Genomic DNA, 230,686 nt, shown 5'->3' with positions numbered 1-230,686 from the left:
AGCATCGCCGACCCGCGTCACCTGTTGATCAAGGTCATCGATGGCCTCAAAGCCGAGGGTTACCACCCGGTGATGGCCTGCGAGCTGGAGTTCTATCTGCTGGACAGCAAACGCGATCACAACGGTCGCCCGCAACCGGCGCTGGACGCTGACGGCGGTCGTCCACGGCACACTCAGGTCTATGGACTGCGCGAGCTGGAACAGATCGAACCGTTCCTCGCCGACCTCTATGCCGCCTGCAAACTGCACGACATTCCGGCACGCACGGCCATTTCCGAATACGCCCCGGGCCAGGTGGAAATCACCCTGGAACACGGCGATGCCTTGCTGGCGATGGACCAGGCCGTGCGTTACAAACGGCTGGTGAAAGCGGTCGCCCACAAGCACGGCATGCAGGCGACGTTCATGGCCAAACCGTTCGACGACCTGGCCGGTACCGGCATGCACATGCACGTCAGCATTGCCGATGCCGAAGGTCGCAACCTGTTCGCCTCCGAGCACCCGGCCGGCACCCCTCTGCTGCGTACCGCCATCGGCGGCATGCTCGCCTCGCTGCTCGATTCGTTGTTGTTGTTTTGCCCCAACGCCAACTCCTACCGGCGTTTCCAGGCCAACAGCTATGCGCCCCTGGCTCCAACCTGGGGCGTCGATAACCGCACGGTGAGCCTGCGCGTGCCGGGTGGCCCGGCCAACAGCCGGCACATCGAACACCGCATCTGCGGCGCCGACGCCAACCCGTATCTGGCGGCGGCGGCAATTCTGGCCGGCATCCATCGCGGCATCCGCGAAAACCTCGATCCGGGCGAGCCGGTGCAAGGCAACGGTTATGCGCAAGCCACGCAATTGCTGCCCACTGACTGGCTGACATCCCTGACGGCACTGGAGAACTCGGCCTGGGCGCGGGATGCACTGGGTCAGGAATTTCTTGGGGTTTATCTGGCGGTCAAGCGTGCCGAGTATCGGCAGTTCATGGGCGAAGTGGGTGAGCAGGACTGGCGCTGGTATCTGACTGAGGCGTGAGCTGACTAATCGGTCCACTCAACCCTGTGGGAGCGTGGCTTGCCCGCGATTGCGCTGTGTCATTCGGCATTTACATCGACTGATGCGACCTCATCGCGGGCAAGCCCGCTCCCACAGGGGTTTGCGCCAACTTCTCCAGCTCTTTTTTCCGGGACATGAACATGACTGAACGCTGCAATTCCTACTACACCGCCACCCTCAACCAGGACACCGATTACCCGACCCTGCAAGGCCAACACCGGGTTGACGTGGTGATCATCGGCGGCGGCTTCACCGGCGTCGCCACGGCGGTCGAACTGGCTGAAAAAGGCCTCAAAGTCGCGATCGTCGAAAGCCACAAGATCGGCTGGGGCGCCACGGGGCGAAACGGCGGCCAGGTCACCGGCAGCCTTTCGGGCGACGAAGCCATGCGCAAGCAGATGCGCCGCACCCTCGGCGAAGAGGTCGACGATTTCATCTGGCACCTGCGCTGGCGCGGGCACCAGATCATCCGGCAGCGGGTGGAAAAATACGGCATCGCCTGCGACCTCAAGCACGGTCATCTGCACGCGGCTTACAAGCCAGGTCACATGGAGGGTTTGCGCAAGGATTACGACGAAGCCGTGCGCCGTGGCATGGGCGACGAGGTCAGCCTGCTCGACCGCAGCCAGGTGCGCGACCTGCTGCAAAGCGACCTCTACCACGGAGCAATCAAGAACACCCGCAACATGCACCTGCACCCGCTGAACCTGTGCATCGGCGAAGCCCGCGCGGCCGAGAGCCTGGGCGCGCTGATCTTCGAAAACAGCGAAGTGCTGGAGATCATTCACGGCGATGGCCCGCACAAGAGCCCTGGCGTGCGCACCGCCCACGGTCGCATCGACGCCAACCAGGTGCTGCTGGCCGGCGACGTCTACCACAAACTGGAACCCGGCAAGCTCAAGGGCAAGATCTTCCCGGCCATGGGCGGCATCGTCACCACCGCGCCGCTGGGCGACCTGGCCAAACAGATCAACCCCGAAGACCTGGCCGTCTACGACTGCCGCTTCGTCCTCGACTACTACCGCCTGACGGCCGACGGTCGCCTGCTGTTCGGTGGCGGCGCCAATTACAGCGGCAAGGATTCACGGGACATCGCCGCCGAGTTGCGCCCTTGCATCGAGCAAACGTTCCCGGCGCTCAAGGGCGTGACCATCGATTATCAGTGGAGCTGCGCGATGGGCATCGTGATCAACCGCATCCCGCAGCTGGGCAAGCTTTCGGACAACGTCTGGTACTGCCAGGGCTACTCCGGACATGGCATCGCCACCACCCACATCATGGGCGAAATCATGGGCCGCGCGATCACCGGACAACTGGAGCACTTCGACACCTTCGCCGCCTGCCAGCACATCCGCGTCCCCATGGGCGACCTGCTCGGCAATCCGATGCTCGCCGCCGGCATGTGGTACTACCAAATGCTTGAACGCCTGCGCTGAGGCATCCACGGGATAAGCCCGAATCACCTGTGGGAGCAAGCGTGCCCCCACAGGGTTTTGTGTGCCTCTAGAATGACGAGGAAGTTAATTTGCCGTGGCGGTCTTGAACTTGGTCCAGGTTCGCATGCGCGCCCGCATGTCCGCCTGGGGAATGTCCTTGCCCGGAATCAGCCGCTCGTAGGTGGCCTCGTCGAGGTAAATGTCCGGGTTGTTGCGCATGCTTGCATCAACGCCCGGACGCGCCTTGGCATTCGAGGTGGGGTAGCCGGTGAAATTACTGATGGCTGCCATGTTCTGGGGACGCATGACGAAGTTGATGAACGCATAGGCGTACTCCGGGTGCCTGGCGTCGACAGGAATCGCCATTGTGTCCATCCACACCGTGGTGCCTTCGCGGGGAATGCGGTACTGGAACGAGGTTTTCTTGCCCGCGGCGTCCGAGGTCCGTTGCGCCTGGGTCATGTCACCGCTGTAACCGAGTGACAGGCACAGGTTGCCGTTGACCAGATCCGTCACCGGCTGCGACTGGAACTTGCGAATGTATGGCCGCAACTTGAGCAGCAGGTCACTCGCCGCGGCCAGGTCCTCCGGCCTGGCACTGCGCGGTTCCCGACCGAGATAGTTGAGCACCACGGCCAGCACTTCGTCCGGGGAATCAATCATCGAGATTCCGCAATCGGCGAATTTACTCGCCAGTTCCGGCTTGAACAGCATGTCCAGGCTGTTGACCGGAGCATTGGGCAAGCGCTGCCTTATCTGCTCGTCATTGTAGGTCAGGCCGATGGTGCCCCAGGTATAAGGGACCGTGGCCTGGCTCGAATGCTCGTAATGCCCATGCAGCTTCTGCAAACCGGGTTCGATATCGGCCAGGGCGGTGAGCTTTGAGCGATCCAGCGGCAGCAGGCTGCCGGCGCGCATCAGGCGCTCGGCCACGGTGTCACCGGGAAAGATCAGGTCGTACCCGCTGCCACCGGCGAGCATCTTGGCTTCCAGCGTCTCGCTGCCATCCATGACGTCGTAGATCACCTTGATCCCGGTTTCAGCGGTGAATCGACTCAGGGTGTCCTCGGCAAAATAATCGGCCCAGTTGTACAGCCGCAGGGTTTTCTCCTCGGCGTGCAGCGAGGGCAAGGCACCGCTCAGTGCCAGGCCGAGGGCACCGCTCAACAGCGTGTTGGATAAGCGCATGTCATACCCCTTGAGTGTTCCAGCGTGCGTTGATGTGACGACCGTCCTGACTCAACAGTGCCCCGTACATGTCCGGGCGACGGTCACGGTAGATGCCCCAACTCAAGCGCTCTTCGCGCATGGCGGCCAGGTCCAGGCTGTGCACCAGCACGGCGGTGCTGTCGCGGTCGGCCTCGGCGAGCAATTTGCCCTTGTGGTTACAGATAAAGGACGAGCCGTAGAAACTCATCTGCAAGTCAGGGTCGGTGGTCGCGGCTTCACGGCCGACGCGGTTAGCCGCCACCACCGGAAGGATGTTGGCGGCTGCATGGCCACGCATGGTCATTTGCCAGTGGTCCCGTGAGTCCAGGGACGTGCAGCCGGGCTCCGAACCGATGGCCGTGGGAAACAGCAACACCTCGGCGCCCATCAACGCCAGGCAGCGCGCGGTCTCGGGGAACCATTGATCTCAGCAGATGCCCACGCCGATGCGTCCGTATGCTGTGTCCCAGACACGAAAGCCGGTATCGCCGGGGCTGAAATATTCCTTCTCCTGATAACCGATGGCATTGGGGATATGGGTCTTGCGGTACACGCTGAGCAAGCGCCCATCGGCATCGGCCACACTCAGCGAATTGAAACAGGCGTTACCGGCCCTTTCAAACCAGCTCAGGGGCAGCACCACGCCCAACTCCCTGGCCAGCGCGGCAAAGCGCTGGAGTACATGACTGTCACGAAACTCTTCGGCCAGCGCGAGGTGTCGGTGGCTTTGCTCGATGCAAAAGTACGGGGTGGCAAACAGCTCCTGCAGCAAGATGAGCCGGGCACCCTGTGCCGCAGCGTCGCGCACCAGTTGCTCTGCCTGATCGAGGTTTTTTTGCAAGTCCCAGGTGCAAGGCATCTGGGTCGTGGCAATGGTCAACACAGTCATGAGATCAACCCTCCACCGGCCAGGCAGGCTGTTGCTGGGTAATGCAATGCACACCCCCACCGCCATGGGCCAGATGATTGATCCGCACCGGTACCACTTCGCGCCCCGGAAAGGCCTTGGCCAGGACTTCAGCAGCCACGTTATCGGCATCGATGCCGTAAGCCGGCATGATGATCGCGTCGTTGGCGATGTAGAAATTGGTGTAGGAGGCACAGAACACTTCTGCCTCGCTGTCCACGGCATCAGTGGCTTCATACAGTTCGATCAGTTCGAACCGACGGCCCTGGGCATCAGTCGCCAGTTCCAGCGCACGCCGGTTTTCGCGGACCACTTCGGCGTACACCGATTGCTTGTCATGGGTGGCATCCACCAGCAACACACCGGGGCGCGCGAATGCGCACACTCCATCGACATGGCCGTCAGTCATGTCGCCGGTCACATGGTCCGGGTCACCCGGCAGCCAGATCGTCTTCTTCACGCCCAGCAGCCGGGCGAAGATTTCCTCCATTTCAGCCTTGCCCATGCCCGGATTGCGATTGCGGTTGAGCAGCACTGATTCGGTGGTGATCAGCGTGCCCTCGCCGTCCACGTGAATGGCGCCGCCTTCGTTGCTCAAAGGTGTGCCGAAGCACTCCACGCCCAGATGATTGAGTGCGCGTCGCGCCAGGCTTTCATCCAGATCATGGGCCGACTTGCCGCCCCAGGCGTTGAAGCGCCAGCTCACCCCGGCCAGACCCAACTGCGGGTGACAGACAAAGCTCGGGCCGGAGTCGCGGCACCAACTGTCGTTTACCGCCAGCTCGATCAATTCGATGTTGGGCCCGCACAGGGCTTTGGCACGGGTCAGCGCCGACGGATCGACCACCATCTTCACCGGTTCGAAACGGGCAATGGCGTTGGCCACGCCAGCGAAGTCTTCCTGTACCTGGGCCAGGGTGACGCCCCAACCCGACTCCCAGAGTGCCTTGTTGTGCGGCCACACCATCCACGTCGCGGCGTGCCTGGCCCACTCTGCCGGCATCATCCAACCGGTGCTTCGAAGTTCATTGTGCTGCATGATAAAAAGCCCTTTAGTTAAGCCATTGTGTTCAACAAAAACCGTCCTGGCGGTCCTGTCTTCCATGCTACGGCTGCAAAAACGGGCTAACAAACGATGGATTTTGCCGACAACTGATTAGGAAAACTTATCGATATGCTCAAGCACTGGCCACCCCTCAGCACCCTTCGCGGCTTTGAAGCGGCTGCCCGACTGGGCAGCTTTCACAAGGCCGCAGAGGAGTTGCACCTCACCCAGTCAGCCATCAGCCAGCAGATACGCAGCCTGGAGGCCTACCTTGAACAACCTCTGTTCTTTCGCAGCGGGCGCAGCGTCAGCCTGACCGACGCCGGCCACGATCTGCTCAGCACCACCCAGGCACTGCTGCAACAATTGGCCGTTGGCATTCGACGCCTGGGGCAATACCAGAAACCCAATCAACTGGTGCTCAACACCACCCCGGCGTTCGCCCGCCACTGGCTGCTGCCGCGCCTGGGGGATTTTCGCCGCCAGCATCCGGACGTTGACCTGTGGATTTTCAGCACCGATGAAGTTCCGGATATGGCCAGCCAGACCATCGACATTGCCGTGCGCGATGACATCAGTTCCCAGGCCGAGTGCAGCTTCAAAGTGCTGCACGCCGACCGCCTCTACCCGGCCTGCCACCCGAACCTGTTGGCGCTGCCCGGTGACCAGCGCACCACCTTGCACGGCGAGCGGGAAATGGATTGGAGTCATTGGGCGGTGGAGTCGGGGATTGATGTCGGTCAGCAAGACCAGGGGCTGAACTTCTCCGATCCCGGACTGCTGCTCGATGCCGCATGCGCGGGCCTGGGCATTGCCCTGGTCAGCGAATTGCTCAGCCAGCAGGCCCGGGCCAATGGCTTGTTGCAACCGCTGGTCGAGCAAACCATCCGCGGTCCGAACTGGGCCCTGCTGACCCATCGCGACAGTGAGAACAATGCCCGCAGCTTTTGCGAGTGGCTGGCGAACAACCTGTAAGCCCCGAGCCAGACTGATCGCTGCGGGGCGTCGGCAACGTTCCGCACACACGGCGCATTTTCTCGAAAATTTAGATAGCAGCCTAATTACAAGCTCAACTATGATGAGCTAACTCCTCCCTGAAGATTTCACCATGACCGACATCCTGACCCTTGGTTTCGCCCTGCACGACAGCGCCCGTTTAATGCGCAAGCGTTTTGAACAACGTGCGCGGCACGTCGGGCTCACGCGCTCGCAATGGCAGGTGCTGGCCATGTTGTCGATCAACGAGGGGATTCATCAAAAAGGCCTTGCGGACTTGCTGGAGCTGGAGTCGATCACCCTGGTGCGCCTGCTGGACAAAATGGCCGAGCGCGGGTTGATCGAGCGGCGCCGCCACCCGACCGATCGCCGCCTGTCCCTGCTGTTTCTGACCGAACAAGCCCATCCGCTGCTGGAACTGATGCGCAGCATGGGGCAGCAGACACGCGAGGAAGCCACGGCCGGGTTCTCGGAGGAAGAGAGCCAACTGCTGCTGCAGATGATGAAGCGGGTCAGGGCAAACCTGATCGAGGCCTGCAGCCGCCCCATCGACGAGGAGGAGGTGCGCCCTCATGACTGATCAACGCCTGAAGTCGCCGCCGGAGTCACCGCTGCGGCCCACCGCCCCACGAATGGAAAGCCCCTCGTCAATCGAGGCGCCCAAACCGGACCTCGGCCAGGCTCAGGGCCGGCAGAACGACGTTTCCCCTGATCGCCCGAAACGCCAGCGTACGCGAACCGCGCTGTTCGCATTGCTGCCCCTCATGCTGCTGTTGGGTGGCTACCTGTATGTCACCGGCGGGCAGATCATCTCGACCGACAACGCCTATATCCAGGCCGATCATGTGGGCGTCTCCACCGATGTCTCGGGCCTGGTGGCCTCGGTGGACGTCAAGGACAACCAGCGGGTCGTCCAGGGCCAGGTGTTGTTCACCCTCAAGCCCGAGCCCTTTGAAATTGCCTTGGCCAGCGCCAGGGCGCAACTGGGCAACGTGCGCAATCAGGTCCTCAATCTCAAGGCCAGCTACAACCAGGCGCTGGCCGAAATCGACCAGGCTCAAATCGACCTTCCGTACTACCAGGCCAGCTTCCAGCGCCAGGAGACCCTGCTCAAGGTTTCCGCGGTGTCCAAGACCAACTACGACGACGCCAAGCACGCCCTGGACAGCACCCGACAGAAAATCACTGTCGCCAAGGCCACGGCGCAGATGGTACTGGCGCAATTGGGTGGGCGCATCGATACCCCGGTCGAACAGCAACCCACCTACATGCAGGCCCAGGCCGCCGTCGACGAAGCCCAGCGCAACCTGACCAACTCGGTGGTCAGGGCGCCATTCGACGGCATCGTGACCAACGTTGACTCGCTGCAAGTCGGCGCCTACCTGCAACCGCCGCAATCGGGCATCAGCCTGGTGTCGGCCGACCATCTGTGGGTCGCCGCATCACCCAAGGAAACCGAACTGACCCATGTGAAACCCGGCCAGCCCGTCGATATCAGCGTCGACAGTTACCCCGGCGTGCAATGGCACGGCACCGTCGAAAGCATCAGCCCCGCCTCGGGCTCCAGCTTTTCGCTGCTGCCGGCGCAGAACACCACGGGCAACTGGGTCAAAGTCGTGCAACGGATTCCCGTGCGCATCAGCATCGACGATGCCGGACAAAAACCCTCCCTGCGCACCGGCATGAGCGTGGAGGCCCGGATCAATACCGGCAAGGCGCGCGGGCTGCCGGAAATGTTCTCGGGGTCGCTTGCCAGTCAGGCCCCGGGCCATGAATGAGTCGGCCGCGACGCAACCGGTAGCCCATCGCGGGATGATCACCGCCTGCGTGGTGCTGGCGGTGATCATGCAAGCGCTGGACACGACCATCGCCAACGTCGCCCTGCCCTACATGCAAGGCAGCATCTCGGCCAGTTCGGACCAGATCAACTGGGTACTGACCTCCTACATCGTCGCTGCCGCGATCATGACCCCGCCTTCTGCCTTTCTGGCCCGGCGCTTCGGGCGCAAACGCGTGCTGCTGTGGGCGATCATCGGCTTCGTCGTCTCCTCGATTCTTTGCGGCCTGGCGCAATCACTGGAAGAAATCATCCTGTTCCGCTTGCTCCAGGGCCTTGCGGGCGCCGCGCTGGTGCCGCTGTCCCAGGGCATTCTGCTGGACATCTACAGCCTCAAGGAACGCGGTTCAGCCATGGCCCTGTTTGGCGTGTCGGTCATGGTCGGCCCCGTGCTGGGCCCGATGCTGGGCGGCTGGCTGACGGATAACTTCAGCTGGCGATGGGTGTTCTTCATCAACTTGCCCATTGGGTTGCTGGCGCTGGCCGGCATCGTCTACTACGTGAGCGAAACACCCACCGACACTGAAACGCGCCTGGACTGGCTCGGCTTCGGGTCGCTGAGCGTGGCGATCATGGCCTTGCAACTGTTCCTCGATCGAGGTGAACAGATGGGCTGGTTCTCTTCCATTGAAATCCTGATCGAAGCCGTGGTGGCCGCCGCCGCGAGCTACGTGTTCCTGGTCCACACCTTCACGGCCGACAATCCCTTCATCAGCCCGAAGCTGTTCAAGGACCGCAATTTTTCGATCAGCGTGATCTTCATCTTTATCGTCGGCATCACCTACCTGGCTTCGCTGGCGTTGATGACCCCTTACCTGCAAAACCTGATGGGCTACCCGGTGCTGACCGCCGGCATGGTGATGGGCCCTCGCGGCCTGGGCACGATGCTGACCATGTTCCTCGCCGGTCGCTTGCTGGGCAAAGTCGATACGCGTCTGTTGCTGTTGACCGGTCTGGGCTTGTCGGCACTGTCCATGTGGCTGATGACCGGCTGGACGCCCAATGTGTCGATACAAACCATCATCGTGGTCGGCTTCATTCAAGGCACCAGCCTGGGCATGCTCTTTGTGCCGCTGACCACCGTTGCCTTCGCGACACTGCCCGTCAACCTGCGGGCCGAAGGGACCGGGCTGTATAGCCTGTCGCGAAATGTCGGCTCCAGCGTCGGGATTTCCATCGTCACCGTACTGCTGGCGCAGAACATCCAGGTCAACCATGCCGAAATCGGCGCCTACGTCACCCCGTTCAACCGGGCTTTCGATGCCTGGGCGATCAAGAGCTACCTGGACCCGATGGTCGCCTCCGGTCGCGCCACGCTGGACGCCATGATCACGGTGCAAGCCAGCTGGGTGGCCTACCTGGATGACTTCAAGCTGTTGATGCTGTTGTCGCTGGCGGTCATGCCGCTGCTGTTGATCATCAAGCCGGCGAAGAACCCGCCGAGTGCCGACCCGGTCGCGGCGATGGAGTAGTGGCGGGGGCCGACGGCGGCCCTCGAAACCCTGTCGAGCGCTACCGGCATCACGGCGAACGCGCCCTTAAGCTCAATAAATGACCAACACATTACAAGCCCTGCATTTCGCTGTGTCTGGGTGTTTATCCACAGGAATACCCACGACTTTTGTGGATAGCTTTGACCGCCCTTCCGCCCCATTTCCTGCATAGGCGTATCCTCGGCGACAGAGTAAACTTCGCTCCAGGCCTATCGGAGCAATTCATTTTTTAATCAGGAATTACTGTGTCCAAACCTGTTGAGGATAATGCATCCCTCGAGTCCTTTTCGCTCGAAAGCCCCTCCCCCCTGTATGCCCGGGTCAAGCAAATCATCATGCAGAAGATTCGCTCCGGCGCATGGTTGCCCAACTCCAAGCTACCCTCGGAAAGCGAATTGCTGAATTTGCTGGGGGTCAGTCGCATGACCATCAACCGGGCCCTGCGTGAACTGACGATCGAGGGATCGCTGGTGCGCATGCAGGGTGTCGGCACTTTTGTCGCCGAGCCCAAGGGCCACGCCGCGCTGTTCGAGATCCACAATATCGCCGAAGAAATTGCCGCCCGAGGGCATGAGCATCGCTGCGAAGTGATCGTGCTTGAAGAAATGCCGGAACGCGCGCGGGCTTCGATGCCGTTCCCGCTCGAAGGTGTCAGCCGGATATTTCACTCGGTGGTGGTGCATCACGAGAATGGCGTACCGGTGCAAATCGAAGAGCGCTTCGTCAATGCCGAAGTGGCCCCCGCCTATTTGCAGCAGGACTTCAGCAAGGTCACGCCGTACGCCTATCTGATCCAGTTGGCACCACTGACCGAAGGCGAGCATGTCGTCGAGTCGATCCACGCCAAAGCCGCCGAGTGCAAACTGCTGCAGATCAAACGCTATGAGCCTTGCCTGTTGATCCGCCGTCGTACATGGGCGGCAAAAGGTCAGGTCGGTTGTGCTCGCCTGGTCTATCCGGGTTCGCGTTATCGCCTGGAAGGCAAATTCGGCAACTGAATCACCGTTCGAGCGGCCCCCGCCGGTCGCTCGACGCCCCCGCCTGCACAAACTTCCCCTGAAGCTGTTACCACTGCCGCACCGATCGGCAAAAGGGTGACACCTCCCCTCAAAACGCGCACAAAAGTGTTACAAAACGCGCACACCCTTCACGTAACAATCGCAATGTTGCAACAGAATTTGCAGCCATCTCTCTGCGATCGATATTTTTATCATTTATTTAACTATTTGATTTAAAACATTTTTATTGATTTTTTGGTTTTTACCCATTCCAAAAAACCAGATTTTGGCCCCTCACTTGCATTCACTTGTACATACAGGTTGGTATAAGCGTATATGTACATGCGGTAACGCTAGCGCCAGCCCGCTGACCATTGAATGAGGAGATGACCATGACTGCCAAAACCACTCGCCTGCGTGACGTCGTAATCCGCGCTGCCCGCGGTAACCAGCTGACCGCCAGAAGCTGGCTGACCGAAGCGCCGCTGCGCATGCTGATGAACAACCTCGACCCGGAAGTGGCCGAGAACCCGAAAGAACTGGTGGTTTACGGTGGCATCGGTCGTGCGGCGCGTAACTGGGAGTGCTACGACAAGATCGTCGAAAGCCTGACCAACCTGAACGACGACGAGACCCTGCTGGTGCAATCCGGCAAGCCGGTCGGCGTGTTCAAGACCCACACCAACGCCCCGCGCGTACTGATCGCCAACTCCAACCTGGTGCCGCACTGGGCGAACTGGGAACACTTCAACGAACTGGACGCCAAAGGCCTGGCCATGTACGGCCAGATGACCGCCGGCAGCTGGATCTACATCGGCAGCCAGGGCATCGTCCAGGGCACCTACGAAACCTTCGTCGAAGCCGGTCGCCAGCACTACAACGACAACCTCAAAGGCAAGTGGGTCCTGACCGCCGGCCTCGGTGGCATGGGCGGCGCCCAGCCTCTGGCCGCCACCCTGGCCGGTGCCTGCTCGCTGAACATCGAATGCCAGCAGGTGAGCATCGATTTCCGCCTGAAAAGCCGCTACGTCGACGAGCAAGCCAAAGACCTCGACGACGCACTGGCCCGTATCGCCAAGTACACCGCCGAAGGCAAGGCGATCTCCGTCGCGCTGCTGGGCAACGCGGCTGAAATCCTCCCGGAACTGGTCCGTCGCGGTGTGCGCCCGGACATGGTCACCGACCAGACCAGCGCCCACGATCCACTGAACGGTTACCTGCCAGCCGGCTGGACCTGGGAGCAATACCGCGCCCGCGCCAAGACCGAACCTGCCGCCGTGATCAAAGCCGCCAAGCAGTCGATGGCCGTGCACGTCAAAGCCATGCTCGACTTCCAGAAGCAAGGCATCCCGACCTTCGACTACGGCAACAACATCCGTCAGATGGCCCAGGAAGAAGGCGTGGAAAACGCGTTCGATTTCCCGGGCTTCGTGCCGGCCTACATCCGTCCGCTGTTCTGCCGTGGCATCGGCCCGTTCCGTTGGGCGGCCCTGTCGGGCGACCCGCAAGACATCTACAAGACCGACGCCAAGGTCAAGGAACTGATCCCGGACGACGCGCACCTGCACAACTGGCTGGACATGGCGCGCGAGCGCATCAGCTTCCAGGGTCTGCCGGCCCGTATCTGCTGGGTCGGCCTGGGCCTGCGCGCCAAGTTGGGCCTGGCGTTCAACGAAATGGTGCGCAGCGGTGAATTGTCCGCGCCAATCGTCATCGGTCGCGACCACCTGGACTCCGGTTCGGTGGCCAGCCCGAACCGCGAAACCGAATCGATGCAGGACGGCTCCGACGCCGTGTCCGACTGGCCACTGCTCAACGCCCTGCTCAACACCGCAAGCGGCGCGACCTGGGTGTCCCTGCACCACGGCGGCGGCGTCGGCATGGGCTTCTCCCAGCACTCGGGCATGGTGATTGTCTGCGACGGTACCGACGAAGCGGCCGAGCGTATCGCCCGCGTGCTGCACAACGACCCGGCCACCGGTGTCATGCGTCACGCCGATGCCGGTTACCAGATCGCCATCGACTGCGCCAAGGAACAGGGCCTGAACCTGCCGATGATCACCGGTCAATAACGCAAAACCGCTTTATGTGGGAGCGAGCCTGCTCGCGATGGCGTGTCAGTCGACACAGCGGTGAATGACACACCATCGCGAGCGGGCTCGCTCCTACAAAAAAACAGCCGTCCTTCATCGAGGAACCTGCCATGAGCAGCATCCCGTTTACCCAACAACTTCAGGGCGTGCGCGTGCTCGACCTGAGCCGCGTGCTGGCCGGTCCGCATTGCACCGCCATGCTCGCGGACCTGGGCGCCGACGTCATCAAATTCGAAGTCCCGGGGCACGGTGACGACAGTCGCCACCTGGGCCCGTTCAAGGATGGCGAGAGCGTCTATTTCGGCCTGATCAATCGCGGCAAACGCAGCGTCGAGATGGACTTCAAGTCCACCGCGGATCGCGCCCGGCTGTACGAGCTGGTACGCGACGCCGACGTTGTCGTGGAAAATTTTCGTCCCGGCGTGACCCAGCGCCTGGGCATCGATTTCGACACCCTCAAGCAATACAACCCCCAACTGATCTACGCGAGCATTTCCGGCTTTGGCCAGCACGGCCCGCTGTCGGGCAATCCAGCCTATGACATCGTCGCCCAGGCGATGTCGGGGCTGATGAGCGTCACCGGTTTCGCCGAGACCGGCCCCACCCGTAGCGGTGAAGCCATCGGCGATCTGTGCGCCGGGGTGTATGCCGCGTGGGCCATCAGCAGCGCGCTGTTCGCCCGGGAGCGGCATGCACCCGGCGCGCAATACATCGACGTCGCCATGTTCGATGTGCTGTTCAGCCTGCAAATGACCGGCCTGTCCAACCTCTTCGCCCATGGCGTGGCACCTGGCCTGGTCGGCAACCGCCATCCGGTCTCGACGCCCTTCGATACCTACCGCGCCGCCGATGGCCAGGTGGTGATTGCCGTGGCCAGCAACAAGCTGTTCCAGCGCCTGTGCGACTGCCTGGGTAAACCCGGGCTGGGCACCGACCCACGCTTTGCCGATGACCCGCAACGCACCCTCAACGAGCCGCTGCTACGCGCCGAAATCGAAGCCTGGACCCGCCAGCTGAGCGTCGATCAGGTCTGCGACATCCTGCTCGACGCAGGCGTGCCGTCCTCGCCGGTATGGAACCTCGCCCAGGCGGCCGCCAGCGAACAGGCGCAAGTGCGTCAACTGCTGGTGCACCCACAGGGCTCTGCACAGCCGCTGGTGCCGCAACCGGTTTTCTTCAACGGTCACAAACCCCATGCCGTCACCCACGCGCCCCATCTGGGCGCCGACAACCAGGCATTTGGACTGAACAAACAGGAGCTTTCCCATGAACTTTGAATTGGATCAGGTCGAACTGGCCGTCATCGAAACCGCCGAAAAAGTGGCTCGCGAGGTGATCCAGCCACTCGCCCAACATTACGACGAAAGCGAAACCTTCTGCGCCGAGAGCCTCAAGGCACTGGCCGAGCTGGGTGGCATGGGCATCAACCTGCCAGAGGAGTACGGAGGCCTGGGCATTGGCAGTTTGGCCATGAGCCGCGTGGTGGAAGCCGTCGCGGGTGCCTGTGCCTCCACGGCATCGGCATTGACCGCGCACTTCCTGGCGACCGACTCGATTCTGCTCGGCGGCACCGAAGCACAGAAACAGCAGTGGCTGCCCCGGGCCGCCAGCGGCGAATTACTCGGCGCCTTTGCCCTGACAGAGCCGGCGGCCGGTTCCAACCCGGCCGACATGCGTTGCCGTGCCCAACGCGAAGACGGCGGCTGGCGGGTGCGCGGCAGCAAGCACTACATCACCAACGCCCGCGAGGCCGATTTTATCGTGCTCTATGCCAAGACCGATGCCGAGGCCGGCCACAAGGGCATTAGCGCCTTCATGATTGCCAAGGGCACCGAAGGGATCAGTTTCTCCAGCCCGGAAAAAACCATGGGGCTGCGCGGCAGCACGATCTATGAACTGGCCCTGGACTGCTGGCTACCCGATTCGGCGCTGCTGGGCGTCGAAGGTGCCGGCTTCAACACCGCCATGGCCGTGCTGGACCGGGGTCGCGTGGAAGTCGCCGCGATGTCGTTGGGTATTGCCAATGCGGCCCTGCAAGCGAGCCTGAACTGGGTCCGCGAACGGCAGATCGGGCCCAAACCGCTGGCGGCCTATCAAGGCACCCAATGGCGCCTGGCCGACATGTACGCGCAGCTGGAAAGTGCGCGCATGCTCACCTGGAAAGCGGCCGCCCGGCGCGACAGCGGTGAACGCTTCAGCCTCGATTCGGCGACCGCCAAACTGGTCGCCGCCGAGTGTGCCGGTTTCGTCACCGACGCCGCGCTGCAGCTGCATGGCGGCTATGGCTACATTCGTGATCTGCCGCTGGAGCGCTATGTGCGTGACGCGCGGATCCTGCGCATTTTCGAAGGCACATCCGAAGTGCAGAAAATCATCATTTCGCGAAGTCTGCTCGACGCCCAACGCTAACCGAGCGAAACAACCGGGCCTGTCCTGCAGGCCCTCCTCCTGAGTATTTCAACCACGAGAAGGCTGTCGTATCGAACGACACCCGAGAGGAACCGCCATGTCCGCCTCCAAAGAAAGTGCGCAGCGCAAGACGTATATAGAACGGCGATCCATCGATTACATACCCGAGTCGGAGCGCCACGGCCGACTGCTCAGTCAATTCACCCTCTGGTTCGGCGCCAACCTGCAAGTGACCGCGATTGTCACCGGGGCCCTGGCTGTCGTGCTCGGCGGCGATGTGTTCTGGTCCCTGGTCGGCCTGTTGCTCGGGCAATTGCTGGGCGGCGCGATCATGGCACTGCATGCCGCCCAGGGCCCGCAACTGGGCCTACCCCAGATGATCTCCAGTCGCGTGCAATTTGGCGTCTATGGCGCTGTCATACCGATCGTTCTGGTGTGCCTGATGTACGTGGGCTTTTCCGCCAGTGGCTCGGTGCTGGCGGGTCAGGCGATCAGCCAGTTGATCAATGTCAGCGACGCCTCCGGCATCCTGATTTTCGCCGCGATGATCGTCGTACTGACGGTGCTGGGCTACCGCACCATCCACTTGATCGGCCGCTTGTCGAGCCTGATCGGCGTGGTGTCGTTCTTCTATCTGTTCTACCGCCTGCTGTCGGTGCATGACATCGGCGAGCTGCTCGGCAATCGGCATTTTTCCCTCAGCAGCTTTCTGCTGGCGATCTCACTCTCGGCTTCCTGGCAGATCGCCTTCGGTCCCTATGTCGCCGACTACTCGCGCTACCTGCCGAGAACCACCTCAGCCTGGAAAACCTTCCTTGCCGTGGGCTTGGGCTCTGTCATCGGCACGCAGATTTCCATGGTCTTCGGCGTGTTCGTAGCCGCCCTGGCGGGCGACCAGTTTGCCGGTCACGAGGTGGCCTACATCGTTGGCATGGGCGCCAGCGGCGTTGTCGCTTCACTGCTGTTTTTCAGCATCGTGTTTGGCAAGGTGACCATTACCACCCTCAATGCCTACGGCAGCTTCATGTCGCTGGCCACCATCATCAGCGGCTTTCGCGGCAACCGGGACATCTCCAGGACCGTACGCCTGATCTACATCCTGGTCATGGTCGGGTTTGCCACGGCCCTGGCATTGCTGGGCAGGCATTCCTTCCTGCACGATTTCTCGGCTTTCATTCTGTTCCTGCTGGCGTTTTTCACCCCCTGGAGCGCCATCAACCTGGTGGACTACTACCTGGTCACCAAGGAACGCTACGACATCCCCGCCCTCAGCGACCCGGATGGCCGCTATGGACGCTGGAACGTCACGGGCATCGCGGTGTATGCCCTCGGCGTGGTGATCCAGTTGCCGTTCATCGCCACCAGCTTTTACACCGGGCCTCTGGTTGAACCCTTGGGCGGTACCGATATTTCATGGCTGATCGGACTGACCGTGCCGGCGCTGATTTACTACCTGGCGGCACGTCACTCGTTGCATCGGGTTCCCGCGCAACTGATTCTTCCGCAAGACGCCAGCCCGGTTTGATCCACCGTCACCGCAGGGCGGCCCGAGCGGGCCGCCACTGCCCCCTTTCACCACACAGCGCCCGGGTTTCCCATGCTCGCCATTGCCTCCTCGCCTCCCGCCACCCGTGCCCGCGACCGACTGCTGGACGCCGCCATCGAACTGTTTGCCCGCCACGGTTTTCAGGCCATCGGCCTGCGCGACCTGGCGAGCTACCTGGGGCTGCACGCCGGGTCGCTGTACCACCACATCGAAAACAAACAATGCTTGCTGTTCGAACTCATTGAGACGGCACTGTCGGATTTGTTGCTCGACACCAAGCGCCGGATGAGAGGCGCGAAGACTCCACGGGAACGCCTGCGCCGTTTCGTCCAGGCCTTCGTCGCGTTCAATCGGCGAGAGAAGCAGCGGCTGGTGCTGGTCACCCGTGAGTTCGTCAATCTCGACGAAGAACACCAGCGCCAGGCCAACCAGTTGAAAGACGCTTACCGCGCCCTGTTGCGCACGATCATCGCCGACGAATACAAGGACCGCGGCCATCACGAGCAAGAGGCCGGCCTGATCACCCACGCGGTGATGGGCCTGCTGTACGGCCAGTCACTGTGGATCGAGGTCGACGTCAGTGAGCAGCAATTGGCAGACCTGTTCACACACTGCGTCACGGGCATGATCGCCGGTGGCACTGCCGGTTTAACCCCGCCTGCCCGGCCGCCGAAGCGAACGCACCGGGCAGATCGAGGGCCGTCTGGCCTCACAGATACCAGCGATATTCCCGGGCGCTGATTTCCTGCATGAACGCCAGATGATCCTGACGTTTGTTCTCGCAATACACATCCACGAATTCCGCCCCCAGGCCTTCGCGCAGTTGCGGTTGATGCTGCATCGCGCGCACGGCTTCGAGCATTTCCAGCGGGAAGTCGATGCCGCTGTTGCGGTCTTCGTTGAGTGGCGGAATCGGCTCCTTGCCGGCTTGCAGGCCATGTTCGAGCCCTACCAGAATCGCCGCCAACACCAGATAAGGGTTGGCATCGGCACCGGCCAGGCGATATTCGATGCGCAGGTTTTTCGCGTCCGACTCGGGAATGCGCAGGCACGCATCGCGATCTTCAAAGCCCCAGCTCGCATGGGTGGCCACGTTTGTCGTGCCGCCCAGACGGCGATAGGCGTTCTGGTTCGGCGCGAAGATCGGCATGCTGTGCGGCAGCAATTCCAGGCAACCGGCCACGGCATGGCGCAGGGGTTGCTGCTGGTTGGCGGCCAGCAGGTTTTTACCCTCGTCATCGTACAGGCTGACATGCACATGCATGCCACTGCCCGGGTGCTGCAAGTAAGGCTTGGCCATGAAGCTGGCGCGGTAGCCGTGCTTGAGCGCGACGCCACGGGTGCTGCGGCAGAACAGAGCAGCCCAGTCGGCCGCACGCAGACCGTCGTCGAGATGGCCGAAATTGATCTCGAACTGACCCGGTCCCAGTTCCGCCGTTATCACTGTGGCATCGATGCCCTGGGCTCGCGTCGCCTCGACCATTTCATCCAGCACCGGCGCAAAGCGCGACAGGCGCTCGATGTGCATGTTCGGTTGATCGTCGGCATCGTCAGTCAAGTCATCGCGGGGGAACTGCGGCAAGCCGTCACGCAGTTTTTTATCGAACAGGTAAAACTCCAGTTCGAACGCCACCACCGGATGAATGCCTTTGCGCGCCAGCCGGTCCAGCACTTGTGCCAGCACCTCGCGCGGCTCGAAGACGATCGGCTTTTCGGTGCCGTCGGAAGTAATCAGCATCTGCCCCAGCGGCTGCGCTTCCCAGGTCACGGGTTTAAGCGTGCCAGGCACCAGCCGCCGCAACGCGTCCGGGTCACCGTCGTTGAAGCAGTAGTCACCGATCTTGAACAACCCGCCCTGCACGCCCAGCAACACGCAGTTTTGCGGCAGCTTGAGGACGCTGCCGGCCGCGACTTTTTCCAGCATCTCTACGGGATAACGCTTGCCGTAAAAGTGCCCCGGAATGTCCAGGGAAATCAGGTCGACATACCGCACCTCGGGGTAGCGTTGGCGAAAGGCACGCACTTCGGCGAGCAAATCAGAGCAGGCAGCATCCATCGTGGTTGTTCCTTGGTTATTGTCAGGTGTAGACCCAGAGCACGCGCGCGGGCTGCTCGGTCAGGTTGCCGTAACGGCAACGGGTGTGACTGTCGAATTGAAAACTGTCGCCGGCGCGCAAGGTGACCGGCTCGTCGTCGCCCAGCCATAACGTCAACTCGCCTTCGAGCACGTAGCCGCCCTGCTCCGAGCTGTCGGTCAGGTGCCGGTCGCCACTACTGGCGCCGGCTTCCAGATGACTTTCGAGCATCGAGAACGACGAGCGCATCTTCGGCGAGACCAGGATGTCGGTAATCCCGTTGGCGTAATACAAGGTGCGGCGCTCGTCAGGCCGGGTTACCCAGGGCAGGACCTTGGGTTTGGGCAAACTGTAGAAATAGGTGGTCGGCACGCCCAGGGTTTCACTGATCGCCGTCAGATCGGCCACCGTTGGCCGGGATAAGCCACGCTCGACCTGGGACAAAAAACCCACCGAACGACCGATCCGGTCCGCCAGTTCCTTCAAGGTGAACTTCTTGTGCTTGCGCAAATCGTGAATAAGGATCGCCAACGCGGCGATTTCTTCTTGCTTGTTCATGACCGGGATTCCGCTGAATGACTCATCAAATGCTGTCGCGCAGTCGATACCAGGCTTTGCCGATCGCTTCCAGCGGCGCGGCCAGGTACTTGCCGCCGGGGAAACTGCCATTACTCAAGCCTTGATACAACGCCAACTCATCCGTCTGGCCGAGAATTGCATCCGACACCGCGCGCGCCGCCGCCAGGGTCGGCAGCACGCCGTGGCCCGAGTAACCCTGTAGCCAGTAGCGATTGCCCTGACGGCCGACATCCGGTGTGCGGTTCAGGGTGAGGTCGATGTGGCCGCCCCAGGCGAAGTCCACCTTGACCCCTTTGAGCTGAGGAAACACGCGCTCCAGGAACGGCCGGGTGGCCGCGGCGATGTCCTTCGGCATGCCGCCCAGATAGGTGCAGCCGCCGCCAAACAGCAAGCGGTTGTCCGGGGTGCGCCGGAAGTAATCAAGGACGAACTGGTTATCGGTGACGCAGGCATTGGTCGGCAGCAGCGCCGTGGCCTGCTCGGGCGTCAGGGGGGCGGTGGCGACCTGATAAGTCCCGACCGGCAACACACAACTGGCCAGTTTCGGGTCGAGGCGATCCAGATAAGCGTTGCACGCCAGGACCAGCACATCGGCCCGGACCGAACCACGCTCGGTCTGGACCCGGAACCCAGCGCCCTCTTCCCGATAACTCAACGCCTTGCTCTGTTCATGGATGCGCCCACCCGCGCGCTCGATGGCGGCGGCCAGGCCCAGCGCCAGTTTCAGCGGGTTGAGGTGAGCGCCTTCGGGATCAAAGAGACCGGCCTGATAGCGATCGCTGGCCACCCAATCGGGCAACTGCTCGCGGGGGATGAACTGCAGGCCGTCGTGGCCCCACTTGTGACTGGCTTCGTGTTGCCATTCGGTCAACAGGCTGACCCGGCGCGGCATGACCGAAGTCCATAGATGGCCGGATCGATAATCGCAGTCGAAGCCGTGACGCCCCGGCAGTTCACGCAACTCCGTGGCGGCCCAACGCATGCCGTCCCACAGCCGGCGGGCACGTTCATAACCCAGCGCGGCCTCCAGCGGCGGCATGTCACATGACCAGCCGAGAATCGCCTGCCCGCCGTTGCGCCCCGAAGCCGCCCAGGCCACCCGACTGGCTTCCAGCAGCGTCACCCGTTTGCCGGCCAAAGCCAGACGCAGCGCGGTGTGCAGACCACTGAAGCCAGCGCCGATGATCACCACATCGGTGTCATGGTCGCCCCTCAGCGCCGGCCGGGAGGTCAGGCGATCGGCACAACTGTGGGCGTAAAAACTGGCGACATGCTGGGTGGACTGCTGAAACATACGGGCCTCATGAAATTTATTTCTTATAATTTCATGAAAAAATACACCGTTAATTTCACGAAGGCAACGCGGATTTTAGCGTTCGCCATCCAGACAAGGCCGCACTCGCGATGGAGCCCTACAGAAATCGTGAAATATTCGCCATCGCGCGCGTCACGTAGTCGTCCTTCTCGCCCACCGGGGCGACGTAATGAATCGCGCTGCGTGCAGCCTCGACGCCCTCCAGACGGGCAATGAACCAGGCGGCCAGGTATTGCGACGACAGGCAGCCGCCAGCGGTGGCAACATTCCCCTTGGCCACGAACGGCTGATTGAGCACTGCCACACCCGCCTCCTCGACCCACGGTCTGGTGGTCAGGTCGGTGCAGGCCGGAACATCGTTCAGCAGCCCCAGCCTGGCCATGACAAGCGTGCCCGAGCACTGAGCACCGAGCAGCTGCCGGGTCGGGTCGAGTGCAAGCCGGGACATCAACGCGGCGTCAGCGACAACGTCCCGGGTCTTTCTCCCGCTGCCCACCAATACCGCGTCCGCATCGCAGGCGTCCTCCAGCGTCGCCTGCGCCTCGATCAACAGGCCATTCATCGACCGCACTTGCTGCGTGGGACTGGCAATGGATACCCGCCAACCCGGCCGCTGCACCCGGTTGAGGATACCGAGCGCGATCAGCGAGTCGAGTTCGTTGAAACCGTCGAAAGTCAGGATGGCGATGTGCATGGGAAGCCTCGGGCAGGTGGAGACGTTGTGTGACACCATCCTAAAACCCGGCTACCAAGGCATTCAAAAAATTGTCATGGATACATTTCGCCTGACCCGCCGATGTCCTAATGCGGCGCAAACACGACACCTACCTGCCCGGCATATTTCAACCAGGCGGCTTTGAGCCGCTGCACCGTTTCCGGCTGGCTGGTGGCCAGGTCAGTGGTTTCGCCCCGGTCCTGCGCCACATCGAACAATTGCCACTGCAGCGGCTGCGCGTTGTCACCAAAGCCGGCCTGGGGGCGCATGCCCAGCAGCTTGAGGTTGCCCTCGCGATAATAGGCATTGCCGAACAGCTCCCCGGCCAGGCTGTCGTTACGGTGCGGGCTGCCATTTCCAGCGAGCATCGGCAGCATGGATTGACCGGTGATAGGGTGTTTACTCGTGTTGGATGGCGCCTCGCTCGGCACGGGTATACCCGCCAGGTCGAGGAAGGTTGGCGCCAGGTCATCGACCCTCGCGACACCGCGCTCCAGTCCCTGGCGACGCTGTGCCTTGGGCATCTGAATGATCGCCGGCACGCTGATGCCGCCTTCTGCGGTAGTGCCTTTGAACAAGTGGAACGGTGCCGCGCTGACCTCGGCCCAGCGCAAGCCATAGTCGATCTGTGAACCCTTGCGACCGAGGTTGGCATAACTATTGTCGGTGCTCGCCCCAGGCGGATAGAACCGGGCGTGGTTCTCCCCTGCCGCGCCGTTGTCCGACATGAACACGATCAGGGTGTTGTCGTACTGGCCGCTCTTGCGCAGGTAATCCAGCAACCGGCCGATGTTATGGTCGAGGTTATCGACCATGGCGGCGTAGATCTCCATCTTCCGCGCCTCGACACGTTGTTGTTCCGGGCTCAACTGCTGCCAGCCCGGCAGTTTTGGATTGACCGGGAGCGGGTTGGCCGGCCGGGCGTCGCTGGCCATGAGGCCATGGCTTTTCATCCGTTCGATGCGCGCCAGGCGCACGCTGTCATAGCCCTGATCGAATCGCCCTTTGTACTTATCCAGGTATTCCGCGGGGGCTTGCAGGGGCCAGTGCGGAGCGGTGTAGGCGGCATAGGCAAAAAACGGCTTGCCGTCCTTCTTGCTGTTTTGCAGGTAGCTGATCAGCTTGTCGGTATAAAAATCCGTGGAGTAGAAATCGTCCGGTAACTCCACGGCCTTGCCGTTCTCACGGTAATGCACTTGCTCGAGTATTGTCGGCTCGACACTCGAAGGCTTGAAGTGTGCGGCGCCGCCTTCGAGCAGCGTGAACGACTGCTCGAATCCACGCTGATCCGGTCCTTGATCAGGTTCCAGCCCCAAGTGCCATTTACCCACCATGAGCGTGTTGTAACCGCCCTCTTTCAACAACTGGGCAATCGAGTAGGAACGTCGATTCAGGTAGCCCTCATAACCAGGTTTGTCCCTCTGAAAGGGCTGCAAGGCTTCGGCCATGGTGCCAAGCCCGGCGAGGTGATTGTCGGTGCCGGACATCAGCATCGATCGCGTGATCGAACAGGTGGGTGCAGCGTACATGCTGGTGAACTGCATGCCTTCACGGGCCAGTCCATCCAGAGTTGGCGTGCTGATTTCACCGCCATAACTGCCCAGGTCTGAATAGCCCAGATCGTCGGCGACAATCAGAAGAATATTGGGCTGCGCCGGATCGGCACTCGCCGCCATGGCCAGGCTACTGCTCAGTGCCAGCGCCCCCATCAGCAAGGTTAAAGGCATACGCAAACGAGGCATGTTTTCTCTCTTATTGTGTTCATCGAGGAGCGTTGATTTCGTTACTTGCCCAGCGCAGCGCTTACGCTTCGAATATCGCCACCGCGCGAACAAAACCTGCCGACGCATGCTTGATTTTGTAAGGGAAGCAGGACACCAGGAATCCGCTCGCCGGCAACACGTCGAGGTTGGCGAGTTTTTCCATTTGCCCATAACCGATATCGCGCCCGGCCTTGTGCCCTTCCCAAATGATCGAGGCATCACCGTCAGCGGCAAAACGTTCGCGGGTGTATTTGAACGGCGCGTCCCAGCTCCAGGCATCGGTGCCCACGACCCGCACACCGCGTTCCAACAGATACAGGGTGGCTTGCCGGCCAATACCGACGCCGGCATCCAGATAGCCCGGCTGACCAAACAGGGCGCCGGCACGGGTGTTGATCAGCACGATCTCCAGCGGCTGCAAGACATGATCAATGCGCGCCAGTTCGGCTTCGATCTCATCGGCCGTCACCACATGCCCGTCCGGCAAATGCCGAAAGTCCAGCTTCACCCCCGGTTGCAGGCACCAATCCAGCGGCAACTCGTCAATGCCAAACGCAGGCTGCCCGCCATCGGTAGTCGAGGCGTAATGCCAGGGCGCGTCCATGTGCGTCCCGCTGTGGGTGGTGATCTGCAATCGCTCGGCCGCCCACGACTCCTTGCCCGGCATCTGTTCCAGTTGCAAGCCGGGGAACATGGCAGCCATTTCCGGCCATCCCTGCTGGTGGTCCATGTAATCGATCTTCGGCAACAGCGGTGGTGGGTCCGTGTAGGGGTTGTTGTCCAGGGTGACCGAAAGATCCACCAGGCGACGTTTAGTCTGGGTTGGTTGCGACATACAGGCTGTCTCCAGTGAGCGACAAGTGTCGTGGGGTGGCGGGATTCAGAGCGTTGCGGATCAGCGCTGCGGCATTGCCGTCATGGCTGAAGCCGGCAGCGCGCGCCAGCGGGGTTTTCAGGGGTGGCAGACGCCCGAAGAGCGCTTCCAGGTGGGCGTCCGGGGCATAGCTGACAAGGCTGCGGCGCTCCTGCCCATAACTCGCCGCCAATGCATCGACCACCTGGGCAATGGACAGATGCAGCACCGGCAACTGCCAGACACGCTGCGATCCAGGCTCGACGCCATTGAGTTCGGCGGCATGAATCAGGTTGTTCACACAGCAGCGTGCCGACATCCACCAGGCCGTTGCCTGCTCCGAAACCGGGCAACGATAAGCCTCGCCCTCGGCAAATGAACGCAACAAGTCGCTCATGAAGGCCGAGCGCAAGCCATTGGGTTCACGTGGGCGCGCAACGATGCCCGGCAGACGCAACACGCGGCCGTCCACTTCCGCGCGCCGGCCGAGGTCGATCACCGCACGCTCGACCATGGCTTTGTGCGTGCCATAGGACAGTTCCGGGCGCAGCTCGGCGTGTTCGGTCATTTTCGTCGGCAAATCGCCGCCGTACACCGCCACGCTGCTGGCGTACACCAGCACCGGCGGCAGCGTTTTGTTGCGCAGCTGGTTGAGTAACTCCAGGCTGGCCAGCAGATTGACCTGGTAACCCAGTTCGTAGTGCTCCTCCGCCGCGCCACCGGCAATGCTCACCAGGTGGAACACGACATCGATGCCATCGGCCAGAACGCGGCGGATCAAGGCCGCATCGGTAATGCTGCCGCAATGTCGGCGTAAACGCGGATCCTGGGGCACGCCTTGCAGTTCGGTATCGAGCAATAACAACGAGTCGATGACCTGACCACGCAGGCGGCCCCGCGCCAGCAGGCAGCGCACCAATTCGCGCCCGACAAAACCGTTGGCACCGGTAATCAACACACGCATAGGCCGCTCCTTAGCACCCGGCCTTGACGACACGTTGATTGATTGCACCAAACAACGACTGCCCGTCGTTACCCAGCACCTCCATGTGCACACGGTCACCAAAACGCATGTAGCCGGTTTTGGCGACGCCATGCTCGATCATCTCGATAGCGCGACGCTCGGCAATGCAGGCCGATCCGGCCTCGCGTTCGGCGTTCGAGACCGTACCCGAGCCAATCAGCGTGCCGGCGCGCAACCGGCGGGTCAGCGCGGCATGGGCAATCAACTGGCCAAAACCGAAGGTCATCTGCCCGCCATGGGGATGACCGAACCACTCGCCGTTCCAATGCACCTGCAAGGGCAAATGCACGCGACCGTCGCGCCAGGCATCGCCCAGTTCGTCCGGTGTAATGGCCAGCGGGGCGAAGCTGGATGAGGGCTTGGCTTGCAGAAAGCCAAATCCGGTGGTCATTTCCCGTGGGGCCAGGGCCCGCAGACTCACATCGTTGACTTGCAGAATCAGCTTGATGTGTTGAAGCGCCTGCCCGGCTGTACAGCCCATGGGCACGTCATCGACCAACACCCCATACTCACCTTCGAAGTCGATGCCCTGGCTTTCGCTGGGCAGCGGGATATCGTCGTTTGCACCGATGAAATCATCACCCGCGCCCTGGTACATCAGCGGTGTGTGCTCGGCACCTTCGATGGGGTCAAGGTTGAAAGCCTTTTGCATCAGCGCACCATGGCTGAGGAATGCCGAGCCATCGCACCACTGATAGGCACGCGGCAACGGCGCCATCGCCTGGGCCGGGTCAAAGGTAAACGCCTCTTGTGCCTCCTGCGCATTCAGCCGGGCAGCCAGTGCCTGCAAGCGCGGCTCGGCGCTGTCCCAGTTTTCAATGGCCTGTTGCAAGGTCAGCGCGACCGGGCTGGCGTCCAGCGCCCACTTCAGGTCCCGCGAGACGATCACCAGCCGGCCATCACGGCTGCCGTTTTTCAGAGTGGCGAGTTTCATGCCTTGGCTCCCCGATCAGTGCCCAGCTCAGGGGCGAAGCGCCCGTCAAGAAGAATGAAGACCATGCGCGCCATGGCCTCGGTGCGATTGCTCCAGGCATGGTTGGTGCCGCGTTGCACCACCACGTCACCGCGTTTGAGGTGCACTTCCTCCTCATCCAGCACCAGCCACACTTCGCCCTCGGTGACGATCCCGTAGTCGAGGGTTTCGGTGCGGTGCATCAGTTTGTGCCGGGCGTTGGCCTGGCCCGTACCGGCGTGGGATTCACCGATTTCAGCAAACACTGCCGCGGCACTTTCATCGCTGACCTGGTTCTGCACGCTGTCCGGTGGAATGTCCACCACACGAATCACGCTGCCCTGCGGTCCGGGGCTCAGTTGCAAGGGTTTGCTGCCGGGATCACTGGCGTTATCCAGCACAGCCGGGCTGGTGCTGCTGTTCCACAGCTCATGAAAGACCGTGCCGGGCACGGCCAACAGAGGGAACACATTCGGCGTCGGCCCGTTGCTGGCGACGATCGCCTGGCCTTGTGCGTTGTGGCCGGTGACCACGCGTTTGAATTCAGGAAGCGCTTGCATGAAAAATCCTCGTTCAGTTTCCATTGCCGGTGGGGGTGCCACCGACCACAACGTTGGCATCGACCAACCGTCCACCGAGCCTGGGCACCGCCAGACAAAACACCGCCACCAGCAATTGCAGCCCGCCGACGATTGCCAACGCATGCGGCAGCGCCATGGCAACGCCCTGGGTGATGCCCAGCACGACCAGCGGGCTGATGAATTCACCGGCGAAGATGGCGGCGGTGAAGCAACCCGAAGCCCTTCCGCGCTGGTGGAAATTGACTTGCGCCATGATCCAGGTGATCAACGTGGGCAGCATCAAGCCGATGCCCAGGCCATTGATCAGCACGGCAACCACCACTTGCACATGGCTCAAGGCGTCGGACATCAACAAGCCGCCAACCCCCGCCAGCGCATAGGCAATCAACAGCACGTGTGGCCTACGCAGGCCGCTGAACAAACGGAAGCCCAGCGCACCGACAAGCACGCCCAGCTGATTGGCGCCCATGGTCATACCGATTTGCTGCGGAGCATCCACGCGCAACAAGTTGAGGAGATAACCGGCCTGCACCGGCACGATGAACAGACTCAAACCCGCCAGCAGCGCCAATGCGTACAGGGGTGTGAGCGCGCGCCAAGGAAATGCTCCGGGCGCCAAGGGCGGCACCGGTTGCGCAGCCGCCGCGCGGGCCTGGGGTTCCCAAAGCTGCCAGGCCATCAGTGGCAGGAAGATCAGACCCACTGCATACAACGCAAAAGGCGTGCGCCAGTCGTTCTGGCCGAGAAAGCCACCTACCGCGATAAACACCGCAGCGGACAGCGACGTCGCGACCATCTGCAAGGCGAACAACCGTTCACGCCTGCGACCGCTGTAATAGTCGCCCATCAGCGTGGTGCAGCAGGTCATGATGCCCGCCTCGGCCAGGCCGATCCCGGCCCGGCTAAGGACGATGGCCTGAAGCGAATCAAGCCACAGCGGCAGCACCCCGCAGAGGACGTACAGACACATGCTCGCCAGCAACAGCGGCTTGCGACCGAGGCGATCAGCGATCATCCCGGCAAAAGGCGCCAACAGCGCGATCACCAACGCCGGCAAGGTCAGCACAACCGGAACCAGCACGGCGCTGCCGGCGACATCGCTGAAATGCGCCTGCATGCGCGGCAACACCGGCGCCAGCAATACCGCGCCCAATACCGGCAGGCAACTTCCCAGCAGCAGCAACAGCGATTGCGCCATCCCCGCTTGCCGTCCGGCTAATTGGGCAGTGCCTTCAACAACGGGCTCAACGGACATGGCAACTCTCCTTGATGCACAGGTGAGGAACGTCAGCCGCCACCGGACTGGCAAGCTCTGACACATTGATCACATTCACGGGTGCCACGGCACCGGCCGCCGAGCGGCGGGCCGGCAGCAGGAAGTACGCCAGTGCCGGCAGCAACACCAGGGCACCGACCATGTTCCAGACAAACATGAAGGCCAGCAGCACGCCCATGTCGGCCTGAAATTTGATCGGTGAAAAAATCCAGGTGGCCACGCCAATGGCCAGGGTGATGCCCGTCAGCATCACCACCTTGCCGGTCGATACCAGCGCCCGGTAATAGGCTTCAGACAGGCTCGCACCCTGGCGCAGATGACCGAGCAGAATGCTCATCACGTACAGCGCGTAGTCGACACCGATGCCCACGCCCAGGGCGATGACCGGCAGCGTGGCGACCTTCACGCCAATGTTCAGCCAGACCATCAGCGCTTCGCAGAGAATCGACGTGACCATCAGCGGAATCACCGCACACAGCGTGGCGCGCCAGGAGCGAAAGGTGATCAGGCACAGCAGGATCACCGCGCCATACACCCAGAACAGCATCTCGCGGTTGGCTTGCTTGACCACGATGTTGGTGGCGGCCTCGATACCGGCATTGCCCGCCGCCAGCAGGAACTGGACTTCATCGGTGTTGTTGGCCGCGGCAAACTGCTCAACGTGCTCGACCAGACGTGTCAGGGTCTCGGCCTTGTGGTCGGTGAGATAGGCGTACAGCGTCAGCAGGCTGCAATCTTCGTTGTACAAGCCACGGGGCGCGCTGGCGGTGATCATGTTGAGCATCGCCTGGTTGTTCTGCAGCTCGTACCACTTGGCGTTGCCTTCGCTGAGGCCGACCAGCATGCGCCGGTTCAGCAGCGCCAGGGAGTTGGTCGAATCCACGCCCGGCAAGGCGCGCAGTTGCCAGTCCAGAGCATCCACCTTGGCCAGGATGTCGTACCGCGCGCAGCTGCTGGCCGGGGTTTTGACCATCACTGCAAACAGATCGCTGCTGGCACCGTAATGACGGGTGAGGAACGCATCATCCAGGTTGTAGCGCGAGTCTGCGCGCAACTCCGGCGCACCGGCGTCGAGATCGCCGATTTTCAGTTGCAGGCTGACCGCAAAGCCGACGGCCGCCAGGGCCAGGCTGATGGCGATACACACGCTGGCCCAACGACGCCGGGTAAACAGATCGAGGAACCGCCAGAAGGCATGACGACGCTGGCCGGCCTGTTCGGTTTGTTCGCTTTTGAGGCTCAGTTGCGCTGCACGGGGCGTTACGCCGATGTAGGAAAGCAGCACGGGAAGCAGGATCAGATTGGTGAAGATCAGCACCGCCACGCCAATACTGGCGATCACCGCGAGGTCTTGTATGACCTGGATCTTGATCAGCATCAGCACCGCGAACCCCACGGCATCACACAGCAGCGCCGTCAGCCCGGCCAGGAACAAGCGTCGGAACGTGAAGCGCGCCGCCACCACCCGATGCATGCCACGGCCAATGTCCTGCATGATGCCGTTCATTTTTTGCGCGCCGTGGCTCATGCCGATGGCGAACACCAAAAACGGCACCAGCACCGAGTACGGGTCCAGTTGATAGTTGAGCAATGGCAGTAAACCGAGCTGCCAGACCACCGCCACCAGGGAACAGAACACCACCAGCAAGGTGCTGCGCAGGCAGCGGGTGTACCAAAAGAGCACCGCCGTGGTAATCACGATCGCCACGGCAAAGAACAACAGAATCTGTTTCAAACCAGCGATCAGGTCGCCGACTTTTTTCGCAAAACCGGTGATGTGAATGTCGATCCTGTCGTTTTGATAGGTATTGCGAAGCGCCTCCAGTTGATCCGAGAGGGTCGAATAGTTCAGCGGTTGGCCATCGGCCGTGTTGGCCAGCAGCGGCACGTAAATGATGCTTGAGGTCTGGTCATACGCCACCAGTTGCCCCAGCTCGTTGGAGCGCTGCACATTTCGCCGCAACGCTTCAAGGTTGGCCGGGGTGCCGCTGTAGTCATCGGGAATCACCGGGCCGCCATCCAGGCCATCTTCAGTCACCGCCACCCAGCGCGTCGCCGGCGTCCATAAGGACTTCATGTACGCACGGTCTACGCCGGGCAACAGGTACAGCTTATCGCTCATGGCTTGCAGGGTTTTCAGGTACTCGGCGTCGTAGATATCGCCATGCCGGTTGGCCACCACAATGCGCAAGGCATTGCCCAGGCCGCTCAGCTGTTGCTGGTGCTCAAGGTAATTGGCGATGTAGGGCTGTTGGGTCGGAATCATCTTCTCGAAGCTGGCGTTCAGCTCGATACGCGTCGCTTGATAACCCAACACCAGGGTGGTCAGAACACAGACCAGCAGCACCCACAGGCGATGATTGAACAGCGTGCGCTCCACCACCGAGCCCGAACGTGGATCAAAATTCGCCAGGCTGGCCGTGGCGTTGTCGAATGGCGTCATAACCTCACTCCGAAGCAATAGCGGTGGGCGGCGAAACCCGCGCCAAACCGGTGAAACCCGCCAGCACCAGACTGCCGTCCGCGGCCTCGACCACGCTGGCGACCGGTATGCCGAGTGGTTGGCCGTAAGGCTTCAGAAACGCACCCGACTGGCCACTGGTGCGAAACAACGCGCCGCTCTGATTGACCAGCAGCAGTTGGCCGTCGTCGGTGCGAATGGCATCGCTGAAGGAAACGGGCAGTGCAACCGGTGCGGGCTGGAAGCTTTCGCCCAAGTCGTTGGAGACAAACGCGTTGCCCTTCAGACCCGCCGCCAGCAATGTCCCGTCGTCGCGGATCTGCAGGGCAAAGAAGCTGCCGGCATAGGGGCTCTGGAGCGCCATGAACGACTGGCCGGCATCGTCGGAACGGGCCAGATAACCCTGCTCGCCCGCGACAAACCAGTGCTCGCCCTGCCGCGCAATGGCATACAGATGAGCCCCCATCGGATTGTCGATTCGGCCCATCAACGACTGCCAGGTGCGGCCACCATCGTCCGTGTGGAATGCCAGGCCGTAGGCACCGACAATCAGGCCGTGCAGCTCATCGACGAACTTGAGTGCGAGGAAGGGTTTGTCCTGGCCTTCGCTGACGAACCGCTCAGCCGTCTGCACGCGTGCGGCGGCTGCGTCGGGATCGCTCGCGGTGGACAGTTGCTGCCTGGCGGCTTGCAACTCAAGTTGCGCCGCACGGTTTCCGTCCAGTTGCAAGCGCCAGTGTTCACCCCCATCGCGGGAGACGAGCACGACACCGGCATGACCGACCGCCCAGCCCGTATCGGCATCGATAAACTGCACCGCCGTCAGACTCACCGACACCGGCACCTCGGCCTGACGCCAGCTTTTGCCATTGTCATCGGAAAGCAGCACGATGCCCCGCTCCCCCACCGCCACCAATCGCGTCCCCGCACGAGCCAGGTCCAGCAGCACTGCATGCTGTGCCTGCGGCGCCCGCATCGCCGGGGTGTTCAGCGCGTCCGTCACCGCCGCGCCATGGGCGAGGCTCAACGGCATCGCCAACGGCAGGGCCACCAGCCACATCAGCCGACCCACTACCTGACAGATTCTGTTCATTACCGACCTCGAAACCTGTGAGCCGGATCACGATCCTTGAACCGTGATCCGGTCTGACTCAACGAACCCCGGCACCCGCCATCGCCGCCGGCGAAAACTCGGAGGCCTTGTAGCGATCCACCATGCCGTACTGTTCGGGCAGGCCCGTGTAGACGTTCTGGATGAACCAGGCGCCGGAGGTCAGGTCGTAAAAGCCCGAAGACAATTGCGCCTGTGCGGGCAGGTCCGGCAGGACCGCCGGCAACGACCACAGGGTCTTGGCCAACTGGCCGTTGGCGTCCCAGCGGTCGCCCAGCATGGCCTGCCAGGTGTCCTCGTCCAGGTAGTAACGGCCCTTCGGCAACTGGTGACGTTTGCCCGGTGCCAGGTCCGCCTCGACCACCCACACCCGGTGCAATTCCCAGCGCACGTAATCCGGATTCATGTGATGCGCGAGGAACAGGTCTTCAGGCTTGGCGGCGGTTTGCACCTTGTTGGTGTTGTAGGGGATATACATCTCCTGCTTGCCCACCAGTTTCCAGTTGAAGCGGTCCATGCGTCCCTGGAACACGCTCAACTCGTCGAACGACATGACCCCGGCAGTCGCCGGTGTCGGCGTATCGCAGCAGGCGTTGGGCAGCTTGCGCACGCGGCGCTGGCCGGTCAGGTAAACGTGCGCCTGGGACAGGTCGCCATTGATGTTGGTGCGCCCCATGATTTGCTCTCCGGCCCGCAGCGGTGGCCCGATATTGAGCAGACGGAACAGCCAGTAGTCGCCTGCAAACGACTCCGGCGAACCGTCCTGGTAGTAATACGGCATCTCCTGGATGGCCTGGCCGTCAGTGGTCAACACCTGCTTGCCATCGGCGGTCATCAAGTAGTGACGAAAATGCATCGACACCGAGGTGCCGCGCCAGTTAAGCAGGTGGTTCCACATGGCTTCGGCCCCGTTGTGCGGGACCGGAAACGGGATACCGCCATACGCGCCCTGGGGCACCGGACCGGCGCTGCTGTCGACCAGTTTGGCGCGGGTGGCGTTTTTCAGCGTGTTGTCATACACCCACTGCGGCGCCGCGGCGCTACGACGGGTTGGGTAGACATCGATGCGATAGGTCTCCGGGAAACGCTTGAACATTTCCAGGGTGCCGGCGCTGAGCTTGCCGGCGTATTGCGCAAGATTTTTCGAGGTAATGCTGAACAGCGGCTTGTCCGCGGCAAACGGATCGGAACGTTTTCCGCCTTCCTTGTACGAAGGGTCGACCTTGGTGTAACCACCGTCCCAGGCAGGAATGGTGCCGTCGGCATTGCCGGCGCGTTCGGCTCCTAGAGGCGTGAGGTTTTTGGACAGTTTGCTCGCTTCCTCAGCCGTGGCAGCCATCGTCAGTTGGCTGCAAATGGCCAGGCCGCCGAGCAGTGCAAGGCAAAGGGCTTTGAGCTTGAAGGCTCCGGTTTTCTTGTTATGGATCATGCGCAAGTCCTCTTAAAACGTGGTCTTGACGGAGAAAGCCAGGTAATCCCGGTCTTTCAGCGATTGCTCGTAATTGAACTGGCTGGCCGCGTCGAGGTTGGTGTTCTCGGGGCCGTAGTAGTGCGTGTACGTCAGGCCCGCGGTAATGCGGTCCAGGTAGGTGGCGGTAATGCCGATGTTCATATCGCCGCCGTTGTCTGGCCCGAAAGAGCTGACAACCGCCGATTTACCCATCGGGAAATAGCTCAGGCCAACCGGAATGCTGATATCGATGCCGGGGAAGAACTGGCGGTAGGTCGGCGTGTAAACCATCTTCATGCCGAGGCCGTCGCGGGTGGCATTGGGGTCGAGGGCGTCGTGGTTTTTGGTCACGCTGAGCAGACGGTTCCAGGCGACCTCACCGACAAAGGCGGACTCCTGGGCAAGGAAGTTCGGCCCGAACGAAGCCAGCACATTGAGGTTGACGTGAGCCGTACGGCCGACGGCGTACAGCGGATGGCTGTCGTTGTCAGCCTCCACACCCGGCAGGACGGTGACACCGTTGGACACCAGCGGCATGTTCCAGCGCATCGACGCTTCACCGGCAAAGCTGTATTCATCGACAGTCGTCGAGAAACTGGTACCCAAGGCGCGGATGTCTTCCGGGTAGACCCAGTAGTAGTCGCCGATTTGTCCGGTGCTGAAGTTCGGCGTACCGGTGGACGGTTTCAGGTACAGCTTGGGGGTTTTGTCGTGGTACTGGATCGCATACAGGCCGTATTCAACGGTCTCTGCGTTGTACTTCAACTGCAAGCCGCCCTGCCCGGTGTTGCGCGCGTCTTCGTCCTTGCCGTGGAAGAACGCCGCCGGGCTGTCGGGATTGCCCCCCAGGAAGGTGGGAAAGGGTGCGCCCACGATCAGGCGTTCATTGCCTTCACCAATGGTGTCACTGTTGGAGAAATAACTGCCGGCACCCGGCAGGCGTGTCTCTTCCCATTCGAACTGGTAGAACGCGCCGAGCGACACGTCATCGGTCAGTTGGAAGGTGCCCGAGAGTTGATTGACCGGCCGGGTGATCTCCTTGAACTGGGTGTTGGGCACCGACTGCGCCTTGACCACGTCGACCGGCGCCATGCCTCCGGCAATGCCGTTGTTGCCGAAGAACAGGCTTTCGCCCCAGATCAAGCCGTGGCGGCCGGCACGCACGGACGTCGCGCGGTCGGCCACTTCGCCGTTCCAGTACACAAAGGCATCGAGCAATTCACCGTTACCGCCATGCAGCTGGCGGGTGTCATCGGTGAATTGGTCGTAGGCCACGGAGCGTGCGTTGGCGCGTGTTGGATCGTTGTTATCGTTGTCTTGCTGGTATTCGGTGTCGTACCAGGCCGCACCACTGAGGCGCGCGCCGACGTTTTTGAACGACATATCCAGCTCGGAAAGGATGTCCATGCGGTTGGAGATCAGGCCTTTTTTGAAGGCGCGATCACCGTCGTCCTGATTGAGTGCCACCTGCCCCTGGGTCAGTTTGCTGCTGGGATTCTCGGTTCGCCAAGCGGCGCTGTACTTCACCGTGTTATCCCAACGCAGGCTGAAATCCGGATTGCCGGTATCCACCTGAAAGGCATGGGCCGCCTGGCTGAACAGAACCAGGGCCGCGGCCAAACTGAAACCAAAGGGTGCAGACGTGCTGACCGGGCGGCGCGCAAGCGTCGCAGTCGTGGAGCTGACCATCGCGTTAACCTCTTGTTTTTATAGTGGTAACTGCTGTGGAGGTGCTGCAGATTCGAATCAGATGGGCTCCGCCGTGCGAGCGAGCATCTGCTTGACCAGGCCAATGCGGTCGAACTCGCGGTCGTGCTGCATTTCCTTGTCGCCAGCGAGGATCGAGCTTTCGCTGATGTACTTGCAGCGCTCGAAACGGCGCGCCATGAAGCGCTGGAGCTGTTGTTCAACACCGCCGTCGCCCGTCAGTTCTTCACTGAGCACGATGGCGTCTTCGATCGCCATGCCGGCGCCCTGGCCCAGGTGCGGCGTGGTGGCGTGGGCGGCGTCACCGATCAACAGCACGCGCCCGCGATACCAGGGCTCGTCGACGAACACCACTTCCATCGGCTTGTACACCACCTGGCTGCTGTCGCTGATCTGGTCGCGCAGTTCACCGATCAGGCCGGTAAAACCCTGCAAGCGCTGACGCATTTGCTCGGCCAGCGTCGCGGGGTCCATCCAGGGGTTGGACGGTTCATGGGACGTCAGGAACAGGTACATCAGGTCACCCGCCAGCGGCACCAGGCCGGCATTGCCCTCGGCGCTCTGATAGTTGGCCAGGTGATCGATTTGCGGCGCACGAGGGAAGTTGTAGCGCCATACCGCTTGGCCAGTGAAGCGCGGTGTGTAGCTGTCGCCGAACAGCAGATGGCGGACCCTGGAGAACAGACCGTCTGCGCCGACCACCAGGTCGTAGTCACCGCGACTGCCATCGGTAAACAGCACATCCACACTGTCGCCCTGGTCCGCCAGGGACTCCACACTGAGCCCCAGGCGAACCCTGGCGCCCAGCTCAAGGGCGGTTTCACTGAGGACCTTGTGCAAGGCCAGACGCGAGATGCCCACGTTCGCCGGATACTCGGGCCCGGCCAGTCGCTGCCCCGGGATGCGCGCCAGTTGCTGGCCGGCCGGGCCATAAATGGCGACGTCTTCAAAGGCGTACGCGGCATCGAGATAACCGTCGAGCACGCCCAGCCTGGCCATTTCGCGAACCACGTTGCTTTGCTGGATGATGCCGACGCCGTAAACGGTCCACTCTGACTTGAGTTCGATCAGATCGACCTCAATGCCCTTGCGCCGCAGCGCGATGGCCGCACACAAGCCACCGATACCACCGCCCACAATCAGAACTTTGTTCACTGCACTCATGGTTCTCTCACTTTTTATTCTTGTGATTCGATGCAGCGCCGGGCACTGCGTCGTTGGGTTCAGCTTCCGGTCAAAGCAGGGATTTGACTAATCGCGATCAGGGATGCGATGTATCGTCAAACGCGATACCTCGACGTGGGGCGGCGCGACCTCCTTGCCGCGCATTTGCAGCACCAGCCAGCCCTCTTCCACACGCCACGGCAACGCCTCCAGCTTCTGGCCCAGACAAGGGCCGTAGACACATTCGCCGGTGCCAGGCAGAAACTGCGCACCGTGCGCATAACAGACAATCAACTGGCCGTCGGCGGACAGAAAACGGTCTTTGCGGTACTCCAGGCGGACGTCCAGATGCGGGCAACTATTGCGATAAATCCGCAGCTGTCCTTCATGCACCAGGGCAAAAACACTGTCCCTGCCGCGTTGCAATGGATCGAATCCGCGCGCCTGCCCTTCCACCAGTTCGTCCACCCGGCACAGCGGGAAATCGCTGTGGTTCATGACAGAAACCTCGATAGGAGCGAGCTTGCTCCTACAAGTGTTTGGGTGGTGGGCCGCCGGGTGCCCATTTTTCTTTCGAATTGAACAGGAACAGTTGCGAGTTATCCGCCGACAGCGGTGCGCGACGCGCCTCCCAGGCGTCATCGTGCTTGTCCATGTCGGCGTCGTATTCGATGTGGCAACCCAGTGGACTGTTGAAGTACCAGAACCAGTTGGAACCAAAGAGATGGCGGCCCGGGCCCCAGAAACTGGTCCAGCCTTTTTGCTCGAATCGCGTGCCGGCCAACAGCACCTCGGTGCCGCTGCCCATGTGGAAGGTGAAGTGCTCGCACCCCTTCATGTGCGGCGGGGTCTGGATCATGAACAGGCAATGGTGATCATCTGAGCCCGCGGGGCGCATGAACGGCCCGGCGCCGATGAATGTGTCCGTGGTCCTGAAACCCAGGCGTTCGGCGTAGAACGCCTCGGCCCTGGCGGCATCCGGCACGAAATAAACCACGTGGGACAAGGTACGCGGCACAGCACTCATGTCGAGGGTAATGCCCGGCTGATTCAGCGGGCGCTGCGGTGCGTTGCCAGCGGCATTGGTCAAATCGTCCGGGGCGCTGTAGGCCTTGCGCACAGTGACTTGAAAGGCGATTGCAAAGCCCATGTCGTCAACACTGTGCAGCACGCCGTTGTCGTCACGGATGACCTGGCGATCCCGCGCCAGTTCGTCTTCGATCGCATCCAGATCCGCTGGGCTGGCAACGCCGTAGATGGTTTCGCGAATCGACGGGGCCGGGCCGATAGCAACTGGCAGGGTCGGATCGTCCGCCCGGCGAATGATCACGGCAGTGCCGTCCAACGCTTCAAAACGCCCGCCATTGTCGTCGACGGCAACGGGCCCAAGGCCATAGTCACGCAGACAGGCCGTACAGGCTTGGATGTCATCGACGCCAAAGATCAGGGCATCAAGGCCAATGATGTTCATGGCTACCACTCCATTGAAATTAGAATCCGGAGACCGCTGCCGCCGACTCGACCATGTCGATCGACGATGCAGGGAACCCGGTGGTGGTGTCGGCAAGAAGTCCGACTGCGGCGAAGATTGACCTGCGCTTTGGCAACTGACTAATCGAGTGTCGGGATGCGACCTATCGGCAAACGCGATACCTGATTGCAGGGGATGAGGCTGCATGGACGGGTTGACGCGGCGATGTATTCATCCGAATGTATCGCGAAAATAAATACAAAGACGGACCTGCCCGATGCGTTTCAACCACCTGGATTTGAACCTCTTGGTCGCCCTCGATGTGTTGCTCGAGGAGCAGAACATCACCCGCGCCGCCGAACGCCTGCACATGACGCAGTCCGCCACCAGCGGAGTTCTGGGGCGCCTGCGGACCTATTTCGAAGATGAATTGCTGGTGCAGGTCGGGCGCAAAATGCAGCCGACCCCCTTTGCCCTGGAACTGGTCCACCCGGTGCGCGAAGTGCTGCTGACGATCAAGTCCTCGATTACCGCCAAACCGGTGTTCGCCCCCACCACCAGCAAGCGGCACTTCCGCCTCGTGACCTCGGATTACCTGATCAGCGTCCTGTTTGCCCAAGTGATTCAGAAGATTCACCAAGAAGCACCGAACATCACCTTCGAGATGCTCGGCCCTGGCGACAATTCCGGTGAGTTGCTGATTCGCGGAGAGGTCGATCTGATGATCGTGCCTGAGCGCTACATCATCGAAGGCCACCCTTCCAAATTGCTCTTTGAAGAAGAACACGTCTGCGTGGTGTGGCAAGGCAATACCCTGGTCGGCGACAGCCTGACCCTCGAGCAGTACATGGACATGGGCCACGTTTCCGTCGGGTTCGGTCGCAGCCGGCACATGAGCATCGAAGAATGGTTCATGAACCAGTACGGCTTCAACCGCCGACTCGAGGTCATCACCAACGACTTCAATACGCTGCCGCAGCTGGTCGTCGGCACCCAACGCATCGCCACCATGCACCAGCGTCTGGCGCGCCTGTACGCGGAGTACCTGCCACTGCGCATCCTGCCGCCGCCGGTCAGGATTCCGGTGATGCGCGAGTTCATGCTCTGGCACCGCAGCGTGGACGGCGACCCGATGCACCGCTGGCTGCGCGAGCGCATCAGTGAGTTCATCCAGCATCTGGAACAGGATCATATCGCCGCTCGCGATACCTCCCATCCCGAGTCACGATTGGCCAAATAGCTGGTTCGTCCTTAACGTGCCTTGCACACTTCATGGCAAACACAAGGACAACAATAATCATGTTCCGCTATTTCCCAACCAACTATGTGTGGAATCTCTCGGTCGACCTGGCCATCGAAATGGGCGCCCGCATTGGCGAAATCGAAGAGATGTGCGCGCCACTGCAAGAAGCCGCCAAACAACCTGATGCTGCCGGGACCCAGGCGTTCCGCGAAACCTGGTCGAAGATGGCCGACAAACTCTGCGGTCTGGCCGAAGAAGACGAAAGCAATGGCCGGCTGTTGTCCGCCGGTGAAAAGTACAACCGCGCCGCGACCTACTACCTTACGTGTGAACGCCTGCAAGCCCATGGCGCAGCAGGCCGTACCGAGTTGTACCAACGCTTTTTGCAGACCTTCAAACGCGGCATCGAACTGTCCCGGGAAAACTGCGAGCGGGTTGAAATCCCCTACGAGGGCAAACACATTTCCGGCCTGCTGGTACGTGCCGAAGGCGTAAACGGCCCGGCACCGCTGCTGGTGCAGGTCAATGGCCTGGACTCCACCAAAGAGATGAAATACCGCGTCGGCCTGCCTGCCTGGCTGGCCAGGCGTGGCGTGTCATCCCTGATCATCGATCAGCCCGGCACGGGCGAAGCGCTGCGCCTGCACAACCTGATTGCCCGTTACGACAGTGAGCACTGGGCCAGCCGTGTGGTCGACTGGCTGGAGACCCGTAGCGATGTGGATGCCAAACGCATTGGCCTGGAAGGGGTCTCACTGGGCGGTTACTACTGCCCGCGCGCAGTGGCCTTTGAGCCGCGTTTCGCATGCGGCGTGGTGTGGGGCGCCAACCACGACTGGCGCGATGTGCAAAAGCGTCGCCTGGAAAAAGAAGGCAGCTTCCCCGTTCCACACTATTGGTCGCACGTGTGCTGGGTATGGGGGGCAAAGGATGTCGAGGAATTCATGACCATCGCCGAAAACGTTCATCTGGACGGCGTGCTCGATCGCATCAAGGTGCCATTCCTGGTGACCCACGGTGAAAAGGATTCGCAGATCCCACTGAAATGGGCGCAGCGCACCTACGAACAATTGGTCAACAGCCCGAAACGCGCGCTGAAGATCTTCACCGAGCGCGAAGGCGGCGTGCAGCATTCCAGCTTCGATAACAGCATCAACGCCGGGCAGTACATCGCCGACTGGGTTGCCGAAATCCTGGGTGGCCACACCGCCTGACTTGCCGGCGAAAGCGTCGGCACATTCAACATCACTGGCGCCTGACATGCCGCCATCGCGAGCAGGCTCGCTCCCACAAGGGATTGGCGGTGTATGCATAGGCCGGGTTCGCCACACATCTGTGGGAGCTGGCTTGCCAGCGATCCGTGCACAAGGCTGCAAAACGCCGGATAGCCTTGGGGGCTTTCCGGCGTTTTGCATTGACGGGAAATCGAGGTCAGTTGGGGGCTCGGGTGCCGTGGAATGAACTGATCTGCCAGCCCTTGTCACCGAGCGTCCAGACCTGCGTGGCAAACCCGTCACCGCGCATCGACTGGTCGCCGCCGCGCTTGCGTAAGGTGTTGCATTGCGTACCGGTCATGACCGCCAGATGCTCGCCGTAGAAACGGATCAGCAACTCGCCCCGCTCAATGTCCAGATACTGCACGGCGCTTTTTGCATACTCCAGGTAATCCGCCTTGCCTTGCACCAATCCCGTGGTGTGCACATACACCAGGTCATCGGCGAACAACTCGGCGACGCGCGGGAAATCTTCCTCAACCAATGCCCGGCGGCGTTCCTGCTCAAGTGCCAGGAGTTGGTTTCTTACAGTTGCGGTGCTCATGGGAATGACTCTCTGTGGTTGACGAGCGCGCACCATAGATCGACGATCCGCCCCATAAAAAATCGCCGATCACGATGCCAGCCATCGTCACTCGCAATACCCGCTCATTGCGCTCTGCCACTGGCGCAACACCCCCGCTCCTGCTGGCGCTCCGCACCTATTGATCCCATCAATACCCGGGCATCGATGCAATCTGTTGGTGGTGGCTTTGGCAGCGCCCTAGCCTCGCTTCGCATAACAACAGCCAAAGCGAAAACACCATGACCGCCCTGCACCTGAAATGCCAGACACTGTTCGACGGCACTGGCCTGGAAACACGCCAGCAGCAAACACTGGTCGTAGAAAACGGCCTGCTCAGTTACGTCGGTCCGACGGCGACCGCGCCCCAGCCGCAGCCCGGTGATACCCAGGTGGACGCGGGCGACAACTTTGTCATGCCGGGGCTGGTGGATGTGCACACCCACCTGGCGTTCGGTAACGCACAAAGTGAAGAAGACATCGATCTGTGGACCAGCGACGAATTCCGCGCGTTGCGCGGCATGTTCTTCGCGCAACACGTGCTGGCGGCAGGCGTCACCAGCATGGTCTGCCCCGGCGACAGCGGTCAGCTCAGTATCGCGGTGCGCAATGCCATTACCGCCGGTTTGTTCGAAGGGCCGCGCATTGCTGCCAGCAGCCGGGTGATCACCAATCGACAGAGTCTCAACGACTGGTTCCCGAGCCGGGTCGGCGCTCCTGAGTACTTCACCGCGCAACTGGTCACCAGCCGCAGCGATGCGCTGGCGGAAATCCGCAAGCAGGCCAAGGACGGCGTTGACCTGATCAAGATCGCCATGGACGGCACCCACCGCCGCCCGAACGGCGACATCATCGCCGCCTTCACCGCCGATGAAACCCGCGAGATGGTCGAAGAAGCCCATCGCCTGGGCTGCAAAGTGGCCACCCACGCCTATGGTCGCGAAGCCGTGATGTACGCGGCCCGCGCCGGGGTTGATCTGGTGTTCCATGCCTTCTATATGGACGATGCGTGCATTGAGGCCTTGCTCGACGCCGGCAGCATCCTCGCGCCGACCATGACCTTCCCGCAAAACACCGTGGACTTCTGCCAGCCTCACGATCCGGCCATCAGCACCGGATACGCCGGCTACTGCGCACGCACCCTGGAAGTCGGCTCGGCAGTGCTCAAGCGTGCCAAGGCCGCCGGTGTGCCGTTCGCTTGTGGCAGTGACAGCGGTTTCGCCGTGACGCCCTACGGCGAGTGGCACGCCCGTGAACTGGAACTGCTGGTCACTCGCCTCGGCTTCACTCCGGCAGAAGCGCTGTATGCCGCTACCGCCGTCGGCGCGCGCTGCATGCCACGGGGGGAGACCCTCGGCAGCCTCGAAGCGGGCAAGCCGGCAGACTTCCTCTTGCTCGACGGATCGCCCTTGCACGACATCCGCATTCTGCAGGACCGTTCGCGCCTCAAGGCCGTGTACAAGGCCGGCCAGCCGGTGCGCATGGACCGTAGCCCCTACAACCCCAAGCAAGTGTCCGATTTCAATTCGCTGAAATGGACCGACCTTTACACCCGCGACCGCGTTGCCCAGCTGGGCAAGTGGGCCCTGTGAGGACCGACACCATGCAACGACTCGATTTGCTCACCGCCACCCGGATCGCCAGCCACGCCATCGGCCATGCCCGAGAAACCGGGTTCAAACCCCTGGCTGTCGCCGTCCTGGACGCCGCCGGTCATCCGCTGGCGGTCTTGCGCGACGAACACGCCAGCTTCCTTCGCCCACAAATCGCCACCGGCAAGGCACGCGGATGCCTGGGCATGGGTTTTGGCGGGCGGGAGTTGGCGCGACGCGCGCAGGTGATGCCAGCGTTTTTCGACGCCATAAACAGCCTGACCGGCGGTGAAGTCATTCCCGTAGCCGGCGGTGTCCTGATTCGCAATGCCGAGGGCTGGATCCTCGGCGCGATCGGCATCAGCGGCGACACGTCGGACAATGACGAACGGTGCGCCTTGCGGGCAATCGACCAGGCCGGGCTGGTGGCGGATCACGGGGATCAGCCGGCAGGCTGATCCACTTGGTCATGATCAAGCCGCGCGGCCTGCTCCAGCAAGAGGCCGCGAAACCACAGCATGGCCGGATCGCGTTCTTGATAGGGGTGCCATTGCAGCACTTGCACGGCGTCGGGAAAAGCCAGCGGTGCGGGGTGGATACGCAGCCCATAGTGCTCGGCAAAACGCCGGGCCTGGCGGCGAAACACGGTAGCGATCCGCGCGGTGCCGACGATAAATTCCGGCATCAACACGAAGCTTTCCAGGGCCACCGCCACTCGTCGTTGAATACCCAGCTCGTGCAGGTGCACCGCGTCCATCGCCAGATTCTGGCCATCGGCAAACTCACGCACCACATGCTCCGCCTCGCAATAGCTGGCCAGGCTCAGGCCGTCGGCGAACCGCGCCTGACGCGCGCAGACGATGCAGCAAAGCTGGTCACTCATTAACGGTACATGGGGGTAAGCCGGGTTCAACCGGCGCTGCGGCACGATCACACAATCACTGCGCCGGTAATCGAGTGCTTCGCTGACCACATCGCCGTCACGCGGCACCGGCAGGTCCCGCAGCGTCAGGCGCACGCCAGGGGCGATGCGTGCCAGCTCAAGACTGACCGCCGGCAGCAGCACCCCCGCCACGTAATCGGAGGCCACTAATGTGAAGTGCCGCGCACAACGGGCCGGATCAAAGTTGACCGGCGCATCGACAATCTCCCGGGTCAATGCCAGCGCTTCGCGCACTTTGGGCAGCAGCTCCAACCCTAATGCAGTGGGTTCCAGACGCCGCCCGACCTGAACCAGCAACGGATCATTGAAATGCTCACGCAAACGTCCTAGCGCCGAGCTCGTTGCCGACTGGCCCAGGCACAAACGTTCCGCGGCCCGGCTGACGCTGCACTCGCTGAGCAAGGCATCCAGGGCAACCAGCAGGTTAAGGTCGAGACGTCGATACCGCATGCGGTTCCCGTTACAGGTTGAATTTGAGGGGCAAGTTGCAACCTTAACGAGTCGGGCATGGGTGCACCAATCGCGTCAGTCGTTGCCAGATATCGCCAATCGAGATACCCGCTGGCGCCATAGCGCGGTGCAGCATCGGCGCTCTCTGAAAAATCCCCCCAAACGCTTACAATCGCCCCCTTCACCGCAAATCAGCAGGCAACAAGGTTATGGCGCTCGACCCACCTACGATGTTGACACTCTCGATCGCCCTCGCCGCGGCCGCCGCCCTGTATCTGGCGGTCGAGTGGCGCAGCATCCGTGAATCTTCGCTGCTGTTCTGGAGCGCGGGCTTCGCCACGATCAGCGTGGGATCGACGCTCGCCTTGCTGCGCATGAGTGGCCTTTTGTTGATTGGCATCTGGTTTGCCAACGGCCTGCTGGTCATGGCCCACTGGCTGTTCCTGCTGGGCGTCGCGCGCTTCACCCGGATACGTCTGTCCCGCGCCTGGTGGCTGATCGTCGTCGCCTGGTTTGCGCTGCTGGCACTGCCGGACGACCCCTCGTGGTCGAAGATCATGCTGGTGGCCAATTCGTTGCTGGTGGCGCTGCCGACGCTTCGCGCCAGTTTGCTCCTGCGCCCCCATGGCAAGTCACTGAGCGTGGGCGCAGTGCAGCTGCGCTATGTGCTGCTGGTCCACGGTTTGTTCTATCTGGCCAAGGCCATCTCGGTGGTTATTCCGGGCACGCTGATCGATCTTGCGTCTCTGCGTGGCGAGATCATTCAGATTTCACTGGTCGAAGGCGCCATGGCGATCATGCTGATCGCCCTCTCGATGACCGGGACCGAGCGCCATCGACGCGAGGAGCAGATTGCACGGCTGGCCGCCCATGATCCCTTGACCGCCCTGTACAACCGTCGCGCCCTCGAAGTGCGCGCACCGCGCCTGTTGGCAGAAGTCTCGAGCACTCGCCCGGGCGCCCTGCTGCTGATCGATATCGACAACTTCAAGCTGGTCAACGACCTCTACGGTCATACCGCGGGCGACCGCCTGCTCGTCGCCTTGAGCGAGATGATTCGTGCGGTATTGCCGCAGGGGGCACTGGCGGCCCGGCTGGGTGGAGACGAGTTCGTCATCCTGCTGAACAACGCGTCGAATGAGCGCATCGTGGAGTTGGGCAATACCCTGCGCGACCGCTTTCACAGCACGGCCTCACAAACCTTCGCCACGCCCGAAGCGGTGACCCTGAGCATTGGCGCCGACCTGTTCGACCATCCGCCCTCCAGCCTGGCGGCCTTGATCGAACAAGGCGATGCGGCGCTCTACGAGTCCAAGCGCGGCGGACGCGACAGCATCCGCCTGGTGGATCGAACCCTGCCGGTCACGAGCCCGGCAGCAGGCCCTTGACGGCCGGGCTCAGGCCACTTGCATCAGCTTCGCATAAGCCTGCAGGTGGTGATCATCGTCACCGAACTGGCGAGCAACCATCAGCAGATGCTTGGCATGGTGCGACAACATGTACTCCCAGGTCAGGCCGATCCCGCCATGCAACTGGATGCCCTGGTCCGCGACAAAACGACTGGCGCGGCTGACGATGAACTTGGCCGCCGCGAGGAGGCGGCTGCGCTCGTGACTGTCCTCCTGATCCGCCACGCAGGCGGCCAGTAGCGTCATGGACGTGGCCTGATCCAGCTCCATGCGCATGTCGACCATCCGGTGTTGCAACACCTGGAACTTGCCGATCGGCTGGCCAAATTGCTGACGGGTTTTCAGGTAGTCGAGGGTCAAGGCGCACGCAGCCTCCATACTGCCCACGGCTTCTGCGCATTGCGCCGCGATGCAACGACCCTGCTGGTAACGAAGCGCCGGCAGGGCCTGCCCCACTGAACCCAAAACCGCGTCGCACTTGACGAACACCTCATCGAGGTACAGCTCACAGGCCTTGCGTCCGTCCATGGTAGCGAACGTACGGCGGCGCACGCCGTTGTGCTGTGGATCGACCAGAAACAGGCTGATGCCCTGCTCGTCACGGGTGCCGTGGCCAGTACGCGCCGAGACCAGGATCAAACCGGCGCTCTGGCCGCCAATGACGACCGACTTGCGACCGCTGAGCTTCCAGCCTCCCGTCACCGCCACGGCAGTGGTCTGCACGTCATGCAACTGGTAATGACTCTGGGGTTCATCCACGGCGACAGCCATCTGTAAGCTGGCGCTGCCCAGTTGCGCGAGCAGCCTTTCTTTCTGCGCCTCAGTGCCCAATTGGCTGATCAGGCCACCGGCGAAAATCACCGAATGCAGATAGGGTTCCAGGCACAGGCCACGGCCCAGTTCGGTCATGACCAGCATGTTTTCCACGCCACTGCCGCCAAAGCCGCCATACGCCTCGGCGAAGGGCACGGCACAAAGGCCCAGGTCTCCCAGTTGCTGCATGAACGCGCGGCTGAAACCGGGCTCGCTCTGGCTGAATGCTTCGCGCTGTTCGAAACCGTAGGTGTCACGCACCAGCCTGGCGGCGGTGTCTTGCAGCATCAGCTGCTCTTCTGTCAGTTGGAAATCCATGGTGGCCCCTTACAGTTCGAGAATCATTTTCGCGATGATGTTCTTCTGGATCTCGTTGGCCCCACCGTAGATCGAGGCCTTGCGCGCATCCAGATACTGATAGGTGGCCGCGCTGCTGTAGTCGGTGTACAGCAACGCCTCGCTGCCGTAACCCAGCTCATCCTCGATGAACGGCAAGGCATAGGGCCCTACTGCTTTGCTGATCAACCAGGTGATCGCCTGACGAATCTCGGTGCCCTTGATCTTCAGGAACGAACTCTCCGCGCCCGGTACGCCGCCATCGCGAACCGCCGACAGGGTCCGCAGGCTGCTCATTTCAGCGGCCATCAACTGCATTTCGACTTCGGCGACCTGTGCCCGAAACAGTGGGTCGTCGATCAATGGCCGACCATCGCGCCGTTCTTCGCTGGACATGCGTTTGAGACGGCTGAGCAGCGCCTTGTTGTGCGCAATACCGCCAATGCTGGTGCGTTCATGGGTCAGCAAATACTTGGCGCAGGTCCAGCCCTGATTTTCCTCGCCGACCAGGTTGGCCACCGGCACCCGCACGTTATCGAAGAACACTTCGTTGACTTCATGCTCGCCGTCGAGGGTGATGATCGGCCGCACGGTGATGCCCGGGGTCTTCATATCCAGCAGCAAAAAGGAAATACCGCGCTGCTGCCGGGCATCCGGGTCGGTGCGTACCAGACAGAACATCCAGTCGGCATAGTGCGCATACGTGGTCCAGGTCTTCTGCCCGTTGACCACATAGTGATCGCCCTCGCGCACCGCGCGGGTTTTCAACGACGACAGATCGGAGCCCGCGCCCGGCTCGGAGTAACCCTGGCACCACCAGTCATCACAGGTAAGGATGCGCGGCAGAAACCTTGCTTTCTGCTCGGCCGTGCCGAATTTGATGATGACCGGAGCGACCATCTTCAGCCCAAACGACACCACTTTCGGCGCGCCGGCGGCAAAGCATTCCTCGTCGAAAATATGCTTTTGCACATCGTTCCAACCGGTACCACCGAACTCGACAGGCCAGCCTGGGGCCAGCCAGCCTTGCCGGTTGAGTGTGCGCATCCATTGCACTTGATGCTCTTTACTCAAGCGTTTGCCCTGGGAAATGCGCTCGGCGAATTCGCTTGGCAAGTTGTCGCGCAGCCAGCCACGAACATCCTCGCGAAAGGCGCGCTCGTCCGCTGTGAAATCAATGTCCATCAATGAACTCCAAAAACGCAAGGGTGAGCAGGTACTCGAATACTGCTGAAACCCTGTAGGAGCGAGCTTGCTCTCGAAAAACCCGAGAACGCTGCGCAGTGTCAGGCTGCCAGCGTTTTCGTTGACAACCATCGCGAGCGAGCTCGCTCCTACAAGGGCCGTTAAGGGGCTTACTCGTCGAAGATGATCACCGAGCGCGCCAGCTCGCCACGACGCAGCTCATCGAACGCATCGTTGATCTGCTCCAGCTTGATGCGCTGGGAAATCATTTCGTCGAGCTTGAGCTTGCCGGCCATGTAGAAGTCCACCAGGCGCGGCATGTCTACCGGGAAGCGGTTGGAGCCCATCAGCGAGCCCTGGATACGGCGTTCGTGCAGCAGTTGCAGCGGGTCCAGCTCGATTTTCAGGCCGGGCTTGAGCATGCCGATCACGGTGGCGGTGCCGCCGCGCGCCAGCATGGCGAACGCTTGCTCGGCGGTTTGCTTGAGGCCGATGCATTCGAAAGCGTGGTGCACACCGCCACGGGTCAGTTCCATCACTTGTTTGGCGGCATCGCCATCCTTGCCATTGATCAGGTCGGTGGCACCGAACTGCCTGGCCAATTCCAGTTTCGAATCGAGCATGTCGATGGCGATGATCCGCCCTGCCCCGCCCAGCGCCGCGCCGTTGATGGCCGCCAGGCCGATACCGCCGCAACCAATGACCGCCACGGTTTCGCCCGGGCGCACTTTGGCAGTGTTGAATACCGCACCGGTACCGGTCGTCACAGCGCAACCGAGCAGCGCCGCCCGGTCCAGCGGCATGTCGCGACGGATCGCAACGCAGGCGTTTTCGTGCACCAGCATCTGCTCGGCAAAGCCGGACAGGTTGACGAACTGAGGGATCGGCTTTTGCACGTAGGTCAGGCGCGATTCCTCGTCCTTGCCACGCTTGGTTTCCGGCGACACGCAGCGCGCCAGATGGCCGGTCACACAGTGATCGCAGTGGCCGCAGAACACCGTCAGGCAGGTGACCACATGATCGCCCGGCTTGACCGAGCGCACTTCGGAACCGACCTGTTCGACCACGCCGGCCGCTTCATGGCCCAGTACCAGCGGCCCCGGGTACGGGAACGAACCGTCGATGACATGCAGGTCAGAATGGCAGACACCGACCGCTTTGGTGCGGATCAGCACTTCACGGGGGCCGGGTTTGCTGATGCCCACTTCTTCAATGACCAGCGGGGCTCCAACCTGGTGGAATACGGCAGCTTTCATGGCAGTTCTCTCAAGAATGAATGGGGGTTCAGGCCGGATTGGGCAAGTTGCGCAGCACGGCTTTGGCGTGGCTGAAGGTGCGGAAGCCATCGATGCCGTGATAGGCACCCATGCCGCTCTGGCCGACGCCGCCGAACGGCAGGCCTTCGGTACTGGCATGGCTCAATACGCCGTTAAGGGTCACGCCGCCGGAACAGGTACGGGTCAGCACCAAAGCTTCTTCGGCGGCATCGTTGCCGAAGTAGTACAGGGCCAACGGGCGCGGCCGCGCGTTGATCAGGGCGATCACCTCGGCGATGGTGTCGTAGGGTTTGATTGGCAGCAGCGGGCCGAAAATCTCGTCCTGCATCACTTGCAGATCGTTGCCAGGGTCGCGCAGCAGGGTCGGCACAATCTTGTTGAGCTTGCCGTCGCTGAAATCCTCCGCGGCCGCGTTCAGTTCGATCAGCTCGACACCGGCCTCGCGCGCTTCGCTCAGGTAACCCAGCAAGCGTTCGTAGTGACGGCTGTTGATGATCGAGGTGTAGTCGGGATTGTCCTTGAGCGTCGGCAGGAAGCCGGCGACCACCGCCTTGGCGATGGCGATGAAGGTATCGACCGACTCCCGCGGCACGAACACGTAGTCCGGCGCGACGCACAGCTGACCGGCGTTGAGCAGCTTGCCGACGACCGTCTTGGCCACCGCATCCTTGAAGTCCGCGGAGCGGGAAATGATGGTCGGCGACTTGCCGCCCAGCTCCAGGGTCACCGGCACCAGGTTTTCCGCCGCCGCGCGCAACACGTGCTTGCCGATGCTGGTGGCGCCGGTAAATAGAAGGTGATCGAACGGCTGGCCGCAAAACGCCTGGCCGACGTCTGCACCGCCCAGCACCACCGCTACTTCATCTTCGGCATAGACCGAGCGGATCAGCCGCGCGATCAGGGCCGAGGTATGCGGGGTGAATTCCGAGGGTTTGATCATCACCCGGTTGCCGGCGGCCAGGGCACCGGCAAGGCCGCTGAACACCATGTAGCCAGGGACGTTCCAGGCGGTCACGATACCGACCACACCGAGCGGCTGGTATTGAACCCAGGCTTCACCGGCCCTGGCCTGACGTTTTTCCGGGCGCATCCACTCGGCCAGTTCGGCCTTGGTCTGCTTGAGGGTGGCCAGCGGCGACAGCACCTCACTGCCCTTCGAGAATCCAGGGCTGCGATGGCCGAAGTCCGCCGTCAGGGCGTCGATGATTTCCTGTTCGTGGTTGACCAGCAAGCTGATCGCCCGATCGAGCAGCTCACCGCGTTGCCCGGCCGTCCAGGGCTCATTGGCCAGGAAGGCCGCCCGCTGTTTTTCCAGAACCGTGCGGATGTCCGTGCTCGTCCAACTCTCGATGGCGCTCATCTATACCTCTCTTGTTGTTGTCTGGACGCCACCGCGATTGCGCAGCACTGCGTCAGGGCTGCCTGCATGGTTGATCATCGGTCGCGCCGCGCCGCCACCCGGATCAGGTGGGTGGCGTTTTCAGCCGATCGGTTCAGGCCAGGATGCCCATCGCCTTGGCACTGTTGATGGCCTGGGTTCGACGGCAGGCGCCGAGCTTGACGTTGATGTTCTTGGCGTGGGTCTTGACGGTATTGACCGAAATGAACAGGCGATGGCCGACTTCGCGCACCGACATGCCTTCGGCCAGCAACTTGAGTACCGACACTTCGCGGGGTGTCAGGCCGTCCTGGTAATCCGGCACGCCACTGACATGCGCCACCGGGGATTTGTCGCTGTCGGCCTCGCATTCCCGGGACAGGTTGCGGGCTTTTTGCAGGGCGATCGGACGCTGGTAACACGCACGGTCGATCTTGCCCCAGTGCATGCGCCGCTCGGCCTCGTGCAGCAACAGATGCGCCTTTTCGACCTCATCGTTGCGCGAAGCGATCTCGGACAACAGCAGGTAGGCGTTGAGCACGAACGGCGCACAACAGTCGCGTACGTGCAAAAGCCCGTCCTGCACTACTTGCCGGGCTTCTTCGATTTGACCTTGCTGTAACAGCAGCTCGCCTTGCAGGAACATCAGGCGACCGAGCAGTGGATAAGGCTGAGTCCTGCTACCCGTCAGTTGCAAAAGCTCGGTTCGCAACAGCGATTGGGCCAATCCCGACTGCCCTTGAAGCAGCATCAAGCGCACTCGATCAGTGTTCACCAGTACCTCGGCCTCCCGACTGCCCTGGCGCCGCGCCAGCTCCAGGGAATGCTCCAGCAGCACTTGGGCTTCGTTCAGCTCGCCGGTGTTCATGGCGATACGCGCCAGGGTGCAGTGGCACAGCAGCACCGACAGCCAGTCTTGTGCGGTCAGGTAACGCAGGGCGGCATGGCAATGCAGACGCGCCTGTTCGGCATGGCCGCGCAACGCCTGCAAGGTCCCATACAATGCCTGCCAGTTCGCCAGCAAACGCTGACTGCGGTGAGGGTCGGGCAGCGGCAGGAAGTGCCCGAGGCGTTGCAGACACTCCTCGGCTTCATCCAGGCGCCCACTGAACAGCAACGCCTTGGCGCACAAATAGATCAACCGCGAACTGCTCCGGAGCAATTGCGGTTCGATGCGTTCGCGCCAGTCCAGGAAGCGGTCCAGATGCCGCTCGCTCAGAATCCAGCTCAGCCACAACCGCTCCATGTAGTTCGCGGCCACCTCAGGCTGATCGGCACTGAGCGCCTGCTCGACCGCATCATCGACTTGCCCCAGCACACTGAGCAACTGGCAGGCGCGCAAGCGCAGCCGATTCAACGGCGCGCCGCTCAAGCGGTCTTGCAGCGACTGCGCCACCGCCGGCAACACGCGAAACCAGCCGGGCTGATGATCGATCGGAACCAGAAACGCCTGGGCGTCGAGCAGGCTCTTGAACACCCGGGCGCCCTGCTGTTCTTCCCAGAGTTGCTCGCAAAGGTCGGCGCTGGCCTTGGACAAATGGGCCAGGCCGAAGAGGACCTCACACTGTTCTTCGCTCAGGCGCGACAACAGTTCACGTTCGAGGTAGGGGCCGAGTAATGCCGTGGGCAGCAAACGAACCCCGGCGCACCAGCCGGCCGTTTGATGCCACAACTTTTCCCGCGAGGCAGTGTCCGCAGCAGGCGCCAGCAGATTGACCAGCGACTCGAATTCATCAGGGCGCAGGGCCAGTTGCCGGGCATCCAGCTCGAGCAATTCGCCTCTGAGCATCAGCTGCGGCAGGTTCCATTCGGGGCGCTGGCGGCAGGTGACCAGCACTTGCAATTGCGGGTTGTCGAGGGACAGGAGCTGGTCGAACCAGTGGTTCAGGTCGCCCGGCATCTCAGGGGGCAAATCATCGAAGACCAGGCGAAGCGGGCCGGCAGTTACAGATTCATTGCCAGGAAAGGCCTCATCGCGGGCAAGCCCGCTCCCGCAAGGGAATGCGGCCGACCGGGGGAGCGGCGATGGGCCAGTCACCCAATCCCTTGTGTCTATCAATGTCAGAAAGGCATCGGGTGCTGTATCAGGTGCCAGGCCTAGGGCATCAGCCAGCATCAAGCACAAGGATTCCAGCGTCTGCGCTTGGCCGCCAAGACTCACCCAGACCACCCGCCCGGGCGCGGCCAAGTCCCGCAAATACTCGCGCAATAACGCTGTTTTTCCGTAACCGACAGGGGCGCAAAGCAGTTGCAAGCGGCGCTGCTCGCGCTTGAGTACGTCGCACAGATGCGGCCGTGGCACAAACATGGCGGACCTCGCTGATGGTGTGTGGATGCCATCATTGGGCGAGACCGCCGCCAGCGCGCCACCCGCATCAGGTGGTAGCCGACGGAACGCACAACGCCCTGCGAACAGGGCGTTGGGTCAAGCGGGGACAAAGGCTCAGCGGATGCCGGCGTTACGCAGCGCCGATGGCGTGAAGTCGGTCATCTTCGCCGTCATGCCATAGGTGGTTGCATGCTTGGCCTCGTTGGTCATTGCCAGCACGTTGTAGCGACCGGCGATCAAGTCGTAGATGCCGAGCATGGCGAAGTTGGAGGCGCCGCGCTCGTAGTCGTTGAGCGCATAGCCCTCCGCCACACGCCACAGCTGACCACGGCCGTCGTAGTGATCGACCTCGGCCAGTTGCCAGGTGTCTTCGTCGAAGTACATGTCACGCTTGGCATACACGTGACGCTGGCCCGGCTTCAAGGTCGCCTCGACGTGCCACACGCGGTGCAGCTCATAACGGGTCAGGTCCTGGTTGATGTGCCCCGGCTTGATGATGTCGTCGTACTTGAGCTTCGGCGACTGCAACCGATAGTTGTTGTACGGGATCAACAGCTCCTTTTTGCCGACCAGTTTCCAGTCATAGCGATCCGGCGCGCCGTTCATCATGTCGGTGTTGTCGGCGGTCCGCATGCCGTCGGAACCGTTGCCCGGGCCATCGTAGGCCACTTGCGGTGCGCGGCGCACGCGGCGTTGACCGGCGTTATAGACCCACGCCAGGCGCGGTTCCTTGACCTGGTCGATGGTCTCGTGGATCAGGATCACACTGCCGGCCATGCGCGAAGGCGCGGTGATTTCCTGTTTGTAGTAGTACAGAACGTTGTCGCCCTGCCCGGCTTCGACGCCTTCCATCAGCTGCGGGAACGCCAGCTTGTCGTCGTACTCGACGATGGAATACGAGCCGTTGGTCTGCGGTGCCGCCTGCGCCGCCTGGCGCTCCATGTTGCCGCCGCGATAACGGTTGGTGTGGTTCCAGTAAACCTCGACGCCGTTCTTCGGAATCGGGAAAGGGTAGTAGCGGGTTTGCGCGAAGTTCAGCAGGCCATTGCCGTCAGGGGTCAGTTCAGTGGTCACCGCACTTTTCTTGGCGATGTCATAGATGTTCTGTGGCGAAGCTGCCGTGCGATGGGTCTTGTACACCGGGATCTTGTAGCTGTCCGGGTAGCGCTTGAACATCGCCAGTTGACCCGGTGTCAGCTTGTCCTTGTACTGCTCGGCATTGGCCGCGGTGATCACGACCTCTGGCTTCTCGCCGGCAAACGGATCGCCCAGAAAGCCATTGTCGAGCGGTGCCGCACCCGGCTTCAGACCACCGGTCCAGGCCGGGATGCTGCCGTTGGCATTGCCCTCTTTCTGAGCGCCCAGGGGCGTCAGCGTGGTGCCCAACTGAGCGGCCTCCTGGGGCGTGACGGCAGCCATGACGCCGCTGGCCAGCAGCGAGAGACTCAGTGCGCCAGCGCGCAGGATAAAACGTGCGTTCATGTTCAGGATCCTCTGGCAACGTTGCATCAGAAATTCACGCCGAAGCTGAGCGCGACGTAGTCGCGGTCGACGTTGGTGTTGAAATCGCCACCGAAGTAATTGGTGTAACTCAGGCTGGCGGTGTAGGTGTTCTGGTAATCGGCGTCGACACCCAGGCTGACGGCTTTTGAGCCTTCATCGAAGTTCGGGCCATATCCCTCGACGTCATGGGACCAGGCGATGTTGGGCGACAGGTTGATGCCGGCGAACACGTTCGGGTAATCCAGCTTGCCGCGCAGGCGATAGCCCCAGCTGTTGCTGGTGTAGAAACCATCGTCGTTGCATTCCTGCGCCGGGTTGCTCGCCGTCGGCGTGCCCGCAGCGGTACCACGACAGGTGGCTGCACCGGCAACGCCCGGCAGTTCACCGGAGCCGAACGCAGGGCTGCGACCGAAGCGCAGGTCCGTGCCATCCGCCTTGCCCAGGCCACTGATGTGGTTGTAACCGACCTCGCCCACCAGGGTCAGACGACTGGCGCCGAGCACCTGATCGAAGAACTGGGTGGCGGTCACTTGCGCCTGGGTCACCGGCATACGCTTGTAGCCGTTGACCTCGGCGCCCAGGTTGCGTCCGGCGAAGCCGGTGGTGATCAGCGGCGAGGTCGCGCCGAAGGTCGCGGCGGACAATAGGTCAGCCGTGTTCAGCTGCAGCGGCATGTTCGGTCGGTAGCTGACTTCGCCACCCAGTGCCACGCCCTCGACGTTGGTCTGGAAGCTCAGCCCGTACAGATGAATGTCTTCCGGATAATCGATGAAGTAACGGGCACTGCGCGCCGAGGCCACGCCACCGGCCGGGTTGCTCATCTGCGTGATGCTCAGGTAAGGGTTGCGGCTGTGGTAGTTCATCGCGTAGGCGCCGAACTCGGTGTCGTTGGCCTCCGGCACATACCAGCGCAGCGCCAGGCCATACTGACCGCTGTTGCGCGCATCGTTGTCGTTCAGGCGCGGGATGAAGGCGTCATCGGTACCGGCTGCGATGGCGGCCAGACCGCCCGTGTTTTTCGCGGCACCCGGCGGCAGGTCCTGACCGGCGATGACCAGACGGTCATCACAACCTTGGGCTATGCCGTCGCTGCCGAAGAACGTGCCGCAGTTATCGACGACTGATTTATCCCACTGCAGCTGATAAAAACCTTCTGCCGTGATGTTGTCCGCCAGCCCCTGGGACACGTAGAGCAAGTTGACCGGAATCAGGCCTTCCTTCACTTCCGCGCCAGGACGACGCAAGGCGGCGACGTCGACCGGGTTGATGCTGTTGATCGAGTTGCCAATAAACGTACTCTCGCCCCAGCTCACCACTTGCTTGCCCAGGCGCACGTTGCCGACCTGATCGCCGATGGTGTAGTTGTGGTACACGAAGCTGTCGAGGAACATCGCCCCGGACGATCTCGCCGCGCGATCACGACCGCTGTCATTGATGTCGTAGAACGGACGGCTCTCGTCCATCAACTCGAAGTCATACCAATACTTGCCGCGCACGAAGGCACCGCTGTCGCCGTACTTCAGCTCCAGGTCATGCACACCCTTGAAGATCTTCGAGAAGGTTTCACCTTTCTTGAAGTTCAATCGGTTGTCATCGGTGGTGCGCGAAGCGGACTCGCCCCCGGTTACGCCCTGGGAGTTGAAGTTGGAAATGAACTGTTTGTCCGGGTTTGCCGCGGACCAACTGGCACCGATCGACAGCGACGAGTCAAACTTCCCTTCAATTTCCCCGATATTGAAATCGACTGCGTGAGCCTGGTTGCTCGCACAAGTCGCAATGATTACAGCTACGGCCAGCAGACTTGGCTGGAAGACTCCGCGCATTGTTGTTTTTGTCATGCGGTTTCCCCGGTTAAGGATGACGTGGTGAGAGCCCATGCTAGCGAGGCTCCCGGGATGCCCTCACACCCGAATGGGTGATTTGGAGGGCGTGTTTTTTTTCGGTTTTTGTTGCGGTGTAACAGCCCGATCAGAGAGGCGCTCAACGGGCGTTACGCGTGGTGACACTTACCCTGTGAAAGTCGCGGGTCGCTTCTCGATGAACGCCGCCACGGCTTCGCGGTGATCCGCGGTCTGGTGCGACAGCACCTGAAAAGTCGCGGACATTTCCAGCAGCGTGTCGAGTCGCGTGTGCAAGGCTTCGCGCAACAGGCGCTTGGCCAGACGCACGGCATGGGGCGGGTTGGCCGCAATCGCCGCGGCGATTTCCCGGGCACTGTCCAGCAGCTGTTCGGCCGGTACGACGCGGGACACCAGGTTCCATTGCTCGGCCTGGCGGGCGTCGATCATTTGTCCGGTCAGGGTCAATTCGGTAGCCCGCGACAAACCGATGATGCGCGGTAACAACCACGCCCCACCGTCGCCGGGAATGATCCCCAGCTTGACGAAGCTTTCGGCAAACTTCGCCTGCTCGGAGGCCACGCGGATATCGCACATGCAGGCCAGGTCGAGACCGGCACCGATGGCCGCGCCATTGACGGCCGCGATGACCGGCACCTCCAGATTGAACAGCGCCAGCGGCAAACGCTGAATGCCGGTGCGGTACTCCTGACGTAACGCCATGCCCGACATCTGCGCGTAGCGGTCCATGTCGCGCACGTTGCCACCGGAGCAGAACGCGCTGCCGGCACCGGTGATGATGACGGCGCGAACACTGCTGTCGCGCTCGATCCGTTCGATGGCTTCAAGGAACTCGGGCACGGCGCTGTTGCCGGTCAGCGGGTTGCGCCGCTCGGGGTCGTTCATCGTCAGCGTGACGACATGCCCCTCTTGTTCGTACTTCAAAAAGTTGCTCATGGAAGGCGTCCTCAAGCGGGTTGTGACGGGATGACATTGCGCACGAATTCACTGGCGCCAACCTGTGGCTGCGCCAACAGCGCCTGACCAACGAGACCGTTCCAGTGCGTTTCCGAACCTTCGCTGACGCGCCACTCCTGCAGGCGTCGGGTGAACAGTTGCAGATCCAGCTCCTCCGTCACGCCGATGGCACCGAACAATGCGTGCGCAGTGGCGGTGACTTGCGGCACCGCCATGCTGGTGCGCGCCTTGGCGATGGCTGTCGCAAGCGCGTCGGGAACCGTAGCGTTGGAGGCGAAGGCCAGCTCGGCAGCGATGCGCGAAGCCGCCACCTGCTCAGCCATCACGCTGAGCTGATGCTGCACCGCCTGAAACTTGCCGATGGCCTTGCCGAACTGAACCCGGTCATTGCAGTACTCGAGGGTCATGTCGAGCGCCTTTTCCATCGCCCCGGCAATGGCCGCGGCATGAATGGCGGCGCTGAACAGACGAACCTCAGAACCATTGCTGCCCAGGGAAATCCCCTCGGCATCCTGCGGCCAATACAGCGTGGCGCACTGGCTGCCGTGGACACCGCTGCGCACGCGCTGCGCCTGACTGCAATCGAGCAACAGCAGCTCACCGCCCAGATTCACCAACGCGAAGTCGGCCAGGGCGCCATAGGCCATGCGCGGAGCGCACAAACGGCCATCGGCTTCCCGGTAAGCCGTGCCGGCCAGGCTCAGCATGCCGGTCGGTGGCGCATGCGGGCAGTCACGCATCAACGCCCGGGCGGCAATGCTCTGGGCGACCGGAAGCGGCAGGGCATGGCGTCCAAAGGCGAGGAAAATCGGGAACACCGCTGCCAGCGACAGCCCCGCTCCGTCGGCCACTTCCGGCGTCAGCAGCTCCAGAAAACCGCCGTCCTCCAGCTCACGCCACAACGCGCTGGCGCAGTCACCGTTTTCAACCGCGCGGACCTGTGCCGGAGTGCACAAGTCGGTCAGTATTTTCTCTATGGCTTCAGTGAACATGACGATCTTTTCCTATTCGATATCAACGCAGGCCCAGGCCACGGGCGATCATGCCGCGCAGGATTTCCCGGGTGCCGCCGCGCAACGAGAAGGTCGGTGCAACCTGATTCAGGTAGGCGACGGTGCGGTACAACTCCTCGTCGACCGGAGCATCCGGATCAGCACTGATCGATGCGGCGATCGCCGCCGGAATCGCCTGTTCGAATTCGGTGCCGATGTCCTTGACCAACGCGGCCTCCACCACCGGGCTTTCGCCCTTCGCGAGCAACGCCGTCAACGCCAGCGACAGGTTGCGCAGGCTGGTCAGTTGCGTGATGAAACTGCCGAGCAATGCCGTTTCGGCGGCGCTGGCACCGTTGCGACGCAGGGTGTCAGCCCAGAGGTCCAGCAACACCACACTGGAGTAGAAACGCTCCGGCCCGCTGCGCTCGAAAGCAAGTTCGGCGTTGACTTGTTTCCAGCCGCTGCCCTCTTCGCCCACCAAGGCGTCTTCGCCGAGCAGCACATCGTCGAATGCCACTTCGGAGAAATGCGCATCACCGGCGAGGTCGACAATCGGGCGAATGCTGATTCCCGGTTGCTTGAGATCGATGATGAATTGCGACAGTCCGCTCTGGCGGTCTTCGGGCGCACCGCTGGTGCGCACCAGGGCGATCATGTAGTCGGCGTGATGCGCGTTGGTGGTCCAGATCTTGCGCCCGCTCAGGCGCCACCCGCCTTCGCACCGCGTGGCGCGACTGCGCACGCTGGCCAGGTCCGAACCCGAGTTGGGTTCGCTCATGCCAATGCAGAAGAACGCCTGACCGGCGCAGATGCGCGGCAGGTAGAAATCTTTCTGTGCATCACTGCCAAATTTCAGGATCAGCGGCCCGCTCTGGCGATCCGCGATCCAGTGCGCAGCGACCGGGGCACCGGCCGAGAGCAATTCCTCGACCAGTACAAAGCGGCTGAACGCATCCAGCCCGGCGCCGCCATAGGCTTGCGGCAAGGTCAGGCCGACCCAGCCACGCCGGGCCAGTTCGCGGCTGAATGCGGCGTCGAATCCGGTCCAGCTGCGCGCCCGCACATCGGCCGAAACCCGTGGCAGATGCGCAGCCAGAAAATGTTTGACCTCAGCGCGAAAGGCTTCCGCGTGTTCCGGCAGCGCGGTCAAACGGAAGGCGTCGAGCAGGCTGCTCACTGGCCACCTCCGACTTTGCCGTAGAGCGTCACCACACACGCGCCGCCCAGTCCCAGGTTGTGCGCCATCGCCAGGCGTGCGCCCTCGACCTGGCGCTGATCGGCGTTGCCGCGCAGTTGCTGGGTCAGCTCGTAGCATTGCGCCAGGCCGGTAGCACCCAGCGGATGCCCCTTCGACAGCAGGCCACCGGACGGGTTGATGACAATTTGTCCGCCGTAGGTGTTGTCCCCGTCCAGAACGAATTTTTCCGCGCCGCCCTCGGGGCACAAGCCCAGCGACTCGTAGCAGATCACTTCGTTCTGGGCGAAACAGTCGTGCAGTTCGCAGACGTCGATGTCTTGCGGGCCGACGCCGGCCTTCTCGTAGACCTGGCCGACGGCGGCCTGGGTCATGTGCGTGCCGACCCAATCAAGCATCGACGGCTTTTCGAAGTTGAAGGACTCGGGAGTGTCGGTGGTCATTGCCTGAGCAACGATTTCCACGTCACGGCGCAGGCCATGCTTCCTGGCAAAACGCTCGGAAACCAGGATCGCCGCGGCACCGCCACAGGTGGGCGGGCAGGCCATCAGGCGGGTCATGACGCCCGGCAGAATCACCGGGTCGTTCATCACGTCTTCGACGCTGAGCACCTTGCGGAACAATGCGAGCGGGTTGTTGGCAGCATGACGGCTGGCCTTGGCGCGCACGGCGGCGAAGGTTTCCATTTTCATGCCGTACTTCTGGATGTACTCGCGCCCGGCACCACCAAAGGTACGGATGGCCTGAGCCATGCCATCCATATCGGCGGTGAGACCGCGCAGGATCGGCAGGAAACGCTCGCGGGTCGGCGGACGGTCATCCCAATGGGATTTCAGCGCGCCGGCCTGCATTTGCTCGAAACCCACCGCCAGGACGCAATCGACCGAACCGGATTCGATGGCCTTGCGCGCCAGGTACAGCGCGGTGGAACCGGTGGAGCAGTTGTTGTTGACGTTGACCACCGGAATCCCGGTCATGCCCACTTCGTACAACACGGTCTGGCCGCAGGTTGAATCGCCATAGACATAACCGGCGTACGCCTCTTGCACCAGCTTGTAATCGATACCCGCATCGGCCAGGGCGCGACGCACCGCTTCGGCACCCATCTGCACGTAGGTCGGGCTCTCGCTCGGCTTGCGGAACGGGATCATGCCGACACCGGCTACCAGTACTTTTTTGCTCATGCTGTCACCTGAAAAAATGAGGGGGAAAGGATCACAACTGGCGCGCGATCAGTTCGCGCAGCACTTCGCTGGTGCCACCGAAGACACGCGTCACACGCATGTCGACGAAGGCGCGGGCGATCGGGTACTCCATCATGTAGCCGTAGCCGCCATGCAGCTGGACCATGTCGTCAATGCACTTCCACAGGGTTTCGGTGGCGAAGAGCTTGGCGATGGCCGACTCCTGCACCGTGAGGCGACGACGCATGTGCTCGCCGATGTAGTGGTCGATGGTCAGGCGCACGGCCGTGGCCTGGGCCTTGATGTCGGCCAGCTTGAATTTGGTGTTCTGGAAGTCCCAGACGGTCTGGTTGAACGCCTTGCGGTCCTTCACGTACTCGACGGTCTGCTCCAGCAAACGCTCGAGTTTGGCCGCGCTGTACAGCGCGATCACCAGGCGCTCTTGCGGCAGCTCTTCCATCAGGTGCATGAAGCCTTTGTTTTCTTCACCGAGCAGGTTGCCCACCGGCACGCGCACGTTGTCAAAGAACAGCTCGGCGGTGTCGGCGGCGTGCTGGCCGACCTTTTCCAGCTTGCGCCCGCGACGGAAACCTTCACGGTCGCACTCGACCACGATCAGGCTGCAGCCCTTGGCGCCGGCACTCGGGTCGGTCTTGCAGACGACCACCACCATGTCGCAGGTCAGGCCGTTGCTGATGAAGGTCTTGCTGCCGTTGATCACCCACTCGTCACCGTCACGCACAGCGGTGGTGCGGATCGCCTTGAGGTCCGAACCGGTGCCAGGCTCGGTCATCGCCACGGCCAGTACGGTTTCGCCGGTGCAGATTTTCGGCAGCCATTTTTGTTTTTGCTCTTCGGTGCCCAGACGCACGATGTACGGCGCAACGATGTCGGAGTGCACACCCAGGCTCCAGCCCGAGACCCCGGCGCGGTACAACTCTTCGATCAGTACCGCCGAGTGCCCGAAGTCACCGCCACCACCGCCGTACTCGGTCGGCACGGTGAGGCACAGCAGGTTATGGCGACCGGCCTTGAGCCAGGTCTCCCGGTCGACCTGGCCAGCGGCGTCCCACTGCGCCTGCTTGGGCAGGCATTCACGCTCGAAGAAACGGCGCGCGGTTTCACGCAGCATTTCGTGGTCTTCACGGTAGACAGTACGGTTGATGTGCATCGGGATCTCCAGTGGGTTGCCAGGCAAGGCTTGCGCCTGGTTCGTGAGTCCACTGTATTGACGCGGGTGGGTGGTGAAGCCACCCGGATCGGGTAGCGAATGCCTGGAGGAAAACGATCTGAAGCACTGGCGCAAAAACGGTGGGCGCGAGCCTGCTCGCGAAAAGGTCGTCACATTCAACATTCATGTTGACTGGCATACCGTCTTCGCGAGCAGGCTCGCTCCCACAGGGGGATGTGGTGTGGTTATGAACGCAATTCGCGCTTGAGGACTTTACCGGCGGCCGAAAGCGGCAACTCGTCGCGGAACTCCACGCTCTTCGGGCATTTGTAGCCGGCGATGAACTCCCGGCAATACAGGCGCAATTGCTCGGCATCGACCTGGGCGCCGGGCTTGCGCACCACCACCGCGTGCACCGCCTCGCCCCATTGCTCATGGGGCACGCCAATCACCGCCGCCAGCGCCACGGCCGGGTGGCGGGCGAGGACGTTTTCGACTTCCGCCGAGTAAACATTCTCGCCACCGCTGACGATCATGTCCTTGAGGCGGTCGACGATGAACAGGTACCCCTGCTCGTCCATGTACGCGGCATCACCGGTGTACAACCAGCCATCGCGCAATGCCCGGGCGGTTTCTTCAGGCTTGTTCCAATAGCCCTGCATGATGTTCGGCCCGCGCACGATGATCTCGCCGACCGTGCCACGTGGAACTTCCCGGCCTTGCGGGTCGACGATCTTCACATTGACCCCCAACCCGCCCCGCCCGACCGAACGCGACAAACCGCTCCGGCGCGCTTGCGCCGTGTGATTGCACGGCAGATTGCTCGACACCACCGGGCAGGCTTCAGTCAGCCCGTAGGAATGAGAAAGCTCGAGGTCCGGAAGCCGGGCCAACACCTGCTCCACCATTTCGCCCGCGCTGGGTGACGCACCATAGGTCAGGCGTTTGAGGCTACTGAGGTCATGGCGATCAAATTCCGGATGGGCCAGCAACGCGAGGATCATGGTCGGCACCAGCAGCGTCTCGGTGATCCGTTCCCGCTCGATCACCCGCAACACCTCAGCCGCGTCGAAACCCGACAGCAGCACATGGCTTTCACCGGCCATGAACTGGATCAACGCGCGGGCCATGCCGGCGACGTGGAACAGCGGTGCGACGTGCAATAACCGGCCATCGCGTATCGGCGGCATGTCAACCATGCGCGGCATGCACGCCGACCACAGGTTCAGATGAGACTGCATAACGCCCTTGGGAAAACCGGTGGTGCCGCCGGTGTACATGATGCAGGCAAGGTCTTCCCCGCCGCGTCCTGCATCCTCGACCGGCGTTGCCTGGGCCAGCAACTGCTCATAACCGAGCATGTCCGGCGGCACTTCACCGTCCCCGGCGTAGATAAACCGTGGCGCCTGGCGGGCGGTCTTGCGGATACCTTCGGCCATCGCCGCGAAGTGCTCATCGACAATCAGGAAGCCGGTGGCGCAATCGTCCAGCGAATAGACAATCTCCGGCACGCTCCAGCGAATGTTGACCGGGTTGAGCACCCCGCCGCCCCACCAGACCCCCATGATGTACTCAAGGTAACGGTCGCAATTGAGCGCCAGCATGCCAACCCGGTCTCCCGCCGCCATCCCCAGGTTCTGCAAGGCGCCCGCCAGGCGAGCGACACGTTCACCAAACTGGCGATAGGTCTGGCGGCGATCGCCAAAGATCGTCGCCAAGTGCTCCGGATTTTGCTGCAAGGTGCGTTGCAGACACTGGGTCATGTACATGGTGTCTTGCCTTTCCAGGTGGTGAAGACACCGTTGGCCCGCAACACCAGGCGCTCGCCGACCTTCAACAGGCAGCTGGCGTTGATGAAGGTGCCGCCGGTCTTGAGCACTTCCACATGCGCCTCCAGCCACTCGCCTTCACGCACCGGACCGATGTAGTCGACGTTCAGGTTGACCGTCAGCGCAACCGATGGCGGCTGCAGATGGCGCCGTAAAACGATGCCGAAGGCGCTGTCCGCGACCGTGGCGAGGAAACCGCCATGGGCGATGTGCACATAGTTGAGGTGGTGCGACTGCAGACGCACGGCCACGATCGGCCGTTCATCATGAAGGAAGAAGTCACCGCAATTGCGCAGGAAACCCGAGAGGCTTTCCAGCGCTGTGAATCCCTCGGGAATCGTTGCCGCTTCCTTGTCCAGCGCCATCAGCTGACACTCCGGTCCTTGCCGGCCCAGTAAGGTTCGCGCAGGTCGCGCTTGAGCACCTTGCCGGCACCGGACAGCGGCAACGCGCTGCGGAACTCGACCGACTTCGGTGTCTTGTAGCCGGCGATCTGCCGACGGCAATGTTCGATGATGTCCGCGCCGGCTGCTTCGAGATCAGGTTTGAGCACAATCACCGCGTGTACCGCTTCGCCCCACTGTGCGCACGGAATGCCGATCACTGCGCAGGCGGCGACGGCCGGGTGGCTGGAAATCGCGCTTTCGACTTCACCCGAATAAACGTTTTCGCCACCACTGACGATCATGTCCTTGAAGCGATCGACGATGTAGATGTAACCCTCGTCGTCCATGTAGGCGCCATCGCCCGTGTGCATCCAGCCGCCGCGCAGGGCCTGGGCGGTTTCTTCGGGTTTGTTCCAGTAGCCGAGCATGATGTTCGGCCCACGCACCACCACTTCGCCGACCGTTCCGCGCGGGACTTCGTTGTCATGTTCGTCGACGATGCGCACCGTCACGCCCAGCCCTGGACGCCCGGCCGAGCGCAGCCGGCCATTGGCAATGCCTTCGGGACCATGGTTCTGCGGGCCGTTGGCGGAAATCGGCGGCGCGGCTTCGGTCATGCCGTAGCCTTGGGTGAACTCGACGTTCGGCAGGGCTTTCAAGGCAAGTTGCAGCAAGGGCACGGCAATCGGCGAGGCGCCGTAGGTCAGGCTGCGCAGGCTGCTGAGGTCATAGTTGGCGAACTCCGGATGCATGATCAACGCCTGGATCATGGTCGGCACGATCAGGATGTCGGTGATGCGCTCGCGTTCGATGGTTTGCATCACGTTCAGCGGGTCGAAGGCCGGGACGAAGATGCTCGGCGAGCCCAGCAACGAGATCAGGATCACCCGCGACAGCGCGGCCAGGTGGAACATCGGAGCAATGTGCAAGGTCAGCGCGTCGGCCGGCACCGGAACATCGGCGGCACGGGCCACGGCGGCGCTCCACAGGTTCATGTGCGACTGCATCACGCCTTTTGGCAAGCCGGTGGTGCCACCGGTGTACATGATGCTGGCCAGGTCGTCACCGCCACGAAAGGCATCATCGACCGGCTCGGCGTCGCGAATCAGTTGCTCGTAAGACAACATGCCTTCGGGCGTCGGCCCTTCGCCGATGTGGATCAACAGCGGCCGCACTTTGGCGGTGCCGGCAATGCTGTCGGCCATCGACAGGAAGGTGTCGTCGATCATCAGGATGCGCGTGTCGCAATCGTCCAGCGAATAGACGATTTCCGCCACGCTCCAGCGAATATTGACCGGGTTGACCACACCACCGCCCCACCAGGTGGCCAGGTAGTACTCGAGAAAACGATCGGAATTCAGGCCGAGCAGGCCCACGCGGTCACCGGTCTGCATGCCCAGTTGCTGCAAGGCACCGGCCAGGCGGGCTACGCGGTCGGCCAGTTGTGCATAGGTGTGGCGCCGGTCGCGGAAAACCGTCGCCAGGGCATGAGGGCGCTGCTGCAAAACACGGTGCAGTCCTTGGGTGAGATACATGATGGTTTCCTGTGAATTATTGTTGTCAGGTAAGAACGCATACAGTCACTGGGCGGTGCGTCACGCACCGATGTATTTGGGCGTCCTTTGCTCGGCCAGCGCCACGCGCCCTTCGGCGTGATCCTGGCTGTCGCGCAGCAACCCCCAGTGCAAGTGGGCTTGAATCACAAAGTCGCGGGGCGTCAGGTGTGCCGTCTGCACCGCCAACTGCTTGATCGACTGCACCGCCAGGGGGCCATTGGCGGCTATGCGTTCGGCCAGGTTCAGGGCGGCGGCCATCAACCGTTCTTGTGGCAGCAGGTCGATGACCAGTCCGATGCGCAAGGCTTCCTGAGCGTTGATCGGCTCACCGGTCAGCGCCATTTTCATGGCGTGGGCGGCGGGCACCGCGCGCAGCAGGTATTGCACGCCACCGGCCGCCGGAATGGTCGCATCGCGCACTTCGGGCAAGCCGAACGCGGCGCTTTCGGCCGCAATGCGCAGGTCGCATTGCAGGGCCAGTTCAAAACCACCGGCCAGACAAGCGCCATTGATGGCGGCGATGACCGGCTTCCAGATCTCCAGATCGCTGAGGTCGAACAGACGCGCATAGCCGCCCTCCTCAGCCTCGGTCTCGCGGCTTTTCAGTGCGCCAGCGACAAAACCGGACAGTCCGCGCGAAGGATCGCGCGGGCTCGCGCCGCAACAGAATGCCCGCTCACCGGCACCGGTCAGCACGATGACCCGCACCTGCTCGTCATCCTGGCAAGCCACCAGCGTCTTGCGCAGGTGCATCAAGTCGCTGATGGACAGCGCATTGTTCGACAGTTGCGCATCGAGCGTAATGACTGCCACGTGATCGATGATCTTGAACTGTATGGCCATGGACTAACCTCTATGGTTTTTATGGGAGGGAGGTCAGGCCTTGAAGCCCAGGCCCAGCGAATGCAACCGCTCGATGGCGACGCTGTCGAAACCCCAGTCGCGCAACGCCTCTTGACCGTGCTCGCCGCGTTGCGGTGCCGTTCGTGGCTGCGCCGAAGGCGTGCCGAGAAAACGCGGTGCCGGGACGGGCTGGACCACGCCATCGACTTTGATAAAACTGCCGCGGGCCACGCTGTGGGGATGTTCGGCCGCTTCAGCGAGGCCCAGCACCGGCACCACGCAGGCGTCGCTGCTGGCAAACGCGTCGGCCCACTCTGCCCGGGTGCGACTGAGAAAGGCCGCGGTAAAAGCCTCACGCAAGCGCGGCCAGCCAGCCCGGTCGTGTTGACGCGGCAGGTCGGCGCCTGCCAACCCGAGAATGTCCAGCATTTGCGCGTAGAAACGCGACTCGATCGGACCGATCGACATGTACTGCCCGTCGCGGGTTTCATAGGTGTCGTACCACGGCGCACCGCCATCGAGCAGGTTGCTGCCGCGCTGTTCGGTCCAGTGACCGCCGGCCAACAGGCCCCAGACCACCGAACCCAACTGCGCCGCGCCTTCGGTCATGGCCGCATCGACCACTTGTCCGGCCCCGCCACGCTGCACGTTCACCAGCGCCGCCAGCACGCCCATCGCCATCAACATGCCTCCACCGCCGTAATCGCCCACCAGGTTCAGTGGCGGGACCGGTCGCCCACCGGCCGGGCCAATGGTCGACAGCACGCCGGACAAGGCGATGTAGTTCAGGTCATGGCCGGCACGGTCAGCCATCGGCCCGGTCTGGCCCCAACCGGTCATGCGTGCATAAACCAGCCGTGGATTGCGCGCCAGCGCCACTTCCGGGCCAAGGCCCAGACGCTCCATGGTGCCAGGGCGAAAGCCTTCGATCAGCACATCGGCTCGTTCGATCAATTCCAGCGCGGCGGCGACGCTTTGCGGACATTTCAGGTCCAGAGTGACCGAACGCCGATTGCGCCCTGTAATGTCGGCGCGCTTGCCTTCAAACTTCGGACCCAGGTCGCTCGCAGCCACCGGACGGTCGATCCGCACCACGTCGGCCCCCATGTCCGCCAGCAGCATCGTGCCAAAAGGCGCCGGGCCGATTGCCTCAAATTCCACCACTCGAATGCCGCTCAGTACACCCATTGCCGCCGCTCCATTGTTCTGACGGAGCGCCTTGCAGCACCCCTATTTTGTGGCGTCCAGTTAATCAATCCCTTATTCGCCGACCACCACCCGCATCGGGTGGCGAATGCCAAACACAGGGCCATGACTGGCTGGCGGTGCGTTACACTCCTCTGGATTCAGTGCCTTCCCAAAACAAAAAAGATTCGGACAGCCCCATGGATAAACCCCGCAAGTCCACAGCCTCGGACACGCCTTCCAGCCCGGTCTTGAATCCGACCCAGTCGCCGATCGTCAGTACCAAACTGATCCCGCCACGCAGTGCCGGGCGCCTGATTTCCCGCGAACTGCTCCAGGAACAAATGCTCAAGGCGCGTCGTCAGCGCTGCATCGTGCTCAAGGGGCCCGCGGGATGCGGCAAGACTTCGACGCTGATTGCCTGGCGCCAGGCGCTGTTGCCGTTGGGCTTCGACGTGGCCTGGCTGACGCTGTCTGCCGATGACAACGAACTGACCCGCTTCCTGGACTACTTGCTGGCCAGCCTCGGCCAGGTCGACCCGGATCTGGTACACGAAGCCACCCAGCTGGAAGGTCGTGGTATCGACAGCGAGGCGGTAGAACGCACCGTCATCACCCTGGTGCGCAGTATTGCCAGCCGTGGCCGCGAACTGGTGCTGGTCCTCGATGACCTGCACCACCTGACCGACGTCGGGATTCATCAGGCCCTGCAATGGCTGATCGACTACGCACCGGCCAATCTGCATCTGGCACTGGTCTCACGCAGTGCCGTGCCTTTGTCCCTGGCGCGGCTGCGCAGCCAGGAACTGGTGCTGGAACTGAACCTGCGCGATTTGCGCTTCACACCCGGCGAGTCCGAACGCTTTCTCAAGGCTCAACTGGGCGACATCAGCGCCCGCGATGCCAAGCTGATGCATGAACTGACCGATGGCTGGGTGGCCGGACTGCAATTGCTGGCCGTCAGCCGCAAGAAAAATCGACCGCTCGTTGCCGCAACCGACCAGACACAGGTGCGGGACGATCAGGCGTTCGCGAAGTTTTTCGAAATCGAAGTGCTGTCCCATCTGTCGCCGACGGACCTGGACTTGATGCTGCTCATGGCCGTCTGCAACCGCTTCTGCGCCTCGCTATGCGCCGCCCTCAGCGGCAACCCGGACGCGGTCCGCGACGCCAATGCCCTGCTGGCACGCCTGGAACGGGACAACCTGTTCCTGATCCCGGTGGACAGCGCCCAGCGCGAAACCTGGTACCGCCTGCATCCTCTGCTGCGCGAGACATTGCTCAAATACTTCGATTCGCGCAGCAAGGCCGAACAACAGGCAGTGCACGCGCGGGCCTGGGCCTGGTTCCGGGACCACCAGCATCTGGATGAAGCGGTGCACCATGCCGTGATGGCGGGCGACCCGGATGCCGCTGCCGACCTGGTGCAGCAAAACGCCGAGACGCTGTATGCCCACGGCGACTTGCGCATGTTGATCGAGTTGGTCCGGCTGCTGCCGGTCGAGCAAGTGCAGGCGCGGGTCAAGCTGCGCATCCTCAAGGCCAGGATGCAGCTCTATGCCCGGGATTTCGCGGCTTGCGCCAACAGCCTCGATCAACTGTTCCAGGACGTCCCTGAAAGCGACGTCCATGATCGCTTCATGATTGCGATACTGCGTGCCTCTCTGGCGCTGCAGCGTGACGACACCGACGCGGCGATGACGGTGCTGCCGCAATTGCTCAATCCGCCGCCGGACAGCAACAGTGTGGCCATCGGTTCATGCGCCAACATCCTTTCGTGGCTCTACATGCACCGGGGCGAATACGAAAAGGCGCGCCAGATACAACTCGACCGCCCCCTGCTGCTGATCAATGGCGAACCCCTTGTGGGGACCACCGCCGGCAGTCTGCAGGGGCGCTGCATGATTGGCTTGAGCCACGCCCTCGAAGGCCAGATGAAGCAGGCCGAACGGGTCTATCGGGATGTGATGCATGAAGCCGCCCAGTGCGGCAAGGCCGGTGCCGACGCCACTTACCTCTCCGCCGCGCTGCTGGGCGAGGTGCTGTACGAAACCAATGACGTCGATGCGGCATTCAAACTGCTTTCGGGCTGGATCGATATCCTGGAACGCATCTCGATTCCGGATTCGGTGCTGCGCGTGATGCAGGTGCTGTGGAATGTGCAATGGCTGGCGGGCAATCATCAGGAAGCCCTGGCCTATGTCGAGCGGCTCGACGAGTACGCGATCAAACTCGGTCTGGAGCGCCTGCAAGCCTACTGCCTGACCTGGCAGGTGCGCTGGCTGATGATTCTCGGTGAGCATGGGCAGGCCCAGGCCAAACTGGCGCGCCTGGAAGCCATCGACGCGCGCCACCCGGATGCCGGGCAAAGCGCCCTCAAGGAAATCCATATCCTGGCCGAGAACGCGCGGGCACGCTGGCAGATTCAACAAGGCGACCTGGACGGCGCCTTGAAGCGGATCGAACAACTGATCGAAACCTGTGAACGGCACCGCCGCCAGCTCGGTTCAGTACGGCTGCTGGTGCTCAGTGGTGTGATCGAGTCCCAGCGCGGCAATCCCGATGCCGCACGGGATCACGTCATGGAGGCGCTGCGGCGCGGGCAACGCTTCGGCTTGTTGCGCAGCCTGCTCGACGCCCACCCGGACGCACTGAAACTGATCTCTGCCATCGCGAACGAGGAAACCCTGGACCCGGTGCTGGCGTTCTACGTCGAGCGCCTGCAAGCAGCCGATGTGACGGTGCCCGCCGCGCCAACCGGCAAACCCTCCCCGGCCTCGGCAGGCAAGCCCCTCGCCGCCGGCATGGAGCCGTTGAGTGAGCGGGAAATCGAAGTCGTGCGCCTGCTGGCCCAGGCCCTGCCCAACAAAAAAATCGCCCGCGCCCTGGGGCTGTCCCCGGAAACCGTGAAATGGCACCTGAGCCACATCTACAGCAAGCTTGGCGTCAACAGCCGCGATGAGGCGGTGGCACGGGTGCGTGACCTGGAGTCGCAGGGTAATCCCGCCCCGCAATAACAGACCTGCAAGACTCTGTGGGAGCGAGCCTGCTCGCGAAGAGGACGGCACCTATAACATCAAAGTTGACTGACACACCGCCATCGCGAGCAGGCTCGCTCCCACAGTTGATTGATTTTTGTCTCGCCACCCGCCTCGGGTGGCGTTCACACCAGCCCCCACCCCTATCGTAACCCTCAGTTCAAAGGCGCACGTCGCGCCTTGCATCAGCGCCTGGCCCAAGCAAGCCGGCCCGTGATCATTGAGGAGTCTTGCGTGCATATCGCCCGAACCGTTTTCCGCGACGACCATGAGATGTTCCGCACCACCGCGCGCCGTTTTTTCGAGCGCGAATGCGTACCGCGTCAGGCTGCCTGGGACAAAGCCGGCCAAGTCGACCGCGAGACCTGGCTCAAGGCCGGCCGCGAAGGCTTGCTCGGCATCACCCTGCCCACCGAATACGGTGGTGGTGGCGGCGACTTCGGTCACAGCGCGGTGTTCAACGAGGAGTTCGCCCGGGCCGGCGTGAGTGGCGCCTACTTCGGCATGCACTCCGACGTCATCGCCCCGTACATCAATCGCTGCGGCAGCGAAGAACAGAAACAGAAGTGGCTGCCGGGCATCTGCTCCGGCGAGACCATCCTGGCCATCGCCATGACCGAACCCGGCACCGGCAGCGACCTCAAGGCCGTGCGCACCACCGCCGTGCGCGATGGCGACGAATACGTGATCAACGGCAGCAAGACCTTCATCAGCAACGGCCTGACCGCCGACCTGGTCATCGTCGTGTGCAAGACCGACCCGGCCGCCGGCGCCAAAGGCATCAGCCTGATCGCCGTGGAAGCTACCCGTGCCGGCTTCAAGCGCGGGCGCAAGCTGGAGAAAGTCGGCCAGGCCGCCGCCGACACCGCCGAGCTGTTCTTCGACAACGTGCGCGTACCGGTCGGCAACCGCCTCGGCGAGGAAGGTCTGGGCTTTGCCTACCTGATGGGCGAACTGCCCCAGGAGCGCTTCTCGATCGCGGTGTCCGCCGCCGCGAAACTGGAGCGCCTGCTCGAGCAGACCCTGGAATACGTGAAGGACCGCAAAGCCTTCAACCAGACCGTCTGGGACTTCCAGAACAGCAAATTCAAGCTCGCCGACATCAAGGCCCAGGCCACGGCCATGCGGGTGATGGTCGACTACTACCTGGGCGAGCACATGCGCCGCCGCCTGACCCTGGAAGAAGCGGCGATCGCCAAGCTCTACACCACCGAAACCCTGTGGAAATGCATCGACGACATGGTCCAGCTGCACGGTGGCTACGGCTACATGATGGAGTACCCGATCGCCCGCGCGTTCGTCGACTCGCGCGTCAATCGCATCTACGGCGGCACCAGTGAAGTCATGCGCGAAATGATCGCGCGCAAGCTCTGACCCTCAAAAACAAAAAAGGAAACACACGATGAGCAATAAGGTATTCGTTGCTGGCGTCGGCATGATCCAGTTCAAGAAACCGGGGACCAACGAGCCCTACGACGTCATGGGCGAACAAGCGATCCGCCAGGCCCTGGCCGATTCGGGTGTGGATTTCAATGACATCCAGCAGGCCTACGCCGGTTACGTCTACGGCGATTCGACCTGCGGCCAGAAAGCCCTGTACCGCGTGGGCATGACCGGCATCCCGCTGATCAACGTCAACAACAACTGCGCCACCGGTTCCAGCGCCCTGTTCCTCGCTCGCCAGGCCGTACAAAGCGGCGCGGTGGACTGCGCCCTGGCGTTTGGCTTCGAGCACATGAACCCGGGTGCCTTGAAATCCGCCTGGACCGATCGCGCACCGGCCACCGAACGCGCCCTGGTGCTGGCCAACGAACTGATCGGCATGCCTGACCTGCCCAACGCCATCCGCCAGTTCGGCGGTGCCGGCTACGCGCACATGCAGAAATACGGCACCCCACTGGAAACCTTCGCCAGGATCCGCGCCAAGGCCAGCCGTCACGCGGCCAATAACCCGCTGGCGGTGTTCCGCAACGTGGTCAGCACCGAAGAAGTCATGGCCGCCCCGATGTTGTGGGAAGGCGTGATGACGCGTCTGATGGCCTGCCCGCCGACCTGTGGCGCTGCCGCGGCCATCGTGGTGTCCGAGGCGTTCGCGAAGAAGCACGGTCTGCGCACCGACGTGCTGATGGCCGGCCAGGCGCTGACCACCGACCTGCCAAGTACCTATGACGCCAGGGACATGATCCGCGTGGTCGGTTTCGACATGACGCGCATGGCCGCTGACATTGCCTACAACCAGGCCGGTATCGGCCCGAAAGATGTCGACGTCATCGAGCTGCACGACTGCTTCGCCCAGAACGAACTGCTGACCTACGAAGGCCTGGGCCTGTGTGCCGAGGGCGAAGGCGCGCGACTGGTCAACGACGGCGACAACACCTATGGCGGCCAATGGGTCACCAACCCGTCCGGCGGCCTGCTCTCCAAGGGCCACCCGCTGGGCGCCACCGGCCTGGCCCAGTGCTATGAGCTGACCCACCAATTGCGCGGCACCGCCGAACAACGCCAGGTGCAGGACGCACGCATTGCCGTGCAGCACAACCTCGGCCTGGGCGGCGCCTGCGTGGTGACCGTGTACCAGAAAAACTGACGCGCCCGCTCAGCAAAGGAGCCATTCAGATGATCGACAAGAAACACATCGGCAGACAACTGCCCACGTTCCTCGTGACCGCCGAAGCCGGGCAACTGCGCTTTTTCGCCAAGGCCACCGGGGAAACCAACCCGATTTACTTTGACGAACAAGCCGCGCGCGATGCCGGGCATCCCAACCTGCCGCTGCCGCCGACCTTCCTGTTCTCGCTGGAATTCCAGATTCCTTCGAACGCCTGGCGCGACGAACTGGGCATCGTCACCGCGCGCATTTTGCACGGCGAAGAATCCTTCCGTTATCACCGCATGGCCTATGCCGGCGACACGTTGCGCTTCGATGTGCGCATCGCCGACATCTACGACAAGAAAGGTGGCGCCCTGGAATTCGTGGTGCGCGAAACCCGAGTCACCAATCAGCACGGTGAGCATGTTGCGGACCTGCGCAGCGTGCTTGTGCAGCGCAACAGCTGAAGCGGAGAACACAGATGAACGCGATAAGCCTGGAAAAAATCAACATCGGCGACACCCTGCCGCCATTGGCCCTGCCGCCGATCAACCGCACCACCCTGGCCTTGTTCGCCGGTGCGTCGGGGGATCACAACGCCATCCACATCGACACCGATTACGCCCGCCGGGCCGGCATGCCCGATGTGTTTGCCCACGGCATGCTGTCGATGGCGTACCTCGGTCGCCTGCTGACGCAGTGGGTCGATCAGCGCCAATTGCGCGAGTTCGGCGTGCGTTTTCTCGGCATCACCCACCTGGGCCACCAGATCACCTGCACCGGTGCCGTCGTCGACCGCTTTGAAGTCGACGGCGAGCAACGCATCAAGGTTGAAGTGCGCACCACCAATCAATACGGCGAGACCAAGATCGTTGGTGACGCCGTGATCGCTCTGTAAACAACACTGATCACTGAGGAGCAACACCCCATGGCAAAACTCGAAGGCAAAGTCGCACTGGTCACTGGTTCCGGTCGCGGCATCGGTCAGCAGATCGCCCTGAAACTGGCGAGCGAAGGCGCGCGCATCGTGATCAACGACCTGGACGCCGATCCGGCCCACGAGACCGCTGAAATGATCCGCAAGCTGGGTGGCGAAGCCGCTGTCTGCCACGGCAACGTCAGCGCCCCTGACTTCGGTGACCGCTACATCAAGACCGCGATGGACAACTTCGGCAGCATTGACGTCATCGTCAACAACGCCGGCTACACCTGGGACGACGTGATCCAGAAGATGAGCGACGAGCAGTGGTACGCGATTCTCGACTGCCACATGACCGCGCCTTTCCGCATCCTGCGTGCGGCCTACCCGATCATCAAGGCCCAGGCCCAGGCCGATGCGGCGGCAGAGCGCGAAGTGTTCCGCAAAGTGGTGAACATTTCTTCGGTGTCGGCCCTGAACGGCAACGCCGGGCAAATGAACTATTCGTCGGCCAAGGCCGGCGTGATCGGCATGACCCGTGCGCTGGCGCGTGAATGGGGTCGTTTCAAGGTCAACGTCAACGCCGTGGCTTTCGGTTTCATCGAAACCCGCATGACCAAGGCCGACGCCCACGCAGGCGCCACGGTGAACATCGAAGGCCGTGACATTCGTGTCGGCATCAGCCCGGAAGCGGCCAAGTCGTTCGCCCAGCGCAACCCGCTGGGTCGTCCGGGCACCGTGCAGGAAGCGGCGGACGCGGTGTACCTGTTCTGCTCGCCGGAGTCGAACTACATCACCGCCCAGACCATCGCTGTCGCCGGCAATCTGCAATAAGTCTCTGTGGCGAGGGCGCTTGCTCCCTCGCCACAATCGCTGTGTTCAAGTTTTGATGACCGCAGGATCACACCATGAACATGACTGAAAACAACATCCGCCTGGCCGCCATCAAACTGATCTCGCGTAACGGCTACGGCTCGATGAGCCTGCGTCAGCTCGCCACTGAAGCAGGCATCAACGCCTCGACGCTGTATCTGTACTACAAAGGCAAAAACGAACTGCTGGTGGAACTGATCCTCGAGTACTTCCAGGGATTGTCCCGGGAGTGGACGCGTCGCCGGCCGAAAAAGGCTGTCACCGCCGATGTAAAACTGCTCGCCTTTATCGCCTGCCACGTGCGCTATCACCTCGAACACCAGGACGAGGCGATGCTCGGCAACCTGGAATTCAGAAGCCTCGCCGAAGAGGATCTGGAGCAGGTCCGCCAGGCCCGGCGCCTGTACCTCAAAGCGTTGCAGGAAGTTCTGGAGCAAGGGGTCAAGGAAGGTTCGCTCAGTTGCGCCGAACCGAAACTGATGGCCCGTACCCTGTTCAACATGCTCACCCACGCCTGCGTCTGGTACCAGGACAATGGTCGCTGGGGGATCGATGACGTTATTCGGCATTACTCGGAACTGGTGCTGAAGATGCTCGGTGCCACGCCCATCACTTCACCGCGGGTCGCTGTGCCGCGAGCCGTACTGACCCGGCGCGCCGTGCCAATGGAGGTACGCCCGTGAGCAATTTCATGCAACCGTTTTCCATGGCCGGCAAGACCGTTCTGGTGGCCGATGCCACCACCCGGCTGGGCGCGCATTTCGCCCGTCTGACCAGCCTTGCCGGAGCCCGGGTGGCCCTCGGCGCAAAGCATCCTTCGCAACTGGAGCAATTGGCCGCCGACCTGCGCTGGGAAGGTGGCGAAGTGTTGATCGTCAGCCTCGACAGCGCCCGCCGCCCCAGTATCGAAGCCGCGCTGGACGCCGTGCAGGAGCGTTTCGGCAGTGTCGACGTGCTGATCAATAACAGCGCCGAATGCGAACACGTTGCCCTGAACAATCATGTCGTTCACTGCACCAGCCTGCATATGATCAGGGCCGAACGCGGTGGCAGCATCGTCAATATCGAGCCGCCGCCGCGCCCCATCAGCGAGCCGAACCCCTGCCTGCGCACCGACAGCAGCCTCATTCGGATGAGCCGCGCCATGGCCCAGTCGCTGACGCCGCACCGCATACGCGTCAACGTCATCGCCGCCGGTCAAAGCAAGAGCGCCGGCCTGCAAGAACTGAATGGTCCGCTGCTGTTGCTGGCCAGCGGTGCCGGTGCCAGCGTCACCGGTGCCGTGCTGCATATCGACAATGCAGGCCTCTGACGGCCTGCCCGGTTTCCGGCCCCACCCGCGCCAGGTATGTAGCCGGAGTTCCCGTTCGATCAACGGCCACTGCAGGAGCGAGCTTGCTCGCAATGGCGCCGGCTCTGCCGGCATTGATGCTGGATGGACTGGCGCCATCGCTGGCCAGCCCCCTCCAACCACCTGATTCGGGTGGCGTGTCGTCCCTGGTGACGCTTGAACATGCTGGCTGGTCGCCCTGCGCGACGCCCGTCAACAAGGAGCCAGTCAGATGACTCGCATAAAAAAGTGGCTGCCGAAACTCGCCCTGATGGCGACTACGGTCATGGCGCTGTCGGCAACGGCCGGCGCCGCGGAAAAACCCAACATTCTGGTGATCTTCGGTGATGACATCGGCCAGACCAACATCAGCGCCTATTCCATGGGCGTGGTCGGCTACAAGACCCCCAACATCGACCGCATTGCCCACGAAGGCATGCTGTTCACCGACTATTACGCGGAGAACAGCTGCACCGCCGGGCGCTCGTCGTTCATCACCGGGCAGTCGCCGCTGCGCACCGGCCTGACCAAAGTCGGTGTACCGGGTGCGCCGATCGGTATTCAGAAGCGCGACATCACCATCGCCCAGGCGCTCAAGGGCCTTGGCTATGCCACCGGCCAGTTCGGCAAGAACCACCTGGGCGACAAGGACGAATTCCTGCCGACCAACCACGGCTTCGACGAGTTCTTCGGCAACCTCTATCACCTCAACGCCGAGGAAGAGCCCGAGCGCCCCTACTGGCCCAAGGATGACCCGGACTTCGTCAAGTCCCGCACGCCACGCGGGGTGATTCACAGCTTCGCCGACGGCAAGATCGAAGACACCGGCGCGCTGACCACCAAGCGCATGGAAACCATCGACGACGAAACCACCGCCGCCGCCCAGGCGTTCATGGAGAAGCAGGCCAAGGCGGACAAACCGTTCTTCGTCTGGATGAACACCACGCGCATGCACGTGTTCACCCACGTACGCGATTCGATGAAGGGCCAGAGCGGCATGCCCGGCAACGAATATGCAGACGGCATGCTCGAACACGACGGCGACGTCGGCAAACTGCTGAAGACCCTCGATGACCTGAAAATCGCCGACAACACCATCGTCGTCTACACCACCGACAACGGCCCGAACCAGTTCTCCTGGCCGGACGCGGCGACCACGCCGTTCCGCAACGAGAAGAACTCCAACTGGGAAGGCGCGTATCGCGTGCCGGCGATCGTTCGCTGGCCGGGCAAGATCAAGGCCGGTGAAGTGTCCAACGAGATGTTCTCGGGCATGGACTGGTTCCCTACGCTGCTTGCAGCGGCGGGTGAAACGGACGTTAAAAACAAGCTGCTCAAAGGCTGGGCACCCACCTCGGGCGGCACCAGCTTCAAGGTGCACCTGGACGGCTACAACCAGTTGCCCTACCTGACCGGCCAGCAGCCCAAGGGCGAACGTCGCGAGTTCTACTACTTCAACGATGACGGCGTGTTGGTGTCGATGCGCTACGACAACTGGAAAGTGGTCTTCGCCGAGCAACGCGAACCCGGTGGTTTCGCGGTATGGAGCAGCCCGTTCGTGCCGTTGCGCGTGCCCAAGCTGTTCAACTTGCGGATGGACCCTTATGAGCGGGCAGATGTTGTGTCTGACCAGTACAACGACTGGATGGTGAAAAACTCTTACCTGCTGGCAGCGGGCGTGGCCAAAGCCGCGAGATTCCTGCAGACCTTCATCGAGTACCCACCCAGCCAGAAACCGGCCAGCTTCAGCATCGACCAGATTCGTGCGGCGGTAGACGCGAAGATCGAAGAGAAAAGCAAGGCACCGGCCAAGCCTTGATGTCAGGCCGCTGTCCACAGGCGAGTGGATGGCGGCCTTTTTTTTGCGGCTGTAACTGGTTTGTGAAACACAGTCCCTTGTAGGAGCTGGCTTGCCAGCGATGGTCTCAATTGCCCCGCGTTTAACCCGCTTATACGCGTTACCGTTAACGATCATCGCCAGCAGGCTGGCTACAGGTATTGCGTAAGATCCCTTTTTTCACCCAATCACTCTGGCATACACCGCACGATCCACATTCCCGCCCGACAACACCACGCCGACCTTTTTCCCCGCCATCGCCTCACGCTCCTGCATCAGCGCCGCCAGGGCCGCCGCACCGGCGCCTTCTGCGAGGTTGTGGGTATCGGTGTAATACACGCGCATGGCCTCGGCGATCTCATCCTCGCTGACCGATACGATTCGCGCCGCGGCCGCCCCGTAGATATCAAAGGCGGCGGGCACCGGTTTGCGCACGGCCAAGCCGTCGGCGAAGGTATTGGCCGTGGCGGTTTCGAGGATTTCGCCCGCTTCAAAGGATAATTTGGCCGCCGCTGCCTCGGTGGACACCACGCCCACCACCCGGGTGTTCAGGCCCAATGCGTCACGGGCAGCGATCACCCCGCAGATCCCCGAGCCACAGCCAATCGGCACGTAGACCGTATCCAGGTCCGGCGCGGCCTTGAACAGTTCCAGCGCATAGGTGGCCACGCCCTTGACCAACTCGGCATGGAACGGCGGCACCAGATACAAGCCATGCGCTTGCGCCAGGCGCGCGGCCTCTTCGCGAGCCTCGTCAAAATCGCGGCCATACTCGACCACTTCGCCGCCAAAGCCGCGCATGGCGTTGTTCTTCTCCAGCGAATTGCCCTGTGGCACGACAATCAACGCCCGCAAACCCAGAGCGCTGGCCGCCAGCGCCAGGCTCTGGCCGTGGTTACCGCGAGTGGCGCTGACAATCCCCCGGACGTCAGGGTGCGTAGCCTTGAGCCAGTGCATGAAGGTGATGCCGCCACGCACCTTGAACGCCCCGGTCGGCGTGTGATTTTCGTGCTTGACCCACACCGTGCAGCCCAGGCGCTCGGCCAGCAAGGGCCAGGCGTATTGGGCGGTGGCCGGCATGACCTGGTACACGTGGCGTGCGGCCTGTTCGATATCGTCGCGAGTCAGTCTGTGCATGAGGGTCTCCCTGAGGTTTTGCCCAGTCTAGACAGGGCTCGATCACCCCGGCTTTCAGAAAACTGACCTGACTTTTGCGCGGCCTGTTCATTACTATGGTGGGCATGAGCCATCGAAACCGCCAACCATCCCCGCTCCCATCTGAACCGGCCCGTCGTGTCGAGGCCGGGCCCTGGGCGATCGAGTTGCTACCTGGCGCCGCTTATGCGACCCGATATGTGGCCACCCAATCGGCGATCGGCTTTGCCTTCGACAGCCAGCGAGGCCTGCACGCCATCGGCAGCGACCGGGTCCTGCCCTTCGACGCCATGCCCAATGGCCTGGCCTTCGTCCCCGCCGGGTGCGATGTGCTGTCCGAGTCGCCCAAGGGCGGTGAATACCTGCGGGTCATGCGCACCGATGGTGTGCCATTGGTGGGGGACCGCGCGTTCAACAATCGCATCGATCAGCAGGCCATAACCCTGGCGCTGCGAATGCGCGCGGCGTTGTTACAGGCTTCTGCCCTGGACGATTGGGAAGCCTGGGCACTCGCCCTCGCTGAACGGACCAACGACCATCAGGCAAAGTCCGCGCCCGCCCTGGGCGCCATCACCGCCAGCCGGATGCGGCTGCTCGACGAGTTCATCGACGCAGGCCTCGACGGTCCGCTGGGTGTACAAGCGATGGCGGACTTGCTGGGATTGTCCGAGGGCTATTTCATTCGCGCCTTCAAGCACGCAACGGGCCAAAGCCCGCACAGTTACCTGATCGACCGCCGTGTGGCCAAGGCCCGTGCACTGATGCGCGACTCAACCGCCACCCTGGCGCAGATCGCCCACACTTGTGGTTTCAACTCCCAGGCGCACATGGCGACTACGTTCAGGCAACGCCTTGGTGTGAGTCCGGTGCAGTTGCGCAGGTAGACGAGGTCTCTGCATCCTCTGCAACGTTACGTCGCACGCTCATCCCGACGCCCGCTCCCTTTTACCGGAGCAGGCTTTCGCAGGCCGAATCTCAGCCCCCCTAATCCGCCAATTGCAACCGCAACCGGCTACGACGGGACAACCCCGCCTGCAAGGCGAACGCCACTATCACGGTCGCGGGTGCGGAAAAGCTGCTCAAGCCAGGGCCGGAAAACATCAGTGCCAGTCCCAATCCCGTGGCGCCAAACCAGGCACTCAAGCCCGCCGAATTGAACGCTGTCACCCGTTCGAGCGCGGCCACGTCACTGCGGCCGCAGAGAATCTGCGCCAACGCCACGCCGACCCAGGCCACAACGAAAATGCCTTGGTAAGCCAGGGCCTTGAGCAGGTAGGCAAACACGTCGGCGAGCATCAGGCCGTAGACGATCACCCCGACCGCCAGCGCCCACGCCAGGTACGAACCGCGCACGCCAAAACGCGCAAAGAACGCCTGCATGTTCATCGTCGCCAGGTAGTAGTTGGCGGTGTTGATCCGGGTTTGCGTGGCCCAGACGAACAACAATCCCCACAGCCCCATCAATTGCAGGATCGCCATGACCACCGACACTTCGTTCAGTGCGCCTTCATGGGGAATGCTGCTGACCAGATAGATGCCCGCCGCGCCGTTGAGCACAAAGGTCACCGCGTAGAACGGCATGCCGAAGTTCCAGCGGCCGTGGTACTCGGCGTCCTCGGGCTTGCCGAAACGGGCGTAGTCGAAGGTGAACAGCATCAGCACCCAAACGCCCATGTAGGCGACGAAGCAGTCCCACCACCCGAAGGCACTGGGGGTTGCCGGGCCGAAATCCAGCCATTGCGGCTGGTAGCCATAACGACTGATCGACAGCCCCACCGCCACCAGCAAACCACCCAGGTACACCGGCAGCAACACGCCGTTGAGCTTGTCCAGCCAGTGCTGCACGCTGCCCAGGATCATCGGCACGCTGTACAGCACCACCAGCAACGCCGCCAGCGGGAAGATCAGCTGCGGGTACAGGTGGTTGAGCGCCACGGCGATCACCGAGCCTTCGAAAACCGCGTAATAGATGGCCGTCGAGAAGAAGATCAAAGTCGCCAGGCAGGCCCCGGTGCTGCCGAACAGCAACCGTGAAAACAACGCCACCGACAACCCGCTGCGGATGGCAAAACGACTGAGCACCGTGTTGACCAGGCCGTAGCTGATCACTGACAGCAGCATGCCGATCAGGGCATTGCGGGCGCCGTACGACAAAGCCAGCGATGCGCCGACCACGATGTAGAACATCGCACTGCAGACCGCCCACCAGGCCATGGTCAGGGACAGTCGGCCCATGCGCGCGTCGGCGGGAACGGGGTGATTGGCCGGGTCTTGCCCGGTTTGACTCGATTGCGATAAAGCAGCCATATGCGTGAACTCCAGAACCAGTCAAAGGTTGAAGCGCGGGCAGCCGTCACCGCACCGAAGTGCGGCGTTGGCTTACCGTTTGGCATGACCCGCGCCGTGCGGCGGGCAGAATCAGGAAGGGAACAGCTTGCTCAGGCAGCTGAGTTTTTTCTTATGGGAGCGTCGTGCTTCCAGTGCTTCTTCCAGGGTGACCGCTTTGAAACGGGCCTTCTGGTTGGGCTGCATCTGGCCGATCAAATCGAGGTCGGCACTGATCACGGTGCCGATCATCGCGTAGCCACCACCGGACACCGCATCGCGGTGCAACACGATGGGTTCAAGCCCGGCGGGCACCTGGATCGAGCCGATCGGGTAGCAACTGTCGACGATGTTCGAGGGATCGGAACCGGCGCCGAAGGGTTGCTCACGCGGCTGGAAGGTCAGCGCGCTGCCGCCCTTGAAGCGATAGCCGATGCGGTCCGCTTCGGAACCGACGGTCCAGGCTTCGGCGAAAAAGCTGTCCGCCGCCGCTGGCGTCAAGCGCTCGTAGTACAGCCCCGGCACGACGCGCAGGGTGATTTCGCCTCCCAGCGACTGCCGCAATGCCATGGGCAGACTGGCCCCGGCGCGGCCCTTGCCACTGGCAATCCCCACCGGCAAGACGTCCCCAGCCACCAGGCGCCGCCCCTGGAAACCGCCAAGCGCACCCAGGGCATACGTTGAACGGCTGCCGAGCACCAGCGGTACGTCGATGCCGCCGGCCACCGCCAGATAGGCACGCGCGCCGGCCTTGGGAAAATCGAAACGCAACACTTGCCCGGCCTTCACCGGGAACGCCGTGTCGTGATGCATCTCCACGCCATCGACCCTCGGCGTCATGTGCGCCCCACACACTGCCACCAGTGCGTCCTGCTGGAATTCCAGCTCCGGGCCCAGCAACGTGCATTCAAGCGCCGCCGCCCCGGCCGGGTTGCCGACCAACTGGTTGGCGGCGCTCAAGGCGTATTGGTCGAGCGCGCCGGAAGGCGGAATGCCCAGGTGGTAGTAACCTTCGCGCCCCAGGTCCTGTACCGACGTGGCGAGGCCGGGTTTGAGTACCTTGATCATGCCAGCACCTCCTGCAGCGACTTGGGATAGCCGACGGGATCGGCCAGAAAGGCATCCAGTGAAAACTCCACCGAGCGGATCCGCAGATCGAAGCGCCCGGCTTCCACGTCGGCCACCGCCTGGTCATAGGCCTCACGGTCCATCGGCTTGAATTGCACGATGTCACCCGGCCGGAAGAACACCATGTGCTCCTTGAGGTACGCCAGGTTCTGCTGCGGGTCGTAGATCGGTGCCGGCGTGACGCCGAACATCTGGTAGCCGCCGGCACCGCGCACCGAGTAGATGCAGCCAAAGCAACCGCCATGCCCCAGGGTCAACTTCGGCGTGTCGGTGCGCGGTCGCAGGTATTTGGGCACCTGCAACTGACGCTCGCGCTCGACCATCTGGAACATGAACGGCAAGCCGGCGACGAAGCCGACCATCGAGACAAACCACGGCGCACCGCTGTGGGCGGCGATGAATGCCTCGACGTCCGCCAGGCCGTTGATCCGCGCGGCGTACTCCAGGTCCGTGGCGCTCGGGTCCTGGTGACGGTCGCGAAAGCGCATCAGGGTTTCGTGGGTCCATGGATCGTTATAGAGCACCGGGATCTCGATGATCCGGGTCTGCAAGGTGCGTTCGGCGACCGCCTCGGCCTCGGCCCCCTGCACGGCTTCGAGCAAGGTGTGCGGTGCGATGCGGTCCGGGTCGAAGCGAATCTGGAACGAGGCATTGGCCAGGCACACATCGAGCACGCCATCCAGCGCCAGGCGCTCCACCGCGCGGGTGACCGCCATGCCCTTGAAGAATGCTTCAAGGGACATGCTGTCGCTGACTTCGGCAAATAAATGCTCGTCGGCGCCAAAACTGTAGCGGATGGGAGTGCTCATGCTTGACCTCCAGTGCGGCGCTCGGCCAGCCAGGTTTCCAGGGTGCCGGTATGGAAGTCGGCGCTGTGCAGCCAGGGTTGCTGCAACAATTGGCCGTGCAGCGACAAGGTGCTGGCCATGCCGGTGAGCGTGGTTTGCTCCACGGCAATACGGGCACGGGCCAGGGCTTCGGCACGGTCGCGACCATGGACGATCAGCTTGGCCAACAGCGAGTCATAGTAAGGCGGCACGCGATAGCCTTGATAGAGATGGCTGTCGACCCGAACGCCCTCGCCTCGCGGCCAGACCAGGGACTTGACCAGGCCCGGGCTGGGGAAGAAATCCCGTGCCGGGTCTTCGGCGTTCAGGCGCATTTGCAGCGCCGCGCCATTGAGCCGGATATCGCTTTGCCTGACGCCCAGCGGTTCGCCGCCGGCAATGCGCAACATGGCCTGAACCAGGTCGATGCCGGTGATCAACTCGCTGACCGGATGTTCCACCTGAATCCGCGTGTTCATCTCGATAAAGAAAAACTCGCCGGTAGCGTCGTCATACAGGTATTCCAGGGTCCCCGCGCCCTTGTAGCCCAGGGACTCGGTGAGGCGCACGGCGCTGGCGCAGAGCGTCTCGCGCTGCTGCGGGTTGAGCGCCGGCGATGGCGCTTCCTCGAAAATCTTCTGCCGCCGACGTTGCAAAGAGCACTCGCGCTCGAACAAATGCACCGCGTGCTGACCGTCGCCCAACACCTGCACTTCAATGTGCCGTGCCCGGCTGATGAAGCGCTCCAGGTACACCGCGCCATTGCCGAACGCAGCCTGGGCTTCGCGCTGGGACCGGGGGAACTCTTCAGCCAGTTGTTCGGCGTTTTCCGCCAGGCGAATACCCCGCCCGCCACCGCCGGCCGAGGCCTTGATCAACAGTGGGAAGCCAACGGCTTCGGCAGCCTTGAGCGCCGAATCGACATCGAACAGTTCACCGGGCGAACCGGGTACCACGGGTACGCCCGCTTTCTGCGCGGTGCGCCGGGCTTCGGCCTTGTCGCCCATGCGCCGGATCGTCTCCGGGCTCGGGCCGACAAAAATGGCCCCGGCCGCCAGCACCGCCTCGGCGAAGTCGGCGTTTTCCGAGAGGAAGCCATAACCGGGATGGACCGCATTGGCGCCCGTGGCGTTCAAGGCGCCGAGCAACGCCTCGACGTTCAGGTAACTCTTGTCAGCGCGTGCCGGGCCGAGAAGGTGCACCTCGTCGGCCATGCGCGCCGCCTGGGAATCGACGTCCGCTTCGCTGCACGCGGCAACGGTGGGAATCCCCAGTGCCTGGGCGGCGCGGATAATCCGCACCGCGATTTCGCCACGGTTGGCGATCAGTAATTTACGAATACCTTGAGTCATGATCGTGCCCCTCACTCGTCGTCGAGTGTTGCGACAACCTGACCCGGCTCCACCGGATCACCGTCTTCGACCAGGAATGCGCTGAGGCGACCGGCCGTCCCGGCGGTCAGTTCGGAAAACTGCTTCATGACCTCGATCAGGCCAATCACCGTGTCGGCGCTGACCTGAGCGCCGACCTCGACGTAGTTCGCCGATTCGGGCGTGGCTTTGCGATAGAAGGTCCCTGGCAATGGGGTGATGACAGTGTGTTCGGCCATGTCTGTTCCTTTTGGAATAGTAGTTGTAGAAAGGCAGGCAAAAAAATGAATCGTCATTCAATCCCGGGCGTCTGTGTGCCCGGTGACTCGTGCTGATTCAGCGCGGAGCGCGAACCGTGATGCCGGCGTTATCGAGTGCGCTGCGGGTGGCTTCGACCAACGCCAGGGCACCGGGGGTGTCGCTGTGCAGGCAGATGGAATCGAATTCGATCGCCAGGTCTTCACCCTCGACCGTGCGCACCACGCCTTCCTGGCAGGCCCGCAGCACCCGCGCGGCCACCTGGGTCGGGTCATAGGCGCGTACGTTGCGGGTAAAGACGATGGAGCCGCTGAGGTCGTACTCACGGTCGGCGTAGAACTCGCGAATCACCGGCTGGCCGAGCTCTTTGGCGACGCGCCAGATCACCGAATCGGGCATGCAATACAGCAGCAAATCGGGCTCCAGGCGCTGGAGGTTTTCCACCAGCAAACGCGCGGCTTGCTCGTCCCGGGCCAGGTGCATGTACAGCGCGCCGTGGGGCTTGATGTGTTGCAAGGCCACGCCCTGGACCCGGGCGAGTTCACGCAGGGCACCCAACTGGTAAAGCATGTCGTCGACCAGCTCCTGAGCCGGGGCATTGATGTGCCGGCGGCCAAACCCGACCAGATCGCGAAAGCCCGGATGCGCACCCACAGCCACACCCAGGGCCTTGGCCCGTTCGACCGTGCGGCGCATGGTGCCAGGGTCGCCGGCATGGAAACCGGTGGCGACGTTGGCCGAGCTGATGAACGCCATCAGTTCGTTGTCGACGCCATCGCCGATGGTCCACGGGCCGAAGCCTTCGCCCATGTCCGAGTTGAAATCTACTGCTTGCATGACGCTTGCTCCTGACGCTTGTGACTTCATGCAGGCCAAGTTAAATTCCCGCCACCCCCTTGGGAAGATCTATTATCAGAGGGGGCATGTTCTGAAAAACAGATAGCTCTGAAAATCAGATCCCCCGTCACCCGGAGTGCCCATGTCACTGACCCTGCGCCAGGTCCGCTACTTCGTCGCCACCGCCGAGATCGGGCAGATTTCCCAGGCGGCGATTCATTTGAATATTTCCCAGTCGGCGGTGACCACCGCGATCAAGGAACTGGAGGGAATGCTCGGCACGCTGTTGTTCCAGCGCTCGGCCCAGGGCATGAGCCTGACCGATGCCGGGCGACACTTTCTCAATCGCGCCTACGTGATTTTGCGCAGCGTCGATGACGCATTGAACAGCCCGCTGCCGGACGTCCGCGCCAGCGGCCTGTTGCGATTGGCGGCGAGCTACACGGTGATCGGCTACTTCCTGCCGCATCATCTGCAACGGCTTGAGCACTGGCATCCGGACGTGGCCATCGAAGTTCACGAACAAGAGCGCACGGCCATCGAACAAGGCTTGCTGGAGGGCCGCTTCGACATGGCGGTGGTGCTCACGGCGAACCTGACTCACCCGGACATCGTTTCGGAGATTCTCTTCAACTCCGAACGCCGACTCTGGCTGCCCAGCCACCATCCACTGTGTGAACGCTCGGCCGTCAGCCTTGCCGACGTGGCGAAGGAACCCTACATCCTGTTGACCGTCGACGAGGCCGAACAAAGCGCCATGCGTTACTGGGAACATGCGCACCAGCAGCCGAACGTGCGGGTGCGGACCAGCTCGGTGGAAGCGGTACGCAGCATGGTCGCCAATGGCAGCGGCGTGGCGATCCTCTCGGACCTGGTGCACCGCCCCTGGTCGCTGGAAGGCAAACGCATCGAAACCCTGACCGTCACCGACAAGGTCACGCCCATGAGCGTGGGTCTGGCCTGGCACCGTGAACGGGAATTCAGCCCGGCGATGCAGGCCTTTCGTAACTACTTCCACGACGCTTTTCTGGCGCCACAACAGCTCTCCGCACGCCGCTAAAAAGCCCCCGGCATCGAGAAGTTAGCGTCTAGACTTGATCGAAGGCAGTTTGCAGCCAGGCTCCGCACCTATAACAAAAAGCCACCCGTCTTCCAGGGAGCGCCGACTTTGAAAATGTCATCCATCTGCGCCATGGGTTGCCTGTTGGTGGCGTTCGGGGCCTCTGCCACCGGGGTGATGCCGGTCTTCGACCTGGACTTCACCCGGTCAGCGAACGAGACCCTGAAAAAACTGGGTATCAATGACGCCTGCATTATCAGAGCGCAGAATCCTGTCGCTTTCACCTATTGCCGTGAAGGATCGTCAACGCTGTGGAAGTATCAGGACCTGGACCTGGCGCAACTGGCGGCGGTCAAAAATGACGGAAAACTGCCTTTGACGGCCTATCAGCGCATCAGCGTCGTGGAATTCAATAGCGCGATCTGCCAACAGGAGACCGCTGTCCCCGTTGCCCAATCCACTGTGGCGCGTTCGCTGGTCTTCGGCCTGCTGGCCCTCTCCGTGCTGCTGGGCTTGCGCTACACCTGGCAGGTGATCCTGCCCCATCGCCGCGATCTCAACGCCTTGTCGATGCCCGGTTTGCCGCCGATGAGCCAGACCCCGCCCCGGGTCAACTCCTCGAAAAAGGCTGCGGCCGCGTTTGGCATCGCCGTTGCGGTGGCCTTCGTCTGCTTCGGCTGCCTGGGGTTCTGAAGATTCAACAAGGAGGTGCAGCCTGCAACGATTCACCAGGGGGTTTCTCTAAAAGTGAACAACACCCTTTCAATTATTCATTTTTGCAAACCGGCATTGCGCACTACCGTGGTGCCCGCAGGTCGATGACCCTGGATCCTGCCTGCAACCACCCCCATCGAATATTCTTTAGTCCCCTGAGGTAAGCCCCATGTCCGAACAAACCCTGACGGTGCACGCCCCCTACAACGGTGCCGTGATCGGCCAGGTGGCGGTGTCCACCGAGGCGGATGTCGAGCAGGCGCTGAGCGTCGCCCACGGCATTTTTCGCGACCGGACCCAGTGGCTGTCCAAGCCGCAACGCATTGAAATCCTGCAGCGCGCCGCCGAGCTGATCGCCGCGCGCAAGGTCGAGATCGCGACCCAGGCGGCCAGCGAAGGCGGCAAGCCGCTGAAGGACTCGATCACCGAAGTCGAGCGCGGCATCGATGGCATCCTGAACTGCATCGAGGTGCTGCGTACCGAGGGCGGGCACGTGATCCCGATGGGACTCAACGCCACTTCGCAGAACCGCGTGGCCTTTACCCAATACGAGCCGATCGGTGTGGTCGCGGCCGTCTCGGCGTTCAACCATCCCTTCAATCTGATCGTGCATCAGGTGGTGCCGGCCATCGCCGTCAGCGCCCCGGTGATCGTCAAGCCGGCAGCCAATACCCCACTCAGTTGCCGCACGCTCCTGCACATCCTGGCCGAAGCCGGCCTGCCGACAGGCTGGGCGCAGATGGTGCTGCCAACCGATAACGCCGTCACCGGCAAGCTGGTCGCGGACCCGCGCGTGGGCTTCTTCAGCTTCATCGGTTCGGCGCCGGTCGGCTGGATGCTGCGCTCGACCCTGGCACCGGGCACTCGCTGCGCGCTGGAACATGGCGGCGTGGCGCCGGTGATCGTTGCTGCGGATGCCGACCTCGACGACGCCCTGCCGCGCATCGCCCGTGGCGGCTTCTGGCATGCCGGCCAGGCCTGCGTCAGCGTGCAACGGATTTTCTGCGAGCGCAGCATTGCTGAACAAGTCGCCCTGCGCCTGGGCCAATTGGGCGATGCCATGGTGGTCGGGGATCCGACCGATATCCGTACCGATGTCGGCCCGCTGATTTCCGCCCGTGAAGTGCATCGCGTCGACCAATGGGTCAATGAAGCCGTCGCCGGCGGTGCCCGTTTGATCTCGGGTGGCCGCGTGCTGGACCACAACGGCTATGCACCCACCGTACTGCTCAACCCGCCCATCGATTCGAATGTGATGCAAAAGGAAGTGTTCGGCCCGGTGGTGGCGGTTTACGCCTATGACGATCTGGCCGAAGCGATCCAGCTGGCCAACGCCCTGCCCTACGCTTTCCAGGCCGCGGTGTTCACCCGCGATCTGGACACCGCAATGCAGTGCTACCAGGAACTGGATGCCACGGCGGTGATGGTCAACGAGAACACGCTGTTCCGCGTCGACTGGATGCCGTTCGCCGGCGCGCGCCTGTCCGGGCATGGTGTGGGCGGCATTCCACACACCATGAAAGAGATGCAGATCGAAAAAATGATGGTCTGGCGCTCCCGGGCGGTTCGCGGCTGATTGAGCCTAGCCAGCCCGGGATTGTCTCTGGTCCGCCCATTCCCGGGCGGACCTGCGGGACGCTTGCAGGCGGGAGCCCGTCGCCGCCAGGCAAGATCAGCGAACGAATTTCGTATACCCTGTCGCTATCTCTTTTCTCCGAACGACCGCCGCCGTGAACCTACCCAAATTCAACGCTCCCGACCTTGGTAACACGCCTTCGACGTCGGAAATCATCACCCGTCATCTGCGAGACGCGATCGTCGCCGGGCATTTTGCCGAGGATGAGCCGATTCGCCAGGACGACATTGCCCGCCAGTTCAACGTCAGCAAGATCCCGGTGCGCGAGGCGCTCAAGCGGCTGGAGGCCGAAGGGCTGGTGATGTTCCAGCGCAATCGCGGGGCGATGGTCACGCGCATTTCCGATGCGGAACTGGCGCAGATGTTCGAAGTGCGCATGTTGCTTGAGGACAAGGTGTTGCGCCTGGCGATTCCCAACATGACTGAAGAAACCTTCGCCCGTGCCGAGCGTATCTGCCAGGAGTTCGTCGGCGAGGACGACGTGGGGCGCTGGGCCGAACTCAATTGGGAACTGCACGCCGGCCTCTATGAACCGGCGCAACGGCCATTCCTGGTCAGCCTGATTCGTTCGGTCAACGACAAACTGGAGCGTTACCTGCGCATGCAGATGAGCCTGTCGGCGGGCAAGGAACGCGCCGATCACGAGCACCGCGAGATCCTCGCGGCGTGCCGTGCGGGGGACGTCGACCTGGCGGTGAAGCTGCTGGACGAACACATCGCCGGGGTCTGCGAGACCCTGTTCAAGCACCTGCCCCACGCTCACTGACTGCGGCAATGACTGTGCCGATTTCGTCATCGGCACTGCTTAAATCCATCAAGCCGGCACCTCGCTGCACAGGCCACTCTTTCGGTCACTCAACCGAATGGACGTGGCCCTCCGATGAAACGCATCTCCGTGATCGACTCCCACACCGGCGGCGAACCGACCCGCCTGGTGACCGCCGGTTTTCCTGATCTGGGCACCGGCAGCATGGCCGAACGACGCCAACGCCTGGCCGAGCAGCACGACCAGTGGCGTGCGGCCTGTGTGCTGGAACCACGGGGCAGCGACGTGCTGGTAGGCGCCCTGCTCTGCGAACCCGTGGACCCGAGCGCCTGTGCCGGCGTGATTTTCTTCAACAACAGCGGCTACCTGGGCATGTGCGGCCACGGCACCATCGGCCTCGTCGCCTCGCTGGCCCACCTGGGCAAAATCGGCCCCGGCGTGCACAGCATCGAGACGCCGGTCGGCACGGTGCAGGCCACCCTGCACGATGACCATTCGGTGAGTGTGCGCAACGTGCCGGCGTACCGTTATCGCAAGGCACTGCAAGTGCAGGTGCCGGGCATCGGTCAGGTGACCGGCGACATCGCCTGGGGCGGCAACTGGTTTTTCCTCATCGCCGATCACGGGCTGCGGGTGGCGGGCGACAACCTTGAGGCCCTGACCGCTTACACCTACGCCGTTCAACAAGCGCTGCAAGACCAGGGTATTCGTGGCGAAGACGGCGGCCTGATCGACCATGTCGAACTGTTCGCCGCTGACGATCATGCAGACAGCCGCAACTTCGTGCTCTGCCCCGGCAAGGCCTACGACCGTTCACCCTGTGGCACCGGCACCAGCGCCAAACTGGCGTGCCTGGCGGCCGACGACAAGTTGCAGCCCGGACAGATCTGGCGCCAGGCGAGTGTGATCGGCAGCGAGTTCGAAGGCTCTTTCGAATGGCAAGGCGAGCGCATCGTGCCGACCATTCGAGGCCGCGCCTTCATCAGTGCAGAAGCCAGCCTGATCATCGAACAGGACGACCCGTTCGCCTGGGGCATCCGTCCGTGAATCGCAGCCATGCGGCCGATGTGATCGTGATCGGTGCGGGCGTCATCGGCGCGGCCTGCGCCCAGGCACTGGCGCGGCGTGGCTTGCAGGTACTGGTGCTCGACGCCGGGCTGCATGGCGCGACGGCGGCGGGCATGGGCCACCTGTTGGTGCTCGACGACAACCCGGCGGAACTGGCGCTGAGCAATCATTCCTTGCGGCGCTGGCGCGAGCAGGCAGCGGATCTGCCCGAGGCCTGCGCGTACCGCAGCAACGGCACCCTGTGGCTGGCGGCCAATGCCGAAGAAATGGCGGTGGCCCACAGTAAATTCCAGAACCTGCAAGCCCAGGGCGTGGCCTGTGAACTGGTCGGCGCCAGTGCCTTGCGCCAGCGTGAGCCGGAGCTCTCCAAGGGCCTTGAAGGGGGCCTGCTGATCAACGGCGATGGCATTCTGTACGCGCCCGCGACGGCCAGCTGGATGCTCGACACGCCGAACATCCGTCAGCGCCGGGCACGGGTCATCGAGGTCGATGGCAACCGGGTGCGACTCGATGACGGTCAGTGGCTGAGCGCCGAAGCGGTGGTGCTGGCCAACGGTATCCAGGCCAATGAGCTGTGCCCGGAGCTGCCCATCGAGCCGAAAAAAGGCCACTTGCTGATCACTGATCGCTACCCCGCCACCGTCACCCATACTCTGGTGGAGCTCGGTTACGTCACCAGCGCCCATAACGCCAAGGGGCCCTCGACGGCCTGCAATATTCAGCCGCGTCCGACCGGGCAATTGTTCATCGGCGCCTCGCGGCAATTCGGCACCACCGATCCGCAGGTCGAAGGCTGGATGCTGGCGAAAATGCTCAAGCGCGCGGCCCAATATATGCCGGGGTTGGCGCAACTCAATGGCATCCGAGCCTGGACCGGCTTTCGCGCCGCCAGCCCCGATGGCCTGCCCCTGGTGGGTCAGCACCCGCAACGCCAGGGCTTGTGGCTGGCGGTCGGTCACGAAGGTTTGGGGGTTACCACCGCTCCCGGCACCGCTGATTTGCTGGTCGCGCAACTGTTCAACGAAACCCCGCCATTGGCCGCACAACCCTACCTGCCCCAACGTTTCCTCGGAGAACCCGCCTATGCCTGAATTGATGCTCGACGGCCATGCCCTGAGAGTCGCCGAGGGCACCAGCGTCGCCGCGGCCCTGGCGTTGGGCGGCGACGGCTGCACACGCACCTCGGTCAGTGGCCGGCGCCGCGCACCGCTGTGCGGCATGGGCATCTGCCAGGAATGCCGGGTGACCATCGACGGTCGACGACGCCTGGCCTGCCAGACCCTTTGCCGTGACGGCATGCAGGTGGAGACGCGCCCATGAATGAATATGCCGATCTGTTGATCGTCGGCGCCGGTCCCGCCGGCATGGCCGCCGCGCTGGCTGCCGCACCCAGTGGCGCCCGCATTGTCATGCTCGACGACAATCCGCTTGCAGGCGGGCAAATCTGGCGCGACGGTCCACAGGCCAGCGTGCCGGTCCAGGCCCGTCAGTTGCGCGAGCGCTTGCAGTCGCACCGCAACATCCGCCATCACCCCGGCACCCGGGTGATCGCCAATCCCGGCCCGAAACAACTGCTGGTCGAAGACGACGAGCACGGCTGGCTGATCAGCTACGACAAACTGATTCTGTGCACCGGCGCCCGTGAATTGCTGCTGCCCTTCCCCGGCTGGACGCTGCCGGGGGTCACCGGGGCCGGTGGTTTGCAGGCGCTGATCAAGGCCGGGCTGTCGGTGCAGGACCAGCGCGTGGTCATCGCCGGCAGCGGACCGCTGTTACTGGCCAGTGCCGCCACCGCGAAAAAACACGGGGCCAACATGCAATGCATCGCCGAACAAGCCTCGCTCAAGGCGGTGGCTGGCTTCGCGACGCAACTGCCGCGCTGGCCGAACAAACTGCTGCAATCGTTCACGCTGTTCGACCGTCACTACCGAACCGGCACCCACGTCCTGGCAGCCCTTGGCAGCGATCGACTCGAAGCTGTGCGCCTGCACCAGCAAGGCAAGATCGTCGAACTGGCGTGTGATCGGTTGGCCTGTGGTTTTGGTCTGATCCCCAACGTTCAATTGGGTCAGGCACTGGGTTACGCCCTCGAAGGCCAGGCGTTGGCAGTGGATGCCTGGCAAGCCAGCCGCGTCGATCACTACGCGGCCGGTGAATGCACCGGATTCGGCGGCAGTGAACTGGCCCTGGTCGAAGGCGCGATTGCCGGCCACGCCGCCGTGGGTGACTTCGAAGCGGCCCGGCAATTGTGGCCACGCCGGGCACGCTGGCAGGGGTTCGCCAAAGCGCTGAATCGGGCCTTCGCCCTCGACCCGCGACTCAAGTCGCTGGCCCGTCCCGACACCCTGGTCTGCCGCTGTGAAGACGTGCCCCATGGTGCATTGGCCGGGCACACCAATTGGCGCTCGGCCAAGCTGGCCAGCCGCTGCGGCATGGGCGCCTGCCAGGGGCGCGTGTGTGGCGGCGCGGTACAGCATCTGTTTGGCTGGCAACCCTCGGCGCCGCGCCCACCGTTTTGCCCGGCGCGCATCGAGACCTTGATGTCCCTGGACGATACCCCGCCAGCGCCATGACCGCGCCAGGGGTTTCGGCCACGCGGCCGAGCCACTATGATCCCGGGGGTCGCCATCAGGCCCCCAACGCCATGTACCCCTCGCTCACCAGCTTCAAGCCCTGCGATTTGCCGACGCTGCTGAACAGTCTCCAGCCGATCGCGCCGCTCCTCGATACCCTTTCCGATGTGGTGTTTTTCATCAAGGATCGCGAGGCCCGCTACGCCTTCGTCAACCAGACCCTGGCCCGGCGCTGTGGGTTCAAGCACCGCGAGGATCTGCTGGGACGCACCGCCGACATGGTCTTCCCGGAGCACTTCGGCCCGCTGTACACCGAACAGGACCGACGCGTGCTCTCCAGCGGCCGGGTACTGGCCGATCAACTGGAACTGCACCTGTATTTCGGCAATCAGCCGATCTGGTGCCTGACCCACAAACTCGCCCTGTACGATGAACACGGGCACATCGTCGGCCTGGCCGGCATTTCCCGCGACCTGCAATCGCCGCAGTCCAATCATCCGGCCTATCAGAAGCTTGCCGCGGTGGATTTGCACATCCGCAATCACTTCGCCCAGCCCATCAGCCTCGCCGAATTGACCGCCATTGCCGGCTATTCCGTGGCGCAACTGGAGCGTCATTGCAAGCGAGTGTTCCAGCTCACGCCACGGCAGATGATTCACAAGGCGCGCCTGGAAGAGGGATCGCGGTTGTTGCTGCACACCGACCTGCCGATCACCGAGATTGCCTTGCGCTGCGGGTATACCGACCACAGTGCGTTCAGCCGGCAGTTTCGGGCGTTGACCAGTTTGTCGCCGAGTCAGTATCGGGGGGATCGGGGTTAGAGGGTTTTGGGGTTGGGGTCGTGGGCAAATCCGTTTCTGCGGTGATAGCGACTATTGGTTCCGCCTTGACGGCGGGTCACTTTCGAAGAGCGCGAAAGTAACCAAAGCGCTCTGCCCCTTTCGTTCGGTGCCTCACTGTGGCCCGGCATGCCAACCCTGCAATCAGGTCGGCTGGTCAGGCCGCCTCGCTTTTGCTTTTGATCTTCTTGCCCCCTCGAGAGGCTGAGCGCAGGTTTTGCGCAGTGGGCAACCCGGCATGGATGCCGGGTTAGCCGCCCCCGGCCATGGATGGCCGATGGCGGCGGGCCCACGGAGCAGGACCGGAGCGAAGGCATGCCGAGCCTGGGCGAGGCACCGAACGAAAGGGGCAAGAGCCCTTGGTTACTTGGGGCTTTTCCAAGTGACTCGCCGTCAGGGCGAAACCGCCAGCAGCCGTTACCGCAGAAACGGATATGTACTCCCATGTTTCTTAACGGGGCGTCAGTGCAACCGGTGCTCCCATATGTAACACCGCCCAGTGCAGCAACGGCGCAACCCATCCAATCGCAACGCCCCTGAAACGCCTCTAACCCAAGGCCCAAAAACAATTTCACGGCCAAAACTGGAAACAGGCACATTGATTGCTATTGTTAATATCGTATACGAAATCCCCAATACGATATTCAACAGCACATCACACTCACGAGGCCTCTATGAAAAACCCCGCATTTGCCGTAGCCCTCAGCGCTGTTCTCAGTACTTCTTTCATCGCCACCGCACAGGCCGACAAGCTCGACGACATCATCGGCTCGGGCAAGCTGCGCTGTGCCGTGACCCTGGACTTCCCGCCCATGGGGTTCCGCGATGCGGGCAACAACCCGGCCGGGTTCGACGTGGACTACTGCCATGACCTGGCGAAGATCCTCGGGGTCGAGGCCGAAGTGGTCGAGACACCGTTCCCGGACCGTATCCCGGCGCTGGTCTCGGGGCGAGCCGATGTGATCGTCGCCTCCACGTCCGACACCCTCGAACGCGCCAAGACCGTCGGCCTCACCGTGCCGTACTTCGCCTTCCAGATGGTGGTGCTGACCCGCGACGATACCGGCATCAACGGCTTTGACGACCTCAAGGGCAAAGCGGTGGGCAATACCAGCGGCACCTATGAGGCCATTGCCCTGGAGAAAGACGTGAAGAACTGGGGCACCGGCAGTTTCCGTGCTTACCAGTCGCAGAACGACACCTTGCTGGCCGTCGCCCAAGGCCACATCGACGCGACCGTGGTCACCAACACCGTCGCCGCTGCCACGCTCAAGTCGGGCAAATACAAAAACCTCAAAGTCGCCGGTAACGCCCCTTACGTGATCGACTACGTGTCCCTCGGCGCCAAGCGCAACGAGTATGGCCTGATCAACTACCTCAACCTGTTCGTCAACCAGCAAGTGCGCACCGGGCGTTACAAGGAGCTGTTCGTCAAATGGGTCGGCACCGATATCGCGCCGACCAACCTGACCGTGCCACAGGTCTACTACTAAGGTGTCCGGTATGCCCAGGTCCACTTTTCTGACCGGTCGCAGTCTGGTCGCGGGCGCTGCCCAAGGCGCCCTGTTGTTCGCCGATGTCGGCCTGAGTTTCTGGGGCGGGGTGGATTCCGCCACTGGCGAGGTCATCGATCGCCACCACCCCCTCAGCGGCGAATACCTGGCCGGTCGTGTGCTGGCGATTCCCAGCGGCCGTGGCTCGTGCACCGGCAGCAGCGTGTTGATGGAACTGATCAGCAACGGCCATGCACCGGCGGCATTGGTGCTGGCCGAACCCGACGAGATCCTGACCCTGGGTGTGCTGGTGGCTCAGACCATTTTCGAGCGTTCCCTGCCGGTGCTGTGCATCGGCCAGGAGGCCTTCGCCGCCTTGCGCGGCGGGGCTTTCGCCCGGGTCGAAGACACCACGGTGAGCCTGTTCGATCAGCCGCCGGGCGATGCCTGGCAGGCCATCGACAGCCCGTTGCGGACAGACGCAACACACATCTCAATCGAACTGACCGAACGCGACCAGGCCCTGCTCGGCGGCGAGCACGGCAAAGCCGCCCAGGTGGCCATGCAGATCGTCCTGCGCATGGCCGAACTGCAAGGTGCCCGTAGCCTGGTGGATGTCACCCAGGCGCACATTGACGGCTGCATCTACACCGGACCGGCGAGCCTGCGCTTTGCCCGACAGTTAGTGCAATGGGGCGCGAAAGTCCGGGTGCCCACCACCCTCAATTCGATCTCCGTGGACCAGCGCCGTTGGCGCGAATTGGGCGTCGACCCGGCCCTCGGCGAGCCCGCCAGTGCCCTGGGCGATGCCTACATGGCGATGGGCGCACAGCTCAGCTACACCTGTGCGCCCTACTTGCTCGACACGGCGCCCAAGGCGGGCGAGCAGATTGTCTGGGCCGAATCCAACGCCGTGGTCTATGCCAACAGCGTGTTGGGCGCGCGCACCCTGAAGTATCCGGACTACCTCGACATCTGCATCGCCCTGACCGGCCGCGCCCCGCTGATCGGCTGCCATCTGGACGCGCAACGCAAGGCGCGGTTGCAGATCGAGTTGCCGGCCCTTGGTGAACTGGACGATGCCTTTTACCCGCTGCTCGGTTATCACATCGGCGCACTGGCCGGCAGCCGCGTGCCCCTCGTACTCGGCCTGGAAAAGCGCAAGCCGAGCCTGGACGACCTGAAAGCCTTCGGTGCGGCCTTCGCCACCACCTCGGCGGCGCCGCTGTTTCATATCGCCGGAGTGACCCCGGAGGCCATCGACCCGGCACAGGTGCTGGAAGCCGGCGCACGCATTGCCGTGGAAAAAATCCGCCTGCAGGACCTGATGCTCAGTTGGCGCGAGCTCAACAGCGCCCGTGACCCGCGGGTGGATGTGGTGTCGCTGGGCAACCCGCATTTTTCCCTCGGCGAATTCGCTCACCTGGCGCGGCTGTGCCGGGGTCGGAACAAGCACCCGGACGTGGTGCTCGCCATCACCTGCGGTCGCGCGGTACTGGAACAGGCGCGCGAGGCCGGGCATCTCGCGGTGATCGAGGCCTTCGGCGCCACCCTGGTCACCGACACCTGCTGGTGCATGCTCGGTGAGCCGGTGATTCCGCCGGCCGCGACCACCCTGATGACCAACTCCGGCAAGTACGCCCATTACGCCCCTGGCCTGGTGGGGCGCAAGGTACATTTCGCCAGCCTGGCCGAATGCGTCGATGCCGCGTGCAGCGCCACGGCCAGCGGGCGACTGCCGGCCTGGCTGCAACCTGCTGCCCAACTGGAGAGCCCCGCGCATGTTTGATTACACCTTCCAATGGCGCTCGGCCCTGCGCGCCCTGCCCGATATGCTCACCGGCGCCCTGGTCACCTTCGAGACCGCCGCCCTGTCGATGATCTTCGGCGTGCTGATCGCCCTGGCCCTGACGGTCATGCGTGAAGCCAAAAATCCACTGTTGCGCGGCATTGGCAATGGCTGGGTCTCGATTGCCCGCAACACCCCGTCGCTGTTCCAGATCTATGTCCTGTACTTCGGCCTCGGCTCCCTGGGCTTGCATGTCAGTTCGTGGCTCGCGCTGCTGGCCGGGATCACCTTCAACAACGCCGGCTACCTGGCGGAAAACTTTCGCGGCGGGCTCAAGGCCGTGCCCCACACCCAGGTGCGTGCCGCACGTTCGCTGGGCATGAGCGCCTTCCAGACCTACCGCATGATCATCGTTCCGCAGTTGCTGCGCATCGTCTTCTACCCGCTGACCAATCAGATGGTCTGGGCGGTGCTGATGACGTCGCTGGGGGTGATCGTCGGGCTGAACAATGACCTGACCGGCGTGACCCAGGAATACAACGTCAAAACCTTCCGCACCTTCGAGTACTTCGCCATCGCGGCGGTGCTGTATTACGCGATTGCCAAGGCGATCGTCGCGACAGCCCGGCTGATGGCCTGGCGGTTGTTCCGTTACTGAGGAGCTGTCCATGTTTGCCACCGATTTTTCCTCGAATGACCTGCTGTTCCTGCTCAACGGCGCCTGGGTCACGCTGCAGCTGACGTTCTGGTCGATCATCCTCGGTTCCCTGGCGGGCCTGTTGTTCGGTCTGCTGCGGGCGCTGTTGCCACGGGCCAGCCTGCCGCTGGCCTGGGTGCTGGATGTGTTCCGCAGCGTGCCGCTGCTCATCCAGTTCGTGCTGTTCAACTCACTCAAAAGCATCGTCGGCCTGAACATAAGTGCCTTCAGCGTCGGGTGCATCGTGCTGGGGGTCTACACCGCCGCGTACTTCACCGAAATCGTACGGGGTGGCGTGTTGGCCGTGCCGTTCACGGTGCGCCGGGCCAGTCGTTCATTGGGCCTGAGTTTTCTCCAGGACCTGCGCTGGATCGTCCTGCCGATGGCCACGCGGGTGGCCTTCCCCGGCTGGCTGAACCTGGTGCTCGGGGTGATGAAAGACACCGCGCTGGTGATGTGGATTGGCATCGTCGAACTGCTGCGCGCCTCGCAAACCATCGTGACCCGCATCCAGGAACCGCTGCTGGTGCTGTGCATCGCGGGCCTTATCTACTACGTCATGAGCCTGGTGGTCGCCCGCCTCGGCGCTCGTCTGGAAAGAAGGTGGCAAGAAAATGATTGAGATCGACAACGTACATAAATCCTTCGGCAACCTCGAAGTGGTCAAGGGCGTGAACCTGACGGTGAACAAGGGCGAGGTGGTGTCGATCATCGGCGGCTCCGGCTCCGGCAAATCGACCCTGCTGATGTGCATCAACGGCCTGGAACCGATCCAGAAAGGCAACATCCGCGTCGACGGTGTCGAGGTCCATCACAGCGCCACCGACCTCAACCGCCTGCGGCAGAAAATCGGCATCGTGTTCCAGCAGTGGAACGCCTTCCCGCATTTGACGGTGCTGGAAAACGTCATGCTGGCGCCGCGCAAGGTACTGGGCAAGAGCAAGGCCGAAGCGGAAGAACTGGCGGTCAAGCAGCTGACCCATGTGGGCCTGGGCGACAAGCTCAAGACCTTCCCCGGCAAGCTGTCCGGCGGTCAGCAACAACGCATGGCCATCGCCCGGGCCCTGGCGATGTCGCCGGACTACATGCTGTTCGACGAAGCCACCTCGGCCCTCGACCCGCAATTGGTGGGCGAGGTGCTGGACACCATGCGCATGCTCGCCGAAGACGGCATGACCATGGTCCTGGTGACCCACGAGATCCGCTTCGCCCGCGACGTGTCCGACCGCGTGGCGTTCTTTCGCAATGGCCTGGTGCACGAGATCGGCTCGCCGGACCAGGTCATCGGTAATCCGGTGCATGCGGAGACGGCGGCGTTTCTCAAATCAGTGAAGTAATTGATGACCGCATCGCGGGCACGCCCGCGATGAGGCCTGACAGGCGAAACAAGGAGCAAAGCAATGCGTTCATCAAAAGTCATCCACGTCGTCAGTTGCCACGCCGAAGGCGAGGTCGGCGACGTGATTGTCGGCGGTGTCGCGCCGCCGCCCGGCGCCACCGTGTGGGAGCAGTCGCGCTGGATCGCCAGGGATGAAACCCTGCGCAACTTCGTGCTCAACGAGCCACGCGGCGGGGTATTCCGTCACGTCAACCTGCTGGTGCCGGCCAAGGACCCGCGGGCGCAGATGGCCTGGATCATCATGGAACCGGCCGACACACCGCCGATGTCCGGCTCGAACTCATTGTGCGTGGCCACGGTGTTACTCGACAGCGGCATCCTGCCGATGACCGAGCCGCAAACCCGCCTGGTGCTGGAAGCCCCCGGTGGATTGATCGAGGCCGTGGCCGACTGCCGAGACGGCAAGGTCGAACGGGTGGAAATCAAGAATGTGCCCTCCTTCGCCGATCGCCTGGATGCCTGGATTGAAGTCGAGGGCATCGGTTCGCTGCAGGTCGATACGGCTTACGGCGGCGACAGTTTCGTCATCGCCGACGCCAAGGGCCTGGGCTTTTCCATCCGCCCGGACGAGGCCGCCGATCTGGTGGCGGTCGGGCTGAAGATCACCCGGGCAGCCAACGAACAACTGGGCTTCGTCCATCCACTGAACCCCGACTGGTCGCACATCTCGTTCTGCCAGATTGCCGCGCCCGTCGTCCATGAAAACGGCATCGCCACCGGCGCCAATGCGGTGGTGATTCAACCGGGCAAAATCGACCGCTCGCCCACCGGCACCGGTTGCTCGGCACGCATGGCGGTGTTGCAGGCCAAGGGTTTGATGCAAGTGGGCGAGCGGTTTATCGGGCGCTCGATCATCGGCTCCGAGTTCCACTGCCGCATTGATTCGCTGACTGAAGTGGCCGGCCGCGCCGCCATCTACCCGTGCATTTCCGGGCGAGCCTGGATCACCGGCACCCACCAACTGCTGCTCGACCCGAGCGATCCGTGGCCACAGGGCTATCGCCTTTCGGATACCTGGCCCGGAGCCTGATACCCATACAAAGCCTTTGTGGCGAGGGAGCTTGCTCCCGCTGGGCTGCGTAGCGGCCCCCATTGCTGTGTGTCTGATTGAGCGAGTTGTCTGGATTGACGACTGCTGCGCAGTCGAGCGGGAGCGAGCTCCCTCGCCACAGAGCCATCACCAGACCAACGGCCGGATAAACCCGAAAAAACCTGAAAAAAGCACTAGCCGAACGCTTTCACTTTAAATATCGTATACGAAATACTTTTAACGAACCGGAGGCAACAATGAGCAAGCGAATCAACTGGAGTGGCGTCTTCCCCGCGGTGACCACGCAATTCAACGATGACTTCACCATCAACCTGGACAAAACCCACCAAGTGATTTCCAACGTCATCCGTGATGGCGTGTCGGGCCTGGTGGTCTGTGGTTCGGTCGGCGAAAACACCTCGCTGACCGCCGAAGAGAAAATCGCCGTGACTGAAGTGGCCGTGGACGCTTCTCGCGGCCGCGTACCGGTGATCTGCGGCGTCGCCGAATTCACCAGCGTGCAAGCGGCCAAGGTTGCCAACGCCGTGCGCAAGGTCGGGGTCGACGGTGTGATGCTGATGCCGGCGCTGGTCTACGGCTCCAAGCCGTTCGAGACCGCCGAGCACTACCGCTACGTGGCGAAAAACGCCGACGTGCCCTTGATGGTCTACAACAACCCGCCGATCTATAAAAACGACGTCACCCCGGACATCCTGATTTCTCTGGCCGACTGCGACAACGTGGTGTGCTTCAAGGATTCCTCGGGCGATACCCGTCGTTTCATCGACGTGCGCAATGAGGTCGGTGATCGTTTCGTGCTGTTCGCCGGTCTCGATGACGTGGTGCTGGAAAGCATCGCCGTCGGTGCCGAGGGTTGGGTGTCGGGCATGTCCAACGTGTTCCCGAAAGAAGGTGAAACCATCTTCCGCCTGGCCAAGGCCGGACGCTTCGCCGAAGCCATGCCGATCTACGAATGGCTGATGCCGATCCTGCACCTCGATGCCCGCGCCGACCTGGTGCAGTGCATCAAGCTGTGTGAAGCCATCGCCGGTCGCGGCAGCGCCCTGACCCGTCCACCGCGCCTGGCTTTGCCGGAAGCCGACCGGGTGTTCGTCGAGCAGATCATGGCCAAGGCCCTGGCCAACCGTCCGCAGCTGCCGGACGTCGGTCTCTGAGTGATTGCCGGGCGGGCCCTGGCGGGTCCGGCCCGGCTGCCTGTTTTTTTGCGCCTCTACAGGGAACGTCAGCATGTCCAACGCTCAACACATTCAAAGCGCAACCACACCCTCGGGACTCAAGCGCGTCGTAGCCGCGGCCATGGCCGGCACTGTCGCCGAGTGGTATGAATTCTTTCTCTACGGTACGGCGTCGGCACTGGTGTTCGGCCAGTTGTTCTTTCGCCAGACCGACAGCCCCATCGACGGCATCATTGCCGCCTTCGCCCTCTATGCCGTGGGTTTTCTCGCCCGACCGCTGGGTGGCCTGGTGTTCGGTCACTACGGTGACAAGTTCGGTCGCAAACGCCTGCTGCAACTGAGCCTGGTGGTGGTTGGCATCACCACGTTCCTGATGGGTTGCCTGCCCGGTTTCGACCAGATCGGCTACGCCGCGCCGGTATTGCTGGTGCTACTGCGCCTGATCCAGGGCTTCGCCTTTGGCGGCGAATGGGGCGGTGCGATTCTGCTGGTGTCGGAACACTGCCCGGACAATCGCCGTGGCTTCTGGGCCAGTTGGCCGCAAGCCGGCGTACCTGCCGGCAACCTGGTGGCGACGGTGGCCCTGCTGCTGTTGTCGTCGAACCTCTCGGAGCAGCAATTCCTCGCCTGGGGCTGGCGCGTGGCGTTCTGGTTCTCGGCGGTGGTGGTGCTGATCGGTTACTGGATTCGCACCAGTGTCGATGACGCGCCGATCTTCAAGGAAGCCCAGGCCCGCCAGGCACAGACCCGCCAGCAACAACTGGGGGTGGTGGAAGTGCTGCGCCACCACTGGCGTTCGGTGCTGGTGGGCATCGGCGCGCGTTTCGCCGAAAACATCCTCTACTACACCGTCGTGACGTTCTCGATCACCTACCTGAAGCTGGTGGTGCACAAGGACACCTCGCAGATCCTGCTGCTGATGTTCGGCGCTCACCTTTTGCACTTTTTCCTGATTCCGCTGATGGGCTACCTGTCGGACCTGGTCGGGCGTAAACCGGTGTACCTGGTCGGCGCAGTGCTCACCGCTTTCTGGGGCTTCGTCGGTTTCCCGATGATGGACACGGGCAACAACTGGCTGATCATGGCGGCCATTACCCTGGGCCTGGCCATCGAGTCGATGACCTACGCACCCTACTCGGCGCTGATGGCCGAAATGTTCCCGACTCACGTGCGCTACACCGCGTTGTCGCTGTGCTACCAGGTGGCGCCGATCTTTGCCGGCTCCCTGGCCCCACTGATCGCCATCACCCTGCTCAACAAGTACCACAGCTCGACGCCGATCGCCTGGTACCTGGTCGGCGCCGCGCTGATTTCCATCGTCGCCGTCGGCCTGACCCGCGAGACCCGTGGCAAGTCGCTACGCTCGGTGGATGCCGAGTCGGCGGCGCGCATTGCCGCGCGGGATCCGGCCTCGACCACCCCGCGTCGGGCTGATTCGCTGGCGTGAGCTCTTTACCCGCAGGAGCTCGCTCCTGCAGGGGTTCCATTCCTCATTTGCGACAGGAGTACTCAATGTCCGGGATCCTCGGTCACCACTACATCGGCGGTGCGCGCAGTGCCGCTGGCAGCATCACCTTGCAAAGCCGTGACGCCAGCACCGGCGAAGCGCTGCCCTACTCGTTCATGCAGGCCACCGTGGAGGAAGTGGACGCCGCCGCCCAGGCTGCGGCGGCCGCTTACCCGGTCTTTCGCAATCTGCCAGCCGTACGTCGGGCGGATTTCCTCGACGCCATTGCCGCGCAACTGGATGCACTGGATGACCGGTTCGTCGCCCTGGTCACTCGCGAAACCGCGTTGCCGGGCGCACGCATTCAGGGTGAGCGCGCACGCACCAGTGGCCAGATGCGCCTGTTCGCCCAGGTCCTGCGTCGCGGCGACTTCTACGGTGCGCGCATCGACCGCGCCCTGCCCGACCGTCAACCGTTGCCACGGGTCGACCTGCGCCAGTACCGGATCGGTGTCGGCCCGGTCGCGGTGTTCGGCGCGAGCAATTTCCCGCTGGCCTTCTCCACGGCCGGGGGCGATACCGCCGCAGCCCTGGCCGCCGGGTGCCCGGTGGTGTTCAAGGCCCACAGCGGCCACATGGCGACCGCCGACATCGTCGCCGATGCAATCATTCGCGCCGCCGAACAGACCGGCATGCCCAAAGGCGTGTTCAACATGATCTACGGGGCCGGCGTTGGCGAAGCGCTGGTCAAGCATCCGGCGATTCAAGCGGTCGGCTTCACCGGTTCGCTCAAGGGCGGCCGTGCACTATGCGACATGGCCGCTGCACGCCCACAGCCGATTCCGGTGTTCGCCGAAATGAGCAGCATCAACCCGGTGGTGGTATTGCCTGAAGCTCTGCGGCTGCGCGGTGAAAGCATTGCCGGCGCACTGGTCGCCTCGGTGGTCCAGGGCTGCGGTCAGTTCTGTACCAATCCGGGGTTGGTGATCGGCATCCGTTCCCCGCAGTTCAGCGCGTTCAGCGCACGGCTCGCGACCCTGATGGTCGAGCAACCCGCACAAACCATGCTCAATGCCGGCACCCTCGCCAGCTATGAGAAAGGCGTGCAGGCGTTGCTCTGCCATTCAGGGGTGACGCACCTGGCCGGTCATGAGCAACACGGTAATCAGGCGCGGCCGCAACTGTTCAAGGCCGATGTCAGCCTGTTGCTGCGGGGTGATCCACTGCTGCAGGAGGAAGTGTTCGGCCCGACCACCCTGCTGGTCGAAGTGGCCGACGAGGCTGAACTGCAACAGGCCCTGAACAGCCTGCACGGACAACTCACCGCGACCCTGATCGGCGAAGCACAGGATCTGCAGGCGCACGGGCAATTGCTTGGGCTGCTGGAGCAAAAGGTTGGCCGGGTGTTGTTCAACGGCTACCCCACCGGGGTCGAAGTCTGTGATGCGATGGTGCATGGCGGTCCATACCCGGCCACCTCCGATGCCCGTGGCACGTCGGTCGGCAGCCTGGCCATCGAGCGGTTCCTGCGCCCGGTCTGCTACCAGAACTGCCCGGATGCGCTGCTGCCCGACGCCCTGAAAAACGCCAACCCGCTGGGCATTGCCCGACTGGTCGACGGCAACAGCCACCGCGACCCGATCTGAAAAACCCCACTACCCCTGTAGAAGCCAGTCTGCTCCTGCAGGGCTCACACTGATTATTGGATCGTTCACACAATCAAGTAATGCCTTCGGACTTGTGGGAGATTCTATGTTTGGGTGTTGCCCCCAAACATAGAATCTCCCACGGTTTGTTCTTCAGTCATTCAATGCATTGCCGCTCAAACCTCCACCTGCACCACCTCGATGCCCAGCTTGCGGTAATCCTCGATATTGCCCGTCGCCACATGGCGTTCGGTGATCAAGGTGTGCACCCGTGAACAGGGCGCCACCACGAATGGTTCCACCGCCCCGAGTTTGTCCGCCGTGGTCACCGCGATCACCTGCGAGGCGCTGTCGATCAGGGCCTGTTTCACCGGCACCTCGTCGAAATGCAGCGAGCTGATGCCCACCTCGGGATGAATCGCGCAGACCCCGGTGAACAGCAGGTCAGCCTTGATTCCCTGCAGCAAGCGAAGGGTCTCGTGGCCGCTGACGGACAGGGTCGCCAGGTTGAGTTGCCCGCCCGCGAGAATGACCTTGATGCCTTTGTATTCAGCCAGGCTGATGGCGGTCATCGGCGAAGTCGTGATGGCGGTGATGGAAATATCCGAGGGCAACGAGCGCGCGATCTGCAGCGTGGTCGTGCCCGAATCGAACATCACGATCTGACCGTCCTCCACCCTTTGGGCGGCGAGCTGCGCCAGTCGGGTTTTCACCTCATCGGTTTCGCTGATGCGGGTGAAGTAATCCTTGCCCGTGTCCTTGGGTCGCGGCAACGCGCCGCCGTGTACCCGCTGAACCAGGCCGGCGTTGTCCAGCTCTGCGAGATCGCGGCGGATGGTGTCTTCCGACACGGCGAAGTGCTGGCTCAACCCGGACGCCATGACCTTGCCGTCACGTTCGAGGATCAAGAGGATTTTCTGCCGGCGCAGATGCGGGAGTTCGGCCGAGGAATGCTGATCGTGCATGTTTTTGCCTGTTTATGCGCTGATATGCGTGTTTGTGCGAGGTTAGCCAAACAGCGCCAGAAACACAAACCGGGCGAGGCCAATCATCAATTGTTTCGATCTTTCAAATCACGAAGGCGAATTTTTTATTTGCGCGTGACCTGTTCAAGATGAGCGCCATCACAAAAAGCACCGGATGGACATCTCATGAATCTCAATTTCGCCTTCGCCTGCATGATCGTGGTCTCGTTTGCCATTGCGCTGGGCCACGCCTGATTCAAAACGCCCGGCCTTGCTCGATCTTGCCCTTGCTCAGTCCCAGCTAAGTTTCAGTCGGTAGCCTTTCTCTTGCGCAACTAACAGCGCTGCCCAGGAGAATCGATCGACATGAACCCGACACCCGCCGGCTGGCTCAACAAGGTGCCCGAAGTGACGCTGTCATTTTGGGTCATCAAGATCATGTCCACCACCGTCGGTGAAACCGGCGCCGACTTTCTGGCCGTCAACGCCGGCCTGGGGGCGGGCTGGACCAGTATCGGCATGGCGGCCCTGCTGGCCATCGCGCTGACCTGCCAACTGCGCACCAAAGCCTACACCCCCTGGATCTACTGGCTCACCGTTGTGTTGGTGAGCATCGTCGGCACGCAGATCACCGACATCCTCACCGACATGCTGGACGTGAGCCTGTACACCAGCACGGCGGTCTTTTCCGTACTGCTGGCGGTCAATTTCCTGGTCTGGTACCGGACCGAACACAACCTCTCCATCCGCGAAATCGTCACGCCACGGCGCGAGTTGTTCTATTGGGCGACCGTGCTCTGCACCTTTGCCCTGGGCACCGCGGCGGGCGACCTGGCCACTGAAGCACTGGGCCTGGGCTTCACCCTTGGCGCGGTGATATTCGGTGTATTGATTGCCGCGACCCTCGTCGCCTGGCGCCTGGGCGGCAATGTCGTGCTGACCTTCTGGATCGCCTACATCCTGACCCGCCCCTTCGGCGCGTCCCTCGGTGACCTGCTGACGCAAGCCAAAACCTACGGCGGCCTGGGCATGGGCGCGACCTGGACCAGCGCGCTGTTCCTGTGCGTCATCGTCATTCTGGTGGCCGTCGCGCAAATGAGCGTCGGCAACCGCAAGCACATCACTCAGTAATTCTTCAAAAGCCATTCAGGGAACCGTCATGCGCCACGTTCAAAACGCCATCCGCCACCTTGCCATTGTTGGCGCCATTGCCTTGCTCGGCATCGCAACCGGCTGCTCGAAACCGGCGGACAAACCCAATGCCGCAGCCCCTTCAGGCGCGGTCAGCAACCCGGTCAGCGCGGGGTCCAGACTGGGCGACTTGTCCGCGTTCCGCAGCATTGCCGCCGACGTCGCCGGGCTGGTGGACAAAAGTGACCTGCCTGCGGCAAAAGCGCGGATCAAGGACCTGGAAACCTCCTGGGACGAAGCCGAAGCCGGCATCAAGCCCCGTGCCGCCAGCGACTGGCATGTGGTCGACAAGGCCATCGACCGCGCACTGTCTGCGCTGCGCGAGAGCAGCCCGGTCCAGAGTGACTGCAAAATCGCCATGGATGACCTGCTCAAGGCCTTCGACGCCATGAAAGCCACCCCATAACCGATGGCGGCGTCCGGCGCAGAGGCCGCAGCGGACAATTCCGGGCGCAGGTGTTTCAATACAGGCGCGACGGCCAGCACCGTCGCGTCTTCTTTGGCGGAGGGAACATGCGGATACTGCTGGTCGAAGATGACCCGATGATCGGTGACGCGATCCAGAGCGCCCTCACGGATGCCAGTTACGCCGCCGACTGGGTCAAGAACGGCCTTCTGGCCCTGGCCGCGTTGCACACCCAGCACTACGATCTGGTGCTGCTGGACCTCGGTCTGCCCGGCAAGGACGGCCTCGATGTGCTCGACCGTATTCGCGGCGAGAACAACCCCGTGCCGCTGCTGATCATCACCGCCCGGGACAACCTCGATGATCGCCTGCGCGGGCTCGACGGCGGCGCTGACGATTTCCTGCTCAAACCCTTTGAAATGGCCGAGCTGCTGGCGCGCATGCGTGCGGTGCTGCGCCGTCACGGAGGCAGCGCCCTGTCGCGTCTCGACAACGGCGTGGTGGCCCTGGACCTGATCTCCAAGGAAGCCAGCACTGAAGAAAACCCCGGCGTTCTGCTCTCCAGTCGCGAGTTCGCCTTGCTACAGGCGCTGTTGATCCGGCCGGGGGCCATTCTGTCGCGCAGCGAACTCGAAGACCGTCTGTATGGCTGGGGCAATGAAGTGGAAAGCAATGCGGTGGAGTTCCTGATTCATGCGCTGCGCCGCAAGCTGGGAAGCCATGTCATCAAAAACGTCAGGGGAATGGGATGGATGGTTTCAAAAAACGTTTAGGCGAGTCGGTCCAGCTGCGGTTGAGCGTGGCGCTGTCGCTGGCCATCCTGACGGTCGCCCTTCTGGCCGGGGTCTTCGCTTACGTGTCGGCCTTCGATGAAGCCCACGACATGCAGGACGACACCTTGCGCCAGATGGCCAAGCTGTTCGACCGCCAGCACATGACTCTCCAATACCCGGAGAACGGCGCGGCGGATGACGACGAGGCGCGCATCATTCTTCAGTACCTGGCCGACGGCAGCAAAGCCTCGGGGGACGATGATGCCGGCACGCCGCTGCCCTTCCCCACGACCCTGCCCGACGGCCTGTCCACCGTGCCCATCGCCGGCGAAGCCTTTCGCGTCCTGGTCAAGACCACCGCCCGGGGCGAGCGCATCGCCGTCGCCCAGGAAACCGGCGCCCGCGACAAGGACGCCCGTGCCAGTGCCTGGCGCAGTGTCCTGCCATTCCTCGTTCTGCTGCCCATCCTGCTGCTGGTGGTCAGTGATCTGGTGCGCAAACTGTTCCGGCCCATCGCCACGCTGTCGTCTGAAATCGACCGTCGCGATGAGCAGGAACTGCATCCGATCGACGAATACCACCTGCCCCTGGAAATCCGCCCCTTCGTCGTGGCGATCAATCGGCTGCTCAACCGTGTCGCGCAGTCCATGGAGAGCCAGCGCCGCTTCGTCGCCGATGCTGCCCACGAACTGCGCTCGCCGCTGACCGCCCTGTCCCTGCAGGCCGAGCGACTGGCCGCCGTCGACATGCCGGAACCGGCCCGCGCGCGGCTCGTGCCCTTGCGGCGGGGCATCGAGCGCGGCAGACAGTTGATTGACCAGCTGCTGACCCTGGCCAAGGCACAGTCCACTGCGAGCAGCGAGGCATCGACGACCTCCGTGCACGAGGTCTATCGCCACGTGCTGGAAGATCTGTGGCCACTGGCCGAACGCAAACACCTCGACATCGGTGTCGAGATCGAACAGGACGTACGGGTGGGCATCAACGAAATCGACCTGACGGCCGTGGTGAAAAACCTGGTGGACAACGCCATTCGCTACACCCCGGCCCATGGCCGTGTAGACCTGACGCTGAAAATGGACAACGGCCAGGCTCTGTTGCAGATCAGGGACTCGGGGCCTGGTATAGCAGTGGAAGAACAGGAGCGGGTGTTCGACCCGTTCTATCGCAGCCTGGGCACCGATGAATCCGGCTCGGGGCTGGGATTGTCGATCGTCAAGGCGATCATGGACCGCTGTGGGGCGCGGGTGCGATTGGGTTTCACGAATGAACGGGCCAGAAGCGGCCTGTGTGTGTCGCTGTGGTTGCGCGTCAGCACCTGATCACGCCTTGACGGCCGATGCACCGGCCGTCAGTTGCTGGCCACGTGATCCATGTTGCCAGTCGTCACCAGCGCCTTGAGCGAGGCATCGAACTGTTTCAGCGCATGCTCCTGCAACTCGGTCTGCTGATTGATTTGTGCAGCAATCTGCGGGGCGGGTTTGCCATGCACCCACACCGACGGCATTTGCTTGGCGCGTGAGCCTTCGGCCTGGCCGATGTATTGCAGGTTCGAATCGTAGAACCTGGCGACAAACCGTGCTTCGACCTGGTTGTTGCGCTTGGACACCAGGCGGCTGTAGGTGTCGAGCATCACCACCACATCGGGATGCGCCTGAACGGCGGCGTCGAGGTTGTCATAGACGGTCACCGAGGCGAACTGTTTCTGCAGCGACGCCATCAGCCAGTTGAGTGCACGCAGCGGATCGGAACTGTCGACGAACGCCTTGGCGATTTGCGGATCCATCTGCGGGTTCTTCGCGCCATTGACCGCAACAGCGTGGTAGCTCTCAAGGTATTGCTGGGTGTTGACGGTGTTCTCGCTGTAAAGCACCACCACCGATTGCGCGTTGCGCAGGCTGAGGGCGCTGTCGGCGATCGGCGGGAAATGACAGGACTGATCGGCCGCGACGGCCGGTACGGTGGCGGCCACGCTGCCGGTGAGTACAGCGACAAAAGCCAACAGGGTTGAGATTCTCATCGCGCTGATTCCTTCAAAGGCGAGATCGGTACAACGCTATCCTCCTCCTATGACAGAAAAACAGAACTTGCATTCTTTAATGATGAGTATCGATCAAATGAATGGTCGCTATCAGGGGCTCAATATGTCACTCACATGTTTAGAGTCATTGAACAGCGTGGATTTGAAGTGCCAAAGGGGCCGTGATCAGGTTTCCGTGATGGAAAACCTGCATCGCAGTGGTCTTTTTTGATGTCTGCTCAGTTATTGATTCCTTTCAAGCGGTCTACGCTATGCCAGAGACAATTCCCCCACACGTCTGGAGACCGCGCCATGCTTCGCATCCTGCTGACCGCTCTCGCACTCCTCACCCTAAGCCTTGCGGCACAGGCCGCGGTGACGCCATTCCCCAAAACCTTCCGTACCCAGGACATCCCGCTCGATGGCGTCACCCTGCACGTGCGCGTCGGCGGCAAAGGCCCGGCCGTGGTGCTGTTGCATGGTTTTGGCGATACGGGTGACATGTGGGCACCGCTGGCGGCCGATCTGGCCAGGGACCACACGGTCGTGGTGCCGGATTTGCGTGGCATGGGTTTGTCGTCGATTCCAAAAAGCGGCTATGACAAAAAGACTCAAGCAGGCGATATCCGCGGGGTATTGGCGAAGTTGGGTATCGAACACTCGGTGGTCATCGGCCACGACATCGGCACCATGGTTGCCTTCGCGTACGCCTCGCGTTACCCGCAGCAGACTGATCGCCTGGTGGTGATGGACGCCCCAGTACCGGGCATCCCACCGTGGAACGACATCGTTCGCTCACCGATGCTGTGGCACTTCGACTTCGGCGGAGCGGACATGGAACGCCTGGTGGCCGGTCGTGAGCGGATTTACCTGGACCGCTTTTGGAACGAATTCGCGGGCGATCCGGCGAAAATCGATGAAAAGATCCGCCAGCATTACGCCGCGCTCTACGCCCGCCCCGGCAACATGCGCGCTGCCTTCGCCCAATTCCGCAGCATTCGTCAGGATGAAGCCGACAACAAAGCGTCGATGGCGACGCGCCTGACCATGCCGGTGCTGGCCGTTGGCGGGGAGAAATCCTTCGCAAATAATGAAGCGATCGTGATGCGCAATGCGGCGGACAATGTCACCGAACTGGTGGTGCCAGGGGCCGGGCATTGGTTGATGGAAGAGGCGCCGACGCAGACGATCAAGGCAATTCGGGACTTTATCGGGCAATGAAACACGGGGCTGAGGTGCACAACTTCGTCGAATCGCACAATTGCCATGAATACGAACGCACGCACTGGAAGGCCAGGTAGCGCTGGCGCCCCCAAGGCTGCGGGGCCAAAGGCGCTGCATCAGTTATTTATACTCAAATGCCAGCTTAATAATATTTTACCGATATCAGGGTGATCCCTAGTCTTGACCCCAAGAGATGGCAGGCCACATACGGTTTGAATCCAACTTCAAAGGGTATTGAGATGACCACTGAAAAAATAAAAACAGATACGCTGATTGTGGGTGCCGGCCAGGCTGGCGTGGCCATGAGCGAGCACCTGAGCAAACTCGGTGTGCCGCACCTGGTGCTGGAGCGTAACCGTATCGCCGAACGCTGGCGCACCGGCCGCTGGGATTCGCTGGTAGCCAATGGCCCGGCCTGGCACGACCGCTTTCCCGGCCTTGAATTCGACGACCTGAGCCCTGACAGCTTTGCCCCGAAAGAGCGGGTGGCCGATTACTTCGAAGCCTACGCGAAAAAATTCAACGCCCCGATCCGCACTGGCGTCGATGTACTGAAGGTCGAGCGCAATGTCGGTCGCCCCGGCTTCACCATCGAAACCTCCGAAGGCGTGATCGAGGCCGCCCGCGTGGTCGCCGCCACCGGGCCTTTCCAGCGCCCGGTCATCCCGCCGATCGCACCGAAAGATCAACCATTGCTACAGATCCACTCGGCTGACTACCGCAACCCGGGACAATTGCCTGAAGGCGCCGTGCTGGTCGTCGGTGCCGGCTCGTCAGGGGTGCAGATTGCCGACGAATTGCAGCGTGCGGGCAAGAAAGTCTACCTCTCGGTCGGTGCCCACGATCGCCCGCCTCGCGCCTACCGCAACCGTGACTTCTGCTGGTGGCTGGGTGTGCTGGGCGAATGGGACCAGGCGGCGATGAAGCCGGGCCGGGAACACGTGACCATCGCGGTCAGTGGCGCCCACGGCGGGCGCACTGTGGACTTCCGCGGGCTTGCCCATCGCGGCATGACCCTGGTCGGCCTGACCCAATCGTTCAACGGCAGCGTGGCGACTTTCCAGCCGAACCTGGCCGACAACCTGGCCCGGGGCGATGAGAACTATTTGGCGCTGCTCGATGCCGCCGACGCCTACATCGAACGCAACGGCCTGGACCTGCCGCAAGAACCGGAAGCGCGGATAACCTTCCCTGATCCGGAGTGCGTGACCCACCCGATCCTGCAGCTCGACCTGGCCGAGGCCGGCGTGACCTCGATCATCTGGGCCACCGGTTTTGCCACCGACTACAGCTGGTTGAAGGTCAACGCTTTCGACGCCAACGGCAAACCGCAGCACCAGCGCGGCGTGTCGACTGAGCCCGGGGTGTATTTCCTCGGTCTGCCGTGGCAGTCGCGGCGCGGTTCGTCGTTTATCTGGGGCGTGTGGCACGACGCCAAGTACGTGGCTGACCAGATCGCCATCCAGCGCTCATACCTTGAATACCGTGACCTCGAGCAACGCGAGGCGCAAACCGCCCCGCTCGCCCATAAAACCACGGTCAGTGCCTAAGCCTTTTTCTGTCAGGAGCTTCAAATGTCCACGCCTACCCATACCCGTATTCGCATGTTCAACACCAAGCAGACCTACCCGAACCAGAGCCTGGACAACGACCTGTGTCAGGCCGTCCGGGCCGGCAACACCGTTTATGTGCGCGGCCAGGTCGGCACTGATTTCGAAGGCAACCTGGTGGGCCTGGGTGACCCTCGCGCGCAAGCCGAGCAAGCCATGCGCAACGTCAAACAGTTGCTGGAAGAAGCCGGCAGCGACCTGAGCCACATCGTGAAAACCACCACCTACCTGATCGATCCGCGTTACCGCGAGCCGGTCTATCAGGAAGTGGGCAAGTGGCTCAAAGGCATGTTCCCGATTTCCACCGGGCTGGTGGTGTCGGCCCTGGGGCAGCCACAGTGGTTGATGGAGATTGATGTGATTGCGGTGATTCCCGAGTAGACCGAGTCGCGGCCATCGCGAGCAGGCTCGCTCCCACAGTTGATCGGCGCTGAACACGACCTTGTGACCACTGAAGATCCCTGTGGGAGCGAGCCTGCTCGCGATGGCGTCCGCCCAGACACCCCATTCGCCAAGGCACACCAAGGAGCACACCCATGACCTTTTCCATCGCCGCACGCTGCCCCGAAACCGGTCAGTTCGGCATCGCGATCAGTTCCTCGAGCATCGCCGTCGGCGCCCGCTGCCCCTGGCTGCTGCCCGGTGTCGGCGCGGTGTCCACGCAAAACATCACCCTGCCGTCCCTCGGCCCGGAAGTCCTCGCCCTCATGGAACAAGGCCTCGCGCCGGCGGAGGCGCTGGATAAAGCGCTGACCCGCCATGGCTACAGCCAGTATCGGCAAGTCACGGCCATTGACCACCTCGGCCGCACCGCGCACTTCAGCGGCGCGCAAACCCTGGGTAACCACAACGCGGTGTCGGGCGAACAATGCGTGGCGGCCGGCAACATGCTGGCCGATCGTGCGGTGATCGAGGCCATGGTCGTGGCGTTCGAACACGGCGAAGGTCAACTCGCCGACCGCCTGCTCGCCGCGATGAAAGCGGCCATTGCCGCCGGTGGCGAAGCCGGGCCGGTGCATTCGGCGGCGATGGTGGTGGTGGGTGAACTGACCTGGCCGATCATCAACCTGCGGGTCGACTGGGCCGACGAAGACCCGATCGGTCAGTTGGAAAAACTCTGGGACGCCTATCGCCCCCAGGTTCAGGACTACATCGACCGCGCCCTCGCCCCCGACAAGTCGCCGGGCTACGGGGTGGCCGGAGACGACCGATGAGCCGCAGCCGCGATTTGCTGCAAACCCTGGTGGCCTTCGACACCACGAGTCGCGAATCCAACCTGCAGTTGATCGAGTTTGTCCGCGACTACCTCGCACGCTTCGATGTGCCTTGCGAACTGATCTACAACGAGCAGCGCAGCAAGGCCAATCTGTTCGCGACCCTCGGCCCGGCGGATCGTCCGGGCATCGTGCTGTCGGGGCATACCGATGTGGTGCCCGTGGACGGCCAGCCGTGGACCGTCGCGCCGTTCGAACTCACCGAGCGCGACGGCAAACTCTACGGTCGCGGCACGGCGGACATGAAAGGCTACATCGCCTGCGTGCTGGCGCTGGTGCCGGCGCTGGTGAAGGCCGACCTGCGGCTGCCGGTGCACATCGCGCTGTCCTACGATGAAGAAGTCGGCTGCCTTGGCGTACGGTCCTTGCTCAAAGCCCTGGAGCAGCGCCCGATCAAACCGATGCTCTGCATCATTGGCGAGCCCACCGAGCTCAAACCTGTGCTTGGCCACAAGGGCAAACTGGCGATGCGCTGCGACATTCACGGCCAAGCCTGCCACTCGGCGTACGCGCCACTGGGGGTCAACGCGATCGAATACGCCGCCGAACTGATCGGCGAACTGGGGCGCATTGGCCAGCGGCTCAAAGCCCCCGAGCATCACGACGCGCGCTTCGACCCACCGTTCAGCACCGTACAGACCGGCGTCATTTCCGGTGGCAAGGCCCTGAACATCGTCCCCGCCGATTGCCGCTTCGATTTTGAAATCCGCGCCCTGCCCTCACACGACCCGAATGAGGTGGCGCAGGAATTGAAGACCTATGCCGAGCAGCAGGTATTACCGCGCATGCGTGCCGTGAGTGAGCAGAGCGAGATTCGCTTCAGCGAGTTGTCGGCGTATCCCGGCCTGGCGACCGATGCCCACAGCGAAGCCGCCGAGCTGATCGCCGCGTTTTCCGGTTCCCGAGCGTTCGGCACCGTAGCCTTCGGCACCGAGGGCGGGCTATTCGATGCCGCAGGAATACCCACCGTCGTGTGCGGCCCCGGCAGCATGGACCAGGGGCATAAGCCGGATGAGTTTGTCAGCCTGGAGCAGTTGAACGGCTGCGATGAAATGCTGCAAAGGATGCTGCTGTCGATCAGTTGAATCACACCCATCACACCCCCCAAAAAACCCTGTGGGAGCGGGCTTGCCCGCGATGAGGGCCTGACAGCCAATGATGATGCGGCTGACCGGCCGCCATCGCGGGCAAGCCCGCTCCCACAGGTTTTTCACCCCTCGGCTGGCATACATTTTTTAACGTCTATACCCACAATCTTACTAATTTATCTATCCCGCCCCACCGCACATCATCACTCCAACAAGAAAAGCGTCGTTCGCGCGGCGCTCACTGAAGTACGTCCACGTACTCATCTTTGCCCTGGAGTTCGTCATGGTCACCGCAACAACAACCTCCGCGCCACTCATTGAAAAACACACGATCGGCTACGTGCCCCCCGAAGACCGTCACGGCAAAGTCCGGGACCTGTTCACCCTCTGGTTCGGCGGCAACATCGCGCCGTTGCCCATCGTCACCGGCGCCCTGGGCGTGCAGCTGTTTCACCTGAACCTGGTGTGGGGCATCGTCGCCATTCTGGTCGGGCATCTGGTCGGCGGCGTGCTGATGGCCCTGCACTCGGCGCAGGGCCCGCAAATGGGCATCCCGCAAATGATCCAGAGCCGCGCCCAGTTCGGCTCCCTCGGCGCACTGCTGGTGGTGCTGATCGCCGGCATCATGTACATCGGCTTTTTCGCGTCCAACATCGTCCTTGCCGGCAAGTCATTGCACGGCGTGGTCGACAGCGTGCCGGTGCCGGTGGGCATCGTCATCGGCGCCCTCGGTTCGGGCATCATCGGCATCATTGGCTACCGCTTCATCCATGTGCTCAACCGTATCGGCACCTGGGTGCTGGGCATCGGCATCGTGCTGGGCTTCGGCTACATCCTGACGCACGTGCAGACCGCCGACTTCCTGACCCGCGGCAGCTTCAACATTTCCGGCTGGCTGGCCACCGTGTCCCTGGCCGCGCTGTGGCAGATCGCGTTTGCACCCTACGTGTCCGACTACTCGCGCTACCTGCCCAAGGATGTGCCCGTCGCCGCGACGTTCTGGACCACCTACCTGGGCTCGGCGCTGGGCTCCAGCCTGTCCTTCATCTTCGGCGCCGTCGCGGTCCTGGCAACGCCCGTGGGCATGGACACCATGGACGCCGTCAAACTCGCCACCGGCTCCATCGGCCCGCTGATGCTGGTGCTGTTCCTGCTCAGCGTCATCAGCCACAACGCCCTCAACCTGTACGGTGCCGTGCTGTCGCTGATCACCCTGGTGCAAACCTTCGCCCACCGCTGGATCCCGACCGCCAAGAGCCGCGCCCTCCTCTCGCTGATCGTCCTGGGTGCCTGCTGCTTCGCCGCCGTCGGTGCTTCGGCAGACTTCATCGGCCACTTCGTCGACATGGTGCTGGTGCTGCTGGTGGTCCTGGTGCCGTGGACCGCGATCAACCTGATCGACTTCTACGCCATTCACAAAGGCCAGTACGACATCAACTCGATCTTCCAGGTCGATGGCGGCATCTATGGCCGGTACAACCCACAGGCGCTGCTGGCCTATGCGATTGGCATCGTGGTGCAGATTCCGTTCATGAACACGCCGCTGTACGTCGGGCCGATTTCCGAGCACATCAACGGCGCGGACCTGTCCTGGCTGGTGGGCTTGCTGGTGACGTCTCCGCTGTATTTCTGGCTGGCCAACCGTGACAGCGCGTACAAGCGCCGCCTTTCGAGCGGGAAACTGGCCAACGCGATCTGACTACCCCCCAAAAAACCTGTGGGAGCGGGCTTGCCCGCGAAGAGGCCACGGCGGTCAAAATAAATTTGATTGCCAGAACCGCATCGCCAGCGAACCCGCCCTGCAAAATTTAATGAACCCTGCCCAGCACCACTCACCTAACTGAATGACTATCAGGAGGTGACCCATGCACATCGAAACAATCTGGATCGTATTCGCAGCCGTGCTTCTGCTGATTGAGCTGTGGGCGATCAACCGGGTGCGAAAAGCCGAAGGGAAATCCAGTACCAAGGGGGTGTGGATGGTGGTGATCGTGTTTGTGCCGCTGTTCGGGCTGATTGCCTGGGCACTGGCCGGCCCCAAGCACGTGGCGCAAAATCCGCATTCATCACAGGCTTGAGAGTGATGCTGGATGCATAGCGATCACTCTCTGGACATTGCACGGTTTGAAAGACACAGCCCCGGTGATTCGGGGCTTTGTCGTTTCAAGCAACCTGATCCGCAGGGAAGCTGCCAGAGACCCGGGCCGCGTTCGGATGACCTTTTGATTTTGGACTTCCGAAAATCCTGTAGGAAATTACCTTTTGAGGCGAGGGGACTTGCCCCCGTTGGGCCGCGAAGTGGCCCCAATCCCTGCCCCCGATTTCCCATGGCTCTGCGCACGGCCCGAAATACCGCGAAAGCCCGTAGACAGTGGCTATCCACCTTGCCAAAACGACCGCCAGAGCGTCCTACAGCGCGGTTGTGAGCATGAAAATGGGCGCCTATATTCGCCCCTCGTTGACCGTAGTTAGCGATTGGGTTTCGCAGCCCTTGAGAAGTGGACACACCGCCAAATAACAACTGTGGCAAACTTTGCCGCCGTTACGCTCTATGGCGGCTGTGTGCGGGAGACCTTCGGGTCTGCCGGTTTCAGTCTCTTCTCCGGTCTGCGAACCCGCACATGGCTGCCACCTTTCTGGTTCGCAGCAGAAAGGTGGATTCACAATCCCTTGAAGAGCTCAACGATCATGACAACGAACAATCCGCCGCGCCGCTTCACCCCCATGTCCCAATTCGCCACCCACTACCCCGTCCTGCTCATCGACAGCGACGCTCCACTTCGCGAACTGCACAACTGCGTCAGCGAACGCCTCAACGCCGTCCTGCAATACCTGCACCTCATGGCCTGCACCAGCCTCCCCGACTACGCCGAAAACGACATCAACACCGTCACCAACATCGCCCGGATCATGATCCAGGATGTGAGCGATGTGTTTCGGGTGATTGAGCAGCGTGGGTTTGAGGTGCCGAAGGGGCAGTGAGCAAAATTCAGTCGTAAAAAACCCGCATTAATGCGGGTTTTCCATTACTTGAGCGCACTCAGCTTTACTCAAGGGTATTCATTAACAAAGATTGTTTAAGCAGTTCCGTCCATTGTCCCACTCCGTCGCAACGGCAATTGTTATCAGGCACATACCACTAACAGGTCCTCTTTCAACTCCAATCGCCTATTACTGATCAACTGCTCAATTCTCTCCTTCAGCAGCGCTGTTACCTTGGCAGTGGCGCGTCCAAAGCCAAGGAGTCTCAAGGCTCCGGAGATCGCGTCGTCATGACTCATGGAGAACCCCGATGTGATGATTTCTATCAGGGCCTGGTCTAGTTCTTCAGGCGCAATCCATTCCAACTTGCGCTCGGTGGCTTCCCAATGCGCCCGGCTGCGGATGACAACGGGTCGATTATCGGTAAGGTGGAGAAACTCGCCACGACGCAAGAAATGCCTCTGCTTGACGCCAATACCAATAGCTTTCTCAACAGCAGCCGTAATTCTTGATCCTTGCCTTGTCACCCCGAAAGCATCCATCAGTCGTCGGGTAACCTCGACCGCATGGACCGGAGACTCGATATCAACGACTGTCCGGATCAGCTGTAGCAGCTGTTCAGGCTGGTGTTGATGCAGTTCCAATTGGTTATTTACCGCAGCGAGCCGAGCCTTCTCATAAGGGGGGCTGGCGACCGGCTCTACTTCCTCAACACTTTCATCTCGTAAAATTTCGTGCAGAGGCTCGATCAAGGTCTCCGAAACCGAGACATTACGACGATTGGCTATACGCTCTCGCGCCGACTCGATCGCCGCAACGACGCGGCTAATTTCTTGCTTGGGATTGCGGAACCAATCGGTACTCCAGATACGATGGAAGTTCCAACCCAGGCCCTCAAGTACTCCTTGGCGTAACCGATCGCGATCACGCGCAGAACGCGAGCTGTGATAGGCAGCGCCATCGCATTCAACGGCCAGAACGTAACGGCCAGGGAATTCGGGGTCTCTCACTGCGAGGTCGATAAAGTAACCAGCGGTGCCGACTTGCGGCTCAACCTGATAATCAAGATCACGCAAGGCCCGGATAACCTCGTCCTCAAAGGGCGAATCCGTAGCTTTGCCGGTCTCCTTGGTCACTTCGAGTTCACCCGTTTCCGCGTACTTGAGGAAGTTCTTCAAGGCCCGTACGCCGTGCTTGGCAGTGGCGTCAATGTCCAACTCGTCGCCCCGGAAGTTACAAAACACCCGCATCGCCAATTTGGCCCGCGTAATCAAAACGTTCAGCCGACGATGCCCACCATCTTTATTCAGCGGACCAAATTCACGGGCGATGCGGCCGGATTCATTTCGGCCATAACCAATGCTGATGAAGATCACGTCGCGCTCATCACCTTGAATGTTTTCAAGGTTTTTTACGAAGAACGGTTCGCTTCCTTGTGCGGTGAAAAATGCTTCTGCCTGAGGAGTCTTGCGCCGCAACAACTCGACTTCAACATTAATCAAATCCCGCTGAGGCACACTAAATGCTGCTACCCCCAAGGAAAGTTCCGGTGTCTCCAACGCATGTTTCATTACCGCATGGGCGACTGCTTTGGCCTCTTCCTTGTTGGTTCGAGTGCGTCCTCGGTCATACAGCGCGTGGGGCAGATAATCGAAGCTCACACCCTTGGCGTGGAGATGCTGGCCGGCAGATGGAAACACCACCAGTTTGCTTTCATAGAACTCAACGTTTGAAACGGCGATCAGTGATTCGTGCCGGCTGCGGTAGTGCCAACGCAGGTAGCGTTCCTGGCTGCCCGCGGCCTTAAACAGACTGAGGATGCTTTCGATGTCTGCGGTGGCATCATTCTCGTCCTCAGGTGCGATGTCGCGGCTAAACAGATCACTGGGTGGCATCTGTCGTGTGTCGCCCACTACCACCACTTGCTTGCCGCGCAGTATCGCGCCGAACGCATCCACGGCTTTGACTTGAGAGGCTTCGTCGAACACCACTACGTCGAATTCCAGTTTGCCTGGAGGCAAAAAATTGGCGATCGACATTGGGCTCATCATGAATACCGGTTTGATTTGCTGAATCGCCCGACCAGCCTTGTCGATCAGCTGGCGTATTGGAATGTGTCGGCGCTTCTTGTTCAGCTCTGCACGCAACGTTGCCATCTCACCCGGTTGGTTCACATTGGGCATGTGCTCCCATACCTGGCGCGCCAAATATGTTTGAGCATGGTTCAACGACGCTGCATCGAGTGCTTTAAACCTGGCGATCTGATGCTCGTGCTTGATGCGATCAAATTGCTGTAGAGCCGGTTTTTCGGCGTAAGCCTTTTGCACAAGCCCCGAATACCAGGAAAAGTCGAGGATGGCGGGTATCCGATCTGGCGTTTCAGTGCGCAGGCCAATGTTCAACAACTCGTCCAGATTAGCCTGCTGCATTTCGCCTGACAGCACATTGAGACGGGCCATTTGGTAAAGCGCGCTCAGGCTGGCTTGCCACAATTGCAAGCGAGTACCCAAGGCAAACAGATCCAGGCTGCGCAGCGATTGGGCGATATCATCGGGCATGCCGATGACTTCCAGCCCCGCTAGCAATGCGTGGTCAAGGCCCGCGAGATGCGCCTCGATGTCACTGACCGTGTCCCCAAGCCCACTGGCATCCGTATGCCCGGCGAGAAACGCAATAATCCCTTGTGGTACATGGCCATTACCGAGGTCTTCGTAGAGCTGAACTACCCAGGCACTGACGCGCTCGAGTACTGCCCAATCGGACTGCTGTCGCTGCCATTGAGCACCGAAGAGCGCACTGCCCAAGCCCTCGTGTCGGTCATAAACCTTCTGGCTTTGTTGATAGCTCAGAACCGAATCAACCAGACTCAATTGTTCGGCATTGCTACCAGGCAGTGTGTTCTGCACAAGCCCTTGCAATCGAGCCTTTGAAGCGCGATAGCGCCCTGAAAATACCTTCCACCATTTGTCACCATAGGCCAGCAAATTCTGCCGAACATCCAACAGATCTTGGTCCCAAGCAGCCTCGATCAACTGAGCGCCATGGTTGGCTTTGCACATACTCATGCGCTGGCCTGCATCAAGCAGTTCACGAATGGCATCGCGGCGCAGCTGCCAATCTCCGGTACTCAGCTCTATACCGTGCAACCGAGGCGCTTCGGCCGCCCGCCGTGCGGCGCGGCAGATGACTGCAACGTCCGCGAGAGTTGCTGGCTGAGTCAACATCAGTCGAATCGACAGTGCCTTGGCGGCAGCGTCCAAAGCGGTTAAGTGCGCACTTGCTTGTTGCAACGCATCGTTCGCATTGTTTTGTTCAATGGGTGAGAAGAAAGTGCGCTTGCTTCCCCAGAACGGATTTTGGTCAGGGCGGCCCATTTCCTTTAGATGAAGCGTTAGTTCTTCCACCAGTTCGCGACGTTTCAACTGGTCAGCCTGAGTCCACGACACCATGGGCGCGAAACTGATCGTGGGCAATACACCGTAGCTGTGCTTGAGTTTTAGGTATCGCCCCAATACCTCGACAAAGTCCATGCCGCTGGCACCCACAGGTGCACTTACTGCGGAGCAGTAACGGTTCAAGTTGCCTTGAAGTTCAGCCAACTTGGCCAAATCATCCTCGCCCACCTTGGTCAGTGGCCGGCCTTGTTCAAGCGTACGTCCGAGTTCCTTGAGCACCGATGTTTTAGTCGACTTATGGCTATGCAACTCGAGTACTGCATCGCCCAAGTGACATTCATCGAGTCGACGTTTAACCACTTCAAGCGCGGCCATTTTTTCGGCCACGAACAACACAGTTTTTTTCTGGGCAATCAGTTCCGCGATAATGTTCGTGATGGTCTGCGACTTACCGGTACCCGGTGGCCCCTGGATAACCAGATTGGCGCCTTCTCGAACTTCTAGAATCGCTTCAGTCTGGCTACTGTCTGCATCCTTGACGAATCGCACTTCCCCAGGTTGCAGCACCGAGTCGATGTTCACATCTTCGGCATAGGCGGGATGCTGGTCGCCAAACCCCGGACCCAAGAGCCGATTGATGACTGGATGGGCGTCAGGCTGCTGGTCTTGCGGCCAACTCTTCGGGTCCAGATCCTTAAACATCAGGAACTTGCCGAAGGAAAAGAACCCGAGAGCTGCCTCGTTGATTGAAACTTTCCAACGTGGTTGCTTGCTTATCAGGTCGGTGACTTCGGCATAAAAGCTGTCAAGACTGCCCTCCGTAGCATCGAAGCGCTCCTCACTGAACTCACAGGCCGCAAGGTCAAGGCCGAAATCAGTCTTGAGCTTGGCGATCAAAGACAAGTTGGGCATTAACTCGTCACCGGAATACTTCAGCTTGAATGCATCCTTTGCGCCGCTGCGTTCGAGCGTCACTGGCAATAACATCAAGGGAGCTTTGCGAAGGTTCTCTGAACTATCCGCTTCATACCAATGAAGGAAACCCAGTGCCAGAAACAGGGTATTAACGCCTTGTTCCTCGATAAAGGCTCGTGCCTCACTGTGAATCCTCAACAACTGCAGGAAAAGGCGCTCCTCATCCAGTGCGGTTTGCAGACGAGTATCCGTATGCCGACGCGCTCGACCAGACTCGTCCAGCTCATCGTCGATAAAACCCGAGTCGCCCAAGCTGTCGAGTTCATTTAATAGCAACTCATCAGTCACAGCGTCCTGGGAGTCTTCCCCTTCGATCTGATTGGTTTTCGCCAACGCCGCCAACTTCTGGCGTGCCATCGGTGAAAAGCTCATAGCCTTCTCCTGCCGATAAAGCAGGTGGAACACTGACTCTGAAAGCTCATCGACCACGGCCAACGTCTTGGCTGACGCGCGGAAGTTCAGCATGGTATTACGAAGGCCGATATCGAGCAGTTCCTTGCGGCTACCCTGCAGCTTTTGACTTATCCCTGAACTCATGAGGACTCTCTTGAAACGTGGTCGAGGCTGGAAACAATGAGCAACAGATTACCGTGGGTTAACGGCAGCCGCTTGGATCATGAACGACGATCATCGCCACCACAACGAGCGAGCGGCGACGTAGGCCAATTTTTCGTTGAACATTGCCGATGTTGAAAAGAAAGCCGTGGCTGAAGCCCTTTTACCGTTAGCCAATAATTGACGGGCCAATAAAAAGCCCCGTTCATTTCTGGCGGGGCTTTGGGTAACCAGGTCAATCTCTATAACGCATGGACTCACAGCCCGCCAAAGGCGGTCATGAAGGCGCACATCATGCTCATGCTGTGTAGGTCATAGGTTGAACATGTTTGGGATGATCCAGGTTGCCAGATATCAGAAGTTCGCCGGCGTATTCGCACTGATAATCTCCGCCTCATCCGCCCCGATATTGCGGAACCGATGGGGCAAAGTTGTCGGGAAGTAATAGCCATCCCCGGCGTTCAACACACTGACCTGCCCATCGACCGTCAACTCAACCGTTCCCCGCGTCACCAACCCGCACTCTTCGCCTTCGGCGTGCACGATCGGTTCTTCCCCGGAACTGGCGCCCGGTGCGTATTGCTCGCGCAGCAAGCGCATCTGGCGGCTTGGCACGGAGGCGCCGATCAGCAGCAGGCGCAGGCCGTGGCGGCCCAGGTCTGGCTGTTCGTTGGCGCGGAAGACGTATTGATGCTCGCGCGGGGGTTGATCGAAGGTGAAGAAGTCCGCCAGGGACATGGGAATGCCTTCGAGCAGCTTTTTCAGCGAGCTGACGGAAGGACTGACGCGATTCTGTTCGATCAGGGAGATGGTGGCATTGGTGACGCCGCTACGCCGGGCCAGCTCGCGCTGGGACAGTTTGTAGCTTTCGCGTACTAATTTGAGTCGAGAACCCGTATCCATGACAGCCTTATGTAAGAACGACTTAAGGGTAATGGGGGTGGAAAACAGGCACAGATCCTGCCGTTTCCCCTGTCCCTGAACCGTGAAAGGCGGCTATTAAATCACGTTTGTTGGTGTTGCTCAGCAGGTTCGATAAATGGTGGAAAAAAACAGCCTGTAGGAGCGAGCCTGCTCGCGATGGCGGTGTATCAGGGGGCATCCATTTTGGCTGATATGGCCTCATCGCCAGCAAGCTGGCTCCTACAGGGCGCGGCGGTGTTTCAGGTATTAAAAAGCCGGCGACACCTTTTGGGGTGGTCGCCGGCGAGGTAAAGCCTAGATACCGAAACGGTCGCGCAGCGAGTAATACGCGGCGCCCATCGCGGTGAGCGGCGCCGAAAAGGTGCGCCCGCCGATCATTGGCATGTGTGGCAACGAGGCGAACGCGTTGAAGCGTTCGGCGTCGCCACGGATCATTTCCGAGATCAGTTTGCCGGCCAGGTGCGAACAGGTGACGCCGTGGCCACTGTAGCCCTGCATGTAGTAGGCGTTTTTCTCGATGCGGCCGAACTGCGGCATACGCGACATGGTCAGCAGGAAATTGCCGGTCCAGCGGTAGTCGATCTTCACGTCCTTCAATTGCGGGAAAGTCTTGAGGATTTTCGGGCGGATCAGTTGCTCGATGTCATTCGGCTCGCGAGCGCCGTAAACCACGCCACCGCCGTAGAGCAAGCGGTTGTCGGCGGTCAGGCGGTAGTAGTCGAGCAGGTAGTTGCAGTCTTCGACGCAGTAGTTGTTCTTGATCAGGCTGCGCGCCTGTTGCTCCGACAACGGCTCGGTCACGACGATTTGCGAACCGCACGGCATGCTCTTGCTGGTGACGCGGTTGTCCAGGCCTTGGGGCAAATAGGCGTTACCGGCGATCAGCAGGTACTTGGCACGGACCACGCCTTTGGCGGTGCGCACGGTGATCGGTTCGCCGTAGGTGATTTCCACCGCGGCCGATTGTTCGAAGATCTTGCCGCCCAGGCCAATGATCGCCGAAGCCTCGCCGAGGGCCAGGTTCAGCGGGTGAATATGGCCGCCCTGCATGTCCAGCAGGCCGCCGACGTAAGCGTTGGAACCCACTTCGCGCTTGATGTCGGCCGCGTCGAGCATTTTCAGGTTCTTGTTGCCGTAGCGTTCCCAGCTTTTCTTCTGCTCGGCCAGGCCTTTGAGTTGCTTCTTGTTCATCGCCGCGAAGATGCCGCCCGGGCGGTAGTCGCACTGGATGTCGTAGTGCTGTATGCGCTGACGGATGATGTCGGCGCCTTCGAAAATCATGCTGCCCAGGACTTCGGCCGTCCTGTCGCCATAGCGCTCTTCGATGACATCGACATCACGGCTGTAGGAGTTGACCAGTTGACCGCCGTTGCGACCGCTGGCGCCGAAGCCGACCTTGGCGGCTTCCAGCACGGTGACGCTGTAGCCCGCTTCGGCGAGGAACAGCGCCGAGGACAGGCCGGTGTAGCCGGCGCCGATCACGCAGACATCGCACTCCACCAGTTCTTCAAGCACCGGGAAGTCGCCGGTGAAGTTACGAGTGGCGGCGTAGTAGCTGTTTACATGTGTCTGTTTCATAGGTTTCTCCGAGGGTCGCCAGCAACGTGCCGGCGACCGCCGCTTAAAAGGTCTTAGAGCTTGATCCAGGTCGCTTTGAGTTCGGTGTACTTGTCGAACGCATGCAGCGATTTGTCCCGACCGTTACCCGACTGCTTGAACCCGCCGAACGGCGCGGTCATGTCGCCGCCGTCGTACTGGTTGACCCAGACGCTGCCGGCGCGCAGGCCACGGGCGAAGGTGTGGGCCTTGCTCAGGTTGCTGGTCCAGACCCCGGCCGCCAGGCCGAAGATGCTGTCGTTGGCAATCGCCAGCGCTTCTTCGGCGGTGTCGAAGGTGATCAGCGACAGCACCGGGCCGAAAATTTCTTCACGGGCGATGGTCATGGCGTTGGTCACGCCGTCGAAAATCGCCGGTTCCACATACAGGCCGCCGGTCTCTTCGAGGGTGCGGCTGCCGCCGGCGATCAGTTGAGCGCCCTGCTCCTGGCCGATGCCGATGTAGCGCAGCACGTTGTCCAGTTGACGTTGATCGACCACGGCGCCGACGGTGGTCGCAGGGTCGAGTGCATGCCCCGGTTTCCAGGCCTGCAGGGCTTCGACCAACAGCGGGATGAACTGATCGCGGATCGAGCGCTCCACCAGCAGGCGCGAGCCCGCGGTGCAGACTTCGCCCTGGTTGAAGGCGATACCGCTGGCGGCCGCCTGGGCGGCTGCGCGCAGGTCCGGTGCGTCGGCAAACACCACGTTCGGGCTCTTGCCGCCGGCTTCCAGCCAGACGCGTTTCATGTTGCTCTGCCCGGCGTAGATCATCAGTTGCTTGGCGATCGCCGTGGAGCCGGTGAAGGCCAGCACGTCGACGTCCATGTGCAACGCCAGGGCTTTGCCGACGGTGTGACCGAAGCCCGGCAGGACGTTGAACACGCCTTTGGGGATGCCCGCCTCCAGCGCCAGCTGCGCGATGCGGATCGCCGTCAATGGCGACTTTTCCGAAGGCTTGAGGATGAACGAGTTGCCCGCCGCCAGGGCCGGGGCGAATTTCCAGCTGGCCATGATCAGCGGGAAGTTCCACGGCACGATGGCCGCGACCACACCCGCCGGTTCACGGGTGACCAGGCCAAGTTGATCGTGGGGCGTGGCGGCGACTTCGTCGTAGATCTTGTCGATGGCTTCGGCGGTCCAGCGGATCGCGTTGGCGGTCGCCGGGATGTCGATGCTCATGGAGTCGCTGATCGGCTTGCCCATGTCGAGGGTTTCGAGCAACGCCAGTTCTTCCTGGTGGGCCAGGATCAGATCGGCGAAACGGATCAGGACGCGCTTGCGCTCGACCGGGGCCAGTCTGGACCAGACACCGGACTCGAAGGTACGGCGGGCAACGGCGACGGCGGCGTTGGCATCGGCTTCGTCGGTGCTGGCAACGTTCGCCAGAAAGCGGCCGTCCACCGGGCTGATGCATTCGAACGTGGCGCCACTGGCGGCCGCGCAGTACTGGCCGTCGATGAAGGCGCGGCTTTCAATGGTTAGGGACTGGAAGCGTTGCTCCCAGTCGCTGCGAGTAATTGTCATTGTTGTGACTCGACGCAGGGGAATAGATGGTCTCGGGCTGAATGCCCGCCAATCAAGGTATTGAAATGCAGTCCCCTGTGGGAGCGAGCCTGCTCGCGATGGGGAGTGTCAGACGACATTAATGCTGACTGATCCGCCGCTATCGCGAGCAGGCTCGCTCCCACAGGTGTTGCATTGGGTTCTGCCCGTTAAACGGTATGCAGGTACCAGTTGTACTCAAGGTCGGAGATGGAGTTCTCGAACTCGGCCAGCTCGCTTTCCTTGCACGCCACGAACACGTCGATGTACATCGGGTCGATGTATTTGGCCATGACTTCGCTGTCGTCCAGCTCGCGCAGTGCATCGCGCAGGTTGTTCGGCAGGCTCTGTTCGTTTTGCTCGTAGCTGTTGCCTTCCACCGGGGCGCCCGGCTCGATCTGATTGGTCAGACCGTGGTGCACGCCCGCCAGGACCGAAGCCATCAGCAGGTACGGGTTGGCGTCGGCACCGGCCACGCGGTGTTCGATGCGCACGGCGTCCGGCGAACCGGTCGGCACGCGTACCGCCACGGTACGGTTGTCGATGCCCCAGCTTGGCGAGTTCGGCACGTAGAACTGTGCGCCGAAACGACGGTAGGAGTTGACGTTCGGGCAGAGGAACGCCATCTGTGCCGGCAGGGTCTCGAGCACACCGCCGATCGCGTGTCGCAGCGCGGCGTTCTGCTCGGGATCCTCGCTGGCAAAGATGTTCTTGCCGTCTTTGTCGAGCACCGAAATGTGGACGTGCAGACCGTTGCCCGCCTGGCCCGGATACGGCTTGGCCATGAAGGTGGTGTCCATCTCGTGGTCGTAGGCGATGTTCTTCACCAGACGCTTGAGCAGGACCGCGTAGTCGCACGCCTTGATCGGATCGGCCACGTGATGCAGGTTGACTTCGAACTGCGCCGGGGCGCTTTCCTTGACGATGGCGTCAGCCGGGATGCCCTGCTCTTTCGCGCCTTCGAGGATGTCTTGCAGGCAGTCGACGTATTCGTCGAGGTCGTCAATCAGATACACCTGGGTCGACATCGGACGCTTGCCGGAGACCGGCGAACGTGGCGACTGCGGACGACCGTTCACGTTGTCCTGGTCGATCAGGTAGAACTCCAGTTCGAACGCGGCGCAGATGGTCAGGCCCATGTCATCGAACTTGCGCACGATATTGGCCAGCACCTCACGCGGGTCAGCGAAGAACGGCTCGCCTTCCAGCTCGTGCATGGTCATTAACAGTTGCGCGGTCGGGCGCTTCTGCCAGGGCTCGATGCTGAGGGTGCCAGGGATGGGGTAGCAGATACGGTCGGAGTCGCCGATGTCCAGACCCAGGCCGGTGCTTTCCACCGTCGAGCCGTTGATGTCCAGAGCAAACAGAGACGCCGGCAGGTTGATGCCTTTCTCGTAAACCTTATGAAGACTGGTGCGTTCGATGCGCTTGCCGCGCACCACACCGTTCATATCCGCAATCAGAAGGTCGACGTACAAAACCTCAGGATATTTCTTAAGGAATGCGTTTGCTTCGTTGAGTTGAACGGTACGCAGAGGGACCGACATGATGCACCTATTTTTTACTGTTAATTATTATGTTCACCGCCCTTTCACGAGCCCAGTCAATCCGAAAGGCAAAGTGAAGTCAATAGCGAACACTGAGCCTTTCAGCGTTTATTTTTGGGCCTCTCAGAAGCACGAGAGTGCCAGACACCCCCTCAAACACGCGTAAATCCTGATCTTCAGACGTGCGGCGTTTAGAATTTTTTACATGAGAGTTGTTAATTAAAATCAACAAGGCTAAGCTCCGGAAAAGCTCGTTCAAGTGTGAAACTTCGAGGTGATAAAAATGGCATTCAAGCCATTGATCGGCGTTACTGCATGCGTCAAACAGATTGGCCTGCATCCCTACCACGTCAGCGGCGACAAGTACTTGCGTGCTGTCAGCGTTGCCGCACTGGGGCTGCCTGTCGTCATTCCTTCCCTGGCTGAACTGACCGAAATCGAGGACCTGCTGCCGCAGCTCGACGGTCTGTTGCTGACCGGCTCGCCTTCGAACGTGGAACCTTTCCACTATCAAGGCCCGGACAGCGCTCCCGGCACGGAACACGATCCCCAGCGGGATCGCACCACCCTTCCCCTGATCCGTGCGGCCATTGCGGCCGGCGTCCCGGTGCTCGGCATCTGCCGCGGCTTTCAGGAGATGAACGTGGCGTTCGGTGGCAGCCTGCATCAGAAGGTCCATGAATTGCCCGGCTTCCTTGATCATCGTGAAGCCAACCACCCTGACCTGGCGGTGCAATACGCACCGGCGCACACCGTCGACGTGCAACCGGGCGGCGTGTTCCAGGCACTGGACCTGCCCACGCAATTCCAGGTCAATTCGATTCACAGCCAGGGCATCGACCGACTCGCCCCCGGCCTGCGCGCCGAAGCGCTCGCGCCGGACGGCCTGATCGAAGCGGTCTCGGTCGAGCACAGCAAGGCCTTCGCCCTCGGCGTGCAATGGCACCCGGAATGGCAGGTCCTGTCGAATCCTCCTTATTTGAGAATTTTCCAGGCGTTTGGTGAGGCGTGCCGGCAACGGGCGGCGCTGCGTCATGGGCGCTGACTGACGACCTCAAACACGATTCAACGATTTCACTGCCCCCGTGAGTCAGGCGGGCGCGCTTGTGCGCGTCGGTCCCTCACGACAACAACACACTGCAATAACAACAAGTACTACCAGGCAGCCAGGACGGCGGCGCCGAATAAACCCGAGCGTGCGGGCCAGTGAGTCAAACGCGAGACCCTGTGGGACCAGCGTTTCGACTGACTGACACCGCCCGGCAAGGGTTTGCAATCAACTATTAAGTCAGGCCGCGTTGGCCCGACGACTGAAACCTGTTGGGAGTTTCAAATGGCAAACGCCTCCAGCATCTACCGGAAGGCTCTTGAAGGTCACCAGGCACCGAAAAAGGTGTTGGTGAAAGTCGACCGCGTCACCAAGAAATTCGACGAAACCACCGCCGTGGACGATGTGTCCCTGGAAATCCATCAAGGCGAAATCTTTGCCCTGCTCGGTGGCTCCGGCTCCGGCAAATCGACGCTGCTGCGCATGCTCGCCGGCTTCGAACGGCCGACCGAAGGCCGGATCCTGCTCGACGGTGTCGACATCACCGACATGCCGCCCTACGAGCGGCCGATCAACATGATGTTCCAGTCCTACGCATTGTTCCCGCACATGACCGTGGCGCAGAACATCGCCTTCGGCCTCAAGCAGGACCGTTTGCCTGCCGCGGAAATCGAAGCCCGCGTGGAAGAAATGCTGCGTCTGGTGCACATGACCCAGTACGCCAAGCGCAAACCCCACCAGTTGTCCGGCGGCCAGCGTCAGCGCGTGGCCCTGGCCCGCTCCCTGGCCAAGCGTCCGAAGCTGCTGTTGCTCGACGAACCGATGGGCGCACTGGATAAAAAGCTGCGTTCGCAGATGCAGCTGGAACTGGTGGAAATCATTGAGCGCGTGGGCGTGACCTGCGTGATGGTGACCCACGACCAGGAAGAGGCCATGACCATGGCCCAGCGCATCGCCATCATGCACCTGGGCTGGATCGCCCAGATCGGCAGCCCCGTCGACATCTATGAAGCACCGGTCAGCCGCATGGTCTGCGAGTTCATCGGCAACGTGAACGCCTTCGAAGGCACCGTCGTCGAAGACCTGGAAGGCTACGCGATCATTCACAGCCCGGACCTGGAACAGAAGATCTACGTCGGTCACGGCGTCAGCACTTCGGTGCAGGACAAGTCGATCACCTACGCCATCCGCCCGGAAAAACTGCTGGTCAGCACCACCAAGCCAGAGGCCCGCTACAACTGGTCCAGCGGCAAGGTGCACGACATCGCCTACCTCGGCGGTCACTCGGTGTTCTACGTGGAGTTGCCTGGCGGCAAAGTCGTGCAGTCGTTCATGGCCAACGCCGAACGCCGTGGCGCACGTCCGACCTGGGACGATCAGGTCTACGTGTGGTGGGAAGACGACAGCGGCGTGGTACTGCGCGCATGAGAACCTTCAATCAGCAATTCCTGCGCCTGGTGCCCAGTGGACGAAAATTCGTCATCGGGATTCCCTTCCTGTGGCTGTGCCTGTTTTTCCTGTTGCCGTTCTTCCTGGTGATGAAGATCAGCTTCTCGGAAGCGGCCCTGGCCATTCCGCCCTACTCGGAGATCTACACCTACGCCGAGCAGAAATTCCAGTTGATGCTCAACATCGGCAACTACACCTTGCTGGGCGAAGATGAGCTGTACCTCTCCGCCTACCTGGGTTCGTTGAAGGTCGCGCTGTTCAGCACAATGATGTGCCTGGTGATCGGTTTTCCGATGGCCTACGCCATTACCAAGGCGAGCAAGGAAGCGCAAAACGTCCTGATGCTGCTGATCATGATGCCGACCTGGACCGCGATCCTGATCCGCGTCTACGCGTGGATGGGCATCCTCAGCAACAACGGTTTGCTCAATGCGTTCCTGCTGTGGACCGGGCTGATCGATCACCCGATCGAGATCCTCAACACCAACACCGCCGTTTATATCGGCGTGGTGTATGCGTATCTGCCGTTCATGATCCTGCCGCTGTACGCCAACCTGGTGAAGCACGATCAGAGCCTGCTGGAAGCCGCATCGGACCTGGGTTCGAGCACCTTCAACAGCTTCTGGAAAATCACCGTGCCACTGGCCAAGAACGGCATCATCGCCGGTTGCATGCTGGTGTTCATTCCAGTGGTCGGTGAGTTCGTGATCCCGGAACTGCTCGGTGGCCCGGAGACCCTGATGATCGGTCGCGTGCTGTGGCAAGAGTTCTTCAATAACCGCGACTGGCCGGTGGCGTCCGCCCTGGCGGTGGTGATGCTGTTGATCCTGATTGTGCCGATCCTGCTGTTCAACCGCAGTCAGGCCAAAGAAATGGAGGCACGAGGATGAAACGTTTCGGCTTTTCAAAAATGATGCTGGTGCTCGGCCTGTCGTTTATCTACCTGCCGATGCTGATTCTGGTGATCTACTCGTTCAACGCCTCGAAACTGGTGACGGTATGGGGTGGCTGGTCGTTCAAGTGGTACGCCGGCCTGCTCGACAACACCCAGTTGATGGGGTCGGTGGTGCGCTCGCTGGAAATCGCGTGCTACACCGCGCTGGCGGCCGTGGCCCTGGGAACACTGGCGGCGTTCGTCCTGACCCGCGTGACCCGCTTCAAGGGTCGCACGCTGTTCGGCGGCCTGGTCACCGCACCGCTGGTGATGCCGGAAGTGATCACCGGTCTGTCGCTGTTGCTGCTGTTCGTGGCCATGGCGCAGTTGATTGGCTGGCCGATGGAACGCGGCATCGTGACCATCTGGATCGCCCACACCACGTTTTGTGCCGCCTATGTGGCAGTGGTAGTCTCCGCGCGCCTTCGCGAGCTGGACCTGTCCATCGAAGAAGCGGCCATGGACCTGGGTGCGAAGCCGTTCAAGGTGTTCTTCCTGATCACCATTCCAATGATCGCGCCCTCCCTCGCCGCCGGCGGCATGATGTCGTTCGCCCTGTCGCTGGATGACCTGGTACTGGCGAGCTTCGTCTCCGGCCCGGGTTCCACGACCCTGCCGATGGAAGTGTTCTCGGCGGTGCGTCTGGGCGTGAAGCCGGAGATCAACGCCGTGGCCAGCCTGATCCTGTTGGCGGTCTCGATCGTGACCTTCATGGTCTGGTATTTCAGTCGCCGTGCCGAAGCCACCCGCAAGCGGGCGATCCAGGAAGCGATGGACCAGACTGCCAGCGAATCGTGGCAGCAACCTAAAAAGCAAATGGTAGAAGCGACGGCCTAGTGCCGCCGACCTGTAGGAGCGAGTTTGCTCGCGATGGCCCCAAGGACGCCGCGTTAATTCAGGCAGCCCACGTCATCGTTGACGTCCATCGCGAGCAAGCTCGCTCCTACAGGGCACACAAGCGCCACCGCATTTTTGTTTTGTGTATTTGAATAAGAAAAGAAATGGAGTTGTACCGATGAAAATGTTTGGCAGGACTCTGCTGACACTGTCCTTATTGGGCGCGATTGCCACCGGCGCCCAGGCCAATGACAAGGTACTGCGCGTCTACAACTGGTCGGATTACATTGCCCCGGATACCGTCAAGAAGTTCGAAGACGAGACTGGCATCCAGGTGACCTACGATGTGTTCGACAGTAACGAAACCCTTGAAGCACGCCTGCTGGCGGGCAAATCCGGCTACGACATCGTCGTCCCTTCCAACAGTTTCCTGGCCAAGCAGATCAAGGCCGGGGTCTATCAGGAACTGGATAAATCCAAGCTGCCGAACTGGAAAAACCTCAATCCGGTCCTGCTGAAAAACGCCTCCGCCAGTGATCCCGGTAACAGCCATGCCTTCCCGTACATGTGGGGTTCGATCGGCATCGGCTTCAACCCGGACAAGGTCAGGGAAGTGCTCGGCGCCAATGCCCCGACCAATTCCTGGGACCTGCTGTTCAAACCGGAGAACGCGGAAAAACTCAAAGCCTGCGGCATCAGTTTCCTCGATTCGCCGACCGAGATGCTCCCGGCCGCCCTGCATTACCTGGGCTACCCGGTGAACGATCAGGACAAGCAACACATCGCGCAAGCCGAAGCGCTGTTCATGAAGATTCGCCCGTCGGTGGCGTACTTCCACTCCTCGAAGTACATCTCGGACCTGGCCAACGGCAACATCTGCGTGGCGGTCGGTTACTCCGGCGACGTGCTGCAAGCCAAGGCCCGCGCCCTGGAAGCCGGCGACAAAGTGAAGATCGACTACAGCATCCCCAAAGAAGGGGCCGGCAGTTTCTACGACATGGTCGCCATCCCGCGTGATGCCGCCAACGTCGAGAACGCCCACCTGTTCATGAATTTCCTGATGCGCCCGGACATCATCGCCGAGATCACCAACAACGTCGGCTACAGCAATGCCAACGCGGCCGCCACGCCGCTGGTGGATGAGTCGATTCGCAACGATCCGGGTTCGTATCCACCCCAGGAAGTGATGGCGACCCTGTATGCCATTCCCGACATGCCGATCGGTGTGCAGCGGGTGATGACCCGGGGCTGGACCAAGGTGAAGCTGGGTAAGTAACACATCACCCTGTGGGTGTGCCGGTTGAAATTTGATTGTCCGATTTACGTTCATGCAGCGCCTTACCACCGCTGCATCACTCACCTGGCTCCTCGGTTAAGGTGAATGTTGGCGCCCTCGGGCGCCTTTTTTTTCTGGTTCTTCACGGAATCCCGGCATACAAAACCAACCCAATACCTGTAGGAGCGAGCCCGCTCGCGATAGACCCAAGGGCACCGCGTTTAGCCTGAAAGCACACGCCACAATGCCCCTTTCATTCCTTTTGTCTGCTGAAGGGACCTACGCCACCCCCAGCGGCCAATCGGCCAGCGCCCGGTAGCGGCCCTTGTGGGATTCGAACAGGGTGAAACGGTCGGCGCGCAGGAAAAACTCCGGCGGCGAGGTCGACTCGGGCACCGGCGCCCGATAGTCGCGGGCCAGGGTCAGGTGCGGACGAAACTCCCGTGGTGCGTCCTCCAGCCCAAACGGCAACAAGGCCTGCTCCAGGTCATACACCAGGCGCAGCAGCGCCGGCGGTGCCTGCTCCGGCGCCAATACCAACACCCCTGCCCTGCGCCAGACATCCAGCCGATCAAGGGCCACGGTCAATCGCGCGCCGGGGGTGCGTACAGACGCGACCGCCGTGCAAATGTCCGCAATCTGCCCTACCGCCACCGAGCCGAGAAACTTCAGGGTCAGATGGAAGTTCTCCACCGGCACCGGGCGTCCGCTACGCAGTTGCAGCGCGCCGCGCCACTGGGCGATGGCCTTGCGTTGCGCGGGGGCGCAACCCAGGGCAAAAAACAGCCGTTTGAACGGCTCGCGGGATTCGTCATTCATGCAGGGCACCTCGGCGGGGACACCGCCTGAGTGTACAACCTGTGGCAAGGGCGCTGGGTCAGCGAAGGCAACGATGCGGCGTCAATGAAAACGCCTTCGCCGGCAAGCCGGCTCCCACAGAGATCTCCGGCGGGAGCAAGCGCCCTCGCCACAGGTCTATAGTTGAGGCTGGCGATTCAACCGGAGGGGGCCATGCGACAGATCATCAGCAAGGAACCATGGTGGGCCGAGCCACCCAGGCCCGGCCAGGATGAGTTCGAACTGGAATGGGGCTGGCTGGTGCACTACAGCGAAGGCGAGCCGCGTTTCGAATTCGTCAGGGTACGGCCGACCGATGACGAAATCCGCCATCGCAAGAGCTGCAGGATCACCCCGACGTCAGAGTGACCCTGCGAGCGGGCTCAAGCCTTGACGAGCAGCTCGAAACCGCCGAACACCATGCGCTGGCCATCGAACGGAATCGGACTGACGTCCGGCTGCGTGCGCGGGTCTTTCATCATTTTCTCCATCCCGGCATTGCGGGTGGCCTTGTCCGGCCAGATGATCCAGCCAAACACCACGGTCTCGTCTTCCTTGAGTTTTACCGCCATCGGGAACGAAGTGACCTTGCCTTCCGGTACGTCTTCACCCCAGCACTCGGCCAGGCTCAATGCGCCGTTTTCCTTGAAGATCGCCGCAGCGATTTCGGCGTGTTTCTTGAATTTTTCACGATTGGCGGTGGGCACCGCCGCGATAAAACCATCTACATAAGACATGGGTGTTCTCCTTCAGTCATGGGTTGAGCTACTGATTAGTCGAATCAGTCGGGCTCCAATCGACAGTCCCCACGCCTATACCGACCGGCGGTTCAGCACTCTGGGCCAGGCTGCCTTCGATTTGCGCGGCCATGTACAAAGTCCCGGCCATGACACCGGTGTTCGGGTCCTGCACCAGCTTGATCCAGGCTTTGTCGAAGGTGTTGCCCAGGCTGCTGCGAATCAACGCTTCGCTGTCCGGCCGGTCAGCGGCCTGAATCAATGCGCGAACCCCCGCCACCCCCACGGTAATCAACCCGCCAGCGAGTTTGCCGGCGGCCGCCGCCACCGCACTGGCCGCCCCGCGCGGGGCCATTTCGGCTTCCATCCGTTGGCTTGCGCGCTTGGCCACCGGCGCCATGGCGGTGTCCGTTGAGCCAACGCCTTTAGTGCCGCCGGCCTTGTGGATCTTGTCGACCAACGCGGAGTAGGCCGGCAAGGCGTTCAAATCGGTGTAAACGACCTGATAAAGCGAGGCGTCCCGGGCCGGTGGTGGCCCAAGGGCAATGGCCGGGATTTTCTGGATACGGCCATTGAGTTGCGCCATCGGCACGTCATGGCGCTGGGAAATTTTCTGCAGTTCTTCCTTGAGAATGTCCACGTAGAAGGCCGCCGCCAGGCTGAGAATCGCGTTCGGGTCGATCTCCACCGCCACCGGCGCCAGAACCTTTTCCTGATACTGCTCCAGCAGATAAGCGGCCAGACGCCTTTCCGTGGCGTCCTGCTCGCCCTTGGCGCTGATGGTGTACCAGCTGACCTTCATCGACAGCCATTCCTGGGTCCAGTAGTTGCTGAACCAGGGGATGAAATTCTGCTCGGTCAGCTCGTAGACCCGGGTGCGCCAGTAGTCCATGGCGCCCTGCGCGTAGATTTTTGTCTGTTCGGTCGCCGATTGCGACGCCTGGATGATCTCCCGATCCACTTGTTGCCAGGTGCTGGGAGGTATCACCACTTGCGGCGCTTCCACCGGCGCGCGCGGCGACATGGCGCACCCGGCCAACACCACCAGCACGGCGACGATCAACCAGCGCAGGTTCAAGATCACGGTTCCTAAAGTCGGCTCCGAACGGAATGTTCGGTGTTCAAGAGCCCCTCAATTGAGTATAGGTGGCGGCCATTGTCGGCTGAGCGTGGATCGTGGCCCTCAGAAAGCCCGCAAAAAAAACCGACCATCACTTGCGTCGATATTCACCATCGCCACGAATGCCTTCCGCCCCGCCACCGTCAGCGTAGGATCGATTCCAACCCAACACGAAACCCTGTAGCGGAGGGCCGTACCATGCTGATCCATCTCCTAACCTGTCTGGCCCTGACGGCCTTCACGTTGAGTGTATTGGGCTGGTTCGTCCTCTCCGAGGAGCGCACGTCATGATCAACGAAGTCACCCTGTCCGTGAGCTTCCCGGTGTTCGGCAGCAACTATTACTCGCAACCTTTCGAGTCTCGTAAAGTGTTGACCCTGGTATTCGACAAAAAATTCGAAGCCTTGCTGATTCCGGCCGCCGCCAATCACTTCAACAACGAAGTGGTGGGGCTCAACGATCAGTTCCGGTTCTTGAACGATGTGCTGGCCGAGCATTTGCTGGCGACCGAAGTCGCCGCGACGGCGCGCCGCCATCAGTACATCTGAGGGGCCGACCCAGACGACGCGGCCATCAGGTCGGCGATGATTGATCGCAGGTGATCCTTCAACGGCTTTCCTGGGCGGTCGCCGTTGCCCGACCAATGGCAAAGAGATCCCCCACTTGCTCGATGAGCTCACGGCTGTCGGCGAACATCTGTTGCCAGTCGGTGGGGAACCGCACATTCAACGGCAGTTGATCGATTCGCCATTTCGCCGGCAGCGGGTGATCAAACCGGGCGGCGACCTGCAAACCCATTTCGCTGGCCGTGAATGGTCCTCGCAACACCGTGGGTGTACGCCCGGCACTGTCCACAGCCTGGACAACATGGGCATCCAGCCAGTCCCCATTGGGCATGCGAACGCGCAGCGCCTGGCCAATCGCGGCGTAGCTGATGTTCTGCGGCTCCAGGTAAATCCACAACAACGGGTCTTCCTGTCGCTCGATGCGCATCAGCAAGGTGCCGGCTCCGACGTTTTCACCGGGGTTGACCATGACTTCCGCCACTCGCCCGCCCTGCGGGGCCTTGATCGGCAGCGCGGCCAGGCGCGTCTTCAGCCACTGCTGCTCGGCGTTCTGTTGAATGACATCTCGCTCGACGCTCAACGGCGCCTGATTGGCCAGTTGCTCGCGGCGCTCGAACGCCAACAGATCGGCCCTGAAGCCATCCAGCTCAGACTTGGCCGTCAACACCTCCCCCGGCGAGACGGCACCTCGATCCACCAGGTCCTCCAGCACCTTCACACGCTCCTGCGCCCTCCCTATGCGGGTATTGAGCAACTGTCGCTCGCTGCCGCCCAATTTGGTATTGCGTGCCGGCGTCGTGTTAGTCGGCATGGCCGCCAGTTGCGATAGCCGGGCCCGCCATTCGGGGTTGTCGAGATTGATCAGGGGTTGATTGACGCCGATCTGGTCGCCGGCCTTGACGAACAGTTGCTCGACCCGACCGGTATCCCGTGCGCGCACCTCGATGATCGGCAAGCGCAACTGAGCCGGCGCGTCGATCATCAGCATCCCGTAGGCCAGTTTGCCGCCCAGCCAGATCAACGGGCTGGCGACCAGGAACAGGATCAAATACCAGCGCACGCGAAACGCCGTGCGTTTGCCCGGGGCATAGAGCACGCTCAAACCCTGCTCCTGAGTCGGGCTCAGTTCCTTGCGACTATCAAAACGAATCTTCATGAGGGTTCACCGTTTTGGAAAGTCTCGCCAGGCTTGCCAGTCAATGCCGGCAATCCCGAGAGGTTGCAGTTGTTCACGCCAGGCGCTGCTCTGGTGTTGCAACTGTTCGGTCGAAGCGCCGGCCCAGGACTCCGTGGCGTCCAGTTGCGGCTCCGTGCTTTGTGCCAGGCGAAATTGCAGGTCGGGCCAGCGCCTGGCGATTTGCTCTGCCATTCGCGCGCTGTTGTTAGGATTGCGCGTGTAAATCATCAGGCTGACCTGACGCACGCCCGCATCGGGAAGCGCACAGGGCACGCAGGGGTGTCCGGGTTTGGGATCAGCGAACCAGCGATGGTGGCTGGAAATCTCGACCGGCCATGGGCTCACTGAAGAGGCTGTACGCAAGGTTTCGAGCCAGTCTGTAAGGCGCTGATCCGGGACGGGCATGCCCAGTTGCTCGACCTCCAGGTCCAGGTGCAGGCTGATGAAGGCAAGCCCTTTGAGTTTGTCCAGCAGATCGGTGAGCTGATGGCGTTCCGGCGGCTCGATCCAGCTCGGATCGCCCAGTAACAGGCTGACTTGTACCCCCTTGTCCGCCGCGTCCCGCAGCAGTTGTTCCAGGCGTTGGCGGGTCGCACCCAGGTCTCTGATCTGCGCGGCCTTGAGGCCCAGGTAAATCTTGTCCATTCCGGCGTTGCGCAGTGCCTGGAGTTCAGCCGGCCGCTGCCCGGGATCGAGCAAGGCTTCGCTGTCCCAGACATAACTGGCCTGGGACCATCTTTGCGCTTGCGCCGCCTGAGCCATCAACGGCTGGGCCACCAGCAGGGGCAAGCACAGGGCCAGAAGGATTGATCGCATATCAAAACCTCGTGGCGCGTTTGAGCACCCACCACGGCGCCATCGAGCTTTCTTCATGCCCGCGACGGAACATTTCGTTGAGCATGGCGACCACGCTCCAGCAACGCAGGAGCAACATGAACATCGGGAAAAAAGGCACCAGCAAGCCCAGGGTCATGTCTTGCCGAGGGCGGTCGGACACCATCAACAGCATGGCGCCGAACATCAGCACGGTGATCGTCAGGTACAACAGATAGATCAGCGAAAACAGAAACAGCAGGGTCATGCCCGGCAGGATGAAGATCGCCAGCAAGGTGTAGCTGAAGATGATGAACGGCAGCACCAGCTGGAAAAAGAAGCCGGTCACCAGGATCATCAAGAAGCTTTTCCAGCCTAATAATTTCGGGCTGATGTTGCGGTTGTGCTTTCTGATGTACAGAAAGAACAGGTCGCCGTCCCAACGCAATCGCTGCATCAGGAATTGACTGAGTGTCGCAGGCGCGTCGGTGTGACCGATCGCTTCAGGCTCGAACGGGATTCTCAGGTCATGGCGCTTGAAGTAGCTCTTGATGCGCAGCGTCAGGTCAAGGTCTTCGGCCGTGTGGGTGTTCCAGCCGCCGATTTTCACCAGGAAGCTACGGCGGAAGGCGCCAAAGGCCCCGGACACGTTGTTGACCAGATTCCATTCGGCCAGGCCGATTTTCGACATGTGGATCGACAGCAGGTACTCCAGCGACTGCATCGCCGTGACCCAGGAGCCCCAGACATTGCGTACCCGCAGGCTACCGGCCACCGCGGGCACCATGGGGTCTTCGAAATGCCGCACGATGGCGCTGACCATGTTGTTGTCGAAGGACGTATCGCCATCGAGCGCCATCACGATTTCGCCGCTGGCCAGCGACAGGCCGGCGTTCAATGACGACACCCGTCCGCCCCGCTGCCATTTGGCGATCGGGCGCAAATGGCGCCGGGGGTACAACTGCGGGTCCACGTTGAAGCTGCGCACGGCGGCCAGCGTCGCCTGGTTCACGGTGGCGCCGTCCACCACCGGAATCATCTCGATGTGGCCGCCATACGTCTGCTCGCACAGGCTCAGGAGCGTGGCCTGCACGTCCATGCCTTCGCTGTAGCAGGTGATGATGCACGAGACCCTGGGCTGATAAACGCTGATCTTCGGCACGCGGGAACGCCGACGGGCGAACCAGCGCAGCACGCCCAGCATCACCAGGATCATCATTGGCAATTCAAAAATCAGAAACGATGGAAAGAGCATGTAGAACAACCGGCTCAGACCATCCGCCCCGGCAAGCCCGCCCAGCGCGTTGTAGAGTTGTTCCATCAACGGGTTCATGGGTGTCACACCAACTCGCCGGCCAAACGGGCCAACAGTAATTGACCATCTTCCTGATCAAGAAGGTCGTCCGGCGCCGTGATGCTGACGACACGCAGGGAGAGGTCGCTGACCTCCGGCGCCGAAAACAGCTCGGCAATCCGGCTCAAGCGTTGTTTGACGCATTCCAGACCCTTGCCGTCGGTATGGGGCAGCATGATCCAGAAGAACTCTTCGGTGCTTCGCGAGCAGCGGTCCGTTTCCCGCACGGTTTCCTTCAAACGATCGGCCACGCTATCGATGAAGGCATGACCGCGTTGTTCCCCCAGTTGCGACAAGGTCCCGCTCAGGTTGACGAAGCGCAGACCGATCAGGGAAAAGGTCGGCACCGGATAGCGGCGCACAATCTGGATCTGCCAGCTCAGCAGATCATAGAAATCCTTGCCGCCCAGCAGGTTGAGCCGACCAAAGCCGGGGACCGATCGCTCGCTGAACTCCTGGCGGCAGCGGAACCGTCCGGCTTCGGTCAGGCGGAAATCCCTGACCTCGCGGACACGCAATTTGTCCGGCGTATGCGACAAGCCGCAATCCAGGCAACGCGCCTGCACTTCGGCATCGACAAAAAACGCCTGGCATGAGCGGCAGCGATAGTTTTCCATCGGACGGTCGTAATCGGTACCGATGTGACGCAGCCGGCACAAACAGTTGGGGCACAGCAGCACGCCGTCTTTGAGAAAGGATTCCTGCGGGCCCACATGCCCACAGGTAAAGCAGTGCAAGGAAGGTTGTCGCGAAATGTCCAGGGCCTGACACTCGGCGCACACGTCGATGTAATTGAGCCGGCCCGAACCGCATTCCGAACAGAGGCGAACGCGATCGACCAGCACCCCCTCTTCCAGCCAGCCTTGCTGCACCATCAAGCCCAGCCAGACAAAGGCATTGATCTGCTCGTTGTCAGCCAGCGCTTCCAGCAGCGGGTAGCGGTAATGCTGGGGCACCTCCGGGTCGCGCAACGCATACACATAGGTGTTGCCGCGTAACCACAGCCAGGACAACACCCGGCTTTCAAATCGCTCGGGCGCGGCGCCCTGTTCAAGCAACCTGAAGCGCTCTTGCCAGGCGACCCAAAGCTGCTTGATCTCGCTGGCATCGACCGGGCACGCACCATCACCCAAGGCCTCACACCAGCCATCCTGGTCGCGGCAACAGTAAATGAGGGTGTAGCGATACGGCGGGATAGAGCGCAGCTTTCGCAGCACTTTCCCCGCATAAGCGGCGGGCATGTCCAGAAGTACCACATCAAATGCGCGGGCAGCCAACAGGCTGCCCAAGTCGGAAAAGTGTTCAAGTTCGGGAAGGTTCAAACTTGGCACTCTATTACCGAGTATCGCGATTCGAGGATTTGGAATCGACATGACGCACGTCCTCTACAGAACGACAAGTGCGGTTTATTGAAGTGACCAACACTAGCACCACTGAAGAAAAGCGTTCGATTTATTTTGATTTCTTTCCAGATACACGGCAACAGCACTTCGTCAGCCAATTTCCCCGATTACCCGGCTTCTGCTTAGCAACAACAACAATCATGACTCAGATAATACAAACTAATTTATCGATATCAATCAATAGGTTAGCCAATATATCAGAGCAAATTATTGTATATATCCGCAGTACTAGTAAATCGCCACATTGATAGCGTTGCGCCAGTCACCACACTTGCGAACCCTTCTCTTTAGACATTTATAATTATTGAGCCTGCCGCATACCTCACCCAACAACATAAGTTCAAAGTATTTTTATATGATTTTCTTCGCTCACATAACAAAAGACTTACACATACAAAATCAGTAACAACAGCTTAACACCAGCACTCAATATACTGACTAAGTTGCCACGGATTTAAACTTACTGTTTCTCCAGTTACTTCCTATTCCGAACAAACCACTCGAAGACATTCACGTAACCAGCGATGCACGGGATCGGCATCCATTCGCGGGTGCCAGAGCATGGCCACGGTGAAAGAAGGCAACGACAAAGGAAGCTCGAAACTGTGCATGCCTTGTCGCAGGTCTGCGGTGTGGCGCTCCGGCACGCTGACGATCAAATCGCTGGCCCGTGCGAGCGATAGAGCCGTGGAAAAACCCGCGACGATGGTGGCGACCTGGCGCTCCAGCCCGAGCAATTCAAGGGCATCATCAATCGGCCCCTTGTCCAGGCCGCGCCGGGACACACTGATGTGACTGCCTGCGGCGAAACGTGCGGCACTCATCGGGCCCTGACTCAACGGATGCCCCGAACGCACCACGCCGATCAAGCGGTCACGAAACAGCCCCTGGGTACGCAACTCCGGACCGGCGCCCTTGCCCACCACCCCCGTTTCCAGATCCACCGTGCCGTCACGCAGTGACGTGCTGTCCTTGTCCGGTTTATGCACGAAACGCAGGCGCACACCGGGCGCTTGTCCGGCGATGCGCGCAATCAGCCTGGCGCCAAAATTTTCGACGAAACCTTCGCTGGTGCGCAGCGTGAACGTGCGAACCAATTGCGCGAGGTCCGGTTGCTCGGCCGGACGCAATACCGCTTCAACCTCCTGCACCAATTGACTGACCCGCTCCCGCAACTCCAGTGCCCGAGGCGTGGGCACCAGACCGCGTCCGGCCCTGACCAGCAGCGGATCGCCAGTGGTTTCGCGCAATCGCGCCAGCGCCCGGCTCATCGCCGAAGGGCTCAGGCGCAAGCGCTTGGCGGCGCGGGCCACGCTGCCTTCTGCCAGCAGCACATCTAGGGTGATCAGCAAGTTGAAATCGGCGCTGGACATAGGATGCCTCGTGGCGGGCTTATAGGGCGTTGAACGCACGTATTAAATGCAAAGGGTGCGTCTTCCGCCATGTTAGGCGCAGGCGTAGTTTTGCGATAGCTCCAATCGGGAGTGGCCACGACAGGGGGACCCCATGAATTCCGCAACGGCAATGACAGAGGACGCGCAACGAACCGGATCCGTCAGGTGGGCACTGGCCAGCCTGTCAATGTCGATGCTGCTGTCCGCCCTCGGCACCAGCATCGCCAACGTGGGCTTGCCGACGCTGGCTGAGGTGTTCGAGGCTTCCTTCCAGCAGGTGCAGTGGGTCGTCCTCGCGTATCTGCTGGCCATCACCACGCTGATCGTCAGTGTCGGACGGCTCGGCGACCTGGTCGGGCGGCGGCGCCTGCTCTTGAGCGGGATCGGTCTGTTCACCCTGGCTTCGGCTTTGTGCGGCCTGGCACCGACCCTCGGCCTGCTGATCGGCGCGAGGGCCGTGCAAGGCCTCGGCGCAGCGATCATGATGGCCCTGACCCTGGCCTTCGTCAGCGAGACGGTGCCAAAGGAGAAAACCGGCAGCGCCATGGGCTTGCTCGGGACGATGTCAGCGATTGGCACCGCGATGGGGCCTTCTCTCGGTGGGCTGTTGATCGGCGGATTCGGCTGGCGGGCGATGTTCCTGATGATGCTGCCGTTGGGTCTGGTGACGCTGCTGCTTGCTTGTCGCCATTTGCCGGCCGATCAGCGCAAAGCGAACACCGTACGCAGCGGTTTCGACCCGCTCGGCAGCCTGCTGTTGGCCGTGACCCTGGGCGCTTATGCATTGGCCATGACCCTTGGTCGCGGCCACTTTGGTCCGTTGAACATCGCCTTGTTGCTGGCGGCGTGCGTGGGCGTCGGCCTGTTCATTCGGGTGCAGGCACGCGTCGCGGCGCCGCTGATTCGACTGGCGATGTTCCGCGATCCGCAGTTGAGCGCCAGCCTGGCCATGAGCCTGCTGGTGACGACGGTGATGATGGCAACGCTGGTGGTCGGGCCCTTCTATCTGTCGCGGGCGCTCGGGCTGGATGCGGTCGGGGTCGGGTTGGTGTTGTCCGTCGGGCCGCTGGTGGCGGCACTGTCCGGCGTGCCCGCCGGGCGCATGGCCGACCGCTTCGGGGCGCGGCGCATGACCCTGGCCGGGCTCATCGCCATTGCGCTGGGCTGTTTCACCTTGTCAATGCTGCCAAGAACGTTCGGCATCGGCGGCTACCTCGCGCCCATGGTCATCATCACCCTGGGTTACGCGGTGTTCCAGACTGCCAACAACACCGTTGTCATGAATGATGTGGCGCCGGACCGGCGGGGCGTGGTGTCCGCCTTGCTCAATCTGTCGCGCAATCTCGGCCTGATCACCGGGGCCTCTGTACTGGGCGCGGTGTTTGCCCTGGCATCGAACTCGGTCGACATCAATACCGCGCATCCCGAGGCGGTTGCCCGCGGCATGCGCGTGACGTTCATGGTTGCGTGGGGGCTGATCGGTATCGCTTGCCTGATCGCCCTGGTCAGCCGCCGCCGTGAACACGCCTGAACCGCTGATTCAGGCGGCTGCCGTCTACGGCTGCAACACCACCAGTGGCGTGTCCTTTTTGACGATGTAGGTCGCCAGCTCCGAGCCTTTGCCCTGGCCGATGTTCTTCGCCACATGGGCGATGCCCGCCGGAATGTACAGCGAATCACCGGCCTTGAGCGTGACCGGTGGTTGCCCTTCGAGTTGATATTCAAAGGTGCCGTCAATCACATAGGCGATTTCGACGCCGGGATGGGAATGCTTGGGCGACGTCACGCCGGCATCGAAATCGACCCGGACCTGAATGACTTCACGCCCATCGACATCGAGGTCACGACGGACCAGATCGGTACGCGAGAGCCCGGCCTGCCAGTTTTTCGCCGGGGCCTTGCTCTCCTGCGCCTGAGCGAGGCCGGTAAAGGTGCCGAGTGTCGCGGTGACCAGCGCAACGCCAAGCCAGCCAGCAGCGTAACGGGTGTTGATTCGGGACATAGCCATTCTCCAGTGAGTGCAGGGTAAAAGCGCGGGTGCCGTTGTGGGGCAGCGCCATTAGGCGTTCACCGTGTATCGCGCATGTGTCGCGCTGGGCCCTGTTTTGTATGCGTACGTCACTGTTGCGGCTGAAGATAAGTTGAAATACAAACCGATCGCGCTCGCCTCTTTGCGGATCAGTCCGGCCCGCACGTTGAGCCGAGCAAAAGGATCAAGCCCCGAAGATGATTCGGGGCTTGATGAGGATCACGGGGCATTAAGCTTTACGTCCTCCGCCGCCGCTGCGATCCCCGCCTGTGCGTCCAGCTTGAGAGCCTTTATCCATGTCATCGGCTACGTTGCTACCACGACCGCTTCCCTGCCCGCCGCTGGTCGATCGATTGGCATCGCCTGATTGGCGTCCACCGGAGGCCTGACCGCCTTTCTGTCCTGGTTTGGTCATGTCTTGCTTGTCGTCGGCAAACTCACCGCCACGGTGGGTTCCCTGTCCACCGCCAGACATGCGATCAGCGTCGCGCGATCTTTGGCCGCCCGAAGCCTGGCCACCTTTTTGGCCCATCTCAGATGCTCGCTGTGGATCGTTGGCATGGTTGCCACCGGAAGCCCCTGCGCCTTTCTTGCCCGCATCAGAAGCCTTGTCCCGGTCATTGCCAAAATTGCCGGGGTTGTTGTTTCCTGTATTGGCCATTTCTGTTCACCTCTTGGGTCGTTTGCTTGCGAGCGTGTGCTCGTACAATTCGGAGGGCGCAGAAAATCGAAAGTTTGAACGAAAACCTCCGGCTCGCGACGAGTGGGTTTTGACCGTTAGTTCCATCGAAATGAGGCCCATTCGACTGGCGGACGCAGCCGCGCAAGCGCGCACCGTACGCCGCTTTTTCAAGAGTCGATGGTCAATGTTGACTAGACTGGATAACGCGCTGAACGTCCTCCAGGCTGCGGACTCGGAAGGTCAATCAATGACAGAACACATCGTGCATTTTCACTGCCAGATCGATCAGGCCACGACCGAGCGATTCAGGGATTGTTGCCTCGAGGCCATCGATCTGGGGGCCACTTCGCTGCTGTTGAATCTGTCGACCACCGGCGGCAGTACCAACTTTGGCTTTACCCTCTATACCTTCTTGAAATCATTGCCAGTGCCACTCTGTGCGATCAATGCCGGCAACATCGAATCGATGGGCATCATCATGTTCCTGGCGGCGGGTCTTCGCATTACATCGCCCCACTCGCGATTCTTGATTCACCCGATGAACTGGTACTTCAGCCAGAAATCGGTCGACCACCAACGGCTGCGAGAATACCTGTCGAGTCTCGATAACGACCTTGCACGCTACGTGCAGATTTTCGCACTGGAAACCGCGGAGGCCGCGACCCGGCTGGACATTTTCCACTGCCTGTCGGCGGAGGAAAAAGTCATCGCCGCGCACGAATCACTGGCCTACGGTATTGCCCACGAGATGCGACAGATCGTGTTCGCCGATGACGTCAAACACTGGAAAGTCAGTGGTGGATGAGGCCGGGCAGGCAAACGCGACGCCGTGGCGTCGCGCTCGCCCGTCACTCAGTGAGGTGCGCGAGGGATGGTCTTGAGCAGGTCTTCAGGGCTGATGTGGCCGACCACCGACTGAGCGCTGCCCGGTTGCGGCAGGTCCAGGATGTGGCCCTTCATCTTGCCGATCACGTGCATTTCGCACGGTTTGCAGTCGAACTTCAGCGTCAGCACTTCATCGCCGTGCACCAGCTGCATCGGCGCCACCTTGGTGCGCACGCCGGTCACGCCCTTGGCCTGTTTCGGGCACAGGTTGAAGGAGAACCGCAGGCAGTGCTTGGTGATCATCACCGGCACCTCTCCGGCCTCTTCGTGAGCCTCGTAGGCCGCGTCGATCAGCTTGACGCCGTGACGGTGATAGAAATCACGGGCCTTCTGGTTGTAGACGTTGGCCAGGAACGACAGGTGCGATTCCGGGTACACCGGCGGCGGGTTGGTCTCGGCTTTGCGACCGCCCCGTGGATGTGCGGCGATGCGCGCCACGGTCAGTGCTTCAATCACTTCGCGGCGCAAAGCCTTGAGCTGCGAGTTGGGAATGAACCAGGCCTGGGGAGCGTCGAGCTTGATGTTCGTGGCGTGGTACTCGGTGGTGCCCAACTGGCCCAGCAGATCGTGGAGTTGTTCCAGGGCCTGTTCCGGCTTGTTGGCCACACCGAACGGACCGTCGAGGGCAACGCTGGCGCTGATGCCCTCTTCACTGGTGGCGGTCAGTTCCAGGCGCTCTTCACGCAGGCGCGCGACCCACGAAAGGCCGATCCGGCGCTCGGCGGACGTCTTTTGCAGCGCCTGGGCCCAGTTGTGATCCAGGTTGCGGCTGAGCGGGTGATTGGGGCGCAACTGGTGCAAGCCTTTTGGCATCTCGTTGGGCTCGACGCGGTAGCGATAACGCTTCTCGCCGTCCTCTTCGAACTCGCCCTTGGGCTCGGCGATGTTGGTGCGCCAGCCCACCACTTCACGCTTGACCAGCACATTGAGGCCGTCGCCGTTGGACAGCGGCTCGTGGGTGACCACCAGCAGATCACGCTTGCCGACTTTTTCCACGACGCCTACCGGCAGGCCGGTGAAGGTCGGCGAGTCGAAGGCGCCGATGTCGATCTTGCGTTCGCTGACGAAGTAGTCGGTGCTGCCGCGGTGGAAGGTCTTGTCCGGATCGGGCAGGAAGAAATGCGCGGTACGGCCGCTGGAGGCACGGGCCAGGTCCGGGCGGTCTTCGAGCACAGCATCCAGGCGCTGGCGGTAATAGGCGGTGATGTTCTTCACATAGCCCATGTCCTTGTAGCGCCCTTCGATCTTGAACGAGCGCACGCCGGCTTCGACCAGGGCGCGGATGTTGGCGCTCTGGTTGTTGTCCTTCATCGACAGCAGGTGCTTCTCGTAGGCGATGACCCCGCCCTTTTCGTCTTTCAGGGTGTACGGCAGACGGCAGGCCTGGGAGCAGTCGCCCCGGTTGGCGCTGCGGCCGGTCTGCGCGTGGGAAATGTTGCACTGGCCGGAAAATGCCACGCACAGCGCGCCGTGGATGAAGAACTCGATCGCCGCGTCGGTCTCGTCGGCGATGGCGCGGATTTCCTGCAGGTTCAGCTCACGGGCCAGCACCAGTTGCGAGAAACCGGCCTGATCGAGGAATTTGGCCCGCGCCAGGGTACGGATGTCGGTCTGGGTACTGGCGTGCAGTTCGATCGGCGGGATATCCAGTTCCATCACGCCCAGGTCCTGGACGATCAGTGCGTCGACCCCGGCATCATAGAGTTCGTGGATCAGCTTGCGCGCCGGCTCCAGCTCGTTGTCGTGCAGGATGGTGTTGATGGTGGTGAACACCCGGGCGTGGTAGCGATGGGCAAACTCCACCAGTTGGGCGATATCGCTCACTTCGTTGCAGGCATTGTGGCGGGCGCCGAAGCTTGGGCCGCCCAGGTACACGGCGTCGGCGCCATGCAAAATGGCCTCGCGGGCGATGGCTACGTCGCGGGCGGGGCTGAGCAATTCGAGGTGATGCTTGGGTAGGGACATGTGTTTTTAGTCTGGCCTGTCACGATCAAGGCACGCATTGTAGCGGCGAAACCCTTGACCGGCACCCACAGGCTGCCCGATGGCGCCTGCCTGAACGAATTGGCCTGAGCTTTTTGTGGGAGCGAGCCTGCTCGCGATGGCTGCGTGCCAGTCGGCAGCAGCGTTGACGGTCATACCGCTATCGCGAGCAGGCTCGCTCCCACATGGGGTGTTTTCAGCCCTTGGCAGCCATCGCGGTGACTTCCACGCGCATGCCTTCGACCGCCAGCGCGGCTACGCCAACGGCGGCGCGTACCGGCCAGGGCTTGGCGAAAAAGCGTTGGTAAACCTCGTTGAAGGCGGCGCGGTCGGCCATGTCGGTGAGGTAGATGGTCAGGTGCAGAACCCGGTCCATGGAACTGCCGGCGCGCTCCAGCGCCACCTTCAGCGCCTGCAGGGTGCATTCGCTCTGCAGGGTGATGTCGCCCAGCTCCAGGCTGCCGTCGGCGCGGGTCGGGATCTGGGTGGAGACCAACAGGCCGCCAAAACCGGCGACGTCGGAGGAGATGGAATCGGCATCGGGGTCCGGAACAAAGGTGATGTCTTGATTGGCCATGGGCAACTCTTGCTTGAATGGGTAAAGGGTCGGTCGAAACCGGGCGGCCAGTTTACAGTGCCATCGTCAGGCCGTCCCTGAATCAGCTCGAAATCCCCAGCCCCAGGCAGAGCGGCCCTGCCCCGTTGCACACGGCCCCGCCCGCGTTTGCCAGATCAATGAGTGGCGCGAAGGCCTGGGCAGGCAGCGGGACCGAGAAGAAATTGCCCTGGCCGATCTCATAGCCCTGGGCCTTGAGGATGTCGCGCTGGACGGCGGACTCAATCCCTTCCGCCACCACGGTCAACGACAGACTCCTGCCGATGCCGATGACCGACTCGCTCAGGGCCCGGCAAGACCTGTCGTGTTCCAGGTCGTCGACAAAACTCTTGTCCAGCTTCAGCTCGCTGATCGGCAGGTGCCGCAGATAGCCCAGACTGGAATAGCCCGTGCCGAAATCATCGATGGCCAGCCGCACCCCCAGCGCATGCAGATCGCGGATGGTTTTATGGGTGCCTGGACTGTTGCAAAGCACCACGCTCTCGGTCACTTCCACGCACAAGTCAGCGGGTTGCAAGCCGTATCGCTGCAATTGGCCGGCAATCAGCTCGGCCAGGTCGAGGTTGTGAAAGTTGATCGGCGACAGGTTGATCGAGAGCGACGCAATCGCCAATCCTTGTCGCCGCCACGCGGCCAGTTGCTCACACGCCGCTTGCAGCACCCATTGACTCAGTTCATTGATCAGCCCGCACTCCTCGGCCAGCGGTATGAATTGCCTTGGCGAGATGTCGCCCAGTATCGGATGCGCCCAGCGCGCCAACGCCTCTACACCCACCAGCCTGCCGTTGTTGAGATCGATCTGTGGCTGGTAGAACAGCTCAAGGCTGTCGTTGGCCATGGCGTTGCGCAACGCTGTCTCCATGACCAATCGGTCTTGAGCGTTCCGGGTCATCTCTTCGACAAAGAAGCTGAAGCTGCCGCGTTCGATGCGTTTGGCCTGATACATCGCAATGTCGGCACGGTGCAACAGGTTCTCCATGTCCCGCCCGTCACCGGGAAACAGGCTGATGCCAATGCTGGCCGAAACGACCACAGATATGCCGGCAATCGTGGTCGGGCGACTCAGGAGCAGCATCAGCCGCTCGAGAAAAGTCGCGACCTGTGTGGCGTTCATGCGTGGCAGCACCAGGACGAACTCGTCTCCGGACAGACGCCCGACCAGGTCGGACTCTCGCAACACGCTGCGCAGCCGGTGCGCCATGACGCGCAACAACTCGTCACCCGAGGCATGGCCCAACGCATCGTTGATTTGCTTGAAACGATCCAGATCGACAAACAGCACGGCCAGCTCCGCCTGCTCACGCGCCATTGCGACCAGGGTGCGCTGCGCCTGGGCGAGCAGGAAACTGCGATTGGGCAGGCCGGTCAGGCCGTCGTAAAAGGCCATTTTTCGAATGGACTGGCGGGCTTGCTCGCGTTCGAGCGCCAACATGCACAGATGGGTGCCCGCTTTGACCAGATGGCCGTGCAAGGGGTCAGGCCCGCGGCTTTCGCGGAAATACAGAGCAAAGGTCGCGGCGATGCGCCCGGCACCGTTGCGCACCGGCATCGACCAGCAAGCCTGCAAGCCAGACTGTTGAGCCAGGTGCTTGTAGTCCGCCCACAGCGGGTCGTTATTGATGTCGGTCACCAGCACCGGCTCGCCCCGGTAGGCGGCGGTACCGCAGGACCCTGCCACGGGGCCGATGGCCAGGCCTTCGATGGCCCTGGAGTATTCGGTCGGCAAACCGGGGCTGGCCAGGGGATGCAGAATCCCTTGGGGGTCGACACTGAGGATCGAAACGATGACTTCGGGGGCGATGCGTTCGATTTCATGGCACAACAGTGTCAGCACGCTCTCCAGCGACTCTTCCTTGAGCAATGCGCCGATGACTTTGTTTTGCAGCACCTCATGCAGCTTTGACTGGGTAATATCCGTCAGCACGATCACCACGTGCTCGACCTGGTCCCGAGCGTCGAACACAGGCGTCGAGGACACATGCACCCACAGGCGCTGGCCGCTGCGTTTGCTGACAAGCGCGCTGAACTCATGAGGCTGGCCGCAGAGAACGGCTTCCAGCTCGGGCTCCGCGTGGGTTTCGGCCCGCGCGTCGGGCACGAAGAACAGCATCGGTGATTGCCCGATCACCTCTTCACGGGAATAGCCCAGCAAGCGGATCAGCCCGTCATTGACGTAGATAAGCTGGCGATGGGCGTCGACGATGCAGGTCGCCGAATGCGCGGCATTGATCGACATCGACAGCAGCCGGTGTTCGAGGTCTTGCTCGCGCAGGTGCGTGACATCCTTGAGGAACGCCGCATGCAGGGTCTGGTCATGCAGGGCGATTTTCGAGATGGACATCACACCCCAGCGCTCCTGACCATCGCGGCGCAGGATCCGCACATCCAGAGCGCTGTGCGCGCGGGAAGAATCGTCCGGGGTCAGGCTCATCCCCCGCGGGATCAGGGCACTGACTGCACTGCCCAGCACGTCCATGCGCGAGCAGCCCCAAAAGCGCTCGGCAGCGGCGTTGAAAAACACCACGAGGTCGAGCTCATTCACGACCACCACGGCGTCGATAGCCTGCTCCAGCGTTTGCACGAACAAGCCTTGCGCCGCGTCGTCAGTTGCCAGCTCGACCCTTGTGTTCATCGCTGCCACTTCTATCCGTGCAACCACCGCCTTTCATCCAGGAAAGCCCGTGGGACGCTGCAAGACCCTGTCCTTGCCGGAAGGGACCCATCATCCAGACAACCGTTGATTCCGGTTAACGACGCGCAACAGCATCAAACGCATGAAAAACAGGATAGCCGTGAAGTGGCGACCTGACGAAAACACCGACGTCAGGCCACCCGTTCAATCTTTTGCGAACGGCGCTTCTTCTCTGCACCGTTCAAGCGCATCAAAACGATTCGAACGAACTTGTTCCAGGCATAACCGACCAGGATCCCGCCAAGGATGGCGATAATCACCGCCAGTACAGGGCTGTCATTGAGGCGATGGGCCAAGGACTGGAATTGAAAGTGCGTCAGATAAATGTACAGCGTTGACGCGGCGATGGCGGCAAGCCCCCGCGCGATCAGGCCGGGTACGGGCACGGAACGGATCCAGATCACCGCAAGCACCGCTGGCACCGCCACATCGATGTATTCGCTCATGCCAACCGCCGGCAAGCCATGTCCGTAGAACTCCAGTACGTCCCGCCCACCGAGCACAATCACCGCCACCGCACTGGCCAGCCATTTGCGCCGGGTGGAGTCGGCATAGTGAATGGCCATGCCCAGCACCATGATCGCCAGGTAATGCTGCGGCACCCGGTTATTGAGCGCTGATGCGTCAAACACATAGGCACTGATCAACAGGTCAGCCACCGCCAGCAGACAAGACGCCATGAGCAAATAACGGAACGGATTGGAAAGGATGATTTTCCTGACGCGCTCGAACGACAACACGATCCCGATGATCACGATCATCTGCAACAGCACCTCAATGTACCAATAGGTGAAGTTGCCGATTTCTCTGGGTGGAAACCAGTTGGAAATCATCAAGACTGACGGCCAGTGAACCCTGTCGAAAAGCACCTGGGTCAACACCGTATACAGGACCGTGGGCACCGCGATACTGGCCATGGACTTGAGGAGCGTACTGGCGTTACCGCGTTCATTGATGGCTTGAACCTGGAACCTCGCCAGGCTGAGACCGGACACGGCGAACAACACGGCCGTCTCGCCGAAAAACGCCCAATCGGAAAACAGATGAAAATGCCCGACCACAATCATCACGATGGACATGACCCGCAGCAACACGGGAACTTCCATCGCCCGAATGGCCAGCCTCGACGGTTTGGCCGTGTTGGCCAGCTCACCCAGATCACGGACCGGCAGCATTTCCCATCGATCCGGCAGGTGCCCGATCAACTGCTCAAGGACCATTGAAGCCTGGACAAACGACAGCGAATCGCCGCCCAGTTCCACGAACGACAGGTTGGCATCGATAGACGGGACTTCGAGGATTTCAGACCAGGCATCCGCCAGCTTGAGCGTGAGCGGCGACAGGTTCTGGTTCGAGCCAGGGGACGCCGCATCCGTTGAGGCACCCACCGCAGCCAGTGCCCGCTTATCAATCTTGCCGTTCGGTGTCAGAGGAATGGCGTCCAGGAAGACGAACTGCGCCGGCACCATGTAGTCGGGCAGCTCCTTACTGACATGCTCACGCAATTGAACCGAGGAAACAGGGTCGGTTGAAACGCAATAGGCCACCAGCCTCACGTTCGAACGATCGTTCGCCGCCAGCACAACGCACTGTTTGACGCGGGGATGGCGCGAAAGGGTGCCTTCGATTTCGGTCAGTTCGATTCGGTGCCCGCGAATCTTGACCTGACTGTCACCGCGCCCCAGAAACATGACACTGCCATCTGGCAGATAGGTGCCAAGGTCGCCGGTCTTGTAGCAAATATCGTCCGGGGCATGGGTAAAGGGATTGGCCACAAAACTGTCGCGGGTCTTTGCCGCGTCGCCCCAGTAACCCAATGACAAATAGGGACTGCGAATCAGGATCTCCCCGACCTCTCCGGTGCCGGCCAACTGACCGGCCTCATTCACCAGCAGCAGTTGTGCGCCGTCAATGCCTTTGCCCAGGGGTATCCGCGCATTGTCGGCGGCGGGATCGAGCGGGTGAAACGCCATGGCTTGCGGCGTTTCCGTCGTGCCGTAAAAGTTCACGCTCTTTGCATCGGGTGCAATGCCGCGCATCTGTTCGTACAAGGTATCGCTCAGGGCATCGCCGCCCCAGAACAGATAGCGCAGATCGTTGAATCTGGAGCCATTGATCTTTGCCCCCGCTTCAATGAGCTTGCCCAGGGGCGGCGTCAGGTGAATCACCGAAACGGCATGCTTATGCAGCCATGTGGCCAAAGCCGATGGGTCGATCACGAGCGATTGCTCGGGGATCACCACTTTCGCGCCGATCGACAACGGGGTGAAGACGTCCCTGTAGACGGGGTCATGCCCCAGTCCGGACAGCAGGGAAAAACAATCGCTTTCCGACAGCGAATGGTGCCGGGTATGCCACTCGATGAAATGAACCAGCGGCGCATGGTGGGTGACAATCCCCTTCGGTTCACCGGTACTGCCCGATGTGAAGGTGATGTAGGCCGGATGTGCCGGGTCGACTACCGGCAAATCCTCTGGATCAACGGCATGGGCATGCAGTGATTCGCTGGGCGATTCGGCAATCTTCACCACCCGTGGAGGAGCAACCCCTGGCTGGGATTGCCCATGCCCCGGGTCGAAGGTCGCCCCGCCGCAGAGCAACACAAATGAAGGTTGCAGTATGCGAATGATCTGCTCGATGCGCGCCGCGGGATAGGCCATGTCGGCGACGCTGAACGTCAGCCCGGCGCGTGAGGCGCCGAGCATGGCGTAGACCAGGCCGGCACAGCGGTTCGACACGATCACCACCCGGTCCGATGCGCTGGCGCCCTGTTCAATCAGCAAACCGGCTATGCGCCGGCTGGTCTCTTCCAGTTGACGATAAGTGCACGTTACATCGTGGGCGATGACTGCCGTTGCATCGGGCGTGCGTCTGGCCTGCTGCAAGAAATCCATGAATATCGGACGTTCGACACAATATTCCAGGGGCTGCGTTGGGTTGGGGCGAACATCCTGCATTTATTGATCCTGCTCCGCATGAAGTCGATTGCGACCCGGTACCCATGACCGCAATCGAATTGACGCCGTCATTCCTTGGTCAGTGCTCCGGGCAAGGTAGCGCCCTGCTGGAAAATCACCGTTTGTGCTGGCATCGGCGCCGGGAAGCCGGCCTCGCCGAGGGCATCCTTGATGATGCGGTTGGTGTCGAAATACACCTGCCAGTAGTTTTCGTTATGGCAGTAAGGTCGCACCGCCAGCACCGGCCCCACCAGGTTGAACTCGAGAATCTCCACATCCACCGCCGGCTCGGCGAGCACGTTGGGGATGGTCGCGATTTTCTCCTTGAGCAAGGCCGCTGCCGCCTTCCAGTCGGCCGCTCCGGACAGCTGTGCCTTGAGTTCAACACGGCGGAACGGATTGTGGGTGAAATTCTGGATGTTGTCGCTGAAGATCTTGTTGTTGCCCACCAGGGTCAGCACGTTGTCCGGGGTGTTGATCGCCGTGGCGAACAGGCCGATTTCGGTCACCGTGCCGGTCACCCCGCCCGCGCAGATGAAATCGCCCACCTTGAACGGGCGCAGGACAATGATGAAGGCACCGGCCGCCAGGTTGGCCAGCAGCCCGGACCAGGCCATGCCGATCGCCAGACCGACCGCGGCGAGCAGCGCGGCGAAGGTGGTGGTCTGCATCCCGAGGTAACCGAGGATGCCGATCACCAGGATGATGTTCAGCGTCACCGTGATCGCCGAGCCCACGTAACGCAGCACAGTCGGGTCCACCCGCTGCTTGCCCAGGGCTTTCTGCACCATATGGACGGCAAAGCCGATCAGCCAGCGCCCGACGATCCAGAACGCTATAGCGGTCAGAATCTTGACTGCGAACGCGGCTCCGTAGGCCTGCACGATGGCGATGAGGGCGTTGAATTTGGCAGTGGTGACATTAACGATGGACTCGTCCATGGGGGGAGCTCGCAAATGAGGGTCGACCTCAAGACGCTAGCACAGCCGGCGAACCCCGCCAGTCGATCGAACAAGACGCCCGCCCCGGCTGTATCACCGCCTGCCGTTGCCGGATCAAACAAGCGAGTGCTGGTCGCTGTCGCGATCGAGGGATTTGTATCGCTCTGTAGGGACAAGCGGCGAACCTACACAGCGATACACAACCCCGGATTCAAGACACATGCGGCGTACATGAAGGTGAAAAAGTGGGCCCGTCGCTACCCGTGGTGTCCGTCGCTGCTTCGCGCGACATCACGGCTCAAGCCCCCCAAAAACCTTTGCAGGAAGAACCATGATCAATCAAATCGATACCGTGCTTTACACCGGCAAGACCGTCACCACCGGCGGCCGTCAAGGCGAGTCGCGCAGCGACGATGGGCGCCTGGACATCAAGCTGACCCCGCCTGGCGCTGCCGGGAACGGCACCAATCCGGAACAACTGCTCGGCGCCGGTTGGTCGGCCTGCTTCATCGGCGCCATGGGCAAGGCGGCTGCAGCCTTGAAGATCAATCTGCCCGCCGACGTCAGCGTTGCGACCGAAGTGGATCTGGGCAAGACGGACAACGCCTTTTTCCTTCAGGCTCGCCTGAACGTCAGCCTGCCGGGCCTGGAACCCGTCCTGGCGCGGGCCCTGGTGGACGCCGCCCACCAGACCTGCCCGTATTCCAAGGCGACCCGTGGCAACATCGACGTAACCATCAACCTGGTGTAGCCGCATACGCCAGCACGGGCACGGTCCTTGTAGGAGCCAGCTTGCTGGCGAAGGTCGTTAACGATGACGCGCATGTCCTGGTTAAACGCGGCGCATTCGGGTCCATCGCCAGCAGGCTGGCTCCTACAGGAGCACTGCTCGGGATTTTGTGAACTCCATTAAAAAGCCCGCTCAAGGCGGGCTTCGAAGATCAAGTAGGTGGCCAGCGCTGGTCTCTGGCTTACAAGGTTTATCAGGCCTCCCACAGAACAGTCATGGAACCATCTTGTAGCTAAAAGTACTGTCCTGCTTCACACGGCATAAGGGCTGGATCTCAGCGCGGAGATCTTTCTAACCGTGTACCCTTCGGAGCGCGCCCCACGCCTCCTCGCTATCCGCTTGCGCATCAGTCTGCGTCATCACCTACACCTTCAGAGTAGCAAAGCCCTCGGCGCCCGGACCGGTGTTTTTAGACCGATTTCATCCTGCCAAACAGGTGGCAGGACGGAAAAATGCTATTGCCCGCCTACCTTGATTTCGTCACTCATCGGATAGATTCCGCCTGCCCTGGCATTGCCCTTAAACTCGACTCAAGTGCTGCGCAAATGCACACATATCTGCAAAACTGCAGCACCCTTCGAGAAGCGGTCTCTCCCCTATGCCCTGTTTTGTGGCTGTCGAGATTGGCATGCGAAATGCCCCGTCTTTCTCCACCCCTTAGCCGAATCGAGCCGATCCACCGATGGATATCCTGAATTTGCTGGCCAGAAAAGCCCAGCCTCTTGCAAGCACCGTCAGTGCCGACGGGGAACTGCTCAACCTGTCCGCCAGCCTGAGCGATCAATTGGGTTATGCGCTTGAAGAGCTGCTGTCTCAACCGATCGAACGCATTTTCAGTGTCGAGTCGGTGCGCACCGTACAAGCATTGTTTGCCAACCCGCCAGCGGACGAACAGATCCACAGCCTGGAGCTCACCCTGATTCGTCACAACGGTGGCCTGCTGCACGTGATCGCCAGTGGATTGCTGGAGTGGCGCTCGGTACAGCCGGCGCGCCTGCACTTGCTGAAAATCCCCCTCGGATCCCTGGGCCATCGGCTGCGGGAAATGCACAACGCCAATGAAGTGATGAGCCAGATGCTGCAGAGCGCGAAGGTGGCGTACTGGTGCATCGAGTTCGCCGAAGCAGTGGACATCCACAATTCCCCGGATGAAATAGTCCGCCAGGTGTTCGAAAACGACTCCCACTGGCGCTTGTGCAACCGTGCCATGGCCGAGGTCTATGAAATGCCGTCGGATGTCGACTTCAACCAGCAGCCGGTGCGCCTTTACTGGCCGCGCAGCCCGGCCAACGAAGAGTTCGTGCGGCGCTTGATCGAGTCCGGTTTCAGCGTCGACTGCGCGCTCTCGGTGGATCGCCGCCACGATGGCTCGCCGGCCTATGTCGAGAACGATGTACGGGCGACCATCGTCAACGGCCAACTGCTGCGGATGTGGGGCAGTATTCGCGACGTCAGCCAGGAACTGCGCATGCAGCATGACGCCGAGCAGCGCATCGATGCCTTGCGCCGGGTGTTCGATGCGGTGCCCGACGCCGTGCTGGTGATCGATGAACACTTGCAACCGCAATGGCGTAACGCGGCTTTTGAAGACACCTTCGGCATTTCCCATGGCGCCGGTATCGCGCGCTTGCTGCTGGACATGGCCTTGCCGGAACGCACCTGGCACAACCTGCCCCTGCCGGACCTGCGCGGACGCGAGCGCCATTTCAACGTGCATTGCTCGCGCATTCTGGTTCGCGAGGGCGTGGCATGGCGGGTCGCGGTCTTTCGCGAAAGCCAGGGCGTTCGCCGCGTCGAAGAGTTGCACCCATGAAAGACTCGAACCTGCCACCCTCGTTGCAAATGGGTATGCGCTCTTCGGTCAATGCCAGCAGCGAGGTGCTGGGTGCCTTGCTGGAAACCCCGGCGTTGCACGCGTTGCTCGACAGCTTCAGTGAAGCCTTGATCGTCACCGACGGTGAAGGCCGGGTGCGCTTTCTCAACCTTGCCGCCGAGCGCGTCAACCGCCTGTCGAAGCAGCAAGCGATCGGCTTGCCCGAGACTGAATTTTTCCAGCGTTCGGCCTTGAATTACGACGACTTGCTGACCGCCCTCAATCGCGGTGGCAACAGCGCCCTGACCCGCTCCCGGGAAGGACGCGTGCTACTCAGCAGCACCCACGCGATTCCCACCGGCGCCTACGAAAAACCGTTCCGGATGCTGACCCAGAAGGACTTCGACGGCAGCCAGCCGCCGCGCCGGGCAGCGCTCGGCAGCCGCCCCCTGGAGCCGCAAGGCCTGCGCGACCCACAGGACAGCGCCCTGCACCTCTCACCGCAGCTGTCGAGCATCGCCGACACCGGCGTGCGTGCCTTCCGCCGACGCGCGCGGCTGTTGCTCCTGGGTGAGCCCGGCGTCGGCAAGACGGCGATTGCCCGCCACATTCACCGAGCCGCTGGTTGGGGCGATCGGCCATTCATTCACGTCAACTGCGGGAGCATTCCCGAAAGCCTGTTCGAGTCGGAAATGTTCGGCTATGAGCGCGGCGCGTTTACCGGTGCGTTGCAAGGCGGCAAGCAAGGCTATATCGAGGCGGCATCCGGCGGGACACTGTTCCTCGACGAAATCGGCGAGATTCCGCTGCATGTGCAGGCCAAACTGCTGAAGTTTCTCGAAGACAGCACCATTCAGTCAGTCGGCTCGCCCCTGAGCAAAACCGTGCAGGTGCAAGTGATTGCCGCCACCAACAAGGACCTGCGCCATCTGGTAAGCACCGGTGAATTTCGTGCCGATCTCTACTATCGCCTGGCCGTGTTGCCCGTGGAAATTCCCCCCCTGCGCCAGCATCGTGATGACTTGCCGTTCCTCATCGACATCCTGCTCAGCCGCATCAACGGAGATCGCGAACCTTCCTTGAGCCTGTCGGCCGGTTGCCGCAAGCGCCTGATGGGTTATGACTTCCCGGGCAATATTCGCGAACTGGTGAATATTTTCGAACGCCTGGCGGTCCTCGCCGACGATGAGGCGCAGGAGCATCATTTGCCGGCTGAACTGTTGCACCCGGCACCTTTGCAGCAGCGTTTCAAACCCGCAGAGGCGGAGAACGGCCCGGATCAAAGCCTCGAGCAGAACCTCAAGCTTCAGGTCCAGCAGTTCGAACGCCAGGTCATCCTCCAGGCCGTGGAGCTGTGCGGGAGCAAACGCAAGGCGGCGCAGCATCTGGGTATCGACATCGGCACGCTGATTCGCAAATTGCAGCGTGACTGACCTCAAAGGCTGTAAACACCGTCCTGCAGGCGCTGGCTTGCCAGCGCCTGCAGGGAGGTTCCTTGCTGCATCGACGTGCTGCAAAAACGCCTACAAATCCAGTTACTTTTGCCTGTACCCCACCGAAAAACAATCAATAAACCCTTTAAATTCAACACCTTAAATAACTGGCACGCCCTGTGCTCCTGCTATCGCAACCCACCGTCGTTGGGCTTTGCATCACAGCCGGCTTTCAACAGCCGAGCCGATAGTCAGGAGGAATAACAAGAATGCTGATCACCGGGATCAAAAGCCGGCCAGTCTATGACCGGCTGCAACCGCTGCCGGGCGGTACGCGGCACATCATTGCAGGGCAAGGCAGTGGCGGGCGCGCCATGTTGCGCCTGCTCGACGAGATGGCCGGGCTGGACCGGCCCATTACCTTGCTGTACACCCGGGAGTCCTTTTCCGGCCAGGACTTTCTCGCCCGGTTACAGCAGCACCCAGGCCATCAATTGGAGCTGTTCGCCAGCAACCAGGCGTTGATCGACGCCCTGAACGACCTGCTCTTCGATGCGCGCATGGGCACTCGACTTTACCTGGCCGGGTCCGAAAGTTTCCTCGGCAGCGCCATGCAAGTGGCCACTCGCTTTGACCTAAATCGAGACGAAGTACTGCGCGAACACTCCGGCACGCTGGTGCGCCGGGTCTGGTGCGTGCACTGCGATACCTACACCGAAAACGTCACCCAACGCGTCTACGACTGCCCTGGTTGCAGTCTGACGCTGGTGGTGCGCGACCACTATTCCCGGCGGCTGGCCGCGTTTCAGGCGGTCAAGGCCGATGCCGAAGTACCGGGCGAACTGCCGCCCGCCGAGGAGCTCGACACATGAGCCAGAACACTGGGACTTTGAATCTGCGCGTGGCCCGAATCGAAGCGGTGACCCCGGAAATCAAGCGCTTCACCCTGGTCTCACCGACCGGCGAGCACCTGCCGGCGTTCTCCGGTGGCAGTCATGTGGTGGTGCTGATCGCCAATGGCCGCAACACCTTGCGCAACCCTTACTCGCTGCTGAGTTCGCCCTACGACACCAGCAGCTACCAGATTGCCGTGCGTCGGGTAGAGAGCGGTCGCGGCGGCTCGGTGGCCCTGCACGACAGCGTCAAGGAAGGCGATCTGATCGAAGTCACGCCGCCGGTCAACCTGTTCCCGCTGATCAAACAGGCACGCCTGCATCTGTTCATCGCTGGTGGCGTCGGCATTACCCCGGTGATTTCCCAACTGGAAGAGCTGCGCCTGAGCAAGGTGCCGTTCGAGCTGCACTACGCAGTGCGCGGCGAAGAACATGCGCGGCTCGGCAAAGAGTTGCGGGCGACCTATGGCGAGCGGGTGCACCTGTACCGCAAAGGCATCGAAGCGCGCATGGACATCGGCCAGGTACTGGCTGATCGCACGCTCGGCAGCCACGTTTACGCGTGCGGCCCGGACAGCATGATCGATGCCACCCTGGCCGTTGCCCGTGACCTGGGCTGGACCGACAGCCACGTGCACTTCGAACGATTCCTGGAGCAGAGCAGCGGCGGCGAGGCCTTCAGTTTCACCCTCGGCCGCAGCGGCGCGACCATCGAGGTTTCGCCCGACCAGACCATGCTCGAAGCCGTGGAAGCGGCCGGGTACAGCATGCCCTACCTGTGCCGCGGCGGTGCCTGTGGCCACTGCGAAACCGAGGTGCTGGAACTCGACGGCGAGCTGCTGCACACCGATGACTGGCTGTCCGACGAGGACAAAACCAGCTGCAAGAAAATCATGCCCTGCGTATCTCGCGCCAAGTGCAATCGCCTGGTCATCGACCTCTGATCGACGGAGAAAAAACAATGAATATCCAATTCAATCCCGACGAAACCTACCGCGACGACTACACCTTCGCCAACAGCCCGGAAACCATCGCCCGCGCGCCCTTCCCGTTCCCCGATGACGACTACATGTACTCGATGAACCTCGAGCCCCATGTCTCGGTGGGGGACGGTGCATTCCGCGCCGCATTCGATATCGACGAGCACTACATCAGCGAATGCCGTGACCGGGCGATCACCCTGGAGAAAGACCCCGGCATGCATTACGTCTCGGCGCCGCACATGATGGAAGCGCAGTGGGACTTGCTGGAACTGATCATGGAATCCTACGCCCGGGACTACCCGCAGTACTTCAGCCTGGAGCGTGAAGGCCGCCAGTGGCACTGGACCAACCGCCTGCTGGACATCGACGACCGCTTCACCTTCGGCGATCCGGCCACCCTGCCCTACGAGCCGATGGAGTACGTGACCCGCCAGGCCCAGGGCGACTGGGTATTGCAGGAGGAGCGCGACGGCACGCTGTACTGGGGCGCGGGCATCGCTACCCAGCGCGCCGATTATTCCCTGCGTTTCAACCTCGGCATGAGCTGGGAAGAGTTCCACGGCCCGGTGCCGCTGGTGAAGGAAATCGGCATGCTCGACCGGGCGCTGAAGTTCCTGTTGCGCCTGCGCACCGGGCATCCGGTTCGCCGCCTGAACTGGTCGCTGACGGTCAACCCGCGCCTCGAAGTCTCGGCCGAAAGCCTGCCGGAATGGGCGCCGGACCGGACCCTCGTGACCGCGCAGAACGCCGGCAAGCTGGTTTACCTGCGCATCGAGTTGCAGCCCCTGCATCGCTTGCCGCGCAGCAACGCCATCGTCTTCCCGATCCGCACCTACCTGCTCAGCCTCGAAGACATCGCCACCAACCCGGCCTGGGCCCGACGCATGCATCGGGTGCTGCGCGACCTGAACCAGCAACTGGTCGACTACAAGGGCTTCAGTCGCTACCGCGACGCGGCGGTCGAGTGGCTTTCGCAGTACGACGACGGGCGCGACAGCGAAGTGAAGCAGCAGGCTTGAATCGCAACCGCCCTTCGCAGGAGCCCGGCTTGCCGGCGAAGGCGTCCATGAAAACGCCATCGCTGGCAAGCCGGCTCCCACGGGTCGGATGTGCAGCGAACAGAACAACAAGCTCCACAGGAGCAAGAGCGGCCCAGCCCGCCAGCCTTAATCACTGCCATTGATAATGAGGAAATAACATGAGTGGCTCACCTAACGCGCGTGCAAGCGTCAGCGCCGATCAGGATGCGGAACAGCTCCGCGCCCTCGGCTACAGTTCGGACTTCAATCGCAGCATGAGCCTGTGGGAGAACTTTTCCCTGGGTTTTACCTACCTGTCGCCGGTCGTCGGCGTCTATACCCTGTTCGGTTTGTGCCTGGCCGCTGGTGGCCCGCCAATGTTCTGGTCCTACCTGCTGATCGGTGCCGGACAGATGCTGGTGTGCTTGATCTTCGGTGAGGTGGTGTCGCAATTCCCGATTTCCGGGGGGGTGTACCCCTGGGCCCGCCGGTTGGTGGGCAAACGCTGGGCGTGGATGGTCGGCTGGGTGTATGCCTGGGCCTTGTGCGCGACCATCGCCGGGGTCGCGGTGGGTGCCGGGCCGTATCTGGCTATCCTGCTCGGTTTCAAGCCCGGTCCCGAGGCCAACATCCTCATCGCCCTGGCGATCATCCTGCTCTCCACCGCATTGAACCTGGTGGGCACCAAACTGTTGGCGCGGGTGGCGATGTTCGGCTTTATGTGCGAGTTGGTCGGCGCGATTCTGGTCGGCGGCTACCTGCTGATCTTCGAGCGTCATCAGCCGCTCAGCGTGCTGTTCAACACCTTCAACCTCGAGGTGAATGGTTCGTACCTGCCGGCGTTCCTCGCGGCGTCGTTGGCCGGCCTGTTCCAGTACTACGGCTTCGAGGCCTGCGGCGATGTCGCCGAAGAAACGCCCAACCCGGGCAAGCGCATTCCCAAAGCCATGCGCATGACCATCTACATCGGTGGTGCGGCGGCGATGTTCGCCTGCCTGGCGCTGATCCTCTCGGTGCCGGACATGGCCAAGGTCCTGGCCGGTGAAGACACCGACCCGGTCGCCACCATTCTGGCCAACGCCTTCGGTCCGGTCGGATCGCGCCTGGTCATGGCCGTGGTGATGGTGTCGTTCATTTCCTGCGTGTTGAGCCTGCAAGCGGCGGCCAGCCGGCTGTTGTTCGCCTACGCCCGCGACGAAATGATCGTCGGCAGTTCGCTGTTCAAGCGCCTGTCGGCCAACCATGTGCCGTCGTTCGCCCTTCTGGTCAGCGGCCTGGTGCCCGCGGCGATTGTCTGCCTGGGTTTGTTCATGGCCGATGCCGTGGCCACCATCGTCGGCTTCGCGGCCATTGGTATCTACGTGGCCTTCCAGTTGATCGTGGTCGCCGCGTTGATCGCCCGGGCCAAGGGCTGGCGCCCGAACGGTCAATTCACCCTCGGCGCCCGGGGCCTGTGGGTGAACCTGGCCGCGCTGGTCTACGGTGTGTGCGCCATCATCAACATGGTCTGGCCGCGCTCGCCCGACGCGGCGTGGTACATCAACTACTCGATGATCCTGACCACGCTGGTGGTGATGGGCGCCGGGCTGGTCTACATGCTGCTGGGCAAGCCTTACGACAAGGGCACGGCGCCGGCGGGTGATGCGTGGAAGTTCTCCAAACCCAAGGCCAACGCGACGGGAGTGACCGGCGCAACGCTGCAACAGCCTTGAGGCCATCGCCCCTCAACGACCTGTAGGAGCTGGCTTGCCGGCGAAGCTTTTGGCGTCATTGAATGCCCCTTCGCTGGCAAGCCTGCTCCTACGGGCTTTGTGTCCTACGCAATTGTGCGGCCCCCCTACAACGTCCGCTGACTATTGCCAATGCCCTTGGCAATATCGATACCCCAATCCATCGCCGCCTCCATGTCCATCATGTGCGGTTTGGGATCATGGTTCTCGTCAATGACCGTGCCGTCCGGCCGGTAAACACCGATGAACATCCCCAGCGAGCCGTCCCGGAGGATTTCGGCCTTGACCTCGATGCTGCATCCATTGGACAGCGTTTCCTTGTGGACCAGATGGCGTTCAGTCATTGCGGCATTCCTCCCCGTACTGGATTTGGACCCTATTGGCCATGCTAGCTCAGCCCCGGCAAACAGCGCTGATTCACAGGACCAGAGGCGCACCCTGACAGCGGCGTAATGCCACCTATACTACAAGCCACCTCCCCTCAGGGGTCTGCACGTCCAACAATAATAAGCAGAGGTGGAACATGGTCTGGCAGCAAGTCTACGATCCGTTCAACAACCCGGTGCTTTCAACGCTCATGGCGGCCGTGCCGGTGGTGGTGATGCTGGCCTCCCTGGCGTTCTTCCACGTCAAGGCGCACCTGGCGGCGCTGCTCGCCCTCACCTCCGCCTTGCTGATCGCCATCTTCGCTTTCGGCATGCCCGCCAACATGGCCGGGTCGGCGGCGTTGTACGGCGCCGCCAATGGTCTGCTGCCGATTGGCTGGATTGTGCTGAACATCATCTTCCTGCACCGGCTGACCACCGAGAACGGCTCGTTCAAAGTGCTGCAGGATTCCCTGGCGAGAATCACCGACGACCGTCGCCTGCAATTGTTGCTGATCGCCTTCTGCTTCGGCGCGTTCTTCGAGGGGGCGGCCGGCTTCGGGACGCCCGTGGCGGTGACAGGCGCGATTCTGATCGGCCTGGGCTTCTCACCGCTGGCCGCCTCTGGTCTGGCGCTGATCGCCAACACCGCGCCGGTGGCCTTCGGCGCCCTGGGCACGCCGATCATCACCCTGGCCAAGGTCACCGGGCTGGATGAAATGGAACTGTCGATGATGGTCGGCCGGCAACTGCCGTTCTTCTCGGTGATCGTGCCGTTCTGGCTGATCTGGGCCTTCGCCGGTTGGCGCAAGATGCTGGAGATCTGGCCGGCGATCCTGGTGGCCGGGGTCACCTTTGCCGTGCCGCAGTTCCTGGTGTCCAACTATCACGGGCCCATGCTGGTGGATGTGATCGCCGCGCTGATTTCCATGGCCTGCCTGACCGCGTTCCTCAAGGTCTGGAAACCGGCCACGGTGCATACCTCTGCTGCCCTTTCCGGACGGGTCGACCATTCGAAAATCGATACCGAGCATGAGAGCAAAGCCGAGCCGAACGCGACCTTTGCCAACGATGCCAAGCCTGCGGTGATGCGCGCGTGGATGCCATGGATCATCCTGACCATCTTCGTCTTCGCCTGGGGCACGCAGGGCTTCAAGAACCTGTTCGACACGCGCCCGGCGATCGATCCGGCCACCCATTCGGCCAGGCTCGACCCGCAGGGCAAACCATTGTCTGAGGCCAATCCGATATTCGCGCCGATCCTGACCTTTACCACCATCCATCAGCAGATCGAGAAGGTGCCGCCGGTGGTGCCGGCACCGAAAACCGAGGATGCGGTGTACAAGTTCACCTGGTTCACCGCCACGGGCAGCGGCATCCTGCTCTCGGCGATTCTCGGCGGATTGCTGATGGGGTACTCCATCCCGCAGCTGATCAGCCAATACCTGCGAACACTGTGGGTGGTGCGTTATTCGCTGATCACCATCACCGCCATGCTCGCCCTCGGCTTTCTCACGCGCTATTCAGGACTGGACGCCACCATGGGCCTGGCGTTCGCCGCGACGGGGATTTTCTATCCGATGTTCGGCACCTTGCTCGGCTGGCTCGGCGTTGCCCTGACCGGCTCGGACACGGCGTCCAACGTGCTGTTCGGCGGCTTGCAACGGGTCACGTCCGAGCAACTGGGCCTCAGCCCGGTGTTGATGGCCGCTGCCAACAGTTCCGGCGGGGTCATGGGCAAGATGGTCGATGCCCAGTCGATCGTGGTCGCCTCCACCGCCACCCGCTGGTACGGCCATGAAGGGGAAATCCTGCGCTACGTGTTCTTCCACTCGATCATCCTGGCGATTCTGGTTGGCGGGCTGGTCACGCTGCAGGCCTATGTAGCGCCGTTCAGCCACCTGGTGGTGGGCGGCCATTGATCGCCCCAGGTCCTGGCCAGCCTCGAAATGCCCGGGCAATCGTCCGGGCTTTTCACGAAGGGAGTATCGTAAAGCGACCATGAACATTCTCTACGATGAACGCGTCGACGGCGTGCTGCCGGACGTGGACAAGGCCGGGTTGTTGCAGGCTCTGCGCACGCAGTGGCCGGACCTGGAAGTGCTGCATCAGCAGGAAGAACTCAAACCGTACGAATGCGACGGGCTGTCGGCCTACCGCACGACGCCGATGCTGGTGGTGTTGCCCCGAGACAATGCGCAAGTTCAAGGCGTGCTGCGCCTGTGTCATGAGCGTCAGGTGCCGGTGGTCGCCCGTGGTGCCGGCACGGGTTTGTCCGGAGGCGCCTTGCCACTGGAAAAGGGCGTGCTGCTGGTGATGGCGCGCTTCAATCAGATTCTGCACATCGACCCCGCTGCGCGCACCGCGCGGGTCCAGCCCGGTGTGCGCAACCTGGCCATCTCCCAGGCTGCCGCGCCCTACGGCCTGTACTACGCGCCGGACCCTTCCTCGCAAATCGCCTGTTCGATCGGCGGTAACGTCGCCGAAAACGCGGGCGGCGTGCATTGCCTGAAATACGGCCTGACCGTGCACAACGTGCTGAAGGTCGACATCCTTACCGTCGACGGCGAATACCTGAGCCTGGGCTCGAACGCGCTGGACTCGCCCGGTCTTGATCTGCTGGCCCTGTTCACCGGTTCCGAAGGCATGCTCGGGGTGATCACCGAAGTCACGGTCAAACTGCTGCCCAAACCCCAAACCGCGAAAGTGCTGCTGGCCGCGTTCGATTCCGTTGAGAAAGCCGGCCGCGCCGTCGGCGACATCATTGCCGCCGGCATCATCCCCGGTGGCCTGGAGATGATGGACAACCTGGCCATCCGCGCCGCCGAGGACTTCATCCACGCCGGCTACCCGGTCGATGCCCAGGCCATCCTGCTGTGCGAACTCGACGGCGTTGAGGCCGACGTCCACGACGACTGCAATCGTGTGCGTGAAGTGCTGGAACAAGCCGGTGCCACCGAAGTACGCCAGGCCAGGGACGAAGCCGAGCGCGTGCGTTTCTGGGCCGGGCGCAAGAATGCCTTCCCGGCGGTGGGTCGCCTGTCGCCGGATTATTACTGCATGGACGGGACGATTCCCCGCCGCGAACTGCCTGGCGTGTTGCACGCCATCGCCGCGCTATCGACGGAGTATGGCCTGCGGGTGGCCAATGTGTTCCATGCCGGCGACGGCAACATGCACCCGCTGATCCTGTTCGATGCCAATCAACCGGGCGAACTCGATCGCGCCGAGGCGCTGGGTGGCAAGATTCTGGAGCTGTGCGTGAAGGTCGGCGGCAGCATCACCGGGGAACACGGTGTCGGTCGCGAGAAAATCAATCAGATGTGCGTGCAGTTCAACAGCGATGAACTGACCCTGTTTCATGCAATCAAAAAAGCATTCGACCCCAGCGGCCTGCTCAACCCCGGCAAGAATATTCCGACCCTGCACCGCTGCGCCGAATTCGGTGCCATGCACGTGCATGGCGGACAGTTGCCCTTCCCCGACCTGGAGCGCTTCTGATGCAAGGCGCGGGCGATTTCGATGACAGCGGCCTGCTGCTGGAGCAGGTCAATCAGGCGCTGCAAAACGCCACGCCCCTGCGCATCCAGGGTTCCAACAGCAAAGCCTTTCTGGGACGGGTGACCGCGGGTGAAATACTCGACACCCGCTCGCACCGGGGCATCGTCAGTTACGACCCGACCGAACTGGTGATCACCGCTCGCGGCGGCACGCCATTGGCCGAACTGTCGCAAGTACTGGATGCCGCGCAGCAGATGTTGCCATGCGAGCCTCCCGCCTTTGGCGATGGCGCCACCGTGGGCGGCATGATTGCCTGTGGCCTGTCGGGGCCACGTCGGCCCTGGTCCGGTTCGGTGAGGGATTTCGTGCTCGGTACCCGGGTGATCACCGGCCACGGCAAGCATTTGCGCTTTGGCGGCGAAGTCATGAAAAACGTCGCCGGTTACGACCTGTCGCGCCTGATGGCCGGCAGCTACGGCACCTTGGGCGTGATTACCGAAGTCTCGCTCAAAGTCCTGCCCAAACCCCGAAAAGCCTTGAGCATCAGCCTGGAAATGGACAGCGACCGCGCCCTGATGCGCCTCGGGGAATGGGGCCAGCAACCGTTGCCGATCAGTGCCGCGTGCCATGACGGCCAGCGCTTGCACTTGCGGCTTGAGGGTGGCGAAGGGTCGGTGGCGGCGGCCCACGACCGCTTGGGCGGGGAGTTGCTGGACGCCTCGTATTGGGCCGACCTCAATGAACAGCGCTTGAGTTTCTTCGATGAAGACCAGCCCCTGTGGCGCCTGTCGCTGCCGAACAACACGCCGAAACTGTCGTTGCCCGGCCGCCAGTTGATCGATTGGGGCGGCGCCCAGCGCTGGCTCAAGTCCGACGCCGACGCGGCGTTCATTCGCCAGGTCGTCGCTGAGGTGGGCGGCCATGTCACCTGCTACAGCCACGGGCTCACCGACAGCCCCTTCCAGCCGCTGCCCGGCGCCTTGATGCGCTTGCATCAGAACCTCAAGCAGCAACTTGATCCCCGGGGCATCTTCAACCCCGGTCGCCTGTACGCGGAGCTTTGAGCCATGCAGACCACGTTGAGCGACAGCGCCCGCCAACTGCCACGAGCCGAAGAAGCCGACGGCATCCTGCGCACCTGTGTGCACTGCGGCTTCTGCAATGCCACCTGCCCGACCTATCAACTGCTCGGTGATGAACTGGATGGCCCACGCGGGCGCATCTACCTGATCAAACAGGTGCTGGAGGGCAATGAGGTCACGCAAAAGACCCAGCAACACCTGGACCGTTGCCTGTCGTGCCGTAATTGCGAAACCACCTGCCCATCCGGTGTCGACTACCACAACCTGCTGGACATTGGCCGCGCCGTGGTCGACGCGGCGGTGCCGCGCCCGGTCGGCCAGCGCTTGCTGCGCGAGGGTTTGCGCACGCTGGTGCCCCATGCGCACCTGTTCAAGGGCGTGGTCAGCGGCGGCCAGGTGTTTCGCGCGCTGCTGCCCGGCACTCTGCAAAGCAAACTGCCGCGCAGCACTGCGCCGAGCAAACCGCGCCCTATCACCCGCCATGCGCGGCAGGTGCTGATGCTCGAAGGCTGCGTCCAACCGAGTCTCTCGCCCAACACCAACGTGGCCGCCGCGAGGGTCCTGGATCGCTTGGGAATCAGCGTCACGCCGAGCCGCGAGGCCGGTTGCTGCGGTGCCGTGGACTATCACCTCGACGCGCAGGCCGCAGGCCTGGATCGCGCACGGCACAACATCGACGCCTGGTGGCCGAGCATCGAAAAAGGCGCCGAGGCCATCGTGCAAACCGCCAGCGGCTGCGGTGCGTTTATCAAGGACTACGGCCATCTGCTGCGCAGCGACCCGGTCTATGCCGAGAAGGCCAGAACCGTCAGCGCGCTGGCCAGGGACCTGATTGAAGTGTTGCGTGACGAACCCCTTGAGCAACTGGGGATACACAGCGCCCAGCGCCTGGCCTTCCATTGCCCGTGCACGTTGCAACACGCGCAAAAGCTCGGTGGCGCGGTGGAAGCGCTGCTGATACGCCTGGGTTTCAATTTGACGACCGTGCCCGACGGCCACTTGTGCTGCGGCTCGGCGGGTACTTACTCGCTGACCCAACCGGAACTGGCGCGGCAACTGCGCGATAACAAGATGAATGCATTGGAAAGCGGTTATCCCGAGGTGATCGTCACTGCCAACATCGGCTGTCAGTCGCACCTTGATGGCGCCGGTCGCACCCCTGTCCGGCACTGGATCGAACTGGTCGAAGCCGCCCTGCCTTAATGAGCCCTGGAGAACCCCATGAAAAGCAAAGCCATGCTGAGTCAGGTCGAAGTCGGCCAGATCCTCGCTGCCGCCCGGCAGGAGGCGCAGAACAACCAATGGCCGGTGACCATTGCGGTAGTCGATGACGGCGGCCATCCGCTGGCCCTCGAACGCCTCGACGGCGCCTCGCCCATCAGCGCCTACATCGCCACCGAAAAAGCCCGCACCTCGGCCTTGGGCCGGCGCGAATCCAAGGGCTATGAAGACATGGTCAACGGCGGGCGCCATGCCTTCCTCTCGGCGCCCTTGCTGACGTCCCTGGAGGGCGGCGTGCCGATCATGGTCGACGGCCAGGTGATTGGCGCCGTCGGGGTGTCCGGGGTCAAGGCCGAACAGGATGCGCAGGTGGCGAAAGTCGGGGCACAGTGTCTGAAATGAACGCGCCACTTTCGCCGCACGCATTGTGGGCGCGGGCTTGCCCGCGATAGCGGCATGCCTGCCACGTCGATGCCGGATGTGCCGCCATCATCGCGGGCAAGTCCGCTCCCACAGGGTTCGCGTCTCCTGCAATGGCCATGTTTGCCGCCTCATTAAGTCTGTACCCACCAGCACGCCCCAGCGGGAGCGAGCTCCCTCGCCACAGGTTACTGATTGCTCGCTCTATCTCTTAAATGAACAGCATTACGGCAAGGTCGGGAGTGTGGTGGTGGCGCATGAGAATCGCGGGCTCAATCCCTAACCGCTATCTGGTCCAGGCGTTGTCGCAGCGATAAGGATCAGGGGTAAGTCAGGGTCACCACGTAATTGCCCGAGGTCAGCGCCCGGCCATTGCCGTCCACCAAGGCGTACTGCTGACGGAGCACGCCACCCTCTTCCCTGTTTTCGCCGATCAGCTTGACCTGGGCGGTCGAACCGTCGATTGAGCGCACAGATTGCAGTGGCTGCACCTTGCGTACACTGCCGTCCTGGCCAGCGGCCCCGAAAGAACAACCGTGCAAGGCGAGCCCTTCGGCCGACGTCGAAACCGGGCAAGGCGGCTCCACAATGGCTCCGCGGAAGGCGATAACCCCTGTCGAGGCGAAACAGGTTCCACTCAGGCTGACCAGCAGCCCCATGGCGATGCAACTACGCAATTGGCTCATCTTCATGCTCCCTTCGAAAAAGCTCATGTCCTTGAGGCTGTATCGACCGGATAGCCGGTTTCTGAAGAGCGTGTCGAGAGAGGTCGTACCGACCATCGGTCACCCCGAAGACCCGCTTCGGGGTGACGCTGCTGTCGAGTCGGTTACTTCGGTTGCGCCACGGTGCGCAAATAAGGCTTCAGGGTTTTGAAACCGTCCGGGTATTTCTTCTTAGCATCCTCGTCGGATACCGATGTGGGGATGATCACGTCTTCACCCGGACGCCAGTTCACCGGGGTGGCCACGGTGTGCTTGGCATTGAGTTGCAGCGCGTCGAGCAGCCGCAGCACTTCGTCGAAATTGCGCCCGGCGCTCATCGGGTAGACCAGCATGGCCTTGACCTTCTTGTCCGGGCCGACAATGAACACCGAACGCACCGTGGCGTTGTCCACCGCCGTGCGCGAACCGCCACTGGCGTTCGGGTGGATCATGTCGTAGAGCTTGGCCACCACGAGGTTTTCGTCTCCGATCAACGGATAGTTGACGGCAGTGCCCTGGGTTTCCTCGATGTCACCGACCCACTTGTTGTGGTCGCTCACCGGGTCGATGCTCAGTCCAAGGACCTTGGTGTTGCGCTTGTCGAACTCCGGCTTGAGCTTGGCCAGGTAGCCCAGCTCGGTGGTGCAGACCGGGGTGAAATCCTTCGGATGGGAAAACAGGATGGCCCAGCCATTGCCAATCCATTGGTGGAAGTTGATCGTGCCTTCGGTGGTTTCGGCGGTGAAATCCGGTGCTTCGTCGCCAATGCGGATGGACATTTTCGAACTCCTTGCAGTGTTGGATGGAGAAGCCGTCAGAGGGTCGACTGCGGTTCCAACGGCATGGGGAAGACGGTTGACGCGAACAGTATAGGAGAGGTTCGAGGGCGCGCCGCCCGCTACTCCACCAGGGCTATCAACTGATGACGCTGCGCATCGGTGAGTGTCGGACCGAAACCGGCCCCGGCGTTTTCGGCCATGTACCGCGGGTTGCCGGTGCCGGGGATGACGCAGGTCACCGCCGAATGGGACAACAGGAACTTCAGCGCCAGTTGCGGCCAGCTCTTGACCCCGACTTGCGCGGCCCAACCAGGCAAGGGTCTGTCTTTGAGCCGGTTGAGCAGGTTCCCGCCACCGAACGGCCGATTGCAGATCACCGCCACCCCGCGTTCGCGACACAGCGGCAGGATGCGTTTCTCGACGCCGCGATCGTCCAGTGCATAGTTGATCTGCAGGAAATCCAGTGGCTCGGCCTTCAGCACGGCCTCCACTTCGTCATACGCCGACGGGGTGTAATGGGTGATGCCGATATAACGAATGCGCCCTTGTTCCTTCCAGTGCCGCAAGGTCGGCAGGTGGATTTGCCAGTCCAGCAGGTTGTGGATCTGCATCAGGTCGATGCGGTCGGTCTGCAACAACGCAAAGGACTGCTCCATCTGCGCGATGCCCTCTTCGCGGCCACGGGTCCATACCTTGGTCGCCAGGAACGCCGGTGAACGGGGTTCGTGAATCGACAGCAACTCGCCCGTGGTCTGTTCAGCGCGACCGTACATCGGCGAGGTGTCGATCAGCGTCCCGCCCTTCTCGAACAGTGCACGCAGCACCGCGGGCAGTTGCTTGTAGGCGGCATCGGCCGGGGCAACGTCAAAGCCGCGATAAGTGCCCAGCCCGACGATGGGCAGTGCTTCGGCGCTCGAAGGAATGGCACGGGTCTGCATGGTCTTGCCTCCTGTTCCCGTCGACGGCGCTGAGGGCGCGGCGGCCGGACCGAACGTGAAGACCGCCGAGGCTCCGGCAGCCAGCGTGAGTATTTTCCTGCGGGTGAACCCCTCGGGTTGGTGCATTGAGCATGACCTCGGCAGACGGCCGGCGTGCCCCGCTGGTGATTGACTACACTCTGGCAGCGATCCAGCGTAGCCGTGTTCACCCCCGAGCCATCGATGCCGTCCACTAACGTTAGTCGAATGTCACACAACCTGATGCTGCTTGTCGTCGTCCTGGCCGTGTTGTACCTGATGCTCTGCGCGGCGCTGTATGTGTTTCAACGCGCGCTGATCTACTACCCGCAACCCCGCGCCGTCGGGACCGCCGCCTCACTGCTCACCCTGCCCGTCGACGACGCGCAGTTGCAGGTCTCCGTCCGGCCTCACGACGGCCCCAACGCGCTGATCTATTTTGGCGGCAACGCCGAGGACGTCTCGCGCAGCCTGCCGGAGTTCAGCCAGGCGTTCCCCGATTACGCCCTGTATTTGCTGCATTACCGAGGCTACGGCGGCAGCACCGGCTCGCCCTCGGAAGAAGCCATCGCCCGCGACGCCCTGGCCTTGTTCGACAACGTGCACGCCACCCATGGGCATGTCGCGGTGGTCGGGCGCAGCCTCGGTTCGGGGGTGGCCGTGCGCCTGGCCAGCCAACGCCCGGCAGCGCGCCTGGTGTTGATCACGCCTTACAACAGCCTTGAGGGCCTCGCCGCCCGCCAGTTCCGCTGGTTTCCGGTGAAGTGGCTGTTGAAGGACAAATTCGAATCCTGGCGCTATGCCGAGCGCATAAAGGTGCCAACGCGGCTGATCGCGGCCGAGCACGACGAAGTGGTGCCAGGCCCGAGCACCCGGCGGCTCTACAGCCATTTCGCCCAGGGCGTGGCGTCAATGCAGGTGATTGCCGGCACGGGGCACAATTCGATCAGCGACAGCCCGGAGTACCTCAAGGCATTGGGAGAGGGTTTGTAGCGACTGAAGGTTTAACGACCGTTGATCCGAGGTTTCACCTTGGCCCAATAAAAACATATTTTTATGTCTATATTGATATTGTCAACCGATCCCACCACACGAGGGTGCCGTCATGAATATCAAAATCCTGGCTTTGCTCCTGCTGGCTTTCTGCGCGCAACCGGCGTGGAGCCAGACGCCTGCAGCCTCGGCTACCGCTGTCGACAGCCCTGCGCTGACCACGCGCCTGGCCCTGCGCGACCTGTGGGTCGAGCATATTTTCTGGATCAGGAACTACGCGCTCGCCAATCAGGCCGCCGACCACGCACAAGCCAAAATCGCGGCTGACCAGGTCGTCGATAACGCGAGCAAAATCGCCAACAGCATTGCCCCACTCTATGGCCAGCCGGCCGCCGATCAACTGCTCAAGCTGCTTGCCGGTCATTGGGACGCGGTGAAACACTACAGCGACGCCACGGTGGGCAAAGACACCAAGGGCAAGCAGGCCGCCGTGGCCGAGTTGACCAGCAATGCCAGGGCCATCGCGGCGTTCCTGGCGTCCGCCAACCCCAATCTGCCCGAAGCCACGCTGGTGAATATGCTGTCTGCCCATGGCGGGCACCACATCGCCCAGATCGATGAGTTCGCCGCGCACGATTACGCCGGCGAAGCGCGGACCTGGCAGATGATGCGCAGCCATATCCTGGCGTTGGCCGACGCGTTGACCGCTGCACTGGTCAAGCAATTCCCGGACAAGTTCTGACACTGCGCGAGGACACACCATGCTGGAAGGACTGGGCCGAACACAGCAGGACCTGCTCAATGCGCTGCTGCACCATGGGGACGGCATGAGCATTGACGAGCTGGCTGAGCATCTGGCGGTCACCCGTACGGCGATACGCCAACACCTGGCGGCGCTGGAACGTGATGGCCTGGTGCTGCGCGGTGCCACCCGCCCGACGGGACGGCGCCCCGAGCAGCTGTATCGGCTCACCGACTATGCCAAAGAGCAATTCCCCCGCCAGTACCAGATGCTGGCCAGCGTGCTGATCGATGAAGTGGCCGACCTCATCGGCCCCGAGGCTCTGGCTGCGTTGATGCGCAGCCTGGGCCACAAACTGGCCCGGGACCGTGAGCAGCACGTGGTTGATGAATCAACGATCGTGCAGCACATGAACCAGGCGGGTTATGAAGCCGAGGTGTTTTTTCGCTCATCCGGCGAACAGGAAATCGTCGCGCATAACTGCGTATTCCATCGGTTGGCCGCTGCACACCCGGTCGTTTGCGAGCTGGACCTGGCCTTGATCGGAGCGCTGGGCGGAGGCGAAGTCGAGCACAGCGAATGCATGGTCCGAGGCGGTCATGTCTGCCGCTTCAAGCTCAGACCAACCGGAACTGCGCAAAACCCCGACACCCAGGCTGGCTGATCCCCGTACAGGCAAAAAAGCATCATTCGCTACGACCGTCGGGTGCTCCTCCCCCAGCGCAAAAATGCTCTCCTGCCCCGTGAACCAAGGGCGCAGGACAATGCCGCCCGCGCGAAACACGGATGCCTTCGCCGGCAAGGCGGCGCCTACAGAAATCGCGGGGTTTCCGCACCAACGATTTCCCATCCGGCCGAGTTCGGCGCTGTCAATCAAAGCGCCGCACCGTTCAAGTACATCTTTACAAGATCTTTATTCTTCGCCTCCCGATCTTTCTGACAACTTACCAGGCATCGCTCTAGGCTTTCCTCATCGCGGGAGGAAAAGCCATGGACTTCATTTATCTGCTACTCGGTGCGGTGTTTTTCATCATTCTGGTCGGCCTGGCTTACGGCTGTGCGGCGCTCGACAGGAGACGGTCATGACAGGCTTCTATCTGTTCGGCGGCATCATTGCGGCCGGGTTGCTGGTGTACCTGATTGCGGCGCTGTTGTTTCCGGAGGACTTCCTATGACGACTCAAGCCTGGGTCCTGCTCGCGGTCTTCCTGCTGGTGCTGGCGCTGTTGGCCTGGCCGATCGGGCGTTGGTTGACCACCGTGATGGAGGGCCGGTTTGCCTTTGGCGCGCGCATAGAGTCACCGCTGTATCGACTGGCCGGGGTCACGCCTGAGACGCAGATGGGATGGCTGCAGTACGCGCTCGCCTTGATCCTGTTCAACACGTTGGGGTTCCTGGCCGTTTATGCCTTGCAACGGTTGCAAGGCATTCTGCCGTTCAACCCCCAGGGGTTTGCCGCCGTTACACCGGACTCTTCGTTCAATACCGCCGCCAGTTTCGTCACCAATACCAACTGGCAAGCCTATAGCGGCGAATCGACGATGAGCTACCTGACCCAGATGCTCGCGCTGACGGTGCAGAACTTCTTCTCGGCCGCCACCGGCATCGTGGTCGCCGTGGCCCTGATTCGCGGATTCGCCCGGCACAGCGCGGCCAGCATCGGCAACGCCTGGGCCGACCTCACCCGCATCACCCTGTGGGTACTGCTGCCACTGTCGTTGATCTTCGCACTGTTCCTTGTCAGCCAAGGGTCGATCCAGAATCTCGACCCGTACAAGGACGTCTCGACCCTGGAAGTCATGCAGTACCAGGCCCCGGTACTCAATGACGCCGGTCAGCCCAAGCTTGATGCCCAGGGCAGCCCGGTCACCGTGGCCGCCAGCACCGACAAGCAAACCATCGCCATGGGCCCCGTTGCCTCGCAAGAGGCGATCAAGATGCTCGGCACCAACGGTGGCGGCTTCTTCAACGCCAACTCGGCGCACCCTTATGAAAACCCGACCGCACTGACGAACTTCTTCCAACTGATCGCGATCTTCCTGATCCCGACCGCACTGTGTTTCGTCTTCGGCCACATCGTCGGTGACATTCGCCAGGGCTGGGCGCTGTTGGCGGCAATGACGATCATCTTTGTGATCGCCGTGGTGGCCGTCACCCATTACGAACAACTGGGCAACCCGCAGTTCTCGACACTGGGCATCGACACGGCGGCGGGCAACATGGAGGGCAAGGAACTGCGCTTCGGCATCAGTGCATCCAGCTTGTTTGCGGCGGTGACCACGGCGGCGTCCTGCGGCGCGGTTATCTCAATGCATGATTCGTTCACGCCGCTGGGCGGCGCGGTGCCGCTGATACTCATGCAACTGGGCGAAGTGGTGTTCGGCGGCACCGGCTCAGGCCTGTACGGCATGCTGATATTCGCCCTCCTCGCCGTGTTCATCGCCGGTCTGATGATCGGTCGGACACCCGAGTACCTGGGCAAGAAGATCGAAGCCTACGAGATGAAAATGGTCGCCATCGCGATTCTGGTCACGCCCTTGCTGGTGCTGTTCGGCACCGCCATCGCGGTCATGGCCGACGCCGGCAAGCTGGGCATCGCCAACCCCGGCGCCCACGGCTTCTCGGAAATCCTCTACGCCTTCACCTCAGCAGCCAACAACAATGGCAGCGCCTTCGCCGGGCTGTCCGCCAACACCCCGTTCTACAACATCATGCTGGCCATCGGCTGCTGGTTCGGGCGCTTCGGCGTGATCGTCCCGGTGCTCGCTGTCGCCGGCAGCCTGGCCGCGAAAAAACGCTTGCCGGTCACCGGCGGCACGATGCCCACCCACGGGATGCTGTTCGTGGTGCTGCTGATCGGTACGGTGTTGCTGGTCGGGTTGCTGAACTACGTGCCGGCGCTCGCGCTGGGCCCCGTCGTCGAACACCTCATATTGATCAAGTGAGACCACGAACATGACACGCAAAGCGTTCACCTTGTTCGACCCGAAACTGATTGGCCCGGCCATGGTCGATTCCGTGCACAAACTCGATCCGAGGATCCAGTGGCGCAATCCGGTGATGTTTGTCGTCTACATCGGCGCGCTCATCACCAGCGCCCTGTGGGTCCAGGCCCTGCGTGGCCAGGGTGAGGCCAGCGCCGGGTTCATTCTCGCGATTGCCTTGTGGCTGTGGTTCACCGTGCTGTTCGCCAACTTTGCCGAAGCCCTGGCCGAAGGCCGCAGCAAGGCTCAAGCGGCCTCGCTGCGGGACCTGAAAAAGGAAACCTGGGCCAAGAAACTGCGTGAACCGCACTACGGTGCCGAGTGGCAATTGGCGCAATCGAGTGACCTGTGCAAAGGCGATGTGGTGGTGGTCGAGGCCGGCGACCTCGCGAACTCGTTGATCCCCGCCGATGGCGAGGTCATCGAAGGTGCTGCCTCGGTGGACGAATCGGCCATCACCGGTGAGTCGGCCCCGGTGATTCGGGAATGTGGGGGTGATTTCTCATCGGTAACAGGCGGGACTCGGGTCCTGTCGGACTGGATTGTCATTCGCGTCACCACCAACCCTGGCGAAACCTTCGTCGACCGCATGATCGCCATGGTGGAGAACGCCAAGCGGCAAAAGACGCCGAATGAAATCGCCCTGTCGATCCTGTTGGTGGCGTTGACGATCGTGTTCCTGGGGGTGACGGTGACGCTGCTGCCCTTCTCGCTGTTCGGCGTGGCGGTGGCACAGTCCGGCACACCGGTCTCGATCACCGTCCTGATCTCGTTGCTGGTGTGCCTGATCCCCACCACCATTGCCGGTTTGCTTTCGGCGGTCGGGGTGGCGGGCATGAGCCGCATGATGGAAGCCAACGTGATCGCGACGTCCGGCCGTGCGGTGGAAGCGGCCGGTGATGTGGATGTCTTGCTGCTCGACAAAACCGGGACCATCACCCTGGGCAACCGTCACGCCTCGGCATTCCTGCCGGCGCCTGGAGTCAAGGAAGCAGAGTTGGTGGACGTGGCGCAACTCGCCTCCCTGTCCGACGAAACCCCCGAAGGCCGCAGCATCGTGGTACTGGCCAAACAACGCTTCAACCTGCGTGAACGCGACATTGCCGCGCTCGACGCGCACTTCGTGCACTTCTCCGCACAGACCCGCATGAGCGGTGTCGACATGGGCAGCCGGCAACTGCGCAAGGGCGCCGGCGAAGCGATCCTGCGGCACGTCCAGTCCCAGGGCGGGCATTTTCCGGACGCCGTGCAAACCATCATCGACGAGGTGGCCCGCCGGGGCAGCACGCCGCTGGTGGTGGCGGACGACGCCAAAGTGCTGGGCGTGATCGAACTCAAGGACATCGTCAAAGGCGGCATCAAGGAGCGTTTCCTCGAATTGCGGCGCATGGGGATCAAGACCGTCATGGTCACCGGCGACAACCGGGTCACCGCCGCCGCCATCGCCGCCGAGGCGGGTGTCGACGACTTCCTGGCCGAAGCCACGCCGGAGCAAAAACTCGAGCTGATCCGCCGCTACCAGGCCGAAGGTCGGCTGGTGGCCATGACTGGCGACGGCACCAACGACGCCCCGGCGCTGGCACAGGCCGATGTCGCGGTGGCCATGAACTCGGGCACCCAAGCGGCCAAGGAGGCCGGCAACATGGTCGATCTGGACAGCAACCCGACGAAGCTGATCGAGGTGGTGGAAACCGGCAAACAGATGCTGATGACCCGTGGCTCGCTGACCACCTTCTCGATTGCCAACGACATCGCCAAGTATTTCGCCATCGTGCCCGCAGCCTTCGTCACCACGTACCCGCAGCTCGCCGCGCTCAACATCATGGGCCTGACGAGCCCGAACTCCGCCGTGCTGTCGGCGGTGATTTTCAACGCGCTGATTATCATTTTCCTGATTCCCCTGGCGCTCAGAGGCGTGAAGTACCGCCCGGTCGGTGCGGCCCTGCTGTTGCGGCGCAACCTGTTGATCTACGGACTGGGTGGGGTGATCGTTCCATTCATTGGTATCAAAGTGATCGACATGGCGTTGTCCGCTGTCGGTCTGACTTGAGGGAGTACGGCCATGTTATCTCTGCTCCGTCCCGCGATGATTCTGTTCATTGCTCTGTCACTGCTCACCGGACTGGCCTATCCACTGGTCACCACCGGGATTGCCCGGCTGGTCTTTCCCCATCAGGCCGCCGGCAGCCTGATCGAACGGGACGGCAAAACCGTGGGCTCGCTGTTGATCGGTCAGGGTTTCAGCGATCCGAAGTACTTCTGGAGCCGCCCTTCCGCCACCAGCCCCATGCCCTATAACCCGCTGGCCTCGGGCGGATCGAACCTGGGCCCGTTGAATCCGGCATTGATGGACGCGGTCAAGGGGCGGATTGCCGCCCTGCGCGCGGCAGATCCAGGCAATACCGCCACGGTGCCCGCCGACCTGGTCTACAGTTCCGCCAGTGGTCTTGATCCACATATCAGTGTGGCGGCCGCGATGTACCAGGCCGGCCGGGTATCACGGGTGCGCAACCTGCCGCTCGAACAGGTACGCCAACTGATCGACAAGAACGCGCAAGGCACGCTGCTCGGGTTCCTCGGCGAACCCCGGGTCAACGTGCTGGCACTGAACCTGGCGCTTGACGCCACACACTGAGCGCAAGCTCATTCACGGTGAGCGTGATGGCCGAACAACGTCCCGACCCGGACCAGCTCCTGGCCCTGATTCGCCAAGAGGACGAGCAAGCCAAACGCGGTCGGCTGAAAATTTTCTTCGGCGCCAGCGCCGGGGTCGGCAAGACCTACGCCATGCTGTCGGCCGCCCACACGGCAAAACTGCAGGGCATCGATGTATTGATCGGCGTGGTCGAAACCCACGGCCGCGCCGAAACCCAAGCGCTGATCGACGGCCTGGAGTCGCTGCCCCTCAAACGCATCGTCGACAAAAACCGTACCGTCACCGAATTCGACCTGGACGCCGCGCTCGCCCGTGCGCCCGGCTTGATCCTTATCGATGAACTGGCCCATTCCAATGTCGTCGGTTCGCGGCACCCAAAGCGCTGGCAGGACGTGGAGGAACTGCTCAGTGCCGGTATCGACGTCTGGTCCACGATGAACGTCCAGCATCTTGAGAGCCTGAACGACATTGTGGGCGGCATCACCGGCATCCGGGTCTGGGAGACCGTACCCGACCATGTATTCGACACGGCCGACGAAGTGGTCATCGTCGACCTGCCCCCCGACGACCTGTTGCAGCGCCTGAAAGAAGGCAAGGTCTACCTGGCGCAACAGGCCGAGCGTGCGGTGCAGAATTTCTTTCGCAAGGGCAACCTGATTGCCCTGCGGGAACTGGCCCTGCGGCGCACCGCCGACCGGGTCGACAGTGACATGTTGCAGTACCGCCAGAACAGTTCGGTCAAACCGGTGTGGGGCACTCGCGATTCCCTGCTCGCCTGCGTCGGCCCCCACGACCAGGCGGAAAAGACCGTGCGTTCAACGGCTCGCCTGGCCGTCCAGCTGAATGTGCCGTGGCACGCCGTGTATGTCGAAACCCCGTCCCTGCAACGCCTGGCCGATGCCAAGCGGCGACGGGTGCTGGCGGCCTTGAAACTGGCTCAGGACATGGGCGCACAGATCGCGACGCTGGCGGGTCAGGACGTTGCCGAAACGCTGGTCAAATACGCCCGGCAACACAACCTGTCGAAAGTCGTTTTGGGCCGGGACATGCTGGCGCGGCCGCGTTTCTGGCGCCAGGTGCTGGCGGACAAGATCGGCATGTTGGGCGCTGATCTGGATGTGATTCAAATCTCGCTGCCGGCCAGCAGTCCACGCCCGGCAGCCACGCCTGAAACTCGCGACAATCCAATCCCCTGGCCCGCCTATCTGTGGAGCGCCGTGCTGTGCGCGGGCACGACGCTGGTTGCCCTGCCGCTGGCAGACATACTCGAGCAAGCCAACATCGTCATGCTCTTTTTGCTGGGGGTGGTTGCCGTCGCGGTGCGCTTCGGTCGCGGCCCGGCGGTGATGGCGTCTTTCGTGTCGGTCGGTGCCTTCGATTTTTTCTTTGTCTCGCCGCGCTATTCCTTCGCCTTTGCCGATATTCAATACCTGGTGACGTTCATGGTCATGCTGGTGGTGGCTCTGGTGATTGGCCAGATGACCGCCGGCCTCAAGTACCAGGCGCGGGTCTCGCAACGGCGCGAAGATCGCATGCGCGCGCTCTATGAGATGTCGCGCCTGTTGTCCGCCACGCTGATGACCGAACAGGTGGCCACTATCAGTGCGCAGTTTCTGACGGCCGAATTTGGTGCCCGATCGGCCTTGCTGGTGGCCGATGACAACAACAAACTCCAGGCTCCGCTGATCACGGGCGACGCACCGCAAGTTGACCCCGCCATTGCCCAGTGGGCATTCGACAAGGCCGAACCGGCCGGCTATGGCACCGACACCCTGCCCTCCAGCTCCACGCTGTATTTGCCCTTGTCGGCGCCGATGCGGGTGCGCGGGATACTGGCGGTGCAGCCGCGCGATACCACCCGGCTGGTGGTGCCGGAACAGCGGCGCCTGCTCGACACTTGCGCCTCGTTGCTGGCCATCTCCCTGGAGCGGATTCACTACATCAACGTGGCTCAGGACACGACGGTTCACATGGAATCCGAGCGCTTACGCAACTTGCTGCTCTCGGCCATCTCCCACGACCTGCGAACCCCGCTGTCGGTCATGGTCGGGCTCGCCGAAGCGCTGAAACTGACCAAGCCACCCTTGACCGGCGAAGCCGCCGAAATCGCCAGCGCCGTGGGCGAATCAGCATTGCGCATGAACACGCTGGTCAACAACTTGCTGGACATGGCGCGCCTGGAATCCGGCAAGGTGGAATTGAATCGTCAGTGGCAGCCGATCGAGGACGTGGTGGGTAGCGCCCTGCGAACTGTCCAGCCGATTCTGAACGGGCGTTCGGTTCGCGTCGCGCTGGATGACGACTTGCCACCGGTGCGTATCGATGCGGTGCTGATCGAGCGCATCCTCATCAACCTGATCGAAAACGCGATCAAATACACCCCACCCGACACCGCGATCAGCGTTGGCGCCAACGCCACGCCGGAGGCCGTCGAATTGTGGGTCGCCGACGAAGGGCATGGCCTGCCACCGGGACAGGAAGAGGCCATCTTCAACAAATTCATGCGTGGCAAAAAGGAAAGTTCAATCCCCGGCGTCGGCCTGGGCCTGGCCATCTGCCGGGCGATTGCCCGGGCGCATGACGGGACCATCGTCGGCGTCACACGGCCCCAGGGTGGTGCTTGTTTCACCTTGCGCCTGCCCCGCGAAACCCCACCCGTGATCGAACCCTTTACCCAGCAAACGGACGAGGAGCCGTCATGAACGAACCCGTGCCCCATGTCCTGATCGTTGAGGACGAAAAGGAAATACGCCGTTTCGTGCGCATGGCACTGCAAGCCGAAGGCCTGGAAGTGCATGAGGCCGATACGTTTCACCGAGGCATCATCGACGCCGGCACGCGCCGCCCCGACCTGATCGTGCTCGACCTGGGCCTGCCCGACGGCGACGGCATCGAGCTGATCCGTGATGTCCGCAGCTGGTCGCCCGTGCCCATCATCGTGTTATCGGCCCGGGGTGCCGAATCGGACAAAATCCTCGCCCTGGACAGCGGCGCCGATGACTATCTGGTCAAGCCTTTCGGCACCGGAGAGCTGCTCGCCCGGGTCCGCGCACTGCTGCGCCGACAGGCAAAGGACGCCGATAACAATTCAGTGCTGAGTTTTGGCGAGGTGCGCATCGATGTCGATCGTCGCGTGGTCGAGCGTGGTGGTGAACCCTTGCATCTGACGCCGCTGGAATATCGATTGCTGGTGCATCTTTGCTCGCACCCGAATCGGGTATTGACGCATCTGCAACTGTTGAAAGCAGTCTGGGGCCCCTCCCACACCACCGATACGCCGTACCTTCGGGTGTTCATGGGCGGGTTGAGGAAGAAGGTCGAGGTGGACCCTTCACAGCCACGGCACCTGGTGACCGAGACGGGTGTTGGCTATCGGTTCATTCCTTGAGGCCGTTGGTGGCGCCTACAACAGCGTGGCATGGCGCGCAGGCGTGGCAACTCGACACGAGCGCCACGCCATCCGCCGAGTCCTCCATCAGGCTGCCGCAAGCCCTCCATCAATCAGGTAGATCGCCGCCGAGAACGTCACGATCGACAACACGGTGCTGACCAGAATGGAGGTCGCGGCCTCACTCTGATAGGCGCCGGTCTGGTTGGCGAACATCGCCGGGATGGTCGCCGACGGAAGCGCGCAAAGCAGGATCATCTGTTGTGCGTAAAGCCCGTGGGTGCCCAGTACGACAGTGGCGGCGAACATCAATACCGGGTGAATGAACAGCTTGAGCCCGAGGTTGCCCCAGACTTCACCCGACATCTTCAGTTTCTCGGATGACATGATCAATCCCAGGCACAGCAGGGATACGCCAGGCGTCGCCTTGCCCAGAAGCGTGAGGGACTCCGCGGCAATCGGCGGCATCTTGACCTGCAGCAGCGAGATCAGAATGCCCAGGGCCGGCGCCCACATCAGCGGACGACGCACCGCTCCCGACAGGCTCGACACGAACGCCTGGGTACCACTGCCCTTTCCATCGGCGATGGTGAGCAACATGGTTGTCAGCGGGATCATGACCAGGCTCGCGACCAGGTTCAGCACGAGCACCGAATAAATGCTGCCGGCGCCGTACATCGTGGCGAGGATGGGAATACCCATGAAGGCCGCGTCCGGATAACCATTCACGAAGCCCTTGAGCGTCGCGACCTTGAGATTGCGCGTGGTGAACCAGCCGATCGCCAGCGCAATCGTGTACATGCCCATGATGCCGATAAACGTGGCCGCGACGAACTTGAAATCAAGGAGCTGTTCACGCGGCGTGCTCGCCATCCCGACAAACAGCAGCGCCGGGAATATCCAGCCGAGTACCAGCCGGCTGATCAGCAGGCTGTCCGAATGGGTAAGCCGTCCGCGCTTGCCGGCGATATAGCCCAGCGCGATCACAAAGGCGACGGGCAAGATGGGCCCTACGATTCTGTCTAACATGTCCGCAATCCTCGTATTTATTTTTATCAAGAATGTCGCCATCGCCGATCGCGGCCGACGGCTGTTGCGTCGGCAGGGATCACCCGGCAAAGGCCGGGTGGCTTGGGCGGTCAGGGTTTGAAGCGGTAGTCGCGGATGACGTCCTGGTCCGGCTCGAGACCGAGTCCCGGCCCTTGCGGCACTTCGATGCGGCCGTTACGCGGAATGATCGCGTCGCCATAGAGCTGCGCTTCGAGATCGAAGTAACGCCATTCGACCAGGGACTTCGCACCACCCAGGGCGGCACTGCCATGCACGGCGGCCAGCAGGCCGGGGCCGTCATAAAAGGCGTGAACCATCACGGTGACGTTGTGGGCGTTGGCCAGTGCATAGACTTTTTGCAGCTCGGTGATGCCACCCATTTTTGCCGGACTGGGTTGAATGAAATCGACCGCACCGGCTTCAAGCAGGTGCTGGAAGTCCATCAAGGTCGAGGCGTTTTCGCCGGCCGCAACGGGAATGCCGCCCTGCTTGCGCACTGTCGCCAGCCCCGAATAGTTTTCCGGTGGCCATACCGGCTCTTCGATCCAGCGCAGGTTCAACGGGCGAAGTTTTTCGGTCATGTCCAGCGCTTCGCGCACCGTCCAGGGGGCATTGACGTCGAGGGTGATTTCCACGCCGGGGCCCGCGGCTTCGCACGCGGCGCGGATGACCTCGACGTCAACCTCGTGCAGCTTGAGGTGGCGGAAACCGCTGTTGACCGCGCGTTGCACGTTGACGCGGATGAGTTCGGGGTCGGCATAGCGGATCAGGCTTGCATAGGCCGCCAGCGAAGTGGCTTCACTGCCGCCAAGCAGTTGGTAGATCGGTCTGCCGGCCGCTTTGCCAGCGATATCCCACAGCGCGATATCAATCGCCGACAGGCCGAAGATGAACGCGCCGCTGCGACCGAAGACGTGAAACTTCTTCTGCAGATCGCCCTGCAATTTCTCGCGCCGCGTGACATCGCTACCGATCAATTCGGGCGCGAGGATCGTGTCGATCACCACTTTCACCGCCGGTATCGCGGTGAAGCCGAAGGTTTCGCCCCAGCCGACGATTCCGTCATCCGTGGTGATCTTGACCACGAGGGAGTCGACCATCTGCAGGTCTTTCGGCCCCCATACCCCGCCGGCCGACCGCCCTCCTGTGGTGAAGGGAATCCGCAACGGAATGGTTTCAATACTGGCAATTTTCATAAGACGACGCCTCAAGCAGGTTGCAACGGTGGCGCGGCGACTTTCGGATTTCGCCCGTGCCAGGTTGAGGACAACATACAAGACATCCTGTTGTTCCTCAACTGAACAACTACTGACCCATGGCAGACTTTGATCTAAATCATCATTAAACTATTGTTTTTATTGACTTATTTTATTGATGTCGACAATGAAATTCAGTTATGACTGTCAGGAACAAGTCTTCTGATGTAGATTAAGTAGACAAGTGAGAGGGATGAATCCGCATGAGTGAAATGAATGTGCAACCCGTGGCGCGGCGACCTCATCTGGCCGAGCACATCGCCCGCTCGTTGAGCGATGAGATTGCCTCCGGACGACTGCGGCCGGGTGACCGCCTGCCGACCGAACAGTTTCTCTCGCAAAATTTCGGCGTCAGCCGGAATGTCGTTCGCGAAGGCATCGCGACGCTTCGGGCCCAGGGACTGATCCAGTCCCGCCAGGGTGTGGGCGTGTTCGTCGCTGCCGCGCCCCCCTCGCCGGAACCGTCCCCAGCGCGCGCGAGTGCGCCCTTGCTCGATGGCGACAATACGATCCGCAACATGTTCGAAGTGCGGGCCGTACTGGAGAGCCAGGCCGCTGCGCTGGCGGCGACGCACATGACGCCGCACAAACTCAAAGCCATACAGGCAGCGGTCCTGAGAATGCAATACGAAGGTGAACCGACGCTGGAAACCGTCAACGCTGACCTCGACTTTCATCGCGCCGTGGCCGCCGCGTCGGGCAACGATTATCTCGAGACAATGATCCGCACGGTGCTCGAGCCGATGCGTGCCCTGATCAGCATGACCTTCGCGCGGCGAGGCCCGGTGTTCAGCAATATTCCGCATGCGGCACGCGGGGAACATGAAGACCTGGTGCAGGCTTTCAGCGAAAGGAATGCGGCGGCGGCGCGGCAGATCATGGGGCAGCATATCGTCGCAGCCGCCTCGCGATTTGGTTACGAGATCAAGTTTTTCTGACCTCGTACGCTGGAGGCTGGTTGTATTGTTGTTCTACAAATGAATGAAGGTCGTGATCTGCGACCTTGAAGGCGCCTCATTGGGGCGCCAGTTTTTTCCCAAAGCTTTCAATCGGACAGCCATTGACCCCAATGAGCTGGCCTCGATGACGTGTCTCAGCCGTTGCCGTGAGGTGTCGATTCCCGACTGAAAGCGTCCAGCTCCTGCACCAGGCCCTTGGCCGCCATCATCACCAGTGCATGACCTTTTTCCGGCGTTGCCTGAGCCGGGTCCGAGCCCATGCGACCATCCGGATGGCGCGCGCGGAAGTCTTGTGCTTCGCGGATGGGCCCCCACGCGGCGATCTGGGGCGAATACCCGGCCGACTTGATCGAGTCCGGGTACGCCCATTGGGTCACGGCAATTTCGGACGGGGTGGCATGCACACCATGGCCGGTTGGAAACTGCTCTCGCGCCAGCTCGCCAATGCCTTCGAGGTCCCACCAGTTGCACAGCTTCAGCGCAAACCCCGCCGGACGTCGGGCGAAGCTCGCCTCGGCGTAAAGCTCCGAGAACGCTGCTTCAATCGAGGCGACATTACCGCCGTGACCATTGAGGAACAGGATTTTCTCGAACCCGTGCGCAGCCAGCGACCGCACCCAGTCGCCAATGGCGGCGATGAAAGTTGAGGGACGCAGTGAAATGGTTCCCGGAAAACCCAGGTGGTGTTGGGCCATGCCAATGTTGAAAGTCGGAGAAATCAAGATGTCTGCTGATTTCTGGGCTTCGTGGGCAATGATTTCCGGGCACATCCAGTCGGTGCCCAAAAGACCGGTAGGCCCGTGTTGTTCATTCGAACCGATCGGGACAACGATGGTCCGACTGCGTTGCAGGAATTCTCCGATTTCGGCCCAGGTCGACAGGTGTAAAAGCATCTAAGTTATCTCCATTGCAAGGTTCCTTGCGGAACACGACGATTCAGTTGAAGTTGCCGGTATCTGATCACACAGAGCTGTATTGAGGTGCAGCGTGTTCACCCGATAGCGATCGGCTGCGAGTGATGACCATTGCCGCGCAAAGTGATGCACAGCCAACGGCGACGATGCCCAGGTTCATGTTACCGGTGGCCGTTTTCGCCCACCCAATGACCGCAGGCCCCCAGAAGCCACCGCAAAGACCGATGGTATTGATGAAGGCGATACCGCCCGCCGCGGCTTCGCCCTTGATGTGTTCGGAGGGCATGGCCCAGAACACGGTGTAAGCCATGAAAATCGTGGTGGTGGCCCCGGTCAGCAGCCCCAGCGATACCCACCAGTGCCCTTCTGCAAACGGAAACGCCAGCAGCAGAACCGCCCCGATGCCCGCGGGCACTGCACAGTGGTAGCGCCTTTCACCGACGCGGTCGGATCGGCGCCCTATCAGGTACATGCCGATTGCGGCCCCGATATACGGAATAGAGGAATACCAACCCAATTGCAGCGTGTCATCGACACCCTGGGCCCTGAGGATGGCCGGCAGCCAGAAGCTCATGGCGTAGATCGAGAAAATGATGCAGAAGTAAGCCGATGCCAGGACGTAGGTTTTCGGGTCGCGCAAAACAGCCCTGAACGAATGGGTTTGTCCCGCTGATGTACCCACTTCTGCCTCCAGCAATTGCTTTTCTTCAGCACTCAGCCAATGGGCGTCCGAGGGCCGATTGGACAGCACAAAAAAGGTCAGGATACCGAGGAACACGCAGGGAAGACCTTCAATCAGAAACATCCACTGCCACCCAGCCAAACCGCCGATGCCGGAAAGCGTGGTCATCAGCCAGGCGGAAAGCGGACCACCGACTATGCCGCCAATGGGCCCGGCGATGAACACGATGGCAATGGCGCGGGCCATGCGTGTCGGACCGTACCAGCAAGACAGGTAATAGATCATCCCCGGCGCGAAACCGGCTTCGAATACACCCAGCAGAAAACGCATCAGGTAGAACGTCGGCACGTCGCGGACAAAGAGCATGCAGGCGGAGGTTATGCCCCACAACACCAGAATGCGACTGAATGTCTTGCGCGCCCCCACCCGGGGAAGCATCAGGTTGCTGGGCAGTTCAAACAACACGTACCCCAGAAAAAAGATACCGGCCCCTGCGCCATAAGCCGCGTCGGAAAGCCCGAGATCACTTTGCATCTGCAGTTTGGCAAAACCGACGTTGATGCGGTCCAGATAGGCGAAGACATAGCAAATGAACAGCAGCGGCAGCAGCCGCCCATTGAGCTTGCGGTAAAGGGCAGACAGGGCGCCACTTCGTGCCGTCGGTACAAAGGCTGACATAGGGGTCTCCGTTTTATTCTTGTTGGCCGGTGGGGGGGGGTGCCAAAGGATGGTGCCCCGACGACAAAAACCCAGCAAGAGCAACTAAGTTCGCGTACCGTTGCTCTATAGGCAACGCAGCTTTCAGGGATACCCGACATGCGCGAGATCAACCAGCAACGGCTTCGGTATTTTCATGAGGTGCTCGTCCACGGCTCGATTCGAGGCGCCGCAGACAGCATCAACACCTCCCCCTCGGTGATCACCCGGCAGATCAAGTTGCTGGAACAGGAGTTAGGGGCGAGGCTTTTCGAACGGCAGGCGCGCGGTGTCCAGCCGACCGAGGCCGCCGCGCATTTACTGGAGTTCTGGCGCGGGTACCGGTCTCACCAGGAAAAGCTCGAAGACCAGTTACAAGCGATCAAGGGCCTGCAGCAAGGTCATGTGCGTGTGGTGATCAGTGAGGGTTATGTCGATGCCCTGGTCGACAACGTGCTCGCGCCGTTCTGCAAACAGTACCCGAAGCTCGATGTCACCCTGGACATCCTTCCCGTCGATGACGTGATGAACGAAGTGGCAGAAAACCGTGCGCATATCGGTCTTGCCTATAATCCGCCGCTGCACGCGCAGATCGACTTTCGTGCAACCTCATCGCAGCCCGTCATGCTGCTGGTGCGCCCGGATCATCCACTGGCCTTGAACGGTCGTGCGGCCACCGTCGAAGACCTGCTCGCCTGCCAACTGGTCTTGACGCCCACCACGTTCGGCATCGGCCATGCGATAAAAATGCTCGAGTATGCGGAGAAAATCGAGATCCGCCCGGCGCTGGTCAGCAACTCCCTGGCAGCCCTCAAGCGCCTGATCGCTGCCGGGGATTTCGCTTCGTTGCTGGGAGAATTCGCGGCCTATCGGGAAATCGCCCAGGGCAGCCTGGCGGCCGTCCCCATCGACCACCCGATCTTTCTCGGCGTCGAGGCGAAACTGCTGGTCAAGTCCGGCCGTCCCCTGGCCGCCCCCGCCCAAGAGCTGCTCAACTGGATGCTGCAGCGCTTGCCGATGTTTGAGCCGGGTGAAGAAATGTGATCGGCGCGCCTCTCAGTGCGCTGGTCAACCAGGACCGGGTGATCGCGAAAGCTTGAGCCAGCCGCTCGGGGGCGCCAGTTGCGGCGCTTGGGATTTCCACGCTCCAGTGCACCTGAGGCGGTAGCGCATCGAACAAATCGGCCAAGGGCAGTTGGCCCTGACCAGGCGGCAAGCGTCCCTCGCGGGCTTCGCGGATGATGCCCTCTTCCGCAGGAGCCAGCGCCGGCGCATCGCACCATTGCACACCATGGATGTAACGTCGGTCCAACCGGGCCACGGCCGTGGCGTCGCCGCCGGAGCGAAACAGGTGCAAGGCATCCAGCAGCACGCCGCCGTTGACCTGGCCCGCCGCCGCGATCAACGCGACGGCCTGTTGCAGGTTGGCTATGTGGCGCCAGCGCATGAACTCCAGATCGATACGCAAGCCATAACCAGCCGCCAACTGGCACACCGCCGCGAAATTATCCGTGAGCCGGGAAGGCTCTGGATCGTCGCCCGACACCGTAAGGCAACGCGCCCCCAGCTGCGCCCCGGACTCCAGCAATGACGCAAGTCCAGCGACATCCACTTGCGGCGTCAACTCGACGAACTCGATCTCATTGACCACCATGCCTTCGGCATCCAGCGTAGATTTCAACTGCCGCAGTGCCTGGCTGCCGGGTACCAACGGGTAAGCGATGCCACCGGCCATGGCAGGGTGCAGTCGCAGCCCGACCGAGCTGAAACCCGCACGCGCCGCCTCGCGGACCAGCACGGCGGGCGCAAGCTCAAGTGCGGTGAGATGCGCTACACCCAGGCCGCTCAATAGGTTGCCCTCCCGCCGCTGAGGTCGAACACAAAGCCCGTGGTGAAGCTGCATTCGGGCCCGGCGATCCAGGTGACCATGTTGGCGATCTCCTCGATTTGCAGAAAACGCCCCATGGGAATCTTGGCCTTGCTCGCGGCAATGTGCTCGGGGGTCATTTCCGCCATCAGCCCGGTTTCCACCATGGCCGGCGCGATGCAATTAAGCAGTACGCCGTCCTGGGCCAATTCCTTGGCCGCCGCCTTGGTGAACGCGATGACACCGGCCTTCGCCGCCGAATAGCCGGAGATGTATTGCACGCCATCCTTGCCCGCCATCGAGGCGACATTGACGATGCGCCCGTAGCCGCGCTCGCGCATGTGCGGGATGACCGTGCGGCAGCAATAGAACACGCCCGTCAGGTCGATGGCGATAACCTGGTCCCAGGCAGCTGGCGGGTACTCCCAGCAAGGGGTTACCGGCCCATTGATACCGGCATTGTTGACCAGGATATCGACGCGCCCCTGTTGGGCGACGACCTCCTTGAACCCCGCCTCCACGGACGCCAGAGAAGCGACGTTGACGGCTTGGCGCATCACCGGTTCAAAGCCGTTGGCGACGCTGTCCCAGCCATCGACCGCCAGGTCCCAGATGACTATCTGTGCGCCCGCGCTGTGCAAGCGCCGGGCAATGCCCAGGCCTATGCCACGCATGCCGCCGGTGACGATGGCCGTCTGGCCTTCCAGGTATCGAGTCATCAAATTGCTCCTTGTTGAACGGATTGGATATCAGGCAGGCGGCGCAGATCGCGCACCATGAACAGGTAACACAGCGCACCCATTACGGTGATCGAGGACACGAAAGCCAGGGCCCAGACGAACGAGCCGGTGGTGCTGACAATGACGCCGATAGTCAACGGGGTAACGATGCCGGCCGCATTGGCGAACAGGTTGAACACGCCGCCGCTCAAACCGAGCAGACCTTTGGGTGCAATGTCGGACACGATCATCCAGGCCAGCGCCGACATGCCCTGGGCGAAATAGGCCACGCACAGAATGGCGATCACCAGCGCGTCGGAGTCGACGTAGTTGGCCAGCACGATCACCGATGCAGTCAAAAGGCCTGCGATCACTGGCAATTTGCGGGCGACATTCAGCGAGTAGCCGCGACGCAGCAAGGCGTCCGATAACCAGCCACCGGCCAGGGTCCCGAGGGAAGCCGCGATAAACGGCAGCACCGCCACCCAGCCCACCTTGAGCCAGGGCATGTGCCGCTCGGTGACCAAATAGGTGGGAAACCAGGTGAGGAAGAACACGTTCGTCGAGTTACAGGCAAACTGCCCCAGGCAGATCCCCAGCATGTTGCGATGCTTGAGCAACGCCGGGATCTGCGACCAGCAGAACCGCGTGGCCTTCTGTCCCCCATCAATCACCCCGCCACCTTCGGCAATGTAGTCAAGCTCGGCCTGGTTGGCCGTGGTCGACTCATGGGGTTCGTGATACTTGCGCCACCACACCAGGCCATACAGAACACCCAGGATCCCCACGGCCATCAGCAGTACGCGCCAGCCATGGGCATGCAACACCCAGAACAGCAGCGGCGTGAGAAATGCCAGCCCGACGTACTCGGCGAAGGTATAGATACCGGTCGCCCGGGCCCGCTCACTCTGTGGGAACCAGGTCGCTACCACCCGACTGTTGGTGGGAAAGCACGGTGCTTCGCTGGCGCCCACCAGCAAGCGAAAGCCCAGCAGCGAAAGAAAGCCTTGGGCGAGGCCTTGCAGGCCGGTGAACAGCGACCATAAGGTCAGCGCCAGCCAGTAGGTGAACTTCGTGCCCAACCGATCGATCAGGATGCCCCCGGGAATCTGCGCGGCCGCGTAGGTCCAGGAAAATGCAGAAAAGATCAGCCCCATCATGACGGCATTCAGGCCCAGGTCGGCACTGATGCTGGGCGCGGCGATGCCCATGACGCTGCGGTCCAGATAGTTGATCATGGTGCCCCCGGAAATCAGGGCCAGGATCATGAATCTCGTGCGTGTTCTGGCGGTTTGCGTCGCCGGACAGGCGAGCGTCGACGCTGCGAATCGATTGTCGGTCGTCATCGTTTTGTTCCTTGTTATTATCGGAGGGTATTACCGGCAGCCCCCAGCCCGGGGCTGGTTCAACGTTCGCCAAAGCCGAACAGTCGGCGTGGCGTGTCCCACATCACCTTCCTGCGTTCACTGAAATCGGGGATCAATCGCTCTGCCAGCTTGAGCAATGGTCCGTAGTCCACCCGAGATTGCTCGCGAATGAACGGCCAGTCCGAGCCCCATACGCAGGCATCCGGGCCAAACGCCTGGAGCAACGCCCCCACGTACGCACCGGCTTGTTCGTCGAGATGATCGTGGGCGGCAAATTTCTGCATACCGGAAATTTTCACCCAGGCCCGCCCGCTCCCGGCCAGATCCAGCAGCGCCCGGAACCCCGGTTGGCCGAGACCTGCGCGGACCTCGGGGCGCCCACAGTGATCGATGAGCAACCGCGGCGCTGTCGACTCGATCAAGCCCAGCAACCCGAGCAGTTGGTCGCCTTGCACCTGGATCTGGGCGAACAGGTCCAGTTCGGCGAGCCGCCCGAAAAGCCCGGCCGCGTCATCCATGACGGCCACGCCTTCCAGTGCTGGATTGAAGGCGACGCCGACCACGCCCTGCTCCTTAAGCCCGGCCAGTTCGTCCAGGCGGGCGTCATGGTCAACAACGGCGATACCCTTGAAACGGCCCTCGCCCTGCGCCAGCGCATGCAGCAGGCAACGATTATCGGTGCGGTAACCACTGCTCGGCCCCACGAGCAACGCGTGCTGTACGCCATAGGCATCCATGACCCGAACGAACTGTTCCAGGGGCGCGACTTCCTGCCCGGCGGGTGCGTAGATTGTGTCGGCGCGATAGGCAAACCGCGCCGGGTCAAACAAATGGTTATGGCAATCGATCTTGGGTTCGTCGTAGATGCTCAAGGCTGCTCCCGCCAAGCGTCACTGCGCTTGCTAACTGATCTTTGTTATTGTTCGCCGCGCTGGGCGATGCAGTTGCAGTGAAGATACGACCCGGCCGCTAACAGCGCTCATACAGAGATCGCTCGAACAATAACCAAAGGTTAATGACCCATGCCCAACGGCGAAGCCCCCTACGCCAACACGATGGTGTTCAAGCTGCGGCACATGGAAGTGTTCCGGGCGGTGATGCTGACGGGCTCGATCAGCGGAGCAGCAAAAATGCTCTACGTGTCGCAGCCTGCAGTCAGCAAGCTGATCGCTTATATCGAGAGCCGGCTGGTCTACCGCTTGTTTCAGCGCATCAATAATCGCCTGGTGCCCACGGCCGAAGCCGTGATCCTTTACCGGGAAGTCGAGCGGGTTTACCAGGCCGCGCTGGCCGTCAACGACTGTGCGCTGGCCCTGGCCAGCGGCCCCAATCGACAGTTGCGCATCTGCTGCAGCGCTTCACTGTCGACGGTGGTCATCCCGTTCGCCCTGGCCCAGCTCAAGCGAGAACTGCCATCGCTGAATATCGAATGGCAAACAACGCTGATGGGCGATATGCCCAATCAAATCCTTTCGAAGAAAGTCGACCTGGCGATCTCGGCACTGCCGCTGATCCATGACCATCTGCACTCACAGGCTTTCATGCGTGCACGCATGGTCTGCGTGATGCCGGCTGATCACCCTTTTGCCCAGCGACCTTCCTTGTCGCTACACGACCTGGTCGATCAGCCGTTGTTGCTGTTTCGCCCCGACATGCCTTTTGGCCGACTGCTGGCCGAGGAGATCGAACGCCAGAGCCTGAACCTACGCTCCATGCTGAATTTCACCAATGCCAACGAAGCGGTGGCCCTGGTCAAGCAAGGCATGGGGTTGACCATCATCGATGAATTCGTGGCCCAGGACAGCGGCCTGACGGTCGTCCCCTTGGATGAGGCGATTGAGTTTGAAATAAGCTTTGTCTACTCACGGTTCGAACCGCTTTCCGAATCGGCCACCCAACTCATGCAGGTGCTGTATCGCCAGGCCGTCAAACTGGGAAGGCTGATCCCTGGCTTCGAACTACTGAACGTCGGCCGATAACCGCCTATCATCAGCAGCAGGCACCCGCAAGAGTGCTTGCCACACCACCAAGGCAGAACACCTGATTGAACATCGATACCCGAATCAAATTCCGTCATCTGGTGTGCTTTCTCGAAGTGGCGCGCCAGGGCAGCCTGGCACGTGCCGCCGACAAGTTGGCGATCAGCCAGCCGGCGCTTTCCAAGACCCTCAAGGAACTGGAAACCCTGCTGGAGGCCACCCTGTTTGAACGGGGCAAAAAGGGTTCGACGCTGACCGAGGCCGGTGCCGCCTTCCTGCGCTACGCCGGGCCGAGCGTGCAATCGCTGCGCGAAGGGGTCAACAGTCTGCGCTCCGGCGTGCATGAACCGGTTACCGTGCAGCTTGGTGTGCTGTCCACCGTCGAAAGCCTGCTGGTTCCTGAAGTGGTTCGCCGCCTGCATGACCGACACCCTGCCCTGGTGGTCAGTGTCATGACCGGGCCCAGCGCTTATCTGCTGTCGCAACTGCGGGTCGGCGAACTGGACCTGGTGGTCGGTCGGATGACCGATAGCCCGTTGATCTCCGGTCTGACGTTCGAGCACCTCTACAGCGAGTCGATGACCCTGGTGGTGCGCGCTGGCCACCCGGCCCTCTGCGATCCGCAGGGGCATAAAAACCTCGAGGACTATCCGCTAGTCTTGCCGTCGGCGGGGACGACGATCCGCAAATTCGCCGACAGCCTGTTTGTACAGCACGGGATAACGCCATCACGCCAACGCCTGGAAACCCTGTCGATCGCCCTGAGTCGGCGCTACGTGCAATGCAGTCAGGCCATCTGGGTGGCGCCCTATGACGCTGTCAGGCAGGACTTGAGGCAAGGTGAGTTGGTGGAGCTGGACCTGGGGATGCGCGAACCCGGCGGTTCGGTGGGGGTGTGCAGCAATCCTGCATTGCCGGTGACGCCAGCGGCGCAGTGGTGCGTGGAAGCCCTGCGCGAGATCGGGCAGGAATATCGCGAAGGACAATATCCATAACCATCTGGATATGGATAGGGTCGTTTTTTTCAGTTTTGCATCCGGTCGCGCAGGAGGAAACTGGGGTCACGTGTCGCTGCCAACGCAGTGCCCGCCTCCGTCCAACCATAACAACAGGAAAAACGACATGTCTGATGCGCACGACAGCCGCTTCGTCATTCGTGACCGTAACTGGCATCCAAAAGCCCTGACCCCCGACTACAAGACGTCGATCCTGCGCTCCCCGCGCCAGGCACTGGTGAGCATTCCCCAATCCCTGTCCGAAACCAGCGGCCCGGACTTTTCCCACCTGAAGATGGGTCAGCACGATAACGATCTGCTGTTGAACTTCAATCACGGTGGCCTGCCGATCGGCGAACGCATCATTGTCGCCGGTCGCGTGTGTGATCAGCACGGCAAGCCGATTCCCCATACCCTGGTGGAGATGTGGCAAGCCAACGCCGGTGGCCGTTACCGGCACAAGAAGGACAGCTATCTGGCCCCGCTCGACCCGAATTTCGGCGGTGTCGGCCGCGCACTGACCGACCGCGATGGCAACTACAGCTTCCGTACCGTCAAGCCCGGTCCCTACCCTTGGCGCAACGGCCCCAACGATTGGCGCCCGGCCCATATCCATGTCTCCATCAGTGGCCCGTCCATTGCGACACGCTTGATTACCCAGCTGTATTTCGAAGGTGATCCGCTGATCCCCATGTGCCCGATCGTCAAGTCGATCTCGAACCAGGAAGCGGTGCAAAGCCTGATCGCCAGACTGGATATGAGCATGGCCAATCCGATGGATTGCCTGGCTTATCGTTTTGACATCGTCCTGCGCGGCCAGCGCAAGACCCACTTCGAAAACTGCTGAGGAGGCCTGCGCATGCCCGTTCAACTTCTGCCTGAAACCCCGTCGCAAACGGCCGGCCCCTATGTGCATATCGGCCTGGCACTGGAAGCTGCCGGCAATCCGCCGCGCGAACAGGAAATCTGGAACCAGATGGCCAAGCCTGGCGCGCCTGGTGAGCACATTGTGTTGCTGGGCCACGTGTATGACGGCAACGGCCACTTGATTCGCGACGCGTTTCTGGAGTTCTGGCAAGCCAATCACGATGGCGTCTACGACAGCGGCTACGACCTGGAAAAACCGTTCAACTGTTTTGGCCGCACCGCCACGACTGATGTCGGTGAATGGACGATCAACACCGTGAAGCCGGGCGTGGTGAAAAACGCCGCGGGCGTTGCCATGGCCGCGCATGTCAACGTGTCGCTGTTTGCCCGGGGCATCAACATCCACTTGCAGACCCGACTGTATTTCGACGACGAACCCCAGGCGAATGCCGTGGACCCCGTGTTGAATCTGATCGAACAACCCCATCGGCGCGAATCCCTGATTGCCCGGCGCTGCACGGTTGACGGGAAATTGGCCTACCGGTTCGACATTCACGTTCAAGGTGAAGCGGAAACCGTGTTCTTCGACTTCTGACGTCGCAGGCACTATCGAGACGGCCTCCCCTTTGCCGGGAGGCCATCTGCGCCTGGAGAGGCCCTGCCCTGCCAGGCTCGCTGCAACACGGACTCGCCGGCCTTCGGTGGCAATCGCAGGTTGTCCAGCAAAGCAATCGCCGCAATCACGGCCACGCACAGAAACGTCAGCTGAAAGTCCACCGTCTGCGCCTGTTCGGCATGGCCATGAATGCTCATGGACAGCCGTAGCAGCAACGCCCCCGTTGCCACACCCATCGCCATGCTCAGTTGGAAAAACATGCTGAACAAGGACGATGCATCGCTCATCTGCGCGTTGGGCACATCGGCAAAACCCAAGGTGTTGAACGCGGTGAACTGCATGGATCGTGACAGGCCATCGACGAACAGAATGAACAGCACCAGCGCCCAACTCATGCGCTCATCCAGCAACGCACAGGCCGCTATCGCCAGTACGCCGAGTAAGCCGTTGATCAGCAGTACGGGGCGAAATCCCCATCGTTCCATCACCCGCGTGGTGAACGGTTTCATGGCCAGGTTGCCGGCGAAGACAGCCAATACCAGCACCCCCGAATCCAGCGCGGAAAGACCGAAAGCCAGTTGAAACATCAGCGGCAGCAGAAACGGCAAGGTGCTGATGGCGATCCGAAAAATCGACCCGCCACACAGGCAGGCGCTGAAGGTACGGATGGCCAAAACGTCCAGCGCCAGTAACGGTTGCTCCCTGCGCCGCATATGTCGCCAGGCCAACACCGCGAGCATCAACCCGGCACCACCGAGTGCCAGTGCCTGTACCCCATGGTCCCGACTCTGCCCCAGCATCTCGACGCCAAACAGGGCACTCAGAAATTCAACCGTGCACCAGGTAAGCCCCTGAGGGAACCCGATACCGCAGCTTCTTGCATTTACCGGGTCGGGGCTGATGTCCCGGCGGACGATCGGGAAACCAAATTCGGCATTTGCCCGGGGGCGGCATATGGCCGCGGGGAATCTCAACGTCGGCGTCAGCACGCTCTGGCTCGACATTAGCCATTTGCAATGTTCCAGCCGTCGGTGCATCCGAAAACCGAACCGCCTCTGCACCAGCGACGTTGGCAGCATCGCGCCCCGTGTCAGGAGTGGATTGCTCAATCATCGCCATTTCGGCTTCGCGGCGCCTTTGGACCTCCCCTTCAAGCCCCTTCTGTATGGCGACCTGGTTCTCTTTGGCATTGGGTGGGGGACTTGAAGACTGGGCCCGCTGCGCCGCCTGGATCAATTGGAAGTTGCGGTTGCGCAACTCAATGTTGCGACCAACCCGCATGTTCGAGCGCGCCGCCAGGGTTTCAGCCTGCTGGTACTGCCCCTGCTGAAGGCGTAACACACCGAGGTAATGCAGCGTCGCGGGATTGTTCGGCTGGATATGCAGGGCACGCTCCAGCGTCGCGGCGGCCTGGTCCAGCTGGCCATTTCCATACTGCCGCGAGGCTGTTTCGATCAGGGTGGTTGAGGCGCTGTTGCTCTGCGCGGGCACTCTTCGCTCGGCAGCCACAGAACAAAACGACGCGACGGCGCAGAACACCAGAATGAGGCCCGGCAGAAAACTCTTGGTTGGCATCAGGGGGCGGACTCGACTGAACTCGGACGGCACTGCCGTAAAAAGACCAAAGCGCTGCCGGGCATTTCCGATACAGGGCCGCTATTGACCAGGCCAATACCCTGAAGTTCCTGCTGCAACAGCCGTCGCAACCAGTCCCCTTTTTTAACCCCCCTACAGTTTAAACTGTTGGCTATTTAGCAACGGGTCTCTAGAACTTTTCCCTGTTTATCGGTCTATGTGGATAGGCACATTCGCTCGGTAAGCACGCCCCCTCGCAGGCTTCCCGCGGTCAGATGGCCACGCGTCCCATTGCCAATCAGAGGTTGTCTTCGCTCATGAAATTCCATGTCCCACGGAGGGTGCTCTTCGGCCTGTTCGCGTTCGCGGCAGTGAGCTCGGCATCCGCCACACAAATGAAGTCCTCAACCCCTGTTTTCGCACCTGAAGTTGCCGACGTTCAGGCACCTGTCCAGGCCGCCGACACCCCTTGGCCGACCTTGGCCAGTATGGCCGGCAAGCAGCCGGGGCCATTGCTTGCCCATGACGACCGATACTGGCATGACGGCCGCTGGTACGATCATAGAGACGATTGGCGCCGAGACGAATGGCGCAGAGAGAATTGGCGCAGAGAGCAAGCCCGTCGGGAAGCTGAACGCCGTCGTGATTGGGAGCGCCACGAGGACCGGGCCATGCGGCACCGTTACGAGGAGGATCACCGCTACTATCGTCGCTAGGGCGACGGCACCGAACAATCTGCGTGCAATCCGACCGTCTGCAATAGCTCAAAACTGGCCGATGGTCGTCGCATTTAGCTCGTCGCCGGCGTTTGGCTAAGCTGTATACATCAGGACGAACTCAATCTTGAGTGACAGCGGCTACGAGCGGATCTGGATTGGCGTCAACGCAGTAGCCCCGGGAGACCACTATGTACGCGGTGATAAGAACCTACTTGGGCACTGGAGCAAAGCAGCTTTTCGAGCTTTTGGAAGAGCGCAGCGCCGACGTCGAAGCGACCCTTCGGACAGTGCCTGGCCTCGTCAGTTACACACTGCTCAATACCGGTGATGGCGGTACCGCGGTGACCGTTTGCACGGACAAGGCCAGCACCGATGCAAGCCTGAAAGTCGCGCGTGACTGGATTCAGAAAAACGCCTCGAATATCCGGGCGAACCCGCCGATCGTGACGGAAGGGCCGGTCATTGTGCAGATCAAATAGCCCTTCCCGTTGATCTCACCCCACCGACATCTTCTCGGTCAGGTTCTGTTGCAGGTACGCCAGGAAGCGTCGTCGGAACAGCATCGTATGTTCGTGCGCGGCCTTCTCTGCTTCGTCAGGATCACGCGCCTCTATGGCGTCGACGATTTCATCGTGGTCGCGGCCGAGAGAGGTTGAGCTGGTGGCCGTACTGACGATGTAGTCGAAGTGCAGGTGCAGCAGGCGCTGACCTTCGCCCAACAGCTTCTCGTAGTAACTGATGAAGTACGGATTCTTTCCGGCCTCGGCAATCGCCATGTGCAATGCCTTGTTGGTTTCAGACATTGCCTGGAAATCCCCGGCACTGACGGCGTCCAGATAGGCCGCGTCGGCGGCACGGATACGCACCAGGTCTTCATCGGTTCGGTGCTGCGCCGCGAGGCGGGTCACCGCGCGCTGGATCAGGTCCAGGGCGGAAATGTAGTTGGGGAATTCTTCGATTTCGAAGGGGGTCACCAACAGCGTGCGGTTCGGCAGGATGGTGACCAGGCCTTCGCTGATCAGACGGGCAAGCGCATCACGCACTGGCGAGCGGGACAGACCGAACTGAGCGGCCAGGGACACTTCGTCCAGCGGCACGCCCGGCTTGAGCTTCAGCGTCAGGATCTGCTTGCGCAATTCTTCGTAGATGTAGCGACCGCCATGGCGTTTGGCACCACTGGTCGCTTCAGTCGTTTCTTTGCTCATAGGGTCATGCTCTCGACAATGCAGGCCAGTCATCCGGCCAGCCCGCCACTTTAACATTTGCCAGGGGAGAGTTAGAAACCCTCACCCCAGGTATCACTCAGCATAAAACCGGCCGCCAACGGGTCGTCCGGATCGACGCCGATCTGGTGCAGCCCATAGATCCAAGCCCGCCCGGTGACTCTGGGCAACACCGCCGGTTTTCCGCCCACGTTCGTCAGCCCCAGCAGCTCGACCTGAAATTCGCCGCCAATGGTCGAACGCGAGGTGAGTGTATCCCCCACTTCGACCAGGTTGCGGGCGCTCAGGGTCGCCAGGTTCGCCGAACTGCCCGTGCCGCAGGGCGAGCGGTCGACCCGCCCCGGCGGCAGCGTGGTACAGGTCTGGTAGGTATGCGAGTCCACGCGATGGCGGAACATCACATAAGCCACGTCGTCGAGTGCCTTGAACAACGGGTGGCGCACCTTGACCTGCCGATTGATCAGGCCTTTGAGACGCACGCCTTGAGTAGCCAGTTCACGGGCGTTCTCGGGGGCAATCGTGAGGCCGATCTGGTCAACGTCCACCAGCGCGTAATAGACACCACCGAAGGCAATGTCGGCCTTGATCACACCAAAATCCGCGGTCTCGATCGGCACATCCAGTTGCTCGACAAAGGACGGCACCATGTCCAGCGAAACGCTCTGACACCGCCCGTCCGCGCAGCGGGCACGGGCGGTCACCAGGCCCGCCGGGGTGTCCAGCACCACCGTGGTCACGGGCTCGACCATCTCCAGCATCCCCAACTCCAGCAAGGCGGTGACCACACAAATACAGTTGCTGCCGGACATGGGGTGAGCCTTGTCCGCCTGCAGCACGATGAACCCGGCCTGGGCTTCGGGCCGGGTCGGCGGCAACAGCAGGTTCACCGACATCTGCAGGCAACCGCGCGGCTCCAGCATCACCAGGCGCCGCAGGCTGTCGTCGACGTCGTTGATGTAGTTCATCTTGTCGAGCAGGGTCTTGCCGGGGATATCGATGACTCCGCCGGTGATGACCTTGCCAATCTCGCCTTCACAATGCACATCAGCCATTTGCAGCGTCTTTTTCCAGCGCATGTCCGGGTCCTTTACTTGATGTACCAGCCCCAGGGCTGCTCGCTGTCGTAGCGGGTGATCTGCTTGGTTTCCAGGTAATTGTTCAAGCCCCACTCACCCAGCTCACGCCCGATACCGCTTTGCTTGTAGCCGCCCCAAGGGGCCTCGGTGAAGGTCGGTTGGGAGCAATTGACCCAGACGATGCCCGCGCGCAGCCGGCGGGCGACGCGTTCGGCACGGGCACTGTCCCGGGACATCACGGCAGCCGCGAGGCCGAAGCGCGAGTCGTTGGCGCTGCGCACGGCATCGGCTTCGTCATCGAAAGGTCGTACACACACCACCGGGCCGAAGATTTCTTCTTTCCAGATCCAGCTGTCCTGCGGCACGTCGGCAAAAATCGCCGGTGTCAGGAAGTAGCCTTTCTCGCAATGGGCCGGACGCGTACCGCCGGTGAGCAGCGTCGCGCCCTCCTCCCGGCCACGGGCGATGGCCGCCAGGACCTTGTCGTACTGGCCACGACTGACCAACGGGCCAAGCAGCACACCGTCATCCATACCGTTGCCGATGCTCACGCGCCGGGTCTGCTCCACCAGACGCTTGAGCAGTGGTTCGTAAAGTTCGCGCTGGACCAGCACCCTTGAAGTCGCCGAACACACCTGCCCCTGGTTCCAGAAAATGCCGAACATGATCCATTCGACTGCGGCTTCGATATCGCTGTCGTCGAAGATGATGAACGGCGACTTGCCCCCCAGTTCCAGGCTGATGTTTTTGATGTCGCGGGCGGCGGCCTGCATGATCCGCGTTCCGGTTGGCACGCTGCCGGTAAAGGCCAGCTTGTCGATACCGGGATGCTCGCTCAGGGGGGCGCCGGCATCCGGGCCGAGGCCGGTGACCACGTTGAGTACACCGGCAGGCAAGCCGGCCTGATGGGCGATGTCCGCCAGAACCAGGGCGGTCAGCGGCGTGAGTTCCGACGGCTTGAGCACCATGCAGCAGCCAGCGGCCAGTGCCGGTGCAACTTTCCAGGCGGCCATCAGCATCGGGAAGTTCCAGGGAATGATCGCCCCGGCAACGCCCACCGGCTCCTTGCGTGCAATGGAAGTGAAGCGCTCATCGGCCAGCGCAATGTGCTGCTCACGACGACCGTCCAGGCCTTCGGCCAGATCAGCATAAAAGTCAAAGCAGCCCGCGGTATCGGCAATGTCCCACTGGGCTTCGGGCAACGGCTTGCCGTTGTCGCGCACCTCAAGCCCGGCCAGTTCGTCCTGGCGCTGGCGGATGCCGTTGGCGATGGCCCGCAGAATCGTCGCGCGCTCGGCCCCGGTCATTTGTGGCCAGGGACCGTCATCAAATGCCCGGCGTGCGGCGCTGACGGCCAGGTCGATGTCTTCTGCGGTGGCCGCCGCGACTTGAGTGATCACCGACTCATCGCTCGGATCAATCGTGTCAAAGGTGCCGCCATTTTTGGGGCGAACCCACTGGCCGTCGATATAGAGCTGGTCAAAGGATTTCATGCATGGCCTCCAACAAGGGCAAAGCGCTGGGCGCTGAAAGGGGTCAGGTCCTGGGCCGGCTTTCGCCCGACAACCAGGTCAGTGATGAGTCGTCCCGTGGTTGCACCCAGCGTCAGGCCGAGCTGGCCGTGGCCGAACGCCAGGAACACGTTCGACAGCCGGCTGCTGCGATCAATGACCGGCTTGGTGTCGGGCAGAAACGGGCGATAGCCGACACCGTACTCGACCTTGTCCAGTTGCAACCGGGGAAGAATTTTTCGGGCTTTCTCGAGAATGATGTCGGCGCGCTTGAAATTCGGCTCGGCGTTCGGGCCGGCGAATTCGATGGTGCCGCCAATCTGCAAACCACGGGACATCGGGCTGAAGCAGAACCCGCCATCGGCATAAATCACCGAATGGCGAATCTCCACGCCGGGGGTGGGCAACAACACCTGATAGCCGGCGATGCCGGCCAGCGGCACCTGCGCACCGATCTGCTCGAAAAACTGTCGCGAGCCCGTGCCAGCGGCGATCACCACCTGATCGGCCGCATAGCGCTGGCCATCGGCGAGGGTGACGCCACTGGCTCGGTCAGCCACTTCATCGATGCGCTTGACCTGGCCACGCACGCGGACGCCGCCCTGATCGAGAAAGCTCTGTGTCAATGCGGCAATAAAGCCTTTGGTATCGCTGACCGCGCGCCAGTCTGAAAACAGCAGGCCATGGCTGAACCTGCCGGCCAACGACGGCTCGAGATCGGAGATGGCCGCCGCGTCCAGCACTTCGGATTTGAAACCCAGTGCCTGGCGCAACGCCAGATGCTCACGCTCATGTTCCAGGCCTGCCGGTGTATCGAACACTTCGATGATCGGCCGTTGCCCCATCAGGGTCTTGTCCGGGCATGCCGCCAGCAAAGGCGCATAGTCCTCGTAGACCTGATGCGTCAGGGTCGCCATGTCTTCGGCGATCTCGACAATCTTCGAATGCCGGGCACAGGCCAGAAAGCGCAGGAACCACGGCAAGATACCGGGCAAGGCGCCGGGCCTGAGCGCCAGCGGTCCCTTCTGGTCGAGCAGCCAGCCGGGGATTTTTTTCAGGATGCCGGGCTTGGACAGCGGAATCACTTCGCTGACCGCCATTTGCCCGCAACTCCATTTGGCGGTGCTGTCGCCCGCCGCAGCCGGGTCGATCAGCGTCACGGCATAGCCTTCGCGTTGCAGGTAAAGGGCACAACAGACGCCGACGATGCCACCGCCGACCACCACAGCTTTCTCTGCGGGAAAGGGTGCTTGTGCAACGGGCTGTGCAGGTGTCATAGGGAAGTCCCTTGAGCAGAGGCTGGAGCGGCATAATCTTCCAGACTGAAGCCGTCCCACCAGGGTTGGGTGTCGTCGACAATAAACTCGGCACGCCCGGTGATCCATGCCCTTCCTTCAATGCTGGGGCGAATCGCGGCAGTGCCGTCTTCCAATTGCAGGGCCCGGGCCACGCGGCCGACGAAAAAACTGCCGATCAGGCTTTCATGACGATAGGCACCCTCTTCAGCCAGCCAGCCACGGGCAAAACGCTGGGCGACCCGGGCCGAACTGCCGGTGCCGCAGGGCGAACGATCGATCAGGCTCGCCCCGGCAATCACCACGGCCCGGCCCTGGGATTGTGCGGACAACGGCGCGCCGGTCCACATGCAGTGCTTGACGCCCCTGATGGCCGGGTTTTCCGGATGAACCACGTCAATTGTCCGGTTGACCAGATCCTGCATCTCCCTGCCCCATTCCAGCAGTTGCTGCGGGCTGAAATGCTCGCAGCCCGGAAAGTTGGGTTGCACCTCGATAATCGGGTAGAAGTTACCGCCATAGGCAATGTCGACCTTCAGCAACCCCAGGGGCGGGAAGTCGAGAAGCAGATCACGGTGCAGCAAGAACGATGGAACGTTGGTGAAACGCACCGCGCTGACCTTGTCGCCGTCGCGTACATAAGTCGCATGGATCTGCCCCGCCGGCACATCCACCACCACCGTGCCCGGGACTTTCGGCTCGATCAGACCGGCCTCCAGGGCAAAGGTAATCGAGCCCAGCGTGGCGTGACCGCACATGGGCAAACAGCCGGACGTCTCGATGAACAACAGGCTGAAGTCGCTGTCGGCACGCAGCGGCGGGTAGAAAATCGTGCCCGACATGTGCGAGTGACCGCGCGGTTCAAGCATCAGGCTACGGCGAATCCAGTCGAAATCGGCCATGAAGTGTTCCCGTCGCTCGCTCATGGTCCTGCCTTTGAGGGCCGGCGCTCCGGCGATCACCATGCGTACGGGCATGCCTTCGGTATGGCCTTCGATACTGTTGAAAACGTGTCGGGTCATCTCATTCACTCCGTCGTGCCGCATCGGCCGGACGTGGCGACCGATGCGGCCAGTGCCATTAACCCTGGGCCACTTCGAAAGCCTTGCGGAAACTGGCCTTCTCGTCGCTGGTCAGTGGTTGCAGCGGCATGCGCGCGGCGCCGGCATCGAAACCTGCCAGCTCACAGCCGTACTTGACCTTCTGGATGAACTTGCCCGACTCCATGTCCGCCAGTACCGGGAACAGCGAGCGGACGATGTCTTGGGCGCCGGTCAGGTCGCCACTCGTATATTTGTTGTAAAAATCACAGACCTGCTGCGTCAGGCAGTTGGCCGGGCCACAGATCCAGCTGCTGGCGCCCCACAGGAAGAAGTCCAGCGCCTGGTCGTCGGAACCGCACGACAGTTGATAGTTGTCTTTGTAGGTGTTGCCGATCTCAATCGCACGCAGCAGGTTTCCGCTGCTTTCCTTGATCGCGATCACACGGTCGTTGTCCTTGAAAGCGTCCAGCACGGTAAAGCCGACTTCGACGTTGGTCCGCACCGGGTAGTTGTACAGCACCACATTGATGTCCGGTGCAGCGTCGAGAATCGCCTGGTAGTGACCGATCAGCTCGTCCTGGGACGGCAGTGCGTAGTAAGGCGGCGCGATCAGCAGGTTGGTGTAGCCGGCGTCGCGGGTCTGCTTCACCTGCTCGATCACCTCGCGGGTGCAGGCGCCGTTGGCACCGGCGATCAACACCCCACGGTCCCCCACCACTTCGCGCACGGTGGCCAGAATCTGCCGCCGCTCCTGATTGGTCAGTGCGTAGTACTCACCGGTGGAACCCAGCGGCACGAAACCGGTGACGCCCGCCTTGAGTTGAAACTCGATGATGTTGCCCAGCATGTCGTAATTGACGTTGCCAGCCTTGTCGAACGGTGTGACCAGAGCAGGCAGGATGCCTTTGAGTTGAGTCATTGCAGACACTCCACGGATTTGAGTACGAGGGTTGGGGTTAGTACGCATAACGACGCAGCATCCGCGTCTCGACCACGCCGACCAGCCGGGTCAACGGGAACGCTACGAGGAAATAGATGACCGCCACCGCCGAGAGGAACTCGACCGGCCGGGCCGTGCTGTTGGAGATGTTCTGGCCGACGAACATCAGGTCGGCGATGCCCACCGAGGAAATCAGCGCACTTTCCTTGAACAGTGAAACCACGTTGGAAAGCAGCGGCGGAATGCCTCGCAGCAAAGCCTGGGGGAACACCACGAAAACCGTTTTATTCCACGAGGCCAGGCCCAGTGCGACGCAGGCGTCATGCTGTTCGCCGGGTATCGACTTGAGTGCGCCCCGGAAGGTCTCGCTGGTGATCGCGGTCATGTACAGGGTCAGTGCCAGCAACACCGACACGTAGGGCGCGATGTCGATCCCGAACACCACCGGAAAACAGAAAAACACCCAGAACAGCTGGATCAGCAGTGGCGTGCCGCGGAACAACTCCACATACAGGCCGGCCGGAACACTCAACCAGCGACGGCGCGAGGCCCGCAACAGGCTCAGCAGAAACCCGCACAGGCTGCCCATGATTGCGCACCCGACGGTGAACACCAGGGTCAACGCGAGCCCTTGCAGCAAGGCCTGCCAATACGAAAACACCACAGTGAAATCAAGATTCATGACGACCTCCTCAGCGCGCGAGCGCGGTGTCCTGACGGCGTTCCAGCCATTGCACGAACTGAGCGATGGGCAACGACAGCGCGAAGTAGATGAGCGCGATCAGCGAATAGGTTTCCAGCGGGCGGTAGGCTTCGGTGGCGATGCTTTTGCCGACGTACATCAGGTCGCCCACCGCGACGATCGCCACCAGTGCACTTTGCTGAAGAATCGAGATGCCATTGGTCATCAACACCGGAATGGCGGTGCGCAGCGCCTGCGGGAGAATCACGTAGAGCGTGCGTTGCCAGGGGCGCAGGCCCAGGGCCACGCTGGCATCGAGGTGTTCATGGGGCACCGCCTGCACGCCGGCCCGATAGGCTTCGGCGTTGAATGCGGTGAGGTTCAGCCCCAGGGCGAGCACGCCCATGGTGATTGGGTCGATGAACACGTTGAACAGCATCGGCACGCAATAGAAAAACCAGACGATCTGCAACAGAACCGGCGTGCAACGGAAGAACTCGATGAACATCTGCGCCGGCCAGCGCAGGAAAAACCAGCGACTCAAGGTCAGCAGACACAGGCCGAAACCGAGCACCAGGCCGACGATGTTCGACACCAGCGCCAGTTGCAGGGTGACTTTGAGCCCGTCCCACAGCAGGCCGACATTGCCCTGGAGAAAGTTGAAATCGAATTGATAATTCATGATCAGGCTCCTCAATCCAGGTGCAGCACTTTTTCCAGGAACTCGCGGGTGCGCGGTTCCCTGGGCTGAGTGAACAACTGGTCGGGATGGCCTTGCTCGACCACCTTGCCGTTGGCGCAAAACACCACGCGGGTGGCGATATGGCGGGCGAAGTGCATGTCGTGGGTGACGATGATCATCGCCATCTTCTGTTCGGCCAGTTGCAGCATGACGTTCTGCACTTCGATGACCATTTCGGGGTCAAGCGCCGAGGTGACTTCGTCGAACAGCATCAGCTTGGGTTCCAGCATCAGCGCCCGGGCGATCGCTACGCGCTGCTTCTGGCCGCCGGACAACTGGCTGGGATAGACGTTGAGCTTGCTTTCCAGGCCGAGCCGCGCCAGCAACGCCCGGGCCTTTTCGGTGGCCTGGGTCCGGGACAGGCCATGCACCTTCATCGGCGCCAGAATCAGATTGCCCAACACCGACAGGTGCGGAAACAAGGTGTAGTGCTGGAACACCATGCCCACCTGGGTTTGCAGCGAGCAGTCCATCGGCTTGCCTTTGCCCCGGGCATTGCCGTCGATGTAAGGCTTGCCCTGAAAGCGGATGGTCCCGCCTTGAATGCTTTCAAGCCCCATCATGACGCGCAGCAAAGAGCTTTTGCCGCTGCCGCTTGGACCAATGATCACCAGGCGATCGTCGGCCCGCATATCCAGGTCCAGGTGATCCATGACCACCAGGTTTTCGCCGTAGGACTTGTAGACATCGCGCAGCTGGATGAACTCGCTGCTCTTCGTTTCGCAGGCGTGCAGAGGCCGTGACGGCACCGCCGCCAGATTGGAAGCTTTCATCGGACGTTCTCCGGGAACGCGCAGCCCGCTGCGCGCTCGCCATCGGCGGGATTTACTGAGGGGTTTTGTCAGCGTTGGCCAGTTGCGAAGCCTTGTCGACCAAGGCGTCGATTTCACCGGTCTCGCGGCGCTGGGCCAGGTAGATGTTCAGCGTCTGCAAATCGGCAGCGCTCACATCCCGGCGCACACCAAACGCCACGCCTTGTTTGGCCAGTGCCGGTTTGGGCAGCACTTCCTTGGTCCAGCCAGGGTTGGCCACGGCGAAGAGGTGGTTAGTGTCGCTGGCATCGACCAGCACGTCGGCACGCTTGGACATCACCGCCATGCGCACTTCATCCATCCCCGGCAGGCGCATGATCTTGCCCTGCTTGATCACCGCCGAAATGGCCTTGTCCTGAGCGGTGCCGGACATCACGGCAAAGGTCACATCAGGTTTGTCGAAGTCGCCGATGGTGTTGCCGGCACTGGCCAGCTTCGGGTTGTCCTTGTTGATCAGCAGCGAGACCTGATAGTCCGTGGCCGGCACTGAAAAACTCACCGCCAGTGCGCGCTCAGGCGTCTGGTTGAGCGCCATGGCCATGTCCCACTTGCCCCCTTGCAACCCCGCCACGAGGTTGTCCCAGTTGGTGTCGACGAACTCGACTTTGACCTTCAGCACCCTCTCGCCAAAGTCACGGCACAGGTCCACGAAGTAGCCGCTGTATTCGCCGGAACGCGCATCGCGCATCACGTAAGGCGCGGCAACCGCGGCCCCGCAGCGCAGGACACCGGCTTTCTGTATGTCTTTCCACAGTGAAACGTCAGCCGCCTGGGCCGGGACCTGGGTGAGCAGCGCGCCGATAGCGGATGCACAAACGAGCATGTTGCGGATGGTGCGAGGAAGGAACCGAGCCATTTTGACCTCTCCGATATTTCGTTCTTGTAGGCAGGAAGGTACAAATCTACATCGATGTGCGCCACTATGTGTGCAGCGCTGTATGCAGATTAGAATCGAACGAATTGAGCTGTCAACACGAGACGGAAAAAATTATCGGGAAGGTGCCAGCGCAGCCGTTGGTGGCTGTTGGCGCACAGGTTGGAGAAAGTGATCGGAAATGGGCGAAGCGGTGGGCACAGAGAGGAGCAGGTCAAAGACCTGCAAGGCACAACCCGTTGATTGGCCGATCTGCAGGCACCGTTACGGCTAATGCCTGCTCAGTTGCGGAAACGCGAGCCGGAACCGCAAAGCAGTTTCGGCGTGAATGAATGGTCAGGCCGCGTCCTCGCGGCACTTGCCATTGAACTGCATAGCCCGATCAAACCCGGAATTTCCGGTGGGCCTCAAGCGATAGGGATCAGCTTTCAGAGGAAGTGCTTGAGTCGACACTGGCTTCGGCAGCCAGCTTCAAGCGGTCGGCTTTACTGATGTATTTGTTCTTTTTTACCGGTGCCAGTTTGGCGCTCGCCTTTTTGGCCTTGGCCTTGAATAACTGCTTTAGTTTCTTTTGACGATTCATGATTTCTACTCGGTTTACAGTTGCCGAATGATATCAGCTAAAGACCCTCAGCCAGCTCGCTGTGTAACCCACCAACACAGGCGCCCAACCGGGAGCCCCCCGCTACGCTAATCACGCAGGATTGCCTCACCGGTCCGCGGGTTGGTGAGGGTCACGTTCTCAAGCGCTCTGATGCGCCAGGTTTCGCCCTGCTTCGTCAGCACCGCAAGAATCAACGTATCGACCAAATGTGGTCCGGCCGGATGGGCGGCGCCAGCGGCCAGGCGACTCCAGAAATGTACGACGGCCACCCCGTCGGCGATCGGCGTGACATCGATCAGTTCGTTCTGGAGCGTAGAGTCGCGATAGATCGTTTCGTGAATGGGAACGTGCAGCGCCACAATCGCCTCAATGCTCCGCACATAGTGTCCGAAACGATTGACGAACGTCGCGTCTGGATCAAACAGGCTGCCGAGAGCAACCATGTCGTGGCCGTTCCAGGCCGCCTGGAAGGCACCGGGTAGATCTTCTGGTTTTGTCATCTTGGTCATGGGGTTGGGCCGTATATGTGCTGGATTCCCAGGCGCCTCAAGTTGAAGTCAGGTGGTGGCGGTATGAGTGTTGAACGGCGTCGAGAATGATGGAACGCAAAGGATGTGTCGACTTTGGTGACAGGTTGAGCGAGGGCGTTTTGAGGGTTGAACCAGCGCCTTCGAGCGACCCTGCCATCGCTCGAAGGCGCTCCGGTTACTTCAGGTTGCCGCTGAGGAATTGCTGCAGGCGCTCACTTTTTGGGTTACCCAATACGTCCTCAGGCGCACCCTGCTCTTCGACCCGCCCCTGGTGCAGGAACAGCACCTGGTTCGACACTTTGCGCGCAAAGCTCATTTCGTGGGTCACCATGATCATGGTGCGGCCTTCTTCGGCCAGCCCCTGGATCACCTTGAGGACTTCTCCCACCAGCTCCGGGTCCAGGGCCGAAGTCGGCTCGTCGAACAGCATGATCTCCGGTTCCATGCTCAGGGCACGCGCGATGGCGACCCGTTGCTGCTGACCACCCGAGAGAAACGCCGGGTATTGATCGGCAACCCGCGCCGGCAAACCGACCTTGTCCAGGTAGCGCCGGGCGCGATCCTCTGCATCCTTTTTGCTGACGCCCAGCACCCGACGTGGGGCCATGGTGATGTTTTCCAGCACGGTCATGTGGCTCCACAGGTTGAAGTGCTGGAACACCATCGCCAGGCGAGTGCGGATGCGTTGCAGTTCATTGGCGTCGGCCACGCGCATGCCGTGGCGATCATGGACCATTTGAATTGGCTGGTTGTCCAGGCTCATGGCGCCGTCATTGGGCGTTTCCAGGAAGTTGATGCAACGCAGAAAAGTGCTCTTGCCCGAACCACTGGCGCCAATCAGGCTGATCACATCGCCGGTCCTGGCATTGAGCGAAACGCCCTTGAGGACTTCATGGTTGCCATAACTTTTGTGCAGGTTTTCAACGGTCAGTTTGTACATGAACAAGCATCCTGAATTAGTGAGCCGGGCCGAGGAAAGACAACCAACGGCGTTCAGCCAGGCGGAACAGGCCGACCAGGGAGAAGGTGACTGCCAGGTAGATCAACGCGGCAATGCCGAACGACTGGAAGGTCAGGAAGGTCGCCGAGTTGGCGTCCCGAGCGACTTTCAGAATGTCCGGGATGGTCGCGGTGAACGCCACGGTGGTCGAGTGCAGCATCAGAATCACTTCGTTGCTGTAGTACGGCAACGAGCGACGCAGGGCCGACGGCATGATCACGTAGGCATATAGCTTCCAGCCGGTCAGGCCGTAAGCCTTGGCCGCTTCGACTTCACCGTGGTTCATGCTGCGAATGGCCCCGGCGAAAATCTCCGTGGTGTAGGCGCAGGTGTTCAGGGCGAAGGCCAGGATGGTGCAGTTCATCGCATCGCGAAAGAACGCATCCAGGACTGGTTGAGCGCGCACGGCGGCCAGGCTGTAAATGCCGGTGTAGCAAATCAGCAACTGGATATACAGCGGCGTACCGCGAAACAGGTAGGTGTAGAACTGCACCGGCCAGCGCACCCAGACGTTGGTCGAGACCCGGGCAATCGATAACGGAATCGACATCACGAAGCCGAAGAAGATCGAGGCACTGAGCAGCCAGAGCGTCATGGCCAGCCCGGTGATGTGACTGCCGTCCTGGAAAAGGAAGGGACGCCAGTATTCCTGCAGTAGCTCGATCATCGCACGGCCTCCCGGGCACCTGCAGCGTAGAAGATTTCCATCCGGCGCAAGACGTAGTTCGAAACGGTGGTTATCACCAGATAGATCAAGGCAGCCAGGATCAGGAAGAAGAACAGCTGATAGGAGCTCTTGCCCGCGTCCTGGGCCACCTTGACCAGATCGGCCAGTCCAATGATCGAGACCAGCGCGGTGGCCTTGAGGATCACCATCCAGTTATTACTGATGCCCGGCAGGGCAAAGCGCATCATTTGCGGGAACACCACGAAGCGGAAGCGCTGGGCGCGGGTCAGGCCGTAGGCGGTAGCGGCTTCCATCTGCCCGCGGGGCACGGCGAGGATCGCGCCACGGAAGGTTTCGGTGAAATAAGCCCCGTAGATGAAGCCCAGGGTAATGACCCCGGCGCTAAAGGGGTTGATTTCGATATAGTCCCAGCCCAGTGCTTCGGTCAGGCTGGTGAGCCAGGTTTGCAGGCTGTAGAAAATCAACAGCATCAGCACCAGGTCCGGCACGCCGCGAATCAGCGTCGTGTAGAGCTGGGCCGGAACCCGCAGCAGTTTGACGTTTGACAGTTTGGCGCTGGCGCCGATCAGGCCCAGGCCAACGCTGACCAGCAAGGACAGAAAGGACAATTTGACCGTCATCCAGGAGCCTTCCAGCAACAGTGGGCCGAAGCCCTTGAGGCTGAAGCCTGACAGTCCGAGATTCTGCAATAGGATTTCTAGCATTGAGCAGCCCTACATCAATCAAAAAAGTGCCCATCCGCAGATGGGCGCAGGGTCATTATTTGCCGCTGTAGAGATTCAGATCGCCAAAACGCAACGCCTTGTACTCCTTGGCCGGCGCGGAACCGGCAGCCCTACACAAAGCCAATGCAGAAACGGTGAGAAATGTTTTTTTCATTGTTTTATTCCCAAGGACCATCGAAAGAACGTGTGCCGCAAGAGCGCGAGTACTGCGCGGCGTAGCGTCTTATGCACACGCAAGTACTTGTACAGACAAGCATATGCAATCACCCGGCCAATTCTCGGATTGACCGCTTGAGAAAGCGCGCACAGCGCTCTGGGATGGGCTTGGCAGGCAAGTGAGCGCAGGGGTGAAGCCACCTGGGAGATTGTTACCAACGCAGGTTTTCACACCCGGCTGGGGTATGCGGTAACAAAGTGTGGAATCAAGGGCGCCGACTTTCCAGACCGAAACATCAGAGGGCACACATATAACCGCTCAATAATCCGGAAACTCATCCCGCCAACACACGGGCGAACTGAAGCCCGCATACCGATCAAGTTCCTCCTCCAGCCATTGCGCGAGGACGAGCGCATGATTTTGCAGCGGGTCCTGGGCGGCGCAAACCAGGGTCAGCGTGCCTGTCTCGGCCAGCGGCAGCAGTGCCCACCAATGCGTCGGATGAGCCGCCAGTGCCTGTCGATACGCCGTCGCGAACTGCTCAAAATCCAGCTCGCCGGCCGTGAACCGCTCATGCAGATCAATCGAGGGAGCAAGGTCGGGCAGCCAGGCATGCAGCGACGCCGGGGCCTTGGGCCAATGGCGTGGCCACAGGCGATCGACCAGGACACGTCGCCCATCGTCGGCGGCAACAGGCTCATCGGCATGCTTGCACTGGATCATCAGCGCTACCCTCTCCACTCCCGTGGACTCACCCCGGTTTTACGCCGAAACGCCCGGGCCAGTGCCGAGGGGCTTTCGTAACCGACCTCTTCGGCGATCAAGGCAATGGGCTTGCCTTCGCGCAAGCGTTTCTGCGCCAGGCTGATGCGCCAGCTCACCAGATAATCCACCGGAGTCTGCCCGACCACCCGCCGGAAATGCTCGGCGAAACTGGCCCGCGACATGTTGGCCGCCACCGACAGTTCCGCCACGCTCCAGGCTTTGCCGGGCGCTTCGTGCATGAGGTTCAGGGGACGTGCCAGCCGTGAGTCGGCGAGACCGGCCATCATCCCCGGCTGTTGATTGCGGCTGCTCAGCATGTGCCGCAGCAACAGAATCACCAGCAGCTCGAACAGGCGGTCCATGACCGCTTCACGGCCGCAGGTGCCGTCGAAAGCCTCCTTGAACAGCCACTCAAGGGTGCTGGCCAGGGCCGGGATCTCATCAAGTTTCAGCACCATGTAATCCGGCAACGCGGCGGCCAGGGCATTGCCCGAGCCGCCGTCGAAGTTCAGCGAGGCGCAGACCAACTGGGTGGCCGAGGCTTGCGTCGCGGACAAGCGGTGACGATAGGGCCGTGGAAAGAAGATCAGCGTCGGCTCGGTGATGTCCAGCGCTCGCTCATCCGCCAGTTTCAGGGAAACCTCGCCGGCCTGCAGCAGGTGCAGATGACCGCACGACTGGCTGCCATCGAACGCCGAGGTGCCGCAAAACGTGCCGCTGTGAAAGGTGCCGGCATTGACGCCGAAATGCGTGAGCAACGTGGACAAGCGATCCATGGGGAGGCTCCCGAGAACAGTTCTGGACGATCTGTCGCATATCGTCGACGATTTGCACCCAATAGACCAGTCCAGATCACTAGCATGAACTCCGTACCCAGCGCCTGTCGCGCTAAAATCCTCGGAGAATCATCATGACCCGCATTGCCCCTCTCAGCCTTGAACTTGCCACCGACGCCACCCGCCCGCTGCTGGAAGGCGTGCAAAAGAAAATCGGCTTCCTGCCCAATGTGTTCAAAGTCCTGGCCCACGCCCCCGCCGTACTCGCCTCCTACCTGCAAAACTCGGCGGCACTGGGCAAGACCTCCCTGAGCGCGAAGGAAAAGGAAGCGATCTTCCTAGCCACGTCCCAGGTCAACGGCTGCGACTACTGCCTGGCGGCCCACACGTTGTTTGCCGGCAAGGCCGGGCTCTCCAGCCAGGACATCCGCAGTGCCCGTGAAGGCAAGCTCGATGCCTATGCCCTGCTGGCACAGCAGATCACTGAAAGTCGCGGCCATTTGAGCGCCGGGCAGATTGCAGCGGCGCGCGCCGCCGGTATCGACGACGGCAAGATCGTCGAAGTGGTCGCCCATGTCGCTTCGCAAACCTTGACCAACTACCTGAACAACGTCGCGCTGACCGATATCGACTTCCCGGCCATCGATGCCTGAGCCACTTCAAGAACGGAGAACCAACCATGAACACCGTGACCCTGTACACCACCGACACCTGCCCTTACTGCCGCAGCGCCAAGTCCCTGTTGGCGAGCAAAGGCATCAACATGCAGGAAATCAACATTCAGACCCAGCCGGGCAAACTCGAAGAAATGCTCAGCCGCAGCGGACGGCGCAGCGTGCCGCAGATTTTCATCGGCGACACGCATATCGGCGGCTTCGACGACCTGGCCAAGCTCGATCACCAGGGCGGTTTGATGTCGATGCTGGCCTGAGCCCGGACTGTCCAGAACCAACACCAACCTGTGGCGAGGGCGTTTGTCGGAGCGCCGAAGCAGCCCCAAAAAGGGGACTGCGATGCAACCCGGCGCAAGCAAGCGCCCTCACCACACCCTCGGGATACCGGCCATCGCCCGGCGCATCCGACCAAACAACGCTCTAACGTGCGCGTCATGACCTAACCTCATAGGCTAAATGACTCACCACCGGTCGAGCACGCCTATGCGCAATGCCTTGCAGTTCGTGATGTTCATCGCCTTCGTGCTACTGGCGCCGGGCAGCGCAATGCTGGCGGCGCCCATGCCCGATGTCCCGACCCCCGGTGCGAGCAGCGCCGTCGTCAGGGTTACCGACAGTGATCTGGAGACACTGCAAGGGCAACTCAACAGCCTCAAACAGCAGGTCTCCCAAGTCAGTAACTACAACCAACTGGAAACCCCGCAGGATTTGGTTCAGGTGCTGATCAAGGAGGCTGATCGCCTGTCGGCACTGCTATTGCCCGAACAGGCGCAATTGCAGTCTCAACTGGGGGTGCTGAGCCCTGCGCCGCTGGCCGAGGCCGATCTGGAGAAGTCCGACATCGCCAGCCAGAGGGCGGCGCTCAGTGAGCAAAAGAACAAGGTCGATTACAAGCTGAAAACCCTGGCGGCGATCAAAGCCAGTGCCGCCGAGTTGCTCACCCAGATTGCCGCCATTCGACGCAGTCTGCTGGAAACCGAAGTGACCCAACGCACCCGGAGCATCCTCAATCCCTGGTTCTGGGCGCCGCTGTTCGATCCGCCCGCCGACGACCGGCAACGGCTGGTCGACTTCATGCAGCAGGCGGGCGACACCTTGCATTCGGTCTGGCAACCGGGCAAGCGCTTCCTGACCTGCGTGCTCGTGATATTCGCCGCGCTCCTGTGGGGCCTCGGCCGCCGGCTCGCCGAACGAGGACTGACCTGGCTGTGCATTCACCGGATGCCCGAGGGGCGATTGCGCCGCAGCACCCTTGCGCTCGCGTCGGTCATCGCCACGGTGCTGACCGCCGGTATCGCCCTGCATATCCTGTTCTTTGCCCTCACCCGCGAACTGCCGTTGACTCCGCAACTGGTGGGGTTTTCCGAGGATTTCGAAAAGATCGTGTACACCTGCGTGATGATTACCGGTTTAAGCCGCGCGCTATTGTCCACGCAGCATCCTTCATGGCGCCTGCCGGACATTGCCGACGAGGTGGCACTGGCGCTCAAACCCTTTCCGCGGCGCTTGGCCGCCGCCCTGCTGGTAATGGTGTCACTGGCCCAATTGACCAACGCCACCGGCATGAGCACGGAGGTCGTGATCTCGGTCCGGGGACTGGTGGCGCTGGTGATCTCCACCTTAATCGGCACGATCCTGTTGCGAGTCAGCAGAACCCGCCGGGCCATGGTGGTGGCCGGCGCCGCGCCAGAGGGCGGCCGGACGCTGGCCGGCGTGGTGTATGCCTTCGCCAGTATCGCGACGGTGGTCTCGCTGCTCGCCCTGTTTGTCGGCTATGTGTCGTTATCGCGCTTCATCACTTACGAACTGGTCTGGCTGTTCATCATTTTTGCCGGTTTCTATTTGCTGATACAGCTGCTGAAGGACGGCTGCGAGTATCTGTTTTCGCCTCGGCAACCCACCGGCAAGACGCTCAAACAGTTGCTGGGCATTGGCGATACGCGCCTGGAGCAGATCTCGGTCATTTTGTCCGGCGTCGGTCGCGCCGCCCTGTTACTGATCGCTTTCATCTCGCTGCTGGTCGGCGGGGTGGGCTCGACACTCGGGCAACTGGCCAACAACATACTGGCGATGCTCGGCGGCGACGGCCTGCGCAAACTGAACATTGTCCCGGCCAACCTGCTGCACGGCGTGCTGGCGCTGCTGATCGGCATCTATCTGGTGCGCACCCTGAGCCGCTGGCTGGACAACGAATTGCTGCCGAAAACGGAAATGGACCCCGGCATGTGCGCTTCGCTCAGCACGCTGTTTTCCAACATCGGCTATGCCCTGGTGATCCTGCTGATGCTGTCGTCCCTGGGGGTCAAGTGGACCAACCTGGCGTGGATCGTCAGCGCCTTGTCCGTGGGGATCGGCTTCGGCCTTCAAGAGATCGTCAAGAACTTCGTCTCTGGCCTGATTCTGCTCACCGAACGCCCGGTCAAGGTCGGCGACCTGATCAGCATCAGCGGGGTTGAAGGCGACATCCGCCGGATCAATGTGCGGGCCACCGAAATACAACTGGCCGACCGCTCGATCGTCATCGTGCCGAACTCGCAATTGATTTCGCAGAACCTGCGCAACGTCACCCTCGGCGGCAGCGCCCAAGGCGTGGCGATACTTGAACTGACCTTCCCGCTGGACATCGACCCCGAACAGGTGCGCAACCTGCTGTACGACACTTTCTGCGAGCACGAATCCATCCTGGAAAAACCGATGCCGTTCGTGCGCTTCAGCCAGCTCAAACCGGAAGGCATGACGTTGACGATCACCGGTTACGTCGCCAGCCCGCGCACGGTCGGCTCGATCAAGAGCGAACTGCTGTTTGAAATACTCAAGCGACTGGGCGCCGCCGGGATTGAACTGGCGAAGCCGCCACCGGCGGCGTGATGCCCGATCACGCCGCCAGCGCCCCTTGCATCAATGCGCGATGCACACCGATTTGAGCTCGGTGTAGGCCTCGATCACCGCACGACCAAACTCGCGACCCATGCCCGATTGCTTGACGCCGCCGAACGGCATCGCCGGGTCGAGCAGCACGTGAGCGTTGACCCAGACCGTACCGGCTTCGATGCGTGGCACCAGGTTCATGGCTTTGCTCAGGTCGTTGGTCCACAGGCTGGCGGCCAGGCCGTAGCGGTTGTCGTTGGCCAGTTCGATCACGGCCTCTTCATCGTCGAACGGCATCACGCCCAGCACCGGTCCGAACACTTCTTCGCGGGCCACGGCCATGCTGTGGTCGATGTCGGCGAGGATCGTCGGCTGGACGAAGAAGCCGTCGCCTTCGACCAATTCGCCACCCGAGACCACGCGTGCGCCTTCCCGTCGAGCCAGTTCGATGTGCTTGAGCACGCTTTGCTGTTGTTTGCGCGAGACCAGCGGGTTGATCGCAGCGTCACCGTTCATGCCCGCGCCCATCGGCATCGCCGACACCGCCGCCGCCAGGGCTTCGACGAATGGGTCGTGGATCGAGCGATGCACGTAGAAACGCGAAGCCGCGGCACACACCTGGCCATTGTTCAGCAGACCGCCGAGGATCGCCCCTTGCACGGCTTTCTCGATGTCGGCGTCGGCGAGCACGATCATCGGGTTCTTGCCGCCCAGCTCCAGGGAGAAACGCGTCATGTTGGCCATGCACGCCACGCCGACGCTTTTACCCACAGCGGTAGAGCCGGTGAACGAGACCTTGCTCACCAGTGGATGCTGGGTCAACACGCCACCGACCGAGGCACCGCCACCGGTCACGACGTTGAACACACCTGCCGGAATGCCGGCTTCGAGCGCCAGTTCCGCCAGACGCATGGCGGTCAGCGGGGTTTCCATGGCCGGCTTGATGATCACCGTGCAACCGGTGGCCAGCGCCGGCATCAGTTTCCAGGCGGCGATCAGCAGCGGGAAGTTCCACGGCACGATGCCGACCACGACACCCACCGGCTCACGCTTGGTGAAGGCGGTGAACTTGGCACCCGGTGGCAGCGGGATCGACACGTCGAACGTCTGCCCTTCGATCTTGGTCGCCCAGCCGGACATGTAGCGCATAAACTCCACGGTGGCGTTCAGGTCCAGGGCGCGGGCCATGTTGATCGACTTGCCCTGGCTCAGGGTTTCCAGTTGCGCCAGTTCCTCGGCGTGCTCTTCCACCAGGCGGGTGAAGTTGAGCAGGATGCGCTCGCGATCTGCCGGGCGCAGTGCCGACCAGACCCCGGACTTGAATGCCTTGTGCGATGACTGCACGGCTTGCTCGATGATCTCCAGGGGTGCATCGAGGGTTTCGCAGAGGGTCTGCCCGGTGGCCGGGTTGACCACGGCAATGCGCTCGCCTTCGGCAAACACCCACTGACCGTCAATGAAGCAGCCATGGCGGCGTTCGATAAATGCAGCCACCTGCGGCAGGATTTCAACGTTGCTCATAATTCACCTTTCAATAAAACCGTTCGGTGTGAAGGTAGGGTCAGCCAGGAAGCCGGCCGCTTAGTGTTGTTCTTTGAGGAAGCACACGACCGCCTGGCGATCGTCCGCCGAAGCCAGGCCCATGTAAGGCATGTAGGTGCCAGGCACGTAGGCCTGGGGCTGAGTGATCAACTGCGCGATGTTCTCGGCTTGCCAGTCGATGTTCTTGTTACGCATGGCTTGCGAGTAGTTGAAGCCTTCCAGCGAGCCGGACTTGCGCCCGACCACACCCGCCAGGTTCGGCCCCATCATGCCGGTCGCGCCTTTGGTCACCGAGTGGCAAACCCCGCATTCATTGGCAAACACCTCGGCGCCGTGGCGTTGATCGGGGGCGCAATCGGCTGCCAGCGCCGCCTGGGCCACAGTGAATGACAGCAAACCGATAAGGGGCAAACGCAGGGAGGTAAACATGGGAAACGACCTTGAAAATCCGCGCATTCGCCAGCAGGCGAACGCCAACTCTGAAAGTGCCGGGGCAACGGTGCTCCGGCAGGGTTGATCAGGATTGTCGGTGGTCGGTGATTCGCAGGTTTTTCCCTGCGTGCCAGTTGTGTTGGCGGGTCTGCCAGATCGCTCGAATGTACCTTCGCTTTTCCCTGTGGGAGCAAGCTCGCTCCCCACAGGGAAACAAAGCAGCAAAAATTCCTTGCCATGCAATCTGGCAAGCACAACCAACTAATTGGCAAACAGGAAAAAGGGCGAAAGGAATCCGGACCTTAGTATCTAAAAAGACCGCAAACCTGCGCTCAAGAACAAGAACGGATGTCACGCCATGCTCAAGTCCCCCTTGCTTCGACTCTCTACCCTCGCGCTGATGATCAGCGCAGGTCAGGCCGGAGCCTATGAACTCTACGCCGATAGCGACAGTCACCTGAACGCCACTCTGGAAGCGGTTTTCGGCATTTTCCACAGCCAGGAAAACTACGCCCTGTCGGGCCGTCTCGATGAAGGTTCGTCGTCGTGGCGTGAGGGTTACATCAAGTACGGCCTGAGTTTCGACAAAGGGCTGGCCGGTGCCGGCACTGCTTACGGCGCGGGCAACCTGCTCAGCTCCGGCACCTGGGGTGACGGCGATGCCGCCGGTTTCAGCGACGGTTCGGAACGCACCACCAAATTCGAAGACGCCTACCTCGGCTGGCGCTCGAGCGATCTTTTTCCGGTCCTGGGTACAGACGGTATCGACCTGTCGTTCGGTCGCCAGAACATCGTGGTCGGCGACGGTTTCCTGATCGATGGCGACGCGCTGAACATGGGCAAGGGCCTGGCCGACGGTGAGTTCAATCGCGGCGGCGCCTACTGGCTGGCCGCGCGCAAGGCGTTCGACGAAACCGCCGTGCTGCGTATCGGTGGCAAGGAAGGCTGGCGCGGCGACCTGATGTGGCTCAAATCCGACAACCGCGCCCAGGCCAAGACCGAAATGTATGTCGGCACCCTGGAACACGTGGCCGAAGCCGGCACTGTCGGCCTGACCTACATCGACACCACCGATGTCGACGAACAGTACGCCTCCCCGGCGCAACTGGAACGCGACGGCATGAAGACCTACAGCCTGCGCGCAACGGGCAATGCCGGGGTCAAGGACCTGTTCCTCTCCGGCGAATACGCCAAGCAGGACAAACCCCACGCTGCCAACGAAGACGCCTGGTACCTGGAAGCCGGCTGGACGTTTTCCGCCGTGCCATGGACGCCCTATGCCAGCTACCGCTACAGCCGTTTCTCGGAAGGCTACGACACCCTGTTCTACGGTTTCAGTCGCGGCTTCGGTACCTGGTTCCAGGGTGAAGTGGCAGGCAACTACGCCGGCCCGTTCAACACCAACTCGCGCATCCAGCAACTCAAGTTCACCGTCTCGCCGCTGGCGAATCTGAACCTCGGCGCGATGTACTTCAACTACGACACCATCGACCGCAACCTGGGCAACACCGATGGCCACGAAACGGATCTGTACGCCGAGTGGCATGTCAACGACCACCTCACGGTGATGCCGCTGATCGGCCTGTTCCAGCCGGACAAGAGCGCCGATCAGGGCGGTACGCAGTTGGGCAACAACGACAAGAACGTCTATAGCCAGGTTATTTTCGCCACGACGTTCTGATTCGGCCTGCCCCCCCTGTAGGAGCGAGCTTGCTCGCGAAAAATATTTGGACAACGCGTTCATTCAGGATGTGCGCGTCATCGTTGACGTCCATCGTCGGAGCGCCGCCCGGAGCAGGCTCGCTCCTACAGGGGGACGCGTTGCCGGCATCAGTGCTTTCAAGGAAAAAGGCATTTCCCATGCAGAAAAAATTCCTCACGATCCAGAGCAAAATCACCCTGCTCGCCGGCCTCTGCCTGCTGTTGGTGGTGGGTTTGCTGATGGGGCTGTCACTGTACCAGACTCATCAGAGCAGCCAGCAGGTGGCCGAGGCCAGCGGCAAAATGCTCGCCGACGCGGCCAGGGAACACATGCAGGCCCTGGGCAAGGTGCAGGCCATGCAGGTGCAACGCACCTTCATGCAGACCCACGAATTTGGCCAGGGGTTGTCGCGGTATTTGCTTTATCTGAGGCAACTCCAGCATCAGGGGACCCTCACCCGCCCCCAACTGCGCCAGGCGCTGAGCACCCAGCTTCACCAAGCCCTGATCGACAAGCCCGACCTGCTCGGGCTTTACGTCATTTTCGAGCCGGACGCCCTGGACGGTGCCGACGCCGGTTTCGCCAATCAGGCGGACCTGGGCAGCAACGAAACCGGACGCTTCTCGCTCTACTGGGTGCAAAGCAAACCGGGCGAGTTGCAAGCGGTGATCGGTGACGAAGGCCTGCTCGCCAACACCGAGCCAGGCCCTAGCGGCGCACCGTACAACGCCTTCTACACCTGCGCCCGCGACACCCGCCAGGCGTGCGTTCTGGAGCCCTACTTCGACGAAGCATCCGGCAGCCGCAAACTGGTAACCAGCGTCGCCTTCCCGCTGCTGGAGAACGGCAACGTCATCGCCGTCGTCGGTCTCGACATCAACCTCGCCGCGCTGCAAAAGGACAGTCAAACCAGTGCGCTGCAATTGTTCGACGGCCACGGCCAGATCAGCATCGTCAGCCCTCGCGGGGTGATCTCCGCCAACAGTCAGGACGTCACTCGCCTGGGTCAGCCGATGGACAATGCCGAGGTCATGGACGCCTTGCGCCAAGGCCGACCGAAGGTGTTTGTCGACCCGCAGCAGATCAAGGTCCTGGAGCCACTGCCACCGATTGCCGGGGCCGCGCCCTGGGGTGTGCTGGTGGGTGTACCGCAGGAAGTGTTGCTGGCACCGGTGAGCGCCCTGCAACAGCAACTCGATGCCCAAGGCGTGAAAAGCACCGCACTGGAACTGCTGCTGGGCGGCGGCTCGGCCCTGCTCGGCCTGCTGTTGATCGGGTACACCGCGCAACGCATCACCCGCCCGCTGCAAGCGCTGACGCGGGTCATGGAGGACATCTCCCTCGGCGAAGGCGACCTGACCCGTCGCCTGGCCGTGCAATCGCGGGATGAGATCGGCCAGTTGGCCACCGCGTTCAACCGCTTCGTCGAACGCATTCACCACTCGATTCGCGAGGTGTCGTCGGCAGCCCTTGGCGTCAACGAGGGGGCGCGGCGGGTGCTGGAGGCATCCCATTCATCCCTGAGCAATTTCGACGATCAGTCCACCCGCACCAACAGCGTGGCCGCCGCGATCAATCAGCTGGGCGCCGCCGCCCAGGAAATCGCGCATAACGCCTCCGACGCCTCGCAGCAAGCCTCCGCCGCACGGCAACAGGCCGAGGACGGTCGCCAAGTGGTGGAGCGCACCATTGAAGTGATGAACGCGCTGTCCGGCAAGATCAGTGCGTCGTGCGCCAACATTGAGGTGCTCAACGACAAGACCGTGAACATCGGACAGATCCTCGAAGTGATCAAGGGCATCTCGCAACAGACCAACCTGTTGGCACTCAATGCCGCGATCGAAGCGGCGCGCGCCGGTGAAGCGGGCCGTGGATTTGCGGTAGTCGCCGACGAAGTGCGCGGCCTGGCCGGGCGCACCCAGACCTCGGCGCTGGAGATCCAGCAGATGATCGAAGAGCTGCAAGTGGGTGCGCGGGATTCGGTGATCACCATGACCGAGAGCCAGCAGCACAGCGAAGAAAGCGTCAACATCGCCAACCTGGCCGGCACTTGTCTGGGCAGCGTGACCCAACGCATCGGCGAGATCGACAACGTCAACCAATCCGTCGCTGCCGCCACCGAGGAACAGACCGCCGTGGTCGAGGCTTTGAATGTCGACATCACGCAGATCAACACCCTGAATCAGCGAGGGGTGGAGAATTTGCAGTCGACATTACGGGCCTGTACCGAGCTGGAGCAACAGGCTGCGCGGTTGAATCAGTTGGTGGGGAGTTTCCGGATCTGAGATAGAGGTCGCCTGTCAGTCCGCCATCGCGAGCAGGCTCGCTCCTACAAGTGACCGCGTTCTTATAGGCGACTCGGTCTAATGAGGGAGCGAGCCTGCTCGCGATGGGGCCGGCACATTCAACCACTGTGTCAACTGACACCCCACCAAATCTGGCACCCACAACCAACCACATGGCATGCGCACAAACAGGCCGCAGCGCACCCCGCGCGTAGTATCGAAGTCGACCCCAGCGATTGGGCGTGAAACAACGCTGAACCCCCTCCATTTTCACTAAAACAATAAATCGGCCTTCGGGTCGCGGGAGACTTGTGTGCTTAAGAAAAGTGCTTTGGGCTGGCCCAAGATTGCCGGCCTTGGAATTGCGTTGGTGGTGGCCGGGCAGTTTTCCGGCTGGAACTTCGGACTGATGGCCGGCGGCTGGCTGAACATGCTGATCGCCACCTTGTTGATGGCACTGCTGTGCGGTGGACTGGCGCTGTGCGTGGCGGAATTGTCCACCGCGCTGCCCAGCGCCGGCGGTGTATTCGTCTATGCGCAAAGTGCTTTCGGGCCGTTCGTGGGTTACCTGGTCGGCGTGGCGTGCGCGCTGGCGTTGACCATCGGCACCGGTGCGGCAGCCACCTTCATTTGTGCCTATACCGAGTCGATCTTCGGCCTCGGTGGCTGGCCGGTGAAGATCGCCTTGTTCGCGGTGATCATCGGTTTCCACCTGCGGGGCGTCGGCGAGGCCATGGGCCTGACCTTCATTGCCGGTGTCATCGCGGTCGTTGCCTTGCTGACCTTCGGCGTGGCCATGGCACCCCATGTCGAACTGGCCAACCTACTGAAGATGCCAGTCAATGCCGGACCGGCGATTAGCCTGGGCGGCATTTTCGCCTGTGTGCCCTTCGCCATCTGGTTGTTCATCACCGTTGAACAAACCGGCTCGGCGGCCGAAGAAGCCGACAATCCGGGGCGCAGCATGCCCCGCGGCATCCTCGCAGCGGTGGGCACTCTGTTGGTGACAGCTTTGGTGGTGCTGGTCTGCGCCCCCGGCGCCGGTGGCGTTGAAACGGTGGGCAGCGCGGGCGATCCGCTGTACGCGGCGATGTCCAGCAGCAATGCCTTCGGTGACGGCTCATGGCTGGCCAAGGTGATTGGCTGCGGTGCCGTGTTCGGCCTGATCGCCACGTTCTTCTCGTTGATTTACGCCGCCTCCCGGCAACTGTTTGCCATGGCCCGCGATGGGTTGTTCCCGCAGTGGCTGGGCAAGACCGGCAAACGCGGCACGCCCTACCCGGCGCTGCTGCTGATCGGCGCCATCGGCCTGCCGTTGTCCGCTATCGATCCGGCCACGGTGATGCTCGCGGTGGTGTTGCTGCTCAACGTTTGCTACCTGTTCATTTTTGCCGCCTACCTGCGCATCAAACGCAGCCAGCCCGACCTGCCCCGTCCGTTCACTCTTGCCGGCGGCACCGTGGTCGCCTGGCTGGGCCTGGCCCTGACCCTGGTGGTGATCGCCGCCTGCTTCCAACTGGACACAATGATGCTGATCGCTCTCGCGGCGACCTTCACCCTGTGCCTGCTCAACTTCCTGCTGCGCACCCGCCGCACCCACGCCGTCGAGGTTCCGGACCATGCCTGAAGACACCCTGCTGCAACGCCGCCATCGCGTCCTCGGCAGCGCCTCACCACTGTTCTACGACAAGCCCTTGCACCTGGTACGCGGTGAAGGCGTCTGGCTGTTCGACGTCGACGGTCGGCGCTATCTCGACGTGTACAACAATGTGCCGTGCGTGGGTCACTGCAACCCCCGTGTGGTCGAGGCCATGCACCGGCAGGCCAGCACGTTGAACATCCACACCCGTTACCTGGATGAGCACGTGGTGCGCTACGCCGAGCGCCTGACCGCGACCTTCGCCGAGCCGCTGGACACCGCGATGTTCACCTGCACCGGCAGCGAAGCCAATGAACTGGCGCTGCGCCTGGCGCGTTTCGCCAGCGGCGGCACCGGCCTCATCGTCAGTGACTACAACTACCACGGCAACTCCGCGTCACTGGCCGAAGTGACCACCGCCCTGCCCTCGCCGGAACCCTTCGCCAGCCATGCGCGGGCGGTGCCGATTCCGTGCCTGTACCACGCGCCGGCCGGCACCACCGAATCGCAACTGGCCGAGCAATACGCGGCCAATATCGCCGCCGCCATTGCCTCGATGCAGGCCCGGGGCATTCGTCCCGCGGCGCTGTTGATCGACACCCTGTTCGCCAACGAGGGCCTGCCACGGGTGCCGGCCAGCTTCGTCAACAAGGCAGCGGCGTTGATCCGCGCCGCAGGCGGATTGTTCATCGCCGATGAAGTGCAGTCCGGTTTCGGTCGCACCGGCGATCATCTGTGGGGGCATCAGGCCCACGGCGTAGTGCCGGACATCGTCACCCTGGGCAAACCGATGGGCAACGGCTACCCGCTGGCGGGACTGATCACCCGCAAGGCGCTGGTGGAGTCGTTCGGGCGCAGCGCGATGTACTTCAACACTTTCGGCGGTTCCCCGGTGGCGGCGGCGGTCGGCATGGCGGTGCTGGACGAGATTGAACACCTGCAACTGCTGCACAACGCGCAAAGCGTCGGCGCTTACGTGCAGCAACGCTTGCACGCGCTGGCGGCCAGGCACTCGATCATTGGCGATGTGCGCGGCAAGGGCCTGTTCTTCGCCATGGAGCTGGTGGGCGACCACGCCAGCAAGGAGCCCGCCGGGCTCGAAGCGCGCAAGGTGGTCAACGACATGCGCGACAACGGTGTGCTGATCAGCAAGATCGGCGCCGGCGACAACATCCTCAAGCTACGCCCGCCGTTGGTGTTCAACCGCGAACACGCCGACCTCTTCGTCGACACCCTGGACCACGCCCTGAGCGCGATTTGAGGCCCTGCCATGACTGATTTCCATGCTCTGAACCATGACCAGCAAGTCGCCCGGCTGCACGACCTGGCGCGCCATGCCCTGCAGCACTGGGACGGCCAGTTCGCCGACATTGAACTGGTCAAATTCCGCGAGAACGCGGTGTTCTCCGCGCGCCGCCATGACGGCCAGCGAGTGGCCTTGCGCATCCACCGCAATGGCTATCACGGCGAAGCGGCGCTGCGCTCCGAACTGCAATGGATGGAAGCACTGGCCAGTGCCGGCATCACCGTGCCGCAGATCATCCGCACGCAGAATGAAAGCCACCTGATCGAAGTCACTCACCAGGAGCTCGGCGACCGCCACGTCGACATGCTCGCCTGGTTGCCCGGCGCCACCGCCGGCACTTCGGAGGCCGGGGTGCAGGCCGATACCGAAATCGATTTTCTGTTCAATGAGGCGGGTGCGCTGGCCGCGCGCATTCATCTGCATGCGGCCCAGTGGCAGCAGCCGGACGAGTTCGTGCGGCATGCCTGGGATGAGGAAGGTTTGATCGGCGCCACCCCGTTCTGGGGGCGCTTCTGGGAGCTGGAACAACTGAGCGAGGCCCAGCGCGACTTATTGCTACAGGCCCGGCGCACGGCGCGCACGGACTTGCGCCGCTATGGTCGGCACCTGGGCAACTTCAGCATGATCCACGCCGATCTGGTGCCCGAGAATCTGCTGATCGAAGGCCCGCGTCTACGCTTGATCGACTTCGACGATGCCGGATTCGGCTGGCACATGTTCGAACTGGCCACGGCTTTGTACTTCTGCCTGGACGATCCGCGTTTTGAGCAGATCAAAGCGGCACTGCTGGCCGGCTACCACGCGGTCAAGCCGCTGACCGAGGCGGATCGCCAGACCCTGGCGCTGTTTCTGATGCTGCGTGGTACCACCTACCTGGGCTGGATTCATACCCGCCAGGGCACACCGACGGCGATTGAAATGGCGCCGATGCTGATCGAACGGGCTTGTCGATTGGCTCGGGAATATTTGCAGGCCTGATACACCGCCATCGCGAGCAGGCTCACTCCCACATTTGATTTCAGCAGCGCACATATTTTGCGTTCACTGAAGATCATTGTGGGAGTGAGCCTGCTCGCGATGAGACCGTCATATTCAACATCACCGGCGACTGACCGTCCGCCATCGCGGGCAAGCCCGCTCCCACAGGGATCAGCTGTGGGGCGCAGGTTCCGGTGGGTCGAGCTGATCCAGTGCCCGATTCACCACCAGTTCCCCCAGGTTGATGACTTGCGCAATGCCCAGCAGGGTGTTGCGGTTCCTGCCTTCCGTCCGGTCCGCCAGATCCATGGTCATGACATTGGCCGACGCCAGCGAATCACAGGCGTGGGCCAGCAAGGTTTCCAGATCGAGTTCCGGGTTGACGATGAATGTCGTGCAGAGTTTGCGCGGGGTGGCGCGGATGTCGGCGGCTGAGGGGATGCGGTCGGTGGGGTCGTGAGGGTTCGGTGATGTCGGATCGGTATCCGGGGGATTGGGTGTGACC

At 61.8% G+C, this 230,686-nt stretch carries 202 protein-coding genes and 4 pseudogenes (2 of these 206 running past the window's edge); 103 read left to right on the top strand and 103 right to left on the bottom strand.

Annotated elements, in window-relative coordinates:
* Positions 1-1,020, top strand: the 3' portion of a protein-coding gene (locus F7R06_RS16035) for a glutamine synthetase family protein (protein ID WP_090320455.1). It extends 345 nt beyond the left edge of the window; the window shows 1,020 of its 1,365 coding nt (coding positions 346-1,365); the start codon falls outside the window, past its left edge; it ends in the stop codon at positions 1,018-1,020.
* Positions 1,021-1,181: 161 nt separating this feature from the next.
* Positions 1,182-2,477: an NAD(P)/FAD-dependent oxidoreductase gene (locus F7R06_RS16030; protein WP_090320452.1), complete on the top strand. Its 1,296-nt coding sequence runs from the start codon at positions 1,182-1,184 to the stop codon at positions 2,475-2,477.
* An 84-nt stretch (positions 2,478-2,561) separates the two neighbouring features.
* Here F7R06_RS16030 and F7R06_RS16025 read toward each other — a convergent pair whose 3' ends face one another.
* From F7R06_RS16025 to F7R06_RS16015, 3 genes and pseudogenes are all read right to left on the bottom strand, one after another.
* A complete protein-coding gene (locus tag F7R06_RS16025) occupies positions 2,562-3,665 on the bottom strand; it encodes an extracellular solute-binding protein (RefSeq protein WP_090320449.1) in 1,104 nt (367 codons plus the stop codon).
* Position 3,666: 1 nt separating this feature from the next.
* Positions 3,667-4,575, bottom strand: a pseudogene (aguB, locus tag F7R06_RS16020) (N-carbamoylputrescine amidase).
* A 4-nt stretch (positions 4,576-4,579) separates the two neighbouring features.
* The gene (locus tag F7R06_RS16015) at positions 4,580-5,632 is read right to left on the bottom strand and encodes an agmatine deiminase family protein (RefSeq protein ID WP_090320446.1); all 1,053 of its coding nucleotides are present in this window, start codon (positions 5,630-5,632) and stop codon (positions 4,580-4,582) included.
* 135 nt (positions 5,633-5,767) lie between these two features.
* Here F7R06_RS16015 and F7R06_RS16010 point away from each other — a divergent pair, with 135 nt between their 5' ends.
* The 10 genes from F7R06_RS16010 to F7R06_RS15965 all read left to right on the top strand — a co-directional run bounded on the left by F7R06_RS16010 (position 5,768) and on the right by F7R06_RS15965 (position 17,751).
* On the top strand, positions 5,768-6,613 hold the full coding sequence (locus F7R06_RS16010; RefSeq protein ID WP_090320443.1) for a LysR substrate-binding domain-containing protein: 846 nt from the start codon (positions 5,768-5,770) through the stop codon (positions 6,611-6,613).
* Between the two features lie 133 nt (positions 6,614-6,746).
* Complete coding sequence (locus tag F7R06_RS16005) at positions 6,747-7,214, top strand: MarR family winged helix-turn-helix transcriptional regulator (protein WP_090320440.1); 468 nt, start codon at positions 6,747-6,749, stop codon at positions 7,212-7,214.
* On the top strand, positions 7,207-8,412 hold the full coding sequence (locus tag F7R06_RS16000; RefSeq protein WP_090320437.1) for an HlyD family secretion protein: 1,206 nt from the start codon (positions 7,207-7,209) through the stop codon (positions 8,410-8,412). The genes F7R06_RS16005 and F7R06_RS16000 overlap by 8 nt, the downstream gene beginning before the upstream one ends.
* A complete protein-coding gene (locus F7R06_RS15995) occupies positions 8,405-9,943 on the top strand; it encodes an MDR family MFS transporter (protein ID WP_090320434.1) in 1,539 nt (512 codons plus the stop codon). Before F7R06_RS16000 ends, F7R06_RS15995 begins: the two co-directional genes overlap by 8 nt.
* Before the next feature lie 266 nt (positions 9,944-10,209).
* A complete protein-coding gene (gene hutC, locus F7R06_RS15990) occupies positions 10,210-10,962 on the top strand; it encodes a histidine utilization transcriptional repressor HutC (RefSeq protein WP_090320430.1) in 753 nt (250 codons plus the stop codon).
* Between the two features lie 392 nt (positions 10,963-11,354).
* A complete protein-coding gene (gene hutU, locus F7R06_RS15985; protein WP_090327273.1) occupies positions 11,355-13,034 on the top strand; it encodes a urocanate hydratase in 1,680 nt (559 codons plus the stop codon).
* Between the two features lie 131 nt (positions 13,035-13,165).
* Positions 13,166-14,332, top strand: coding sequence for a CaiB/BaiF CoA transferase family protein (locus F7R06_RS15980; RefSeq protein ID WP_090320428.1), 1,167 nt, complete (start codon positions 13,166-13,168; stop codon positions 14,330-14,332).
* Entirely contained in the window at positions 14,322-15,464 is a 1,143-nt protein-coding gene (locus tag F7R06_RS15975; RefSeq protein ID WP_090320425.1) for an acyl-CoA dehydrogenase family protein, read from the top strand. The genes F7R06_RS15980 and F7R06_RS15975 overlap by 11 nt, the downstream gene beginning before the upstream one ends.
* A gap of 97 nt (positions 15,465-15,561) precedes the next feature.
* On the top strand, positions 15,562-16,989 hold the full coding sequence (locus F7R06_RS15970; RefSeq protein WP_090320422.1) for a purine-cytosine permease family protein: 1,428 nt from the start codon (positions 15,562-15,564) through the stop codon (positions 16,987-16,989).
* 72 nt (positions 16,990-17,061) lie between these two features.
* Complete coding sequence (locus tag F7R06_RS15965) at positions 17,062-17,751, top strand: TetR/AcrR family transcriptional regulator (RefSeq protein ID WP_090320419.1); 690 nt, start codon at positions 17,062-17,064, stop codon at positions 17,749-17,751.
* Here the strand turns inward: F7R06_RS15965 and F7R06_RS15960 are convergent.
* The 17 genes from F7R06_RS15960 to F7R06_RS15880 all read right to left on the bottom strand — a co-directional run bounded on the left by F7R06_RS15960 (position 17,720) and on the right by F7R06_RS15880 (position 37,507).
* Positions 17,720-19,066, bottom strand: a complete 1,347-nt coding sequence (locus F7R06_RS15960) for a glutamine synthetase family protein (RefSeq protein ID WP_090320416.1) — start codon at positions 19,064-19,066, stop codon at positions 17,720-17,722. The two genes, F7R06_RS15965 and F7R06_RS15960, sit on opposite strands and share 32 nt — an antisense overlap.
* Positions 19,067-19,088: 22 nt before the next feature.
* Positions 19,089-19,643: a helix-turn-helix domain-containing protein gene (locus F7R06_RS15955; RefSeq protein WP_090320414.1), complete on the bottom strand. Its 555-nt coding sequence runs from the start codon at positions 19,641-19,643 to the stop codon at positions 19,089-19,091.
* Between the two features lie 25 nt (positions 19,644-19,668).
* Positions 19,669-20,958 (bottom strand): NAD(P)/FAD-dependent oxidoreductase, encoded by a 1,290-nt coding sequence (locus F7R06_RS15950; RefSeq protein ID WP_090320411.1) that lies wholly within the window; start codon positions 20,956-20,958, stop codon positions 19,669-19,671.
* 118 nt (positions 20,959-21,076) lie between these two features.
* A complete protein-coding gene (locus tag F7R06_RS15945; RefSeq protein ID WP_090320408.1) occupies positions 21,077-21,673 on the bottom strand; it encodes a DJ-1/PfpI family protein in 597 nt (198 codons plus the stop codon).
* Between the two features lie 107 nt (positions 21,674-21,780).
* Complete coding sequence (locus tag F7R06_RS15940; RefSeq protein ID WP_090320405.1) at positions 21,781-23,436, bottom strand: arylsulfatase; 1,656 nt, start codon at positions 23,434-23,436, stop codon at positions 21,781-21,783.
* A 61-nt stretch (positions 23,437-23,497) separates the two neighbouring features.
* Positions 23,498-24,292: a cyclase family protein gene (locus F7R06_RS15935; protein WP_090320402.1), complete on the bottom strand. Its 795-nt coding sequence runs from the start codon at positions 24,290-24,292 to the stop codon at positions 23,498-23,500.
* Positions 24,270-25,274 carry an NAD-dependent epimerase/dehydratase family protein gene (locus tag F7R06_RS15930; protein WP_090320399.1) on the bottom strand — a complete coding sequence of 335 codons (1,005 nt, stop codon included), beginning with the start codon at positions 25,272-25,274 and terminating at the stop codon, positions 24,270-24,272. Before F7R06_RS15930 ends, F7R06_RS15935 begins: the two co-directional genes overlap by 23 nt.
* A 10-nt stretch (positions 25,275-25,284) precedes the next feature.
* Positions 25,285-26,268: a fumarylacetoacetate hydrolase family protein gene (locus F7R06_RS15925; RefSeq protein WP_090320395.1), complete on the bottom strand. Its 984-nt coding sequence runs from the start codon at positions 26,266-26,268 to the stop codon at positions 25,285-25,287.
* Positions 26,265-26,846, bottom strand: a complete 582-nt coding sequence (locus F7R06_RS15920) for a cupin domain-containing protein (RefSeq protein ID WP_090320392.1) — start codon at positions 26,844-26,846, stop codon at positions 26,265-26,267. The genes F7R06_RS15925 and F7R06_RS15920 overlap by 4 nt, the downstream gene beginning before the upstream one ends.
* Positions 26,847-26,859: 13 nt before the next feature.
* Positions 26,860-28,122 carry an MFS transporter gene (locus F7R06_RS15915; protein ID WP_090320389.1) on the bottom strand — a complete coding sequence of 421 codons (1,263 nt, stop codon included), beginning with the start codon at positions 28,120-28,122 and terminating at the stop codon, positions 26,860-26,862.
* Entirely contained in the window at positions 28,112-30,586 is a 2,475-nt protein-coding gene (locus F7R06_RS15910; protein ID WP_090320386.1) for an efflux RND transporter permease subunit, read from the bottom strand. The genes F7R06_RS15915 and F7R06_RS15910 overlap by 11 nt, the downstream gene beginning before the upstream one ends.
* A gap of 4 nt (positions 30,587-30,590) precedes the next feature.
* Positions 30,591-31,697, bottom strand: a complete 1,107-nt coding sequence (locus tag F7R06_RS15905) for a WD40/YVTN/BNR-like repeat-containing protein (RefSeq protein WP_090320384.1) — start codon at positions 31,695-31,697, stop codon at positions 30,591-30,593.
* A 58-nt stretch (positions 31,698-31,755) separates the two neighbouring features.
* Positions 31,756-33,144, bottom strand: a complete 1,389-nt coding sequence (locus F7R06_RS15900; protein ID WP_090320381.1) for a DUF1329 domain-containing protein — start codon at positions 33,142-33,144, stop codon at positions 31,756-31,758.
* 12 nt (positions 33,145-33,156) lie between these two features.
* Positions 33,157-34,854: a DUF1302 domain-containing protein gene (locus F7R06_RS15895; RefSeq protein WP_090320379.1), complete on the bottom strand. Its 1,698-nt coding sequence runs from the start codon at positions 34,852-34,854 to the stop codon at positions 33,157-33,159.
* Between the two features lie 57 nt (positions 34,855-34,911).
* Positions 34,912-36,036, bottom strand: coding sequence for an FAD-dependent oxidoreductase (locus tag F7R06_RS15890; RefSeq protein ID WP_090320376.1), 1,125 nt, complete (start codon positions 36,034-36,036; stop codon positions 34,912-34,914).
* Positions 36,037-36,123: 87 nt separating this feature from the next.
* Positions 36,124-36,534 (bottom strand): Rieske (2Fe-2S) protein, encoded by a 411-nt coding sequence (locus F7R06_RS15885; protein WP_090320373.1) that lies wholly within the window; start codon positions 36,532-36,534, stop codon positions 36,124-36,126.
* Between the two features lie 31 nt (positions 36,535-36,565).
* On the bottom strand, positions 36,566-37,507 hold the full coding sequence (locus F7R06_RS15880; RefSeq protein ID WP_090320370.1) for a VOC family protein: 942 nt from the start codon (positions 37,505-37,507) through the stop codon (positions 36,566-36,568).
* Positions 37,508-37,784: 277 nt separating this feature from the next.
* On the opposite strand from F7R06_RS15880, the gene F7R06_RS15875 reads away from it, so the two are divergent.
* On the top strand, positions 37,785-38,747 hold the full coding sequence (locus F7R06_RS15875) for a LysR family transcriptional regulator (RefSeq protein WP_090320367.1): 963 nt from the start codon (positions 37,785-37,787) through the stop codon (positions 38,745-38,747).
* Positions 38,748-38,806: 59 nt separating this feature from the next.
* Positions 38,807-39,964 (top strand): alpha/beta hydrolase family protein, encoded by a 1,158-nt coding sequence (locus F7R06_RS15870; protein ID WP_090320363.1) that lies wholly within the window; start codon positions 38,807-38,809, stop codon positions 39,962-39,964.
* A gap of 217 nt (positions 39,965-40,181) precedes the next feature.
* Here F7R06_RS15870 and F7R06_RS15865 read toward each other — a convergent pair whose 3' ends face one another.
* Complete coding sequence (locus F7R06_RS15865) at positions 40,182-40,568, bottom strand: nuclear transport factor 2 family protein (RefSeq protein ID WP_090320360.1); 387 nt, start codon at positions 40,566-40,568, stop codon at positions 40,182-40,184.
* Between the two features lie 260 nt (positions 40,569-40,828).
* On the opposite strand from F7R06_RS15865, the gene F7R06_RS15860 reads away from it, so the two are divergent.
* Positions 40,829-42,178 (top strand): metal-dependent hydrolase family protein, encoded by a 1,350-nt coding sequence (locus F7R06_RS15860; RefSeq protein WP_090320358.1) that lies wholly within the window; start codon positions 40,829-40,831, stop codon positions 42,176-42,178.
* 11 nt (positions 42,179-42,189) lie between these two features.
* Positions 42,190-42,636, top strand: a complete 447-nt coding sequence (locus tag F7R06_RS15855) for a GlcG/HbpS family heme-binding protein (RefSeq protein ID WP_090320355.1) — start codon at positions 42,190-42,192, stop codon at positions 42,634-42,636.
* Here F7R06_RS15855 and F7R06_RS15850 read toward each other — a convergent pair.
* Positions 42,621-43,571, bottom strand: a complete 951-nt coding sequence (locus tag F7R06_RS15850) for a LysR family transcriptional regulator (protein WP_090320351.1) — start codon at positions 43,569-43,571, stop codon at positions 42,621-42,623. The genes F7R06_RS15855 and F7R06_RS15850 overlap by 16 nt on opposite strands.
* Positions 43,572-43,780: 209 nt before the next feature.
* Here F7R06_RS15850 and F7R06_RS15845 point away from each other — a divergent pair, with 209 nt between their 5' ends.
* On the top strand, positions 43,781-44,959 hold the full coding sequence (locus F7R06_RS15845) for a GGDEF domain-containing protein (protein ID WP_090320348.1): 1,179 nt from the start codon (positions 43,781-43,783) through the stop codon (positions 44,957-44,959).
* Between the two features lie 9 nt (positions 44,960-44,968).
* Here the strand turns inward: F7R06_RS15845 and F7R06_RS15840 are convergent, their stop codons facing one another.
* The 17 genes from F7R06_RS15840 to F7R06_RS15760 form a co-directional block, all read right to left on the bottom strand.
* Positions 44,969-46,111 (bottom strand): acyl-CoA dehydrogenase family protein, encoded by a 1,143-nt coding sequence (locus F7R06_RS15840; RefSeq protein ID WP_090320344.1) that lies wholly within the window; start codon positions 46,109-46,111, stop codon positions 44,969-44,971.
* Positions 46,112-46,120: 9 nt separating this feature from the next.
* A complete protein-coding gene (locus F7R06_RS15835) occupies positions 46,121-47,314 on the bottom strand; it encodes an acyl-CoA dehydrogenase family protein (RefSeq protein ID WP_090320341.1) in 1,194 nt (397 codons plus the stop codon).
* 170 nt (positions 47,315-47,484) lie between these two features.
* Complete coding sequence (locus F7R06_RS15830) at positions 47,485-48,570, bottom strand: Zn-dependent alcohol dehydrogenase (RefSeq protein ID WP_090320338.1); 1,086 nt, start codon at positions 48,568-48,570, stop codon at positions 47,485-47,487.
* Positions 48,571-48,598: 28 nt separating this feature from the next.
* Positions 48,599-49,951, bottom strand: coding sequence for a coniferyl aldehyde dehydrogenase (locus F7R06_RS15825; RefSeq protein ID WP_090320336.1), 1,353 nt, complete (start codon positions 49,949-49,951; stop codon positions 48,599-48,601).
* 133 nt (positions 49,952-50,084) lie between these two features.
* A complete protein-coding gene (locus tag F7R06_RS31240; protein WP_090320333.1) occupies positions 50,085-52,277 on the bottom strand; it encodes a LuxR C-terminal-related transcriptional regulator in 2,193 nt (730 codons plus the stop codon).
* Between the two features lie 135 nt (positions 52,278-52,412).
* Positions 52,413-53,780, bottom strand: coding sequence for a DUF1329 domain-containing protein (locus F7R06_RS15815; protein ID WP_090320331.1), 1,368 nt, complete (start codon positions 53,778-53,780; stop codon positions 52,413-52,415).
* Positions 53,781-53,806: 26 nt separating this feature from the next.
* Positions 53,807-55,639 carry a DUF1302 domain-containing protein gene (locus tag F7R06_RS15810; protein ID WP_090320328.1) on the bottom strand — a complete coding sequence of 611 codons (1,833 nt, stop codon included), beginning with the start codon at positions 55,637-55,639 and terminating at the stop codon, positions 53,807-53,809.
* A 168-nt stretch (positions 55,640-55,807) separates the two neighbouring features.
* Positions 55,808-56,596 (bottom strand): crotonase/enoyl-CoA hydratase family protein, encoded by a 789-nt coding sequence (locus F7R06_RS15805; RefSeq protein WP_090320325.1) that lies wholly within the window; start codon positions 56,594-56,596, stop codon positions 55,808-55,810.
* 11 nt (positions 56,597-56,607) lie between these two features.
* Positions 56,608-57,609, bottom strand: coding sequence for an acyl-CoA dehydrogenase family protein (locus tag F7R06_RS15800; protein WP_090320323.1), 1,002 nt, complete (start codon positions 57,607-57,609; stop codon positions 56,608-56,610).
* Positions 57,610-57,631: 22 nt separating this feature from the next.
* Positions 57,632-58,789 carry an acyl-CoA dehydrogenase family protein gene (locus tag F7R06_RS15795; protein WP_090320320.1) on the bottom strand — a complete coding sequence of 386 codons (1,158 nt, stop codon included), beginning with the start codon at positions 58,787-58,789 and terminating at the stop codon, positions 57,632-57,634.
* Positions 58,786-59,991, bottom strand: coding sequence for a lipid-transfer protein (locus F7R06_RS15790; protein ID WP_090320317.1), 1,206 nt, complete (start codon positions 59,989-59,991; stop codon positions 58,786-58,788). The genes F7R06_RS15795 and F7R06_RS15790 overlap by 4 nt, the downstream gene beginning before the upstream one ends.
* A gap of 31 nt (positions 59,992-60,022) precedes the next feature.
* Entirely contained in the window at positions 60,023-61,162 is a 1,140-nt protein-coding gene (locus tag F7R06_RS15785; protein ID WP_090320314.1) for an acyl-CoA dehydrogenase family protein, read from the bottom strand.
* A gap of 245 nt (positions 61,163-61,407) precedes the next feature.
* Complete coding sequence (locus tag F7R06_RS15780) at positions 61,408-62,931, bottom strand: acyl-CoA synthetase (protein WP_090320311.1); 1,524 nt, start codon at positions 62,929-62,931, stop codon at positions 61,408-61,410.
* Complete coding sequence (locus F7R06_RS15775; RefSeq protein ID WP_090320308.1) at positions 62,922-63,356, bottom strand: PaaI family thioesterase; 435 nt, start codon at positions 63,354-63,356, stop codon at positions 62,922-62,924. The genes F7R06_RS15780 and F7R06_RS15775 overlap by 10 nt, the downstream gene beginning before the upstream one ends.
* Positions 63,356-64,912, bottom strand: coding sequence for an acyl-CoA synthetase (locus F7R06_RS15770; RefSeq protein ID WP_090320305.1), 1,557 nt, complete (start codon positions 64,910-64,912; stop codon positions 63,356-63,358). The genes F7R06_RS15775 and F7R06_RS15770 overlap by 1 nt, the downstream gene beginning before the upstream one ends.
* Positions 64,913-64,972: 60 nt before the next feature.
* The gene (locus F7R06_RS15765; RefSeq protein WP_090320303.1) at positions 64,973-65,776 is read right to left on the bottom strand and encodes an enoyl-CoA hydratase/isomerase family protein; all 804 of its coding nucleotides are present in this window, start codon (positions 65,774-65,776) and stop codon (positions 64,973-64,975) included.
* 33 nt (positions 65,777-65,809) lie between these two features.
* Entirely contained in the window at positions 65,810-66,964 is a 1,155-nt protein-coding gene (locus tag F7R06_RS15760) for a CaiB/BaiF CoA transferase family protein (RefSeq protein ID WP_090320300.1), read from the bottom strand.
* A 197-nt stretch (positions 66,965-67,161) separates the two neighbouring features.
* Here F7R06_RS15760 and F7R06_RS15755 point away from each other — a divergent pair, with 197 nt between their 5' ends.
* The 9 genes from F7R06_RS15755 (at position 67,162) to F7R06_RS15710 (ending at position 77,530) form a co-directional block, all read left to right on the top strand.
* A complete protein-coding gene (locus tag F7R06_RS15755) occupies positions 67,162-69,978 on the top strand; it encodes a winged helix-turn-helix domain-containing protein (RefSeq protein ID WP_090320297.1) in 2,817 nt (938 codons plus the stop codon).
* Between the two features lie 294 nt (positions 69,979-70,272).
* Positions 70,273-71,373, top strand: a complete 1,101-nt coding sequence (locus F7R06_RS15745) for an acyl-CoA dehydrogenase family protein (protein ID WP_245706732.1) — start codon at positions 70,273-70,275, stop codon at positions 71,371-71,373.
* Positions 71,374-71,401: 28 nt separating this feature from the next.
* Positions 71,402-72,586, top strand: a complete 1,185-nt coding sequence (locus F7R06_RS15740) for a lipid-transfer protein (protein WP_090320291.1) — start codon at positions 71,402-71,404, stop codon at positions 72,584-72,586.
* A gap of 29 nt (positions 72,587-72,615) precedes the next feature.
* Entirely contained in the window at positions 72,616-73,056 is a 441-nt protein-coding gene (locus tag F7R06_RS15735) for a MaoC family dehydratase N-terminal domain-containing protein (protein WP_090320288.1), read from the top strand.
* 14 nt (positions 73,057-73,070) lie between these two features.
* On the top strand, positions 73,071-73,487 hold the full coding sequence (locus F7R06_RS15730) for a MaoC family dehydratase (protein WP_090320285.1): 417 nt from the start codon (positions 73,071-73,073) through the stop codon (positions 73,485-73,487).
* Between the two features lie 30 nt (positions 73,488-73,517).
* Positions 73,518-74,342 carry an SDR family NAD(P)-dependent oxidoreductase gene (locus tag F7R06_RS15725; RefSeq protein WP_090320282.1) on the top strand — a complete coding sequence of 275 codons (825 nt, stop codon included), beginning with the start codon at positions 73,518-73,520 and terminating at the stop codon, positions 74,340-74,342.
* Positions 74,343-74,416: 74 nt separating this feature from the next.
* On the top strand, positions 74,417-75,064 hold the full coding sequence (locus F7R06_RS15720; RefSeq protein WP_090320279.1) for a TetR/AcrR family transcriptional regulator: 648 nt from the start codon (positions 74,417-74,419) through the stop codon (positions 75,062-75,064).
* Complete coding sequence (locus F7R06_RS15715) at positions 75,061-75,693, top strand: SDR family NAD(P)-dependent oxidoreductase (protein ID WP_090320277.1); 633 nt, start codon at positions 75,061-75,063, stop codon at positions 75,691-75,693. The genes F7R06_RS15720 and F7R06_RS15715 overlap by 4 nt, the downstream gene beginning before the upstream one ends.
* A gap of 250 nt (positions 75,694-75,943) precedes the next feature.
* Positions 75,944-77,530: an arylsulfatase gene (locus tag F7R06_RS15710; RefSeq protein WP_090320275.1), complete on the top strand. Its 1,587-nt coding sequence runs from the start codon at positions 75,944-75,946 to the stop codon at positions 77,528-77,530.
* Between the two features lie 198 nt (positions 77,531-77,728).
* Here F7R06_RS15710 and F7R06_RS15705 read toward each other — a convergent pair whose 3' ends face one another.
* A complete protein-coding gene (locus F7R06_RS15705; RefSeq protein WP_090320273.1) occupies positions 77,729-78,685 on the bottom strand; it encodes a threonine dehydratase in 957 nt (318 codons plus the stop codon).
* Positions 78,686-78,780: 95 nt separating this feature from the next.
* On the opposite strand from F7R06_RS15705, the gene F7R06_RS15700 reads away from it, so the two are divergent.
* On the top strand, positions 78,781-79,587 hold the full coding sequence (locus tag F7R06_RS15700; protein ID WP_425415221.1) for a helix-turn-helix transcriptional regulator: 807 nt from the start codon (positions 78,781-78,783) through the stop codon (positions 79,585-79,587).
* A gap of 100 nt (positions 79,588-79,687) precedes the next feature.
* On the opposite strand, the gene F7R06_RS15695 is transcribed toward F7R06_RS15700, so the two are convergent.
* From F7R06_RS15695 to F7R06_RS15670, 6 genes are all read right to left on the bottom strand, one after another.
* The gene (locus tag F7R06_RS15695; RefSeq protein ID WP_090320270.1) at positions 79,688-81,010 is read right to left on the bottom strand and encodes a purine-cytosine permease family protein; all 1,323 of its coding nucleotides are present in this window, start codon (positions 81,008-81,010) and stop codon (positions 79,688-79,690) included.
* 111 nt (positions 81,011-81,121) lie between these two features.
* A complete protein-coding gene (locus tag F7R06_RS15690) occupies positions 81,122-82,096 on the bottom strand; it encodes a 5-oxoprolinase subunit C family protein (protein ID WP_090320266.1) in 975 nt (324 codons plus the stop codon).
* Positions 82,093-82,965 (bottom strand): 5-oxoprolinase subunit B family protein, encoded by an 873-nt coding sequence (locus F7R06_RS15685; protein WP_090320264.1) that lies wholly within the window; start codon positions 82,963-82,965, stop codon positions 82,093-82,095. Before F7R06_RS15685 ends, F7R06_RS15690 begins: the two co-directional genes overlap by 4 nt.
* On the bottom strand, positions 82,962-84,335 hold the full coding sequence (locus tag F7R06_RS15680) for an acetyl-CoA carboxylase biotin carboxylase subunit (protein WP_090320261.1): 1,374 nt from the start codon (positions 84,333-84,335) through the stop codon (positions 82,962-82,964). Before F7R06_RS15680 ends, F7R06_RS15685 begins: the two co-directional genes overlap by 4 nt.
* An 11-nt stretch (positions 84,336-84,346) precedes the next feature.
* Positions 84,347-84,592: an acetyl-CoA carboxylase gene (locus F7R06_RS15675; RefSeq protein ID WP_090320258.1), complete on the bottom strand. Its 246-nt coding sequence runs from the start codon at positions 84,590-84,592 to the stop codon at positions 84,347-84,349.
* A 97-nt stretch (positions 84,593-84,689) separates the two neighbouring features.
* Complete coding sequence (locus F7R06_RS15670) at positions 84,690-85,448, bottom strand: 5-oxoprolinase subunit PxpA (RefSeq protein ID WP_090320255.1); 759 nt, start codon at positions 85,446-85,448, stop codon at positions 84,690-84,692.
* Positions 85,449-85,590: 142 nt separating this feature from the next.
* Here F7R06_RS15670 and F7R06_RS15665 point away from each other — a divergent pair, with 142 nt between their 5' ends.
* The 18 genes from F7R06_RS15665 to F7R06_RS15575 all read left to right on the top strand — a co-directional run bounded on the left by F7R06_RS15665 (position 85,591) and on the right by F7R06_RS15575 (position 104,801).
* Positions 85,591-86,508 (top strand): LysR family transcriptional regulator, encoded by a 918-nt coding sequence (locus tag F7R06_RS15665; protein WP_090320252.1) that lies wholly within the window; start codon positions 85,591-85,593, stop codon positions 86,506-86,508.
* A gap of 114 nt (positions 86,509-86,622) precedes the next feature.
* Entirely contained in the window at positions 86,623-87,201 is a 579-nt protein-coding gene (locus F7R06_RS15660; protein WP_342671320.1) for a hypothetical protein, read from the top strand.
* Between the two features lie 190 nt (positions 87,202-87,391).
* Complete coding sequence (locus F7R06_RS15655; RefSeq protein ID WP_090320246.1) at positions 87,392-88,798, top strand: aldehyde dehydrogenase family protein; 1,407 nt, start codon at positions 87,392-87,394, stop codon at positions 88,796-88,798.
* Between the two features lie 154 nt (positions 88,799-88,952).
* Positions 88,953-89,624, top strand: coding sequence for a GntR family transcriptional regulator (locus F7R06_RS15650; RefSeq protein ID WP_090320243.1), 672 nt, complete (start codon positions 88,953-88,955; stop codon positions 89,622-89,624).
* 114 nt (positions 89,625-89,738) lie between these two features.
* The gene (locus F7R06_RS15645; protein ID WP_090320240.1) at positions 89,739-90,671 is read left to right on the top strand and encodes a 4-hydroxyproline epimerase; all 933 of its coding nucleotides are present in this window, start codon (positions 89,739-89,741) and stop codon (positions 90,669-90,671) included.
* Positions 90,668-91,783: an NAD(P)/FAD-dependent oxidoreductase gene (locus F7R06_RS15640; RefSeq protein ID WP_090320237.1), complete on the top strand. Its 1,116-nt coding sequence runs from the start codon at positions 90,668-90,670 to the stop codon at positions 91,781-91,783. Before F7R06_RS15645 ends, F7R06_RS15640 begins: the two co-directional genes overlap by 4 nt.
* Positions 91,776-92,012 (top strand): (2Fe-2S)-binding protein, encoded by a 237-nt coding sequence (locus F7R06_RS15635; protein WP_090320234.1) that lies wholly within the window; start codon positions 91,776-91,778, stop codon positions 92,010-92,012. Before F7R06_RS15640 ends, F7R06_RS15635 begins: the two co-directional genes overlap by 8 nt.
* Positions 92,009-93,265 carry an NAD(P)/FAD-dependent oxidoreductase gene (locus tag F7R06_RS15630; RefSeq protein WP_090320231.1) on the top strand — a complete coding sequence of 419 codons (1,257 nt, stop codon included), beginning with the start codon at positions 92,009-92,011 and terminating at the stop codon, positions 93,263-93,265. Before F7R06_RS15635 ends, F7R06_RS15630 begins: the two co-directional genes overlap by 4 nt.
* Before the next feature lie 71 nt (positions 93,266-93,336).
* The gene (locus tag F7R06_RS15625; RefSeq protein WP_090320227.1) at positions 93,337-94,086 is read left to right on the top strand and encodes an AraC family transcriptional regulator; all 750 of its coding nucleotides are present in this window, start codon (positions 93,337-93,339) and stop codon (positions 94,084-94,086) included.
* 692 nt (positions 94,087-94,778) lie between these two features.
* Positions 94,779-95,597: an ABC transporter substrate-binding protein gene (locus F7R06_RS15615; protein WP_090320221.1), complete on the top strand. Its 819-nt coding sequence runs from the start codon at positions 94,779-94,781 to the stop codon at positions 95,595-95,597.
* 10 nt (positions 95,598-95,607) lie between these two features.
* On the top strand, positions 95,608-97,386 hold the full coding sequence (lhpI, locus tag F7R06_RS15610; protein WP_090320218.1) for a cis-3-hydroxy-L-proline dehydratase: 1,779 nt from the start codon (positions 95,608-95,610) through the stop codon (positions 97,384-97,386).
* Positions 97,379-98,044: an amino acid ABC transporter permease gene (locus F7R06_RS15605; RefSeq protein ID WP_090320215.1), complete on the top strand. Its 666-nt coding sequence runs from the start codon at positions 97,379-97,381 to the stop codon at positions 98,042-98,044. The genes lhpI and F7R06_RS15605 overlap by 8 nt, the downstream gene beginning before the upstream one ends.
* 10 nt (positions 98,045-98,054) lie before the next feature.
* A complete protein-coding gene (locus tag F7R06_RS15600) occupies positions 98,055-98,705 on the top strand; it encodes an amino acid ABC transporter permease (RefSeq protein ID WP_047530192.1) in 651 nt (216 codons plus the stop codon).
* Entirely contained in the window at positions 98,698-99,420 is a 723-nt protein-coding gene (locus tag F7R06_RS15595) for an amino acid ABC transporter ATP-binding protein (RefSeq protein ID WP_047530195.1), read from the top strand. The genes F7R06_RS15600 and F7R06_RS15595 overlap by 8 nt, the downstream gene beginning before the upstream one ends.
* Before the next feature lie 63 nt (positions 99,421-99,483).
* Positions 99,484-100,512 (top strand): trans-3-hydroxy-L-proline dehydratase, encoded by a 1,029-nt coding sequence (locus tag F7R06_RS15590; protein WP_090320212.1) that lies wholly within the window; start codon positions 99,484-99,486, stop codon positions 100,510-100,512.
* Between the two features lie 257 nt (positions 100,513-100,769).
* Positions 100,770-101,687, top strand: coding sequence for a dihydrodipicolinate synthase family protein (locus F7R06_RS15585; protein ID WP_034150208.1), 918 nt, complete (start codon positions 100,770-100,772; stop codon positions 101,685-101,687).
* 73 nt (positions 101,688-101,760) lie between these two features.
* Positions 101,761-103,155, top strand: a complete 1,395-nt coding sequence (gene abaF, locus F7R06_RS15580; RefSeq protein WP_090320209.1) for a fosfomycin efflux MFS transporter AbaF — start codon at positions 101,761-101,763, stop codon at positions 103,153-103,155.
* 65 nt (positions 103,156-103,220) lie between these two features.
* Positions 103,221-104,801 (top strand): aldehyde dehydrogenase (NADP(+)), encoded by a 1,581-nt coding sequence (locus F7R06_RS15575; RefSeq protein WP_090320206.1) that lies wholly within the window; start codon positions 103,221-103,223, stop codon positions 104,799-104,801.
* 176 nt (positions 104,802-104,977) lie between these two features.
* Here F7R06_RS15575 and F7R06_RS15570 read toward each other — a convergent pair whose 3' ends face one another.
* Positions 104,978-105,766, bottom strand: coding sequence for a DeoR/GlpR family DNA-binding transcription regulator (locus F7R06_RS15570; RefSeq protein ID WP_090320202.1), 789 nt, complete (start codon positions 105,764-105,766; stop codon positions 104,978-104,980).
* Between the two features lie 366 nt (positions 105,767-106,132).
* Here F7R06_RS15570 and F7R06_RS15565 point away from each other — a divergent pair, with 366 nt between their 5' ends.
* The 4 genes from F7R06_RS15565 to F7R06_RS15550 all read left to right on the top strand — a co-directional run bounded on the left by F7R06_RS15565 (position 106,133) and on the right by F7R06_RS15550 (position 109,458).
* Positions 106,133-106,897 carry a COG4705 family protein gene (locus F7R06_RS15565; RefSeq protein ID WP_090320200.1) on the top strand — a complete coding sequence of 255 codons (765 nt, stop codon included), beginning with the start codon at positions 106,133-106,135 and terminating at the stop codon, positions 106,895-106,897.
* A gap of 28 nt (positions 106,898-106,925) precedes the next feature.
* Positions 106,926-107,363: a hypothetical protein gene (locus F7R06_RS15560; protein WP_090320198.1), complete on the top strand. Its 438-nt coding sequence runs from the start codon at positions 106,926-106,928 to the stop codon at positions 107,361-107,363.
* Between the two features lie 107 nt (positions 107,364-107,470).
* Positions 107,471-108,136 carry a response regulator gene (locus F7R06_RS15555; protein ID WP_090320196.1) on the top strand — a complete coding sequence of 222 codons (666 nt, stop codon included), beginning with the start codon at positions 107,471-107,473 and terminating at the stop codon, positions 108,134-108,136.
* Entirely contained in the window at positions 108,112-109,458 is a 1,347-nt protein-coding gene (locus F7R06_RS15550; protein ID WP_090320194.1) for an ATP-binding protein, read from the top strand. Before F7R06_RS15555 ends, F7R06_RS15550 begins: the two co-directional genes overlap by 25 nt.
* 29 nt (positions 109,459-109,487) lie before the next feature.
* On the opposite strand, the gene F7R06_RS15545 is transcribed toward F7R06_RS15550, so the two are convergent.
* Entirely contained in the window at positions 109,488-110,156 is a 669-nt protein-coding gene (locus F7R06_RS15545; RefSeq protein WP_090320193.1) for an ATPase, read from the bottom strand.
* Between the two features lie 312 nt (positions 110,157-110,468).
* Here F7R06_RS15545 and F7R06_RS15540 point away from each other — a divergent pair, with 312 nt between their 5' ends.
* The 8 genes from F7R06_RS15540 to F7R06_RS15505 all read left to right on the top strand — a co-directional run bounded on the left by F7R06_RS15540 (position 110,469) and on the right by F7R06_RS15505 (position 118,334).
* Positions 110,469-111,377: an alpha/beta fold hydrolase gene (locus F7R06_RS15540; RefSeq protein WP_090320191.1), complete on the top strand. Its 909-nt coding sequence runs from the start codon at positions 110,469-110,471 to the stop codon at positions 111,375-111,377.
* 242 nt (positions 111,378-111,619) lie between these two features.
* Positions 111,620-112,930 carry a flavin-containing monooxygenase gene (locus F7R06_RS15535; protein ID WP_090320189.1) on the top strand — a complete coding sequence of 437 codons (1,311 nt, stop codon included), beginning with the start codon at positions 111,620-111,622 and terminating at the stop codon, positions 112,928-112,930.
* A gap of 24 nt (positions 112,931-112,954) precedes the next feature.
* On the top strand, positions 112,955-113,371 hold the full coding sequence (locus tag F7R06_RS15530; RefSeq protein ID WP_090320187.1) for a RidA family protein: 417 nt from the start codon (positions 112,955-112,957) through the stop codon (positions 113,369-113,371).
* A 155-nt stretch (positions 113,372-113,526) separates the two neighbouring features.
* Positions 113,527-114,204: a DUF1028 domain-containing protein gene (locus tag F7R06_RS15525; RefSeq protein ID WP_090320185.1), complete on the top strand. Its 678-nt coding sequence runs from the start codon at positions 113,527-113,529 to the stop codon at positions 114,202-114,204.
* Positions 114,201-115,349, top strand: coding sequence for an acetylornithine deacetylase (gene argE, locus F7R06_RS15520; RefSeq protein ID WP_090320182.1), 1,149 nt, complete (start codon positions 114,201-114,203; stop codon positions 115,347-115,349). Before F7R06_RS15525 ends, argE begins: the two co-directional genes overlap by 4 nt.
* Before the next feature lie 286 nt (positions 115,350-115,635).
* Positions 115,636-117,051, top strand: a complete 1,416-nt coding sequence (locus F7R06_RS15515; protein WP_090320180.1) for a purine-cytosine permease family protein — start codon at positions 115,636-115,638, stop codon at positions 117,049-117,051.
* A gap of 166 nt (positions 117,052-117,217) precedes the next feature.
* Positions 117,218-117,430: a PLD nuclease N-terminal domain-containing protein gene (locus F7R06_RS15510; protein ID WP_090320178.1), complete on the top strand. Its 213-nt coding sequence runs from the start codon at positions 117,218-117,220 to the stop codon at positions 117,428-117,430.
* 610 nt (positions 117,431-118,040) lie between these two features.
* Positions 118,041-118,334 carry a fructose-bisphosphate aldolase gene (locus F7R06_RS15505; protein ID WP_090320176.1) on the top strand — a complete coding sequence of 98 codons (294 nt, stop codon included), beginning with the start codon at positions 118,041-118,043 and terminating at the stop codon, positions 118,332-118,334.
* Between the two features lie 143 nt (positions 118,335-118,477).
* Here the strand turns inward: F7R06_RS15505 and F7R06_RS15500 are convergent, their stop codons facing one another.
* The 5 genes from F7R06_RS15500 to F7R06_RS15480 all read right to left on the bottom strand — a co-directional run bounded on the left by F7R06_RS15500 (position 118,478) and on the right by F7R06_RS15480 (position 128,870).
* Complete coding sequence (locus F7R06_RS15500; protein WP_090320174.1) at positions 118,478-123,241, bottom strand: DUF3320 domain-containing protein; 4,764 nt, start codon at positions 123,239-123,241, stop codon at positions 118,478-118,480.
* Positions 123,242-123,613: 372 nt separating this feature from the next.
* Positions 123,614-124,162 carry a cupin domain-containing protein gene (locus F7R06_RS15495; RefSeq protein WP_007938772.1) on the bottom strand — a complete coding sequence of 183 codons (549 nt, stop codon included), beginning with the start codon at positions 124,160-124,162 and terminating at the stop codon, positions 123,614-123,616.
* Between the two features lie 315 nt (positions 124,163-124,477).
* The gene (locus tag F7R06_RS15490; protein WP_090320172.1) at positions 124,478-125,761 is read right to left on the bottom strand and encodes an NAD(P)/FAD-dependent oxidoreductase; all 1,284 of its coding nucleotides are present in this window, start codon (positions 125,759-125,761) and stop codon (positions 124,478-124,480) included.
* A gap of 53 nt (positions 125,762-125,814) precedes the next feature.
* Positions 125,815-127,305 (bottom strand): aldehyde dehydrogenase, encoded by a 1,491-nt coding sequence (locus tag F7R06_RS15485; RefSeq protein WP_090320169.1) that lies wholly within the window; start codon positions 127,303-127,305, stop codon positions 125,815-125,817.
* A 188-nt stretch (positions 127,306-127,493) separates the two neighbouring features.
* Positions 127,494-128,870: a glutamine synthetase family protein gene (locus F7R06_RS15480; protein WP_090320167.1), complete on the bottom strand. Its 1,377-nt coding sequence runs from the start codon at positions 128,868-128,870 to the stop codon at positions 127,494-127,496.
* A gap of 283 nt (positions 128,871-129,153) precedes the next feature.
* On the opposite strand from F7R06_RS15480, the gene F7R06_RS15475 reads away from it, so the two are divergent.
* The 5 genes from F7R06_RS15475 to F7R06_RS15455 all read left to right on the top strand — a co-directional run bounded on the left by F7R06_RS15475 (position 129,154) and on the right by F7R06_RS15455 (position 134,414).
* Complete coding sequence (locus tag F7R06_RS15475) at positions 129,154-129,915, top strand: gamma-glutamyl-gamma-aminobutyrate hydrolase family protein (RefSeq protein WP_090320164.1); 762 nt, start codon at positions 129,154-129,156, stop codon at positions 129,913-129,915.
* 288 nt (positions 129,916-130,203) lie between these two features.
* Entirely contained in the window at positions 130,204-131,346 is a 1,143-nt protein-coding gene (gene potA, locus F7R06_RS15470) for a polyamine ABC transporter ATP-binding protein (protein WP_090320161.1), read from the top strand.
* 29 nt (positions 131,347-131,375) lie between these two features.
* Positions 131,376-132,257, top strand: coding sequence for an ABC transporter permease subunit (locus F7R06_RS15465; RefSeq protein WP_162842386.1), 882 nt, complete (start codon positions 131,376-131,378; stop codon positions 132,255-132,257).
* The gene (locus F7R06_RS15460; protein WP_090320155.1) at positions 132,254-133,138 is read left to right on the top strand and encodes an ABC transporter permease subunit; all 885 of its coding nucleotides are present in this window, start codon (positions 132,254-132,256) and stop codon (positions 133,136-133,138) included. The genes F7R06_RS15465 and F7R06_RS15460 overlap by 4 nt, the downstream gene beginning before the upstream one ends.
* 178 nt (positions 133,139-133,316) lie before the next feature.
* Positions 133,317-134,414: a polyamine ABC transporter substrate-binding protein gene (locus F7R06_RS15455; RefSeq protein WP_090320152.1), complete on the top strand. Its 1,098-nt coding sequence runs from the start codon at positions 133,317-133,319 to the stop codon at positions 134,412-134,414.
* A gap of 279 nt (positions 134,415-134,693) precedes the next feature.
* Here F7R06_RS15455 and thpR read toward each other — a convergent pair whose 3' ends face one another.
* Positions 134,694-135,233 carry an RNA 2',3'-cyclic phosphodiesterase gene (gene thpR / locus F7R06_RS15450; protein WP_090320150.1) on the bottom strand — a complete coding sequence of 180 codons (540 nt, stop codon included), beginning with the start codon at positions 135,231-135,233 and terminating at the stop codon, positions 134,694-134,696.
* A gap of 192 nt (positions 135,234-135,425) precedes the next feature.
* Between thpR and F7R06_RS15445 the strand changes: the two genes are divergently transcribed.
* Positions 135,426-135,620, top strand: coding sequence for a hypothetical protein (locus F7R06_RS15445; protein WP_090320147.1), 195 nt, complete (start codon positions 135,426-135,428; stop codon positions 135,618-135,620).
* Positions 135,621-135,634: 14 nt separating this feature from the next.
* Here F7R06_RS15445 and F7R06_RS15440 read toward each other — a convergent pair whose 3' ends face one another.
* Entirely contained in the window at positions 135,635-135,988 is a 354-nt protein-coding gene (locus F7R06_RS15440) for a DUF1428 domain-containing protein (RefSeq protein WP_090320144.1), read from the bottom strand.
* A 28-nt stretch (positions 135,989-136,016) separates the two neighbouring features.
* The gene (locus F7R06_RS15435; RefSeq protein ID WP_090320141.1) at positions 136,017-137,066 is read right to left on the bottom strand and encodes a hypothetical protein; all 1,050 of its coding nucleotides are present in this window, start codon (positions 137,064-137,066) and stop codon (positions 136,017-136,019) included.
* Positions 137,067-137,395: 329 nt separating this feature from the next.
* Here F7R06_RS15435 and F7R06_RS15430 point away from each other — a divergent pair, with 329 nt between their 5' ends.
* Positions 137,396-137,656: a hypothetical protein gene (locus tag F7R06_RS15430; RefSeq protein ID WP_090320138.1), complete on the top strand. Its 261-nt coding sequence runs from the start codon at positions 137,396-137,398 to the stop codon at positions 137,654-137,656.
* 58 nt (positions 137,657-137,714) lie between these two features.
* Here F7R06_RS15430 and F7R06_RS15425 read toward each other — a convergent pair whose 3' ends face one another.
* From F7R06_RS15425 to F7R06_RS15405, 5 genes are all read right to left on the bottom strand, one after another.
* The gene (locus F7R06_RS15425) at positions 137,715-138,830 is read right to left on the bottom strand and encodes an HlyD family secretion protein (protein ID WP_090320135.1); all 1,116 of its coding nucleotides are present in this window, start codon (positions 138,828-138,830) and stop codon (positions 137,715-137,717) included.
* Positions 138,831-138,836: 6 nt separating this feature from the next.
* Positions 138,837-139,667 (bottom strand): hypothetical protein, encoded by an 831-nt coding sequence (locus F7R06_RS15420; protein WP_090320131.1) that lies wholly within the window; start codon positions 139,665-139,667, stop codon positions 138,837-138,839.
* 1 nt (position 139,668) lies between these two features.
* On the bottom strand, positions 139,669-140,997 hold the full coding sequence (locus tag F7R06_RS15415; RefSeq protein ID WP_090320128.1) for a glycosyltransferase family 2 protein: 1,329 nt from the start codon (positions 140,995-140,997) through the stop codon (positions 139,669-139,671).
* Between the two features lie 5 nt (positions 140,998-141,002).
* The gene (locus F7R06_RS15410) at positions 141,003-142,349 is read right to left on the bottom strand and encodes a TackOD1 domain-containing metal-binding protein (RefSeq protein ID WP_483826458.1); all 1,347 of its coding nucleotides are present in this window, start codon (positions 142,347-142,349) and stop codon (positions 141,003-141,005) included.
* Positions 142,350-142,903: 554 nt separating this feature from the next.
* Entirely contained in the window at positions 142,904-143,794 is an 891-nt protein-coding gene (locus F7R06_RS15405; protein ID WP_090320122.1) for a LysR family transcriptional regulator, read from the bottom strand.
* A gap of 133 nt (positions 143,795-143,927) precedes the next feature.
* On the opposite strand from F7R06_RS15405, the gene F7R06_RS15400 reads away from it, so the two are divergent.
* A complete protein-coding gene (locus F7R06_RS15400; RefSeq protein ID WP_090320119.1) occupies positions 143,928-145,346 on the top strand; it encodes an MFS transporter in 1,419 nt (472 codons plus the stop codon).
* Between the two features lie 24 nt (positions 145,347-145,370).
* On the opposite strand, the gene F7R06_RS15395 is transcribed toward F7R06_RS15400, so the two are convergent.
* Both F7R06_RS15395 and F7R06_RS15390 read right to left on the bottom strand, forming a co-directional pair.
* Positions 145,371-145,817, bottom strand: a complete 447-nt coding sequence (locus F7R06_RS15395; protein WP_090320115.1) for a cupin domain-containing protein — start codon at positions 145,815-145,817, stop codon at positions 145,371-145,373.
* A gap of 256 nt (positions 145,818-146,073) precedes the next feature.
* Positions 146,074-146,505: a KGG domain-containing protein gene (locus F7R06_RS15390; protein ID WP_090320112.1), complete on the bottom strand. Its 432-nt coding sequence runs from the start codon at positions 146,503-146,505 to the stop codon at positions 146,074-146,076.
* Positions 146,506-146,773: 268 nt separating this feature from the next.
* On the opposite strand from F7R06_RS15390, the gene F7R06_RS15385 reads away from it, so the two are divergent.
* The gene (locus F7R06_RS15385; protein WP_090320110.1) at positions 146,774-147,331 is read left to right on the top strand and encodes an ATP-dependent Clp protease proteolytic subunit; all 558 of its coding nucleotides are present in this window, start codon (positions 146,774-146,776) and stop codon (positions 147,329-147,331) included.
* A 47-nt stretch (positions 147,332-147,378) separates the two neighbouring features.
* Here the strand turns inward: F7R06_RS15385 and F7R06_RS15380 are convergent, their stop codons facing one another.
* The 5 genes from F7R06_RS15380 to F7R06_RS15360 form a co-directional block, all read right to left on the bottom strand.
* Positions 147,379-149,376, bottom strand: a complete 1,998-nt coding sequence (locus tag F7R06_RS15380; RefSeq protein ID WP_090320106.1) for a peptidase U32 family protein — start codon at positions 149,374-149,376, stop codon at positions 147,379-147,381.
* A 214-nt stretch (positions 149,377-149,590) separates the two neighbouring features.
* Positions 149,591-149,971 carry a RidA family protein gene (locus tag F7R06_RS15375; RefSeq protein WP_090320103.1) on the bottom strand — a complete coding sequence of 127 codons (381 nt, stop codon included), beginning with the start codon at positions 149,969-149,971 and terminating at the stop codon, positions 149,591-149,593.
* A gap of 82 nt (positions 149,972-150,053) precedes the next feature.
* Positions 150,054-152,642, bottom strand: a complete 2,589-nt coding sequence (locus tag F7R06_RS15370; RefSeq protein ID WP_090320099.1) for a sensor domain-containing protein — start codon at positions 152,640-152,642, stop codon at positions 150,054-150,056.
* A gap of 191 nt (positions 152,643-152,833) precedes the next feature.
* Positions 152,834-155,659 carry an amino acid adenylation domain-containing protein gene (locus tag F7R06_RS15365; protein ID WP_090320096.1) on the bottom strand — a complete coding sequence of 942 codons (2,826 nt, stop codon included), beginning with the start codon at positions 155,657-155,659 and terminating at the stop codon, positions 152,834-152,836.
* Positions 155,660-155,727: 68 nt separating this feature from the next.
* Positions 155,728-156,600, bottom strand: a complete 873-nt coding sequence (locus F7R06_RS15360) for a mechanosensitive ion channel family protein (RefSeq protein ID WP_090320093.1) — start codon at positions 156,598-156,600, stop codon at positions 155,728-155,730.
* A gap of 331 nt (positions 156,601-156,931) precedes the next feature.
* Here F7R06_RS15360 and F7R06_RS15355 point away from each other — a divergent pair, with 331 nt between their 5' ends.
* From F7R06_RS15355 to F7R06_RS15325, 7 genes are all read left to right on the top strand, one after another.
* Positions 156,932-157,351, top strand: a complete 420-nt coding sequence (locus F7R06_RS15355; protein WP_090320090.1) for an organic hydroperoxide resistance protein — start codon at positions 156,932-156,934, stop codon at positions 157,349-157,351.
* 721 nt (positions 157,352-158,072) lie between these two features.
* Positions 158,073-159,203 (top strand): PAS domain-containing protein, encoded by a 1,131-nt coding sequence (locus F7R06_RS15350; protein WP_090320087.1) that lies wholly within the window; start codon positions 158,073-158,075, stop codon positions 159,201-159,203.
* Entirely contained in the window at positions 159,200-160,636 is a 1,437-nt protein-coding gene (locus F7R06_RS15345) for a sigma-54 interaction domain-containing protein (protein WP_090320083.1), read from the top strand. The genes F7R06_RS15350 and F7R06_RS15345 overlap by 4 nt, the downstream gene beginning before the upstream one ends.
* A 269-nt stretch (positions 160,637-160,905) precedes the next feature.
* Positions 160,906-161,508: a dimethylamine monooxygenase subunit DmmA family protein gene (locus tag F7R06_RS15340; RefSeq protein ID WP_090320080.1), complete on the top strand. Its 603-nt coding sequence runs from the start codon at positions 160,906-160,908 to the stop codon at positions 161,506-161,508.
* The gene (locus F7R06_RS15335; RefSeq protein WP_090320076.1) at positions 161,505-162,473 is read left to right on the top strand and encodes a PDR/VanB family oxidoreductase; all 969 of its coding nucleotides are present in this window, start codon (positions 161,505-161,507) and stop codon (positions 162,471-162,473) included. Before F7R06_RS15340 ends, F7R06_RS15335 begins: the two co-directional genes overlap by 4 nt.
* A gap of 17 nt (positions 162,474-162,490) precedes the next feature.
* Positions 162,491-163,531 (top strand): heme-dependent oxidative N-demethylase family protein, encoded by a 1,041-nt coding sequence (locus F7R06_RS15330; RefSeq protein WP_090320072.1) that lies wholly within the window; start codon positions 162,491-162,493, stop codon positions 163,529-163,531.
* Between the two features lie 179 nt (positions 163,532-163,710).
* Positions 163,711-165,243 carry an APC family permease gene (locus F7R06_RS15325; protein ID WP_090320069.1) on the top strand — a complete coding sequence of 511 codons (1,533 nt, stop codon included), beginning with the start codon at positions 163,711-163,713 and terminating at the stop codon, positions 165,241-165,243.
* Between the two features lie 125 nt (positions 165,244-165,368).
* Here the strand turns inward: F7R06_RS15325 and F7R06_RS15320 are convergent, their stop codons facing one another.
* Positions 165,369-165,605 (bottom strand): hypothetical protein, encoded by a 237-nt coding sequence (locus tag F7R06_RS15320; RefSeq protein ID WP_090320064.1) that lies wholly within the window; start codon positions 165,603-165,605, stop codon positions 165,369-165,371.
* Positions 165,606-165,784: 179 nt separating this feature from the next.
* On the opposite strand from F7R06_RS15320, the gene F7R06_RS15315 reads away from it, so the two are divergent.
* The 5 genes from F7R06_RS15315 (at position 165,785) to F7R06_RS15295 (ending at position 171,832) form a co-directional block, all read left to right on the top strand.
* Positions 165,785-167,548 (top strand): L-lactate permease, encoded by a 1,764-nt coding sequence (locus F7R06_RS15315; RefSeq protein WP_090320062.1) that lies wholly within the window; start codon positions 165,785-165,787, stop codon positions 167,546-167,548.
* A gap of 79 nt (positions 167,549-167,627) precedes the next feature.
* Entirely contained in the window at positions 167,628-169,127 is a 1,500-nt protein-coding gene (gene glcD / locus F7R06_RS15310) for a glycolate oxidase subunit GlcD (RefSeq protein WP_090320059.1), read from the top strand.
* Complete coding sequence (gene glcE / locus F7R06_RS15305; protein ID WP_090320056.1) at positions 169,127-170,191, top strand: glycolate oxidase subunit GlcE; 1,065 nt, start codon at positions 169,127-169,129, stop codon at positions 170,189-170,191. The genes glcD and glcE overlap by 1 nt, the downstream gene beginning before the upstream one ends.
* Before the next feature lie 3 nt (positions 170,192-170,194).
* Positions 170,195-171,412: a glycolate oxidase subunit GlcF gene (gene glcF, locus F7R06_RS15300; protein WP_090320053.1), complete on the top strand. Its 1,218-nt coding sequence runs from the start codon at positions 170,195-170,197 to the stop codon at positions 171,410-171,412.
* A gap of 18 nt (positions 171,413-171,430) precedes the next feature.
* A complete protein-coding gene (locus tag F7R06_RS15295; protein ID WP_090320051.1) occupies positions 171,431-171,832 on the top strand; it encodes a heme-binding protein in 402 nt (133 codons plus the stop codon).
* A 338-nt stretch (positions 171,833-172,170) separates the two neighbouring features.
* Here F7R06_RS15295 and F7R06_RS15290 read toward each other — a convergent pair whose 3' ends face one another.
* From F7R06_RS15290 to F7R06_RS15280, 3 genes are all read right to left on the bottom strand, one after another.
* On the bottom strand, positions 172,171-172,536 hold the full coding sequence (locus F7R06_RS15290; protein ID WP_139204774.1) for a type 1 fimbrial protein: 366 nt from the start codon (positions 172,534-172,536) through the stop codon (positions 172,171-172,173).
* Between the two features lie 143 nt (positions 172,537-172,679).
* On the bottom strand, positions 172,680-173,333 hold the full coding sequence (locus F7R06_RS15285) for a peroxiredoxin (protein ID WP_090320045.1): 654 nt from the start codon (positions 173,331-173,333) through the stop codon (positions 172,680-172,682).
* 119 nt (positions 173,334-173,452) lie between these two features.
* The gene (locus tag F7R06_RS15280) at positions 173,453-174,397 is read right to left on the bottom strand and encodes an aldo/keto reductase (RefSeq protein ID WP_090320043.1); all 945 of its coding nucleotides are present in this window, start codon (positions 174,395-174,397) and stop codon (positions 173,453-173,455) included.
* A gap of 96 nt (positions 174,398-174,493) precedes the next feature.
* Between F7R06_RS15280 and F7R06_RS15275 the strand changes: the two genes are divergently transcribed.
* The 9 genes from F7R06_RS15275 (at position 174,494) to F7R06_RS15235 (ending at position 185,051) form a co-directional block, all read left to right on the top strand.
* Entirely contained in the window at positions 174,494-175,282 is a 789-nt protein-coding gene (locus tag F7R06_RS15275; RefSeq protein WP_090320040.1) for an alpha/beta hydrolase, read from the top strand.
* A gap of 112 nt (positions 175,283-175,394) precedes the next feature.
* Positions 175,395-176,024, top strand: coding sequence for a hypothetical protein (locus F7R06_RS15270; RefSeq protein ID WP_090320037.1), 630 nt, complete (start codon positions 175,395-175,397; stop codon positions 176,022-176,024).
* Between the two features lie 19 nt (positions 176,025-176,043).
* Positions 176,044-176,688, top strand: coding sequence for a helix-turn-helix transcriptional regulator (locus F7R06_RS15265; RefSeq protein ID WP_090320034.1), 645 nt, complete (start codon positions 176,044-176,046; stop codon positions 176,686-176,688).
* A gap of 418 nt (positions 176,689-177,106) precedes the next feature.
* Positions 177,107-177,199, top strand: a complete 93-nt coding sequence (kdpF, locus tag F7R06_RS15260) for a K(+)-transporting ATPase subunit F (RefSeq protein ID WP_090320031.1) — start codon at positions 177,107-177,109, stop codon at positions 177,197-177,199.
* On the top strand, positions 177,196-178,968 hold the full coding sequence (gene kdpA, locus F7R06_RS15255; RefSeq protein ID WP_090320027.1) for a potassium-transporting ATPase subunit KdpA: 1,773 nt from the start codon (positions 177,196-177,198) through the stop codon (positions 178,966-178,968). The genes kdpF and kdpA overlap by 4 nt, the downstream gene beginning before the upstream one ends.
* Before the next feature lie 10 nt (positions 178,969-178,978).
* Positions 178,979-181,057, top strand: a complete 2,079-nt coding sequence (gene kdpB, locus F7R06_RS15250) for a potassium-transporting ATPase subunit KdpB (RefSeq protein WP_090320024.1) — start codon at positions 178,979-178,981, stop codon at positions 181,055-181,057.
* A gap of 12 nt (positions 181,058-181,069) precedes the next feature.
* Complete coding sequence (gene kdpC / locus F7R06_RS15245; protein ID WP_090320021.1) at positions 181,070-181,642, top strand: potassium-transporting ATPase subunit KdpC; 573 nt, start codon at positions 181,070-181,072, stop codon at positions 181,640-181,642.
* Between the two features lie 26 nt (positions 181,643-181,668).
* A complete protein-coding gene (gene kdpD, locus F7R06_RS15240) occupies positions 181,669-184,365 on the top strand; it encodes a two-component system sensor histidine kinase KdpD (RefSeq protein ID WP_090320018.1) in 2,697 nt (898 codons plus the stop codon).
* Complete coding sequence (locus F7R06_RS15235) at positions 184,362-185,051, top strand: response regulator (RefSeq protein ID WP_090320014.1); 690 nt, start codon at positions 184,362-184,364, stop codon at positions 185,049-185,051. The genes kdpD and F7R06_RS15235 overlap by 4 nt, the downstream gene beginning before the upstream one ends.
* 87 nt (positions 185,052-185,138) lie before the next feature.
* Here F7R06_RS15235 and F7R06_RS15230 read toward each other — a convergent pair whose 3' ends face one another.
* Together F7R06_RS15230 and F7R06_RS15225 are read right to left on the bottom strand one after the other, a co-directional pair.
* Positions 185,139-186,080 (bottom strand): AEC family transporter, encoded by a 942-nt coding sequence (locus F7R06_RS15230; protein WP_090320011.1) that lies wholly within the window; start codon positions 186,078-186,080, stop codon positions 185,139-185,141.
* A 110-nt stretch (positions 186,081-186,190) separates the two neighbouring features.
* Positions 186,191-187,297, bottom strand: a complete 1,107-nt coding sequence (locus F7R06_RS15225; protein WP_090320008.1) for a mandelate racemase/muconate lactonizing enzyme family protein — start codon at positions 187,295-187,297, stop codon at positions 186,191-186,193.
* Between the two features lie 263 nt (positions 187,298-187,560).
* On the opposite strand from F7R06_RS15225, the gene F7R06_RS15220 reads away from it, so the two are divergent.
* The gene (locus F7R06_RS15220; protein ID WP_090320005.1) at positions 187,561-188,295 is read left to right on the top strand and encodes a FadR/GntR family transcriptional regulator; all 735 of its coding nucleotides are present in this window, start codon (positions 187,561-187,563) and stop codon (positions 188,293-188,295) included.
* A 155-nt stretch (positions 188,296-188,450) separates the two neighbouring features.
* Here F7R06_RS15220 and F7R06_RS15215 read toward each other — a convergent pair whose 3' ends face one another.
* Together F7R06_RS15215 and F7R06_RS15210 are read right to left on the bottom strand one after the other, a co-directional pair.
* On the bottom strand, positions 188,451-189,209 hold the full coding sequence (locus F7R06_RS15215; protein ID WP_090320002.1) for a creatininase family protein: 759 nt from the start codon (positions 189,207-189,209) through the stop codon (positions 188,451-188,453).
* Positions 189,210-189,276: 67 nt separating this feature from the next.
* Positions 189,277-190,590 carry an MFS transporter gene (locus F7R06_RS15210; protein WP_090319999.1) on the bottom strand — a complete coding sequence of 438 codons (1,314 nt, stop codon included), beginning with the start codon at positions 190,588-190,590 and terminating at the stop codon, positions 189,277-189,279.
* A gap of 138 nt (positions 190,591-190,728) precedes the next feature.
* On the opposite strand from F7R06_RS15210, the gene F7R06_RS15205 reads away from it, so the two are divergent.
* Complete coding sequence (locus F7R06_RS15205) at positions 190,729-191,652, top strand: LysR family transcriptional regulator (protein WP_090319996.1); 924 nt, start codon at positions 190,729-190,731, stop codon at positions 191,650-191,652.
* Here F7R06_RS15205 and F7R06_RS15200 read toward each other — a convergent pair.
* From F7R06_RS15200 to F7R06_RS15185, 4 genes are read right to left on the bottom strand one after another with little or no spacing between them, the layout of a single operon-like run.
* The gene (locus F7R06_RS15200) at positions 191,600-192,457 is read right to left on the bottom strand and encodes a sugar phosphate isomerase/epimerase family protein (RefSeq protein ID WP_090319993.1); all 858 of its coding nucleotides are present in this window, start codon (positions 192,455-192,457) and stop codon (positions 191,600-191,602) included. The two genes, F7R06_RS15205 and F7R06_RS15200, sit on opposite strands and share 53 nt — an antisense overlap.
* On the bottom strand, positions 192,454-193,194 hold the full coding sequence (locus tag F7R06_RS15195; protein ID WP_090319990.1) for an SDR family NAD(P)-dependent oxidoreductase: 741 nt from the start codon (positions 193,192-193,194) through the stop codon (positions 192,454-192,456). The genes F7R06_RS15200 and F7R06_RS15195 overlap by 4 nt, the downstream gene beginning before the upstream one ends.
* On the bottom strand, positions 193,194-194,540 hold the full coding sequence (locus tag F7R06_RS15190) for an MFS transporter (protein WP_090319987.1): 1,347 nt from the start codon (positions 194,538-194,540) through the stop codon (positions 193,194-193,196). Before F7R06_RS15190 ends, F7R06_RS15195 begins: the two co-directional genes overlap by 1 nt.
* Before the next feature lie 59 nt (positions 194,541-194,599).
* Positions 194,600-195,433, bottom strand: a complete 834-nt coding sequence (locus tag F7R06_RS15185; protein ID WP_090319985.1) for an amidohydrolase family protein — start codon at positions 195,431-195,433, stop codon at positions 194,600-194,602.
* Positions 195,434-195,583: 150 nt separating this feature from the next.
* Between F7R06_RS15185 and F7R06_RS15180 the strand changes: the two genes are divergently transcribed.
* From F7R06_RS15180 to pcaG, 4 genes are all read left to right on the top strand, one after another.
* Entirely contained in the window at positions 195,584-196,540 is a 957-nt protein-coding gene (locus tag F7R06_RS15180) for a LysR family transcriptional regulator (RefSeq protein WP_090319981.1), read from the top strand.
* 65 nt (positions 196,541-196,605) lie between these two features.
* On the top strand, positions 196,606-197,535 hold the full coding sequence (gene pcaQ, locus F7R06_RS15175; RefSeq protein WP_090319979.1) for a pca operon transcription factor PcaQ: 930 nt from the start codon (positions 196,606-196,608) through the stop codon (positions 197,533-197,535).
* Positions 197,536-197,662: 127 nt separating this feature from the next.
* Positions 197,663-198,382, top strand: a complete 720-nt coding sequence (gene pcaH, locus F7R06_RS15170; RefSeq protein WP_090319976.1) for a protocatechuate 3,4-dioxygenase subunit beta — start codon at positions 197,663-197,665, stop codon at positions 198,380-198,382.
* A gap of 12 nt (positions 198,383-198,394) precedes the next feature.
* Positions 198,395-198,997 carry a protocatechuate 3,4-dioxygenase subunit alpha gene (gene pcaG, locus F7R06_RS15165; RefSeq protein WP_090319973.1) on the top strand — a complete coding sequence of 201 codons (603 nt, stop codon included), beginning with the start codon at positions 198,395-198,397 and terminating at the stop codon, positions 198,995-198,997.
* An 11-nt stretch (positions 198,998-199,008) separates the two neighbouring features.
* On the opposite strand, the pseudogene F7R06_RS15160 reads toward pcaG, so the two are convergent.
* Together F7R06_RS15160 and F7R06_RS15155 are read right to left on the bottom strand one after the other, a co-directional pair.
* Positions 199,009-199,833 (bottom strand): annotated as a pseudogene (locus F7R06_RS15160) (MFS transporter); the annotation flags it as partial.
* Positions 199,834-199,846: 13 nt separating this feature from the next.
* Positions 199,847-200,593 carry a tetratricopeptide repeat protein gene (locus F7R06_RS15155; protein ID WP_090319969.1) on the bottom strand — a complete coding sequence of 249 codons (747 nt, stop codon included), beginning with the start codon at positions 200,591-200,593 and terminating at the stop codon, positions 199,847-199,849.
* Positions 200,594-201,500: 907 nt separating this feature from the next.
* Between F7R06_RS15155 and F7R06_RS15145 the strand changes: the two genes are divergently transcribed.
* Complete coding sequence (locus F7R06_RS15145) at positions 201,501-201,791, top strand: hypothetical protein (RefSeq protein ID WP_047530334.1); 291 nt, start codon at positions 201,501-201,503, stop codon at positions 201,789-201,791.
* Between the two features lie 15 nt (positions 201,792-201,806).
* On the opposite strand, the gene F7R06_RS15140 is transcribed toward F7R06_RS15145, so the two are convergent.
* From F7R06_RS15140 to F7R06_RS15055, 18 genes and pseudogenes are all read right to left on the bottom strand, one after another.
* Complete coding sequence (locus tag F7R06_RS15140) at positions 201,807-202,517, bottom strand: GntR family transcriptional regulator (RefSeq protein WP_090319966.1); 711 nt, start codon at positions 202,515-202,517, stop codon at positions 201,807-201,809.
* Positions 202,518-202,588: 71 nt separating this feature from the next.
* Positions 202,589-203,611 carry a proline racemase family protein gene (locus tag F7R06_RS15135; protein WP_090319963.1) on the bottom strand — a complete coding sequence of 341 codons (1,023 nt, stop codon included), beginning with the start codon at positions 203,609-203,611 and terminating at the stop codon, positions 202,589-202,591.
* A gap of 11 nt (positions 203,612-203,622) precedes the next feature.
* On the bottom strand, positions 203,623-205,104 hold the full coding sequence (locus tag F7R06_RS15130) for an aldehyde dehydrogenase family protein (RefSeq protein ID WP_090319960.1): 1,482 nt from the start codon (positions 205,102-205,104) through the stop codon (positions 203,623-203,625).
* On the bottom strand, positions 205,101-206,399 hold the full coding sequence (locus F7R06_RS15125; RefSeq protein ID WP_090319957.1) for an NAD(P)/FAD-dependent oxidoreductase: 1,299 nt from the start codon (positions 206,397-206,399) through the stop codon (positions 205,101-205,103). Before F7R06_RS15125 ends, F7R06_RS15130 begins: the two co-directional genes overlap by 4 nt.
* Entirely contained in the window at positions 206,396-207,439 is a 1,044-nt protein-coding gene (locus F7R06_RS15120) for a 4-hydroxyproline epimerase (RefSeq protein WP_090319954.1), read from the bottom strand. Before F7R06_RS15120 ends, F7R06_RS15125 begins: the two co-directional genes overlap by 4 nt.
* A gap of 58 nt (positions 207,440-207,497) precedes the next feature.
* Positions 207,498-208,379, bottom strand: a complete 882-nt coding sequence (locus F7R06_RS15115) for a dihydrodipicolinate synthase family protein (RefSeq protein WP_090319951.1) — start codon at positions 208,377-208,379, stop codon at positions 207,498-207,500.
* 37 nt (positions 208,380-208,416) lie between these two features.
* Positions 208,417-209,082, bottom strand: coding sequence for an amino acid ABC transporter permease (locus tag F7R06_RS15110; protein WP_090319948.1), 666 nt, complete (start codon positions 209,080-209,082; stop codon positions 208,417-208,419).
* Positions 209,083-209,092: 10 nt separating this feature from the next.
* Positions 209,093-209,764: an amino acid ABC transporter permease gene (locus F7R06_RS15105; protein ID WP_090319946.1), complete on the bottom strand. Its 672-nt coding sequence runs from the start codon at positions 209,762-209,764 to the stop codon at positions 209,093-209,095.
* An 11-nt stretch (positions 209,765-209,775) separates the two neighbouring features.
* Entirely contained in the window at positions 209,776-210,597 is an 822-nt protein-coding gene (locus tag F7R06_RS15100) for an amino acid ABC transporter ATP-binding protein (RefSeq protein WP_047530349.1), read from the bottom strand.
* A gap of 52 nt (positions 210,598-210,649) precedes the next feature.
* Positions 210,650-211,492 (bottom strand): transporter substrate-binding domain-containing protein, encoded by an 843-nt coding sequence (locus F7R06_RS15095; RefSeq protein WP_090319943.1) that lies wholly within the window; start codon positions 211,490-211,492, stop codon positions 210,650-210,652.
* A 439-nt stretch (positions 211,493-211,931) separates the two neighbouring features.
* Entirely contained in the window at positions 211,932-212,093 is a 162-nt protein-coding gene (locus F7R06_RS15090) for a DUF2986 domain-containing protein (RefSeq protein ID WP_090319941.1), read from the bottom strand.
* 107 nt (positions 212,094-212,200) lie between these two features.
* Positions 212,201-212,623, bottom strand: a complete 423-nt coding sequence (locus F7R06_RS15085; protein WP_090319939.1) for an SgcJ/EcaC family oxidoreductase — start codon at positions 212,621-212,623, stop codon at positions 212,201-212,203.
* A 196-nt stretch (positions 212,624-212,819) separates the two neighbouring features.
* Positions 212,820-213,584 (bottom strand): ABC transporter ATP-binding protein, encoded by a 765-nt coding sequence (locus F7R06_RS15080; protein ID WP_007936956.1) that lies wholly within the window; start codon positions 213,582-213,584, stop codon positions 212,820-212,822.
* A 16-nt stretch (positions 213,585-213,600) separates the two neighbouring features.
* Positions 213,601-214,311: an ABC transporter permease gene (locus F7R06_RS15075; protein ID WP_090319936.1), complete on the bottom strand. Its 711-nt coding sequence runs from the start codon at positions 214,309-214,311 to the stop codon at positions 213,601-213,603.
* Positions 214,308-215,036: an ABC transporter permease gene (locus F7R06_RS15070; RefSeq protein WP_090319933.1), complete on the bottom strand. Its 729-nt coding sequence runs from the start codon at positions 215,034-215,036 to the stop codon at positions 214,308-214,310. The genes F7R06_RS15075 and F7R06_RS15070 overlap by 4 nt, the downstream gene beginning before the upstream one ends.
* A gap of 82 nt (positions 215,037-215,118) precedes the next feature.
* A pseudogene (locus tag F7R06_RS15065) lies at positions 215,119-215,211 on the bottom strand (ABC transporter substrate-binding protein); the annotation flags it as partial.
* A 321-nt stretch (positions 215,212-215,532) separates the two neighbouring features.
* Complete coding sequence (locus F7R06_RS15060) at positions 215,533-215,937, bottom strand: DUF488 domain-containing protein (protein ID WP_090319930.1); 405 nt, start codon at positions 215,935-215,937, stop codon at positions 215,533-215,535.
* Positions 215,938-215,942: 5 nt separating this feature from the next.
* Positions 215,943-216,755 (bottom strand): AraC family transcriptional regulator, encoded by an 813-nt coding sequence (locus tag F7R06_RS15055; protein ID WP_090319927.1) that lies wholly within the window; start codon positions 216,753-216,755, stop codon positions 215,943-215,945.
* Positions 216,756-216,889: 134 nt separating this feature from the next.
* On the opposite strand from F7R06_RS15055, the gene F7R06_RS15050 reads away from it, so the two are divergent.
* The 3 genes from F7R06_RS15050 (at position 216,890) to F7R06_RS15040 (ending at position 220,297) form a co-directional block, all read left to right on the top strand.
* On the top strand, positions 216,890-217,408 hold the full coding sequence (locus tag F7R06_RS15050) for a carboxymuconolactone decarboxylase family protein (protein ID WP_090319924.1): 519 nt from the start codon (positions 216,890-216,892) through the stop codon (positions 217,406-217,408).
* Between the two features lie 26 nt (positions 217,409-217,434).
* On the top strand, positions 217,435-217,686 hold the full coding sequence (gene grxC, locus F7R06_RS15045) for a glutaredoxin 3 (protein ID WP_090319921.1): 252 nt from the start codon (positions 217,435-217,437) through the stop codon (positions 217,684-217,686).
* 226 nt (positions 217,687-217,912) lie between these two features.
* Positions 217,913-220,297, top strand: coding sequence for a DUF3772 domain-containing protein (locus F7R06_RS15040; protein WP_090319918.1), 2,385 nt, complete (start codon positions 217,913-217,915; stop codon positions 220,295-220,297).
* Between the two features lie 30 nt (positions 220,298-220,327).
* Here F7R06_RS15040 and F7R06_RS15035 read toward each other — a convergent pair whose 3' ends face one another.
* The gene (locus F7R06_RS15035) at positions 220,328-221,818 is read right to left on the bottom strand and encodes an aldehyde dehydrogenase family protein (protein WP_090319914.1); all 1,491 of its coding nucleotides are present in this window, start codon (positions 221,816-221,818) and stop codon (positions 220,328-220,330) included.
* A gap of 60 nt (positions 221,819-221,878) precedes the next feature.
* Positions 221,879-222,268, bottom strand: a complete 390-nt coding sequence (locus F7R06_RS15030; protein ID WP_090319911.1) for a c-type cytochrome — start codon at positions 222,266-222,268, stop codon at positions 221,879-221,881.
* Between the two features lie 361 nt (positions 222,269-222,629).
* Here F7R06_RS15030 and F7R06_RS15025 point away from each other — a divergent pair, with 361 nt between their 5' ends.
* The 6 genes and pseudogenes from F7R06_RS15025 to F7R06_RS15000 all read left to right on the top strand — a co-directional run bounded on the left by F7R06_RS15025 (position 222,630) and on the right by F7R06_RS15000 (position 230,181).
* The gene (locus F7R06_RS15025; RefSeq protein WP_090319907.1) at positions 222,630-223,952 is read left to right on the top strand and encodes an alginate export family protein; all 1,323 of its coding nucleotides are present in this window, start codon (positions 222,630-222,632) and stop codon (positions 223,950-223,952) included.
* A 68-nt stretch (positions 223,953-224,020) separates the two neighbouring features.
* Positions 224,021-225,400, top strand: a pseudogene (locus F7R06_RS31470) (methyl-accepting chemotaxis protein); the annotation flags it as partial.
* A gap of 27 nt (positions 225,401-225,427) precedes the next feature.
* On the top strand, positions 225,428-226,258 hold the full coding sequence (locus F7R06_RS31465; RefSeq protein ID WP_425415220.1) for a methyl-accepting chemotaxis protein: 831 nt from the start codon (positions 225,428-225,430) through the stop codon (positions 226,256-226,258).
* A 313-nt stretch (positions 226,259-226,571) separates the two neighbouring features.
* Complete coding sequence (locus tag F7R06_RS15010; protein WP_090319901.1) at positions 226,572-227,885, top strand: amino acid permease; 1,314 nt, start codon at positions 226,572-226,574, stop codon at positions 227,883-227,885.
* Positions 227,878-229,158 (top strand): aspartate aminotransferase family protein, encoded by a 1,281-nt coding sequence (locus F7R06_RS15005; RefSeq protein WP_090319898.1) that lies wholly within the window; start codon positions 227,878-227,880, stop codon positions 229,156-229,158. Before F7R06_RS15010 ends, F7R06_RS15005 begins: the two co-directional genes overlap by 8 nt.
* A gap of 9 nt (positions 229,159-229,167) precedes the next feature.
* Complete coding sequence (locus F7R06_RS15000; protein ID WP_090319895.1) at positions 229,168-230,181, top strand: phosphotransferase enzyme family protein; 1,014 nt, start codon at positions 229,168-229,170, stop codon at positions 230,179-230,181.
* 171 nt (positions 230,182-230,352) lie between these two features.
* Here F7R06_RS15000 and F7R06_RS14995 read toward each other — a convergent pair whose 3' ends face one another.
* Positions 230,353-230,686, bottom strand: partial view of a DUF6124 family protein gene (locus F7R06_RS14995; protein WP_090319892.1) — the 3' portion only. Its footprint extends 8 nt past the window's final position; only the last 334 of its 342 coding nucleotides appear in the window; the start codon falls outside the window, past its right edge; the stop codon is at positions 230,353-230,355.

The sequence above is a fragment of the Pseudomonas moorei genome (assembly GCF_008801475.1).
Lineage (GTDB): Bacteria > Pseudomonadota > Gammaproteobacteria > Pseudomonadales > Pseudomonadaceae > Aquipseudomonas > Aquipseudomonas moorei.
The sequence above is the reverse complement of the archived record's forward strand: the minus strand, read 5'-3'. Positions and strand labels throughout refer to the sequence as shown.

What these genes read in the sequence shown, in the direction of transcription:
- F7R06_RS16030 (WP_090320452.1), top strand. Translation starts at nt 1,182, where the DNA reads ATGACTGAACGCTGCAATTCCTACTACACCGCCACCCTCAACCAGGAC.
- F7R06_RS16025 (WP_090320449.1), bottom strand. Translation starts at nt 3,665, where the DNA reads ATGCGCTTATCCAACACGCTGTTGAGCGGTGCCCTCGGCCTGGCACTG.
- F7R06_RS16015 (WP_090320446.1), bottom strand. Translation starts at nt 5,632, where the DNA reads ATGCAGCACAATGAACTTCGAAGCACCGGTTGGATGATGCCGGCAGAG.
- F7R06_RS16010 (WP_090320443.1), top strand. Translation starts at nt 5,768, where the DNA reads ATGCTCAAGCACTGGCCACCCCTCAGCACCCTTCGCGGCTTTGAAGCG.
- F7R06_RS16005 (WP_090320440.1), top strand. Translation starts at nt 6,747, where the DNA reads ATGACCGACATCCTGACCCTTGGTTTCGCCCTGCACGACAGCGCCCGT.
- F7R06_RS16000 (WP_090320437.1), top strand. Translation starts at nt 7,207, where the DNA reads ATGACTGATCAACGCCTGAAGTCGCCGCCGGAGTCACCGCTGCGGCCC.
- F7R06_RS15995 (WP_090320434.1), top strand. Translation starts at nt 8,405, where the DNA reads ATGAATGAGTCGGCCGCGACGCAACCGGTAGCCCATCGCGGGATGATC.
- hutU (WP_090327273.1), top strand. Translation starts at nt 11,355, where the DNA reads ATGACTGCCAAAACCACTCGCCTGCGTGACGTCGTAATCCGCGCTGCC.
- F7R06_RS15980 (WP_090320428.1), top strand. Translation starts at nt 13,166, where the DNA reads ATGAGCAGCATCCCGTTTACCCAACAACTTCAGGGCGTGCGCGTGCTC.
- F7R06_RS15975 (WP_090320425.1), top strand. Translation starts at nt 14,322, where the DNA reads ATGAACTTTGAATTGGATCAGGTCGAACTGGCCGTCATCGAAACCGCC.
- F7R06_RS15970 (WP_090320422.1), top strand. Translation starts at nt 15,562, where the DNA reads ATGTCCGCCTCCAAAGAAAGTGCGCAGCGCAAGACGTATATAGAACGG.
- F7R06_RS15965 (WP_090320419.1), top strand. Translation starts at nt 17,062, where the DNA reads ATGCTCGCCATTGCCTCCTCGCCTCCCGCCACCCGTGCCCGCGACCGA.
- F7R06_RS15960 (WP_090320416.1), bottom strand. Translation starts at nt 19,066, where the DNA reads ATGGATGCTGCCTGCTCTGATTTGCTCGCCGAAGTGCGTGCCTTTCGC.
- F7R06_RS15955 (WP_090320414.1), bottom strand. Translation starts at nt 19,643, where the DNA reads ATGAACAAGCAAGAAGAAATCGCCGCGTTGGCGATCCTTATTCACGAT.
- F7R06_RS15950 (WP_090320411.1), bottom strand. Translation starts at nt 20,958, where the DNA reads ATGTTTCAGCAGTCCACCCAGCATGTCGCCAGTTTTTACGCCCACAGT.
- F7R06_RS15945 (WP_090320408.1), bottom strand. Translation starts at nt 21,673, where the DNA reads ATGCACATCGCCATCCTGACTTTCGACGGTTTCAACGAACTCGACTCG.
- F7R06_RS15940 (WP_090320405.1), bottom strand. Translation starts at nt 23,436, where the DNA reads ATGCCTCGTTTGCGTATGCCTTTAACCTTGCTGATGGGGGCGCTGGCA.
- F7R06_RS15935 (WP_090320402.1), bottom strand. Translation starts at nt 24,292, where the DNA reads ATGTCGCAACCAACCCAGACTAAACGTCGCCTGGTGGATCTTTCGGTC.
- F7R06_RS15930 (WP_090320399.1), bottom strand. Translation starts at nt 25,274, where the DNA reads ATGCGTGTGTTGATTACCGGTGCCAACGGTTTTGTCGGGCGCGAATTG.
- F7R06_RS15925 (WP_090320395.1), bottom strand. Translation starts at nt 26,268, where the DNA reads ATGAAACTCGCCACTCTGAAAAACGGCAGCCGTGATGGCCGGCTGGTG.
- F7R06_RS15920 (WP_090320392.1), bottom strand. Translation starts at nt 26,846, where the DNA reads ATGCAAGCGCTTCCTGAATTCAAACGCGTGGTCACCGGCCACAACGCA.
- F7R06_RS15915 (WP_090320389.1), bottom strand. Translation starts at nt 28,122, where the DNA reads ATGTCCGTTGAGCCCGTTGTTGAAGGCACTGCCCAATTAGCCGGACGG.
- F7R06_RS15910 (WP_090320386.1), bottom strand. Translation starts at nt 30,586, where the DNA reads ATGACGCCATTCGACAACGCCACGGCCAGCCTGGCGAATTTTGATCCA.
- F7R06_RS15905 (WP_090320384.1), bottom strand. Translation starts at nt 31,697, where the DNA reads ATGAACAGAATCTGTCAGGTAGTGGGTCGGCTGATGTGGCTGGTGGCC.
- F7R06_RS15900 (WP_090320381.1), bottom strand. Translation starts at nt 33,144, where the DNA reads ATGATCCATAACAAGAAAACCGGAGCCTTCAAGCTCAAAGCCCTTTGC.
- F7R06_RS15895 (WP_090320379.1), bottom strand. Translation starts at nt 34,854, where the DNA reads ATGGTCAGCTCCACGACTGCGACGCTTGCGCGCCGCCCGGTCAGCACG.
- F7R06_RS15890 (WP_090320376.1), bottom strand. Translation starts at nt 36,036, where the DNA reads ATGAGTGCAGTGAACAAAGTTCTGATTGTGGGCGGTGGTATCGGTGGC.
- F7R06_RS15885 (WP_090320373.1), bottom strand. Translation starts at nt 36,534, where the DNA reads ATGAACCACAGCGATTTCCCGCTGTGCCGGGTGGACGAACTGGTGGAA.
- F7R06_RS15880 (WP_090320370.1), bottom strand. Translation starts at nt 37,507, where the DNA reads ATGAACATCATTGGCCTTGATGCCCTGATCTTTGGCGTCGATGACATC.
- F7R06_RS15875 (WP_090320367.1), top strand. Translation starts at nt 37,785, where the DNA reads ATGCGTTTCAACCACCTGGATTTGAACCTCTTGGTCGCCCTCGATGTG.
- F7R06_RS15870 (WP_090320363.1), top strand. Translation starts at nt 38,807, where the DNA reads ATGTTCCGCTATTTCCCAACCAACTATGTGTGGAATCTCTCGGTCGAC.
- F7R06_RS15865 (WP_090320360.1), bottom strand. Translation starts at nt 40,568, where the DNA reads ATGAGCACCGCAACTGTAAGAAACCAACTCCTGGCACTTGAGCAGGAA.
- F7R06_RS15860 (WP_090320358.1), top strand. Translation starts at nt 40,829, where the DNA reads ATGACCGCCCTGCACCTGAAATGCCAGACACTGTTCGACGGCACTGGC.
- F7R06_RS15855 (WP_090320355.1), top strand. Translation starts at nt 42,190, where the DNA reads ATGCAACGACTCGATTTGCTCACCGCCACCCGGATCGCCAGCCACGCC.
- F7R06_RS15850 (WP_090320351.1), bottom strand. Translation starts at nt 43,571, where the DNA reads ATGCGGTATCGACGTCTCGACCTTAACCTGCTGGTTGCCCTGGATGCC.
- F7R06_RS15845 (WP_090320348.1), top strand. Translation starts at nt 43,781, where the DNA reads ATGGCGCTCGACCCACCTACGATGTTGACACTCTCGATCGCCCTCGCC.
- F7R06_RS15840 (WP_090320344.1), bottom strand. Translation starts at nt 46,111, where the DNA reads ATGGATTTCCAACTGACAGAAGAGCAGCTGATGCTGCAAGACACCGCC.
- F7R06_RS15835 (WP_090320341.1), bottom strand. Translation starts at nt 47,314, where the DNA reads ATGGACATTGATTTCACAGCGGACGAGCGCGCCTTTCGCGAGGATGTT.
- F7R06_RS15830 (WP_090320338.1), bottom strand. Translation starts at nt 48,570, where the DNA reads ATGAAAGCTGCCGTATTCCACCAGGTTGGAGCCCCGCTGGTCATTGAA.
- F7R06_RS15825 (WP_090320336.1), bottom strand. Translation starts at nt 49,951, where the DNA reads ATGAGCGCCATCGAGAGTTGGACGAGCACGGACATCCGCACGGTTCTG.
- F7R06_RS31240 (WP_090320333.1), bottom strand. Translation starts at nt 52,277, where the DNA reads ATGTTTGTGCCACGGCCGCATCTGTGCGACGTACTCAAGCGCGAGCAG.
- F7R06_RS15815 (WP_090320331.1), bottom strand. Translation starts at nt 53,780, where the DNA reads ATGAACGCACGTTTTATCCTGCGCGCTGGCGCACTGAGTCTCTCGCTG.
- F7R06_RS15810 (WP_090320328.1), bottom strand. Translation starts at nt 55,639, where the DNA reads ATGACAAAAACAACAATGCGCGGAGTCTTCCAGCCAAGTCTGCTGGCC.
- F7R06_RS15805 (WP_090320325.1), bottom strand. Translation starts at nt 56,596, where the DNA reads ATGAGCAACTTTTTGAAGTACGAACAAGAGGGGCATGTCGTCACGCTG.
- F7R06_RS15800 (WP_090320323.1), bottom strand. Translation starts at nt 57,609, where the DNA reads ATGTTCACTGAAGCCATAGAGAAAATACTGACCGACTTGTGCACTCCG.
- F7R06_RS15790 (WP_090320317.1), bottom strand. Translation starts at nt 59,991, where the DNA reads ATGAGCAAAAAAGTACTGGTAGCCGGTGTCGGCATGATCCCGTTCCGC.
- F7R06_RS15785 (WP_090320314.1), bottom strand. Translation starts at nt 61,162, where the DNA reads ATGCACATCAACCGTACTGTCTACCGTGAAGACCACGAAATGCTGCGT.
- F7R06_RS15780 (WP_090320311.1), bottom strand. Translation starts at nt 62,931, where the DNA reads ATGTACATGACCCAGTGTCTGCAACGCACCTTGCAGCAAAATCCGGAG.
- F7R06_RS15775 (WP_090320308.1), bottom strand. Translation starts at nt 63,356, where the DNA reads ATGGCGCTGGACAAGGAAGCGGCAACGATTCCCGAGGGATTCACAGCG.
- F7R06_RS15770 (WP_090320305.1), bottom strand. Translation starts at nt 64,912, where the DNA reads ATGTATCTCACCCAAGGACTGCACCGTGTTTTGCAGCAGCGCCCTCAT.
- F7R06_RS15765 (WP_090320303.1), bottom strand. Translation starts at nt 65,776, where the DNA reads ATGGCCATACAGTTCAAGATCATCGATCACGTGGCAGTCATTACGCTC.
- F7R06_RS15760 (WP_090320300.1), bottom strand. Translation starts at nt 66,964, where the DNA reads ATGGGTGTACTGAGCGGCATTCGAGTGGTGGAATTTGAGGCAATCGGC.
- F7R06_RS15755 (WP_090320297.1), top strand. Translation starts at nt 67,162, where the DNA reads ATGGATAAACCCCGCAAGTCCACAGCCTCGGACACGCCTTCCAGCCCG.
- F7R06_RS15745 (WP_245706732.1), top strand. Translation starts at nt 70,273, where the DNA reads ATGTTCCGCACCACCGCGCGCCGTTTTTTCGAGCGCGAATGCGTACCG.
- F7R06_RS15740 (WP_090320291.1), top strand. Translation starts at nt 71,402, where the DNA reads ATGAGCAATAAGGTATTCGTTGCTGGCGTCGGCATGATCCAGTTCAAG.
- F7R06_RS15735 (WP_090320288.1), top strand. Translation starts at nt 72,616, where the DNA reads ATGATCGACAAGAAACACATCGGCAGACAACTGCCCACGTTCCTCGTG.
- F7R06_RS15730 (WP_090320285.1), top strand. Translation starts at nt 73,071, where the DNA reads ATGAACGCGATAAGCCTGGAAAAAATCAACATCGGCGACACCCTGCCG.
- F7R06_RS15725 (WP_090320282.1), top strand. Translation starts at nt 73,518, where the DNA reads ATGGCAAAACTCGAAGGCAAAGTCGCACTGGTCACTGGTTCCGGTCGC.
- F7R06_RS15720 (WP_090320279.1), top strand. Translation starts at nt 74,417, where the DNA reads ATGAACATGACTGAAAACAACATCCGCCTGGCCGCCATCAAACTGATC.
- F7R06_RS15710 (WP_090320275.1), top strand. Translation starts at nt 75,944, where the DNA reads ATGACTCGCATAAAAAAGTGGCTGCCGAAACTCGCCCTGATGGCGACT.
- F7R06_RS15705 (WP_090320273.1), bottom strand. Translation starts at nt 78,685, where the DNA reads ATGCACAGACTGACTCGCGACGATATCGAACAGGCCGCACGCCACGTG.
- F7R06_RS15700 (WP_425415221.1), top strand. Translation starts at nt 78,781, where the DNA reads ATGGTGGGCATGAGCCATCGAAACCGCCAACCATCCCCGCTCCCATCT.
- F7R06_RS15695 (WP_090320270.1), bottom strand. Translation starts at nt 81,010, where the DNA reads ATGGCTGCTTTATCGCAATCGAGTCAAACCGGGCAAGACCCGGCCAAT.
- F7R06_RS15690 (WP_090320266.1), bottom strand. Translation starts at nt 82,096, where the DNA reads ATGATCAAGGTACTCAAACCCGGCCTCGCCACGTCGGTACAGGACCTG.
- F7R06_RS15685 (WP_090320264.1), bottom strand. Translation starts at nt 82,965, where the DNA reads ATGAGCACTCCCATCCGCTACAGTTTTGGCGCCGACGAGCATTTATTT.
- F7R06_RS15680 (WP_090320261.1), bottom strand. Translation starts at nt 84,335, where the DNA reads ATGACTCAAGGTATTCGTAAATTACTGATCGCCAACCGTGGCGAAATC.
- F7R06_RS15675 (WP_090320258.1), bottom strand. Translation starts at nt 84,592, where the DNA reads ATGGCCGAACACACTGTCATCACCCCATTGCCAGGGACCTTCTATCGC.
- F7R06_RS15670 (WP_090320255.1), bottom strand. Translation starts at nt 85,448, where the DNA reads ATGCAAGCAGTAGATTTCAACTCGGACATGGGCGAAGGCTTCGGCCCG.
- F7R06_RS15665 (WP_090320252.1), top strand. Translation starts at nt 85,591, where the DNA reads ATGTCACTGACCCTGCGCCAGGTCCGCTACTTCGTCGCCACCGCCGAG.
- F7R06_RS15660 (WP_342671320.1), top strand. Translation starts at nt 86,623, where the DNA reads ATGTCATCCATCTGCGCCATGGGTTGCCTGTTGGTGGCGTTCGGGGCC.
- F7R06_RS15655 (WP_090320246.1), top strand. Translation starts at nt 87,392, where the DNA reads ATGTCCGAACAAACCCTGACGGTGCACGCCCCCTACAACGGTGCCGTG.
- F7R06_RS15645 (WP_090320240.1), top strand. Translation starts at nt 89,739, where the DNA reads ATGAAACGCATCTCCGTGATCGACTCCCACACCGGCGGCGAACCGACC.
- F7R06_RS15635 (WP_090320234.1), top strand. Translation starts at nt 91,776, where the DNA reads ATGCCTGAATTGATGCTCGACGGCCATGCCCTGAGAGTCGCCGAGGGC.
- F7R06_RS15630 (WP_090320231.1), top strand. Translation starts at nt 92,009, where the DNA reads ATGAATGAATATGCCGATCTGTTGATCGTCGGCGCCGGTCCCGCCGGC.
- F7R06_RS15625 (WP_090320227.1), top strand. Translation starts at nt 93,337, where the DNA reads ATGTACCCCTCGCTCACCAGCTTCAAGCCCTGCGATTTGCCGACGCTG.
- F7R06_RS15615 (WP_090320221.1), top strand. Translation starts at nt 94,779, where the DNA reads ATGAAAAACCCCGCATTTGCCGTAGCCCTCAGCGCTGTTCTCAGTACT.
- lhpI (WP_090320218.1), top strand. Translation starts at nt 95,608, where the DNA reads ATGCCCAGGTCCACTTTTCTGACCGGTCGCAGTCTGGTCGCGGGCGCT.
- F7R06_RS15605 (WP_090320215.1), top strand. Translation starts at nt 97,379, where the DNA reads ATGTTTGATTACACCTTCCAATGGCGCTCGGCCCTGCGCGCCCTGCCC.
- F7R06_RS15600 (WP_047530192.1), top strand. Translation starts at nt 98,055, where the DNA reads ATGTTTGCCACCGATTTTTCCTCGAATGACCTGCTGTTCCTGCTCAAC.
- F7R06_RS15595 (WP_047530195.1), top strand. Translation starts at nt 98,698, where the DNA reads ATGATTGAGATCGACAACGTACATAAATCCTTCGGCAACCTCGAAGTG.
- F7R06_RS15590 (WP_090320212.1), top strand. Translation starts at nt 99,484, where the DNA reads ATGCGTTCATCAAAAGTCATCCACGTCGTCAGTTGCCACGCCGAAGGC.
- F7R06_RS15585 (WP_034150208.1), top strand. Translation starts at nt 100,770, where the DNA reads ATGAGCAAGCGAATCAACTGGAGTGGCGTCTTCCCCGCGGTGACCACG.
- abaF (WP_090320209.1), top strand. Translation starts at nt 101,761, where the DNA reads ATGTCCAACGCTCAACACATTCAAAGCGCAACCACACCCTCGGGACTC.
- F7R06_RS15575 (WP_090320206.1), top strand. Translation starts at nt 103,221, where the DNA reads ATGTCCGGGATCCTCGGTCACCACTACATCGGCGGTGCGCGCAGTGCC.
- F7R06_RS15570 (WP_090320202.1), bottom strand. Translation starts at nt 105,766, where the DNA reads ATGCACGATCAGCATTCCTCGGCCGAACTCCCGCATCTGCGCCGGCAG.
- F7R06_RS15565 (WP_090320200.1), top strand. Translation starts at nt 106,133, where the DNA reads ATGAACCCGACACCCGCCGGCTGGCTCAACAAGGTGCCCGAAGTGACG.
- F7R06_RS15560 (WP_090320198.1), top strand. Translation starts at nt 106,926, where the DNA reads ATGCGCCACGTTCAAAACGCCATCCGCCACCTTGCCATTGTTGGCGCC.
- F7R06_RS15555 (WP_090320196.1), top strand. Translation starts at nt 107,471, where the DNA reads ATGCGGATACTGCTGGTCGAAGATGACCCGATGATCGGTGACGCGATC.
- F7R06_RS15550 (WP_090320194.1), top strand. Translation starts at nt 108,112, where the DNA reads ATGGATGGTTTCAAAAAACGTTTAGGCGAGTCGGTCCAGCTGCGGTTG.
- F7R06_RS15545 (WP_090320193.1), bottom strand. Translation starts at nt 110,156, where the DNA reads ATGAGAATCTCAACCCTGTTGGCTTTTGTCGCTGTACTCACCGGCAGC.
- F7R06_RS15540 (WP_090320191.1), top strand. Translation starts at nt 110,469, where the DNA reads ATGCTTCGCATCCTGCTGACCGCTCTCGCACTCCTCACCCTAAGCCTT.
- F7R06_RS15535 (WP_090320189.1), top strand. Translation starts at nt 111,620, where the DNA reads ATGACCACTGAAAAAATAAAAACAGATACGCTGATTGTGGGTGCCGGC.
- F7R06_RS15530 (WP_090320187.1), top strand. Translation starts at nt 112,955, where the DNA reads ATGTCCACGCCTACCCATACCCGTATTCGCATGTTCAACACCAAGCAG.
- F7R06_RS15525 (WP_090320185.1), top strand. Translation starts at nt 113,527, where the DNA reads ATGACCTTTTCCATCGCCGCACGCTGCCCCGAAACCGGTCAGTTCGGC.
- argE (WP_090320182.1), top strand. Translation starts at nt 114,201, where the DNA reads ATGAGCCGCAGCCGCGATTTGCTGCAAACCCTGGTGGCCTTCGACACC.
- F7R06_RS15515 (WP_090320180.1), top strand. Translation starts at nt 115,636, where the DNA reads ATGGTCACCGCAACAACAACCTCCGCGCCACTCATTGAAAAACACACG.
- F7R06_RS15510 (WP_090320178.1), top strand. Translation starts at nt 117,218, where the DNA reads ATGCACATCGAAACAATCTGGATCGTATTCGCAGCCGTGCTTCTGCTG.
- F7R06_RS15505 (WP_090320176.1), top strand. Translation starts at nt 118,041, where the DNA reads ATGACAACGAACAATCCGCCGCGCCGCTTCACCCCCATGTCCCAATTC.
- F7R06_RS15500 (WP_090320174.1), bottom strand. Translation starts at nt 123,241, where the DNA reads ATGAGTTCAGGGATAAGTCAAAAGCTGCAGGGTAGCCGCAAGGAACTG.
- F7R06_RS15495 (WP_007938772.1), bottom strand. Translation starts at nt 124,162, where the DNA reads ATGGATACGGGTTCTCGACTCAAATTAGTACGCGAAAGCTACAAACTG.
- F7R06_RS15490 (WP_090320172.1), bottom strand. Translation starts at nt 125,761, where the DNA reads ATGAAACAGACACATGTAAACAGCTACTACGCCGCCACTCGTAACTTC.
- F7R06_RS15485 (WP_090320169.1), bottom strand. Translation starts at nt 127,305, where the DNA reads ATGACAATTACTCGCAGCGACTGGGAGCAACGCTTCCAGTCCCTAACC.
- F7R06_RS15480 (WP_090320167.1), bottom strand. Translation starts at nt 128,870, where the DNA reads ATGTCGGTCCCTCTGCGTACCGTTCAACTCAACGAAGCAAACGCATTC.
- F7R06_RS15475 (WP_090320164.1), top strand. Translation starts at nt 129,154, where the DNA reads ATGGCATTCAAGCCATTGATCGGCGTTACTGCATGCGTCAAACAGATT.
- potA (WP_090320161.1), top strand. Translation starts at nt 130,204, where the DNA reads ATGGCAAACGCCTCCAGCATCTACCGGAAGGCTCTTGAAGGTCACCAG.
- F7R06_RS15460 (WP_090320155.1), top strand. Translation starts at nt 132,254, where the DNA reads ATGAAACGTTTCGGCTTTTCAAAAATGATGCTGGTGCTCGGCCTGTCG.
- F7R06_RS15455 (WP_090320152.1), top strand. Translation starts at nt 133,317, where the DNA reads ATGAAAATGTTTGGCAGGACTCTGCTGACACTGTCCTTATTGGGCGCG.
- thpR (WP_090320150.1), bottom strand. Translation starts at nt 135,233, where the DNA reads ATGAATGACGAATCCCGCGAGCCGTTCAAACGGCTGTTTTTTGCCCTG.
- F7R06_RS15445 (WP_090320147.1), top strand. Translation starts at nt 135,426, where the DNA reads ATGCGACAGATCATCAGCAAGGAACCATGGTGGGCCGAGCCACCCAGG.
- F7R06_RS15440 (WP_090320144.1), bottom strand. Translation starts at nt 135,988, where the DNA reads ATGTCTTATGTAGATGGTTTTATCGCGGCGGTGCCCACCGCCAATCGT.
- F7R06_RS15430 (WP_090320138.1), top strand. Translation starts at nt 137,396, where the DNA reads ATGATCAACGAAGTCACCCTGTCCGTGAGCTTCCCGGTGTTCGGCAGC.
- F7R06_RS15425 (WP_090320135.1), bottom strand. Translation starts at nt 138,830, where the DNA reads ATGAAGATTCGTTTTGATAGTCGCAAGGAACTGAGCCCGACTCAGGAG.
- F7R06_RS15420 (WP_090320131.1), bottom strand. Translation starts at nt 139,667, where the DNA reads ATGCGATCAATCCTTCTGGCCCTGTGCTTGCCCCTGCTGGTGGCCCAG.
- F7R06_RS15415 (WP_090320128.1), bottom strand. Translation starts at nt 140,997, where the DNA reads ATGAACCCGTTGATGGAACAACTCTACAACGCGCTGGGCGGGCTTGCC.
- F7R06_RS15405 (WP_090320122.1), bottom strand. Translation starts at nt 143,794, where the DNA reads ATGTCCAGCGCCGATTTCAACTTGCTGATCACCCTAGATGTGCTGCTG.
- F7R06_RS15400 (WP_090320119.1), top strand. Translation starts at nt 143,928, where the DNA reads ATGAATTCCGCAACGGCAATGACAGAGGACGCGCAACGAACCGGATCC.
- F7R06_RS15395 (WP_090320115.1), bottom strand. Translation starts at nt 145,817, where the DNA reads ATGTCCCGAATCAACACCCGTTACGCTGCTGGCTGGCTTGGCGTTGCG.
- F7R06_RS15390 (WP_090320112.1), bottom strand. Translation starts at nt 146,505, where the DNA reads ATGGCCAATACAGGAAACAACAACCCCGGCAATTTTGGCAATGACCGG.
- F7R06_RS15385 (WP_090320110.1), top strand. Translation starts at nt 146,774, where the DNA reads ATGACAGAACACATCGTGCATTTTCACTGCCAGATCGATCAGGCCACG.
- F7R06_RS15380 (WP_090320106.1), bottom strand. Translation starts at nt 149,376, where the DNA reads ATGTCCCTACCCAAGCATCACCTCGAATTGCTCAGCCCCGCCCGCGAC.
- F7R06_RS15375 (WP_090320103.1), bottom strand. Translation starts at nt 149,971, where the DNA reads ATGGCCAATCAAGACATCACCTTTGTTCCGGACCCCGATGCCGATTCC.
- F7R06_RS15370 (WP_090320099.1), bottom strand. Translation starts at nt 152,642, where the DNA reads ATGAACACAAGGGTCGAGCTGGCAACTGACGACGCGGCGCAAGGCTTG.
- F7R06_RS15365 (WP_090320096.1), bottom strand. Translation starts at nt 155,659, where the DNA reads ATGCAGGATGTTCGCCCCAACCCAACGCAGCCCCTGGAATATTGTGTC.
- F7R06_RS15360 (WP_090320093.1), bottom strand. Translation starts at nt 156,600, where the DNA reads ATGGACGAGTCCATCGTTAATGTCACCACTGCCAAATTCAACGCCCTC.
- F7R06_RS15355 (WP_090320090.1), top strand. Translation starts at nt 156,932, where the DNA reads ATGATCAATCAAATCGATACCGTGCTTTACACCGGCAAGACCGTCACC.
- F7R06_RS15350 (WP_090320087.1), top strand. Translation starts at nt 158,073, where the DNA reads ATGGATATCCTGAATTTGCTGGCCAGAAAAGCCCAGCCTCTTGCAAGC.
- F7R06_RS15345 (WP_090320083.1), top strand. Translation starts at nt 159,200, where the DNA reads ATGAAAGACTCGAACCTGCCACCCTCGTTGCAAATGGGTATGCGCTCT.
- F7R06_RS15340 (WP_090320080.1), top strand. Translation starts at nt 160,906, where the DNA reads ATGCTGATCACCGGGATCAAAAGCCGGCCAGTCTATGACCGGCTGCAA.
- F7R06_RS15335 (WP_090320076.1), top strand. Translation starts at nt 161,505, where the DNA reads ATGAGCCAGAACACTGGGACTTTGAATCTGCGCGTGGCCCGAATCGAA.
- F7R06_RS15330 (WP_090320072.1), top strand. Translation starts at nt 162,491, where the DNA reads ATGAATATCCAATTCAATCCCGACGAAACCTACCGCGACGACTACACC.
- F7R06_RS15325 (WP_090320069.1), top strand. Translation starts at nt 163,711, where the DNA reads ATGAGTGGCTCACCTAACGCGCGTGCAAGCGTCAGCGCCGATCAGGAT.
- F7R06_RS15320 (WP_090320064.1), bottom strand. Translation starts at nt 165,605, where the DNA reads ATGACTGAACGCCATCTGGTCCACAAGGAAACGCTGTCCAATGGATGC.
- F7R06_RS15315 (WP_090320062.1), top strand. Translation starts at nt 165,785, where the DNA reads ATGGTCTGGCAGCAAGTCTACGATCCGTTCAACAACCCGGTGCTTTCA.
- glcD (WP_090320059.1), top strand. Translation starts at nt 167,628, where the DNA reads ATGAACATTCTCTACGATGAACGCGTCGACGGCGTGCTGCCGGACGTG.
- glcE (WP_090320056.1), top strand. Translation starts at nt 169,127, where the DNA reads ATGCAAGGCGCGGGCGATTTCGATGACAGCGGCCTGCTGCTGGAGCAG.
- glcF (WP_090320053.1), top strand. Translation starts at nt 170,195, where the DNA reads ATGCAGACCACGTTGAGCGACAGCGCCCGCCAACTGCCACGAGCCGAA.
- F7R06_RS15295 (WP_090320051.1), top strand. Translation starts at nt 171,431, where the DNA reads ATGAAAAGCAAAGCCATGCTGAGTCAGGTCGAAGTCGGCCAGATCCTC.
- F7R06_RS15290 (WP_139204774.1), bottom strand. Translation starts at nt 172,536, where the DNA reads ATGAGCCAATTGCGTAGTTGCATCGCCATGGGGCTGCTGGTCAGCCTG.
- F7R06_RS15285 (WP_090320045.1), bottom strand. Translation starts at nt 173,333, where the DNA reads ATGTCCATCCGCATTGGCGACGAAGCACCGGATTTCACCGCCGAAACC.
- F7R06_RS15280 (WP_090320043.1), bottom strand. Translation starts at nt 174,397, where the DNA reads ATGCACCAACCCGAGGGGTTCACCCGCAGGAAAATACTCACGCTGGCT.
- F7R06_RS15275 (WP_090320040.1), top strand. Translation starts at nt 174,494, where the DNA reads ATGCCGTCCACTAACGTTAGTCGAATGTCACACAACCTGATGCTGCTT.
- F7R06_RS15270 (WP_090320037.1), top strand. Translation starts at nt 175,395, where the DNA reads ATGAATATCAAAATCCTGGCTTTGCTCCTGCTGGCTTTCTGCGCGCAA.
- F7R06_RS15265 (WP_090320034.1), top strand. Translation starts at nt 176,044, where the DNA reads ATGCTGGAAGGACTGGGCCGAACACAGCAGGACCTGCTCAATGCGCTG.
- kdpF (WP_090320031.1), top strand. Translation starts at nt 177,107, where the DNA reads ATGACAGGCTTCTATCTGTTCGGCGGCATCATTGCGGCCGGGTTGCTG.
- kdpA (WP_090320027.1), top strand. Translation starts at nt 177,196, where the DNA reads ATGACGACTCAAGCCTGGGTCCTGCTCGCGGTCTTCCTGCTGGTGCTG.
- kdpB (WP_090320024.1), top strand. Translation starts at nt 178,979, where the DNA reads ATGACACGCAAAGCGTTCACCTTGTTCGACCCGAAACTGATTGGCCCG.
- kdpC (WP_090320021.1), top strand. Translation starts at nt 181,070, where the DNA reads ATGTTATCTCTGCTCCGTCCCGCGATGATTCTGTTCATTGCTCTGTCA.
- kdpD (WP_090320018.1), top strand. Translation starts at nt 181,669, where the DNA reads ATGGCCGAACAACGTCCCGACCCGGACCAGCTCCTGGCCCTGATTCGC.
- F7R06_RS15235 (WP_090320014.1), top strand. Translation starts at nt 184,362, where the DNA reads ATGAACGAACCCGTGCCCCATGTCCTGATCGTTGAGGACGAAAAGGAA.
- F7R06_RS15230 (WP_090320011.1), bottom strand. Translation starts at nt 186,080, where the DNA reads ATGTTAGACAGAATCGTAGGGCCCATCTTGCCCGTCGCCTTTGTGATC.
- F7R06_RS15225 (WP_090320008.1), bottom strand. Translation starts at nt 187,297, where the DNA reads ATGAAAATTGCCAGTATTGAAACCATTCCGTTGCGGATTCCCTTCACC.
- F7R06_RS15220 (WP_090320005.1), top strand. Translation starts at nt 187,561, where the DNA reads ATGAGTGAAATGAATGTGCAACCCGTGGCGCGGCGACCTCATCTGGCC.
- F7R06_RS15215 (WP_090320002.1), bottom strand. Translation starts at nt 189,209, where the DNA reads ATGCTTTTACACCTGTCGACCTGGGCCGAAATCGGAGAATTCCTGCAA.
- F7R06_RS15210 (WP_090319999.1), bottom strand. Translation starts at nt 190,590, where the DNA reads ATGTCAGCCTTTGTACCGACGGCACGAAGTGGCGCCCTGTCTGCCCTT.
- F7R06_RS15205 (WP_090319996.1), top strand. Translation starts at nt 190,729, where the DNA reads ATGCGCGAGATCAACCAGCAACGGCTTCGGTATTTTCATGAGGTGCTC.
- F7R06_RS15195 (WP_090319990.1), bottom strand. Translation starts at nt 193,194, where the DNA reads ATGACTCGATACCTGGAAGGCCAGACGGCCATCGTCACCGGCGGCATG.
- F7R06_RS15190 (WP_090319987.1), bottom strand. Translation starts at nt 194,540, where the DNA reads ATGACGACCGACAATCGATTCGCAGCGTCGACGCTCGCCTGTCCGGCG.
- F7R06_RS15180 (WP_090319981.1), top strand. Translation starts at nt 195,584, where the DNA reads ATGCCCAACGGCGAAGCCCCCTACGCCAACACGATGGTGTTCAAGCTG.
- pcaH (WP_090319976.1), top strand. Translation starts at nt 197,663, where the DNA reads ATGTCTGATGCGCACGACAGCCGCTTCGTCATTCGTGACCGTAACTGG.
- pcaG (WP_090319973.1), top strand. Translation starts at nt 198,395, where the DNA reads ATGCCCGTTCAACTTCTGCCTGAAACCCCGTCGCAAACGGCCGGCCCC.
- F7R06_RS15155 (WP_090319969.1), bottom strand. Translation starts at nt 200,593, where the DNA reads ATGCCAACCAAGAGTTTTCTGCCGGGCCTCATTCTGGTGTTCTGCGCC.
- F7R06_RS15145 (WP_047530334.1), top strand. Translation starts at nt 201,501, where the DNA reads ATGTACGCGGTGATAAGAACCTACTTGGGCACTGGAGCAAAGCAGCTT.
- F7R06_RS15140 (WP_090319966.1), bottom strand. Translation starts at nt 202,517, where the DNA reads ATGAGCAAAGAAACGACTGAAGCGACCAGTGGTGCCAAACGCCATGGC.
- F7R06_RS15135 (WP_090319963.1), bottom strand. Translation starts at nt 203,611, where the DNA reads ATGCGCTGGAAAAAGACGCTGCAAATGGCTGATGTGCATTGTGAAGGC.
- F7R06_RS15130 (WP_090319960.1), bottom strand. Translation starts at nt 205,104, where the DNA reads ATGAAATCCTTTGACCAGCTCTATATCGACGGCCAGTGGGTTCGCCCC.
- F7R06_RS15125 (WP_090319957.1), bottom strand. Translation starts at nt 206,399, where the DNA reads ATGACACCTGCACAGCCCGTTGCACAAGCACCCTTTCCCGCAGAGAAA.
- F7R06_RS15120 (WP_090319954.1), bottom strand. Translation starts at nt 207,439, where the DNA reads ATGACCCGACACGTTTTCAACAGTATCGAAGGCCATACCGAAGGCATG.
- F7R06_RS15115 (WP_090319951.1), bottom strand. Translation starts at nt 208,379, where the DNA reads ATGACTCAACTCAAAGGCATCCTGCCTGCTCTGGTCACACCGTTCGAC.
- F7R06_RS15110 (WP_090319948.1), bottom strand. Translation starts at nt 209,082, where the DNA reads ATGAATCTTGATTTCACTGTGGTGTTTTCGTATTGGCAGGCCTTGCTG.
- F7R06_RS15105 (WP_090319946.1), bottom strand. Translation starts at nt 209,764, where the DNA reads ATGAATTATCAATTCGATTTCAACTTTCTCCAGGGCAATGTCGGCCTG.
- F7R06_RS15100 (WP_047530349.1), bottom strand. Translation starts at nt 210,597, where the DNA reads ATGAAAGCTTCCAATCTGGCGGCGGTGCCGTCACGGCCTCTGCACGCC.
- F7R06_RS15095 (WP_090319943.1), bottom strand. Translation starts at nt 211,492, where the DNA reads ATGGCTCGGTTCCTTCCTCGCACCATCCGCAACATGCTCGTTTGTGCA.
- F7R06_RS15090 (WP_090319941.1), bottom strand. Translation starts at nt 212,093, where the DNA reads ATGAATCGTCAAAAGAAACTAAAGCAGTTATTCAAGGCCAAGGCCAAA.
- F7R06_RS15085 (WP_090319939.1), bottom strand. Translation starts at nt 212,623, where the DNA reads ATGACCAAGATGACAAAACCAGAAGATCTACCCGGTGCCTTCCAGGCG.
- F7R06_RS15080 (WP_007936956.1), bottom strand. Translation starts at nt 213,584, where the DNA reads ATGTACAAACTGACCGTTGAAAACCTGCACAAAAGTTATGGCAACCAT.
- F7R06_RS15075 (WP_090319936.1), bottom strand. Translation starts at nt 214,311, where the DNA reads ATGATCGAGCTACTGCAGGAATACTGGCGTCCCTTCCTTTTCCAGGAC.
- F7R06_RS15070 (WP_090319933.1), bottom strand. Translation starts at nt 215,036, where the DNA reads ATGCTAGAAATCCTATTGCAGAATCTCGGACTGTCAGGCTTCAGCCTC.
- F7R06_RS15060 (WP_090319930.1), bottom strand. Translation starts at nt 215,937, where the DNA reads ATGATCCAGTGCAAGCATGCCGATGAGCCTGTTGCCGCCGACGATGGG.
- F7R06_RS15055 (WP_090319927.1), bottom strand. Translation starts at nt 216,755, where the DNA reads ATGGATCGCTTGTCCACGTTGCTCACGCATTTCGGCGTCAATGCCGGC.
- F7R06_RS15050 (WP_090319924.1), top strand. Translation starts at nt 216,890, where the DNA reads ATGACCCGCATTGCCCCTCTCAGCCTTGAACTTGCCACCGACGCCACC.
- grxC (WP_090319921.1), top strand. Translation starts at nt 217,435, where the DNA reads ATGAACACCGTGACCCTGTACACCACCGACACCTGCCCTTACTGCCGC.
- F7R06_RS15040 (WP_090319918.1), top strand. Translation starts at nt 217,913, where the DNA reads ATGCGCAATGCCTTGCAGTTCGTGATGTTCATCGCCTTCGTGCTACTG.
- F7R06_RS15035 (WP_090319914.1), bottom strand. Translation starts at nt 221,818, where the DNA reads ATGAGCAACGTTGAAATCCTGCCGCAGGTGGCTGCATTTATCGAACGC.
- F7R06_RS15030 (WP_090319911.1), bottom strand. Translation starts at nt 222,268, where the DNA reads ATGTTTACCTCCCTGCGTTTGCCCCTTATCGGTTTGCTGTCATTCACT.
- F7R06_RS15025 (WP_090319907.1), top strand. Translation starts at nt 222,630, where the DNA reads ATGCTCAAGTCCCCCTTGCTTCGACTCTCTACCCTCGCGCTGATGATC.
- F7R06_RS15005 (WP_090319898.1), top strand. Translation starts at nt 227,878, where the DNA reads ATGCCTGAAGACACCCTGCTGCAACGCCGCCATCGCGTCCTCGGCAGC.
- F7R06_RS15000 (WP_090319895.1), top strand. Translation starts at nt 229,168, where the DNA reads ATGACTGATTTCCATGCTCTGAACCATGACCAGCAAGTCGCCCGGCTG.